The following is a 226,641-nucleotide window of genomic DNA, read 5'->3' as shown; positions in this document are numbered from 1 at the left end:
CTTCTACGGCCCTCCGCATGGCCTCGTCGTTCATGCGAACCGCCTCAATGGCATTTCTGAAGTACTCCTCGGGCGTTATGCCCATTGTCTCGGCGTCCTCGACTTCTTTAGTGAGCTCTTCTAGAAGAACATCGTTCGGTAGAGTTTTTGTCTCAGGGAAGAGTTCGCAGAACTCTTCGAGAGTGTCTGGACTGACTCCGCTCAGTGGAATGATTCGACAGTTGCCGATCTGCGAAGCGCTTTGATCAGTATCCTCGGCGGAGCTCTGAGCAGAACTCTGAACGGCGTCCTCTTCCGGGGCCGCGGGGGAACATGCGCTGGCCGTCAGGGCGATGGCGGCGAGGCTCACTCCAACGAGAGCGGCGGGGCCGAGGGGTGAGAAGGTGGACATCTTCGTCTCCTGATGCTCGCGAATAGACGAGAACACTTCGAGCGTATCAGATCTATGAAACAGAACACAGGCCTGAGTGGATGGGGAGGGAACCGTGTTCCATCGCTACGAAATACAAGCCGCCCCCGCATTCGCGGGGGCGGCTCTGTGATGAGTTCACGGGCTCCTGGGTAGAGCCGGGCGGTCCGGTCCGGTTCAGTGCACCTCGAAGCCCAGGGACTCGAAGTATTCACGGACCTTTGCGGTCGCCTCCGGCGTCGGGGGCTTCGTTTCCTCCAACTCGTACTTCAGTCCCAGGGAGTGCCACTTGTCGCGGCCCATCTGGTGGAAGGGGAGAACTTCGACGCGGTCGATGACGTTTTTCCACTTGCTGATGATCTCGCCGATCGCGTGGATGTTGTCCCAGTCATCCGTTAGCCCCGGGACGAGGACGAAGCGGATCCACACGCGGGTGGTGCCGCGGGCGGCCAATCGGTCGCCGAAATCAATGGTCGGCTGCAATTCTCCTGAGGTGACTCGCTTGTAGGTGTCCGGTAGGCCGGATTTGACGTCGAGCAGGCACAGGTCGAGGTGGTCGAGGATGTCGTCGTCGCAGTTGACGCCGAGGAAGCCGGAGGTGTCCAGGCAGGTGTGGACGCCCATTTCCTTGGCGCCGTGGAAGATTCGGCGCACGAACTCCGGTTGCATCATGGCTTCGCCGCCCGAGATGGTGATGCCACCGCCCGTCGCACGGAAGATGCGCCGGTAGCGGCGGATACGGCCAAGGATCTCGTCACTGGAGACAGGGGCGCCGTCCTTCATGAGGAAGGTGTCGGGGTTGTGACAGTAGAGGCAGCGCAGGCCACATCCATTGAGGAAGACAGTGAGACGAGTGCCCGGGCCGTTGTCGGGGCCCTCGGCGTAGTTGAGGACCGGGCCTTCGGGGGTCTTCGCCTGCTTCTCGACGAATCCGGCGTCGTGCAGCGCGTCTATGCGCCCGTCGTCGAAGTGGAGATTGTGATGTCGATAAGAGCCCAGGCCCGCGCCCGCGGCGAGGAAGAGGACGAGGAGGATCACGCCGCCGATGCGCAAGGAGCTTCGGCCGCGGCGAGGAGAGATCTGGGTCCGTTCAATGCCCGTTCGGCTTCGCATCGTCCGCTTCCTCCGATCCCTCGACTATCCCAGGATACGCACAGGCATATCGGAGCAGAGGCGCAGCGGTGGCACCTTCGGACCTTGAGGTGAGATCGGGTCGGCGAAGACGTGTCCTGAGGAGCGTGATGCGCTTAGGCTCGGAGCATGAGGAGTAACGAGGAGAAGAATCCCTACGCCCCTGATGGACGCACGAACCGCCAGCGGATGATCGATGGCGATTTCTATATCGCAGACAATGAGCTTTCCACGTTCTCCAGCCGCGCGCAGCGCCTGTGCGATCTGCACGCCCGCGCCTTTGCGAGCGACCCCGATATTGCGAGCCTCATCCTTGCCTGCCTCCTCGGCTTCCTCGGTGAAGAGGTCGAGGTCCGCCCGCCCCTGAGAGTCGACTACGGAGAGAATCTGTTCATCGGGGAGCGCACCTTCATCAACTTCGGGCTCATCGCCCTCGACGTTGCGCCGATCCATATCGGAGCGGACTGCCAGATCGGTCCAAATGTGCAACTCCTGACCCCCATCCACCCGCTTGAACCCGGGCCTCGACGCGAAGGCTGGGAGTCTGCGAAACCCATCACCATCGGCGATAACGTCTGGTTGGGCGGCGGGGTCATTATCTGCCCGGGAGTGACGATTGGCGACGAGGCCGTCATCGGCGCAGGTGCCGTCGTCACCCGGGATATTCCCGCGCGTTGCATTGCCGTCGGTAATCCGGCGCGCGTCATCCGGCGCCTCGACGAGGAACGTGCGAGTGGCGAGGGAGTGCTTCGGTGAGTGTGCGACCTATTGTCATTGCAGGCGAGCCGATCTTGCACCGGCCCAGCGCCCTCGTTGAGAGCTTCGACGCTGATGTGGCTCGCCTCGCCCGAGACATGATCGACACGATGCGGGCGGCGTCTGGGAAGGTGCGGGTTCAGGAGTTTGCGGGATGTTGATCGTGAAGATGCTTCAGTGCGATTGTGCGGGGGCGTCTCCGGTCGCTCCTTCTACGGCCCTCCGCATGGCCTCGTCGTTCATGCGAACCGCCTCAATGGCATTTCTGAAGTACTCCTCGGGCGTTATGCCCATTGTCTCGGCGTCCTCGACTTCTTTAGTGAGCTCTTCTAGAAGAACATCGTTCGGTAGAGTTTTTGTCTCAGGGAAGAGTTCGCAGAACTCTTCGAGAGTGTCTGGACTGACTCCGCTCAGTGGAATGATTCGACAGTTGCCGATCTGCGAAGCGCTTTGATCAGTATCCTCGGCGGAGCTCTGAGCAGAACTCTGAACGGCGTCCTCTTCCGGGGCCGCGGGGGAACATGCGCTGGCCGTCAGGGCGATGGCGGCGAGGCTCACTCCAACGAGAGCGGCGGGGCCGAGGGGTGAGAAGGTGGACATCTTCGTCTCCTGATGCTCGCGAATAGACGAGAACACTTCGAGCGTATCAGATCTATGAAACAGAACACAGGCCTGAGTGGATGGGGAGGGAACCGTGTTCCATCGCTACGAAATACAAGCCGCCCCCGCATTCGCGGGGGCGGCTCTGTGATGAGTTCACGGGCTCCTGGGTAGAGCCGGGCGGTCCGGTCCGGTTCAGTGCACCTCGAAGCCCAGGGACTCGAAGTATTCACGGACCTTTGCGGTCGCCTCCGGCGTCGGGGGCTTCGTTTCCTCCAACTCGTACTTCAGTCCCAGGGAGTGCCACTTGTCGCGGCCCATCTGGTGGAAGGGGAGAACTTCGACGCGGTCGATGACGTTTTTCCACTTGCTGATGATCTCGCCGATCGCGTGGATGTTGTCCCAGTCATCCGTTAGCCCCGGGACGAGGACGAAGCGGATCCACACGCGGGTGGTGCCGCGGGCGGCCAATCGGTCGCCGAAATCAATGGTCGGCTGCAATTCTCCTGAGGTGACTCGCTTGTAGGTGTCCGGTAGGCCGGATTTGACGTCGAGCAGGCACAGGTCGAGGTGGTCGAGGATGTCGTCGTCGCAGTTGACGCCGAGGAAGCCGGAGGTGTCCAGGCAGGTGTGGACGCCCATTTCCTTGGCGCCGTGGAAGATTCGGCGCACGAACTCCGGTTGCATCATGGCTTCGCCGCCCGAGATGGTGATGCCACCGCCCGTCGCACGGAAGATGCGCCGGTAGCGGCGGATACGGCCAAGGATCTCGTCACTGGAGACAGGGGCGCCGTCCTTCATGAGGAAGGTGTCGGGGTTGTGACAGTAGAGGCAGCGCAGGCCACATCCATTGAGGAAGACAGTGAGACGAGTGCCCGGGCCGTCGACTGCGGTGACGAGCTCCCAGGAGTGTACGGAGCCGAGGGTGCCTTCGCGCATACGAGTCAGGCGCTCATGACGTTCGATCTCGGTGAGCTCAACGAGACCCGCCGTGCCCAAGCCGAGAGCGCGCGACATGGGTGCTTGGAAGTCCTGGTCGCGAAGCTGTTTGTCGTCGTCAGCGCTGCGGGGAGTTCTGGCGACAATACTGGAGCCGTCGCCAACGGGGATGTCTGCGGAAAGCTGTGTCGTCATCATTCCTCATTGAAAAGAGTGGGGGATGCCTGTGGGGCGCAGAACCATTGGTCTGCGCCCCACAAAGCGTTCACTCACTCACAGCCGAGCCGCTAGGGCTCAGGCGGAGTGGTGGAAGGTGCGGGAGAGCACATCGAGCTGCTGCTCACGAGTGAGCTTGACGAAGTTCACGGCGTAGCCGGAGACGCGGACCGTGAGGTTCGGGTACTTCTCGGGGTGCTCGATCGCGTCTTCGAGGGTGGCGCGGTCAAGGACATTGATATTGGCGTGGTAGAGGCCGTCGTTCTCGCCGCGCTCTTCGCGGGCGGCCTTCATGTCGGCGAGGCGCTCTTCGTAGGTCTTGACAGTCATTGTTTATCTCCTTCTGGGGGGTGGTGGTGAAGTGGTCCTGTGGGAGGGCATGGGTGGCCCTCCCACAGGAATGGTCACTTCTGAATGATCATCTCGCAGTTGTCGTCGGGCACGAAGCCCGCGTCGAGGATGCCGACGAGGTTCTCGATCTGCTCATCCTTGGTACGGCCAAGGCCGGAGGGCGTGATCGTGTTGGTCAACGAAATGCCGTCGAGCGCATCGTTGTAGTCGAGCTTGCCGACCGAGAGCATGGAGGCGACCATACCGTGCGTGTCGATGCCGTTTTCCGGGTTGGCACCGGGGGCGAAGGGGGTGCCCGCACGGTGGCCCGAGGGGAAGCTGCCTGTGGCCTTGCCGTAGACGACATTGGAGGTGATCGTGAGGACCGACTGGGTCGGGATCGCGTCACGGTACATGGGGATCTGACGGATCTTGTCCATGATCGTGTGAACGATGGTCGCAGCGATGTCGTCGGCGCGGTCGTCGTCGTTGCCGTAGGTCGGGAACTCTCCCTCGGTGACGTAGTCGACGATCAGGCCGGTTTCATCGCGCACCGGGGTCACCTTCGCGTACTTGATGGCCGCGAGGGAGTCGGCAACGATCGACAGACCGGCGATGCCGCATCCCATGGTGCGCACGATCTCGGAGTCGTGGAGCGCCATTTCGATGGATTCGTAGGCGTAACGGTCATGGCAGTAGTGGATGATGTTGAGGGCTTCAACGTAGGTTCCGACAACCCAGTCCAGCATCTCTTCGTACTTCGCCCAGACCTCGTCGAAGTCGAGCGGGGCGTCACCGCTGATGGGGGCGTAGCCATGGACGACCTGCTTGCCGCTCATCTCATCGCGTCCGCCGTTGATCGCGTAGAGGAGAGCCTTAGCGGCGTTGACGCGCGCACCGAAGAACTGCATCTGTTTGCCGACCCTCATCGGGGAGACACAGCATGCGATGGCGGCGTCATCGCCCCAGTGCTCGCGGATCTGACCATCGGACTCGTACTGGATGGACGAGGTCTCGATCGAAATAGCGGCGCAGAATTCCTTGTAGCCCTTCGGAAGATTCTCGTCCCAGAAGATCGTGATGTTCGGCTCCGGGGCGGGGCCGAGGTTGCGGAGGGTCTGGAGGAGACGGAAGGAGGTCTTGGTGACCAGGGTGCGACCGTCGTCGCCGAAACCTGCGTCGGACCAGGTGGCCCAGTAGGGGTCGCCTGAGAAGATCTGGTCGTAGTCGATGGTGCGCAGGAATCGGGTGATGCGCAGCTTAATGACAAGAGCATCAATGATTTCCTGGGCATCGGCTTCAGTGATGAGACCGGCCTTGAGGTCGCGCTCGAAGTAGCAGTCGAAGAAGGCCGAGAGGCGGCCGATCGACATGGCCGCGCCGTCCTGGGACTTCACAGAAGCGAGGTAACCGAAGTAGGTCCACTGGACTGCTTCCTTCGCAGTCTTCGCCGGGCCGGAGATGTCGAAACCGTAGTCGCCGGCCATCTTCTTGAGCTTCTTGAGGGCCTTGATCTGCTCAGAGTGCTCTTCGCGGTAGCGGGCCCAGTGCTCGGAGAAGGGTTGGTCAGCGTAACGGTCCTTATCGGCCTGCTTCCATTCGATGAGCTTGTCCACGCCGTAGAGGGCGACTCGGCGGTAGTCGCCGATGATGCGGCCGCGCCCGTAGGCGTCGGGAAGGCCGGTGATGATGTGCGAGGAGCGGGCGGCGCGAATGCGCGGGGTGTAGATGTCGAAGACCGCGTCGTTGTGGGTCTTGCGGTACTGGGTGAAGATCTTCTTGACCTCGAGGTCAACCTCCTTGCCGGCCTCCTTGATTGCGGTCTCGACCATACGCCAGCCGCCGTTGGGCATCATTGCGCGCTTGAGGGGAGCGTCGGTCTGAAGGCCGACGACGACGTCATCGTCGGAGCAGATGTAGCCGGGCTTGAAGGCGTCGATATCGGCGGGGGTGTGGGTGTCGACATCGAGGATGCGGACCTTGCGTTCTTCGCTGAGGTATTCCTTTTCGAGAGTGTCCCAGACTCTCAGGGTCTTCTTGGTCGGACCGGCGAGGAAGGAGGCATCGCCCTCGTACGGGGTGTAGTTGCGCTGGATGAAGTCGCGGACGTCGATTTCCTTGTCCCAGTTGCCGGTTGTGAAACCAGCCCAGGCTTCGGCTTCGATAGGAGCGTTCTGCTCTGTCGTCATCATTCCTCTTCTCGGTGTGTATCCACGGCCTTGTGGTGTCGGGCCGAGGATGTGGATGAATGTCCAACTCATGCCGGATCGGCACCTGCTTAAGAGTTTCCTCCTTCCGGGACAGAAGCGCTACGGCTTGAGGCGTTGAAGGCTATGTGTGTTGTCACAGAGGGGAAGAGGTGGAAGGTATAGGACTTTTGGACTGGGACCATCGTCCCGCTTTCTTTCTGTTTCGATTCCTTGGATGGCGCTGAAGTTGCACCTTGTCGAGGTGATGCCCCAGGGCCCCAGGAGTTTCACAAGCCTCAAGCGATACAAGAGAAACACCTCTTCACCAGGGAAAGCCTCCAGGCGCGGACGTGTGCTGCCAGATGCTCATGGTGACGCATATGCTGTGTGAGAGGAGGAAGGATGCTCAGTCCTCGGGCTCCTTCTCGGCGAAGATCTCCTCGCCCCCAGCCTCGTGAATGTGAAGAAGGAGTGCCCAGTGACCGAAGAGCTCCCCACCTTGCGCCTTGGCGTCCTCGGTGCCGGAACAGTTGGTTCCCAAGTGATCCGACTCCTCGCCGAACAAGGCGAGGAATTTGCCGCCCGATCGGGAGCTCGGATGCACGTCGGTGCAGTTCTCGTCCGCACCCCCAATGCGCCGCGCAACACTCAGATCGCCCCGGAACTGCTGACAACCGACCCCGCCGAAGCGATCGACGGGATGGACATCGTCATTGAACTCATCGGCGGCATTGAACCGGCTCGCACTCATGTCCTGCGCGCCCTCAATGCCGGAATCAGCGTCGTGACGGGCAATAAGGCCCTCCTCGCCGCTCACGGGCCCGAACTCTACGCTGCAGCGGACGCTTCAGGCGCCGACCTCTACTACGAGGCCGCCGTCGCTGGCGCCGTCCCAGTCGTCTACGGGCTGCGCGAGTCCCTTGCCGGGGACCGCATCACGAGAGTTATCGGCATCGTGAACGGCACCACGAACTTCATCCTCGACGCCATGGCGACTCGCAATCTCAGCTACGAGGCGGCCCTCAAGCAAGCCCAAGAACTCGGCTTCGCCGAAGCAGATCCGAGTGCCGACGTCGAAGGACTCGACGCCGCAGCCAAATGCGCGATCCTCGCCTCCCTCGCATTCCACACAAGAGTCGGGATCGAGGATGTCGAAGTCGAAGGCATCACGAGGATCACCGCCGAGGACATGGAAGAAGCAGCCTTCTCGAATCGGACGATCAAACTCCTCGCAATCGCAGAACGGCGGAAGAACGATCAGGGGGTCGAGGGCGTGTCCGTGCGGGTCCACCCCACCCTGATCCCCGCCGATAGCCCCCTAGCGAGCGTCGATGGTGCTTTCAATGCGATTCTCGTTGAGGGCGAGAACGCGGGTCGATTGATGTTCTACGGCCAAGGAGCCGGTGGCACACCGACTGCCTCGGCTGTCCTCTCCGACCTTGTTGCCGCCGCTCATCACCGTGCGTATGGGGGACATGCGCCCAGGGAATCCGTCTACGCGCAACTGCCGCTCCTCGAATCTGGAGAAGACCTCTCACGCTTCCAGATTCGCCTCCAGGTAGAAGATCGCCTCGGCGTCCTCGCCGAGGTCGCGGGTCTCTTCGCCTCCAATCGGGTGTCGATTCAGGCCCTCCATCAGCGAGATGACGCCCATGACGGCGCGAGCGTCATCACCTTGACGACTCACCGCGCGAAGGAGGCTGATCTTCGAGCCCTCATCGCCGCCCTCGAAGACTCCGACTCGGTTCGTTCGGTGATGAGCACTCTTCACGTTGAAGGAGAGTGACATGCGCCTCGCCGACGACTTCGTCGCCTGCCGCGTCCCCGCGACCAGCGCGAACCTTGGGCCCGGATTCGACTCCATGGGCCTCGCCCTCGACCTATGGGATGAGGTGTCCGTGCACGCGACCGTCGGCCCCACCGCGGTCGTTGTCGAGGGCGAGGGCGCAGGACAAGTCGACGAGGGGGAGAAGAACCTCATCGTCAAGACGCTCCGTCTTTCTCTTGATCGACTCGGCGCACCGCAGGTCGGCATTCGCATGCACTGCCACAACCGGATCCCGCATTCACGGGGCCTGGGTTCCTCCGCAGCTGCAATCGTCGCGGGTCTCGTCCTTGCGAGGGCGCTGATCGGTGAAGAAGAGGTCTTGGGTCCAAAGGACGTGCTCGACATTGGTACTGAACTCGAAGGCCACCCCGACAATATTGCCCCTGCGATCTTCGGTGGCGCGACCGTCGCCTGGATGGAAGGCAGCACTGCGGGCGCGCTCAGACTCACGCCCCCGGCGCAGATCTCACCCGTGGCTTTCATTCCCGATTTCGAACTCGCAACCGAAAAAGCGCGATCGGCTCTGCCCGAGCTGATCGCGCATGGGGACGCCCGTTACAACATCTCCCGCGCCGCATTGCTCAGCGCCCTGCTTTCGGGCGCCTATGAGGCTCCCGCAGGGGCAACTCTTCATGAGCTGTTGATGGACGCGACAGGGGACAGGCTCCACCAGGAACAGCGCAGGGCGACGATGGAATCCTCCCTTGCTCTCGTCGACTGGTTGCGCGCCGGAGGAATGCCTGCAGTCGTATCCGGGGCGGGGCCGACGGTCCTTTCCCTCGAAAAAGTGTCCGCCAGCCTGAAGCATGATGCCGAGGGAGCGGGATGGCGCGTTCTTTCGCTCCCGGTCGCCCCCCAAGGGGCTCAGATCACCCGAGGACGCCTTGCGGGCCCTTGCGGAATGCGGGCCTGAATCTGCACCTTGTTTGCCTTTGCTCCCCCTTCCTCCTGTGATCTTTTCCGCAGGGAGGTGCAGATTCTCGCTCAATATTCCGAAACAGGGCGAGCATTGCTACACTCGGGCCAGCGGTTCCCATGGACCGGCCGATTCACGGCACTGACGCGCTGGCGATTCTTCCGTCGCGCACTTTCCTCCGAAGCATTCCATTGAGGAAGACTCAACGAGCCCTAATTGGGCAGATATCCAGTAAGGATCATTCGTGAGCAACGAAAACACCGCCCCGGTCGCCTCCGACCTGAAGGGCATGAAGCTGGCCGAACTTCAGGCCCTCGCTTCTTCCAGGGGACTCAAAGGCACATCAAGGATGCGCAAGTCCCAACTCATCGAGCTTCTCTCCTCGCCAGAAGCCCCGGCCCCGCGTGCGCGCCGCGCCGCCCCTTCGTCGAAGACTGGCAAGCCCGTCGAAAAACTCGTCAAGGACAGCGAGGAGCCCAGCGAGAAGACCACGGCCGCCTCCGCCCAGGCGAGCACAGAGGTCACTCAGACTCCGCGCAAATCGCGTCGTCGTGTCGCAGTTTCTGAACCGATCGATCCTGCTTCGGTCAAGCCCGTCATTGACATCGAATTGCCGACCCCCCTCGCAGTTCAGGCGCCCCCGGAGAAGAACGAGGCCCCGGTAACGGCTCTCGACTCGATCGAGCTTCCCGAGGGCGAGGACGCAGAAGAACGAGGGCGCAATCGTCGCGATCGCAACAATCGGCGTCGGGGCCGCGATCGCAACCGAAACGATCGCAACGAGCGCAATGATCGCAACAACCGTCGCAACCGCAATCGCGAGGAACGCCAAGATCGCGAGGAGGTCGTCCGTGAAGACGACCAGCTCGCTCCCATCGCCGGCATCCTCGACATCAAGGACAACCACGCTTTCGTCAGGACTTCCGGTTACCTGCCCGGCCCGAACGACGTTTTCGTGACCTTGGGCAATGTGAGGCGCTGGGGTTTGCGTGCAGGTGACGCCGTCACGGGTGCGGTCCGCCAGCCCCGAGAGGGCGAGCGTCAGCGTCAGAAGTACAACGCGCTCGTGCGCGTCGACTCCGTTAACGGCATGACGATCGAAGAGGCGCAGGCACGCCGCGAGTTCGGCAAGCTCACCCCCGTATACCCGAGCGAGCAGCTGCGCATGGAGACCTCTGCGAAGGCCTTCACTCCGCGCGTCATCGACCTCGTCGCCCCCGTCGGCAAGGGCCAGCGCGGCCTCATCGTCTCCCCGCCCAAGGCGGGCAAGACCATGGTGATCCAGCAGATCGCCAAGGCCATTGAACTCAACAACCCCGAGGTCCACCTCATGGTCGTCCTCGTCGATGAGCGCCCCGAAGAGGTCACGGACATGCGTTCGATCGTCAAGGGAGAGGTCATCGCCTCGACTTTCGATCGCCCCGCATCCGATCACACCCTTGTCGCCGAGCTCGCGATCGAGCGCGCCAAGCGCCTCGTTGAACTCGGCCAGGACGTCGTCGTCCTCCTCGACTCGTTGACGCGACTGTCTCGCGCCTATAACCTCGCGGCCCCCGCCTCGGGGCGCATCCTATCCGGCGGTGTTGACGCTTCGGCGCTCTACCCGCCCAAGAAGTTCTTCGGCGCGGCCCGAAATCTCAAGGAGGGCGGCTCCCTCACCATCATCGCTTCGGCTCTGGTCGAGACCGGTTCCAAGATGGACGAGGTCATCTTCGAAGAGTTCAAGGGCACCGGCAATATGGAGCTGCGCCTGTCGCGTCAGCTCGCGGACCGCAGGATCTTCCCCGCGATTGACGTCAACGCTTCGGGCACCCGCCGTGAGGAGATGCTCTTCACACCCGAAGAACTACGCATCATGTGGAAGCTGCGCCGGGTCCTGGGCACTCTCGACCAGCAGTCGGGACTCGAACTCATCCTCGAAAAGCTCAAGGAGACCCAGTCGAACGCCGAGTTCCTCATGCTCGTGCAAAAGACGACGCCGAGCGCGGACTAAGGCCAGCACTGCGCGGAAGCTATTCGAAGGCCGCGCAGTGTCAGACGCTGCTGGGAACTAGGAGTGCAGGCGCGTCCCGGAGGCTCCTCCGGGGCGCGCCTCTCGTTTGAGCGCGGCCCAATCTTCTGGGCCGTATCGGGACTTCGACTCCTGTTGAAATCTCAGCTCTTCACCGGGCGTGAAGTCATGTCTGGCGTGTGCAGCGTGGCGAGTATTCCCGAAGCTCGAAAAGCTGTCGGCGAACTCACGTCGAAAAACTCCTCCCGAATTCCGCTCGGAGCAAGAGAAATGGCACAATAGCCGAATCGGCCATCGGTTCACCGGTTCGCTTCCGTTCGACGTACTTCGGACGGAAGGGGAGCGATCCGCCAGATGCGGAAAGACCTGCGAATCCGGACCCGGGGCACCAACGAATCCAGGAGACATCCATGAAGAAGGACATCCACCCCACCTATGTGGATACCCTCGTGACCTGCACCTGCGGTAACAGCTTCCACACCCGTTCGACCATCGCCTCTGGCGAGATGCGCGTCGACGTGTGCTCGGCCTGCCACCCCTTCTACACGGGCAAGCAGAAGATCCTCGATACCGGCGGTCGTGTCGCCAAGTTCGAGGCCCGCTACGGCAAGCGCGTCCGTCCCTCCAAGTGAGTTTCGGGCTCTACTTCGCGCAGTAGTCCTTCTCGGCGCCGAGGGTGAAAGCCCTCGGCGCCGAGCCGCATGAAGACTCGTGTGCGACTTACGTCCGGCACGACGAGGCGCCTGTCTCACCGGCGCATTCGATTGAAAGGCAGTCATGGCTCTGGATAAGGGAATCGATGAGGAGCTCCACGCCCTCGCCCCTCTCCTTGAGGAATACGCGCAGGTCGAAGCCGCAATGTCGGCGCCCGAGACCCTCGCCGACCCGATGCTCATGCGCAAGATGGGCCGACGTTTCGCCGAGCTTTCCCGCGTGAAAACCGGAGCCGAACGCTACTTGAGAGCCAAAGACGACCTCATTGCCGCTCGAGAACTCGCCCAAGAGGACCCCTCATTCGCTTCGGAAATCCCAGAGCTCGAAGATGAGCTGCGCGCTGCGCACGAGAGTCTGCTCAAGATCCTCGCCCCCCGTGAGCCCGAGGACGCCCTTGACGTCATCCTCGAGATCAAAGCAGGAGAAGGCGGCGAGGAGTCCGCCCTCTTCGCCTCCGATCTGGCCCGCATGTACTCGCGATACGCCGAATCGAAAGGATGGTCCGTCACCGAGCTTTCCTCGACCCCGACCGAGCTTGGGGGCTTCAAAGAGATTTCTTTGGCCATTCGCGCCCACGGCACGCCCCTGCCAGAAGAGGGAGTATGGGCCCACCTCAAGTACGAGGGCGGAGTGCACCGTGTCCAGCGCGTCCCCGTCACCGAATCTCAAGGGCGGATCCACACCTCGGCGGCGGGCGTTTTCGTCATGCCCGAGATTGAAGACGACACACAGATCGTCATTGACCCGAATGATCTGCGAATCGACGTCTACCGCTCTTCGGGGCCCGGGGGACAGTCCGTGAACACAACGGATTCAGCGGTTCGCATGACGCATATTCCCTCGGGGATCGTCGTCTCAATGCAGAACGAGAAATCGCAATTGCAGAACAAAGAAGCGGCCCTGAGGGTTCTCGCCTCACGACTCGCAGCCGAGGCGAGAGCGAAGAAGGAAGCGGAGGCTTGCGCCCAGAGGCTGTCCCAGGTTCGCACCGTGGATCGTTCAGAACGTGTGAGGACCTACAACTTCCCGGAGAACCGGATTGCAGAGCACCGCACCGGGTACAAGGCGCACAACCTCGATCGTGTTCTCGAAGGCGAACTCAGCCCTGTTATCGATTCTCTGCGCGAGGCAGATGAAGCAGAGCGCCTCGCCCAGGCGGCCAGCAGGTGAAGCGCCCCGCCGATCCAAGCCGTGTCGGCTCTCTCCTGGCCTGGGCGCGCAATCGCCTCGAAGGACTCGAAGCCGCACACCCCGCGCAGGACGCTCGTGAACTCCTCGAATGGGTGGCGAAAACCGATTCGATCTGGAGGATCAAAGAACCCATCGAGCCTGAGCTTGCCGAGCGCTTCTACAACGCCGTTGAGCTGCGGGCGAGCCGAATTCCCCTTCAACGCATTACCGGGCGCATGTATTTTCGGGGCTTGACCCTCCACAGCGCCGAACAGGTCTTCATCTGCCGCCCAGAAACCGAAATCGTCGCAGGGATCGGCATTGAGGCCGCACGACAAGTGATCGCCGAGCAGGGCACGGTTCGAATCGTTGATCTGTGCACCGGATCGGGGGCGATTGCGATCGCCTGCGCCACGGAACTCCCAGAAGCGCAGGTATGGGCGGTCGAACTCGCTCAAGAAGCCTTCGCCCTGGCACAGCGCAATATTGAGACGCTCGTTCCTTCTCGTGTCCAACTCCTTCGCGGCGACGCCACGCACCCGCGCACTCTCGCCGATCTGGATGGCCGCATTGATATCGTCATCTCCAATCCTCCCTATGTGCCCGCCGATGAGGCACCGACCCAGGTTGAAGCGGGCTTCGACCCGCCGCTCGCTCTTTTCGGTGGGGGAGAGGCTGGGATGGACATTCCCAGAGGGATCATCTGCCGAGCCGCAGGACTCTTGAAAGAAGGCGGCCTCCTCGTCCTCGAGCACTCTGCGAGTCAAGCCGCCCTCATGCGCGAGGCGGCCCGGGAAACGGGCTTCATTGAGGTTTTCACAAAAAAGGATCTGGCCGGCGCCCCTCGTGCGCTCGTCGCGACTCGTGCGAGAATCTCCCAGTGACCCCTAGGATTTTGAGCTGCCTTCCCGCATGGGTTCCCGCTGATCTTGACGAGGCTGTCGCTCATGTCAAAAAGGGCGGGCTGATCGTCATTCCGACCGATACCGTCTATGGAATTGGGGCCCTCGCCTCGAATCCGGATGCGGTGGCAGCCCTGCTCGCAGCAAAGGGCCGCGGACCGTCAATGCCTCCCCCCGTGCTCGTCGATTCCCCTCAGGCCCTTGACCGCCTCGCCGTCGATGTGCCCGAGGCAGCCCGCAGGCTCGCTTGGGCCGCATGGCCGGGAGGACTGACGCTCATTGTCAGGGCCCGCCCTGAGCTCGGCTGGAATCTGGGAACAAACGGAGGGACCGTCGCTTTGCGGATGCCCGATCACGCGCAAGTCCTCGAACTCATTGCTCGTAGCGGTCCTCTCGCGGTGAGCAGCGCAAACCTCACTGGAGCGCCCCCCGCAACGTCCATCGAAGAAGCCATTGCCTCCTTTCCTGATTCGGTTCTTCATATCGACTCCGGTCCGACCCCTGGATCGACGCCCTCAACGATCCTCGACTTCGCCCATGGTGATGCGAGTGTCATCCGCCTGGGGACTTTATCCTTGGAGGAGCTGTCCGAAGCGGCCGGTGTCACCCTCATGGGTGCCGAGTAAAACCCTCGAAGAAGAACTACCGAAGGATCAAGGACCGAAGCTCGCATGAAGGTCTATCTCCTCCTCATGCTCATCGCGATGGGCGTTACCGTGCTGATGACGCCTCTCGTCAGATGGTCGTGCATTCGATGGGGGCTCGTCCCCGAGCTTCGTTCTCGCGATATTCAAAAGCAACCAGTGCCCAGGCTCGGCGGCATCGCCATGACGATCGGCCTCGTCGTCGCTCTCCTCGTTGCCTCACACATCCCCTATATGGTCCCCCTGTACACCACGAGCATCCCCTGGGCGGTGATCGGTGCGGCAACGGCGATGACTGTGCTCGGCCTCGTTGATGATCTCGTGGAACTCGACTGGATGACGAAACTATCGGGACAGGTGCTCATTGCCGGGGCGATGGCCTTTACGGGAGTCCAGCTCATCTCCTTTCCCCTGTTCGGTGTCACTATCGGTTCTTCTCGTCTTTCCTTGATTGTGACCGTCGTTCTTGTCGTCGGCATTGTGAATGCGGTGAACTTCATTGATGGTCTTGATGGCCTCGCCGCCGGGACAATCGCGATCGGAGCGGGAGCCTTCTTCGTCTACTCCTACCTCCTGTCGAGGATCATTGGGGCCACCTCATATGCGACGACTGCTTCACTGGTCGTCATCGCCCTTCTGGGAGTGTGTCTGGGCTTCCTCTGGTTCAACTTCCACCCCTCGTCGATCATGATGGGAGGCGGGGCTGAGACTCTTGGTCTCGTCCTCGCATCGGCGAGCATCATCGTCACTGGACAGATCGACCCCTCAGTCCTGGGAACCCAGCAACTCTTCGTGGGCATCTTGCCGATCCTCCTGCCCCTGTCTGTGATCTTCATACCGGTGTTGAATCTTATCGTCGCCTCGCTCCGCCGCATCGCGCGGGGGACGAGCCCCTTCCACGCCGACCGCACCTCGCACTTTCACGACCGCCTCATCGCTCGCGGGCATTCGCATCGTGGTGTCGTCGCGATCATGTGGATGTGGACTGCGATCGTATGCATTCCTTCTGTCGCCCTGCTCATTTTCGACTGGTGGAAGATTGCCCTCGCGACACAGCCAGTGTTCGTGATCGCTCTGGTTGCGACCGTGCGACAATTCCCGACTTCCCATTACCGCTCCAGCGGGGGCGAGGAGGAGAATAATGTCGAACTCTGATTCCCTTGCTCGAGCCTTGACTCGACTGCGAGTACCTATGGCGCTCATTGGCGCAGGAGCCCTTCTCTTCACTGTGTTCGTCTCCGTGATCTATGGGCTCGAGTTGGCAGCAATCGGATTGTGCATCGTCGCGCCAATGCTTCTTCTCGGCGTGCAGTATGCGTGTCTTTCTCGAGCGAGTGCTTCTCAGGGGAGAGGGATTGTGTGGGTCCTTGCGTCCTATCCGATCAGGATCCTCATCCTTGTCATCGTTTTGTATGTGCCGCGCTCTTTCAATGTGGATGTACGCTGTGCGGCCCTGTGTTCGATTCTCGTGATTCTCTTCTCGATGCTCGCCGAGGCGATTGTGATGGTGCGCACGCCGCACTTCACCGTTGATGAACGGGACTAAAGAACTAGTGGCCATTCGTGCAAAATCGTCAAATTGTGCTGAAGCAAGCGTTCTTGCCTGCTAAAGTATTCAAGTCGCTTCTTGCGGCCAATATGCTCTCCCATCACCGATGATTCGAACTCAGGAGCACACGCTGTCCACGTCAACGCCCCCCACTAACCGACGGGGAAGTAGATCCAAGCCCCTGTGGTACTGGACCCTTCTTATTCTTCTTCTCGTGGTCATTGCCGCAACGGCGGTTCCCGCCTTCACGCAGCACGTGCACCAGCCCGGACTCGAAGACTTCTTCCCCAAGCCGATTTTCGGCGAGGGCACGATCTTCCAGTTCAACCGCCTCGTCCTCATTCGTATCGCGATGGCTGCACTGGTCAGCGCGATCCTTCTCGGGGTCGCAGCGAAGGCCACACTTGTCCCTGGCCGCGGCCAGATGGCAGTCGAATTCCTCGCAGGCTTCATCCGCGACAATGTCGCCATTGAGATGCTCGGCCCGAAGAAAGGACGCGCATACGCCGGCTTCATTGGCTTCGCATTCTTCGCCACCCTCGCGATGAATCTCGCCGGAGTGATTCCCGGTACGAATATTGCTGCAACCTCTGTTGTGGCAGTTCCCGCGGTCTTCGCCATCATCTCCTACGTCACCTACGTTGGGAGCGGCATCAAGGCCCTCGGACTCGGACACTTCTTCGCATCGCAGCTCCTTCCTCCGGGGCTTCCCAAGCCGATGTACCTGCTCATCACGCCGATCGAGTTCCTCTCGAACTTCATCGTTCGTCCGGTGACCCTCACAGTCCGACTCCTTGCCAACATGATGGCCGGCCATCTCCTGCTCGGCATGACCTATTTCGGCACTGCGCTCCTGCTTCAAGAGCTCTCCGCCCTCTCGGCCGCGGGAATCCTCACAGGAGTGGCGATGTTCGTCATGACCGGCTTCGAGGTGTTCGTCGCTTTCCTGCAGGCCTACATCTTCACCATCCTCACCTCCGTCTACATCAAGCTCTCGATCGAGAGCCACTGATCCCCACAATCCGCTGAAGCGCCCTTCGGCGCCCAGAAGAAAAGGAAGAACACACCATGGGTATCTCCCTCGCCTACATCGGCTACGGCCTCGCGACCCTCGGCCCCGGCCTCGGCATCGGCCTGCTCGTCGGCAAGACCCAAGAGGCGACCGCGCGCCAGCCTGAGGTCGCCGGCCGACTCTTCACCAATATGGTGATCGGCGCCGGCATGGTTGAGGCGCTCGGCCTCATCGGCTTCATCCTCCCGCTCATCGTCAAGTGACCGCGATGCACCAGATTTTCCCTGCGAGCGACGAAGTCGGCGGTCTCGCCGTCATTCTGCCGCCTCTGTACGAGATCTTCTGGTCGGCGCTCGTCTTGCTCATCGTCCTCCTCCTCGTTGGAAAGTTCGCACTGCCGAAGATCTATCGCACGATGGATGAACGCCAAGCGAAGATCGCTGAGGGGCTCGCCGCCGCTGAGAAAGCGAAAGAAGACCAGGCGCTTGCCGCTCGTGAGCGCGCGCAGGCCCTAGTCGAGGCGAACGCCGAGGCTCATGAGATTCGTGAGCGCGCCGGAGAGGAAGCGAAAGGCATTATTGCCGCCGCCAGGACCGAAGCCCAAGAAGAGGCCAATAGGATCCTCGAGGGCGCTCAGCGTCAGATTCTCGCCGAAAAGCAAGCAGCGGAGATCTCCTTGCGCGCTGACGTGGGTCTGCTCGCGACCGAGCTTGCCGAGAAGATCGTTGGGGAGCATCTCGCCGACACGGAGCTCACGAGCCGTGTCATCGACCGTTTCCTTGACGACCTTGAGAAGGACAACCTTTCAGCCTCTGAGGGTGCGACTCGATGACAACCATTGGAGCACTGCAATCGGTTCCCTTCTCAGGTGAACTCGGGGATGCGCTTGCCCTGCCACACGCGGATGCAATGAAGGTCGCCGAAGAAATCTTCGCCCTTTCTGACCTCGTCAAGACGGATGCTCGACTTCGTCGTGCCCTTACCGATCCTTCGAGGAACGCCGAGGACAAGATGGCACTCGCGCACTCCCTTTTCGATGCGCATATGTCCGCTCCCGGCTTGCAGGTCCTCGAGGCACTGGTCAGCGCGCATTGGACGAAGCCAGAGGATCTGCACGACGCCGCAGAGGTGCTCGGCATTCTCGCAGTGCTCACCGACGCCCTACGGGCCGGTGCCCTTGAAGAGGTGAATGACGAGCTCTTCGACACTCGTCGTTTCCTTGCGGCCGAGCGAGACTTGCGTCTGACCCTGTCGGATATGTCGACAGGCTCTCCGCACGAACGCGCGAACCTCGCCACCCGCCTCTTCTCGGCGCGCCTGAGCCGGTGGAGCATGCGTTTGCTGCGCAGAGCGGTTGGACGTTCGCGCCACGGGCGCCTCCTCAACAACCTCAGGAGATTCGCCGAGTGGGCGGCAACCTTGCAAAACAAGCTGCTTGTCACGGTCGAATCAGCGGTCGATATGACCCCTGAACAGGTGACGCGCCTTCGCCGTCTGCTCGAGCAACGCTTCGAGCGCGACATCACCTTGTCGATCTCGGTCGAACCCGGTGTTGTCGGAGGTTTCCGTCTACGCGCCAACACCACCGCGATCGACGCTTCCCTTGCAGCGCGCATTGCCGATATGAAGCGCTCCCTTGCGGGCTGAACCGCACCCCAGAACTCATCACGCAGACAGAAGGAATACTCATGGCTGACCTGTCAATCAGTCCCGAGGAGATCCGCGGCGCACTGGACTCCTTCATGGAGTCCTACCGTCCCTCCGAAGTGGCCACGGAAGAAGTGGGCTACGTCACGGAAACCGCCGATGGTATCGCCCATGTCGAGGGCCTGCCCGGGACAATGGCGAACGAACTCCTCCGCTTCGCCGACGGCACGCTCGGCCTAGCGATGAACCTCGACCAGCGCGAGATCGGCGCCGTCATCCTCGGCGACTTCGGAGGCATCGAAGAGGGCCAGCGCGTGCATCGCACCGGTGAAGTCCTCTCAGTCCCAGTCGGCGACGGCTACCTCGGCCGCACAGTCGATCCTCTCGGCCGACCGATCGACGGCCTTGGTGACATCACGGATATCGCGGGTCGACGCGCCCTCGAGCTCCAGGCCCCCGGTGTCATGATGCGCAAATCGGTTCACGAGCCCCTGGCCACCGGTCTGAAGGCCATTGACTCGATGATCCCAATCGGACGCGGGCAGCGCCAGCTCATCATTGGCGACCGCAAGACCGGAAAGACCGCGATCGCCCTCGACGCCATTCTCAACCAGCGCGAGAACTGGAAGTCAGGCGACCCGAAGAAGCAGGTCCGCTGCATCTACGTCGCCATCGGTCAAAAGGGCTCCACCATTGCATCGGTGCGCTCGACCCTTGAAGACGCCGGCGCAATGGAATACACGACGATCGTCGCTTCCCCGGCCTCTGATCCGGCGGGCTACAAGTACATGGCGCCCTACACCGGCTCCGCGATCGGACAGCACTGGATGTACGAGGGCAAGCACGTGCTCATCGTCTTCGACGATCTGTCCAAGCAGGCGGAGGCTTATCGTGCAGTCTCCTTGCTCCTGCGCCGTCCGCCGGGGCGTGAAGCTTACCCGGGCGATGTCTTCTACCTGCACTCGCGCCTCCTTGAGCGTTGCGCAAAGCTCTCCGACGAGCTCGGCGGCGGATCCATGACGGGACTTCCGATCATCGAAACGAAGGCGAATGACGTGTCGGCCTACATCCCGACCAATGTCATCTCCATTACCGACGGGCAGATCTTCCTCCAATCGGACCTGTTCAACTCGAATCAGCGTCCCGCGGTCGACGTCGGCATCTCCGTGTCGCGAGTCGGCGGTGACGCGCAGGTCAAGGCCATGAAGAAGGTTGCGGGAACGCTCAAGATCACCCTCGCGCAGTACCGTTCGATGGCTGCTTTCGCAATGTTCGCCTCCGACCTCGATCCAGCGACCCGTTCGCAGCTCACGCGTGGCGAGCGTCTCATGGAGCTGCTCAAGCAGGCCCAGTCGACGCCGTACATGGTTTGCGAGCAGGTCGCATCCATTTGGACTGGTACCCACGGCTACCTCGATGACATTGAGGTTTCGGATGTCCTCACCTTTGAGCGTTCACTCCTCGATCACCTCAAGGCGAACTCGAAGGTCCTCGACATCATCGAGTCGACGGGACTGCTCGAAAGCGATACCGAGGCTGAGCTCAAGGCTCAGGTCGAGGCCTTCCACGATCAGTGGATCTCCGCTGGAAGGGGAGCGAGCCTCGACGATGCCGAGGTGGAGGCCGAGGTGACGCGCGAAGAGATCACTCGCGCCCATCCCTCCTCGCAGAAGGCCTGAGACATGGGTGGCAAGCAGAGGATCTACAAGCAGCGCATCGCCTCGACGCAGACGCTCGCGAAGGTCTTCCGCGCGATGGAGATGATCGCGGCGTCGAGGATCGGTGGGGCGCGTCGCGCCGCCACCGCTCTCGGGCCCTATGAAAAGGCTCTGACGCAGGCGGTTGCTGCGGTCGCGGTTCACACGGATCTCGATCATCCGCTCACGCGTGAGCGTTTCGACACTCCGCGCGTGGCGGTTCTCGTCATCGCTTCGGATCGTGGCATGGCGGGCGCATATTCGGCGACGATCTTGCGCGAATCCGAAAGGCTCATCTCGAAGCTCAAGAGCGAGGGCAAGGTTCCGGTGGTGTACACCTTCGGCAAGAGGGCCCGCTCCTACTTCCGTTTCCGCGGTGTCGCGGTTGAGAAGAGCTGGGAGGGCGAATCGGATGCTCCGGGCCGTGAGACGACCCGTTCGATCGCGAATGAGCTTTTTGAGCGCTTCATGGATCAGGGATTGACTTCCGGGGTTTCTGAGGTTCATCTCGTCTACACGCGATTCGCCACCGTGATGAAGCAATTCCCCGAGGTTCGCCAGATGCTTCCCCTGAGCGTCGTCGACGCGCCCGAGGGTGACGCCGAACGCGATGCGGAGCGCGGATACGAAGACGATCCTTCAGCGACTTTCCCCGAGTACGAGTTCATCCCCTCGGCACAGGCCGTGCTCGACGCGATCCTTCCGCTCTACATCGAGAGTCGCATCCATAATGTGCTCCTCCAATCGGCGGCCTCCGAGCTCGCCTCGCGCCAGCGCGCGATGCATACGGCGACGGACAATGCCGAGGAACTCATCACCAAGTACACGCGCCTGGCCAACTCGGCCCGTCAGGCGGACATCACCCAGGAGATCAGCGAGATCGTGGGCGGGGCCGACGCACTGGTCGCGGGCTGAGCCCAAGGACACGGAGAAGAAACATGAGCCAGGAAGAAACAGTCGCGCAGGGGCGCGTTGCCCGAGTCGTCGGACCGGTCGTCGACGTCGAGTTCCCGCCGGACAGCATTCCCCCGCTGTACAACGCTTTGAAGGTTGACGTCAATCTGACAGGCCAGGGGGAGGGGGAGTCCTCCTTCACGATGACTCTCGAGGTTGCCCAGCACCTGGGAGGCAATCTCGTCAGGACCATTGCTTTGAAGCCGACGGACGGACTCGTCCGCGGTGCGAAGGTCACCGATACGGGTGCTCCGATCACGGTTCCCGTCGGTGATATTACGAAGGGCCACGTCTTCAATGTGACCGGCGAGCCCCTCAACCTTGCCGAGGGAGAGACCCTCGAGATCACCGAGCGTTGGCCGATTCATCGCCAGCCCCCGGCCTTCGATCAGCTTGAGGCCCGCACGAAGATGTTCGAGACGGGCATCAAGGTCATCGACCTTCTCACCCCCTACGTTCAGGGCGGTAAGATCGGCCTCTTCGGTGGTGCGGGCGTCGGTAAGACGGTCCTCATCCAGGAGATGATTCAGCGCGTCGCCCAGGACCACGGGGGCGTCTCGGTCTTCGCCGGTGTGGGCGAGCGTACCCGTGAGGGCAATGACCTCATTCACGAAATGGACGAGGCCAGCGTTTTCGATAAGACGGCGCTGGTGTTCGGTCAGATGGATGAGCCGCCGGGGACGCGTCTGCGCATCGCCTTGACGGGGCTGACGATGGCGGAATACTTCCGTGATGTTCAGCATCAGGATGTGCTCTTGTTCATCGATAACATCTTCCGCTTCACTCAGGCGGGCTCTGAGGTTTCGACCCTGCTGGGCCGTATGCCTTCGGCCGTGGGTTACCAGCCGAATCTTGCCGATGAGATGGGACAGCTCCAAGAGCGCATCACATCGGCGGGGGGACACTCGATCACTTCGCTGCAGGCGATTTACGTGCCCGCCGACGACTACACGGACCCCGCTCCGGCGACGACCTTCGCCCACCTTGACGCAACCACGGAGCTCTCCCGTGAGATCGCCTCGAAGGGCATCTACCCTGCGGTGGATCCGCTGGCGTCCTCATCGCGAATCCTCGATCCGGTGATCGTGGGACGCGAGCACTACGACACGGCGATTCACGTCAAGGCGATCCTTCAGAAGAACAAGGAACTCCAAGACATCATTGCGATCCTCGGCGTTGATGAACTCTCTGAAGAGGACAAGATCACGGTCGCGAGGGCACGTCGCATTGAGCAGTTCCTCTCCCAGAACACCTACATGGCGGAGAAGTTCACCGGTGTGCCCGGCTCGACTGTTCCCCTCTCGGAGACGATTGAGGCGTTCAAGCGCATCGCGGAGGGCCACTACGATCATGTGCCCGAACAGGCCTTCTTCAACATCGGTGGTATCGAGGACCTTGAGCGCCGCTGGCACGAGCTTGAGAAGGACGCCTGATGTCGGATCGGGTACTTCAAGTCGAGGTCGTTTCGCACGAAGGGCGGTTGTGGCACGGTGCTGGAAGCTCCGTTCAGGTCCCCGTCGTTGACGGCCAACTCGGCGTCTTGCCGGGGCGTCAGCCCCTGCTCGCGATGCTCAAAGCAGGCACGGTCACGGTCCAAACCTCGCAAGGAGTGAAGACTTTCGAGGTCGAGGGCGGATTCGCGTCTGTTGATTCTGATTTCGTGACGGTCGTGGCCGATCACGCTACAGTTTCCTAATAGAGGCAGCCCCTGTCCGCGACCCGGACAGGGGCTCCCCGCATCCGATCTCGAGGAGGCAGCGATGAATACATTTCTGTATGTCACCGGGTGGGTTCTGGGCGCTCTTGTGCTTCTTAGCGTGGTGGTGTGGGTGTACATCAATGTTCGGGCGCGCCGCCTCGATGGACGGATTGGGGCTTTTCGTTCCTGGTCTAGGCCCGACACTCAGTCCGGCTGGGCCTCGGGTATTGGCCTGTTCGGGGTTGAGACTCTCAGCTGGTACCGCCTGATCGGTTTTGGCGGTAAGCCGGTGTACACGGTGGCCAGGAGGGGCTTGGAGGTTTCCGCTCCGATCCAGCATTCGGCAGATGGGTCGATGGTGGAGCTTCGCCTCAAGTCGGGCGATCACCGTTATGAGCTTGCGGTTGCGCCCCAGACCTACAATGCGATCGTCTCCTGGGTGGAGTCGGGTCCCCCGATCGGCAGGGCCTGAGAACTCTTCTTCGGCGCCAGAGCGCCGTTCGAGCTCATCTCGCGAGCGTGGTGCTTTTCGCTGCGCACTCGTGCTCGCAAGCGCTGATAGGCTCTCACCCGTGAGAGTTCTCATCGCCACCTGCACCGTCGACTATTCCGGGCGCTTATCGGCGCATCTCGACTTGGCGAAGCGCGTCATCATGGTCAAAAGTGATGGCTCCGTCCTCATTCATTCTGATGGGGGCTCGTATAAGCCTCTCAATTGGATGAATGCGCCGTGTACGGTGACCACGCAAGTCCTCGAAGAGGGCGAAGAAATGGACGGCGTCACTGAGGTCTGGACCGTTCAGGCCGCCAAAACAGACGATCGCCTCGTCATCCGCATTTTTGATGTCGTCGCGGATGTGGCTGAAGACCTGGGGGTGGACCCCGGCCTCGTGAAGGACGGCGTGGAGACACACTTGCAAGAGCTCTTGGCCGAACAGGTTCCGCAGATCCTCGGCGATGGATGGGAGTTGGTGCGTCGCGAGTTTCCGACACCGGTCGGGCCGGTTGACTTGATGGTGACGGACCCCTCGGGTGCGAATGTTGCGATCGAGGTGAAGCGTCGAGGAGGTATTGACGGAGTCGATCAGCTCACTCGCTATCTCAGCCTGCTTGATCGTGATCCCTTCATCAAGGACCTCAGAGGGATTTTCGCTGCGCAAGAGATCTCGAAGCAGGCAAGGATCCTTGCGGAGGATCGCGGTATTCGCTGTTTGATCCTCGACTATGACGCGATGCGCGGCTTTGACGACCCAGAATCGAGACTCTTCTGATCCGAGGGCAGGAAGATCCTCAAAAAGCTGTCAGACAAATCTTTTGCGTGGCACAATGAAGAGGTGGAAACCTCATTTGTGTGCCGTGGCCGTCTCGTCCTTGAATCCCGCATCCTCGAAGACGGTGTTCTCATCGCCGAAGAGGGCGTGATCACCAGAATCATCGATGCCCACGATCCTTCGCTGTCCAAGGAAGACCGCGAACTCATTGCCGCCGTCCCGGCCTCCGACTCCTATATCCTCCCCGGCCTCGTCGATGTGCACTGTCATGGCGGGGGCGGAAGCTCCTTCCCAAATGCGACCTCCATTGAGAAGGCCCAAGCCGCAATCGACGAGCACCGTCACCATGGGACGACGACCCTCGTCGCCTCCCTCGTGACCGCGCACGCAGATGTACTGCGCGAAAGAGCAGCCCTCCTTACTGAACTTGCCGAAGAAGGTGAACTCGCCGGCATCCACTTCGAAGGCCCCTTCGTCTCTCACGCCCGCTGCGGCGCACAAGATCCGAAGTACATCATCGACCCGGATCCTGAACTCACCGCGCAACTCCTCGAGATCTGCAAGGGCTACGCGCTCACCATGACCCTCGCCCCCGAGAAGGACAAGGCCTATGGTCCCGGATCTGTCGCCGAGGTGCTCATCAAGGGCGGTGCACTGCCCTCCTGGGGCCACACGGATTCCGGTTCCGCCCCTGCGCGCGAAGCCCTCGAGTTCTCTCGCAAGGCCATCAAAGAGACCACGAATCCGCGCAGTGCGCGCGCCACCATCACTCACCTGTTCAACGGCATGCGCCCCCTGCATCACCGTGATACGGGCCCGATCGGCGAGTTCTTGTCCGATGCGGCAAGAGATGGTGTCATCGCTGAGATGATCTGCGATGGCGTCCACCTCGATCCCTCGCTCGTGCGCGACGTGTATGAAATGCTCGGTCGGGACTCGTGCGTCTTCGTCACCGATGCGATGGAAGCTGCGGGCATGCCGAACGGCACCTACGAACTCGGCTCCCAGACAGTCGATGTGAAGGACGGCTACGCCTATATCGCGGGCACGACGACTCTTGCCGGGGGAACCGCACACCTCCTGGATTGCGTGCGCGTCGCCACCTTCACAGGCGGGATCGACCTCGTCGACGCTGTCTTCATGGCCACCGTTCAGGGCGCGCGCATTCTCGGGCGAAACGACATCGGCAAACTCGAAGCAGGTATGCGTGCCGATGTACTCGAACTGGACGAGCAACTGCGTCCACAGCGCGTGTGGCGCGGCGGAACACTCGTGAAGTGAAAGGCAAACGCTCGCAGAAGCGACCATGGGCTAAGGGACACCGCGACCTCAATCTCGGTGCCCTCGCCTCCGTGCCCAGGAGCGAGATCGGACCCGATGGGAGGGACTACCAAGTCCAGCATCTGCGCTCCTCCTCGAAGGAATACACCTGCCCGGCGTGTCTTCATCCGATCCACGTGGGCACTGCGCATGTGGTCGCCTGGCCCGAGCAGCAGCCCTTCGGCCTGCCCGAAGGGCTTGAGGCCCGGCGTCACTGGCATGTGGAATGCTGGAGACGCGGCTTACGCCCACTGTGAGTGGGTGAAAACCTCGAGGACAACAGCTTTTTCTCCGGGGGTGCGATGGTGATTATCCCTCGCACCCCCTGGGTGTTGGTGCGGATAAATGCGTCACGACGGCGCTGCTGATGAGCAGTAGCGGCCCAATACGCATTATTGTGGGACGGATAGTGTTCTTCTACGACAGGAGAGAATCGAGTGGGGCGCCTCAAGCAGTACACGGCGGCGGTGATCGCCGCAGCTTTGTCACTCATCTTCCTGATCGTCGGTGTTCTTGCGCTGACGGTCTTTAAGCCCGCCCAGGAGTTTTCCTCCTCGGTCGTTCCTGAGCACACGCTTGTGATGACTCGTGATGGTGTCTTGCGCCTCATGGCGAAAAATGTCACCGTCACAGCGACTTCGAAATCGGGCGCCCCCGTGGCTTTGGGACTGGGCACCCCAGGTGACGTGCTCGGATGGATCGGCGATGACCCCTATACCGAGGTTGTCGGCCTCAGCTCAGATCGTTCCCTTCTCAAAACCGAGGATCGTTCGGCTGTGGGGGACGCTCAGTCAGGAGCTCAATCCGGTAGACACGCTCAGTCCGGCACCCAAGTGGGCACGCCAGGGGCTCAATCTCAGAGCTCAGCTCAATCAGGAGCCCAATCCGCAGCTCAATCCGGTGGTCGCATCGATCCTGAAGCCTCGAAACTCCTCGATGCACTTCTCGCTTCGGATATGTGGCTCCAAGTCGCGACGAATGATGGCACAGCCGCTTTGTCTTTGACTGAGGTCCCTGCATCTCGTTCTCTTCTCGCCGTTTCCGCAGGGGGAGTAGGCGATCTCGAACTGACTCTGACCTGGCCGAGCGAACGCGCAAATTGGCTCGCGATCATTTCTCTGCTGGCAGCCCTCGTTTTCGTCCTCGTCGCTGCGATTGCCGCTTTCTCCCGTTTCCACCATCTGAATCGCGTTCAGCGACGCAGCTCGAAGATCGCCACGGATGCCGAGGCCACGACTGAGAGTCTTGAGCCTGCACAAGAAGAAATGAATGTCGAGGACGAGGGGGTGCAGTCTGAAGCCCCCTCGGACAGCCAAGAACACGAGGAGCTCTTAGAAGAGCAGGCTCAAAGTCGCGCAGCTGGCGAGGAAAGGGATCCTCTTGAGGTCTCTTCCGGCCCCGAGGAGCTAGAGTCTTCACCGTCCGTTGAAACGTGCGAGGACGAAGCTCCTGAAGAAGAAACCCGGGTTGTGGGGCGGCACGGATCAGGCAGCCCCATCGATCAGGATCCTCCCGAGAGGGAGTCGACGGATACGGGTGTCATTGATCTGTCGAGTATCCGTCCTGGAATGACCTTGCCGAGTCGCCGGGCCCTTCGTGAGGCGCGTCAGAAGGGTGAGGGCACGCTCATCATTGACGGGCGTGAATTCGACACCGGTCTCATCCCTGTGATCGAAGGGAAAAAGACCACCGAAGCCCGAGATGAACACCTCTCCTCGGGCGATGCCCAATCCGCTGGAGGGGACCAAGACGGAGATGCGGATGATGTAGCCGGGCGCGCCACGAAGAGCGAATGGACCTCCTTCATGCCCGCGTGGCGCAAGAAGAGCGAAGAAGGGAAGGAAAGATGAAACGTCGCCTCTTGTCCCTCCTCGTCACCTGTGCCTCTGTCATCGCTGTGACTTCCTGCTCCACGGGCGAACTTGTCGCCCCGGATCCGGCTCAATCGGCCGAAACCGGGCCGAACCTGGACTCCGAACGCATTGCAGAGGTCTTGGCCTCCGTGCAGGAAACCATTGACGCCGCCGATAGTGCGCGCGACTCTGCGCTCCTCGAGCCTCGCGTGGGAGGAGGAGCCAAGCGCGTGCGCGCCGCCCAGTACGCTTACGCCACGGCCTCAGGGGACTCCGTACCTGCACTGGACCTGAGCCCGCAACACATTGCGATCACGAACTCGCAGCAATGGCCTCGTGCGATTCTCAATATCCGACAGGCCACGCCTTCGGAGCTTCCACTCATTGAGGTTCTCGTCCAAGACGATGCCCGCTCTGATTATGCGCTCACGGCCTGGTGCCGAATGCTCGGGGGCACCTCAGTCACGATCCCCTCGATCGATGAGGGCTCGGCGTATGTGAGCAATGATTCGACGGGTTTCGTCATGACTCCCGGTGAGGCACTGAGCGCCTACACCGATATGCTCAACGCCTCCGAAGTCTCGAATGCCTCTTTCGCAACCGACGAATTCACCACGCAATACGTTGACACCGTGCAGAACCTGTCCTCGAGCCTCGAGAAGGCAGGAACGATCTCGGCTCTTGCCACGCCGAGCGAGGAGCCCGTGTCAGGAGTAGTCCTGCAGGACGGTTCTGCTCTGGTCGCCGCTCACTTCACCTATACGCTCACCTATTCACGAACGATCGCCAGATCGACAATGCGCCTGGGCGGTCAGACCGCGACCATGAACGCTGGGGATGACGACACTGTGAAGGGCAGCGCCGTTGTGAGCTATGTGGCGACCATCCTGCTCAATATCCCCTCCGCCAAACAGGGCGGCGTCGCCCGAGTGGTGGGTGCTGAGCGAATGATCGAATCCGTCACCATGGATGATTCCTCCAACCCAGACGGCAACTAAGAGATCTGAAGGAAAGAAGCTCGAACAGTGACAGAGCAGATGAACCCGGCCGACTCTCATGGAGCGATCGACCTTTCCACTTCACCATCGCAGGCCTCAACGACAGAGGCTCTCGAGGCGGGGGAGGGGTTGAACATTCCCCTGGTCCTTTCGGGTACGGAAGAGAACTTCCAGGCGATCATGGCGACCTCGCAGAGCCTGCCGGTCATTATCACCATGTATTCGGGCCGTTCCCTTGAGAGCAAGCCGACGCTCCAGGTGTTCGAAGGACTTGCCCGAGAGTTCGGGGGCCGCTTTCAGTTCGTCTCCATCGATATCGACGCCAATCCCGCGATCGCCCAGGCTTTCCAGATCGAGGGCGTTCCTACGGCGGTTGCGCTCATCGGTGGGCGCCCGCTACCCCTTTTCCAAGGGGCGGCGCAAAAGGAGCAGGTCAAACCGATTATCGAACAGGTCTTGGAGGCCGCCTCGCAGATGGGTGTCACCGGCCGCGTCGCGCTGAGCGCTGAGGACATCGCCGAGCCGATCCCCCCTGAGCACGAGGCCCCCCTTGCAGCGGAGACCGCAGGAGATCTCAAGAGCGCGATCGCCCAATGGGAGCGTGTGATCGAACTCAATCCTCGTGACACGAAGGCGAAGACGCATCTGGCGCGCGTGCGCCTCCTGGAGCGCAGTGCGAATACTCCTGTGCAGGACCCGGCCGCCAAAGCCGACGCCCTTTTCTCAGCAGGGCAAGAGGAGCAGGCCTACGATCTGCTGCTGGACATCATTGGAGGCGAAGACGAAGAGGACGTGAAGGACGCGGCGCGTCTGCGCCTCCTTGACCTCTTCCGCATCGCGGGCAACACCCCGGCGGTGCTCAAGGCCCGCACTCGCCTGTCAATGCTCGTGATGATCTGAGCTTCAGACCTCTGTGAAGGGGCTGCCCGTTTTCGGGCAGCCCCTTCACCTCTTCTTCAGCCGAGGAGGGCGCTGATCCCCTCCAGGGGGATCGCCAACCAATCGGGACGGTTCCTCGCCTCGTAGACGGCCTCGTAGAGGGCCTTATCGAGTTCGAGAGCCTCCAGCAGGATTGTGCGGGTTCGGGACTGCTCCTCGTTGAGCGGCGATGAGGCCTGGGTGTAGCCCTCGAGGAAGGAATGGCGCATTTGAGAAAGCCACGTGGGATCTGCTGCTTTCCCCACGGCTGCGGCATAGTCGAAGGAGCGGAGCATACCGGCGACATCGCGCATCGGCTGGTCCGGCATTGAACGCTCGGCGAGGGGACGCAAAGGCTCGCCCTCGAAATCCAAGACGAACCAGCGCTCCTGAGCCCCTTCGGGAACCTCCTTTTCACGCAGGACCTGCCCGAGGTGATAATCGCCGTGAATACGGCTCGCGGGCTCCAGGCAATCAAGCGTGTCCAACTTGGAAAGGACCTCTTCGACCCGCTGTCTCAGGCCCTCGATTCGGGCCTCGAGTTCTCCGACCTCGTCGATCGCCCAACGGGCGCGAGAACGAAGCGATGCTGCGAGTTCACGGGGTGAAGAGGGCGTGGCAGTACCGAGGGCCTTTTGAATGTACACGTGCATCTGAGCACTCGTTTCACCCAATTCTCGGGCGAGAGCGCGCGCTCGAGCACGAATGGGACCATCCACGTCATCGGTATGTGCAAGCTCGCAGAACAATTCGAAACCATCGTCGGCCTTCGGGATGAAGACGCAGGCAACCGCCGAATCGGAGAGGACCGGAAGATGGGTGAGGGGGTCTTCCCAGCTGAGAGTGGACCAGGCGACGGGGGTGCGCACACGGTCCCAGCCCTCGCCCGCAAGGGCCGCAGAGACTTCAACATCCGGGTTGCGTCCGGGGGCGAGAACACGGAAGAGCTTAACGACAATATCGGAATCACAGCCGTCTGAACGGTCATGGGGAGAGGGCATGACGACATTCGTATTGGACTGTTCCCCGGTCATGACCCTGCCCGAATCTGCGCGAGACGAGATTGCTTCTGCTCCTGCGCCCATGACGCTTCCGGCTTCGAGGGCGGCGTGGGCCCAGGCCCGCCAAAAGTCGGGGTGATGGGGTCCATCGACGAGGGCGGAGGAGGAACCCGGGATGACGAAACCCCATGTGCCCGCCGACTCTCCCGGGGAGGCGAAAGAATCGAGGTCCTCGGCGGCAGCCAGGACGAGGGGAACATGGATGAAAACTGGCGCATCCTCATTGGGGCGTTTGGCTGCGATCAGGAGATCTTTGACATTCCAGGCGAGCTGAACCTCGACGGCGATTGACAGCTCTTCGAGCGTGGGAACGGCGTTTCCCTTCAAAGGGAACCATCGACGTTCAGGCATCCACTTGAGGAGGAGACTGAGGAGTTCGGATTCGCTGGGCCATTCGTGTGCTGAGTTGAGGGGGACCATTCCTCCATCATCCCTCATTGGAAGCGTTTCCGGTAGCGGCTTGAGCAAGGCGCGAACGGGGAAGTGATCGAGGCTGAAAGGGGGAGTGAATCGACGAGTTGTCGAAGAGATAAGAAGAGGCTGAGCTCGGGCATCCTGGATGCGGGAGGGATTACAGCGGTACGCAAGCGCACAGCTTCATCGATCTCATCCACGGCCTGCACGAAGCGGTGCCCCGACCATTGGCCGGGGCACCACGAGAGTCGAACAGATCAGTTCGCCGCGTCAGCGGGAGAGAGCCAGAGAACACCGAGGGGTGGGATGCGCAACTCGACCGAGTAGGGGCGTCCGTTCCACGGGATCGGCTCGGCGATGATCGTTCCCGGGTTCGTCACTCCAGAGCCTCCGAAGTCCTCTGCATCGGTGTTGAGGATCTCCGTCCATTCGCCGCCGAAGGGCAGGCCGATCCGGTAGCCCTCATGCGGGTTTCCGGCGAAGTTCGCGGCGCACACGACAACGGGCTGATCAGAACCACTCCTCTGTCCCTTGCGCAGGTAGGAGATGAGATTGTGATCGCCATCGGAGGCGTCAATCCACTCGAAACCGGTGTAATCGTCATCCCAGAACGCCGAGTTCTTCGTGTAGATCCGGTTGAGTTCAGCGACAAGACGCTGCACGCCCGCATGTCCTTCGAAGTCCGTGAGCCACCAGTCGAGGGAGTAGGACTCGTTCCACTCCTGACGCTGAGCGATCTCCTGGCCCATGAAAACGAGCTGCTTGCCCGGATGCGACCACTGGTAGGCGAAAAGGGCGCGAAGGCCTGCAAAACGCTGCCAGTCATCACCCGGCATCTTCTCAACGAGGGTCCCTTTACCGTGCACGACCTCATCGTGGGAGAGGGGCAGAACATAGTTCTCAGAGAAGGCGTACACGAGGGAGAAGGTGAGTTCCCCGTGGTGCCAGCGCCGGTTGACCGGGTCTTCGGACAGGTAGCGCAGGGTGTCGTTCATCCAGCCCATGTTCCACTTCATGCCAAAACCCAGGCCCCCACCACTGGTCGGTGCGGTGACTCCTGGCCATGCGGTCGACTCTTCGGCGATCATCACGATGCCCGGGTGACGCAGGTAGGCGGTCGCATTCGCCTCCTGGAGGAACTCGATCGCCTCCAGGTTCTCGCGGCCTCCGTACTGGTTCGGACGCCATTGGCCGTCCTTGCGCGAGTAATCGAGGTAGAGCATGGAGGCGACGGCGTCGACGCGCAGCCCGTCGATGTGGAAGTCCTCAAGCCAGTACAAGGCATTCGCGACGAGGAAGTTACGGACTTCGCGTCGACCGAAGTTGAAAACGTAGGTACCCCAGTCCGGGTGCTCCCCGCGCAGGGGATCCGGGTCCTCGTACAGGGGAGTGCCGTCGAAACGGGCGAGCGCCCAATCATCCTTCGGGAAGTGGGCGGGCACCCAGTCGAGGATGACGCCGATCCCGGCCTTGTGGAGTTCATCAACGAGGTAGCGGAAGTCGTCGGGAGTGCCGAAACGCGAAGTCGGCGCATAGTAGGAAGTGACCTGGTAGCCCCAGGATCCTCCGAAGGGGTGCTCGGCGAGGGGCATGAACTCGACGTGGGTGAAGCCCATCTCCTTGAGGTAGGGGACGAGTTCATCGGCGAGTCCGCGGTATCCCAGGCCCTGCTTCCACGATCCCGCGTGGATTTCGTAGATCGACATCGGGCCGGTGTGCACGGAGCTTTGCGCGCGCTTGGCCATCCACTCGTCATCGCTCCACTCATGGAAGTAGTCGGTGACGACGGAGGCAGTGGCCGGGGGAATCTCAGTGGCGCGTGCGAGCGGATCAGCCTTTTGGAACCAGTCGCCGCCGGGTCCTTGGATCTCGTACTTGTATCGGGCGCCGACCTTCACTCCGGGGATGAAGATCTCCCAGACTCCAGAAGAGCCGAGGGAACGCATCGCAGTTGCACTGCCATCCCAGAAATTGAAATCGCCGACGACGCGGACAGCACGAGCATTCGGTGCCCACACGGCGAAGGCCACGCCTTCGACCTCGCCCATGGTTCCTTGGAAGGTCTTGACGTGGGCGCCGAGAACCTTCCAGAGCTGCTCGTGACGTCCCTCGGAAATGAGGTAGGTGTCCATCTCGCCCAGGGTCGGCAGATAGTGGTAAGGGTCGTCGAGGAGGGTGATCTGATCGCCGTAGGTGACGCGCACGCGGTAGTCGGGGATCTCCTCAAGGGGGAGGACCACGACCCACACGCCGCAGCGTTCGTGCGTTGCCGGATATGACTCGTCAGCGGTGACGATGTCGACGGCATCGGCAAGGTGGTGAACCGTGCGAACCGTCACGGAACCATTGCCGAGGTGAGCTCCGAGAACGGAGTGGGGCATGTAATGAGACCCGGAGCCGATCGCGTCGAGGACGCCGTCGTCAACGGGGATGGGAGTCATATCCGTATCCATGGGACTAATTGTCGCACGTCACGCTCCTTCGTGTGAGCGGCGCGACACATCATCTTCAAGAAGAATCACTGAAAGAGCGATCGTGCGTCTCGGTGCGGAGCAGAGGAAGAGCCCTGAAAAGAAACGGGGCTTGGCCCCTGACAGAAAAATCAGGGGCCAAGCCGGTGGAGAGCTCGGATGAAGCGGAATCAGCGGCGTTCAGTGTCCGCTCGTCCACGGATCGAAATCCGTCGCTGGTTCGACCGAGAAGACATGACCCAGGCGCGTAACGGGGGAGAGGTCCACCCAATTGTTCGCGCCCCAGGTGTAGGTGCGACCATCGAGTTCATCCACGACCTTGAACAGGCCGCCGGGCGCGTCAACTCCGAGGGAAGACACATCGATCTCAACCGTTCCCGACACGCCCTGATGCGGGTCGAGAGAAACGACGCAGATGACGGTGTCGGGCTGTCCGGACTCGGTGAAACGGGCGGGGACTTGCTTGGAGAAGCATATGATCCCCGGGTGTGAGGTCGGATGGATCTTCAAGGAGTGCAGCTGGCGCAAGGCCGGATGCTTCGCCCTCGCAGCGTTGAGGAGGGTGAAGAGCTTCGTAATGCCGATCGATTCGGCCTCCTCCCACTTCCTCGGGCGGAACTCGTACTTCTCATTGTCGTTCTGCTCTTCGAAACCGGGGCGCTGGACGTTCTCAATGAACTCGTAACCCGAGTAGATCCCCCAGTTCGGCGAGCCGAGGGCGGCGAGCAAAGCGCGGATTGCGAAGATCGCCGTTCCACCTGTCGTCATCTGGGCGGTGAGAATGTCGTGCGTCGTCGGCCAGAAAGTCGGTCGCAGGACGTGGGCGGTCTCGTGAGCGAGCTCGTCCAAGTAGGATTCGATCTCGTCTTTCGTTGTGCGCCACGCGAAATACGTGTAGGACTGGTCGAAACCGACCGCGCCGAGGGTGCGCATCATCGCAGGACGGGTGAAAGCCTCAGCCAAGAAGATGATGTTCGGGTGCGTCCTCTTCACATCGGCGATGATCTCTTGCCAGAAGCGCACGGGCTTCGTGTGCGGGTTGTCGACGCGGAAGATCGTGACGCCATGAGAGATCCAGACCTCCAGGACCTCTCGGACCGCGGCGTAGATTCCCGGGTAGTCGTTGTCGAAGTTCAGGGGGTAGATGTCCTGGTACTTCTTCGGGGGGTTCTCCGCAAAGGCGATGGATCCGTCGGCGCGGGTTGTGAACCACTCGGGGTGGGACTTCACCCAGGGATGATCCGGTGAGCACTGGAGCGCCAAGTCGAGGGCGACTTCCATGCCCAGGGAGCGGGCACGATCGACGAAAGCGTCGAAGTCATTGAAATCTCCGAGCTCGGGGTGGATCGCGTCGTGTCCTCCGGCTTCGGCGCCGATGCCATAGGGGGAACCGGGGTCGCCTTCGAGTGCGACGAGGGTGTTGTTTTTCCCCTTGCGGTTTGTCACGCCGATCGGGTGGATCGGAGTCAGGTAGACGACGTCGAAGCCCATATCGGCGATGCGTTCGAGCTCAGTGGCGGCGGTCTTCAAAGTGCCGGAGACCCAGGTGCCGTCGGGGCGCTGGAAGGCGCCGGCCGAACGGGGGAAGATCTCGTACCAGGCGCCGCTGAGTGCTCGGGAGCGGGCGACTTGAAGAGGATAGGTGCGTGAAGAGCCGATGAGGTCGCGCACAGGGTGAGCGCGGAACACCGCGCGCACGCGGGAGGACAAGCCTGCGGATAAGCGCTGCTGGGGTGAGCGGGAAGAATCTCGAAGATGAGCAGCTGCGTCTTCCAAGACAGCCGTTTCCTCAGGTGAGAGGGGCTCTTGGGTTGGATTGAGAATTGCAGTTCCGGTGATGGCGCGTTCGAAGAGACGAGCACCCTCTTCGAGCATGAGATCAACGTCGACCCCCGCATCCACTTTGATGGCCGCGTCGTGACGCCAGGTCGCATAAGGGTCGGACCAGGAGTCTACCCGAAAGCCCCAGTCCCCCGGTCGATCGGGCATCACCCAGGCTTCGTAGCGGTCGAGTCCTGGAGCGATGTCGCTCATAGGAGCACGAGAGTGCTCCTTGCCTTTCGGGTCGATGAGCACTGCTTCAGCGGCGTAGGCGTCGTGGCCCTCACGAAAGACGGTGGCCCGGATGGGGAAGGGCTCGTTCTCGGTCGCCTTGGCTGGAATACAGCCGCCCTCGACGACGGGGAAGAGCTCGGTAACGGGGATACGGGGCAAAAGATTGTCACTCACGTCACCAGGTTAGCGAAGAGAGTGTTCCTTCGTGCCCTTCATGGGCAATTGCCTCCAGCTCAGATTCCACGCCCGAAACGCTCAGGGGGCATACGCAAGCATGAGGAGGAAAACGCTCCGATCTCGGCCCGTGTATCGGAGTTGGGGGCATGCGCAGACGGGAGGAGGAAAGGCCTTCGACTTTCCGGCAAGAACTAGCGAAGCTGAACAAGCTTTGGGAAAACCATGGTGAGGGTGTCCTCACATCGCCAAGAACACCCTCACTGACGAGCAGTCTTTCTCCTCCTGAAACGAAGAGAGTCAGTAGTTCATCTGCATGGCTTGGCGAACCTCGAGGAGAGTCTCATCAGCTTGGGCATTCGCGCGCTCATTGCCCTCATGGAGGATCTCCAGCAGGTAGTCCTCGTTCGCGATGAGTTCGGCGCGGCGGGCCCGTATAGGGGCGAGCATCTCGTTGAGGAACTCGGTGACGAGGGCTTTCAAAGCACCGGCCCCCCGATCGCCGATTGAATCTGCGATGACAAGAGGATCTTGGCCGCTCGCCAGGGAGGCGAGCATGAGCAGATTCGAAACCTCAGGGCGATTCTTCGGATCGTAAGTGATCATGCGTTCCGCGTCAGTCTTCGCCTTCTTCAACATCTTCGCTGTCTCATCGGCACTCATACCGAGTTCGATAGTGTTCCCGCGAGACTTCGACATCTTCAGGCCATCCGTGCCCAAAAGGAGGGGAACCTCAGACAAGAGTGCCTCGGGGCGTGGGAAGACCGGGCGCTCAGGGGTTGCCCGGCCATAGCGCTTGTCGAAGCGCTGAGCGATGAGGCGCGCCTGCTCAAGGTGGGGCAGCTGGTCTTGACCCACGGGCACGAGATTCGCCTTGCAGAACAAGATGTCGGCAGCCTGATGGACCGGGTAGGTGAGCATGAGGCCCGACATGGCCCGACCATCACTCGCCTCAAGCTCGGACTTCACCGTCGGATTGCGGTGCAGTTCCGACTCCGTCACGAGGGAGAGGAAAGGCAGCATGAGCTGATTAAGCGCGGGGACGGCGGAGTGGTTGAAGATCGTTGAATGCTTCGGGTCGATACCCGCAGCAAGGTAGTCGGCGATGAGGCTGAGCACGCGCTCACGGATCGGGCCGACGCCATCACGGTCGGTGATCACCTGGTAGTCGGCAATGAGGACCCAGGTTTCGACGCCCCGGTCCTGCAGGAGAACCCTATTGCGCAAAGTACCGAAGTAATGGCCGAGGTGCAGGTGTCCAGTCGGACGGTCGCCCGTGAGGATCCTGAAACGTGAAGGATCTTCATCGATCGCGAGATCAATTTGGGCTGAGCGTTCTTTTGAACGCGCGAGCGAGGCGTCAGACGTGGAGTTTGCGAGTGCGTCTTCACTGGTCGTCATGGGCAGATCTTATCGCGAGCACAAACACTTCCCATCCTCAAGGTGGGGAGGGCAAAGGCGAGCAGCTTCGAGCGTCAAGGGGCGCTGCCTCTTGTCCTCAAGATCGGGGGAGGGGAGAAAAACAAGGGAAGAGACACGACGATGCCCAGGGCCGAAGAAAAAGGGCGTGTCTCAGCGGGGAGTCAACGCCGAGGCGAATAGCTCACATCGGACATGAGCAGGCGGACAGAGACAGGGGCGAGTTCAAAAGCCTCTCCGCTGGCGACCTGCTTCAAATCGAGACTCAGTTGTGCGGCCTCGATCCCCTTTGGCAAAGCCTCGTCAAGGTTAGGCCAAGCGGTGTCCACCGTGAGGAGCCAGTCGAAACCGTGGCCCTCAGGGGGTGTGACCTCGGCGGTTTCCAAAGTCCCATTCACAATCAGCAGAGCATCGCGGTCGTGCCAACTCGCACCCGAGCGCAGCATCTGGAAGACCCGGTTCTCTTCCTTCGACCATCCTTCAGAAGGCATGGGCGCACCCGAAGCCGTGTACCAGGACAGGTCGGGAATCGTGTCACCGGGGAAGGGCATTCCCGTCGCGAAAATACTGGGGCGCAAAACCGGATGCGTCAGGCGAAGGGCGATCAGCCACTTCGTCCACTCCTTTTGGTCAATCTGCTCAGCAGTGAGGTCCCAATCTACCCAGGAGATCGGCGAATCCTGGCAATACGCGTTGTTATTGCCGTTTTGGGTGCGGGCGAACTCGTCTCCGCCCACCAGCATCGGAGTCCCCGAGGACAAGAGAAGAGTCGTGAGCAGATTGCGCTGCGTGCGCCTGCGGCGACGGAAAGTTAGCGCCCGCCCGTCCTCGGCCTCCGAGGAGGCGCCCGCGATGGTCGCCCTCTCGCGCGAGGTCACCGGACCTTCGATGCCGTGGTTCCACGAACGATTGTCATCCGAACCATCCCGGTTGCCTTCGAGATTCGCCCAATTGTGCTTCACGTTGTACGCAGTGAGATCCGCAAGGGTGAAACCGTCATGGGCCGTCACGAAGTTGATCGAGGCACGAGGCCCACGACCAACGCCGACACCGTGGTCGTACACGTCGCGCGAACCTGCGAGCCGGGTCGCCAGGTTATTCGGACCCGAGGCCCTGCGCCCGTCGACCAGGGCTTGAACATCCGAAAGCCAAAAGCTGCGCAGTACGCCGCGGTAGTGGTCGTTCCACTCGGAGAAGGGGACCGGGAAATTGCCCGTCTGCCAGCCCCCCGGCCCAATGTCCCAAGGCTCGGCGATGAGTTTCGAGGTCGAAATCTCCGGGTCCGTCGCCATTCCGACGAGGAGAGGATGCATCGGGCTGAACCCCGTCGAGAAACGCCCCAAGGTCGCCGCCAGGTCGAAGCGGAAGCCGTCAACGCCCATCGAAGTCGTCCAGTAGCGCAAAGAGTCGAGGACCATCGCGATTGTCCTCGGCTCGTCGACGTTCATCGTGTTACCGCAGCCCGTGTCGTCAATGTTTTGAACCGGGTGAGTGTTGGTATGGCGGTAGTACAGATCCGAATCCAAACCGCGCCAGCACAGGGAGAGGCCGCCGTCCCCGCCCTCGCAGGTGTGGTTGTAGACGACATCGAGGATGACCTCAATACCGGCCTGGTGGAGGATCGACACCATGCCGCGGAACTCGTCGACAACCGCCTGCGCGCCATTGATCTGCGCGGCGCGAGTCGCGTAGGAGGGCTCGGGGGCAAAGAAAGACAGAGTCGAATAACCCCAATAGTTCGTCAGCCCTCGCTCAGAGAGGAAGGGCTCTTCACATTTCGCATGGATCGGCAGGAGTTCAATCGAGGTAATACCGAGTTCCTTGAGATAGGCCACGCACACGGGATGAGCGAGACCCGCGTAGGTCCCCTGAAGCTCCGGCGGGATGCCGGGCATATTCTTCGTGAACCCCTTGACGTGGATCTCGTAGAGGATCGTCTTCTCCCAAGGAATACGGGGTTTGGGTGCGACCGCGAAACGATTATCGACGACGACCGAGTAGGGGACATGACCGCGCGAATCAAGAGGGGAGCGTTTGAAAGGGTGATGAGTGGGATACAGGTCCTCGTCCACCATATGCGCGTACACCGCAGGCACCATGTCGACGGTGCCCTCGAGCCCTCTCGCGTAAGGGTCGAGAAGAAGCTTCGCCGGATTGTGGAAGAGCCCCGAGTCCGGGTCCCAGGGACCATGAACGCGGAAACCGTAGCGTGTTCCCGTTCCGCGGCCCTCGATATGCCCGTGCCAGATGCCCTCATTCGAGGGGAGTAGACGATAGCGGGTTTCTGAGCCTTCGGGTTCAATGACGCAGAACTCCACTGTGGTGGCGGCCCTTGCGACGACGGCGACATCGAGACCATTGCCGCGGCGGGTGATGCCCAAACGACCGGGAACCGGATTCGGGTCGCTCACCTGCACCACGGTGGAATGATGGCCGTGTGAATGACCGCGAGTCATCGTTGCTTCTCCTCATGCTCCTCATCAGGCGCTCTCAGCCTGCGATTTCCTCGAATCTTGGCGAGATGCGAAGGCTGCGCCCCTCAACGCAATCCAGGGTATGCCGAGAGAGCGGGGAATACACGAGAACGCCCCCAAAGCACACCCCTTAATGTGGGAATCCCCATGCGAGCCCCCTGACAAAGGGCCTTTGTGCGCTCATATGGCACGCTTGTCCCTATGAGAATCATCGTCTGCGTGAAGCACGTCCCGGACACCCAGTCCGAGCGTCGATTCGAAGAAGGCCGCCTCGTGCGCGGTGAGGATGACGTCCTCAACGAACTCGACGAGAACGCCGTCGAAGCGGCAGTCCAACTCGTCGAAGAACACGGCGGCGAGGTCATCGCCCTCACCATGGGCCCCGAAGACGCTGAAGACGCCCTCATGAGGGCCCTCCAGATGGGAGCAGACCGCGCCGTCCTCGTCACCGATGAGCGCCTCGTCGGCGCCGACGCGGGCCTGACCGCCCTCGCACTCGCGGCAGCGATCCAGAGGATCAACGAGGACGGGGGAATCGACCTGGTCGTCACTGGCATGGCATCCCTCGACTCAATGACCTCTATGCTCCCGGCGGCCCTCGCAACGCGCCTGGGAATGCCCCTTTTGGGCCTCGCTCATTCGATCGAGGTCGACCCGGCTTCGAGCCGAGTCACGATCGGGCGCACAGTCGATGGCTACGACGACGAGTTGGCCGCCCAGATGCCCCTGGTCGTGTCGGTAACAGACCAGATCAACGAGCCCCGCTACCCGGCTTTCGCGGCAATGAAGGCAGCGCGCAAGAAGCCGATGGATCACATGGACCTCGCAGAACTCGCTTCCACCCCCGCAGGTGCGCTCATCGAGGGGCGTCCCCGCGTGATTGAGGTCCTCAAAACCGATGAAGTCGTCCGCGAGAGCGCCGGAACGATCATCCCGGACTCCGGTGACGCGGGTGCGCGTCTGGCCGCCTACCTCCTTGAAGTGGTGAAGTGACATGAGCAAGAGTCTGTCCCGTCCGATCCTCGTCCTCGTTGATCACTCCGGTTCCGATGCTGAGGGGTGGAGCCTGTCCCCGGCTTCGGCTCAGCTTGTCTCCCACGCCCGTACTCTGAGCGATGCGGGTGTGATCGTCCTTTCCCTGACGAAGAACGCAGATCTTGAGGCCCTGGGCCGCCTCGGTGTGTCACGGGTCCTCGTGCCCTCCATCGGCGAATCCGCTCCCCGGGTGAGCGCCTGCGTTGCCGACGCCGTCATCGCGGCTCTTGAGGCGCAGGACTTCGGCGCTTTCCTCGTCGTGTCCACCTACCGCGGTCGAGAGGTCGCCTCGCGCATTGCGACACTGATGGACTCCGGGGTTGTCGCAGACGCCACCGACCTTGAGGTCGAGGACGATTCCCTGATCGCGACGACCACAGCCTTGGCGGGCTCCTGGTCGAACCGACTGCTGGTGTCCGGCGTGCTCCCGGTCGCGGCGGTCCGCCCGGGATCCTTCGATGAGACTCCCGCTCAAGAGCCCGTGGCTGCCGCAATCGAAGAAATCCAGGTGACGCCCTCTCGGGAGGCTCTTGCCGTGGAGGTCCTCTCCTCGAGTGTTCAAGCGGGTTCGGGCCGAGTCTCCTTGAGTGAGGCCTCGACCGTCGTTGTCGCGGGACGCGGAACAAATGGTGAAATGGATATCGTCGAGTCCCTCGCCGATGAGCTCGGAGCCGCCATCGGTGCGACCCGTGTCGTCTGCGACGAGGGCTGGGCGTCGCGAACCCTTCAGATCGGTCAGACGGGTGTGTCCGTTTCTCCGAACCTGTACATCGGGCTTGGCGTGTCTGGCGCGATCCACCACACCGTCGGCATGCAATCTTCCGGCCATATCGTCGCCGTCTGCGATGACCCGGATGCTCCGATCTTCGAGATCGCCGACTTCGGTGTCGTCGGGGACCTTTTCGAAGTTGTTCCCCAGGCCCTTGAAGCGATCCGAGCCGCTCGCGAGGAGAACTGACGCACTACCTCGACTACGCGGCCACATGCCCGCTGCGCCCCTCGGCCCTCGAAGCATGGACGAGGACGCAGCGCGACTTGGCTGAAAGCCCCGGCAACCCGGCATCCCTCCACGCGGGGGGACGCCGGGCTCGTCGTATGCTCGAAGACGCTCGCGAACGCATTGGCGCGGCCCTGGGCGTTCATCGCAGCGAGGTCGTTTTCACTTCCGGCGCGACGGAGTCTAATGCCCTCGCAGTCGTGGGCGGTGCCCGCCTAGCGCGCTGTGGCGACCCCCGGCGCTCCACTGTCCTGCTCTCTGCCCTTGAACACGATGCGGTCAAGGAGCAAAGTGACGTCCTTGTCAGGGAGGGCTTCGCCCTTGAGCTTCTCCCGCTTGGCAGCTCCGGCCTCGTCGATTGTGACCCCGAGTACCTGGAGGCAATGGCGGATCGTTTAGCGCTTGTATCCCTTGTGAGCGTGTGCTCCGAACTTGGGACGATCCAAGCCGTGGCAGGCCTCGTCGACGCATTGGGCGGGGCAGGCCTAAGCACAGACCGGCCCCTCATCCACACGGACGCGGCTCAGGCGCTGAGCCTGCTCCCCTTCGATTTCGCCTCCCTGGGCGTGGACCTCGCTTCTTTTGGAGGACATAAGATCGGAGCCCCTGTGGGGACGGGAATCCTCTTGGTGCGCCGCGCAATGAAGCCCGTGACGGACCGTCCAGGAGGCGGCCATGAGCGGGGCATCCGTTCGGGCACGCCCGATGTTGCGGGAGCCGTCGCCCTCGCCGCAGCCCTGGAGGACACACTCGCGCAGCGCGAGGAGGCGTATCGTCATGCGCTCCACTTGCGTACTCACCTGCTGGCGGGGCTGCCCGAGAATGCTCGCCCGAGCGTCGACCCGGCCAATGCGCTACCCTCGATCATTCACTTAAGTCTGGACACCTGGCACCCTGAGGCGGTGCTCATGGCGATGGATGCCGCCGGGATTAGTGTGTCTGCGGGTTCGGCCTGCCACGCGGGAGTCACTCGGCCTTCACAGATGCTCCTCGCGATGGGGGCCACTGAAGCCGAGGCGCTCGGCGTTGTGAGGGTATCGACGGGCATGGATACCACGATCGAGGACATTGATGCTTTTCTTCGCGCACTGCCGCAGGCGATCCGGGCAGGCCAGGCCCTCGATGCGCGCGAGACCCGCAGGGCTGATCGGCGCTCCGCCTCAGCTCGAGGCGCCCGCCTTGCAGGTACTCCCATGATCGACTCGAATATGAAGGAGAGCTGATGCGAGTTCTCGCAGCCTTGTCCGGCGGAGTCGATTCCGCGGTCGCAGCCGCCAGAGCCGTGGACGCCGGCCACGAGGTCGTTGGCGTCCACATGGCCCTGTCATCACAGCCTCAGGAGTGCCGGATTGGATCGCGCGGCTGCTGCTCTCTCGAGGATGCGGCAGATGCGGCGCGTGCCGCAGAAGTCATGGGGATCCCCTTCTACGTGTGGGATCTCGCTGAAGATTTCGAAGAGCGTGTCATTGCGGACTTCGTCGAACAGTACGCGCTCGGGCGCACGCCCAACCCCTGTGTGCGCTGCAATGAGTTTGTGAAGTTCCGTGAGCTCGCCCAGCGGGCTCGCGCTCTTGGTTTTGACGCGGTGTGTACCGGCCACTACGCCTCGATCCGCGAAGGCGAGTCGGGACTTGAACTGCATCGTGGGGCAGATCCTCTCAAGGATCAGTCCTATGTTCTTGCCGTCATGGGACGTGAAGAGCTGTCCAGGGTGATTCTCCTTCTGGGTGGGGTGGCGACGAAGGCCGAGGTACGCGCGGAGGCTGAGGCGCGAGGACTTGGGGTGTCGAACAAGCCTGATAGTTATGACATCTGTTTCATCCCCGATGGGGATACTCAAGGCTTCCTCCGAGCCCGCCTGGGCTCCGCACCCGGTGACATTGTGACTTCCGAGGGTGAGCTTGTGGGGCACCACGATGGCTACTGGAACTTCACTGTCGGCCAACGCAAAGGCCTTCGCCTGGAGAACCCAGCGGCCGATGGGCGCCCGCGCTACGTCATTGAGACGCGCCCCGACACGAATCAAGTGATTGTGGGGGCAGCGCAGTTGCTCTCGGTTGAACGCATTGAGGCCAATGATGTCGTCTGGCTCGCTGAGGATGACATGGCTGAGGAGTGCACGAATCTTTTCGTTCAGGTGCGCGCTCATGGAGTGCCCGCGGCAGTGTCTGGGCTTATCCACGAGGATCGCGAGGCGGCGCGAGTCATGGGCGTAGAGGGTGGAATCCTCGTTACCCTTGCCGAGCCGATCCGAGGGGTCGCCGCTGGACAATCCATGGTGATCTACCGCGGCAGCCGTGTTCTCGGCGAGGGGACGATCCTTCGCGCATCCCGGGGCTGAGTTGGTGCGTCCCGGGGGTGGGTGCGCGCGTCCGGTGGCTGGGGTGCGCGTCACGGGGCTGGGGGTGCGTCCTGGGAACGAGAAAGCGTGAGGGGCCGCAGCGCTGCGGGCAAAGGAACCGTGGAAAGATGGCCTGAGGTGAACGGAGCAGCCTGTGGGGTGTCTCTTGGTGTGAACTGAGCGGCCTGTGGGCTGAGCATGCAGCACTCTGGAGGTTGAGAACCTGGCCTTTTGCTCAGCGCCTCTCGTGGAGGCCGAAGCCCCATGCCTCGAATCCGCGTTTCTTCTCTCTTTCCCGTAGACTTGGCGGGCGCGCGAGTGGCGGAATTGGCAGACGCGCTGGATTTAGGTTCCAGTGTCTTTGACGTGTGGGTTCGAGTCCCATCTCGCGCACCAGAGTTTTCTTTAGGATCCTGCTGGAAAGTCGAGTATTACAGTTGCCTCGACGAGCGGTGACCGGTGCCAGGATCATCTGTGATGAAGCCAGGACACAAGGGATCTTAGAAGAAGGGCTCCGTTGCGCCCAAAGCGTTTCCAATCGTCAACGAGGACAGCGCCCGATCATCAACAAAGACGGCGCTTTCGCCTACCGCGACGGAGGCTGGTGGACGCTCGCGGCTCCCATCAACGGGAAGCCCCAGTACACGCGAGGCAAAACTTTGGTCGAAGCGCAGTTCAAGACCGAAGATCTCGGGTCGATGTGGGCCGAAAAGCTTGACGACGATGCCTCGCGCACCGCTGAAATCATCCTTGCCATCGACGGTGCTGTACAGAAGACCGCCGAAGCAGTCAAGACTGCCGCCCAAGCCGCAGAAGCAGCCCGAGAAGATGCTCGCGCAGCCCGAGAAGATGCTCGCGCAGCCCGAGAAGATGCTCGCGCAGAACAAGTGCGCCGTTGCAGAATTGAGAGAGGAAGGCCTCACGATGCAGGACATCGCGACAGTGCTCGGCGTGACCAAAGGCCGAATCTCGCAGCTCGCACATGCCTCAGACAAGAGGAGGAGATCCAGTGAAGAAATACAACCCGATTCACGAATTCGCCAGCTTCGTCGAGCGGCTCTGCAAGGCTGGTGGAACAGTCGGACAGGCCCTGAGTGTGCTCGCCCGAGATGGCGAAGATAAGTGGGAGGTCCAGGCACGCGGTATGAATCTGTTTCTGCGTACCCGCGAATTGCTCACCATGTCCAGACGGCTTGAGGCGAACGCTCAAGTCTTGGACGTGATGCGCAATGCCTTCATCACACCCGACGACTGCTGGGACACCAACGTTGTACCCGAGGTTGACGCCTTCGCCTTGACTGCCTTGCGCAACGTTGCAGACGCCGAAGATATTACTCCGCACCTGCCTCCCGTCCTCGGAACGGCAGAACTCGACACTCTTCAAGAAGCCCTTGAGGAAATGCGTAAGATGCTCGGCGGTGCAACGGAGCTGCCAGAGAACGTCCGCTGGTACATGCTCAGCCTCATCAACCAATGCCTCGACATCATCTCGGGAGGGTCTATCGACTTCGTGCTTCTTCGGTCGATCACGCTCGAAACCTACGGCATGGGGATTTTAACAAGCGCGCACCTTAAGAGGGAACGCCGAGGATTATTCGTTCAAAGTCTTCCGCGCATGGTCGATAAGTGGTTCATTGGCTTCACCGTCCCCACTGCACGCGGAATCGCTGCGCAGACAACGACAGACTTCATCGGAGCTTGAGTTCCGCCCACAGGTTGTTCCCCGCGACAGCTCAGCCCAAACCCGCCGCGTCCAGCTTTTGCTTGTGCGCTGTGCACGTGAAGAATCGACGCGAGACGGGTCCGGCGTTGCTCGTGATGACATCCAATATGAGCGGAGTCGGAGCTGCTTCACGCCCTCAAACACGCCACCTCGAGTCCCCGCGCAAGAATCGCAGTTTTCGAGCAAGCCCCGTCCTCTACACCCCCACTGCCACCACACAGTGCGCCAGAGTCGTCGCGAGTGTGCTCGCAGTCGCGGATGATTGCTCGGACAAAGCTCTTATCGAGAGCTTCACTCATCTGCCTCGTGCTGAGAACGCGGGGAGCGCCGAGCTCTTATCCCTGCGGAAGGATCGGCTTATCCTTGCAGGAGTATCGGCAGCACGAAGCGCACGAAGACCGTGACCAAGGCGTTGAACAGGAGTACGCCGAGGAGAAAGACCCATGTCATTGCCGAAACCCCGTCCTTGTTGATGATTCGCCGTCCCGACAGGTCCACGCGATGCGGTGAACTTCCAGGAGACCCCCACGTTCCGTGCATCGGCGCCGCCCCGAGCTTCAAGGCCTGCTCCGAATCGAAGCGACGCGGTATGTGCTCCACCACGCGCCGTCTAAGGAGGGCAAGCGTCGTCTGCAGCTGCTCCATCGCTTCTGGCTTCCACAGGGGCGTGGAATGGGCGAAATAGACGTAGAGCTCGTCATCAATGAGTTCGAACTCGCATGAGCGAGCACTTATCCAGAGCGTCCTCAAGACCTCGGAGGTGAAGAGCCTGCGGGCTTCCTGCTCGAAGCCTTGAGGACACAGCACGGTGAAGCCATGATCGGGATCGCCCTCGGGGAGGAGATCCACCTGCGTGCCCGTACTCAAACCCGCAAGCGACAGAATGGGCGAGCGCCTGTTCCTCACAATGACGTGCGGGCTCTTCGCGGGCAAGTCCATGCGCGCGAAGGCGAATGGGCGACGCAGATTCACACGATGCGCGGTCTCGCTGCGCATCGCACGACTGCGGCCCACCATGATCTCGCCAAAGCGCTCATCATGGCGACCGAAAACGGCGCGCATGACAATGCGCATGTTCTTCGGAAATCCCGTACCCGCCAAAGCGCTCGGCCTCACCCCGGGCCCAGTCTCGATCACATCGAAAAAATAATGATCGTTCAAGACCGCGAAGCGCCAGAGTCGGACATCGCGCAAACGCCACACCAACCAGTACGAGTAGGAGGCACCCACCGCCAGCGCGTAGACGATCGGCAAGATCACGAGGAGCAGCCGAGCCGCGCTAGAGAGGGCATCCACCTCGAACAGACGAGGGACGAGGACGAGAACGCCGAGAAGCCCCGCCTCGCTCATCACCACGAGGGCCGTGATAGCGGTGATGCTCCGGTACCAGGGGATACCGGCCATTCGCCGATACCAGCTCGCCTCTTCTCCAGAGGGCGGGCGGCGCAGACAAGAGGGGTCCCCGAGCAGGGGGGCGAGGCGGATCGCTCGCCACAGTCGGGATCACTCAGTTCGCGGGAAGGCGCCAGGGCAGCAGTCCCCAGGGCCCGCGCTGCTTGGCGTCGAGAGCGATCTCCATCGCGACCACAGCCTCGCGGCACTGTCTGGCATGGTCCTCGTCGGCGCGCCCCTCGCTCCAGTGCATGACCCGTCCGAGGACGTAGCTGCGACCGAAGGCGGCCCAGGAATCGAACTCCTGGCGCGCCACACGATTGATCTCCTCGATCATCCTCAAAGAGTCCTCGCGCGAGATGAGTCCCAGCCCCACGCCCCAGGTGCACACCGCGACGGCTTGGCCGAGAGCATATGCGTCGAAGCTCAGGACCGGCTCGTCAGCGGGGAAGTGCTTCTTACCGAAGGCCTTTTCGTAGTATTCGACGGCGCGCACGAACTCCAATTCCTCGCCCTTGCCGGTGCCACCCGATTCCTTGATCGCCGCGAGCCACTGGCGGCTGCTCGGCTTCTTTCCGCCATTCGCCTGGGCTGCTTGTGCGCGCAGGGTGAGTAGCTGCTGCGACAGTTCGCGTCGACGGCGCTGCATGAACAAGCGCTCGACATTCTCGTAGACGTCATTGCTGCTGTTCAATCCCCACATGTCGCGCAGCTTGTGAAGCGAGCTCGGGCTCGACAAACTTGCAGTCGGGTCATTCCAGTAGTTCTGAGCGTTCGTGATCTGCTGGAAGCCGAGTGCGAGCAGGTTCGCTTCGCGGGTATCGACGGGGAAATCCTTGTTGTACGCCAGTTTCGAGAACCTGGCGAAAAACTTGAGCACAAGGAACAACACAATGATGCCGAGGAAGCCGAGAGCGATCCACATGATGAGGCGATTTTCCGGCGCAAGGAACCAATCGAACACAGAGGTAATGGACTCCATGAGGTGACGTTCTCCTTTACGACTGTTGGGGTCCCAAGCAGCATTGCATGCGTCGTGGAGAGCGCACAAGATCCAGCTCGCGTGAGGCTGACTCCCTGGGGTGCTCTGCTGGCGCGTGGAACAGGGGGCGAGATCGGAGTGGGCGATGAGGTGGGGATTCGGATGCTCTGCTGGCGCGTGGAACAGAGGGCGAAGCGCGAGCCTCGAGTTCATCTCCTGCAGATGCTTCGAGAGTCCGCGTATATGCGCCGGTGCGCCTCGGAAGAAGTGATCCTCGGGAAGATCACGCGAGAGCCCCCGTACGTGCTCCCGGTACCCTGTGCTGCTCCCTGCTCCCTGCTTGTCGAGCGTTGGGCCGCTTCTCACCCTGGCCAACTTCTCACTGCTGCTGTCTTCTCACCCCTGCCGTCCGCCTGCGAAATGCTCGGCGGGTGAGTGCGCGTCATACTCCGTAGACTGGAGGTCATGAGCAAGCTCGAAGTGGGGCAGAACGCCCCCGATTTCACGGCCGAATCCACTCACGGCACCATTCACCTGGTGGAGTTCCTCAAGGAGACCGAAAAAGGCGTCATCGTCTACTTCTATCCGAAGGCCTCGACGCCGGGATGCACGAAAGAAGCCTGCGACTTCCGCGATTCCCTGAACTCGCTTAAAGGCGTCGGCTATTCGGTGATCGGCATCAGCGCCGATCAGATGGGCGCCCTCGAGCGTTTCGCGGACACACAATCCCTCAACTTTCCCCTCGTCTCCGATCCGGATCACAAGATCCTCGAATCGTGGGGAGCCTGGGGGGAGAAGAAGAACTACGGGAAGACCTCCATTGGCATCATCCGCTCGACGATCGTCGTCGATCCAGCGGGCATCGTCACCACGGCCCTGTATAACGTGAAGGCCACCGGTCACGTCGCGAGGCTTCGACGAGAACTTGGCATTGACGACTGAAGGAGAAAGCTTCCCTTGTCCTGCGCGATCCTCGCCAGCTGCTTGCGAAGAAAGAGTTCCCCTTCGGGGAAGACCTTCGCTGAGTCTTCAAGGAGACGAAGGACCTGGGGTGAAAGAGAGCCAACGAGCGCCAATTCCACGGCGTGGAGTCTTTCGCGTTCCTGCTCTTCGGCATCTTCGACGTCCTCGGTTGGAACGAGTCCCTTGATAAAGCTTGCGAAATTGGGTGCGAGGAGCGTTTGAGCGTAGTCGAACTCCTGGTCGATGTGAACGATTCGCGGCCTGCCCTCGGGACCGCATTCGCAATAATCGAGCATGATGACGTCGTGGCCCGCACTTGGGCATTGACCGAAGACGATTCCAATCGGCGGGTATCCCCATTCCTCGATCATGAATTGTGGGCCGCAACTGCCGCATAGGGAATTCGCCGTGTCCCAGCCGATCGCGGAATATGCGGTGATGGCGACCTGAGCTTCTGCCCACGAGGTTTCTTCCATCGTAGGGAAACAGGCCCGATTAAATCCGCCGTTGCGGTGATGACACAATTCGATGTAGGCCGCGGACAGGCGGTATCCTAAGCGCTTCTCGACCTCGCTGATCGTTTCCTCATCGGGTTGGGGGGCTGAGTCCAGTGCTCCTCGTAGTAGGGGTGATCGGCCCATACGTCATCAAGATCTGAGGCGCTGAAGGAGTGCCTCGACGTATCGCTCATGGTTTCCAGCGTATCTAAGCCCTGGCTGGTGTTCTGCTTGGAGAAACCGTATTCCTCCTCGAGAAGAGACGATGCCCGGCTCAGGAGCGCGGGGTTCTACTTTCGATACTCGGCCTCAATGCGCGCCAGGTATGCCCGTCCGAAGTCCGTCACCGTGAACACCTTGCGTTGCAGACCTGAACGGACTCCCGGCCGGGTATCGACTGCGAGCAAATAGTTCGAGACGAGTCGTTGGAGGGTCCTGTAGAGGCCGCGCTCGGTGAAGGACCATCCGCTCACCTCACTCAGGCGCGTCAAGATCTGCGCTGTGGAGAGCTCTTCTTCTTTGGAGATGATGCGCAGGAGAAACACAGTGGTCGCAGATTTCTTATAGACCTCGACCCAGCTCTCCACCAGGTCGTCGAGGAACTCATCGGCTTCGCTCACGTCACTTCTCGAATCCACGGGACAGGATTGCGCCGAGGGCATGGAGGGTCAGGCCGACTCCCCAGAGGGCCGGCATGGCGATGGCGACGCCGAACCATGCGGGAGCGGTGACGAAGTGCGCGGACTCTCCATCAAGGACCGGATTAGCGGTGACGGCGAGAATGAAGAAGTGGAGCAGGAATCCGCCACTGACTGATGCGTAGGTCATTGTGTGCGCCGCGAGGCTGCCGAATCGCACGCGTTTGAGGTGTTTGCCGTAGACGAGGATGAACACCGCGTATCCGAGGGCGATGAGGACGACGCCGAAGTAGGTGAGAAGGCCGACGGTGTTGCCCGTAAGGGCGATCACGATGTGCAAGCCGATATTGGCGGCGAGCATGGAAAGAGCGAAGGGGGTGAGTGCCCTGCGGGCGCTGGTGGTCTTCGCTTCGGGGGGTGCGGTGTTCATGGGTTGCGCCTTTCTTCTTGATCGGTACTGTACCAATGGTACACCATCGATCATTCAGTGTCAGGGTGTTGATCGAGAAAGAGGTGTTACCGCTCAGATTGTGTGGCGTTGACTTGGCTCTTCCTGATGTTGGTGGTGCCGAGATTGTGTTTGGGGTCGTTTGGGTGGGTGTTGGGTGGTGTTCGGGTACCCCGGTTGTGATTTCGGTTGAGGTAAGGGCTGCTTGGTGGTGCCGAGATGGTGTTTGGGGTCGTTTGGACCCTGTCCGTGCGAAACCGAGTGCTCCGCTGCTACCAGGCGCACCCTTGCTCTCCCTCAGGTTCCAGCGGTCCGTCAGAATATGCCCCACATTCTGGCGGGCATCCCCGGGGGAGGCCACAAGCGGGACACCAAGCCCGCCCTTGGCGGCAAGTGGAGGGCTTATATCCCTCGGGAGAGGCCACAAGTCGGACACTGAACGTGCATAAGTCGGACGAATCAAACTCTGACCTGGGATTTCTTTAAGGATCCAAGACATAAGGTTCGACTTGTGGTCATCCTGACCGTCATACCCCGAAGGGCACCACAGATATTGGCCGACATTCGAGATGGGGGGAGTGAGTGAGTTCATCTCTGAGGGGGAGTCGGTGACTCCATCTTCATGCGAGACTCCACGTAAGACGACTCCACGTAAGACCTAGGGCCGTGGATACGAAAAAGGCACAGCCACACGGCCGCGCCTCTTGGTGCGTCATGGGGGACTTGAACCCTCAACCCGCTGATTAAGAGTCAGCTGCTCTGCCAATTGAGCTAATGACGCGGGGCTCTCTGCGAAAATCGCTAGGAGCAGTGCGTCATGGGGGACTTGAACCCTCAACCCGCTGATTAAGAGTCAGCTGCTCTGCCAATTGAGCTAATGACGCGGGGGCCTTTCGACCGGAATAAAACTTTACCGTCTTCGCCCTGGGGATGCAAAATTGAGCGGTGAGAACAGTGCCACAGATGTGGAGTTGAGGGGAGTCATGACACGAGCTTCAGCCTTCGGGGCGATCGGCGCGAAGAACAGTCAAGTCGCCGAGGACTATCTCAAGGAGATGTGGGGGAACGAAGAAGCGGGCGGCGACGGCATCTCGGTCAACGACCTCGCTGCGCGCATGGGGGTTGCGGCCTCAACTGCCTCTGAGAACGTCGCGCGCCTCACCTCCTGGGGGTTCGTCACACACGAGCCCTACAAGAAGGTGCACTTCACCACTCAGGGACGCCAGATCGCCCTTGGCATGGTCCGTCGTCACCGCCTTTTAGAGACCTACCTCCATGACCGCCTCGGCTTCGAATGGGATGAGGTTCACGAAGAGGCGGAAATCCTCGAACACGCGGTCTCTGATCGGCTGCTTGAACACATCGACGAAGCACTCGGGTGGCCCGCCCGCGACCCCCACGGTGATCCGATCCCGGACGCGGATGGTCGGATTCGTACGGGCGCCACAGTTCCACTCAGTGAGCAAAGACAAGGGGAGTGGGTGACAGTCGCCCGCCTCTCCGATGAGAGCCCGCAAGGGCTTCGTAATCTTGACGAAGCCGGGATCGGCCTCGACTCGCAGATCCGCTTGGCTCGGCTCCCCAATGACGAGGACGGGGCGGGTTGTGCCGGAAATACTGGACCAGCAGGGGAGCAAGTCGCTGTGGATGTTCAAGATGGGGTGGGAACGGTCAACCAGGTCCTCCTCGATGAGACGACCGCGAATCTGATCCGCGTTCGCGCCTGATCCGCGTTGGCGTCTGCACCACCTTTTTGAGCCCCATCCGTCCCGCACTTGTGCTCAGACAGAGCAAAGGAGGGCAAGTCGGGCTCAAGGGTGGAGATGCAGAAAGGGCTCAGATTGGGGCAATAGAGAGAGCATAGGCCAGAGCCGCAAGGTGGGCTCAGGTCAAGGCGTAGGCAGAACACAGTGTCGGTGCTGGCTTGGAGGCAGCCCACGGTCTCAAGTCGTGGCAATAGGGGAGGGCTCAGACCAGGCGCCACAGGGCGAACTCAAGGGTGGGGATACAGAGCGGTCTCAGATCGGGGCAATAGAGAGCCCAGGCCAGGGCCGCTCAGGGCAATAGAAAGAGCTCAGGTCGGGGCAACTGGGAGACGGTAAGCCAAGCTGCGGGAAGAGCTCAGGCTGGGAGCGATAGGGCAGTCTCAGGCAAGGGATGCAGAGCGGGCTCAGGCCAAGCCGCTGAGAAAGTTCAAGCCAAGGCCGGAGAGCTCATCTCAAGCGGAACATTCGCACCATATCCGGCCGCGCGCAGGCCCTCGCGCAGCTTGCCCATCGTCTCATCGAGTGCCTCATCCGAGGCGGGGGCCGCATTCGAGAGCAAAACATCCGCCTCGCTGCGCAGCGGAATGACATGCAGGTGCGTGTGGGGAACCTCAAAACCCCCGATGACCAGGCCCGAACGGGGAACGTCGAAGGTCTTCTCTTGGACGGCGCCGATCGTGTGGGCGACCTCCACCAGATGGGCGACGACACTGGCGGTCGCATCCGTCCACTTCTCGTAGACGTGACGCGGAACGACGAGGACGTGGCCAGGTGCAGTCGGCTCGATCGTCGCAAAAACGACGCAGAGATCATCGGCCCAGACGAAGCGTCCAGCCCACTTGCCGGAAATGATGTTCTCAAAGACAGTGCTCATGCACTCATTGTCACTCATCGGGCTCGTCTCGTGCCCCGTTCTGCGCCGTTTTCCTGCCGAGTCGATGGTCTACCCTTTAAGGGTTGAATCGTCGATCGTGAAGGAGAAGGTCCTGATGAGCCAGACCCCGGGTATGGAACCCGCCCAGCGGTACACCGCCGAGCTCGCCGGCACCATCGAAAAGGCGTGGCAGGATCGCTGGGACGAGTGGGGAACTTTCAACGCGGACAACCCCGTGGGAGAACTCGCCGGTCCTCTTGCACAGGAAAAGCCCTTCTTCCTCCTCGATATGTTCCCCTACCCCTCGGGCAAGGGCCTGCACGTCGGACACCCCCTCGGCTACATTGCGACCGACACCGTCGCACGCTTCCGCCGCATGAAGGGCGAGAACGTCTTGTACACAATGGGCTACGACGCTTTCGGACTGCCCGCCGAGCAGTACGCCGTCCAAACGGGCCAGCATCCGCGGGTCACGACCGAAGAGAACATTGCGAACATGCGCCGACAGCTGCGTCGCCTCGGCCTCTCGCACGACCGTCGCCGCTCTTTGGCAACGACCGACACCGAATACGTGCACTGGACCCAGTGGATCTTCTTGCAGATCTTCAACTCCTGGTTCGACCCGGAAGCCACCGCCCCCGACGGTTCGCAGGGCGCCGCACGCCCGATCAGTGAGCTCGAAGACAAACTCGCCTCAGGCGAGGTCGCCGTCCCCGACGGGCGCTCCTGGGCTGAGCTTGACCGAATCGAGCGAGCCAAGGTCGTGGACCCCTTCCGCCTCGCCTACGTCTCTGAAGCGCCCGTGAACTGGTGCCCCGGCCTGGGGACCGTCCTGGCGAATGAAGAGGTCACCTCTGAAGGGCGTTCCGAGCGCGGCAACTATCCGGTCTTCACTCGCAACCTGCGTCAATGGATGATGCGGATCACCGCCTACGGCAAGCGCCTCGCTGACGACCTCGACACGATCGACTGGCCGGAGAAGGTCCGCGCGATGCAGCGCAACTGGATCGGCCGCTCTGAAGGCGCCACCGTCACCTTCGAGGTGCCCGAAGCGAAAGCAGCCGGAGCCTCGCAGGCCTCTCTCGACGTCTACACGACCCGTCCCGACACCCTCTTCGGTGCAACCTTCATGGTCGTCGCACCCGAACACCCGATCCTTGGTGGCACCCTTGCAGGAAACGCGGATGACTCCGCCCAGCTCAGCGTCCCAGACTCCTGGCCTGAAGGCACGAAGGAAGAGTGGACCGGGGGCGCGCCCTCTCCCAGAGAGGCAGTCGCCGCCTACCGCGCGCAGGCCGCAGCCAAGACCGAGTCCGAGCGCACGGACGAAGAACGCGTCAAGACCGGCGTTTTCACCGGCTTCTTCGGCATTAACCCCGTGAACGGACGCCCCATCCCCGTGTTCGTCGCCGACTACGTCCTCTGGGGCTATGGTACGGGCGCGATCATGGCGGTTCCCGCCCACGACGACCGCGACTGGGAATTCGCCCGCAAGTACGCGCTCGAGATCATCCGCACGATCGGCCCGGCCAAAGACCCCTACTCTCATAACCTCGACGAGTCGGCCTTCACGGGCGACGGCCTGGCAGTGGACTCCTCGAACGAGGAGATCAGCCTCGACGGGCTTGCGAAGGACGAGGCGAAAACGGCGATGACCGAATGGCTCGAAACAAAGGGCCTGGGTTGCTCCACCATCACCTACCGTCTGCGCGACTGGCTTTTCTCCCGCCAGCGCTACTGGGGCGAGCCCTTCCCGATCGTCTGGGACGAGGACGGCCTGCCCCACGCCTTGCCCGAGGAGATGCTGCCCGTTGATCTTCCCGAGATCACGGACTATTCGCCTCGCACCTTCGATCCGGAAGACGCGAACACGGCGCCCGAGGCGCCGCTGGGCCGAGCCGAGGAGTGGGTGAAGGTTGAACTCGACCTCGGCGATGGGGTGAAGACCTACAGGCGCGAAACCAACACGATGCCGCAGTGGGCGGGTTCGTGCTGGTACGAGATGCGCTACACCGACCCGAAGAACCCTCGGGCCCTCGCCGATCAGGAGAACCTCGACTACTGGATGGGGCCGCGCGAAGGCAAGCCGACCGGTGGCACGGACCTGTACGTCGGCGGCGTTGAGCATGCGGTCCTGCACCTGCTCTACGCGCGCTTTTGGCAAAAGGTCCTCTTCGACCTTGGCCACGTTCCCGACGCTGAGCCCTACCACACGCTCTTCAACCAGGGCTACGTGCAGGCCTACGCCTTCAAGGATGCGCGCGGACAATATGTTCCCGCGGACGAGGTCGAAGGCGAGGAGTCGAGCGGCTTCACCTACGAGGGTGAGCCGGTGACCCGCGAGTACGGCAAGATGGGCAAGTCGCTGAAGAATATCGTGACGCCCGATGAGATGTACGACGCCTACGGGGCTGATGTTTTCCGCGTCTACGAGATGAGCATGGGCCCGCTCGACGTGTCCCGCCCCTGGGAGACTCGCGCAGTCGTTGGCTCTCAGCGCTTCTTGCAGCGACTGTGGAGGAACACAGTCGATGAGGAGAGCGGTGAGCCGAGCATCTGCGAAGAGCCCGCCGACCTTGAGACGAAGCGCCTGCTCGCCCGCACGATCGCGGATGTGACAGTCGAATACGAGAACATGCGCGTCAACACTGCGATCTCGAAGCTCATCGTCTTGAACAATCACCTGACGGGCCTGAAGTCCGTTCCCCGCGAAATCATCGAGCCCCTGATCCTCATGCTCTCCCCGGTCGCCCCGCATATCGCTGAAGAGCTTTGGATGCGTCTGGGACACTCGCAGTCCCTGGCTCGTGAGCCTTTCCCGATCGTCGAGGACGAGTCCCTCCTCGTTGAGGACAGCGTCACCGCGATCGTGCAGGTCAATGGTAAGGTCCGCGCGAAACTTGAAGTTCCCCCGTCGATCAGTGAAGACGAGCTGCGTGAGCGGGCCCTCGCTCAAGGGCCGATTGTGAAGATCTTGGACGGTCGTGATCCTGTGAAGATCATCCTTCGCGCGCCCTCGCTGGTGAACCTCGTTGTGCCTCGAGGCTGAACGCACGCACCACGCCGTGGACCCGGCCCTTCGTTTTTCGAGGGGCCGGGTCTTCGCTGAGCGGGTAGGCTCGTGCCCCGGGGCGCCAGGGCCCCGACAGTATTGAGGAGGATTCATGCCCGAGGGCGATGCGATTCGCAGGCTCGCGTCCACGATGAACGAACTCTTCACGGGTGGGAGCGTCCTCGCCTCCTCCCCGCAGGGGCGCTTCGCGGCCTCGGCCGAGAAGATCAACGGGCGCGTCCTCGAGCAGATCCGTGTTCACGGCAAGCACATGTTCATCGGTTTCGTTCCCCCCGAGGCCGTGGGCAGTGAACCGCAGGAGTGGATGCATATCCACCTCGGCTTATACGGATGGTGGCGTTTCAACGGTGACGAAAGCGTCGTCGATGAGGGCCACGGGGTCGCCCATCGTATTGCCCCCGTCGCGAAAGGGGAGTGGGATGGGCACTCCGAAACCCGTTGGGGCGAAGGCTATGGTCAGGCCGCGAAAGGCGAGTGGGAGCCTCCCGAACCCGTCGGCCAGGTGCGCTTCCGCATGTATAACGAACACGCCGTCGCCGACCTCATCGGACCGAACCGTTGTGAACTCATCTCGAATGAGGAACGGATCGCAGCGCAGGCGAAGCTTGGCCCGGATCCTCTCGACGAGGGCGCGCGCGAGGACCGAGAGGCGGCGAAGAGATTCGCCGAGGTTGCGCACGCGAAGAAGCGCGCCATTGGCGAGATCGTTATGGATCAGGCAATCATCGCGGGGGTCGGCAATATCTACCGGGCGGATGCCCTCTTCCTTGCGGGGATCTCCCCCTACCGCAAGGGATCGAACATCTCCGCCAAGCGCTTGACAGACCTGTGGGTCCTCATCTGCGATCTGATGAACAGGGGATTGGCCGCCGGGCGTTTGGAGACAATGGACCCGCTTGAGGCCCCGAATCCTCCCCTTGAAGGTGATGAGGAAGCGTCGCGCTGGTACGTCTATCACCGGACGGGCAGGCCCTGCCTGCGCTGCGGCACTGCCGTGCGAGAAGCACTCATGCAGAACCGTCGCCTCTTCTGGTGTCCTTCGTGCCAGCGTTGAGGTGCTATCAGCCGATCTCTTCGAATCCGAGGTCGTCGTAGAGCTCGGCCGCTCCTGAGTGGCGGCCATCGATCCGCAGGGCGAGGGAATCGAAACCCCAGTCCTTGCAACGGCTCGCGACCTCGGCGATGAGGGCCGTGGCAATGCCTCGGCGCCGATACTCGGGGTCGACGACGAGGTCGACGACGAAAGGACCATCGGGGGCGTCATCCCAGGGGGATTCTCGGACGACGAGGATTGCTCCGACGAGGGTCCCGCCGTCCCAAGCGCCAACGAAGGAATCTTCGGTCGTCGGGCCGAAGGCGCCGTCGAAGGTGAGTCTGAGCTCTTCAGAAGTCTCCAGGAGTGCTTCAGCTGTCGTGGGATCGCCGTAGGCGTCCAGGGTGAGGACGGCGAGCACGGGGATGTCGTAACGGGTGAGCGTCGCGATTTCGACTCCTGCCGGGCGATCGACATCGGTCAACGCATTCACCGGTGCGTGAAGAGTGCGCTGTTCCATGCCTCAAGCATAGGTGGTGCGCATCACAATCGGATGCGTTTGGGGTGCTGAGTGGGGAAAAGAGCAGCTCAGATGTACAACTCAGGTTCGTCGAGGAAGTAGGCGGGATCAATGATGAGATCGTCGTCTTTCGTGTCCTGGCAGGGCTTGGGCAAGAGCTTCGCGGGTACGCCGATCGCGACCGAGCCACAGGGCACGTCCTTCACGACCACCGCGTTCGCACCGATCTTCACCCCGTCGCCGACGGTGATCGGCCCCAAAACCTTCGCCCCGGCGCCGATCATGACGTGACTGCCGATCGTGGGGTGACGCTTGCCTGGGGTCATGGAGACCCCGCCGAGGGTTACGCCGTGGAAGATCACGACATCCTCGCCGACCTCGGTCGTCGCACCAATGACGACACCGGTCGCATGATCAATGAAGACACGGCGTCCAATGACCGCCGCCGGATGGATATCGACTCCCGTGAAGGAACGTGAAATCGAGGACAGGATGCGCGCGGGAAGCTTGACCTTGCGGACCCAGAGGGCATGGGAGAGGCGGTGCGCCCATAGAGCGTGGACCCCGGGATAGGTGAGGGCGACTTCGAGGGCCGAGGTTGCGGCCGGATCACGGTGACAAGCGGTGTGAAGATCCTCTTTGAGGAGGCGTGCGGCTCGCAACGGATTCATCACCATGATCGTCCCTTCGCTAAAACTCCTCCAGTCTATCGGCTGGAGGGCGCTGGTCCTGAATGAGTGGGAGAGTTCTGAGTTGGGCTCAGCGGGGGAGCTCTGAGCTGGGCTCAGTGGGGATGGCACTGAACCTGAGCCAACGGGGCGGATAGGGGCGAAAGAGTTCTCCCCATCCGCCCGGGTCATCACTCCCTCAGATCATCGAAGAGCGCGGTTGAAAGGTAGCGCTCACCGGTGTCGGGAAGAAGAGTCACGATCGTCTTGCCCGCGAATTCCTCGCGTGCGGCAACGAGGGCGGTTCCCGCAAGCGCCGCCCCAGAGGAGATCCCCACGAGGAGCCCTTCTTCGGCGGCGGCTCGACGCGCGTATTCCAATGCCTCAACGGTCTTGACGGAGACGACCTCGTCAATGAGGGAGGCATCGTAGTTGCCGGGCAGGAAGTTGGGCATCAGGCCCTGAATGCCATGCGGCCCTGCACTCCCACCAGTCAGGAGCGGAGATTCGGCGGGCTGAACCGCGATGATCGTGACATTCGGGTTCTTCGCCTTGAGGGATTTCGCGATCCCCGAGATAGTGCCCCCCGTGCCGACACCGGCCACGAAAACATCGACCTGGCCCTCGGTGTCGGCCCAGATCTCCTCGCCGGTCGTAGCGACATGTGCTGCGGGGTTTGCGGGATTATCGAATTGGGAGGCGATGATCGAACCGGGGCGCTCATCGCGGATACGCTCAGCCTCGGCGACTGCTGCTGCGACCCCGCCCTTGGGGTCGGTGAGAACGAGTTCAGCGCCGAAAGCACGGACGATGATGCGACGCTCGACGCTCATGGATTCGGGCATCACGATCACGACCTTGTATCCGCGAGCGGCGCCAACCATTGCAAGGGCGATGCCGGTGTTGCCGGAAGTCGCTTCGATGATTGTGCCTCCGGGCTTGAGTTCGCCAGAGGCCTCTGCTGCGTCAATGATCGAAGCGGCGATGCGGTCCTTCACCGAGGAGGCGGGATTGAAAGCCTCGAGTTTGGCGATCACATGCGCATCGGTGGCGATGAGTGAGTTGATGCGGACGAGGGGGGTGTGGCCGATGAGTTCAGCGACACAAGAAGCGATACGGGACATGAATTTCCTCAGGAATGGTGAAAGCGCTGAAAAACCATAGCGCGAAAGAAGGGGAGGAGGGGCGCTCGCTCAGGCGAGGCTCAGGGCGAATGACAGTGCATGAGAGCACTATGGGGGTCATTCGCCCGCAAGACAGTGACACAGGCACACCGAAGCGAGGTGGGGGTGGATTCCCCGGTCCATCTGCTGGGGCTCAATCATGCTGACACTTTTACAACTTCAGGTGGGATCCGTCCACCTCGATTCGGCGAGTGGCCACCATGTGGAACTGTGAAACACCAGAAGACAGTGAAGCGAGGAGAGCATCGAAGGGTTCGCGCTCGCCGGGATTCACGCCGATACGAATACTCACTTCGTTTCCCCAGTCGACGCCAAGGATTTCGGCTCTGCCGTGACGAAGCTCCGCTTCGATCCGTCCCGCGTCGCCTGGGAGAAGGTGGGCCTCAAGAACCTCAATGTCTTTGAGATGTGCCCTTGGGGCCTTCGCCAGGGCCTCGGAAACCGCTGTGGAGTAGGCGCGAATCAAACCGCCGCCCCCTAAGAGGATTCCTCCGAAATAACGGGTGACGACTGCGGTCACGTTCCATACGCCCGCGAGCTTGAGAGCTTCGAGCATGGGGGTGCCGGCTGTCCCTGAGGGCTCTCCATCGTCGCTTGAGTGTTGGTGCGGATCGCGTCCTTCTACTTGGATCACATAGGCGGAGCAGTTGTGGCGCGCCTGCGGATGCTCGGCTTTCACTGCGTCAATGAGGGCTCGGGCTTGTTCGGGTGAATCCGTGCGAGCAAGAGTCGTCAAGAAGCGAGACTTCTTGATTTCGATCTCGTGGTGGATCACGCTGCCCTCACGGATCGTCTCAATGATTGCCATCTTCATGCTCCTCATCCGGGTTCGATTGAGCGTCCGCGCGGGCAATGGCACATTGGTGCGGGCCCATGGAGCTTGTGTTCAACACGTGGGGTTGTGTTCAACACGCAGAGCGCGTCGAGCGATGCTCCTTGGGGGCTCCTTCTTATCTTTCAGGGTAGGCGATGAGTGCGCGCTCTTTCTCACTGCTCGTCCTGTGGTGTTCGGGGTGCCTCGACCTCGTTGATGTCCTGCTCATGTCCACTGAGTCCTGAGCACCACGTGTTGGAAGCGCAAGGTAGTGAGGAAGCGCAAGATGCTGAGGGGAGCGCAAGATGCGGAGGGGAGCGCAAGATGCTGAGGGGAGCGCAAGATGCTGAGGGGAACGCAAGGTAGTGAGGGGAGCGCAAGACGAGGAGGAGATGTAATGAGAATCGCAGCGCAGGTGAAGGGGCCTGGCTTCGGAGCGCAGATCGTGACGTGCTAATATTTCAGGGTTGCCGTCACTGGGACGGGCCGGTCGGGCCCTTCTTGCGGCGCCGAGCGTCGGGCGGCGGTCCTCAGACCACCAAACGACCATACGACTACCGAGAAGAGAGGGGAGGCACGATCATGGCAGTTCCGAAGCGAAAGATGTCCCGTGCAAACACCCGCACTCGCCGTTCCACGTGGAAGGCCAATCTCACTGAGCTCAACACCGTTAAGGTTGCTGGCCGTGAGGTGCGTATTCCGCGCCGTCTGGCGAAGGCGTACAAGAACGGTCTGCTGGACATCGAGGCCTGACCTCGAATCCGCAGCTGGGCCCGGTGCGAGAGCACCGGGCCTTTTCTTCACCCGAACTGGCAAGCGCATACACCCGAAACTGGCGAGCGCACGCACCTGTGCAACTTGACCAGCCCCTGTGGTGAGAATCTGCGGGGAACTATCATCGCAAGTGAGCAGCCCCAAATTGGGGCAGGCGCAGCACACAACACCTTTTCCGAATTGCGGTGAGTTTTCGGTCAATTGGGGCTGGCTGTGCCACCTTCACGGGGCGCAGCGCACAACAGCGTCTTCGAATTGGGGTGAGAGGCGGATCGCCGCTAGGCTTGACCATGCGCGCCAGCGCTTGCCTCCGTAGCTCAATGGATAGAGCACCGGCCTTCTAATCCGATGGTTGCAGGTTCGAGTCCTGTCGGGGGCGCCATGACAACGGGGGCTACGTGGGCTCCTTGAGCGAGCCCACGTAGCCCCCCGAACTCACAGCGAAGCCCGGGGTGCCTCGCCTCGAATCCTCCAGCGCTCGACATGCGACTGGTCGTCCCAGAACTCTCGGTAGGTGCCACCGGCTTCGTAGAGCTCTTCGTGCGAGCCGAGTGCTTCCACAGCTCCATCTCGAAGAACAAGGATGCGGTCGGCTCGACGAACCGTGGAGAGACGATGAGCGATGACGACAACGGAGCGTCCCGCGGACAGCTCCGCCAAAGCGGAGGTCACGGAGGCTTCATTCACGCCGTCCAAGGCGCTCGTCGCCTCATCGAGGAGAAGAACCGGGGAGTCCTTGAGGAAAGCACGAGCGATCGCAACCCTTTGCCTCTCCCCACCCGATAGGGCAGAGCCTCCCTCCCCGACGATGGTCTTCCACCCCTCGGGCAGGCGCTCGACGACTTCGCTGAGTCCGGCTCGCTCAGCGGCCTCAACAAGTTCCGCGTCACTCGCAGTGGGACGGCCGATCCGCACATTCTCCTCGATTGAGGTATTGAAGAGGTAGACCTCCTGGAACACCATCGAGATCCGCTGCATGAGAACCTCATTCGAGATTTCTCTGACATCGGGCCCACCAAGGCGAATCGCACCGGAATCCACATCCCAAAAACGAGCGATGAGACGAGCAAGAGTCGACTTGCCCGAACCGGAGGGGCCGACGAGAGCTGTGATGGAGCGACCCGGCAGAGCCTGATCGAGATCTGTGATGACGGGAGTGCCATCCACGTAGGCGAAATCAACATGATCGAACTCGAGGTCGAAAGGATCTGCGGGAAGAAGGGCCTGAGATTCATCGACCTTGGGCAGAAGAGGCGCATGCACGATCGAGGCGATGTCCTCGAGAGCAACGCGGGCCTCGTGGAGGGGATCGACATAGAAGGCGAGCATCCCGATTGGCTCGGCGAAACGGACCGCCATGAGCGACAAGGCGATGAACACGCCCGGCTCCAAGACGCCGCCGAGGACCTGGAAGGCGGCGACGCCCACGGCGAGGAGGAGGGAAGCCACGACTGAGGCATGGAAAAGGGACGCTGCGGGGCCCTTCGCCTGGCCCGCCCTTTGAGTCGTTTCATGCTCGCGCACGAAGCTCTGATTCAGCGGCTCCCACCCGTCCTTCAGACAATCCGTGGCACGCAAAACCGCCTGGAGGCGGGCGAACTCGAGGATCCTCGTGCTCAGATCCTGCATGGCCGCCTCTTCGGCGGCATGCTCGCGCACCACACTGCGAGCGAGGAGGCGTAGGGCAATGATGCACAGCGGAATGCAGGCCGCCATGGCGAGCGCCATCTTCCAGTCGTAGATGAGGGCGGCGAGGAGGAGCGTGAAGGCCGTCCCTGCCATTGAGGCGAGTTTAGGCACAACGATCGAGGGCAGATGAGACAGGAGGGAGATGCTCGTTGAGGTCGCCGTCGTCACCCGGCCGGCCGAGTTCGCGTCGAACCAGCCCAGGGGCAGTGCCTGGACTCGCGAGCCGACTTTGCGGATCAGGTCTCCGCATATGTCGAAGGACGCGACTTTGAAGGCCGTGACGGAACCGATCATCGACAGGGCCATGGAGGCACCGATCGCAAGGAGCTCCATGATGAGCCAGCGAGCTTCAACCCGCCCCGAGTCGAGGAAAGAGGAAAGGAAAGGGACAAGCAGGGCGAGGGCAAGTCCCTGGAATGCGCCAGAGAGGACATGAGAGACGATCGTGATGATCATCGAGCGAGGAGAGTCAATGAGCGAGAAGAGCAAAGAGATCATTGCTGTGCCTTCCACAGTGCCGCATAGGTGCCGTCGAGCGCGAGGAGCTCGGCGTGGGTGCCGCGCTCAACGATCCGCCCCGAATCAAGGACGAGGATTTGGTCGGCGTCAACGATGGTGGACAAACGGTGGGCGATGACGATGGTGGTCCGCCCCCTCGACAGTGCTCCGAGTGCTTCTTGAATGCGCCGCTCGGAGTGAGGGTCGGCCTGTGCAGTCGCCTCATCGAGGAGAAGCACTGGCGCGTTGGAGAGGAAAGCTCGGGCCAGTGCGACGCGCTGAGCTTCACCCCCTGAGAGGTGAACCCCCTCGGTACCAATAATGGAGTCGTAGCCTTCGGGCAGTTCGAGAATGCGTTCGTGGATGCGTGCCGAGCGGGCGGCGGCTTCAACCTCCTCGTGGATCGCCGAGGGGCGGGCGAGGAGGATATTCGCCTTCACCGTGTCGGCGATGAGTCCCCCGTCTTGGAGGACGATGGCGAGTTCGGAGAGCAGAGCCGAGCTTGGCAGCTCGGTGATGGGGATGCCTCCAATGAGGATCCTCCCCTCGTTGACATCCCAGAATCTGGCGATGAGCTTGACGAGTGTCGACTTGCCGGACCCTGAAGGACCGACGATGGCGGTGACCTGACCTGCGGGGAAGACGGCGTTGACGTCTGAAAGGACTTCGGGGGAGTCTTCCTGGTAGCGGAAAGAGACCTTCTCGAATACGACCTCCGCGGGCGCCTCGGGATCAAGAGATTGGGGATGGGAGGGCTCGGGCAACTGGGGGAGTCCGAGAATCTGGCCGATCCTTTCGGCCGCACCCCGGCCCTGAGCGATGAGGTGGACAAGGGGGACGACGGAGTCGAGGCCCGCAGGAAGTGTGACGCCGACGAGGAGGAAAGGCACGATGAGGATGGGCTCGATGACTCCTATGAAAGCGAGCGCTGTGCCGCCGATGATGATGGGGGCGAGCATCCCGGCGGGGGAGATGAGAACGAGAAGGATCGCCATGGGCTTGCCCGGCCCTTTGATCCACTCGTAGGAGGCAGTGGTGTAGCGCTCGAGGGCGTTCGAGAAGCGCTTGAAAAGGGTGCCCGACAGGCCGAAGGCTTTGACGGTGGCGATACCATCGACCATTTCCACGGTGGAGGAGGCAAGGTCCTTTTCCGCTTCGGTGAACTCCGCGATCCCGGAGGCGGGGGTGAACATCATGGCGATCGTGAAGATCGTCAAGGAGATGAGGACCCAGGCGATGATGATGAGGGCGTAGGCCCAGGACAGGGAGAACAGGTAGATCGAGCCGAGGAGGAGAGTGCCGAGGGCGGCACCGAGGTCGGTCCCCAGGTGGGCGATGATCGTGTGGATCTTCGTGACGTCCTCGGCAATGATTGTGCGCACTCGGCCCGAGGATTCCTTGACGAACCAGCCTAAGGGGAGGGCGCTGACATGACGGGAGATGCGTTCGCGAAGGTCGCGCCGGAATCGGAACTCGATGTAGTGCGCGTATCCGGTCGCCCCGTGGGAGAGGATGTGGGCGCTTGCCAATCCGAGGAGGATCATCGAGAGCCAGAACCAGATCTCTTCGGTGCTCAAAGAGGCTTCGAGCGCTTCAGTTGCGAGGCGGGTAACGGCGATGGGGGACAGAAGAGTGAAGCCTGCGGAGAGGAAACCGCAGGTGAAGACCGCCGCGAGTGGGACGCGGACGGGGCGTAGGAGCTGTGAGAGTGTGATTGGTGGTGTCATGAGTTTTCAGGAGCGAGTGGGGGTCAAGACGAAGCCGGAGTCCCACATGAATCTCACGAGGACGACGGTGGCGGTGAAGGCGCAGATGAGGAGGAGCGTGTCGCGTCGGCGCCAGGAAAAGTCGGAGCGTTCAGTTCGCCGGGGGTAGGCTCCGAAGGCGCGAGCATCCATGGACATGGAGACTCTTTCCGCGTGGCGGATGGCTCCGGCGATGAGAGCGGGAGCGGATCTGAGCCATCGCAGCCCCGTTTCGAGGATGGGTAGATCGAAGCTGGAGCCGCGAAGGAGGTGGGCTTCGCGGATCGCACGGTGCTCACGGCGCAGGAGCTTTGCGAATCCGAGGGCCGCGATTCCGGCCTGCCCGATTCTTGTGGGCATGCGCAGGTGCACAACGAAGGCGCGGATCGTGTCTGAAGGATCGGATAAGAGGCCTGCGAGGAGGATGAGCCCGAGGATTGCGCCAATGCGCGCCGAGACGTTGAAAGCGGAGTTCCAATGCTCGGGTGAGAACCAGGGCCAGGCGGTGAACAGGCTCGCGTCATCGTGGAGGCCCAGGCTTGGGGGCGCGCTCGCACAGCCGAGGGTGAGGAGCACGATGAACAGGAGGAGGAAAAGGAAGCTGAGGGAGCCGCGTCGAGCTTGAGCGACGAGGAGCATGGGAGCGACGAGGACGAGGATGAGGGCAGCTGGATGCCAAGAGAGGCTGGTTCCAGTGAGCGCGATGAGGGGGAGGATCGCCACGAGGGGAGCGAGAGGATCGAATCGGACGCGGCCTGCAAGGCCCGGTATGACGGGCTCTGGTGGTGCAAGCACAAGCGACTGGGGCACTGGCGCACTCGGGGCGTGGTCTTCGAGCCTGTCTTGAAGAAAAGAGGAGCCCACAAGCTTCGGATGCGCTCGAAAATCGGATTGGGCACGCGTATCGATGAGAGTCATAGGCGACGCTCCTTTGAAGTTGTCCTCAGATCGGGAACGTCCTTCCAGGACGTCCATGCGGGCACAGGAATCCCCCGTCGACGCGCTGAGGCGCACAAGCGAGCCAGGGGAGTGGGAATAAGTCCACAAGATTCGAGGAGCTGTTCGTTTCCCATAAGCGCTGTCGTGTCACCTGAGCCTGCGATCCGTCCCGCACAGAGGATGAGGACCCGGTCGGCACAGGAGGCAGCGAGTTCGAGATCGTGGGTGGCGAAGAGGACAGAACCTCCACTGCGGGCGAAGTTGCGCATATGAGTCATGAGAGCGTCGATCGAATGTTCATCTTGTCCGAAAGTCGGCTCGTCGAGGAGCAGAAGGTCTCGCGGGACCGTTAATGCGGCTGCGACGCTCAGTCGGCGCTTCTGCCCGCCTGAGAGGGTGAAGGGATTGTCCTCGGCCAAGTCTTTGAGCCCGTATTCGCCGAGAAGTGAGGCGATGACCTGGTCGATCCGTTCCTGAGGGTGTCTCGCGAGCCTCATGGAATGGGCGAGTTCATTGCGCACGGAGGAAGTGACGAACTGGTGCTCGGGGTTCTGAGTGACGAGGGTCGCCGCTTTTCGCAGACTCCGGGGCCGATTCCAGCCCGTAAGTTCTTCGCCGTGGACACGGATGGTGCCCGAAGCGGGTTTCTCGAGTCCGACGAGGCTGCGCAGGAGCGTTGTCTTTCCTGATCCGTTCGCTCCGAGGAGGGCGATCATTTCCCCGGGGAAGATATCGAGGTCGATTCCTTTGAGGATCTGCGTTGAGCCCCGATTGACTTCGAGAGATCGCAGGGAAAGAACAGGAGGCGGGGTCTGCTCGTGTTGAGGATCGAGGCTCCAGGCGGTGCTGTGCTTCAGCCCTGCGCCCGACAGTGGGGGGTGCGCCTGTTGAGGAGCATACTCGGGTAAATTGTGAGTGTTCACGCCCGCTCTCGTGTCGCGCCGATTCTCTTGTGCGCCCTCGTCATTGACGCGTTCACGGCCTTGCGAACATGGAGGGGCGACCTCGTCCTCCTTGGTGCGCGTGGAGCGGACGAGGCGTGATGGGGGGACGGAGGCGAGCATCTCCACGGCGGCTTGGGGGTGAAGGGGCGGGTGCTCGAGGCCTAGGCGCAGACCGAGGGTGATGGCAGTGGGGACGCGGATCCCGGCTGAAACGAGTTCGCGGGCATGATCGGAGAAGACCTCTTCGGGGCGGCCCTGGGCGATCAGCGCGCCCGTGGCGTCCAGGGCATAAACCGCGTCGACCCGGTGCGCGAGTTCATCGAGGGTGTGTTCGACGATGAGGATGCTTGTTCCCTCGTCCATGACGGTGAAGAGCGCATCGTGGAAGTCTTGTGCGGAGGCCGGATCGAGGTTCGCAGTCGGCTCGTCGAGGATGAGCAGACGCGGCTCGAGGGCGAGTGCTCCTGCGAGGATGACGCGCTGACGCTGACCTCCCGACAGAGTCCACGGGTCGCGTTCAGCCAAATGTGCGATGCGCAGGAGGTGGAGTGCACGGCTTGCGCGCTCAATGATCTCTTCTCGCTCCATGCACAAGTTCTCGAGGGCGTAGCACACTTCGTCCCAGACGCATTTCGTGACGATCTGCGCGTCCGGATCCTGCATGACGATCCCGACGAGCCTGGAAAGTTCAGCAATATCGGTGTCCGCCACTTCGAGGCCCTTGATGAGGATCGACCCGCGGTAGGAGGAGGGCACGGAGTGGGGGATGAGCCCGTTCAGGGTGAGGGAGAGACTTGACTTGCCACAGCCGGAGGGGCCGATGAGGAGAGTGGAGGTGCCCTCTTCGAGGCTGAGGCTCAGTGGGGTGCGTGGGATCCTTTGCTCGGAGCCGTGGTATTGGACGCTCGCCTCGATGAGGCGGGCGAGGGCACTCACTGCTTCACTCCGACTCCGGCTCGAGCGAGCCTGCGCTTGAGAAGGAGCGCGAGGGCGAGAGTGAGATAGCAGGAGGCGAGGGCGAAAACGATCCCGAGGCTGAACTGCATGGAGTCTTGGGGAATGTTGTAGGCGCTGCCGTACATGGTGGAGTTGAATCCACCGAAGATGGTCGCACCGATCGCGTGAACCCACCAGCTCCATTTCTTGTAGAGGAAGAGGAGAACGGGAATCTCAAGGAAAGCGGCGCCAATGAGATTGCCGATGATCGCCGAAGGACCCAGGGGTGTGGTGAAGGTGGAAATGATGCCCATAAGGAGGCCCGCGACGAGGAAGGCTCCGGGGCGGGGGACGAAGAGGCCGGGCAGGAGGTAGGCGATGTACCAGGCTCCCATGAGGGCGCACAAGATGATCAGAGCGCGTGGGGTTGTCGCAAAGACCGGGGTGAAGATCGAGAGGGGAACAACGAGGAGGGAACCGACGAGGCTGAGCGCTGCGATCGTCATGAGGTTTCGAGTGCCGAGAACGGAGTTACGCACACCCGAGTGCTTGGAAGTGTGGATGTGCTCTGCGAGGTCCGACATGATGTTCCTTAGCCGATGATCAGTGTGGATGACCCCACATTCATAACAGCTAAGGGCGACCTAAGTAAAGTGAGGGCCAACAAATAAAAAGTGCCTCCGCCCCTTCGCGGCTTCTCTCTTGTTTTCCGAACTCCTCGTGTTACACGCGTTCAACTATCGGACCCAGACTGCTGTCCACTCGACGATCATGAGCACAATGCGTGTATGACGCACACAGCCTTTGCCGCCCGACTCGGCAACGCACGCGCCCGAATGCGCTCCTGACTCCTCCCCACGATCACCTTTGACCCCGCGCCACAAGGCGCACCCGGAGACAGGACCCACCATGACCCCGCCCGACGAGGCGTACGCGACCCCCTGCACACACGAGCACGAGCCTTCCCTCATCTCATTCGAAGTGATGCCGCCGCGTGTCCCCTCGGCCGCCCCGAAGTTCTGGCACACAATCGACGAGCTCCTCACCGCCCGTCCCGACTTCCTTTCCGTCACCTACGGGGCCGGAGGGAAAGACCGCTCGAGTGCCCGCGAAGTCGTCGCCGCACTCGCCCGCAACGCGCCCGTCCACCCGATCGCCCACATCACCTGCGTCGGCAACTCAACCGCCGACGTCCTCGACGCCGTCGCCGACGCGCTCGACTCGGGAACACGGACCTTCCTCGCACTGCGGGGCGACCCTCCGGCCGATGACCTCGACTGGGAGCCAGAAGCCGGGGAAGTCGGATCCGCCATCGAACTCATCCACCTCATCCGCACCGTCGAGAAACGACGCTGCGATTACCACTCCGCAGAAGCCCTGCGTGCCGCCTTCGCGCCCCTCACTATTGCCGTCGCGGCCTTCGCCGCAGGCAACCCCGCAGCGGGGACGAGCCCGCAGCAGGAAGCCGAACGCCTTCTGCTCAAACAAGCCGCAGGCGCAAACTTCGCGATCACGCAACTCTTCTGGGAGGCCGACACCTACCTGTCCTTCGTTGAGCGCTGTCGTCGCCTCGGCGTCACAATCCCCATCGTCCCCGGGATCCTCCCGCCGACCGAGCTCGCCCGCCTCAGGCGCGTCACTGAACTATCCGGTATTGAAGTCCCAGCCCACATTATCGACACCCTCTCAGGGGCACAGGACCCCGAGAGTCGACACGAGCTCGGGGTCGGTCTTGCAGCCAGCCTCGCCGATGAGGTCGTCAAAGGAGGAGCCCCCGGCGTGCACCTCTTCACCTTCAACAAGGCGCGTCCCGCCCTGGACATCCTCTCTCGGCTCGGCCACGGCCCCACGCCCCTTCCCGAATCCGGACGCCTCGGTGCCTCCGTCACCGAGTGACCCCATCATCCACTGATCGACTGAACACAGCGGCGCCTCGGCGTCGCCCCCCCCGAACCCCCGCACTCACCACAGGAGAGCCAAGCATGACGACCTTCCCCGCAGCAACGATCCTCGGCTACCCCCGCATTGGGAGGAACCGAGAACTGAAGAAAGCACTCGAAGCCCATTGGGCCGGACGGACGAGCGCCGAAGAGCTCCTCAAAGCCGAAGCCGAGCTGCGACAGGCAAACCTCGCGCGCCTCGTCGAACTCGGCCTGCGCGCCCAGGACGCCTCCCTTCCGGAGAACTCCTCCCTCTACGACCAGGTCCTCGACGTGACAAGCCTGCTCGGAGCCGTGCCCGCGCGCTTCGAGGGTCGGCGCGGACTCGAACTCCACTTCGCCCTCGCCCGCGGCGACCAGGGGAGCGCGCCGGAGGAGATGACGAAATGGTTTGACACGAACTACCACTACCTCGTCCCCGAGATCGGCCCCAATACCCCGATCTCCTACGCCGATGACCGCTACGTCGAACGCTTCCTCGAAGCGAAGAACTGGGGCTATCTCACCCGCCCCGTCATCGTCGGCCCCATCACCTACCTCGCCCTCGCAAAAGCGGACGAGCAGGCGCCCGAAGGCTACGACCCGCTCGAGCGCCTCCCCGAAGTCCAAGCCGTCTACGCCACGCTCCTCTCACGCCTCGAGGAAGCGGGAGCAACATGGGTTCAATTCGACGAACCCGCCCTCGTCTCCGACAACCTTTCGCGCACGAGGCTCGAGCTCGCCGAGCTCGCCAAATCGGCATACACGGAATTGGCAGGCACTTCCAATCGCCCCAGAATCCTCGTCACCACGCCCTACGGCAACGGGCTCAGCGCACTGCCTGCGCTCGCGAGCTGCGGGGTCGAAGCGATCCACCTCGACCTCGGACGCGGCGCCCTGCCCGAGCCGGGAACGCTCGACCTTGGCGGCGTCGACCTTGTTGTGGGCGCGATCGACGCCCGCTCAATCTGGCGCGCAGATCTTGCCCAGGCCGCAGCACTCCTTGAAAAAGCGAAGCTCCTCGGGGCCCGCTCGCTGTGCGTCGCGACGACGAACTCCCTCCAGCACGTGCCCCACGACACCGCCCTCGAAACCTGGGACGACCCCGAACTTGACGCGAACCTCCACGCTTGGCTCGCTTTCGCCGATCAGAAGGTCGGCGAGGTCGTTACCCTCGCGAAGGGAATCGTCGAAGGATTCGACGCGATCGCCCCCCAGATCGAGGAATCCACCCGTATTCTTCGCGAGCGGGCCACAGCCCCTGGGGTTGTCCGCCCCGAGATCCGCGAACGGGTCGGCGCACTCGGCGAATCCGAACGCGCCCGGGCGCCCTATGGTGAACGGGCCGCGGCACAAGATGCACGTCTCGCCCTGCCAGCCCTTCCGACGACGACCATCGGCTCTTTCCCGCAGACCACCGACATCCGCAAGGCGCGCGCAGCACACGCGAAGGGTATTCTCTCCGACGCCGACTATCGCGCCCGCATTGAGCGGGAGATCGCCGAGGTCGTGGCCCTCCAAGAAAAGCTCGGGCTTGATGTCCTCGTCCACGGCGAGGCCGAGCGCAACGACATGGTCCAGTACTTCGCCGAGCTCCTCGACGGATTCGCCGCCACTCGTAACGGCTGGGTCCAGTCCTATGGTTCGCGCTGCACCCGCCCCTCGATCCTGTGGGGCGACGTCGCCCGCCCGAAGGCGATGACCGTCGACTGGGCCGCTTTCGCCCAGTCGCTCACCGACAAGCCCGTCAAGGGAATGCTCACCGGCCCGGTGACGATCATTGCCTGGTCCTTCCCGCGCAATGACCTGGGGCTCGCCGAAGTTGCCGACCAGATCGGCCTCGCACTGCGTGACGAGGTCGAGGACCTCGAGGCCGCTGGAATCGCGATCATCCAGGTCGACGAGCCCGCCCTGCGTGAACTCCTCCCACTCGATGCCGAGGACCACGCTGACTACCTGCGCTGGTCGGTCGACTCCTTTAGGGTCGCAACCGCAGGCGTTCGACCCGATACGCAGATCCACACCCACCTGTGCTACTCGGAGTTCGGGCAGATCATCGACGCGATCGCCGCCCTCGACGCTGATGTCACTTCGATAGAAGCGGCCCGCTCACGCATGGAGGTCCTTCCTGAACTCGCCGAAGCCGGTTTCGACCACGGCATCGGTCCGGGCGTGTGGGACATCCACTCGCCGCGCATCCCCTCGGTTGAGGAGATCCGCTCGCTCATCGACGCGGCCCTCGGCGCAATCCCGGCGAAGCGCCTGTGGATCAACCCCGACTGCGGCCTCAAGACCCGCGGCTACGAGGAGACCCTAGCTTCCCTTTCGCATCTCGTTGAGGCGACGAAGGAGGCTCGCGAAGCCCTCTGAGTCGGGGGAGCTTCGAAACATGGGACCTGCGCGCAATGATGGCGCGCTCTGACCTGGGAGGGGTTCGGCAGCGCCGGGCCCCTCCCGCGTGTCGCGCATGTCGCGTTCCACAGTCTCGACATGCGGTACTCGGCTGGCGTGGATGTTCATCGCAGGGCATACTCGTGGCCATGACGACTTTCGCCCGCATTATGCCCCGCAGCCTGTGCGGTTCCATGCGTGCGCGAATGTGTATCTGATCGACCCTCCCATCCCCAGTCGATCACTGCCGCCCTGAAGAAGGCCCCATATGCCGGGCCCTGCGGCACCGAAGAATCGGATACACGACATGACCCTCGTCAACACCCCCTCCACGTCCAGCATTGATCTCGACGCTGCCCCGCAGACAAGTTTCGAAGAGTTTGTCGACATTCTCGCCGGCCTGCGCCTCACGCCCGCCCATGTCGAGTTTGACATCGACCGCGGAACCTTGGATATCCACGGCGGACGCATCGAGCTATGCGCAAAAGAACTTGAACTGCTCGGCTATTTGGCGAAGAACGCCGACCGCACCGTGAGTCGCGAAGAGCTTCACGACACCGTCTGGCACGGCTCAGGCCTGGACTCCTCCTCGCGCACCATTGACGCGCATATTCGGCGTCTGCGCAAGAAGATCGAGGGCGCCCCCGAACTCATCACTACCCTGCGTGGCCAGGGATACCGCTTCAACTCCGCTCCCGGGGTCCGAGTCAAGTCCTTCAGGGTTCACACCCTCGCCGCGTGATCCGCGCAGGCGGTCACTGAGGAGCCCGCACACGAAGAGCATCATCATGCGGCGAATGAGGTGCACAAGGGGATGCGAGGAAGGAGCCCGCACACGAAGAGCCGCAAGCATGGAAAAGCAGGGGAAGAGCACAAGCTGAAGTGGCCCCTCCTCCACCTGGGAAGATCCGCACACAGGCAGGAGGAACGGCGATAGGGTGAGGGGCCGAAGTCGAGACGAAGGCTTAGACCAGCAGGCGGAAGATCTCCGAATCAGCAGGCACTTCTTCGACGTGAAGAGGGGAGTCCTCCATGCGTCGGCGCAGCCCATCAATGTCACTCTTGAACGCGATGTCAATGCCGACGAGTGCCGGCCCCGACTCCCGGTTGTTCTTCTTCGTGTATTCGAAGTGAACGATGTCGTCGCTCGGGCCCAGAACATCTTCGAGGAACATGCGCAAGGCTCCCGGCTGCTGGGGGAAGGTGACGAGGAAGTAGTGGCGCAAGCCCTCGTGGCGAAGCGAACGCTCCATGACCTCCGCGTAGCGGGTGAGATCGTTGTTGCCTCCCGACACGATCGCAAGGAGCGCCCCATCGGATCGGCCAAGAATCTTCAGACGCTGCTCGGGGCTTGCCAAATGCTCGTGAATCGCACACGAAGCCAAAGCGCCCGCAGGCTCTGCGATGATCCCCTCGGATTGGTAAAGGCTGAGCATCTCCGTGCACACAGCCCCCTCGGGGACGAGGAGCACATCGTCGACGAGACGGCGGACCGTGTCGAAAGCAAGGGAACCGGCGCGGCCAACGGCGGTGCCGTCCACGAAAGGATCCACTCTCTCCAGCTTCACGGGCTCGCCCTCGTCCAGTGCGGCGCGCATTGAGGCCGCCCCCTCGGGCTCGACGCCGATGACGCGAATCTCGGGGCGCGCGTGCTTGAGCCAGGTCGCGATACCCGCGAGAAGACCCCCACCGCCAACGGGGACGAGGACTGCGGCCGTGTCGGCGGGAAGCTGATCGCACAACTCCACGGCGATCGTGCCCTGACCGGCGATCGTCAGCGGATCATCATAGGGGTGGACGTAGATCCGGCCGGTTGAACGAGCAGCTTCTTGAGCGAGGGCATTCGCCTTGTCGAAAGTGCCATCCACGATCACCTGCTCAACCCAGTCCCCGCCGATCACTGCAATGCGGTTGCGCTTTTGCCGGGGAGTGTTCGACGGCAGGTAGATCGTCCCATGAACCCCCAGAGTCTGACAGGCATAGGCAACGCCCTGGGCGTGATTGCCCGCCGAGGCGCACACGACGCCGCGTTCGCGCTCAACGGGGGACAAGGCGCTCATACGGGCGAAAGCACCACGAACCTTGAAAGAGCGGCACCGTTGCTGGTCTTCACGCTTGAGAAGAACGTCAACCCCGGTGTGCTCACAAAGTCGCGCGGAAGAGGAGAGCTCGGTCTCATGCACGACCCCGCGAAGGATGGCAGCGGCGTCCTCAATATCCTGGGGAGTCGCTCCCGGTGTGGACCAGGGTGTGGCCGTATCACTCATCTTCTCCTCCTTCAACGAAGTAAACGCCCGCAAACTCTTCAGGAGTCTAGTGGCCTCTTCGCCGAACCAGGTGGCGCGCTCAGCCCGTGAGCATGCGCGACTTAAACTAGTGGGCATGACTGCACAGCTTAAGGATCCTCTCGTCTGGATCGACTGCGAAATGACCGGCCTCGATGTGCACAAGGATGCACTGGTCGAGGTCGGAGTCGTCATCACCGACGCAGATCTCAAGATCGTCGATAAGGGAATCGATGTCCTCATCAAACCGCCAGCCGCAGCGCTGGAGAACATGAACGATTTCGTGAGAAACATGCACACTACTTCGGGCCTCCTTGACGAACTCGAAGGTGGCCTGAGCCTCGAAGAAGCCACTGGGCAAGTCCTCGACTACATTCGCCGCTTCGTCCCCGAGCAGGGCAAGGCCCTCTTGGCGGGCAATTCCGTCGGAACGGACAAGATGTTCCTCGAGGCCTACATGCCCAGCGTCATCGACCACCTCCACTACCGCATCGTTGACGTTTCCTCGGTCAAGGAACTCGCCAAGCGCTGGCACCGGCGGGCCTTCGAGAACGCGCCCGTGAAGCACGGGGGCCACCGGGCGCTCGCGGACATTCTTGAATCCATTCAGGAACTCGAGTACTACCGTCGTGTCCTTTTCCCCGCTGAACCTGTGACTCGCGCTCAGGCGAAGGCTGCGCTCAAGGATGCTCTCGCCTTGAAGATCCCCGCGATCGGCGAGGACGAGTAGTCCTGCGCTGATTAGGACGAGGGGCTGCGATTGTGTTGCCCCTCGTCTTCGTGCGCTCCCGCATTCGCCGTCTCGGCATCCTCTTCCCCGTCCCGGCCTCATCTTGTCTCTCTGTTTTCGTCCACAGTCTGGGCCCCCCTTGTTCTGGATTCACAAGGGGAGGCACGGACAGTCGCCTGCGTTTCTTGCCTGGTGGATTCTGAGTTCACTCAAGCTCGCCGACAAGGAATCGGCGTGGGGCGACAAGGAGGAATCATGAGCGACACCACCATCACACTGCGCGGGCGCGTCGGAACAGACCTGGCGGCGACCCGAACGAAGAACGGACAGATGACCGTTCGTTTTCGTCTGGCAGTCACCAACTGGTTCGCTTCGGCGGACGGAGTCCTCACTCAAGGACGCACTCATCGGTACACGGTCCGAGCCTGGGAGCGTCTCGCCGAGAACGTCTTCCAATCCTTGAGGAAGGGCGAACCCGTCATCGTCGTAGGGCGGCCCACGGCGAACGCGTGGATCGCTAAAGATGATGGTCTCGCCCGATCGGAACTCGTTATTACCGCCCAGTCGATCGGCCACGATCTTGCCAATGGTCGGGCGCGCTATGAAAAAAGGGAAAGGCATTGGCTCGAGCGGGACAATGGCGACCCCAGCTCGGGTGAAGTTGAGGCAGGAGAGTTGAACGCGCCTCCCTCGCCTCTTGAAGAGGTCTCTCCATCCTTGAGTTCTTCGCCGGTCCAGGACGCTAAGTTCATGCGCCCCGCACTGCCCGGAGAAGATGAGGTGCTGTGCGGTACGGCTCAAGAGGAATCCTCCCCGCTGCTTGCCCCGATCAGCCCGAACGAGGACGTCGGGGACGCGGAGCGAAGCGCCTTTGCAGGTCAAGCATCGACTTCAGGAAAGGCCGTGGAAGAGGAAACACAGGAGTCCCCTGCGGATCTCAATGTCGTGGGGATGCGCTACGAGTGAAGGACCAAGGTGTTTGAGGAGTGCGCAGCACGAGTAGTGCAGTGGCTTCGTGGTCATGGCCACGCTCCCGGAGGGCAGTGGGAGGGGCTCAAAAGCCGGGGCGTGTCCTAGCATGGAGGGGATAAGGCGGCGCTGGCGTCGCACACCCATCACCTTGGACGGAGACCAGTGGCTGAGTACATCTACCAGATGATTAAGGCTCGTAAGGCGCACGGGGACAAAGTGATCCTCGACGACGTTAGCATGTCCTTCTTCCCAGGCGCGAAGATCGGCATGGTCGGTCCGAACGGTGCGGGCAAGTCCTCGATCCTCAAGATCATGGCCGGGCTCGACGAACCGAGCAATGGCGAGGCTCGCCTCACTGCCGGATACACAGTCGGCATCCTCGAGCAGGAGCCGAAACTTGACGAGTCGAAGACCGTGATCGAGAACGTGCGCATGGGCGCCGGTGAGATCTACTCGAAGCTTCAGCGCTTCAACGAGATCTCTGAGGAGATGGCGAACCCGGACGCGGATTTCGACTCCCTTATGGAGGAGATGGGCACACTCCAAGACGCCCTCGACGCCGCTAACGCCTGGGACATCGACTCCCAGCTTGAGCAGGCGATGGATGCTCTGCGCTGCCCGCCTGCGGACCAGCCCGTCAATGTGCTCTCCGGCGGTGAGCGCCGTCGTGTTGCACTGTGTAAGCTCCTCATTGAGGCTCCGGACCTGCTCCTCCTCGACGAGCCGACGAACCACCTGGATGCCGAGTCCGTGCTGTGGATCGAAAAGCACCTGTCGACCTACGCGGGCGCCGTCATTGCCGTCACCCACGACCGTTACTTCCTCGATCACGTCGCCGGTTGGATCGCCGAGGTCGACCGCGGCCACCTCTACCCCTATGAGGGCAACTACTCGACCTACCTTGAAACGAAGGAAAAGCGTCTGCAGGTTCAGGGGCAAAAGGACGCGAAGCTCGCGAAGCGCCTCAAGGAAGAACTCGAGTGGGTTCGTTCGAATCCGAAGGGCCGCCAAGCGAAGTCGAAGGCTCGTCTTGAACGCTACGAGGAGATGGCTGCCGAGGCCGAGCGCACTCGTAAGCTCGACTTCGAGGAGATTCAGATCCCGCCGGGCCCGCGTTTGGGTTCTGTCGTCATCGAAGCGAAGGATCTGAAGAAGGGTTTTGGAGAGCGCACTCTCATTGAGGGCCTTTCTTTCTCCCTCCCGCGCAATGGCATCGTTGGTGTCATCGGCCCGAACGGCGTGGGCAAAACGACCCTCTTCAAGACGATCGTCGGCCTCGAACCCCTTGATGGGGGAGAGCTCACGATCGGCGAGACGGTGAAGATCTCCTACGTGGATCAGAACCGGGCTGGTATCGACCCGGATAAGAGCCTGTGGGAGGTCGTCTCCGATGGTCTCGACTTCATCCAGGTCGGGAATGTGGAAATGCCCTCGCGCGCCTACGTTTCCGCATTCGGTTTCAAGGGGCCTGACCAGCAAAAGCCCGCGGGGGTCCTTTCCGGTGGTGAGCGCAACCGTCTCAATCTTGCGCTCACCCTCAAACAGGGCGGTAATCTTCTGCTCCTCGACGAACCCACGAACGACCTTGATGTCGAGACCCTCGGTTCCCTGGAGAATGCTCTCCTCCAGTTCCCCGGGTGTGCGGTCGTCGTCACCCACGATCGTTGGTTCCTTGACCGCGTTGCGACGCACATCCTCGCTTGGGAGGGCACTGAGGATAACCCGGCCCAGTGGTACTGGTACGAGGGCAACTTCGAGTCCTATGAGAAGAACAAGATTGAACGCCTCGGCCAGGAGGCCGCCGCTCCGCATCGTGTGACGCACCGCAAGCTCACGCGAGACTGATCTTCGTCCCAGAAGTACGCAATCGTGGGGTCGAGGCTCATGCCTCGGCTCCACGTGCTTTTCAGATCAGCTGGGTCAAAGCCGGGCAGTGCGGGCTTTCCCAGGTCAACACAATCTCAGCGGGACGCTACTCGTGAAGACACAGACGCAGGGGCGCGCGAGGCACGGGTCGAGGTGGGAGGCTGGCGTTTTAAGCGAAGCTCAGCTGTGAGGCGCCCGTCTTCGGATCGATCCCAAAACCCCAACGGCCAGACCCCTTTCGTCCGTGACCCGGGATTCGCAGCATTCCCTGCTGGGTGGCCTCAGCGAGGAGGACGCCATTGCGAGTGAACACGCGGGTCGTGACCAGAGTCCGACCATTGTTGACATTCGTGCATTCGCCGTCGAAGAGGAGCCACTCATTGATATCGACATCGCGATGGAACCACATTGCATGGTCGAGAGAAGCTGCGGACATGCCCGGTGTCATCCAGGAAAGCCCGAGGACGCGCATTGCAGGTTCAAGCATGACCTGGTCAATGACATAGGCGAGCAGAGCGCGGTGGACGTGCTGATCCGCCCCTTGAGGAATGGCCGCACGCGGGCGCATCCACAGCTGTTGGCGATTCGAAGGATTCTCGTCGGCTTTCGTGTAGAGGGATTGTTGGACGTGGCGCACATCGAAGGCTGTGGTTTTACCGAGGAATCTGCCGACGGGGTGGTCGATCGCCCGGAAAATCTCAAATGCGCTCGGCAACTCTTCCGGTGGGGTGGCCTCGGGGGCTTCGCTGGTGAAGACGAGGCCGTCCTCGGGCCCCTGGTAGGAGGCCTGAAGTGCGAGAATCTCTTTGCCCTCCTGAAGGCACACGATGCGACGCAAAGAGAAGGAGCGTCCATCTCGTAGGCGTTCGACTCGCAGTTCGAAGGGGAGAGAAGGGGTGCCTCCGCGAGCGAAGTAGGTGTGAAAGGAATGGGGAAGTCGCGGCTTGTCCATTGTCGCGGCGGCGGCGATGAGGGCTTGAGCGATCACCTGTCCGCCGTAGACGCGGCGCACTTGGGGCAGTGAATGGGCGCGGAACAGGTCCTCACCGATTTCTTCAAGCGCGAGGATCCTCAAAACGGAGGCAACGGGCTCCTTCGAGATGATGGGGATGTCGACTGGACGAGTCATGCCCCTATTCTTCACCCTTGGCGCAATTCGTTCAGGAAATGAAGAAGATCACGTGTGCGCCTTGCCCGAGGTCTGCTCCTTCACTAGTGTGCGAAAGGGAGCGCGTTCAACGCGGCGAACACTGAGGGAAGAAGAAAGGGTCATGGAAGAGGCTCTCGCACTGATCGATGCACTCGGCGGCATCTCGAACATTGTGGACGTCGAGCCCTGTTCTTTGCGTATCCGCGTCGAGGTGAAGAGTCAGCGCGAGGTCGATGAGGCGGCGCTTCGCATTCCCCCAGTTCTCGCGATCGTCCGTTCGGGCTCCTTCGTTCAGGTTATTGCTGGACCTGAGTCTGAAGTCATCGCCCACAAGATGAGGGAACAGATCTCTTCTCCCTGAGGACTCACTCAAAAGAGTGAAGAGTCGCTTAGTCTTCACCCTTTCCGGGCTCCACCCTCTGCGCTCGTCGCCCGCTTTCGCTTTCGGGCTCGCCAATCGTCGAGCTTGAGCCTGCGAGGGGCACGGAGAATGCTATGGGGCGCCGCGCCTCGCGATCGCGCCAAGCCTGAGCCTATGAGGGGCGGGGGTCTTCAACTCCGAGGAATTTTGAGGAGTAGTGTCTTTTCGTCTCGATATCGACAGATCTGTGTCCCATTGAGGTTTACGTAATAGGATTGTGGAACACAGCCCACACCGAAGGAGTTGATTCGTGGATTACGTCACCCCCGCAGCTGAAGATATCGATGGGTTGAGGACACTCGCAGACAAAAACGGCGTTTCCACCTTCTTCTGGGATTGGTATGGGCAACGTCGCGATGTCAGCGCGCACACCCTGCTCGAGGTGCTCAAATCACTGGGAGTTGGGGTCGGGCCGGAATCGAGTGTGCACGACCTGCACGATGCGCTGGCAGAAGTTGAGAATCGAGAATGGCGACGAGTCCTTCCAGCGACCATTGTCGCTCGACAGGGACAGCGTCGCGATTTTCCCGTTCACGTGCCCGATGGCACCTGGGTGCGGGTGTCGTGGATTGCAGAGGACGGGCGCAGCGGCGAGTGCGTGCAGCTTGACCGCTGGGTGCCCCCTCGTTCAATCGACGGGGCTCTGGTTGGCCGAGCGACCTTCGAGGTTCCCGATCATCTTCCTTCAGGCTGGCATCGTGTCATTGCGACTCTTGAGGGGGGCCAGGTCCACTCGACAACCCTCCTCATCGCCCCCAATCGGTGTCACGGCGGCGCCACCGCCGACGGCAAACGTCGTTGGGGTGTTGCCGCGCAACTGTACTCGACCCGCTCGACGCGCTCATGGGGCCTTGGCGATGCGGAAGATCTCGCGGACTTGGCGGCCCTTGCAGCCGATCGGGGAGCGGACTTCCTGCTCATCAACCCTATTCACGCTTCGGCGCCGATCGCGCCACTCGAGAACTCTCCGTATCTGCCGGTGTCGCGCCGGTGGCTCAATCCGATCTACATCCGCCCGGAGATGATCGACGAATACTCCCACGCCTCCCTCGCCGTGGTCAAGGCAATTGAAGAGCTGCGCGTCCTGGCGAACTCATCGGATACGACCGATGCCCTTGTGGATCGGGATCGCTCCTGGGAGGCAAAGCGCCGGGCCCTTGAGATGATCTTCCCCCTGCCTCGTTCCTATCACCGTGAGGCCCAGTTCCAGCACTTCATCACCGAAGGGGGAGAGGACCTTCGCCACTTCGCCACCTGGTGCGCCCTGGTGGAAGCGAATGAGTCGATGATCCTGCCAGAAGAGGTCGCGTCTTCCTCGATGCCGCAATCGGATCGCGCTCGCCTTGAGCTCGCGGATCGCGTGGAGTTCTGGCAGTGGTGCCAGTGGATTATCGCCGAACAGATGGAGGATGCGCAACGCGTCGCGAAGTCTGTTGGCATGGACATCGGAATGATGGCGGATCTTGCCGTCGGCGTTCACCCTCAGGGTTCAGAAGTGTGGTCGCGAAAGGAGGTCTTCGCGCCCGGGATGTCGGTGGGAGCTCCGCCGGATATGTATTCCCAGCAGGGACAGGACTGGTCGGAGCCACCGTGGTCTCCTCGCGCCCTCGCCGAAGCGGGCTATCAGCCTCTTCGTGACATGCTGCGCGCCTCTTTGAAGAACGCAGGAGCCATCCGAATCGACCACATTCTCGGCCTTTTCAGACTGTGGTGGATCCCTGCGGGGAAGACCGCTGATCAGGGGACCTACGTCTACTACGACCATGAGGCGATGCTCGGAGCTGTCCTCATTGAGGCTGAGAGGGCCGGGGCGGTTGTCATTGGAGAAGACCTTGGCACGGTTGAGCCCTGGGTTCGTGATTATCTGCGTGAACGCGGCGTTCTGGGTACGTCGATCCTCTGGTTCGAGAAGGACGAGGGCGGCTGGCCCCTGCACCCGGAGGCGTACAGGAGAGAGTGCCTCGCTGCGGTGAATACGCATGATCTTCCGCCGACCGCCGGATATATGGCGGGTGTCCAGACAACCTTGCGCCATGAGCTGGGTCTGCTTGTGGATGATGTCGAGTCGGTTCGGGCACAGGATCGTTTGGAACTCGAACAGGTGAGTGCTCGTCTGCGTGAGTATTCTCTGCTGGAGTCGGTCGATCCGAGCGAACGCGAGTTCGTGGAGGCACTTCACGCTTATGTTTCGCGGACGCCGTCTCTGCTCGTGGTCGCAGCCCTCGTCGACGCGGTCGGAGACCGCCACCCGCAAAACCTTCCGGGAACGAACCGTGAGTATCCAAATTGGTGCGTGCCGCTGTGCGACGATGACGGGATTGAGGTCCTGATCGACGCGCTGCCCACTAATCCGCGTTTGAATTCGCTCTTCTCCGTGATGAATGCCGAGATGAAGAACTGAAGAAGCATTGAGGACACGGAGGGGCCCGGATGCGGGGGAAGCATCCGGGCCCCTCCATGTTGACGCTGAAGATCATCTGGGAGCGCGCATCCGGGAGTGCGATTGCCTAGGAGATGCCACATCGCACCACCGGAGTCTCTTTCGAGGGCGGATCAAGGCTTCACTGTGAGGATCGCTTCTCCTTGTCGGGTTTCGGCGCCCACTCCTTTCACAAAGCGGCACTGTGCTCGAGAGGAGAGAACAACGATCGGGACCACGAGAGCACGGCCCGCATCCTTCGCGACTCGGGGGTCCCATCGGATGAGTGGCGCTCCGGCTTCAACCTGGGCGCCGACCTTGCTGAGAGCCTCGAAGCCTCGTCCTTGTAAGGACACTGTGTCGATTCCGATATGGACGAGGACGAGGGGGCCTGCCTCGAGTTCGATGATGAAGGCATGCGGATGCAGTGTCTTCACCGTGCCGGAGACTGGCGCGCAGACATCGCTGGGGCCGTCGGCATGTGCGGGGACAATGGCAATGCCGGGGCCGACCAGTTGATCTGCGAAGACGGGGTCGGGAACGGAACGCAGACCGATCAGGCTACCGTCTAGGGGCGCCTGAATGGTGAAACTCACCGAAGGGCCTCAATGGCGTCGACGATTGCTTCGGTTTCTGGTCCCATCACAACCTGGATGGACTTGTCGACGGCGACGACTCCGAAAGCCCCTGCATCGTGGAGGGACTTTTCGTCGACGGCCTCATCGTCTTTCACTTCAACGCGGATGCGGGTGATACATGCTTCCAGCGCTGTGATGTTGTCCCAGCCTCCAAGGGCTTTCAGGATGGTTTCCGCCTGGTTCATCGCGTCCTCCTCAAAAAGAAAAATGGGGCGTGCGTCACATCAAGGATACTCTGCTTGGTCCGCGTTTGAGGTGCTCAACGCGCAAAAGAAGAAGCGAAGGACAAAGGGTGCATGTCGCTTGAGGCAGGGGAGGATCAGTCGATGAGCCCGAGGAAAGCAAAAGCCTTCGCAAGACCATCATCTTCAAGACAATCTGTCACATGATCCGCGACTTGCACCACCGGCGCAGGGGAGCCGCCCATTGCAATACCCCTTCCTGCGGCGAGGAGGGCTTCCACATCGTTCATGGAATCGCCAATGGCGATCGTGTCCTCAATGTCGTAGCCGAGCCTGTCGGCGACGAGTTTTACACCTGTTCCCTTGGAGATGTCACGTGGAGCGACCTCGTAGACGAGAGTGTCACCGGCACCAACAGAGCCCTCAGTGATTGACAACTCTTCGGGAATCAATTCCCGAAGGCGCTCGGGAGTTGTGATCCCTTTTGAGATGTAGGCCGTGCACTTGGCGGAAGAAGAAGGCACTCCCTCCTTCAGGTAGGGGCTGATCGTTTCGGCGTACACGGCCCAGTCGTTTGGTGCCAAGCCGGCCTTCTCAACGAAAAAGTCCATGAAACCAGGAGAAGGCGCGATCTCTTCGGGGCTCTGCCAGACCCATAGGCCGTTCAGGGATTGCCAGACTTCGCTGACTTCGTGGATCGTTTGTGCTCCGAGGCGACGGTCAATGAGGACCTCTTGATCGAGGGTGACGTAACTGCCTGCGCCCGTCACAGCGCCCGAGAAACCGTAGTCCCAGAGAAAAGAATAGATCTCCGGCATTGAGCGGCCGGTGCACATGATCAGAATGTGCCCCCTCGTCTTCGCTGCCCTCATGGCCTCGACCGCTGAAGAAGGAACCTTTTGGTCCGGGGCGATCAGTGTCCCATCGAGGTCAATGAAGACGAGTTTCGACTCAGGCATCGCGACAATCCCCCGATTCACTCGTTCCGGCGCTGCTCGCCCTCGCGGGTGTGTGGAAGGGGCGAAGCGATGTGATTCCTGCTCCATATTCCCACGAGTCTCCTCTGGGATGCACCTCATGAAGGCCTAAATGCCGAGAACGGAGAAGAGATCGCAATGGGGAGGGGCGCCCGGAAGAATCACGGCTCGAGATAGGCAGAAACGTCGCAAGAATTGTTGGAAAGCGACTATGCGCTGAGGGCGGAAAGATGGATGCCAGACTGTGTGGCAAAGCTCACTCCAATAGGGTTGGTAATGAATCGAGCGGGCCAAATGATTTCAATTTTCCTGCGCCTTGTGTCAGTATGGGGGCTGTCTCATTCAACTGTGAAAGGCACTCTCATGAGTTACCCCTCTGTTCCTTCGACGCCCGCGAAGTCCAAGACCGTCGCGGCTCTTCTCGCTTTCTTCCTCGGCGGCTTCGGTGCGCCGGACTTCTACCTCGGCTACAAGAAGGTCGGCATCATCAAGCTCGTCGTCTGGGCCGTCGGCATGATTCTGTACATGCCGGGCTACGCCTCTTACGTGCAGTCCCTCATGGCTGGGGACCTTTCGGCCGGCCCCGGATTCATGATGATCCTTGGCTCGCTCCTCCTTATGGTCGTCGGCGTCTGGGCGCTTGTCACCTTCATTCAGGTGCTCATCAAGAAGGGCCGTTACGCGACCGACGCCAACGGTCAGCCTCTCGCCTGATCTGATCAACCGCAGAAAGGAGCCGCCATCCTCGCGATGGCGGCTCCTTTCGTCTGCGCAGGAATCTGAGACTCAGGCATCCCGAGGCATGCATGTGCTCAAAATGAAGCGCTCGGCCGTGCCTACGCTACTGCCCCCCTCGTGGAAAACAAGTAGGGGTGACTCGGTTTTCCCCGTTCTGCCCCGTATCCTTGTCGGGATTCAAAATCCCTTGGATTCTCGAGAGTGAACGTGAAGCTGAAAGAAGAGTCAATGTCCGCCACCGCCCCGCTGCTCTCAGTCGTTGTCCCCGCGTACAACTCCCAGGACTATCTTGATCGGGCGCTCGCGACGCTCGTCGATTACAACGACGAGGTTGAAGTCCTCATCGTTAATGACGGGTCGAAGGATGACACCGCGAGAATGGCCGATGAGTGGGCTCTGCGCTACCCGGGAATAGTTAGAGCCATCCACCAGGAGAACAAGGGGCACGGCGGCGCGGTGAATACGGGTATCAGGGCGGCGAATGGTACCCATGTGCGCGTGTGCGACTCCGATGACTGGGTGGATCGCCCGGCGATGAACCGCCTGCTCGATCTCCTGCGCGAAGAGCGCGCCGCGGGCCGTGACCTCGACCTTATCGTCACGAACTACGTCTACGAGAAGCAGGGCAAGGCGCATAAGACGGTGGTCCGCTACCGTAATGTCCTCCCCCAGGGAAAGACGATCACCTGGGAGGAGGTCAAGCCCTGCCGCTACGACCAGTACATGATGATGCACTCGCTCACCATGCGTACCGAGATCCTGCGCCGATCCGGTCTCACCTTGCCCGAGCACACTTTCTACGTCGACTACCTCTACTCGCATACTCCGCTGCCTCTGGTGCGCACGATCCGTTACCTCGATGTCGACCTGTACCGGTACTTCATTGGACGCGATGACCAATCCGTGAACGAGAAGGTCATGATCTCTCGCCTAGATCAGCTCTTGCGTGTGAACCGCGAAATGGTTGCCGCGATGCCCAAGCCCGAGGAGGTGCCTGCGAATCTCTACCGCTACATGGTTCACTATCTGCGCATCAACTGCGTCGTCACGACCGTGATGGCTCAACTCTCGGGCACCCCTGAGCATCTGGAGATGAAAGATCAGATGTGGAACGAACTCGAGGCCACTGACCCCGCGGCTGGCGCAGCTGTCGAGTCGGATCTGCTCGCACGCCTCGCGCGCTCTCGCTCACGCAGGTTCGTCACGGCGGCGTATTCGCTGGTGCGGGCCGTCATGGGATTCAACTGAAGGCTCACAGGCCTAGGCTTCCACTTCATCACTACGACCGGGTGCACGCTCAAGGAGCTCAACTGGCGAATAGGAAAAACTTAGGGCAGGAGTGGCTCAAGTGGCGGGCCTCGGTAGGATCGGACTACCCATCCTCGTGAAAGGACTTCGCAAGTGGATCTCATCGTCGTCGGTTCCGGCTTTTTCGGCCTTACTATCGCACGTCAGGCCGCCGAAGCGGGACGCGCAGTCACCGTCCTCGAACGGCGCGATCATATCGGCGGCAACGCTTGGTCCTCAATCGACCCCGAGACCGGGATCGAGGTGCACCGTTACGGCACGCACCTGTTCCACACCTCGAATGAACGCGTGTGGGCGTACGCGAATCGCTTCACCTCCTTCAACTCCTACCAGCATCGCGTCTATGCGAATCATGGGGGCGTCGTCTACCCTCTGCCGATCAACCTCGGCACGATCAACCAGTTCTTCGCCTCCGCTTACACTCCGGACGAGGCGCGTGCACTCATCGCCGAGCAGGCCGCGGAGCTGGGTGACACAGAGCCCGCCAACCTCGAGGAGAAAGCGGTCAGCCTGATCGGCCGTCCCCTCTACGAGGCTTTCATCAAGGGCTACACGCACAAGCAATGGCAGACCGATCCGAAGGATCTCAACGCCTCAATCATTTCGCGACTCCCGGTGCGTTTCACCTACGATAACCGTTATTTTCGCGATACCCACGAAGGACTGCCCCTCGATGGTTACGCCGCGTGGCTCGAGCGCCTCGCCGACCATGAGAACATTGAGGTCCTCACCGGCCACGACTTTTTCGACGAGACGCACCCCTACTCCAAGTCGAAGATCGTCGGCCAGACGGGCGTCGTTTACACCGGCGCCCTCGATCGCTATTTCAAGTACGAGCTCGGCTCGTTGACCTGGAGGACCTTGGACTTTGAAAGCGAGGTCGTCGACACCCCGGATTTTCAAGGATGCTCGGTCATGAACTATTCAGACGAGTCCGTTCCCTTCACCCGCATCCACGAGTTCGCCCATCTTCACCCTGAGCGCGAACGAACGGGGGCGAAGAACACCTTCATCATGCGCGAGTTCTCGCGCTTCGCCCAGGCCGGGGATGAGCCCTACTATCCGGTGGACGGGCCCGCTGACCGTGAGATGCTCGCTGCCTACCGCGATTTGGCGGCGGGGGAGGACAAGGTGCTGTTCGGTGGGCGTCTCGGCTCCTACAAGTACCTTGATATGCACATGGCGATCGGATCGGCTCTTAACCGCTTCGATGAGATCGTGTCCACCTGGTGACCTCAGCTCAATCCCGATCCTGGACAGGTTTCTCGCGAGAGCCTTCGCTTCGGGGATGGGCCACCTCCACTACCCAGGTGCGGCCGGGATATGGAGGTGTTGTCTACGTGGTGGACGCTTTTCCTCCTCTTTACCTTCAATGCGTAGCCTGACTGAAAAATCCCTCAAGAGGAGTTCACCCCATGTCAAGCACCACAGTTTCGGTCGAACAGCCGAAGCGCCAGGACACGTGGACCGGGCAGACCGGCTTCCTCCTGGCCGCTATCGGCTCAGCGATCGGCCTGGGCAATATCTGGCGTTTCCCTGGCGTCGCCTACACCAATGGTGGAGGCGCCTTCCTGATTCCCTACCTCGTTGCGATCCTCTTCGTCGGCATTCCGATGCTGTGGCTCGACTACGCCCTTGGTCATAAGTTCCGCGGATCACCCGCCTGGGCACTGCGCCGCATCAAAGCCGGAGGCGAGTTCATCGGCTGGTTCCAGGTGTTCGTGTCCTTCGTCATCCTCACCTACTACGCCGCCGTCATCGCGTGGGGCGTCCAATACACGATCTTCTCAGTCAAACAATCCTGGGGAGACGATCCTTTGACGTTCTTCACTTCTGACTTCCTCCAAGTCGCCGCAGGGGACACCTTCTCCTGGAGCCCCGTCGCTGCAGTCGCGATCCCGCTCGCCCTCATCTGGATCTTCGTCCTGCTCATCCTCGGACGTGGCCTGTCCAAAGGCGTTGAGGCGGCGAACAAGATCTTCTTGCCCCTGCTCGTCGCCCTCTTCCTCATCATGGTGATCCGCGCACTGTTCCTGCCTGGAGCGGTTGAAGGCCTCGATGCTTTCTTCACCCCGCAATGGGGAGAACTCTCCGACCCGCATGTGTGGCTCAATGCCTTCTCTCAGGTCTTCTACTCTCTGTCGGTCGGTTTTGGCATCATGCTCACCTACGCGTCCTACCTCAAGCCGAAGACGAATCTGACGGGCACGGCCCTTGTCGCAGGCTTCGCGAATTCATCTTTCGAGATCCTTGCGGGTATTGGCGTTTTCTCAGCCCTTGGTTTCATGGCGAGCACCCAGGGTGTTGGCGTGTCCGACATTGAGGGCTTGAGTGGTCCGATCCTGTCCTTCGTGACCTTCCCACAGATCGTCTCAATGATGCCGGGAGGCTCTCTCTTCGGTGTCCTCTTCTTCGCTTCTCTCGTCCTCGCCGGCATCACTTCGTTGCTCTCGCTCCTGCAGGTCGTCTCCGGGGGCCTGCAAGACAAGTTCGGATTGTCGCCCGTGAAAGCCGCGATGGCCTTTGGTATCCCCGCTGGCATTGTTTCCGTCTCCCTCTTCGGAACGAAGTCCGGTCTCAACAACCTCGACATCGTCGATACCTTCATCAACAACATTGGTGTCGTCGCTTCGGCAGTGATGATGGCGATCCTTGCTGCGGCCTTCGCGCCGCGTCTGAAGGGACTGCGTGAGCATTTGAATGCGGTCTCCGCAGTGAAGGTCCCTAAGGCTTGGGAGATTCTCGTTGGAATCGTTGTGCCCGCGGTCTTGATCTTCATGCTCTTCTCCGCCATCGTCTCCTACGTGGCGGATGGCTACGGCGATTACGATCAGACGTTCGTGTGGATCTTCGGATGGGGAGCGGTGGGCTTCGTGATCCTTGGTTCGATCATCATGACCCTGTTGCCCTGGAAACACAGTCCCATCAGCCCTGAGGCTCTCGCTCAGATCATTGACGAGGACGAGGCCCACTCGACACTTTCGGAAGGAGAAGCGCAGTGAGTGCAATCGCGGTTTTCATGATGGTTGTGACGATCATCCTCGTGTGGGGAGGCCTCGTCGCCTCCACCGTTCTCCTCAAGGTTCTTCCCAACACCTGGGAATCGCAGGAGGAAGAGTCGTCCTCGCAAATGTTGTGGCGGTCGCGGCTGTTTGTGTGAAATGAATCGACAGGCGGCGGCCAAGGGTTCTTTCCCTTGGCCGCCGCCGCGTTACTCTCTTGGAAGAATCAGGCACCCACCTTGCGGGTCGCCCAGAAGGCCACAGCTGAGGCTGCGGCGACGTTGAGAGAATCGACGCCTCCCGACATGGGGATTCGCACGACCACATCGCAGGCAGCGATCGTTTTACGGTTCAGGCCATCGCCCTCGGTCCCCATGACGAGCGCGACTTTCGCGTCGGGGGCGGTGCACAGTGAAGATTCGACGAAATCCTCAAGGGAGATGGAGTCATCGCAGAGGGCAAGGGCTGCGAGGGTGAACCCTGCTTCGTGGAGCTCATCCGTCGTGGGCCATTCCTCCAGGCGAGTCCATGGGACCTGGAAGACGGTTCCCATGGAGACGCGCACCGAACGCCGATACAGGGGGTCAGCACAACTCGGGGTGACGAGGACCGCGTCCACACCCAGTGCTGCAGCGGAACGGAAGGCCGCTCCGACGTTCGTATGATCGACAAGATCTTCTAAAATCACGATCCGGCGCGCAGGCTCACCTCCTCTGGCGCGTGCGAGGAGTTCGGATACTGTGGGCAAAAGCGGACGCTGCATGGCGGCGAGGGCTCCCCGGTGCAGGTGGAACCCCGTGATCTGACGTAACACATCCTCATCCGCCGTGAAGATCGGCACCTCACCCCCGTCCTCATCACCGATCGCTTCTCGAATGAGAGGCGCAAGCTGGGGGAGCCAACGCTCAGACATGAGGAAGGAACGGGGGGAATGCCCGATCTGGAGGGCACGCATGATGACATTCGTCGACTCTGCCATGTACAGGCCGCGTTCGGGTTCGAGCTTGGAACGCAGCGCCACATCCTTCAAAGAGGTGTAGTCGGCAAGACGCGGATCAGCGCAAAGATCGGCACTCACAAGGGGAATGATCACGCGTGTGCCTTCGACAGGGCGCGGTTCATTTCGCCGGGCCAACTCGGCCCTTCGAAAACGAAGGCGGTGAAAACCTCCACGAGGTCTGCACCTGCGGCGAGCATTGCGCGCGCATCGGACTCGCCAAACACGCCTCCGGTGCCGATCAGGATCTGATCGTCACGCAGATGAGAGGCGACGAGGCTGACGACTTCGAGAGCCCTTTCACGAAGCGGAGCGCCAGAGACGCCCCCTTCGCCGAGCTCGTGGTTGATTGTCGTATTCGTTGCCACAACGCCAGCGAGGTCGAGCTCCTTCGCCAGCTCGACGATCTGACAGATCTCCTCGTCGGCAAGATCAGGTGCAATCTTGACGAACAAGGGCATGCGGCGCTTGACGGCTGCTTCACAGCCCCGGCGCGCAGCCTCGAGGATGGGACGCAGATGATCAAGGGACTGCAGCTTGCGCAGCCCCGGGGTGTTGGGCGAAGACACATTGACCACCACGAAATCCACCCACGGGGCGAGCACACGCGCACAGTACTCGTAGTCCTTGGGAGCATCCTGCTCCGAGGTGACCTTGTTCTTGCCGATGTTCGCGCCCACGATTGCGGCGCGACCGGCTTTCGACGAGCGCAGCTTCTTCAAATGATCGGCCGCCGCCTTGGCTCCCGCATTGTTGAAGCCCATCCGGTTGCGCAGGCCATTGCTTTCCATGAGGCGCCACAATCGGGGAGCATCGTTGCCGGGCTGGGCTTTCGGTGTGATCGTGCCGACTTCAAGGAAAGCGAATCCGAGTGCACTCAGCCCGAGAACGGCCTGCGCATTCTTGTCCATGCCAGCCGCCAGGCCCACTCGTCCGGGAACGACGCGCTCGCCGATACGGACGAGGCCTGCGTGCGCTGCACGGGCAGGATCTGGCGGATTGAGGTGCCCGATGGTGGCGCGCATGAGGGCGCGGCTTGGTGAACATCGACCTGCTGCGGCGATAAGACCAAGGCCGACTCGATGGGCCATCTCAGGGTCCGAGTATCGGATCAGATTGCGGAACAACCAGGAGTATGCGGCGCGGATCATGACTCAAGATTAGGCGTTTCAGTCCCACCAGATCCACCAGCCGTAGCCACCGCCTTCGAGTGGGAGAGCAAGAAGCTCATCAGGTTCGCCCATTGCGCTGTTCAAAGCGAGTAGGGCACGCAATTTCGGCCACTTGTACAAGACAAGAGGATCAGAGGGGATCGCTTCTGGAAGATCGGGGGCTTGAGGGATCGAAACCCCGTCAACACTGATCCGCTCATCCCAGCGTGGGGGTGCAATACGGTACCCCGAAAGGGTGACGCCGGGTCTTTCGACCGCGAGGCGCAGCAGTTCGCATAGGTAAGGACCGTTGTTCTGCTGGTCGAGGAGAGCATCGGCGGGCATGATCTCCAAGAGGGCCTCGGCCTCTGTGGCGCCGAGGCCTTCGAAGCGTACGAAGTCAGAGGAGTCGGGGCATGAGAGGAAAAAAGGAGTGAGAAGATCAAGGATCCCGAGGCGCTCAGTCCACCCGTAGGTGGAATACAGCGGAGGACGCAAAGGGGTGGTGACGGAAGGGGTCATGGTGTCTCCTTTCAGTGACACCATGGGAACAGATCAGCTCCTTATGAACGAGGACGAGGACATGGTCCCTGTGGATGGGGCCACTCGCCCTCGCTACCTGTGCATGAGACTGTGGCAGAGGAAGGAGATGAGGAGGAGACAGGACTTAGAAAAGGCGAGGAGACAGGCCTCAGCCTTTGTTCTTCACACCGGGGAATTCGCCGCGAGCCACGAGGGGACGGGGGCTGCGCCAGCGACGCGCCATGATCATGCGCGAATAGCAGTAGTACCAGGAGCCCTTCGGGATCTCCTCATTCGGGAAACGCTTCTTGAGCAGCTTCTTGAGTCGCTGCCACACGACAACGCCCTCGAGGATTGAAACAGCGAAGAGCGCGTACAAGGTGCCGGTCACGGAGACCATGACCCAGGGGCCGATCGTCTCCTGCCAAGAGGGGACCAGGGAAGCGGCCATCATGGCGACGAGGAAGAGAACCATCACCGGCAAGAGGAACTCTGAAAGAGTCCATCTCGCGTCGATCGAATCGCGAATGAAACGACGCACCTGCCCCTTGTCGCGCAGGGGGAGGTAGCGCTCATCGCCGGTCCTCAAAGCAGTCTGCTCGCGCTGGAAGGCGGCGTCGCGTTTGGCGCGGGCAATGCGTTTGGCTTCTTTACGATCAGCGGGGACGAGGGGCTTGGAGTTTCGCGCCTGCGCCTGCTTACGGGTCGGCGTCGGACGCCCCTTCCTCTGGGATTGTCGGGTCTGGTCCGTATCAGCCACCTGGGATCTCCTCGTGCCACTCGTCAGCATTCAACCCCACAAGGCTAACCGATGAGCGCAGCGAAGCCACCTCGAGTCCACTACTCTGACCCTATGTCCGACAACACTTCTGCATTGACCCGTGACCTGCTCGACTCAAGACTCGAAGGGATCTTCGAGGCCATTCTCGATGAACTGCGAGACATCGTTGCAATCCCCTCCGTCTCCTCCGACCCGGCCCATGCCGCTGATCTTGAGGCTTCGGCCCTCCACGTGCGCGATCGTTTCATTGCCACGGGCTTGGACGCGAAGATCTTGCGGGTCACGACCCCCGAGGGAATCGAAGGCAAGCCCGCAGTTGTCGCCAGGACGAAGAAGATCGAGGGTGCGCCAACGGTTCTTCTCTACTCCCACCACGACGTCCAACCGTGTGGGGATGTTTCTCGCTGGTCCTCTGATCCTTTCGTCGCCGAGGTTCGCGGCGACCGGATTTACGGGCGCGGCACTTCCGATGATGGCGCGGGAATCGCAGTGCACTTGGGGGCCCTGCGCTTCCTCGGTGACGAGTTGCCCGTTAATGTCGTCGTCTTCATTGAAGGCGAAGAAGAACTCGGCTCCCCCTCTTTCACGACTTTCCTTCAGACCTACAAGGAAGAACTGCAAGCCGATGTCATCGTCGTATGCGATTCGGACAATTGGAAGGCCGGAGAGCCTGCTGTGACCTCCTCCCTGCGAGGCAATTCGGTCGCAACGGTCGATGTGACGATCGCGGATCACGCCGTCCACTCGGGCATGTTCGGCGGCCCCATGCTCGACTCCGTCACCTGCGCCTCAATGCTCATCGCTTCCATGTACGACGAGAAAGGTGATCTCGTGATCCCCGGGCTCGGCGGGACCCTTGAAGCGGATGTGGAGTGGTCTGAGGAAGAGTTCCGGGCCGCAGCGGGCCTGCTTGAGGGCGTCGAACTTGTCGGCACGGGGGATCTTGCGGCTCGAGTGTGGACCAAGCCCTCCGTCTCCGTCATCGGTTTCGATGCGTGTCCCGTGTCTGAGGCGTCCAATACGATCGCCCCACACACGCGCTTCAAACTCTCCATGCGCGTCGTTCCCGGCGTCGACCCGCACGAAGCGATGGACCGCCTCGTGGAGTTCCTCGAATCCCATGCTCCTTTCGGGGCGAAGGTCGAGGTCACTCCGAACGAGTTCGGCCCCGGCTACCAGGCCGACATGAACTCTGCACTGACGGGGCTTTTGCACGAGGTCTTGAGTGAAGCCTGGGGCGTCCCCTCGGTGAACATCGGCGTGGGCGGCTCTATTCCCTTCATCTCCGACTTCCAGCGTCTCTTCCCCGATGCCGAGGTCGTCGTCACCGGTGTTGAAGATCCATTGACGAACGCCCACTCCGAGGACGAATCGCAGTGCATTTCCGATCTTCGCGCCGCGATCCTCGCTGAGGCGATGCTCCTGACTCGCCTCGCGTCCCAGTGACACGCCGAGTCCTCATCGCCGGGCATTGGTCCGGGGGGAGTCCCGCTTCATCGACGGCGCTTGCCGCTTTAGAAGAGTTCGGCAGGGGTTTCCTCTCCTCGGCTGTGCACTGGGAAGTGGAGTTGATCCCCTTCGGACCCGGCTCGGCTTTCAAAGAAGCTGTCAGAGGACCAGGATCTTCCCGCTATGCCCCGATTGTCGTTCCCGATGATGAACAGGGGAGCGCCTGGGCGGGCAGAAAAGCCAGGGAAGCACTGGAACTCGGCCTTGTCCCCATCCTCGAAGGGGGGCATCCCCACTCTCTCGACTGCGGAATCGGGTTCATTTCAAGTCTGAGCGGAATCGAGGTGTCGGATTCTTCGACGCTCGAGCAGACTCTTCCCCGTGCTCTCTCGACGGCCCGGCAGATCCTTGCAAGGCGCGACATGATCGCGGCAGCATCCACTCGCCGTCCCCTCCTGGGATTGTCCTCCGTCCTCGCAGTCGATCCTGAGCTCAATGCTCGAAGTGTGCAGGACAGGGGATTGACGTCCCTGCTCACCCGCCTTCTTTCCTGCTCTGAGGAGAAAAGCCTTCCTCTTCTGGACTCAAGGACCCAGTCGAGGGGGGCTGGAAGAATCCCCGGATCGGGGGCCGGTGGGGGAGTCGGTGCGATGGTTCACGCCATCGGAGGCAGGATCATCGATACGGGCCTCTTCTTGCGCACCCTCCTCCGCTTGGATGAGCGCATTGCGGATGCGGACCTCGTCGTCGTATTCGAAGCGAAGCTGCACTCGCCGAATCTGTCCGATTCCTTCCTCGACGTGATCTGCGATGCTGCCGCGCAGCATGCCTTGCCGGTCGTCGCAATCGGAGAAGAGTCCTCATTATCAGCACATGAGCGCGCACAATGGGGACTCAATGGGCAGTTCATCACCGAAGGAAAACTCAGCCTGTTCCAAGCGGGGGTCCGCATCGCCCAGACCTGGGGGCGCTGAGAGCTGGGCACTGATCACAGCTCTTGACCTTCGAGTGAGACGTGGACTCGATCACGCGGGCATCTCATCTCCGCTTGCGACATGGCATCGAATTGGTGAGGCACGTAGGGTGGGACACCGAAAGAGTGAAGTCGAAATCGATTGGAGCATCATGTCCGACACCGGTATCGAAGCACCCTCGCACGAGGTCCTCATCACCGAGGTCGCAGCTGCGAAGGTCAAGAGCCTTCTTGCTCAGGAGGGCCGTGACGATCTGCGCCTGCGCATCGCCGTTCAGCCCGGCGGCTGCTCCGGCTTGATCTACCAGCTCTACTTCGATGATCGCCTCCTCGACGGCGATGCCCTCCGTGACTTCGACGGCGTTGAGGTCGTTGTTGACCGCATGTCCGTTCCCTACCTCAATGGGGCGACGATCGACTTCGCTGACTCGATTGAGCGTCAGGGGTTCACCATTGACAACCCGAATGCGCAAAACACCTGCGCCTGCGGAGAATCCTTCCACTGAGCTGATGAATCCACGCGTGAAGATCGCCGCCGCTGCGGCCCTCGTCCTTGCTTTGACGACGAGCCTGTCGGCCTGCGGTACCAACACTGCGCAATCCGATGCGCAAAGCTCCCAGTCCTCCCTGCAATCCGAAGGCTCTGCCATCCCCGAGGTGGACCGGAGCGGGACAGCGAATTTCCCAGATGTGACCGGCGGATTTGGCGAAGACCCGCAGATCTTTGCAGGTCAAGGACAAGCCCCTTCGACGGTCGCGGTGAAAACGATTCACCAGGGCGAGGGTGCCGAGATTTCCGTCGTGGATAGCCTCGTCGTCAACTATGAGCTCGCGCTCTGGGATGGCACGAAGATCGAGTCCTCCTTCGAGAACGGAAGAGCAGCGCTCTTCTCCCTCCAAGAGGTTATCCCCGGGTGGACCTACGCTTTGGAAAAGCAGCATGTCGGCGACCGTGTCGAGATCGTCGTCCCAGCTCAATGGGGCTACGGAGACCGCGCCTCGGGACAGATCCCTGCGGGCTCAACCCTCGTTTTCGTCGTTGATGTCATCGACTCTTCGGCGAATGTCGCCATTGACGAATCCCTCCAATCGCAAGGAACCCCGACCGGCGAAGCACTTCCCGAGGGAGTGACCGTCGAGGGCGAGCCTGGCGCGGAACCGACAGTGTCCTTCGCCCAGGGAGCGAGCGCACCGAGCGGAAATAGCCGCACCCTGCTCGTCCAGGGCGCGGGTCAGACCATTGTCGAGGGCGATTACGTCCTGTATCGCGCGGTAGGTGGCCCTTTTGGCTCGAATGAGCAGATCAACTCCTCGTGGGCGTTGAAGCCTCAGCTCATTAATGCGATGCAAGCGGATCTTGTTGGACAGTCCGTCGGCTCCAGGCTCGTCTTTGTTCTCGGCGCAGGAGCGAATGAGCAGCAGGGTGCGATTCCCACCCTCATCGTCTTGGACATCGTCGGGATTCTCACAGTCAACTGAAGTGTCTCGTGCAGTGCGGGCGTTCACCGTCAGTGGTGAGCGCCCGCACACGCGTACAATGGGCACGGTTGTCGACCTGTCCGATAGGTCCAGATCACAGGAGTGCACATCAGTGAGTGAGAATACCGTTCGCGTCCTCGTTTTCAGCGGCGATGCCACCAAGCGTCACGCCGTCATTACCGGTGTCGGGCGTCGCGCCTCGAAGAACTCTGCGCTGATCGAATGGTCTGAAGCCGCCACTCCTTTTGGCGCGAAAGAACTCGTTGAATCACACGACTTCGCGCTCCTCGTCCTCGATGCTGAAACTCAAAAAGAAGGCGGAATGTCCCTCGCGCAGGAACTGAAGAATACGATGGAGGATGTTCCTCCGATCGTGTTTCTCACGGCGCGTCAGCAAGACGATTGGCTGGCGAGCTGGGCTGGAGGCGCAGCCGCTATTCCCGATCCTCTCGATCCCCTCGTCCTTCAAGAAACGATCGCGCAACTCTTGGAGAATGCCGACTGAGCCTCTCCTCGATCACTGAGCAGCGCCCCTTCAAGGCGTGTGAGGAGCTTCGATCAGCGCGCACAGGGTACTGCGGCGAGAAGGAAATACACAGGCAGCGCCTTGAGGGCACCTTTCATGCGCCCCTGGGTGCTACTACTTTTGGGTTTTCGCGCTCAGGACTTATGAGTTTTCGCGCGCGGGACTGCTGAGTTTTCGCGCTCGGGACTGCGTTCAGTGGGCTGCGAGCGGGAGAAAGGCTGAGGAATGGAGCCTGAGGGGGTGTGCGGATAGCGGCCGCGGGGCAGGGGCCGTGCATACTTCAGCAGATCACTGACCGAGCTCATCCCATTGGGCTGCATGAGTTGGACCAAAGCCTCCAGGACGTGCCAGGTGGCGCGGGCATCGGCGAGGGCCCGGTGGGCATGTCCCGGATCGACCTTGAAATGTGAGACGAGGGTCGAGAGCTTGTGGTTGGACACCAGGGGGCGGGGCAGAGCCAGACGCGCAAGAGCCAAAGTATCGACAACCCCGCTTTTCGGCCAGGGGATCTCTAAGCGCCGGGCTGCTCGCTTCAAGAACCCCAAGTCGAAGCTTGCGTTGTGGGCGACGAGGAGCGGGGGAGTTGTACTGAGGAGCCCGGACCAGGTGAGGAAGCTGGGCAGGACGCGTTCAATGGTCTCGGCCTCCTCGACCATGGATTGAGTGATGCCCGTTAAAGAAGTGATTCGTGGGGGGATCGCCTGCATGGGGTTCACCATTGATTGGAACTCGTCACGGATACTTCCCCCGCTGACGATAATGGCGCCGATTTCCGTGATCCGGGCGCGGGCTCCCAGTCCGGTGGTTTCCAGATCAACGATGAGGAAACTCGCATCCTCGATTCTTTGCTCAAGTCCGGGCAGTTCAAGGAGCATCGTGTCGGCGCGTTGAGCTTCACCCACAAGACTGGGCGCTTGTGCACGAGCGAACGCACGAGTGTCCGATGCAACGATTCCTCCGCTGGACTGTGACTGCGCAGGAGCGGAATTGGGCATACAGTGGATTCTAATCCCTCGACCAGGCTCCGACTCCGTGGAGGAACAGTGGCGTTCTATCAAGCATTGAAGGCGACCGGTGGTCCAGTTTTGAAGGCTGCGTACAAGCCGTGGATCCGTGGCAAGGAGAACATCCCCGACACAGGTGCGGCGATCCTCGCATCCAATCACAACGCCGTGTGGGACTCCGTGTTCCTGCCGATGATGCTCGACCGTGAAGTCGTGTTCATGGGCAAAGCGGACTATTTCACGGGAACCGGCGTGAAGGGCTGGGTCACCAAAGAGTTCATGCGCGCCGTCGGCACGATCCCGGTGGACCGCTCCGGGGGGCGCGCCTCCGAAGGGGCTATGAAGGCGGGCCTTGACCGGCTCGGACGCGGAGAACTCTTCGGGATCTACCCCGAGGGGACGCGAAGCCCCGATGGGCGCCTCTACCGGGGCAAGACTGGTGTCGCCCGCCTCGCCCTCCTCTCCGGGGCCCCCGTCATCCCGGTCGCGATGATCGGCACTCACGCCGCCCAGCCGATCGGCCAGAAGATCCCCTCGCGCACGAACATCGGAATGGTGATCGGTCAGCCCCTCGACTTCTCGCGATACAAGGGATTGCACAAGGACCGCTACGTCCTGCGCGCCATTACGGACGAGATCATGTACAACCTCATGCTCTTGTCCGGCCAGGAGTACGTGGACGCCTATGCCGCCGATGTGAAGGCGAAACTCGCCGAAGAAGGCAAGTTCGACGGGCCCGTCCCCTCGAATGGGCGTCCCGCTCCTGGCGGAAGAAGCGCCCCCATCGTTGAGGTGCCAACGAGGCCGGAAGACCAGCCCGAAGAGCCCCTCGAATCAGCGGATCCCGCTCAGTCCTGACCCAGGTTTTCTGCCCCTACACAGGACCTGCGGCCACGTGTTTTGAAGGCGCGTCCAGGTAGACTGTTCGCGTCGCGTGTTGATCGTCCGGTCGCACGAAACCCACACTGAAAGGTGTCATCAATGTCGGTTCGCCGCGTCGCACTGCTCACCGCCGGTGGCTTCGCCCCCTGCCTGTCCTCCGCTGTCGGAGGTCTTATTGAGCGCTACAACGAGATCGATCCCGAGATCGAGATCATCGCGTACCAGAATGGCTACCACGGTCTCCTGACCAGCAACTTCGTTGTCGTCGATGAAGAGGCCCGCGCCCGAGCCGCCGTCCTCCACCGCTTCGGAGGTTCTCCGATCGGCAACTCTCGCGTCAAACTTACTAACGCGAAGAATCTCGTGGAGCGCGGACTCGTTGCCGAGGGCGAGAACCCTCTGGAGAAGGCCGCCGAACAGCTGCGCAAGGATGGCGTTGATGTCCTTCACACCATCGGTGGAGACGACACCAACACCACCGCAGCGGACCTGGCCGCCTACCTTGAAGAGCACGACTACCACCTCACCGTCGTCGGCCTGCCCAAGACAATCGACAACGACGTCGTGCCGATCCGTCAGTCTCTGGGCGCCTGGACTGCCGCTGAAGAGGTCTCCGAGTATGCGCAGAACGTCATCGGCGAGCACCGCTCGAATCCGCGCATGCTCATCATTCACGAGATCATGGGCCGCAATTGCGGGTGGCTGACCGCCGCAGGTTCGAGGGAATACCACGAGTGGCTCAAGACCCAGGAATGGGTTCCCTCGATTGGACTGTCGAAGGAACGCTGGGACATCCACGCCGTCTTCCTTCCCGAGATGGCGCTCGATATTGAGGCTGAGGCCGCTCGTTTGAAGAAGATCATGGACGAGCAGGGTAATGTCAATATCTTCCTCTCGGAAGGTGCGGGCGTCCCGGAGATCATTGCCGAGATGGAAGCTGCGGGCGTCGAGGTCCAGCGTGACCCCTTCGGCCATGTCAAGCTCGACACCATCAACCCCGGCCAGTGGTTCGCCAAGCAGTTCGCCTCCAAGATCGAGGCCGAGAAGGTCATGGTCCAAAAGTCCGGTTACTTCTCGCGCTCCTCGCGTGCGAACGCTGATGATCTTCGTCTCATCAAGTCGATGACGGATCTTGCCGTCGAGTGCGCATTGCGCGGCGAGTCTGGCGTCATCGGTCATGACGAGGAGAACGGCGACCGCCTGCGCGCGATCCCCTTCCCGCGCATCGCCGGTGGAAAGCCCTTCGACATCACGAAGAAGTGGTTCACCGAGATGATGGCCGAGATCGGCCAGGACGTGAAGCCTGCAGCGAAGTGACGATTCCCGTCAAGCCCGGTCGCGGCGGTTCCAGGTTCTCTTCAGATCCTGACCGCCGCGACCCAGAGCAGCTCTGGTCCCCCAAGTCGGGTACACAGGCCCCTTGGGATTCGTGGCGCGCGCATGAGGCTCTCCAACAGCCCAATTACCCTGATGATGAGGCCTTGCGCGATGTGACGGCGGTTCTCAGGCGCCAACCGCCCCTCGTTTTCGCAGGCGAGGTCGACGACTTGCGCGTTTGGTTGGGCGCTGCCGGACGAGGAGAAGCTTTCGTCCTGACCGGCGGTGATTGCGCGGAGACCTTCGCGGAGGCGACCGCAGATCACCTGCGTTTAAAGATCCAAACCCTTTTGCAGATGGCCGTCGTCTTGACCTACGGGGCGTCCCTGCCAGTCGTGAAGATCGGGCGGATCGCCGGTCAATATGCCAAGCCCCGCTCGAAGGATCTTGAGACTCGCGGTGGAGTGACTCTTCCCTCCTACAGGGGCGATGCAGTCAACTCCTTCGAGTTCACGCCCGAGGCGAGGATCCCGGATCCGGGTCGGCTCTTGGAGACATACCATCACGCCTCTTCGACCCTTAACCTCATTCGGGCCTTCACGAAGGGCGGCTACGCGGATCTGCGCCTCGTTCACCATTGGAATCGTGGTTTTACGCAAAACCCTGCGTATTCGCGCTATGAGTCTCTCGCTGAGGAGATCCACCGGGCTGTCCTGTTCATGCAGGCCGCGGGCGCGGACTTCGATTCCCTGCGCGAAGTGGACCTGTATTCCTCCCACGAGGCCCTCCTGCTCGAATACGAGTCGGCGATGACTCGCATCGATTCGCGCACGGGCCTCGCCTACGACACCTCGGGGCATTTCTTGTGGGTGGGGGAGCGAACTCGTGACCTCGAGGGCGCCCACATTGAACTTTTGCGTTCGGTCCGTAACCCGATCGGCGTGAAACTTGGTCCGACGACCACAGTCGAACAAATGCTCGGCCTCGTGGAGCGTTTGAATCCGGACGGGGAGGAAGGGCGCCTGACCTTCATTACGAGGATGGGCGCGGCGAAGATCCGAGAGGCCCTTCCGCCCCTTCTCGAAGCCGCGAAAGCCGATGGCCGTTCGGTGACCTGGATGACCGATCCGATGCACGGCAATACGATCACCTCCTCGAACGGTTACAAGACTCGTCGTTTCGAAACGATCATGGACGAGGTCGGGGGCTTCTTCGAATCTCATGATGAGGTCGGTACAGTGCCCGGAGGCATCCACGTCGAGCTGACCGGAGATGATGTGACCGAGGTCGTCGGGGGCTCGGAAGAGCTTGATGAAGAAGAGCTGGCGAAACGCTACGAGACTGTTGTTGATCCGCGTTTGAACCATCAGCAGTCCTTGGAGATGGCTTTCCAGGTTGCCGAATATCTGCGTCGTGGAAAGGTCGAGGAGGCCTGAAACACCGCTCGGGAGGACCTGAAACGCCGCTCTGACGGGCACCCCTGCCAAGGGGCACCCTTGCCGACTCACACAACGTACAGGGTGACGGTCGTGCCTTTCGTGACGCTCGTTCCTGCAGCGGGATCTGTCGAACGCGCAGTGCCGAACACTCCGCCGAGGATTCTTTCCACATTGACCTCAAGGCCGGCACCGCGCAGCGCTTCAATGGCTGCGGCCTCTTGCTTTCCCGTCACATTGGGAATCTGAACAGTCTCGGGGCCCTTGGAGACGACATAGGACACCTCATCCCCCTTGTGAAGGGTTGAAGCCGCCTCCGTCGACTGCGAGATCACGACTCCTTCAGCTACCGAATCGGAGTATTCCTCGCTAGGAGAAGCGACGAGCCCGAGAGCCTCGATCATCGCTTTCGCCTCGGCTGCGGTCTTGCCCTCGAGCTTGGGCACTTCAATGGGTTCTCGCCCTTTCGAAATGACGAGGTCGATCGCGGTGTCGTGGGGGATTGAGGTCTGTGCTTGGATCGACTGCGAAATGACGCGACCTTGGGCGACATCTTCGGAGTATTCCCGGGTGATTGTGCCTATTTTCAGTCCGGCGTCGCTCAAAAGCGTGCTTGCTCGCGTCTCCGTGAGATCAACGAGCTTAGGCACACTCCTCATGTCAACGCCTTTGGACACGATGAGGCGAACATCGGAGTTCTTGTGAACGGCTTGGCCGCCCTCGGGAACCGAGGAAATAACAGAGCCCTTCGGGACGGAATCCGAGTAGGCCTCTTCAATGACAACGCCAAGGCCCAGGACGCTGAGCTCAGATTCAACGGCTTTGAGTGAGCGTTGTGCAGTCAGGGGCATCTCAAGGTAGGAACCTGGACCATACTCGGCCCACCACCACCATCCGCCGAGAGAACCGACGAGGGCAAGAATGGCGAAAAGAGCAAGAAGGCGGCCCCCGAGTCGGCGCTTGCGCTTCTTAGGGTGTGGGGCGCGGGCCGATGCGGATGCGCGCACAATCGTTTGAGAGTTCGACGGCATCTGAGGCGGCAGCGAAGAGGTGAGGGCTGCGCCATCCCATTGGGTCATCTGGCCGATGTTTTCCTTCAGTTTCGGCTGCACCTGGGCCTGCCGATCCAAGAGCTCAGTGGGGAGAGCTTGAGTGAGGGCCTCAAGCTGATGGAGAGCTTGAGTGGCGTTGGAGGGACGTTCGTTCGGGTCTGTCGCGGCGAGGGAGGAGATGAAATCGTCGACTTCGCGTGGAAGCCAGGGCAGCACGCTCGAGGGGACTGGGATCGGGTCCTTGACATGATGCTGCGCGATGGCGAGTGCGCTTTCGCCTTCCCAGGGGACGGAGCCCGTCAACATTTCGAAGCCCATGATGCCCAGGGCGTAGAAGTCCGTTCTTTCATCGATCGCACCGGAAAGAGCGACTTCGGGAGCGACGTAGGCGATCGTGCCGAGCATTGAGCCGCTTGAGGACATCGACACTTCGGAGGCTGCTCGGGCGAGGCCGAAATCAGCGACCCTGGCCGGAGGATCTTGGGGGACGAGGACGTTCTCCGGTTTGATATCGCGGTGGATCACGCCGACCCGGTGCGCGGCCCGTAGAGCCTCGAGGACATCTCGCAGGTAGCGCAGGGTATCCCCGAGGGTGAATGCGCCTTCGCGGCGCAGGAGGGCACGCAGGGTCGGGCCTGCGATCAAATCCATGACGAGGTAGCTCTGGTCGTGGAGCACCCCCTGGTCGAAGACTGAGACGACGCCGGGATGGCTGATCTGGGAGGCAGCGCGGGCTTCGCGGCGAAAACGTGCGACGAAGTCTTGGGAATCGGCGAGGTGGGGGTGCATGATTTTGACCGCGACGGGGCGGTCCATACGGTCGTCGTGGGCGACGTACACCGTTGCCATTCCGCCGCGGGCGAGTCTGCGGACGATCCGATAACGATTGTCGAGGAGAGAACCGATGAGGGGATCGGGCTGTGGCGCGGCGTGCTCAGGAGAGCTTTCATGAGGCGGAGCGGAGGATTCATCGGGAATGCCAGTGCGGGTGCGCAAGACCTCGGTCGCCCCTTCGAGGGGGACCGAGGCGTCGTTGACGTTCTCGATTTCGCTCACCCCCGGATTCTATGAGACGCGCGTAGGAAGTCTGAGAAGTAGGGTCCGGCGTGCCCTGCGGATCACTGGGCTAGTCTTGGGCCCATGACGACTTACCCTGAGACCATCTGCGCCCAGGAGGCAGCCCGCCTGCTGGGAATCGAGCCTCGTAGGATTAAACAGCTCGTGCGCGACCGTCACCTTTTCACAATCCCCCTGCCTGAGGGTGGGCGGGCAATCCCCCGGGAGATTCTCGTCAAAGCTGCGGACGGTTGGGAGCCCCTCTTCAGTCTTCCTGGGACTTTGACGCTGCTCGCCGATGGTGGTTTCACGGAGGATGAGGCGGCGGCATGGCTCTACACGGAACATGATGAATTGGGGGAGACCCCGATGGAGGCGATGCTCGCCGGGCGTCACCACAGGGTGAATGCGATTGCCTCGACCCTGGCCTTGTGAGCTGGGCCCTAGCCTTGTGAGTCTGCCAGGTCCTTGTGAATCGGCCCTTCGGGGCTGACTTTTCACGCCCCAGGGTGCCCGTGGAGTGGTGACTAGCCCATCGCGCTTTGAGGACAGAGGCGACTTTCCGGGCATATCGGCCAGAGCATCGCGGTGCCTTGATCAGGCGCGTCGAGCTGTGATGATGTGGGCGAGTTCGAGAAGATCAGCCCCTTCAGCTTCTGAGAAACGATCCTCGAGCTGGGCCTCGCCCTCGTCAACGAGGGAAGCGATGAGTGCCTCATGAGCGTCGCGGCCTCGTGTGGCGATGACCTCGGTGGCCTTCGCGATATCGTCGGGGTTTGCCTTCTCATCCCCAAGGACTCCGGCGAGAATTTCCCGTTCGGCAACGCTGGCATTCTTCCACGACAAGGAGAGCAGCATCGTGCGTTTGCCTTCTCGCAGGTCATCTCCAGCGGGTTTGCCCGTCAGCTCCGGATCGCCGAACACTCCAAGATCATCGTCGCGCAATTGGAAGGCAATACCCCAGGGGGTGAGCGCTTCTTCGAGTGCCTGCAGGATCTCCTCCTCGCCTCCTGCTGCGATCGCGCCGAGAAGAGCCGGGTGGACGATCGAATAGTGCGCCGACTTGCGGATGACGACCTCACGGACCTCCTGAAGGGGGATCGCATCCGGATTGTGAAGATCCAGGGGTAGGTGCTCGGCTCTCACATCGAGGTACTGACCGAGGGCAACCTCCGCGTGCATTGTCGTGTAGCGGGCAAGAAGACGACTCGCGATCTTCGGCTCGAGGCTCTCACACTGCAGGCCGATCGACCTCTCCGCGGCAGAGAACAGCAGATCGCCCAAGAGAATCGCAGCTGCGGCACCGAATTGCTCATCTGAGCCGAGCCATTGGCGTTCCCGGTGGAGTGTGGCGAGGCGGATGTGGGGCGTCGGGGCGCCTCGGCGGGTATCGGCGTGATCAATGACATCGTCATGAGCGAGGGCACTCGCCTGGTACAGCTCAAGAGCGGCGCCGAGGTGAGCGACGGGGGCCTGGCCGAGTTCTTTCCCGGAAGCGAGGGCTGCACCGAAATGCGCGAGGAGTGCGCGGAATCTTTTTCCTGAGCGAATGGCTCCGAAAGCGGAGTCGAGGAAGTCCGAGGAAGCCTCGCCTGAGCCGATCTGGACGAGCAGAGCGCTCAGATCCTCTTGGGTCTGCTGGTCGATCAGGGGACGGAGCTCGAAGAAGCGGGCTGCGAGAGAGGTCATGCACATAGGCTAATGCCCAGGCTGAGGGCAAGAGAAGATGAGGACTGAGCCCCCGCCCAGGCCTTGTGAGATGCTCAATGCTGCGCTGCCCCGAGGACATGTCCGACACGCTCAGCTTTGGGGATTCACTGTGCTCTCTTTCTCCTAGGAGGGTCTGTTCAGGGTTTCGGACTATAATTGGGAAAGGTGTGTCAGCGTCTCACGCTGATCGTTCATCCCATCTTCTGAGAAAGGGGCTCGTGTGGCCGCATCGAGCACTGCCAAAGGATCGTCGCGAAACCCAAGCGCTGCTGAGTCGGATATGAAGACCGAAGACGCGATGACCAGCACAGCTGCGAAGAAGACGACGCGTCGCACGACGAAGAAGACCACTGATTCGCAGGCGCAGGCGAAGGCCCCAGCGAAGAAGACGACGCGTCGCACGACGAAGAAGACCGATGCCCCCGAGGAGGCGACGGATAAGGCTCCGGCGAAGAAGACGCCGCGCAAGAGCACCAAGGCCACCGCGACACAAGACACGCCAGAAGCGAAGGCCCCTGCGAAGAAAACGACGAAGCGCGCCTCGAAGAAGACCACTGAGAGCGAAACCGCACAAGACAGCACACCGAAGAAGACCACTCGGCGCACCACGCGCAAAAAGGCCGCCGATGAGGAGACGGCACCGTCCAAGAAATCGAGGACTCGAAAGACTGCGGCGAAGGCTGAAGCTGAGCCCGACAAGGTCGAGGAAGTCGAAGAAGAAGAGATCGTACTCAGCGACGAGGACCTCGAGGATGCTCATGGCGAGCTCGCGGGGGAGGAAAGCGATGAGGTCGAAGAGGGCTTGGCTCACGACGAGGATACGGAATCCGAAGAATCGAAGGAGGATGCGAAGGCCCGCCAGGAACTGCGCGATCGCACTGCCTCTGGCATCCGGGTGAAGGGCAGCTTCGTCGTTTCTGATTCGGACGAGTCCGACGAACCCGTCCAACAAGTCACCGTCGCGGGGGCGACCGCCGACCCCGTGAAGGACTACCTCAAGCAGATCGGCAAGGTTCAGCTCCTCAACGCCGAACAAGAAGTCGATCTCGCCCGTCGAATCGAAGCGGGCTTGTACGCGGAGTACAAGCTCAAGAACGAAGCAGACGAGATGACCTCGAAGGAGCGTCGCGAATTGCACTTCCTCGCCCAGGATGGTCAACTCGCGAAAAACCACCTCCTCGAGGCGAATCTGCGCCTCGTCGTCTCTCTTGCGAAGCGCTACACGGGCCGGGGCATGCAGTTCCTCGACCTCATCCAGGAAGGCAATCTCGGTCTGATCCGCGCGGTCGAGAAATTCGACTACACGAAGGGCTACAAGTTCTCGACCTATGCGACCTGGTGGATCCGTCAGGCGATCACCCGCGCCATGGCCGACCAGGCGCGCACGATCCGCATCCCCGTCCACATGGTCGAGGTCATCAACAAGCTCGCACGAGTCCAGCGTCAGATGCTCCAAGACCTCGGGCGCGAACCCACCCCTGAAGAACTCGCTAAAGAGCTCGATATGACGGCCGAGAAGGTCGTCGAGGTTCAAAAGTACGGTCGAGAGCCGATTTCTTTGCACACTCCTCTCGGCGAGGACGGGGATTCGGAGTTCGGTGACCTCATTGAGGATTCAGAGGCGATTGTCCCCGCAGACGCGGTGTCATTCACCCTCTTGCAAGAGCAGCTGCACAATGTCCTCGATACCCTCTCCGAACGCGAAGCCGGTGTTGTCTCCATGCGCTTCGGCTTGGGCGACGGTCAACCGAAGACCCTCGATGAGATCGGCAAGGTCTACGGGGTGACACGCGAGCGTATCCGTCAGATCGAGTCGAAGACCATGTCGAAGCTGCGTCATCCTTCGCGTTCGCAAGTGTTGCGCGACTACCTCGACTGAGGCGATCACTTCGGCGGCTGAGCGGATCAGCAACTGAGAGCACAGTGGGCGCAGAACGGATACCGATTCGGACTGCGCCCACTCGTCATGCCCGAACTCTTAGACTCTCGAGGTCTTCTCCTGGTCCCCAGAAGAGCCCACTTCACCTTGCGGTGAGCGACATCATGGTCACGGATCGGAATCGGCCGGTGCGCCGAGGTGGCGACTTTCGAGTAATCATCAGACGATAGATACATGCTCGAGGGGTTCATCGTCATCTTCTTCATGCTCGCCGTCATGCTGACCGCGGCAGTCGGCGTCATCGTCGGCCTCGCCCTCGTGCGTCGACCCGCCCAGGCCTGGCAAGAACACCTCAAAGAGCAAAACGCCCAATTCGCCGCCGAAGAAGCGCCGAAGCACGATGAGCTCGTGGGCGTGAAGCAGACGACTCTTCGTGACCTCATTGAGCGCAATACCACCGAACGCAACGCCTACTTCGACGCCGACCGTCTTCCCGGGGTCGAAAGAATCGAAGCCGTCACGGAGCGTTTCGAAGCGATGCACCCGGCTCGTAAGAACACAGAGGAGTCCTGAGTTTCACGCCTGAGGGTTGTACTCCCCTTGCCCCTTTAAGGGATGATGTCCCCATGGACGCTGTTCTCACTTTCCTTAGCACCCCTGCGGGCATCGGCCTGGCAGCCCTGATCATTGCGGCGCTCATCGCCCTGGTCGTGCTGGTCGTGCGCCGCTCTGGCGGCGCGGGCCCTTCTCTTCCTGAGCCCCCGCCCGCGCCCGCGCCTGAATCCACACAAGCCAAAGCCCTAGAGACTGACTCGTCTCAACTCCCTGAGGCCAGGGCCGGTCCCGCTGACAAATCCGCCCCGACTCCGAGCGCACAGCCCGAGGAGGCCGAAGAAGCAGCTGAGACGAGCGCCCTCATCGAGGCCCCCGAATCCCTGCCCTCGCGCATGCAACGCCTGCGCTCGCGCCTTGCGGGTTCTGGCTCTCTTGGACGCGCCATCGTGCAGATCCTCTCACGCGGCGAACTCAAAGCCACGGACTGGGAGGAGATTGAAGACACTCTGCTCATCGCCGACCTCGGCCTCGATGCGACCGACGAACTCATGAGCCGCATGAAGGAACGAGTAGCGATCGCCGGGGTTTCCGATTCGACCACGATCCGCACCCTCCTGGCAGAAGAACTGCTCGCCCTCGTCGATGAGAACCTCGACCGCTCCTTGCACCTGGACAAACAGGGCGAGAACGGCGAACTGCCCGCCACCGTCCTCATGGTCGGCGTGAACGGAACCGGTAAGACGACGACCGTCGGGAAGCTCGCGCGCGTCCTCGTCGCCGAAGGCAAAAGCGTGCTGCTCGGCGCGGCTGATACTTTCCGCGCGGCCGCCGCCGAACAACTCAGCACCTGGGGCGAACGCGTCGGCGTTGATGTCATCAAATCGGATCGCGAAGGCGCAGACCCGGCGGCCGTCGCCTTCGACGCTGTCAAGCAGGGGGCGATGCGCGCAGTGGATGTCGTCCTCGTCGACACCGCCGGACGCCTCCAAACCAAGTCGACCCTCATGGAGGAGCTCGGCAAGGTCAAGCGCGTGATGGAAAAGCAAGCTCCCGTCAGCGAGGTTCTTCTTGTCCTCGATGCGACGACCGGACAAAACGGCCTCAAACAAGCCCAGGTTTTCGCCGAGGTCGCAGGCGTCACCGGAATCGTCTTGACGAAACTCGATGGTTCTGCGAAGGGCGGGATCGTCGTCTCCGTCCAAAAGACCCTGGGAGTGCCCGTCAAATTCGTCGGCCTTGGTGAAGGAGCGGACGACCTCGCCCCCTTCGATCCGAGGAGCTTCGTCGACGCGATCGTCAACTCCTGAGAACTCCTCAGCCCCACGCGCCCCCGCCCCGAATCAGAGGCGGGGGCGTCGTGCGATAGGCTGGTCCGAGTCATGGGGGAGCGCCCCCGCCACGCTCATACAGGGGGAACCTCAGTGTTCGGGAATCTGTCCGATCGGTTGATGCAATCCTTCAAGCAGCTCCGCTCTCGTGGAGTGCTCACCGAGTCCGATGTCGACCAGACGATCTCCGAGATCCGCCGCGCCCTCATTGACGCGGATGTCGCCCTGCCCGTCGTCCGTCAGTTCACGAACGAGGTTCGGGAGAAGGCCTACGGTGCGGCGCGCTCCAAAGCCCTCAATCCCGGTCAACAGGTCATCCGCATTGTCCATGAGGAACTCATCGAGATCCTGGGCGGCCAGACCCGTGAACTGAGTTTCGCTGACCGGGGTCCCACCGTCTTCATGCTCGCCGGCCTCCAGGGCGCCGGTAAGACGACCCTTGCAGGCAAACTCGGCAAGTGGCTGCGCGAAGAAGGCAAGAGGGTCCTCCTCGTCGCCTCAGACCTCCAGCGTCCCAACGCCGTCCAACAGCTCCAGATCGTCGGCGAAAGAGCCGGTGTCGAGGTGTGGGCGCCCGAACCCGGCAATGGCATCGGTGATCCGGTCCACGTCGCCCGCACAGGCCTCAACCACGCGATCGAAACCGGCATTGACGTCGTCATCGTCGACACTGCGGGCCGCCTCGGCGTCGATGAGGAGATGATGGCTCAAGCCATCGCGATCCGCGACGCGGTTGAGCCGCGCGAGATCATGTTCGTCCTGGACGCCATGGTCGGTCAGGACGCGGTCCAGACTTCCACGGCGTTCCGCGATGGCGTCGGATTCACCGGTGTCGTCCTATCCAAGCTCGACGGTGACGCCCGAGGAGGTGCCGCCCTTTCCGTTCGCGGCGTCACCGGCGCTCCGATCCTTTTCGCCTCCACCGGTGAGGGCCTCGACGATTTCGAGCGCTTCCACGCCGACCGCATGGCCGGTCGGATCCTCGATATGGGTGACGTCCTCACCCTCATTGAGCAGGCTGAGAAACGCCTTGACGCCGAAGAGGCCGAGCGCATGGCCGCCAAGGCGCTGTCCGGGGAGCTCACCCTCGCAGACTTCCTCTCCCAGCTTCAGCAGATCAAGAAGCTCGGCTCGATGAAGAAGATGCTCGGCATGATCCCGGGAGCGGCCCAGATGCGCGAGCAGATTGAGAACTTCGACGAGCGCGAAGTCGACCGCGTTGAGGCGATCGTGCGCTCCATGACCCCGCAGGAACGCGAAGACGTGTCGATCCTCAATGGCTCGCGTCGTGCTCGCATCGCCCGCGGTTCGGGCACGAGTGTCGCCGATGTCAACGGCCTCGTGAAGCGTTTCGAAGCGGCCAAAGAGATGATGAGCCAGATGGGCCAGGCAGGCGGGGCAATGCCCGGCTTCGGTTCAATGCCCGGTCGGGGAGGCAAAGCGAAACAAAAGGCGAATGCCCGTAAGGCGAAGGCCGATCGTGCGAAGGTAAAGAAGAAGGCCCGTTCGGGCAACCCTGCCAAGCGCCGTCAACAAGAGCTTGAGGCGCTCCTTCCTCGCGACCAACGCAAGGCGAGTGCCCCAGGAGCATCTTTTGGTGCCCCCACACAGGAGGCGCAGCGTCCGAGCATGGATGATCTCCCCGATGACGTCAAACGGATGCTCCAGGGGCTTCAATGATCTTCACAGGCTCCCTCCTGTGGGCTCCATCCAAGGCCATAACCCCCTCGTGGACTCAGGGGACGTGGAGGATCGAGGACGGCGTGATTGACAGGATCGAGGAGCGCCCGGGTGAACTCGGTGGCTATGCGATCCCCGGTTTCGTTGATTCTCACGCCCATATCGGCATCGGAGAACACGGGGGCCTGGGTCCTGCACAGCAGCTCGAGCAGGCCCTTGCGCAACGATCCACGGGCGTGCTCGCGATTCGTGACTGTGGTTCGCCCGTGGATACTCGCTGGATCGACTCTCGGGCCGATCTGCCCAAGCTCAAGCGCGCCGGTCGCCACCTGGCCCGCCCTAAGCGTTACATCCGTGGCCTGCCGATTGAACTCGAGGACGTCAAAGATCTTCCCGAGGCACTCGCCGAACAGGCGCGCCATTCGGACGGATGGGTCAAGCTCGTCGGGGATTGGATCGACCGTTCCAAAGGGGCGGACTCGGATCTTGAACCCCTGTGGCCCCAAGAGGTTCTCCTTGACGCGGTCGCCGCCGCCCATGAGGCGGGAGCGCGCGTCGCAGTCCATTCCTTCGCCCATTCGACGATCGACGACCTCCTGGCAGCGGGCGTCGACGACATTGAGCACGCAACGGGAATGGATGCGGATCAGGCCGATGAGGCTGCGCGCCGGGGAGTGCTCGTCACACCGACGCTCCTGCAGGTCGGTCTGTTCAATGAATTCGCCGCCCAAGCGGGCTCGAAGTATCCGGTCTATGCCGAGACGATGATGAAGATGTTCGAGCGCCGCCGCGAGCATTTCGCGATGCTGCGCGAAGCCGGAGTCACTCTCCTCATGGGCACGGACTCAGGCGGCTATCAGGAGCACGGGTCGATCGGTAAGGAGTTCGCCCTCTGGCAGGCTCAGGGAGTGGATCGCACAGAACTGCTGGATATCGCGAGCTGGCATACGAGGCGCCACCTCGGTTTCGAAGCCCTGCACCCCGGGGCGAGCGCGGATCTGCTCATCTACTTAGAGGATCCGAGGACAGGCGGCGATCTGAACGCACCGGACGCGGTGATTCTCGGCGGAAAGCTCATCGCCCCCTGCGAGTAGCCTCATCTTTTTTGAGATTTCTTTCCCTTTAGACAGTGTCTTCCTCGGCGATCTCAAGGAGGACTGCGCGGGCGCTTGGCGCGAGGAACCCCCGATTCGATGCGACGACACCGGGGCGAAGCCCCTCGCCAAGCCCTGTCCCCATTTCAAGGTTCATGACATTACCCCCTGCGACTGAAAGGATGTGCAGGCCGGCTGCCACATCCCAAGGTTTGAAGGAGGTCCCCATCATTGCGCCGATCCACCCGGCGGCGACATAGGCGAGGTCGAGGGCGGCCGCTCCGTAACGGCGGGTCGACTGGAAGGCTGAGACGATCCGACGTTCACGCTCCACCGCCTTCGTGGGGTCAGTGGCGAGCGCATGGACTCCGGGGTAGTAGCTGATGATGACGGCTTTCGATTCCTCATCGGCGCCCCTGGCGTCCAACTCGCGCACACCCTGGGATGTTTCAACCCATGCGCGCCTCGAATCGGCTGAGAAGAGCTCACCCAGGAGCGGGGCGTTGACGACTCCCGCGACCATGCGCCCATCCAATTCCACGCCGATCGAGGTGTTGAACCAGGGCAGGCCCGCAGCAAAATTCGCGGTCCCATCAATCGGGTCGATGATCCAGCGAACCCTTTCACCCAGATCAGCTACGGCCCTGAGGGCCCCTTCCCATTCCTCGCCCTCAGGCATGACGATTCCCTCAGGAAGCTCAGGAAGATTATTCGGTTGAAGAACATGCGCGCCTGTCTCTTCGCCGAGGACACGGGAGAAGGGAAGGGCGGAACCGAGGATGAGGTGCAGCGCCCTTTCGACGCTTTTGTCATGGACCGTCACCGGGTCGTGGAAGTCCCTTTTCGTTTCCACCGAATCGACGCTTCGCGCGACCTTTTGCAAGTAGTCGCTGACGTGGGTCGCGGCGGTGCGGGCGATGCACACAAGTGAAGAATCGAGCGGAGCAGGGATGGTCATGGGCTTCATCCTTCCACGAAAGAAGGTAAACGTGACTGATTCCACGGCCCCCGACATGCCTGGGAAGGGCTGAGGGTTGGTCGAATCCGCTCAGGGCATGGCAGAATCGAGGACTGTACCCGGTCCGTCGAAGACCCTCTCACTTCGCCGGAACGTGTCCCGGAGTCAACATCGGATTGTGTTTCCCACCTTTCCGGCGGAGGCTCCACCACTTGAGAAACAGGAGTGACCACACCAGTGGCAGTTCGAATCCGCTTGAAGCGCGTGGGCAAGACCCACGCCGCCGCATACCGTGTCGTCGTCGTCGATTCGCGCAAGAAGCGCGATGGTCGCGTCATCGAAGAGCTGGGCATCTACGATCCTCAGCCGAACCCCTCGAAGATCCGCATCGACTCTGATCGTGCGCAGTACTGGCTTGGCGTGGGCGCACAGCCCTCCGACCAGGTTCGCAATCTGCTCGTCCTCACCGGCGACATTGCGAAGTTCAACGGCAAGGCCGACGCGGTCTCCCGCGTCGAGGTTTCCGAGGCCGATAAGGCCGCTGCAGCAGCCGAAGCCGTGAAGACCGCCGAGGCCGAGGCCGAGAAGTCGAAGGCCGGCAAGGCCGCCGCGAAGGCCGAGGAAGAGGCAGAGGCTGCCGCTGAGGCTTCGGCCGAAGAGGCCGCCGAGGCCGGCGAGGAAGCCTGAGATGCTCGCCGATGCACTGGAACACCTCGTCGGGGGGATCGTCGATCATCCCGAGGACGTCCAGGTCTCCACTCGGTCGATGCGTCGCGGCCAACTCCTCGAGGTAAGGGTGAACCCCGATGACCTCGGGCGAGTGATCGGCCGCGGTGGACGCACCGCCAGGGCACTGCGCACCGTCATTGGCGCGCTGTCGACCCGCGGCCCGGTCCGCGTCGACGTCGTCGATACTGATCGCGAATAAGATTGCAGATCATGCAGTGAAGGGGTCCGGCTCAGCCGGGCCCCTTCACTGCATGGGCATCCGCTGTGATGAAATGTATGCCGAACACTGAAGGAGAAGACCATGAGGATGACAGCTGGAATCATTGGACCCGCACACGGCCTGCGCGGTGAAGTCCTCGTTGACGTCCGATCCGACGACCCCGAGCTGTGGGCTCCCGGCTCCCTCTTCTCCCTCGAGGATTCTCCTGTCACTGAACTCACCATAGGTGGCGCCCGCATGCACAAGGAGCGTCTACTCGTCTCCTTCGAAGAGATCACGAGCCGCGAAAAAGCTGAGGAGCTGCGTGGCGCGCGCCTGCTCGTTGAAGAACACGAAGAAGAGGACGCCTGGTATCCGCATCAACTCAAAGGCCTCAAAGCCCTCACCCCTCAGGGCGAGGAGCTCGGCACCGTTTCGGGGGTCCGCTTCGGATCGGCTCAGGATCTGTTGCTCGTGAGAACCCCCAAAGGCACGGTGATGGTGCCCTTCGTCACTCAGATCGTTCCCGAGATCGACCTTGAAAGCGGAGTCGTCACGATTGACGCGCCCCCCGGCCTCTTCGATGAGGATGTCGTCGATACGGGGGAAACGAGGGGCGAAAGATGAGGATCGATCTTCTCTCCATTTTCCCCGACTACTTCGCACCCCTCGGGGTTTCACTGTTGGGCAAGGCGGGCGAGCACGGCCTCGTGGACCTGAGGATCCATGATCTTCGCGAGTGGACCCATGATCGCCATCGCAGTGTTGACGACACCCCCTACGGCGGGGGCGCTGGAATGGTGATGATGCCGAGCGTATGGGGCGAAGCGATCGACGAGGTCTTCGAAGAGACTGAGACGGGTGGGCAATCGGATCGCCGGGTGCTCGCAATCCCTACTCCCTCGGGGGTGCCCCTTACCCAGTCCATGGCTCAGGACCTGACGAATGCGACTCAGCTTGTCATCGCCTGCGGCCGCTATGAGGGGATCGATCAGCGCGTCGCAGAGCACTACCGGGAAGCGGGATATGAGGTCCTTGAGTATTCGATCGGCGACTATGTCCTCAACGGCGGGGAAGTGGCGGCCCTCGTCCTCGTTGAAGCAGTGACGCGCCTCCTCGACGGTTTCATGGGGAACCCGGATTCGATCGTCGAAGAGTCCTACTCGCAGGGGCTGCTCGAATATCCCGCGTACACGAAGCCCCGCTCGTGGCGAGGACTGGAGGTCCCTGAGGTCCTGCTCAGCGGCGACCATGGGGCGATCAGCCGCTGGAGGCGCGATCGTTCCTTGGAACGTACGGCGGCCAGGCGCCCCGACCTCCTTGCCTCCCTCAAACCCGAAGAACTCGATTTTTCCGATTTGGAACTGCTCGCCGGGCTGGGGTTCCTCCTTCGTGAGGGGCGGACACATGAACTGCAGATCCGCAGCGCACAGATAGAGGATGCTGGCGCTCTTAGCGCCATTGCAGCACGGACTTTCCCTGATGCCTGCCCACCCGAACTGTGCCAAGAAGCCATAGAAGCATTCATCGCGGCTGAACTATCAGAAAAGTCCTTCGCAGATTACCTGTGTGATCCGCAGCGATACCGCATCCTTCTCGCCCTCGTCGAGGGGGAGGCCGTTGGCTACACTCTGACGATCCTCGGTGAAGACGCACTCGACGAGGCCCTGGTGCGAAAGGGTCGCATCGAGAAGGGGGACGCCTACCTGTCGAAGTGCTATGTGGATTCCACGTGGCGGGGGAGCGGATTGGCGAGCGCCCTGCTTGAGGCCGCGGTGCGCGACGCAGCTGAGAAGAGTCATGCTCCTCGCATTGTTGTGGCGACGAATGAGGCCAACCTGCGGGCCCAGCGCTTCTACAAGAAGCACGGCTTCAAGAAGGCCGCTCGGCGCAGCTTCAACGTCGGCGGGGTGGTGAACCGCGACCTCGTCTTCGTGCGCGATCTCACGGGGCTTCGCGGCCAGTGACGCGCTCAAGCGTCTCGCTTCGGGGCGTGAGCATGTGGCACACTGGTGCTTTGGTGCACCCGGAGTGAACCTGCCGCAGGGGGCCTCCGTCAGGGTGCATTATCGAATGAATCGCAGGCCCGGCCTGCCGTATTCGACGCTTTCGACCTGCGGCGAGCGCGTCAAGGAGTACACATGCAGAAGCTGGACGCAGTCGACGCTGCTTCCCTCCGTTCCGACCTTCCGACCTTCCGCGCCGGTGACACCGTCAAGGTGCATGTGAAGGTCATCGAGGGCAGCCGTTCTCGTATCCAGATCTTCCAGGGCGTTGTCCTCGCCCGTCGCGGTCACGGCGTCTCTGAGACGTTCATCGTCCGCAAGGTCTCCTTCGGTGTTGGCGTGGAGCGTACCTTCCCGCTGCACGCCCCCACGATCGACCGCATCGAGGTCGTCACCAAGGGTGACGTCCGCCGCGCCAAGCTCTACTACCTGCGTGAGCGTCACGGCAAGGCCGCGAAGATCAAGGAGCACCGTTCGGGCAGCGCGGAGTGACCCTCCGGGCACAAGCCCCCAGTGCCCGGTACTCTGTTTCAGAGTGCCGGGCGCTTCGCATTCCGGCCACACACAGAAACGAGGACCAATGAGCGCTGGGTCGACGGGCACGAGACGCACGGGAGTCAAGCTCGCCCCCCAGCATCTGCCCAAAGCTCAAGAGCCAGCGGAGCTAGAACCTCTTGGGTTTCTCGGCTGGATCAAGGAAATGCTGTCTGTGATTCTCGTTGCCGCGATCATCTCAGCGCTGCTTCGGGCTTTCGTGTTCCAAGTGTTTTGGATTCCCTCGCCCTCGATGCGCGACACTCTCGTCGAACACGACAAGATCGTGGTCTCACGCATTGATGCTTGGACGGGGTCGATTCAGCGCGGGGATGTCGTCGTTTTCCATGATGAGCTTGGTTGGCTTCGCTCTTCGCATGGTTCTTCTCCTTTGAGGCGCGTCGGAGAGTTCTTCGGGATCGTTCCCGCAGGCGATGAACAGACCCTGGTCAAACGCGTCATCGGGGTCGGCGGCGACCGGGTCTCCTTCTCTGTTGAGACGGGGAGGATCAGCGTCAATGGAGTGCCCATTGAGGAGCCCTATATCGCCCAGGGCCAGGTCCCCTCGACGATTCCTTTCGACGAGGTCGTCCCGGAAGGGACCTTGTGGGTGATGGGTGATAATCGCGGTAACTCCGCAGACTCTCGTTACCACAGGCAAAACGGGGAGAGCCCTTTTGTGCCCGTTGGCGCGGTCGTCGGCACGGTGAAGGCCGTGATCCTGCCCCTTAATCGGGCCCACTGGGGGCTTTCAGCTCCTGAGGTTTTCTCACAGGTGAAGTGATGCCGAGGATTCTCGCTTCTCGCCAGTTCGAACTCGAACTCCTCACCACATACTCTCCTCTTGTCGGAATGGACGAGGTCGGGCGTGGAGCCCTTGCAGGCCCCGTCGCGGTCGGCGCCTGTGCCATCACCGGCAGTGAAGGGGAGGCGCCCTCGGGCCTGGCGGATTCGAAACTCCTCAGCGCGAAAAAACGCGAGGAGCTCGCACCCCAGGTTCGTTCCTGGGCTGCGGCCTCGGCCGTCGCTTGGGCTTCGAATGAGGAGATCGACCGTTTCGGGATCATCGTGGGGCTCCGTTTGGCCGGAATGCGTGCCCTTGCTCGCATCGAGGAGAAGATCGGCGCTCCCGCGCTGGTCCTCTTGGATGGCTCCCATGATTGGCTCACGCCTCCGGAGGATCTTTTCGCCTCCCTGGAGGGGCCCGAAATGCCAGATGTGACTCTTGGGGAAGTGATGACGCGAGTGAAGGCCGATGCCCAGTGCACTCTCGTCGCCGCAGCCTCGGTGATTGCGAAGGTCGCGAGGGATGAGCATATGACGAAGCTGGAAGACCCCGGCTACGGCTGGGCGTCGAATAAGGGATATTCCTCACCCCAACATGTGGCGGGGCTCAAGGCCCTGGGGCCGAGTTTCGCGCATCGACGCTCCTGGAGCCTCCCGGGGATCTGAACGTGAGCTTTCCTGGCATTCGGCGCGCCGTGAACTGAGAGTGCTCCCCGGAGCTTCTCAAGGCATCATGGTGGGGTGAATGAGGACATCGAAGGCTACGAGAATTCGCTCGAGCTCGCGCTCTTTCGTGAGTACCGGGATGTTATTGGCCTGTTCAAGTACGTCGTCGAAACGGAAAGACGTTTCTACCTGTGCAATCAGGTGGATGTGCAAGCCCGTCCGGTGGGTGGGGACGTCTACTTCGAACTGAAACTGACTGACGCGTGGGTCTGGGACATCTACCGTTCATCGCGTTTCGTCCGTTCCGTGCACGTTGTGACCTTCAAGGACGTGAACGTTGAGGAGTTGTCCAAACCGGAACTCAACATCCCTTGAGGCGCACACTCGTCGCGTGAATCGAAGGGAAAAGAAGCCCGGAGCCTGAAAGAGGCCCGGGCTCTTTTCCTTATCCACACCCCATCGGGCTCTCCGCCGCGTCCACAGGCGACGATGCTCCGCCTCGCCCTGATCGTTTCCACGGGGAAGCCTGGAAGCGGAGGTGGAGGAATGAACACGCTCACACTGCCCGAAAAGAACGGGGCGAAGCGAGAAACGAAGGACCATCGGCGCATCCTGGGCAAGGCGGGGGAGGAGACCGCAGCGAAAATCCTGTCAGAAGCCGGCCTCGTGATACGTGAACGCAATTGGAGGGCAGGGCGCATAGGGGAACTTGACCTCATCGCGCACGAGGGCGAGAAAACCATCATCGTTGAAGTGCGTACCCGCATTGGTCAGCGCCTGGGCACGCCCCTTGAATCGGTGGACAGGCGCAAAATCGCGAAATTGAGAAGACTCGCAGGCCAGTGGTCGAGCCAGAACCGGCTGCGCCAGCCGATCTGCATTGACGTGATCGCCCTGGGCCTTCCCCCTCAAGCCCGAGAGCGCCTCCCCCACATCAAAGAGGATACGGATCTGCGCACTTTAGGCGCCGAGGTCACATGGGTCAGGGGAGTCGCATGAGCGCGCGCATCGCCTCCGCCCGTTCAATCGCGCTTTTGGGCTTGGAAGGATACGGCGTCGACGTGGAAGCACACGTCGGCCGCGGCCTCGTCACCTTCACCCTCGTCGGACTGCCCGACGCTTCCCTCAGGGAAGCCAAGGATCGTGTCCGCTCAGCACTTCAAGCCATTGAATGCGAAGTCCTCGATGCTCATATCACGGTGAATCTCTCACCGGCGGGACTGCCAAAATCTGGCTCCGGTTTCGACCTCGCGATCGCAGCGGCGATCCTCAAAGCCGCCGAGGCAATCCACCCCCAGGCCTTCGCAGATACGATCCTCCTCGCCGAACTCGGTCTCGATGGAGGTTTACGCCCCATCAAAGGCACCCTCCCCGCGGTCGCCGCTGCGAAACAGATCGGCGCGAAACGTATCATCGTTGCCGCCGCGAGCGCCGCAGAAGCTAGCCTCGTCGCCGACATTGAGGTCCTCGGTTTCGACCACCTCGCAGATGTCGTCGTATGGGCGGGGGGACGAGCCAGCAAGCCCCAGCTCCTCGACCCCGCTCCCATGCGCCCGCAGTCTTCGACCATATACCGGCAGGCCCCGGATCTGGCAGATGTTCGCGGACAAGACACTGCGATCGACGCCCTCGAAGTCGCAGCCGCCGGAGGGCATCATCTGTTCCTCATCGGCGAACCCGGCGCGGGCAAAACGATGCTCGCCTCCAGGCTCCCGTCGATCTTGCCGCCCCTCGAGGAAGCGGTAGCCCTGCAGACCACAGCGATCCATTCCCTTGCGGGCATACTCCCTCAAGATTCGAGTCTCATCCGAACCCCTCCTTTTCAGGCGCCGCATCATTCGATGACGATCCCCGCACTCATCGGGGGTGGATCTGGGATCGCAGCACCGGGGGCGGTGTCTCTTGCCCACGGGGGAGTCCTCTTCCTCGACGAGGCCGCAGAGTTCTCGCCCTCGGTCCTCGATTCTTTGCGCCAACCCTTGGAGGAGCGTTTCGTGACGATCCACCGTTCGAAGGCTTCGGCTCGTTATCCCTCAGCTTTCCAATTGGTACTCGCCTCGAATCCGTGCCCGTGCGGACACGGGGGACGAGCATGCCGCTGCACCTCGATGCAGAGAAGACGCTACGCTTCCAGGCTCTCAGGCCCTTTGCTTGACCGGATCGACATCACCATCGCGATGAGACAACCGACGAAGGCTGATCTTCGTTTTTCGCGCCAACGCTTTTCAGCCGAGGTCCGAAAACGCGTTGAGGAAGCGAGGGCGAGGGGCGCCCGGCGTTTGAAGGACACGGGGTGGAAGATGAACTCCGAGCTTCCCGGAGCGTGGATTCGCCACTCTTCCGGTATTCCCGAGCGTTTCATCGAAGCTCTCGACCGGGCCGTTGATGAAGGAATCGTCACCATGCGCGGAGCCGATAGGGTCTTGCGCCTCATGTGGACTCTCGCCGACCTTCATGAGCGGCCACTTCCCAATGATGAGGATCTCGCACGCGCACTGATGCTGAGGAACGGGGGACTCAATGCGAATTGAAGCGCAGGCTTTCGACATCGCCTGGTGGTCCTGCGTCGCCGAACCCGCAGATCCCCATGCCGTAGCACTCATCTCGGCTCTGGGGCCCACAGAAGCGCGGGCCTGGGCGCAAGCACCACTGCCTGGCGCTTTACCACACGCCCTGGAGGGGCAGGGACGATGGGAAGAAGCGCACGCACGTTGGGCTCCTCGAGCCAAAGCCCCAGGAGTGCAAGCCGAACTTGAGCAACTCGAGGAACTCGGAGGACGCTTCATCGTGCCCGGGGACGCGCAATGGCCCGAAAGCCTTAACGATCTTGGCCCCCTGCGCCCCCTGGGACTGTGGACAATCGGAACCCTGCCGAACAATCCCCGAGTCTCAATCGTGGGCGCCCGAGCGGCGAGCAGCGCGGGCGAGCGCAACGCCTTCGACCTTGGGGCAGGTCTTGCCCAAGCGGGAGTCTCGACCTGCTCGGGCGGGGCCTTCGGGATTGACATTGCCGCCCATCGCGGGTGTCGGGCGGCCAGCGCCCCGACGATCGCCGTCATGGCCGGTGGCCTGTCGAAACCCTACCCGCTTGCCCATGAGGAGGATTTCGCAAGGATCATCGCAGAGGGCGGTGCGCTCATCTCCGAATGTCCGAGTTCGTGGCGTCCCGCGAAATGGCGTTTCCTCTCGCGCAACCGGATCATTGCCGCCTTAAGTCCGGTCACCGTCGTCGTCGAAGCTTCGATACGCTCCGGTGCTTTGGCGACCGCGAGGAGAGCGATGGAGCTCGGCCGTGAAGTCGGAGCAATGCCCGGACCTTTGAGTTCAAGTTCGAGTGAGGGCTGTCATGAACTGATCCGCAACTCTGCAACCCTGATCCGTGATGCCCAAGATGTCCTCGAACTCCTTGAGCCCTTCACTCTTGGCGGACAGGGGACGCTCTTTGGGGCTCCCGTGATGCGCGACCGAGGAGTTGATGCTCTCAACCCCATCCCCAGACGAGTCTTCGAAGCCTTGCCGAAACGCTCTTTCGCTCGTCTTTCCCGCCTGAGCAGGGCCGCAGGGCTTTCAGAATCGGAAGTGCTCACGGCCCTGGCAGAACTCGAACTTGCAGGACTCATCGTTTCTGACTCCCGGGGGTGGGCTCGCCGCAGGGCATAGGATGATCCCCATGACGAAGGAGGCGCCCTTTGACGCGTGGATCACTCATCTGCGCCATAATCGGGGCCTTTCCGAGCACACGATCCGCGCCTATGGCACTGACCTCGCCTCCTGCCTCGACTTCCTCGGAAGCAATGAGGGAGCGAGCGCGGATGAGCTCGCCCAGACCCTCACAACCCGCAAGATCCGCCTGTGGCTCGGCTCGAACGCTCAGGAGGGGGCCTCGCGTTCAACGCTCTCACGCAAAACGGCTTCGCTTCGGGCCTTCACCTCGTGGGCGCACGAACGAGGGATCCTCCCCTCCGACCCCGCTCTCGCTCTTGCGACCGCCAGAGCCGAGCAGAGGCTTCCCCAGGTCCTGAACCGGAACGATGCGGAGCGTCTCATGGAGCATGCGCGCTCGCGGGCGAGGGACGAGGGGAGCGTCGCGCTGCGGGATTGGGCGATCCTCGAGACGATCTACGCGACGGGAATCCGCGTCTCTGAGCTTTGCGGGCTCGAGCTGACTTCCCTCGAGCGGGCTTCGGCGACGCTGCGCGTTGTCGGCAAGGGGAATAAGGAGCGTGTCGTTCCTCTTACTCCCATTGCTCTTGTGGCGATTGAACGGTGGCTGGGGCAGGGGCGTCCTGCGCTCGCACATGACGATTCTGGTTCTGCGCTTTTCATCGGAGAACGTGGAAAACGTGTCGACGCGAGGATCGTGCGTTCGATGATTCACCGTGAGGCGGCCCGAGCGGGTGTGCCGGATGTGGCTCCGCATGCTCTCAGGCACACCGCCGCGACCCATCTTCTCCAGGGAGGAGCGGATTTGCGCAGCGTGCAAGAGATCCTCGGGCATTCTTCGCTGAGGACCACTCAGCGTTACACGCACGTTGACGCTGATCGGCTTTCTGCGATCTACCAGAGGGCCCACCCGCGCGCCTAGGAGGCATGTTGCGGCTCCGCGGATTCAGCACTGTGTCGCACTCGATCCACCCGCGCCCCTGAGGGCCTGCCTTGGGGGCACAAGGCTGTGCCCGAGGCCGGGGAACTCAGCTCTAGGACTGCAGGCGGGCCCGGTGTGATCTGCTTGTTCCACATCCCTCTTTTGCCCTCGAAACACGACCCCGCTCACACTCAGGCCAAATACCGCCCCCATCGGAGTCAATCGATGTGCAGCGACGCCACCCTCCTTACGCCTTGTGAAACGCTGGCGCCAGTGGTGAAGGCTTGAGCTCAGGCTTAGCCCTCCCAGGGCCAGAGCACGACTTCGCCGACGAGCAGGCGCAGCGGATCCACATACTCTGTCGCTGAGAGTTTCGCGCCCCAATGCAGACCCGGAGTGTGACTCCCCTCGCCTAGGACCCCGATCGCTTCACCACGGGCGACGATCTGGCCGGGAAGGACAAGAGGCTCCACCGCTTCGAAGGTCGAGCGCAGCCTTCCGTGTTGGATCGAAATGACGGGACGGTCCACGATTGTGCCCACCACGAGCACGGTACCGGCGGCTGGAGCGCGGATGATGGAGCCTGGGGGAAGATCCAGATCGACGCCCCGGTGACCGGCCAGCCAGGGGCGGGCCGGAGGATCGTATGCGCGCAAAACCTGAGTCGGCCCGTCGCAGGGCCACGACCAGCCAGAATCGGCTGGGGAAGTCTCGAGGGCAGCTGAGCCAGTCTCTGTGAATATGACTGCCCCCGCGTCCTCGTACTCGAGTGCCCGTGCCGCGTCGAACACGCCGGGCCCTGTCATGGCATCCGCGAGGCGTCCCGGTGTTTCACGTGAGAGCATTCCCGGTGTTTCACCTAGGGCTGGACCACCATCTTCGAGCGGCACTGCACCTGGAGGCGCGAAGAAGACGCCGCTCTTCGGAGAGGGCAGGAGCTCCGGACCGGCCCGAGGCGGCGTTTCAGAGGGTGCGAAAAGCAAAGAAGCACTGAGAGCGAAGACGAGAAACACAAGGCGGCTGAGCACGAGCCCAGCCTCCACAGTATTCAAGCTGAAGACCATGACGATCCCCTGAGGATGTGGATGCGTCGTGGGAGCGCGAAGGCCTGTGGAAAGGGGGAGAGCACCTGCGCTGGCAGAACACGCACAGGTGTCGATAGCGCAAGAGGCCGAAGACGAAGCGGATTCGGCGACGAGGGTCACAATGACGCTGGAAAGTCCGCCTGATCTCATGGTCTAAACTGTCAGGGCACCTGTTCTCAGGTGACTTCGCGCGTCGTTACCGCAGCGCAGTCTTGAGCTGCATCGCGGGGCGCGCCGACCCGGTCCTTTTCAGGCGGTCGGCGGTCACGGCGCTAGGGCCCGGGTGTGAATCTCGGGCAATAACCGAACCGGGGTGGAAACCCCACGATCCCGCGAACGCGGGGAAAGGACGATCATGGCAGTCGTTACCATGCGTCAGCTCCTCGAGTCCGGCGTCCACTTCGGACACCAGACTCGCCGTTGGAACCCGAAGATGAAGCGCTTCATCCTCACCGAGCGCAACGGCATTTACATCATCGACCTCCAGCAGACGATCGCCGACATCGACATCGCTTACGACTTCGTCAAGCAGACGGTCGCCCACGGCGGTTCGATCCTCTTCGTCGGAACGAAGAAGCAGGCTCAGGAGGCCGTCGCCGAGCAGGCCACCCGCGTCGGCATGCCCTACGTGAACCATCGTTGGCTCGGCGGCATGCTTACCAACTTCCAGACCGTCGCCAAGCGCCTCCAGCGCCTCAAGGAACTCGAGCAGCTCGACTTCGAAGACGTCGCCGCCTCCGGCCACACCAAGAAGGAACTGCTCATGATGAGCCGCGAGAAGGAGAAGCTCTCGCGCACCCTCGGCGGCATCCGCGACATGGCCAAGGTCCCCTCGGCCCTGTGGATCGTCGATCCGAAGAAGGAACACCTCGCCGTTGCCGAGGCTCGTAAGCTCAACATCCCGATCGTTGCGATCCTTGACACCAACGCCGATCCGGACGAGGTCGACTACCGCATCCCGGGCAACGACGACGCCATCCGCGCCGTCTCCCTCCTCACCCGCGTGATCGCCGACGCCGTCGCCGATGGCCTCCTCGCGCGTTCTGAGACCCGCAAGTCCGCTGATTCGGCCGAGACCGTCGCCGAGCCTCTCGCCGAGTGGGAGCGCGAGCTCCTCGAAGGTGAAGCCGCTCCCGCCGAGGCCGAAGAGGCTAAAGCTGAAGAGCCTCAGGCTGAAGAGGCGCCCGCCGAAGAGGCTCCCAAGCAGGACTGAAACCGCAGCTCGAAGAAAAGGACACTGTCAATGGCGAATTTCACCGCTGCCGACGTGAAGGCTCTGCGCGAGCAGACCGGCGCCGGAATGATGGATGTGAAGAAGGCCCTCACCGAGGCCGATGGCGACGCTGAGAAGGCACTGGAGATCATCCGCCTCAAGGGCCTCAAGTCGCTCTCCAAGCGCGAAGACCGTCAGGCCTCCGCGGGCCTGCTCGTCGCCGAGGTCGAAGGCGGCGTCGGCGTCCTCGTCGAGGTCAACTCCGAGACCGACTTCGTCGCGAAGAACCAGAAGTTCATCGATTTCGCGAACGAGGTCCTCGCGGCCGCCGTCGCTTCCAAGGCCGCAGATCTCGAGACCCTCCTCGCCGCCCCCATGGGTGGGGAGACCGTTCAGGACAAGCTCAACGGCATGGCTGCGGTCATCGGCGAGAAGCTCGAGATCCGTCGCGTCGTGCGCGTCGAGGGCGAGAACGTTGATCTCTACCTCCACCAGACCAGCCCGGACCTGCCCCCGCAGGTCGGAGTCTTCGTCGTGACCGACGCCGCTGGCGCTTCGGTCGCCCACGACATCGCGATGCACGTCGCCGCCTACATGCCCGCGTACCTTGACCGCGACCACGTTCCGGCCGATGTGCTCGAGAAGGAGCGTGCGACTCTCGTGAAGATCACCCTCGAAGAGGGTAAGCCCGAGAAGATCGTCGACAAGATCGTCACCGGTCGTCTTGAGGCCTACTTCAAGGACAACTGCCTCGTTGACCAGGCCTTCGCCCGCGACCCCTCCAAGTCGGTCGGCAAGGTCCTCGAAGAGGCCGGCGCGAAGATCACTGACTTCGTCCGCGTCCACGTCGGAGCCTGACGCTTCGTAATGGCCCCGCCCCAGTGGCGGGGCCATTACAGTACCCACACATCTTCTCCTCAGTTCTCATTCGCATTCTTTAGGAGCAATCGACATGGCGAAGTCCCGCAGGGTCCTCCTCAAACTTTCCGGTGAAGCTTTCGGCGGCGGGGCTGTTGGCCTTGATCCGCTTGTCGTCCGCGATATTGCGGGACAGATCGCGACTGCGGTGCGCCGCGGAGTCGAAGTCGCAGTCGTCGTCGGTGGTGGTAATTTCTTCCGGGGAGCCTCCCTCGCCCAAGCGGGCATGGACCGCTCCCGCGCGGACTACATGGGCATGCTGGGAACCGTCATGAACGCCCTCGCCCTCCAAGATTTCATCGAACAAGCGGGAGTTCCTGCCCGAGTCCAGTCCGCGATCACCATGACGCAGGTCGCTGAGCCATACATTCCTCTTCGCGCGATTCGCCACCTGGAGAAGGGACGCGTCGTGATTTTCGGCGCCGGAGCCGGCATGCCCTACTTCTCGACCGACACGGTCTCGGTTCAACGGACCCTCGAAACCCACTGCGATGAACTCCTCGTCGCGAAGAACGGGGTCGACGGCGTGTACGACGATGACCCGCGCACGAACCCAGAAGCGAAGAAGCTCGACTTCGTCACATACTCGGACGCCTTGGCTCATGAACTCAAGGTCGTCGATTCGACCGCGCTGGCCCTGTGCCGCGACAATGGGCTCAAGACCCGGATCTTCGGTATGTCCGAGCCCGGTAACGTGACTGCTGCTCTTCTCGGCGAGAGAATCGGTACTCTTGTCACGGCTGACAACTGATCAACATAGGAGCCCCAGTGATTGATGACATTCTCCTCGAGGCCGAGGACAAGATGGATCGCGCCGTCGAGGCCGCCCGAGGCGAGTTCGGCAACATCCGTACCGGACGAGCCAACTCGGCGATGTTCGATCAGATCCCAGTCGACTACTACGGCGCTCCCACGCCCATGCAACAGCTCGCTTCCTTCCAGATCCCCGAGGCGCGCACCGTCCTCATCTCTCCTTTCGACCGAACCGCGACCCAGGAGATCCTCAAGGCCCTGCGCGAGTCCGACTTGGGAGTGAACCCCACCGATGACGGGAACGTCATCCGAGTCGTCCTTCCCGCCCTCACCGAGGAGCGTCGCCGCGAGTACGTCAAGCTCGCGAAGACGAAGGCCGAGGAAGCCCGAGTGTCGGTGCGCAACATTCGCCGCAAGGCGAAGGACACGCTCGATAAGGTGAAGAAGGACGGGGAGGCCGGCGAAGACGAAGTCGATCGCGCTGAAAAGTCCCTCGAGTCCACGACCAAGAGCCACGTCGAGCAGATCGACAAGCTCCTCGCCTCGAAGGAAAGCGAGCTTCTCACGCTGTGAGCCCAATGGATTCCCCCTCCCTCGTCGGACGGATCCTCCATCCGGGTCCGACCCGGCAGGGGGAGCCCCTTGCCGCATCCGGCAAAGCCGGTCGTAATCTTCCAGCAGCGGTCACGACGGCCATCGTGCTGATCGCTGCGGCCGCACTGCCGCTCGTCTATGCCCCCTGGCTGTTCGTCGTCCTCATCGGCGTGTTGGTCCTCGCGGGCCTGTGGGAGCTGGGCGGAGCCTTCGCCCGACTCGGAACATCCCTGATGATGCCCCCCTTGTACATCGGGGCCATCGGGATGCTCACCTGCGCCTGGACTCTTGGTCCCGAAGCGCTCCTCTTCGCCTTGTATGCGAGCTTCTTCGCCGTCGTCACCTGGAGGATCCTCGAAGGTGACATGAAGGGCTGCATCCAAGACGTCATGGCTTCCGTGTTCGCCACCGTCTACATTCCCTTCCTCGCATCCTTCGTCGTCCTCATGGTCAAGGACTTCCAGGACCCGTGGATCGTGCTCGTCTACGTCGGCCTCGTCGTCGCATCCGACACCGGTGGCTGGGTCGCAGGAGTTCTTTTCGGGAAGCATCCGATGGCGCCGCGCCTGTCCCCAAAGAAGTCCTGGGAGGGCTTCGCCGGTTCAAGCATCGCAGCGGCCGGCCTCGGTGCGGTCTCCTTCTGGGCGCTCGGAGCTCATTGGGGCTTCGGCGTCCTCGCAGGACTCGGGGCCTGCATTATCGGCACTCTCGGTGACCTCACCGAGTCGCTCATTAAGAGAGAAGCAGGATTGAAGGACATGTCGGCGCTCCTTCCAGGGCACGGGGGGATCCTTGATCGAGTGGATGCACTCCTCATGGTCGCTCCCCTCATGTACCTGATCTTGTCCTGGACGCTCCTAGGAGCCCAATGACTGTTGAACACGCCGCGCGCCCAGAGGTGCGTCCAAGCGATCAAGCACCCGAGGGCGCCACAAGCGCCGACGCGAAGCCGATCATTTCTTTCGCACCCAAACGCAGGGGAAAAGCGCCTGCGCATCTGGCGGATCTTGACCTCGCCGGACGCAAGAAGGTTGTGAAGGATCTTGGCCTCCCGGCCTTTAGAGCCGATCAGCTCTCCCGCCACTACTTCGATCATTTCAGCGCCGACCCGAACACGATGACGGATATTCCCGCCTCGATGCGAGAAAACCTGGTCAAGGTGCTCCTTCCCGAACTCGTCACCGAGCTCGTCGTCCAACGCGCCGACCGAGGAATGACCCTCAAGCACCTGTGGCGCCTCTTCGACGGGGCGAAGGTCGAGTCGGTCCTCATGCGCTATCCGGAAAGGACGACCCTGTGCGTCTCCTCCCAAGCCGGATGCGGTATGGCCTGTCCGTTTTGCGCGACCGGGCAGATGGGGCTCACCCGTAATCTGTCGACCGCGGAAATCATCGACCAAGTGCGTCAGGCTCAAGTGGCATGCAGGGAAGGGCTCCTCGAAGGTGGGCCCACGCGTCTAAGCAATATCGTGTTCATGGGGATGGGAGAGCCCCTCGCGAACTACAAGATGCTCGTCTCGGCGCTCCACCGTCTCATCGATCCAAGTCCTGAAGGTTTTGGCATGTCGGCGCGCAATATCACGGTGTCAACGGTCGGCCTCGTCCCCGCAATCAAGAAACTCGCAGGCGAAGGCCTTCCCGTGACTCTCGCGGTTTCGCTCCATGCGCCAGACGACGATCTTCGCGACGAGTTGATCCCCATTAACTCGCGGTGGAAAGTCGGCGAACTCCTCGATGCGGCTCGTGAGTACTTCCTCACAAACGGTCGGCGTGTCTCGATCGAATACGCGCTCATCAAGGACATGAACGATCAGCGTTACAGGGCTCAACTCCTCGCCGACGAGCTCAATAAGCGCGGACATGGCTGGGCCCATGTCAATCCGATCCCTTTGAATCCGACGCCCGGAACGATCTGGACCGCCTCGACGCGGCGCGCTCAGGACGCATTTGTGAAGACCCTGCGCGACAATGGGATCTCGACATCAATTCGCGATACCCGCGGCTCCGACATTGACGGCGCATGCGGTCAACTTGCGACCGCCGTTACTCAGGGCGGAGCGACAACAGCAGCAAACGAGGAACGATCCGAGCAGGAGAACCGATGAGTGACGCTTTCCCGAAGGTGAGCTTCTTAAGGAACGGATACGCGCCCGAACACGTGGACGCCTTCTTCGAAGACGCACGCAGGGCTTACGAGGGCGGTGTGCCCGCAGAGCGATTCTCCTCTGAACAGGTCCGCCAAGCGACATTCCCTCTCAAACGTGGCGGCTATCGGATGGACGCGGTCGATGCGGCGATGAACCGTCTCGAAGCGGCTTTCGTTCAACGTGACCGCCTCGATCATGTCGCCGTCAACGGTGAAGCGGCGTGGCTTGAGAAGATCGCGGACCGTGCGACCACCTTGTACGACAGGCTCTTGCGCCCGCGCGGTGAGCGCTTCGCTCACCCTCAGAAGGGACGAGGCTACGATGTCGTCGCAGTTGACGACCTCCTCGATCGCCTGGCCGCCTACTTCGACGAAGGCAGGCCCTTGAATGTCGACGAAGTGCGCACCGCGGTCTTTAAGCCTGCTCGCGGAAAGAGGGGATACCTCGAAGGGCCGGTAGATGCCTATCTGGGGCGTGCGGTCGAGATCCTCCTCGCAGTCGAATGAGCGCTCCCACCCACTTTGCAGCCTCCCCGGTCGTCGTCCTCGGATCTACCGGCTCCATCGGCACCCAAGCTTTGGAGGTCATCCGCTCGCACCCCGGACGTTTCGACGTTCACGCTCTGGCAGCGGGTGGAGGGCGTATTGAACTCCTCGCACGCCAAGTCCTCGAGTTCGGCCCCGAGCTCGTCGCCCTCGCCTCACAAGGCGCCCAGGAGCTGATTGACGCACTGAGAACCCTGGATCCGAAGGCGAAGATCCCCGAGATCCTCGAGGGAGAAGACGGCGTGACTCAGGCCGCCGGTCTCGTCCCCTCGGGTGTTGTTCTCAACGGCATCACCGGGGGAGTGGGGCTTGCTCCGACTCTCGCGGCCCTTCAATCGGGGGCGACTCTCGCTTTGGCGAATAAGGAGTCCCTCGTCGTGGGCGGCCACCTCGTCAGGGGTGCCTGCGTGCGCCCCGGCCAGATCGTCCCAGTGGACTCGGAGCATTCCGCGATCGCTCAGGCACTCGCTTCGGGCGTGCATGAGAAGGGACTGACCTCGCCGCTCCTTACGGGCAAGACCGAGGTCGCCGACCTGGTGCTCACCGCTTCGGGAGGTCCTTTCAGGGGCCGCACTCGTCAAGAGCTTCGCGATGTGACTCCCGCTCAGGCCTTCTCCCACCCGACCTGGGATATGGGTCCGGTCGTCACGATCAACTCCTCGACTCTCGTCAACAAGGGACTTGAACTCATTGAGGCGCATCTGCTTTTCGATGTTGCCCCTGAGCATGTGCTCACGGTCGTGCACCCCCAGTCGATCGTCCACTCGATGGTGACCTGGATTGATGGGGCGACGACCTTGCAGGCATCCCCGCCGGATATGCGCCTGCCGATCGCCCTCGGATTGTCGTGGCCCGAACGCCTCGAGAAAGTCGAAGAGCCCCTGGCATGGAGCAAACCCCAGTCCTGGACGTTCGAAGCGATTGACGAGACGACATTCCCAGCGGTGAGTCTTGCGCGCTCGGCTGTGGCCGCATCTGCGACCCACCCCGCAGTCTTCAACGCCGCCAATGAGATCCTTGTCGACGCTTTCATTTCGGGACGCCTGCCTTGGCTCGGCATTGTTGATGTGCTGCGCGAGGTGGTTGGCGCCCATGAGGGCATCGCAGATCCCCTGCTCGAGGACATCATCGGGGCCCAGGAGTGGGCCAGGGCCCGCGCCGAAGAGGCCGTGGCCCAGGAGGGCTGGAAGTAATGGGACAGGTCCTCGGAATCCTCGTGGTCCTGATCGGCCTTACCCTCTCCGTCGCCTTGCATGAGCTCGGACATATGCTTCCGGCGAAACGCTTTGGCGCCCTCGTCCCCGAGTACGCGATCGGTTTCGGGCCGAAACTCTTCTCAGTGAAGAAAGGGACGACCCGCTACGTTCTTCGCGCCTTCCCCCTGGGCGGATACGTGCGTATTCTCGGCATGTTCGCCCCCGGTTCGCTCTCGCGTAAGCGATGGAGGCGCTCGGGGCATCTCACTCTCGCGGAGGAGGCGCGCCGCGCCAGCGCAGAGGAGATCCCCAAGGGCGAGGAAGCTCGAGCCTTCTATCGCCTGAGCTGGTGGCGCAAGGCGATCATCATGGCCTGCGGGCCGATGGTGAACCTTTTTCTCGCTTTCGTCTTCCTTGCGGTCGCGGCCTTCGGAATCGGCTCGCCCGTAGCGACTCTTGAGCTTTCCGAAGTTCGCGCCACTGTTCATACCTCCTCGGGTGAACTCGTCGGCCCTGCGGCCACTGCTGGAGTGAAGCCAGGGGATCGGATTGTCGCCGTTGGGGGCAGATCGATTTCGCGGTGGTCAGAGCTTGGCCCCGCTGTGAAAGAAGCTGGACCCGGCCCGATCGAGCTCACCCTCGAACGGGCAGATGCGCTTGTGAGTGTGCCCGTCACTCCTCTCATGGGCGAGGACGGGCGGCCCGTGATCGGCGTCGTTGCCGCCAAAGAGTATCGGGCTGCCACGCCCAGCGAATTCATCGGCGCCTATATGCAGATGCTCACGAGAACCGGCGATGCCCTCATCTCCCTTCCGAGCTCCCTGTGGAATGTTGCTCACTCTCTTGTCGCAGGAACACAACGCGATCAGGACGGCCTCGTCTCCATTGTCGGAGTCGGCAGAATCGCGGGAGAAGTGAGCGCGGATTCGAGCGGCGCCAATCCCGATTTGCTGCGCAACACATGGGCAGTTCTTCTGTCCATTTTGGCCTCTGTGAACATTGCACTCGGGCTTTTCAATCTCATTCCCCTTCCGCCCCTCGACGGCGGGCATGTTGCAGGGGCCCTTTTCGAAGGGGTGCGCTCAGGAGCTGCGAGGCTTGCCCGCAAGCCACAGCCCGGGCCCGTCGATACAGCACGGCTCATGCCTGTGAGCTACACGGTCGGCGCACTGCTCATCGCGATGACGCTGCTTCTCGTACTCGCCGATATCATTCGACCGATCGCATTGGAGTGATTCCACAAGGGAGAAGAAGGAAGAGTGACTCACCGCCCGGTTTTCACGAATGATTATTCCGTTACCGCTCATCCCGCGGTTTTAGCGGAGATCACCTCCTTGAATACGAGAACCTTTGCGGGATATGGGATGGATGAACTGTGTTCTCAAGCCGAATCGAGGATCCTTGAGCTGTGTGACGCTCCTTCGGGATGTGTGCGTTTCATCGTCGGCGGCACACAAGTCAATGACATTGCGATCGATTCTTTCTTGCGCCCCTGGCAGTCGGTCCTGTGCGCCACCACCGGCCATATCGCCACGCACGAGGCCGGGGCGATTGAGAACTCTGGCCATTCGATTCAGCTTTTGGCCTCCCACGATGGCCTCCTCGACCCCAATGAAGTCGAGGACTTCATCCTTCAGTGGCGTGATGGAGGGATGCGCGAGCATCTGGCTGAACCTGGCCTCGTGTGCATCTCCCAGCCAACGGAGCTCGGGACCTTGTATTCTCTTGAACGCTTAGAGGCCCTGTCCGAGGTGTGTCATGCCCACGGTCTCGCTCTCTACATTGATGGCGCCCGCATGGGCTACGGGCTCGGGGCGATAACGAATGATGTCACCCTCAAAGACATTGCCCGTTTCAGTGATGCTTTCACGATCGGGGGGACGAAATGCGGAGCCCTTGGCGCAGAAGCCCTCGTCTTGCCCAGGCACAAGGAGTGTGAGCATCTGCGTCCCCTCATGAAGATCCACGGAGGTCTTCTCGCGAAAGGATGGCTCTTGGGGGCACAGTTCCTCGCTCTGCTCAAAAACGGGGACTATTTCACTGCGACCCGGGAAGCGACTGTGCGCGCCCAGAGGATCCGTCGAGCCTTCGAGGAGGCCGGGTTCGAGATGCTCGTCGATTCGCCGACGAACCAGATCTTCCCGATCCTGCCCCTCGATGTGTGGGAGGATCTTTCTTCACGTTTCGAGCTGCTCGAATGGGAGAGTCTGTCACCGGATCGGGTGTGCGCTCGCGTCGTGGTGTCCTGGTCGACGACAAAAGAGGACGAGGCGGCGCTCCTCGAATGGATTGCCAAGGTCTCGAAATAGAGGTCAAGCATTCGTGGGAAGCTCATGAAAAGCCCGGGCGCACCCCGGGGGAGCGTGAGGGACAGGACACAAAGTCGGAGCTGTCGAGCCTGGCGCAGCGGAGAGCGGGCGATAATAGGGGCGTGACTGAAATTGCTCTGGGCATGCCCGCCGTGAAGACCTCATCCTTCCCGCGTAAGAAGACTCGCCGCATCATGGTCGGCGATGTTCCCGTCGGCGATGGGGCACCGGTTTCCGTCCAGTCGATGACAACGACGAAGACCCACGATATTGGTGCGACCCTCCAGCAGATCGCAGAGCTCACGACCGCGGGTTGTGACATTGTGCGCGTCGCCTGCCCGACGGACAAGGACGCTGAAGCTCTGCCGATCATCGCGAAGCAATCACGTATTCCGGTGATCGCTGATATCCACTTCAACCCGAAGTACGTCTTCGCCGCCATCGAGGCGGGCTGTGGTGCGGTGCGCGTCAACCCCGGAAACATCCGAAGGTTCGATGATCAAGTCAAGGAGATCTGCAAGGCGGCCTCGGACCATGGGACGTCCCTGCGCATTGGTGTGAACGCTGGTTCTTTGGATCCGCGCCTGCTCAAGAAGTACGGAAAGGCCACCCCTGAGGCTCTCGTTGAGTCCGCCGTATGGGAGGCTTCCCTCTTCGAGGAGAATGATTTCCACGATTTCAAGATTTCCGTCAAGCATCACGATGTACTGACAATGATCGAGGCCTACCGTCAGCTCTCCGAGGCGGGCGAATGGCCTCTTCACCTGGGTGTGACTGAGGCCGGCCCCGCTTTCCAGGGCACGATCAAATCCGTGTCCGCGTTCTCGGTGCTTCTTGCCCAGGGAATCGGCGACACGATCCGCGTCTCCTTGTCTGCGCCCCCGGTCGAGGAGGTCAAGGTCGGTACGAAGCTCTTGGAGTACTTGGGACTGCGTGACAGGACCCTCGAGATCGTCTCCTGTCCTTCTTGCGGACGCGCGCAGGTCGACGTGTGGACTCTTGCTGAGAACGTGACTGAGGGTTTGAAGGAGCTCACGGTCCCGCTTCGCGTTGCCGTCATGGGCTGCGTTGTCAATGGTCCCGGTGAGGCTCGCGAGGCCGACCTTGGTGTCGCTTCGGGCAATGGGAAGGGACAGATCTTCATTCGCGGTGAGGTCGTTGAGACGGTTCCTGAGGATCAGATTGTCGAGACCCTGATCAATCGGGCGAATGCTCTCGCTGAGGAAATGGGCCTTGAACCTGGGGACGGCGAGGTTGAAGTCCTTCCCCTTGGGCGCTGAGTGCGTAAGGATTTGAGCAGTCAGGAAGGAACACCGATGAAGTTCACTCGTTGTCTCGCGTTGACGGGCGCAGCCCTTGTCGGGGCGGCTGTTGCGAGCGGTTTCCCGCGGCGGATCGGGTTGAGCGCATCGGAGGCTGCGGTCTCCCTGCCGGGCGATCTGCTCGTGCCCACCGCTGATACGGTGTTCGACCGCGGCGTGCGCATTGACGCTTCGCCTGAGATGGTGTGGCGAGTCATTGAGCAGGCTTTCGAGGACGAGGAGGCTTCGCGTATCCTGGCTCGCGAGGAGAACTCCTGCCTGATTCTGAGCGTGCCGACTCCCGGATTTGAAGACGAGGGCCGCAGTGGGACTGTTGTTTTTGCGCTTTTGCCTTTGACGCCGGAACGAACCTTGCTTCACCTGCGAGAACGGCACGTGGCGGCTCCGGAGTCGTCCTCGGTGGCATTGGGGGCGCGTCTTGCGCTGGAGTCTTTCACTGCGATGCGCATGCTGAGGGATATTAAGCGGGCAGCCTTAGGGCTCTGAGTACTTTGGGGCAGTCGGCTGGCGTTTTCAGTTACGCTGAAGCGATGCTAGAGCACGTCGGAGTGCCATAGGACATTGCTTTGAGGGGAGGAACACTCATGAGCCAATGGTTCGGCGTGTTGATGCTCGTCGTGACGGGAGTGTTCATCCTCGCTGCCTGGGGCTGGCTGTGGTCGGGCGTGAGCCTCAGGGCCCGCAGGATCGCGATCCTGCGCTGCTACCCCTTCTCCTCCAGGGCGGCGATTCCTCAGATTCAAGCTGTGATCTGGCCTCTTGTGCCCCTCGCGGGGCTCACCTGGATTGTCCTGGGAGCTGTGAGTGCCAGGATGATCGTGGGACGCGATCCGATCTTCGAGTCCACGATTGTTGCTGTGCTTTTTGCTGCGATCGTGGTGATTGCCGCCTGGTCTTTCATGGGTGGAGCCTTGCCGGATTGGATGTATCCGGGGTGGATGGCCACTCGCTTTTACAGGCGCCATCCGCAGCGTTCACGCGAGGAACTGCAAAGGATGCTTCTCGAGCCGCGTCACTGAGGGAGAAGAAGAGGCCCTGAGCCCGGAGGGGAGGTGGAGCTCAAGGGGAGCGAGGTCGCTTCGGGGCGGGGGCGTGGACTACCCTGGACGGGTGCTGAGAACTTTGTCTTCATACTTCCTGCGCACTTTGCGCGAGGACCCGGCCGATGCCGAGGTCGATTCCCATAAGCTCCTCGTCAGAGCCGGTTACATTCGACGTGCGGCCCCTGGAATCTACACCTGGCTGCCCCTCGGTCTGCGGGTCCTGCGCAAGGTGGAGGCGATTGTCCGCGAGGAAATGGACCGAATGGGAGCCCAGGAGGTTCATTTCCCGGCCCTCCTTTCGGCTGAACCCTATAAGGCGACGAAGCGTTGGGAGGAGTACGGTCCGACTCTCTTCACACTCGTCGACCGCAAGCAGGGCGACTACCTGCTTGCTCCGACTCATGAGGAGATGTTCACCCTTCTTGTCAAGGACATGTACTCCTCGTACAAGGATCTGCCGACGATGCTCTACCAGATCCAGACGAAGTATCGTGATGAGGCTCGTCCACGCGCGGGCTTGATTCGTGGCCGCGAGTTCATCATGAAGGACGCCTATTCCTTCGATCTGACGGATGAGGGGCTCAACGCCTCCTATAACGCTGAACGCGACACTTACGAGCGTATCTTCACTCGTCTTGGGCTCGACTATGTCATCGTGTCGGCCATGTCGGGCGCGATGGGTGGTTCGCGTTCGGAGGAGTTCCTGCACCCGAGCCCGATCGGAGAGGACACTTTCGTCCGTTCCCCCGGAGGCTATGCGGCGAACGCTGAAGCTGTGACGACTCCCGCTCCTGAGCCCGTCGACGCTTCCGGAGTGGGAGAGCCTCGCGTCGTTGCGACTCCCGAATGCTCAACCATTGAGACCCTCGTGGAGTTGCTGAACTCGGAGTATCCGCGCAGCGATGGGCGCCCCTGGAACGGCGCCGACACTTTGAAGAATGTCGTGGTGACCCTCACTCACCCGGATGGTTCTACTGAGCTCCTCGTCGTCGGTATTCCCGGTGATCGTCAGATCGATATGAAGCGCCTCGGGGCTTCACTCGCCCCGGCTGAAGTGGAGATGGCGACCGACAAGGAGCTTGAGGACTATCCCGAACTGGTGCGCGGCTACATTGGCCCCCAGGTCATCGGTCCGAATTCGCCCGCCCGCACGATCGACGAGGACGGGCGCGTGAGCGGTACGGTCCGCTATCTCGTTGATCCTCGGATCGTCGAGGGGACGAGCTGGGTGACCGGCGCGAATAAGGATCAGCATCACGTCCTCAACCTCGTGATGGGACGGGATTTCCAGGTTGACGGCACGATCGAGGCCGCTGAGGTCCGTGAGGGCGACTTGGCTCCTGACGGATCGGGTCCGCTCCACCTAGAGCGGGGCATCGAGATCGGCCACATCTTCGCTCTTGGCCGCAAGTACGCGAATGCTCTGGGGCTGACGGTCCTTGATGAGAACGGCAAGGCTCAGGTCGTCACCATGGGCTCCTACGGGATCGGCGTGTCCCGTGTGCTCGCTGCTCTCGCCGAAGCCAACCACGATGACAAAGGCCTCGCCTGGCCTGCGATTATCGCTCCCTTCGATGTGCATGTTCTCGCAACCGGGAAGGGCGATGAGGTGTTTGAAACCGCCCAGGCCCTGTCCCAAGAGCTCGAGGCTCGGGGCTTGGATGTGCTCTTCGATGACCGGCGCAAGGTGAGTGCGGGAGTGAAGTTCGCCGACTCGGAACTCCTCGGTGTTCCGCTGTCCCTCGTTGTCGGGCGGGGACTGGCCACAGGCCTCGTTGAGGTCCGCGAGCGTGCTTCGGGCGAACGCAGGGAGCTTGCTATCGGAGAGGCCGTGGAGGCACTGCTGGCCGCTCATGAGCAGTTGATCAAGGGAGAGTGAAGATGGCGCATCGTGAAATCCGAATCATCGGAGACCCTGTTCTGCGTACTCCGTGCGAGGAGATCCGCGAGATTGACGCCTCGATCAAGGCGCTTGTCGAAGACCTCCTCGAGAATGTTGATATGGATGGGCGTGCAGGTCTTGCCGCCAACCAGATCGGCGTGAGCAAGAGGGCTTTCTCCTACAACATTGATGGCGAGATCGGCTACGTCCTCAACCCTCGGATTGTCGAAGTCTCGCAGGACGAGTATCAGGACGGCGACGAGGGCTGCCTCTCGGTGCCGCAGCTGTGGTATCCGACTGAGCGAGCCTGGTATGCGCGCGTCGAGGGCATTGACTTGGACGGCAAGAAGATCACCCTCGAGGGCGAAGAGCTGATGGCCCGATGCCTCCAACACGAGTGCGATCACTTGGACGGCTACATCTATATTGATCGCCTCGATCGCAAGACCCGCAAGAAGGCGCTGCGCGACATCCGCAATCAGGAGTGGTGAACGCATTCCTTGACGATCACTGAGCGACCCGCCGCAGGTTCCTTCTGGAAGCTGGGGCGGGTCCGCTATGATGAGGGTGCACCGTGAAAACAGTGGATGTTCGGTTCAGAGGACGTAGGGGAAGACGATCCTCAAGAAGAACCGGAGGTCACATTGAGAGGGACATACACCCGCGGTGTACTTTTCGTGCACTCGACGCCGCCCGCACTGTGCCCGCACATCGAATGGGCTGTCGGCACCGCCCTCGGCCAGGAAGTGCATCTTCAATGGATCGCACAAGATGCTGCCCCCGGCATGGTGAGAAGCGAATTCTCCTGGGCCGGTCCAACGGGCTCAGGAGCGCGCCTCGCCTCCGCGCTTCGTGGATGGGAACACCTGCGATACGAGGTGACGGAGGAAGCGAGTCCACACAATGACGGCGGACGCTGGTCGCATACCCCCTCACTGGGGATCTTCCACTCTCAGATGGATACCGTCGGCAATATGGTCGTCCCCGAGGACCGCATCCGCGCAGCCCTGGAAGGCGCTTCTTCCCTTGAAGAGCTGCGCGAAGGACTCGACCTCGCCCTGGGCGCGGCCTGGGATGAGGAACTCGAACCCTTCCGTCACGCAGGAGCCGGGGCACCCGTGCGCTGGTTGAACAACAGGGTCGGCTGAGATGGGGTCGATCGCGGAGCTACTCGGATACTCCCTCACGCCTGAAGAACCTGAGGACACTCATACTCGGGCGCAAGAGGACTCGGATCGCATCCGCGAAACAGCGATGGCGGCCGTCCTCGATGAGACCTCCCTCGAGCCCGAGGCAGCGCGCGCAAATCTCAGACTCGTTGAGGACCTCGACCTCGACGACCTCGTCCTCTACGCGATCATCGCGAGAATCGAACACGAATTGCACATCCAGATCCCCGACGCATCCATCGCGGCGTGGACAACCCTGGAAGACCTCCTCACAGGAGTAGAGGCCGCCACACGCTGAGATACTCCGGGCGCTTCCTCTCTTTCGTGCTGCCTGAGATGAATATGAGACGGAATGTGCGAAAGGCCACAGGAGTGCCGCGCCTTCTCTAGGCTTGGAGGAGGAGGTGCATCAGCGTGGATGCTGCTCAGGAACACTCACAGTCTGTGCGCGGGCTCATCCCCGTATGGGTCGCGAAGCCGCTTCTTGCGCTCACAGGGCTGTTCATGGTGGCCTTCGTCGCCATTCACATGCTCGGAAACCTCAAGATCCTCATCGACCCGGACTCAATGGATGCCTACGCGGCGTGGCTTCGTGAACTCCTCGTCCCCCTCATGCCCTACGAGGGGGCCTTGTGGATCTTCAGGATTCTTCTCCTCTTGGCGATCCTCACGCATATTCTTTGCGCCCTCGCCCTTAAAGCCTCAGCCTTGAGAACCCGAACACCGGGGGCAGGCGGAATGCACGCGCGTCGTATCCTCGCGAGCGCGATGCTGCCAACGGGAATCCTCCTCGCCATTCTCATCGTCTTGCACATCCTCGACCTGACCCTCGGCGTCGTTGTGGCCTCCGCAGCCTTCAGGCCTCCAGACCCGGCTTTCCATGCAGCCGCGAATGTCCTCGCATCTCTTTCTCGCCCCCTGGCGGGCGCGGCCTACGCCCTCTTCCTCATCGCACTCGGCCTTCATCTCTTCCACGGGATCGGCCTGGCTGTCAAAGACCTGGGCATGACCGGGAGGCGAGGACTGAGAATCGCAGAAATCATCGGAGCAGGAATCGCCGTCGCAATCGTCCTGGGCGACGGAGCGGTCCTGTGCTTCTCCCTGATGAAGGGACTCGCCCCATGATCAACGAAGAAGAACCCATCACCTCCAGGATCGACCTGCGCATGGCACGAATCACGCCCCCCGCAGTCGAGGAGGGCCCCACGCTCGACGCCCACGAACCCGAAGTGCCCGTGGAGAACAAGTGGGCGCACTTCGTCTCTACGGCGGGCCTCATCAGCCCCGCGAACCGCCCTAAGCTCCGCATCGTCGTCGTCGGCACGGGACTGGCCGGGGCGGGAGCCGCAGTCGCCCTGTCCGAACTCGGTTTCGCAGTGGATGCGGTGACCTTCCACGACTCCCCGAGACGCGCCCACTCCGTCGCAGCCCAAGGCGGAATCAACGCGGCCCGAGGCAGGGGAGTGGACGGGGACAGCCTCAAACGCTTCGTCACCGACACACTCAAAGGCGGGGACTTCCGCGCCCGAGAATCCGAGGTCTACCGCCTCGGCGAGCTTTCGAGCAAAGTCATTGACCACATGAATGCCCTCGGAGTCCCCTTCGCCCGCGAATACGGGGGCCACTTGGCTAAACGTTCTTTCGGCGGCGTTCAAGTCTCCCGAACCTTCTACTCGCGCGGGCAAACGGGCCAGCAGCTCCAGATCGCAGCATCGAGCGCGCTCCTGCGAGAAACCGCCGCAGGCAGGATTCGCCTGCATCCGCGCACGGAGATGCTTGATCTTCTTCTCGCCGAGGGCAGGGCGGCCGGAGTGGTCGTCCGTGATCTGGAGAGCGGGCGCATCCACGTCATTCGAGCACATGCAGTTGTGCTCGCGACGGGCGGCTATGGGAGCTGTTACTTCTCCTCGACCCTCGCGAAGAACTCCAATGCGACAGCGGTGTGGCGGGCGCATCGTGCGGGCGCGGCTTTCGCCTCACCTTCCTTCGTCCAGTTCCATCCCACAGCTTTGCCCATGTCGAATCCCTGGCAGTCGAAGACGACTCTCATGTCGGAGTCGCTGCGCAACGATGGGCGGATCTGGGTGCCCCTGAGTGCCCAGGATCAGCGAGAGCCCGGCGACATTCCCGAAGAGGAACGGGACTACTACCTCGAACGCCAATACCCCGCATACGGCAATCTCACACCTCGTGATATCGCATCGAGGGCGGCCCATGCGCAGATCCGAGCGGGGCGCGGAGTCGGCCCTGCCCGAAACTCTGTGTACCTTGACTTCCGTGATGCTTTGGCTGCCCAGGGCAGGCAGGCTTTGGAAGCGAAGTACTCCAATCTTTTCGACATGTACAAGGACTCGACGGGGGAGGATCCCTATACGCGGCCAATGAGAATCGCACCCGGCGCCCATTTCACAATGGGAGGCCTGTGGGTGGACTACCGCCTCCAATCAACCATTCCTGGGCTCTTCGTCGCCGGCGAGGCGAACGCCGCCTACCACGGGGCGAACCGACTGGGCGCGAACTCCCTTCTCGCCGCATGCGTCGACGGGGCTTTCACGATCCCGCACGTCGTCACCGACTACCTCTCGTCCCGTTTCAAAGAGCCCCTCATCAGCGAGGAAGATTCGGCGCTCCGCGAGGCACTCGAACGGACCGAGAATCGGATCGACCGTGCTTTTTCTGCGGCGGGCACGACGAGCGCAAAGGACTTCCATCGCGAACTTGGAGAGCTCATGTACGAGTCTTGCGGTGTGACCCGCTCCCGTAAGGGACTCATCCGGGGGATTCACGACATTCGACAGATCCGAACGGCCTTCGACGAGGACGTGAGAATCACCGGTACAGCACACGAGTTCAACCAAGATCTCGTTGAAGCGATGCGCGTACGGGACTTCCTCGAACTCGCCGAACTCATGTGCGTCGACGCTCTTCACCGCGAGGAGTCGTGCGGGGCGCACTTCCGCGTCGAACACGTCACGGCAGATGGAGAGGCCAGGAGAGACGATGAGGAATGGCGGTGCGTGTCCGCTTGGGAGTCTCAGGGCTGGGATCAGACCCCGAGCTTCCTTCACCGGCGTGAAGACCTCGCCTTCCATAGTGTTGAAGTGAAGGCGAGGGATTACCGATGATGCTTCGAGTCAAAGTCTGGAGGCAGGACGGGCGCGAGCAGAAGGGGCGTTTCGAAGAGTATGTGCTCGAAGACGCAGATCCTTTGATGAGCATTCTTGAAATGCTCGATGCTTTAAACGCTTCACTCATTAAACAGAATATTGCGCCCATCGCTTTCGATTCGGATTGCCGGGAGGGGATTTGCGGGGCCTGCGCGTTGATGGTCAATGGTCGCCCCAATGGTTTTGCTCAGAACCTGCCCGCATGCCATCAGCGTTTGGGCGAATTGGAAGAGGGAACGAGGATCACCATTGAGCCTTTGCGCTCCGGCCTGTATCCGGTGATCCGTGATCTCGTTGTCGACCGTTCGATCCTTGACCACCTCATGGGCACTGGCGGTGCGGCTTCGACGAAGACCGGGGCTGCGCCGGACGCCGATGGACTCCCAATCGGGAAAGACAGGGCCCTTGAGGCTTTGGACTTGGGAGCGTGTATCGGATGCGGAGTGTGCGTCGCGGCCTGCCCGAATGGGTCTGCCGCCCTTTATGCGGGGGCGCGCCTGGCTTCTCTTGCACTCTTGCCGATCCCCTCCAAAGAGCGTCGCAAGCGGGCTCGTGACATGTCGAAGGCGCTTGAGAGTTTCTTCGGGGGCTGCTCTGGCTACGCGGAGTGTGTTCGCGCCTGTCCCGCCAAGCTCCCATTGGGAGTAACGGGAGTGGTGACTCGGGAGCGTTGGGGTGCCCTTTTCCACCGCAAGAACTGAGAAGGCGGGCTTCTGACGCCTGGTTGTGCTGGGGTCGTGCGCCGAAGGAGAGGGCGCTGCACCCCCACAGCTTTTCGTCAAGATTGTGCCAAGCTGGTCTTATGAGATGGTGAACTCTGTGTGATCTTTCGGCAAGTCTAGGTCGATCGTCCCAGGTTGCGAGAGAATCGCTGTGTCGCGCAGCGAAGCGCGAAAGCCAGTGAAGAGGGAGAAACAGGTGAAGACCGTCGGCAGGATCGAAGAGGACCTCCTCGGCACCCGCAGCGTTCCACTCGAAGCCTATTGGGGCATCCATACTCTCCGAGCGATCGAGAACTATCAGATCTCAGGGCACACGATCGGCGACGAACCCGCCTTCGTGCGCGGCATGGTCCAAGTGAAGAAGGCCTCGGCCTTGGCGAACAGGGATTTCGGGATCCTCGATCCGCAGATCGCGGACGCCATCATCTGGGCCTGCGATGAGATCCTCGAGGACGGGCGCTGCCTCGATCAATTCCCAATCGACGTCTTCCAAGGTGGCGCGGGCACGAGCGTGAACATGAACACCAATGAGGTCGTCGCGAACCTCGCCCTCGAACACTTGGGATACGCGAAGGGACGCTACACCCACGTTCACCCGAACGACCATGTGAACAAATCCCAATCGACCAATGATGCCTACCCGACAGGCTTTCGCCTGGGGGTTTATGAGAAAGTCGAAGCGCTCATCGCCGAGCTCGAACGCCTGATCGATTCCCTCGCCTCCAAGGGCTTGCAGTTCAAGGATGTTTTGAAGATGGGACGCACCCAGCTTCAAGACGCGGTGCCGATGAGCCTGGGCCAGGAGTTCGAAGCTTTTTCGGTCCTGCTCGGCGAGGAAATCCCTCGCTTGCGCAACAATTCAGTGCTCCTTCTCGAAGTGAATCTCGGCGCCACTGCCATTGGAACGGGACTCAACACTCCCGAGGGCTACCAGGATGCGGTCGTGAGTCATCTTCGCGAAGTCACGGGACTTGAGATCAAGGGCGCGGATAATCTCCTTGAGGCGACGAGCGACACCGGTGCCTATGTGTCGATCCATGCGGCGATCAAGCGCCTCGGAGTGAAGCTGTCGAAGATCTGCAATGATTTGCGCCTTTTGTCTTCCGGGCCCCGCGCAGGGTTGGGGGAGATTCGCCTTCCGGAACGCGCTGCGGGTTCGTCGATCATGCCCGCGAAAGTGAATCCGGTGATTCCCGAGGTCGTCAACCAGGTCTGCTTCAAGGTCTTCGGCAATGACGTGGCCCTTTCTTTCGCCTCCGAGGCCGGCCAGCTTCAGCTCAATGTCATGGAACCCGTGATCGGGCAGTGCTTGTTCGAATCCATCAACCTGCTGACCTCGGCGATGCGGACCCTCAGAGAGTTCTGCATCATCGGGATTGAAGCGAATGAGGAGGTGTGCAGGCGCAATGTGCTTGATTCCATTGGGATTGTTACCTACCTCAATGAGGTGATCGGGCACGCGAACGGGGATGCGGTCGGTAGGGAGTGTGCGAGGTCGGGGCGCAATGTGGCAGAAGTCGTCCTCGAAATGGGGCTCCTTGATGAGAAGACCCTGGATGAGCTTTTGAGTGTGGAGAATCTGTTGCGTCCGAAGTACCGGGATAAGAACTATTACTCGGGCGCGGATCCTTCGGTCGTTGAAGTGCCCGAGGACCCTGCTCGTGACTGACTGCGCCTGAGTCGCCCCCTGCTCGTAGCAGAGGCGCGTGTGGAACACGGTGCCCCGGTTTTTCCTCCTGCTTGAAACACCGGTAGTGGGCCCGCGCGCCTAGAGGCATACTCCCGTGCTTCCATGACTCCAGCGGATCCGCGCGCGTGGATCATGCCCCTCACGAAGATGGAGCGCGACCCGAAGGCCCCCAGCGGACCTGCGCGCGTGGATCATGCGTTTCGGCGAATCTGCACAGCTGAGCAGGGGGACATACGCTGTCTTTTTCGTGAGCGTGATGATCCGTGGAGCAGGGGTGAAAGGCTAGGATCAAGGGGCGCGAAAGGAACCAGGATGGCGAAGCTTTACTTCCGCTACGGGGCGATGAACTCCGGTAAATCAACGGCGCTCCTCCAGGCGGCCTACAACTATGAGGAACGGGGACAAAGGATCCTCCTTGCTAAGCCCGCCGTCGACACGAAGGGGGATACGGCGGTGGTCTCCAGGCTCGGAGTGTCTCGCAACGTTGATCTTCTCGTCGACGCCCAAACGAACCTTCGTGAACTCCTCGGCTCCCTCGTCGCCGAGGCCGAGGCACAAGGGGAAGACCCAATCGCGTGTCTTCTCATTGACGAAGCCCAGTTCCTCAGCCCCGCACAGGTTGATGATTTGTTGAGGATCGCCGTTGAACTCACGATCCCGGTGATCGCCTATGGGATCCGCACGGATTTCCTCACCCATTCCTTTCCCGGTTCGCGCAGGCTCCTTGAAATCGCCCATTCCCTTGAGGAACTCAAGACGATCTGCCGCTGCGGGAAGAAGGCAATGTTCAATGGGCGCACCATTGACGGGGCTTTCGTGTTCTCCGGGGAACAAGTGGCGATCGATGGCGTCGAGGTCGGCTATGAGGCGCTGTGCCCTGCGTGTTACTTCGAGGCCGGGGGGCTTCTTCCCTACGAGGCCGAGCGCTGCCACGGCGGGGCGTACTGACTTCGGGGTGTACCACTGTCTGAGCGCGTGAAGGACTTGGCTCTTAGACGATCGGAATCCCAGATTGTGAAAATCCGAGAGAGGGAAAGTCCCAGAACGGCAAAATGCCAGAGCGACGGAAACACAAGGAAGCTGCCCTCCCCGAAACGGGGGAGGCCAGCTCACTCATTCAATCGTCTGTGCGCTCAGTCTTCGTTGGGAAGGTCTCCTGCAGGCGCGATCTGGCAATTGAACAGCTCGTAACGATCGATCGCCTGCTTGACGAGAGAACGATCGATCCGCCCCTGATCTGCGAGGGTCTGCAAGGTGCGTACCACCAGGGACTCGGCGTCGATGTGGTAGAAGCGGCGCGCAGCGCGGCGGGTGTCGGAAATGCCGAAGCCGTCGGCACCGAGCACCCGGTATTCGCCGGGCACCCACTGACGGATGAGATCCTGCGTGAGGGTGTCGAAGTCCGAGGTCGCGATGAAGGGGCCTTCGCAACCTGAGAGCTTCTCCGTGAGATACGCGGTGCGCGGAGCCTCCTCCGGGTGAAGGAAGTTGTGCTCATCCGCTTCAAGACCGTCTCGACGCAGTTCATTCCAGGAGGTCACCGACCACACGGCCGCGTCAACACCCCAGTCCTCGGCGAGCATCCGCTTCGCATCGCAGGCCCAAGGAACGCCCACGCCTGAGGCGAGGAGCTGAACCTTCGCGCCACCATTATTCGAATGCTCCTTAACGCGGTGGATGCCGCGCTTGATGCCCTCGATATCCACGTTCTCAGGTTCGGCGGGCTGACGGATTGGCTCGTTGTAGACGGTGATGTAGTACATGACATTCGGGTCGCGACCATCGTCCTCGACGTACATGCGGGCAAGGCCGTCCTCCATGATGTAGCGGATCTCGTAGGCGTAGGCCGGATCGTAGATGACGAAAGCACGGTTCGTGGAGGCGAGCACCGGGGAGTGGCCGTCCATGTGCTGCAGGCCCTCGCCCGCAAGAGTCGTCCGACCGGCGGTCGCACCAATGACGAAACCACGGGCGAGCTGGTCCCCGGCCGCCCAGAACTGGTCGCCGGTGCGCTGGAAGCCAAACATCGAGTAGAAGATGTAGACGGGGACCATCGGCAGGTCGTGGGTCGCGTAGGCCGTGCCGACAACCTGGAAGGCTGCGGCCGAACCCGCCTCGGTGATGCCCGTGTGCATGACCTGGCCCTGCTCGGACTCCTTATAGGAGAGCATCATCTCGGCATCAACGGCCGTGTAGTTCTGACCGTGAGTGTTGAAGATCTTCGCGGAGGGGAAGATCGCGTCAAGGCCGAAGGTGCGGGCCTCGTCCGGGATGATCGGAACGAAATAGCGACCGAGCTGCTTGTCCTTGAAGAGGTCCTTGAGGAGTCGCACCAGTGCCATGGTCGTGGCGACCTCGAGCGAGCCTGATCCCTTCGACAGGCCTTCGAATGGCCTGGTCGGCAGGGGAGGCAGCTTCGGGTTGCGTTCGTTTCGACGCTCGGGGACCCAACCGCCGAGCTTTTCGCGCCGTTCCTTCATATACAGAAGAGCCGGGTCGTCATCTGCGGGCTTGTAGTAGGGCGGCATATAGGGATCGCGCTCAAGTTCGGCGTCCGAGATCGGGATCTGCAGGCGATCACGCAGCTGCTTGGCGTCCTCGAGCGTCAGCTTCTTCATCTGGTGGGTCGCGTTGCGTCCCGCGAAATGCGATCCGAGGATGTAGCCCTTGATGGTGTGCGCGAGGATCACGGTTGGCTGGCCCGTGTGTTCCATGGCGGCCTTGTAGGCGGCGTAGACCTTCCGGTAATCGTGTCCGCCGCGCTGAAGGGCCCAGATCTGTTCGTCGGTCCAGTTCTGGACCATCGCTTTTGTGCGCGGGTCGCGACCGAAGAAGTGTTCGCGCACGTAGGCGCCGTCGTTCGCCTTGAAAGTCTGGTAGTCGCCGTCCAGGGTCTCGTTCATGACATTGACGAGGGCGTCGTCCTTATCGGATGCGAGGAGCTGATCCCAGCCGCGTCCCCAAATGACCTTGATGACGTTCCAGCCCGCGCCCTTGAAGAAGGCTTCGAGTTCTTGAATGATCTTGCCGTTGCCTCGGACCGGACCGTCAAGGCGCTGCAGGTTGCAGTTGATGACGAAGGTGAGGTTGTCGAGGCCCTGCTGGGCGGCGAGCTGGAGCATGCCGCGAGATTCTGGCTCATCCATTTCGCCATCGCCGATGAAGGCCCAAGTGTGCTGCTGGGAGGTGTCTTTGATTCCGCGAAGGTGCAGGTAACGGTCGAACCACGCCTGGTAGATCGCCTCAGCGGGGCCAAGACCGAGGGAGACGGTCGGATATTCCCAGAAGTTGGGGAGCTGACGCGGGTGCGGGTAGGAGGGGAGTCCATGCTCGCTCGAGGCCTGCTGGCGGAAGCCGTCCATTTCTGCTTCGCTCAGGCGCCCTTCGAGGAATGCGCGGGCGTAGGGACCGGGGGAGGCGTGCCCCTGGAAGAACACGTGATCGCCACCGCCGGGGTGGTCCTTGCCGCGGAAGAAGTGGTTGAGGCCGACCTCGTAGAGGGTCGCGACGGAGGCGTAGGAGGAGATGTGTCCGCCGACCTTCACACCGGGGCGCTGCGCGCGCGTCACTTGGACGGCCGCGTTCCAGCGGATCCAACGGCGGTATTGGCGCTCCATGGCTTCATCGCCGGGGAAGTAGGGTTCCTGTTCAACCGGGATGGTGTTGACATAAGGGGTGGTGTACTCGGCAGGAAGGGAGACGCCTTCGCGGCGCGCCTTGTCGAGCATGTGGAGAAGGATGTAGCGGGCTCGAGGGCCGCCCTTCTCATTGATCAGCCCGGAGAGGGACTCAACCCATTCCGAGGTTTCCTCCGGATCATTGTCCGGGACTTGGCTGAGCAGTCCGTTGACGACGGGATGGCTCCCGTTTGAATAACTCACGAAACACCCTCTTCTTCCTCGTGTCGGCTGGTGTGCACATCTGCGTGCTCTCGACGTCCATTCTCCACTGCGCGCGCACGCTTGGCGAGTGCATTCGGGACTGAAGGCCCATGATTCATCACTCATTTGGGGCGCCTTTCCCTGAGAAGTATTGAGCTCCTCACACTTGGGGTTGAGGTGAAGACGCGGGGGCTCAAGAGGTGTGTGGGGAAGGCCGCTTGTCAGCGTGTGGGACAGGCCCTTTGTAAGCAGATGGAGAAGAAGGACCTTAGTGGACTACGATGGCCGGGTGTTCACATCTTCAGCGCACCGAGCGCTCTCGTCGAAGGGCGGTTGCTCATGACGGTGAGCCTCGGATTCACTCAGGGACAAATCGTTCAGGAGTTCTACGTCGACGAGGACGCCGACCAGGGGATTCGCGATTCGATCGAATCTGAAACCGGCGAAAAGATCGTTGACGAAGACTACGGCGACGTCGTTGACGGCGCGATCGTCTGGTGGCGTTCGGAGGACGCCGAAGAAGAGGATCTTGCAGATCTCCTCGTCGATGCAATGTCGAATCTTGACGATGGCGGACTGATCTGGGTCCTCATCCCCAAGCCGGGGCGCGCAGGCTTCCTTCCGGTTGCCGATGTTGAGGATGCTGCGAAGGTCGCGGGCTTGCATTCGACCTCGGCCGCTTCTCTTGGTTCCGATTGGGCGGGTATTCGCTTGACCGCCCGTCCGCGTACTCGCTGATTTTCACAAGGAGCGCATCTCGCCGCTGAAGAGGCGAGATGCGCCCTGAGGCGGTGGCCGCTACACTGGCCGCTTGCCGCTAAGGGCCTGTAGCTCAGTTGGTCAGAGCGCTGCGTTTACACCGCAGAAGTCGTCGGTTCGAACCCGGCCGGGCCCACCATATGGGATCTGCCCTGCGAGTACCGTCGAGGCATGAGAAGAACACAGGAGCCTCAGGACAGACCAGGGCTGGAAAGACACAACTCGACGATCCACACAAAGAACGGCGGATCCTTGAGTGCGAGGTACCGCATTTTCACAGGGCGCACCTCGTTGTTCGCCGGGCCGCGACACCGAGTGTGCTCGCACGATCACCCGAGGGCGAAGAGGCTGGTACTTGAAAGCGCTCGAAGGTGAAGAGTGAGTACTCGAAAATGCCCCGCCTTCGACACAGACTCAGACTCAGGACTGTGAGGCGGCCGCACGAAGAGCAGCTTGACGCGCCGAGCCCGTCTGCCCTGTCAGCACCCGAAGGCCCATCTTGGCCATAGTGTTGAGCATCGATTGGCCGGCATGATCGATCACGACCGTGTCGACCTTGTTGGCGATGAGGAAGCGGACGATCCTGGCGTGATGCGTTCCGTGGGGCCCCTCATCGTGGAGGCGATCCCATTCGACTTCATAAAGCTCCCAGGAGGAGATTTCGCCTGCGTTCACTTCGGCCACGACGACGTTATGGGCTTTTCCCCAACGGGGATCGAGATCCTCACCGTTCACGGGCAATGCGATCCGCATGCTTTCTCCTCAATCATCTCGAACTTTGCCTCGCATCAGGAACAATGCCTCGGGGGCCTGTTCTATAGAGGCTACTCCCCGGCCCGCCCCTCGGCAGCTCATGTGTGTGCAGAGCTGGGCAAACACCTGGTGAAGCCAGGGGTGAAAACGCAGGATTTCCGCGAGGACTTCGAAGCTCAAGGAGCTCAGTGCTGCGTGGATCTTCAGCACAGCCGAGCGTGGCGCTCAGACTGCTTGGGCGCCACGCTCGCAAGCTTCAAGCCTCGTGCGCGCCCGGTGCACACTTCGAGGCTCAAATCTCCCTGTGACGCAAAGAGGATGCCCGGAGCTATTCCTCGCCTGCGACGAGACGACCCGAAGAACCCGCCCCGAGCCTTTCGAGGGCGAGGCGGCCGACGAGCTGCTGGTTCGTTACTGTGCGCTGGGGCCTCAGATTCGTGGTGAAGCTGAAGAACCAGTGCACGAGGGTCGTGAGCTGGGACTTGAAGCCGACGATGTAGAGCAGATGCAAGAAGCACCAAGCGAGCCAGGCACTGACCCCGCTCAAGTGGAAGCTTCCGATTTTAACGACCGCTTTGAAGCGGGAGATAGTCGCCATGGACCCCTTGTCGCGGTAGGAGAACGCTGTTGGAGCGTTTCGCCCTTTCAAGCGCGCAATGATTGTGGCAGCCGCATGGCGTGCAGATTGGATTGCCCCCTGCGCAACACCGGGGACGCCGGGGACGCTCATCATGTCTCCGAGGACGAAGATCTCAGGGTGTCCGGGCACGCTGAGATCGGGTTCGACGAGGACTCGTCCGCAGCGGTCAAGTTCGACTCCGGTCCGCTTCGCGAGGACCTGGCCGAGTTCACTCGCCTGGACGCCGGCGGCCCAGACCTTGCACTCGGATTCGATTCTCTTGCTCGTTCCGTCGTGGAACTTCAACTCGACGGAGTCGTGATCGAGGGCGGTGACGAGGGCTCCGGTGATGACCTCAACGCCGAGGCTTTCGAGTTCACGGCGCGTCACATCGCCGAGGTGCTCTCCGAAGACGGGGAGTGGGCGCTCAGCCCCGTCGACGAGGAGGATGCGGGCCTTCTTCGGATCGATGCTGCGGAACTCCTTGTTGAGAGTGTGGGAGGCGAGTTCGCGGATCTGGCCGGCCATCTCCACGCCTGTCGGTCCTGCTCCGATGACGACGAAGGTGAGGAGCTTGTCGACCTCGTGAGGATCGGTGGCGATCTCGGCCTTTTCGAAGGAGTTGAAGATGCGTGCGCGCAATTCGAGGGCATCGTCGATTGTCTTCAAACCGGGTGCGAAAACGGCATAGTCGTCCTTACCGAAGTAGGACTGGCCTGCGCCTGCAGCGACGATGAGGGTGTCGTAGGGGGTTTCGTGGGTGTCGTTGTGATTGCGCCAGATGACGATTCTGTTTTCGGTGTCGATGTCTTCGACGAGCGCTTGGAGGACCTTGACGTTCTTCTGGCGTTTGAGGATCTCGCGGGTCGTCGGTGCGATGTCGCCTTCGGAGAGGATTCCGGTGGCCACCTGGTAGAGGAGGGGTTGGAAGAGGTGGTGGCTCGTTCTTGCGAGCAGTGTGATCTCGGCGTCGGCGCCTTTCAAAGACTTCGCTGCGGTGAGTCCGGCGAAGCCGGATCCGATGATGACGATGCGGTGCACGAATCCTCCTCAATAATTAAGTAAGGAGAATGTTAGCAAATTACTTTGGTGATCTGGAATACGAGGAACTTCATGGGCCTCAGTCCAGAGCCTCCAAAATCCTTTGAGCCTCAGGAGCATTCGGCTTCCCATTGGGAAGCAGCGGGATTGCCTCGACCCATAGGGCCTGGCGGACGCGCTCCCAAGGGGCGAGAAGCTCATCGATCGAACGGGCGATCTCGAGGGCGTCACGGGCCAGCACACCTGCGCGGGGAACAAGGAGAGCCGCCACTCGTTGCCCCCATCTCGCATCGGCGACTCCCACGACGCAGGCACCCTCCACTTCGGGAAGCGAAAGGAGAAGCTCCTCGATCCTCGTAGGGGCGACAAGCTCACCACCCGTGTTGATCATCCGCGACTTGCGGCCCAGCATCATGAACCAGCCCTCCTCATCGCGAGTCGCGAGGTCGCCGGTGCGCAGCCAACCCTCCCGGACACTGGCAGGCCCCTCTTCTCCGGCGTTGAGGAAAGACGAGGCGACCCCCGGGCCCCGTACCTCGATCTCCCCAACAGTCCCGGGATGCGTCTCAGCCCCGTCCTCATCAACGAGGCGGACATCCACATAGGGGAAGGGAGCTCCTAAAGCCCCCGCAGGGGCTCCTGAATCCGGGGAGGCCATGAGCCCGGCACCGCTCGTTTCCGTCATTCCCCACACGTGAATCGGGCGCAGCCCCACTTCGCGCATCCGGGCGGCGAGCGCGGGAGAGAGCAGATCACCCCCGATGAGGGGACGCGCCCAAGAGGACAGATCGGCGCGCACATAGGCATTCTCATCGAGCAGGAGATGACACATGATCGGGACGAGGAACATCATCGTGATCCGATGCTCCTCAATCGCGAGAAGAACCTGACGAGGGTCGAAAGCGGGGAACACGACCAGGGTGCCGCCGTGAGTGAAGACATCAATAGTCGTCCCGTTGAAGCCCCCGATATGGGAGATCGGCGCGCACACTCCCAATACCTCGTGGCCCGGGCAGTATTCGAAACCGTCTCGAAAGCACATCGAGCCCCACCACAGCTGCGAATGCGTGAGCTCGACTCCTCGGGTCCGCCCCGCACTCCCAGAAGTGAAAACGATCGCCGCGATCTCATCGCTCCTTCGCGCAGGCTCGCCCTCGATCGGCTCGACGGACAGCGCTTCGGAGGCGAAGTCCTTCAGGAGCATCCCGGAAAGGCCAAGACCCTCGTCAAGGAGGAGGAGACGGGGCTTCACAGAGGCGAGCAACTCTTCGAGGACAGGGAGGGGCAGACGCTCTGAAAGGGGAACAATGATCGCGCCCAACCAGGAGCACGCGCAATGCAGGACATAGCACCAGGGGGTGTTCGCCGTAGCGAGAACGACCCGATCGCCCTCGCCGATCCCAAGAGCGCGCAGATAAGCGGCCGTTCGCCTCACCGCCTCAGCAGAATCGGAGACACTCCACTTGTGCCCCTCGGGAAGCCAGATGATCGAATCACGATGAGGGCGCTGACGCGCGGCCCTCATGAGCGCCCTGGCGGGCGAGTAGTCCGGTGTGGACACCTCAGGCGCTCACCTCTTCGCTGACAGCGGCGCGACGCTCCCGGCGTTCGCGAAGCTTCGCCAGCACCGTGCTCGCCTCCTGAAGAGTTGACGCCGAGTCATCCAAATGCGCGAAGCGGGCAGGAATCTCGAAGCCGCGAGCCTTCATGCCCTTCGCCCACAGCAAGCCCGCCCGATACGAGGAACGCACAAGAGGCCCGGCCATCACTCCTGCGAAGCCCATCTCCTCGGCCTCGGCTGCGATTTCCAGGAACTCCTCGGGATGCACCCACCGGTCAATCGGATGATGCAGGGCAGAGGGCCGCAGGTACTGGGTGACGGTGAGGAGATCGCATCCCGAAGAGTGCAAGTCGTGAAGGGCTTGTGAGATCTCTTCTCGCGTCTCGCCCATCCCGAGGATGAGATTCGACTTCGTCACCATGCCCGCATCGTGAGCCCTCTGGATCATGGCGAGGGAACGCTCGTAGCGGAAAGCGGGGCGAATCTTCTTGAAAATCCTGGGAACCGTTTCGAGGTTGTGGGCGAAAACCTGGGGCGCCGCCTCGATCACCATATCGATTGACTCGTTGTGACCCCGAAAATCATCGACGAGGAGCTCGACACCCGTCGACGGGCTCAGCTCGTGGATGCGGCGACAGGTTTCGGCGTAGAGCCAGGCCGCGCCGTCGGGCAGATCATCGCGGGTGACTCCCGTGATCGTCGCGTACCTCAGTTCCAATTGCGCAACGGATTCAGCGATGCGCCTCGGCTCGTCTTGGTCGTATTCGCTGGGGCGCCCGGTCGCGATATCGCAAAAATCGCAGCGTCTCGTGCACACGGCGCCACCAAGGAGGAAAGTCGCCTCGCGGTCTTGCCAGCATTCGTAAATATTCGGACAACCCGCCTCCGCGCACACCGTGTGAAGGCCCTTGTGGTGGGAAAGCTGGCGCATGTCCTGGTAGTTCTGGCCCGCGATCGCCGTCGTTCGAATCCACTCCGGTTTCTTCTCGATCGGGGTTCGAGCATTGCGCACCTCGACGCGCAAGAGTTTGCGGCCTTCAGGATCGGGCAGGGTACTCATCGGACGATCCAATCTTCGAGTTCTTGATCGGGTTTGGCGAGCAAGGGGCGGATGTGGGCGAATAGGTGGGGGAGGAGGAGCTGGGCTGCGGTGCGCACATCCGTGTGGACCCCCTCCCACGACAGGCTCGTGACATCGGCATCACTCAAGCCGCAGGGGATGATGCCGCTGAAAGCCGAGGCCGGATCAATGTCGACATTGAGGGCAAGGCCGTGCAATGTCGCTCCGCGCGCGACTTTCAAACCGATCGCGCAGATTTTGCGGTCCGCCCGCCCCTCTTCGGTGAGCCACACTCCGGCGCGCCCCTCGACTCGGTGGACAGGGAGCTGCCATTCTTCGCGGATTGTGCCGATCACTCCGGCTTCGACTGCCCGGATCCACGCATACAGATCGACAGGTTCTTTGAGTTTCACGACCGGGTAGCACACGAGCTGACCGGGACCATGCCAGGTTGCTGAACCCGCACGGTCGACGTGGATAACCCGAATCGAGGTGTCAGGAATGTGTTCGGGTTTGGTGTGGCGGCCCGCAGTCCATACCGGCTGCATTTCGGACACGACAATCGCATCGCCTCCACCGGCAATGGCCTGCTCATGGAGTTCACGCTGAAGGCGGTCAACGTCCATGTAGTCCGCTTTTGCCAGTCCTAAACACTCAATGACTCGCACGACTTCACATGATAAACCGTTGCACGAAGCGACTCGTAACCGGGTCGGGGAAGAGACGGGCCCGAACTCACCTCTTCTGAGCGCTCTTACCCCGAGTATCCTGGGGTGATGACACAGACATGGAGCCTCGAAGACGTGATGAGCCTCATGGAGGAGTGGTATCCGGCCGAACGTGCCGAGTCGTGGGATCGGGTAGGACTGATCCTGGGGGATCCGGGCCAGAAGGTGGAGAGGATCCTCTTGGCCGTGGATCCTGTGGAGGCAACGGTCAGTGAGGCGATCGACTGGGGCGCAGACCTGCTCCTCACTCATCATCCCCTTTACTTGCGCGGCACCAGTTTCATCCCGGAATCCGATCCAAAGGGAAAGAGCGTCGCCCGCCTCATCCGCGCGAATATTGGACTTTTCAACGCCCACACGAACGCGGACGCATCCCCCGAGGGCGTGGGTGAAGCACTTGGTCGGCTCATCGGATTGAAAGACATGAGGGTCCTCGTCCCCATGGGTGTTGACGAGGAAGGGCGGCCAATCGGCCACGGCAGAATCGGTAGCGTCGAGCCGATGAGTCTTGAAGCCCTCGCTGATCGCATTGCATCCGTCCTACCTGCGGGGCCGACGGGTCTTCTGCTCGGTGGGGATCTGGACAGGATCATCACTCGGGTCGCAGTGTCGGGAGGGGCGGGTGATTCCTTCCTCGAGGACGCGCGCCGGGCGGGTGCGCACGCCTTCCTCACGGCGGATCTTCGCCACCACCCTGCCTCGGAGCATCTCGAGGGCGGGGCGCCCGCTCTGCTCGCGGGTTCCCATTGGGCAACGGAATGGCCGTGGCTGCCGCTGCTCAAATCGAAGCTTGACGCCGCCGCCCGTTTGGCGGATGTGTCTGTGGACGTGAAAGTCTCTACGATTGCGACGGAGCCGTGGATCAGCCACCGGCCAACACGAGGAGGACTGAAGTGAAGGCGAAACCGAGCGATCAGCTGACTCTGCTGGATCTGCAAGCCCTCGACCAGCGCGAATCCGTGCTGCGCCATCAGCGCGACTCGCATCCGGCTCACGGAACAGTCCGTGAGCTCGCCGGACGCATAGACGACCTGCAGCGTTCGCAGATCACGCAGACCTCCGTCATCTCCGATCTTTCCCGGGAGATTGAGCGCATCACTCACGAGATTGAACTCGTCAGTGCTCGCCGCGATCGCCAGAGAGGACGGATCGAGGCGAATGAGGTCCCCTTGCGCGATATCTCCTCCATGGAGCATGAGATCGCTCAGATGCAGACTCGCCTCTCCCGTTTGGAAGACGACCAGCTCTCAGTTGAGGAACAGCGCGAGAACGCTCAGAAGGCTCGCGAATCGATGCTCAGTGAGATCGAGGGCATGAAGGCGTCGATTGAGCAGACGAAGGCCGAGTTCATGGCGGAGGTCGCCGAAGCTGATGATGAGCTCCGCGCGGTGATTGCAAAGCGCCGTGAACTCGCCGCTTCTATTGCGAAGGATTTGCTGGACGAGTATGAGAGGGTCCGGGCGTCGAACGGTGCGCTCGCCGTCTTGGAAGTGCGCAATGGTGTGGGAATCGGAATGGCCGCAGAGATCTCTCCTTTGGAGCGTGAGACGATTCGGACCACTCCCGCTGACGAGGTTTACTGGGCCGAAGACACCGGAGCGATTGTCGTCAGGACCCAGCAGGCGCGTGACTGAGGATGAACACTCCAGGCCCACGACTGAGGCGGAGAATTGAAGATCGCGACCGAGCGTGAGGCGTGCATGTCGAGGCGTCTCACGCTCAGGCGTTTTTCACCCTGGGCGTCCTCCTTGGCGAGCCCGACAGGACCAGCCGTGCTCCATGCTGGATGAGCGCGGTTCAACATCTGTTCGCGCACGAAGCTCGTCGATCCGCAATGACGCGTCCTCAATCCCTGAGGAAGCCGCGCCACTCCCTGATGAAAACTCTTCAATCCGTCACCAGAGTCAGAGCCCTTGTCGAACCGCCTTGCCGACTTGGCTTCGCCTCCAAGATTTCAACATCGGTGATCTGGTGGACCCGCCCCTTGGCATCCGTGATCGAGATTGTTCCCGCTAATGCGGACAAGGCCTCAACGACCTCGTCGGGGGAAGCATTCGCCCCGAGAATGAGGAGTTCCCTACAGGCAAGTCCGCGCCAGCGTTTGGCATCGTGGGAGATGATCTGTCTTTTGCCCTCCCTTTCGCGGGCTGCGCGAATCGAGATGAGATGCGCCCAGGGAGCTTTGCAGGCGGCGGCGTAACCGCCTGAGCGCGCATCGACGACGCATTCGCCCTCAGCCTCTGCGCGTAGCGCTTCGTCCAGGGCTGGGCGCCAGTACTTCGCCAGAGGGAGTACTCCGGGAAGTTTCGAGCTGATGGCGAGGCGATGATCGGGGATAAGATCTTCGGGGCCGAGCACTCCGAAAAGGCCGGAGAAGATGCGGATGCTCCGATCAGCGCATGCCCTCTCCTCCTCATTCAAGGAGGGAAGATCGAGCGCGTTGAAAAGAACCCCGGTGAAGAGCTCACGGGCCGGCGCACAGAAGGAGTTGCGAAGCTTAAGATTCGCGCGGGCCTCATGAGCCTTTGTCGGGCCGAGTCCCAAGAGTTTCGCTGCCTGCTCATCGGCCCCCAAAGCTTCGAGCGCATTGATGAGCCTCGTCCGTTCGGGCTCAAGTGAAGAGTGCGTCAAGGTTTTGAGGTTCAGTGTTGGACCCGAGGTGGGGGTGCTTTTCGATTCGGAGGGCGGCAGCCAGATGAACATATCGGCATGCTAGCGGCTCGGCTATGATGGTCCGCGCGGATGAGTCGGTCGGGCGGCCGCGTGAGGGAAACCTCCCGAGGAACGTCCGGGCTCCATAGGGCAGGGTGATGGCTAACAGCCACCCGGGGTGACCCGAGGGATAGTGCCACAGAGAATAGACCGCCTGGGGTTTGGGCCCGAGGCAAGGGTGAAACGGTGGGGTAAGAGCCCACCAGCGGTTCGGGTGACCGGATCGGCTTGGAAAACCCCACCCGGAGCAAGACCGAGCAGCAGGCAGCGGATGGCCCGTCCCCGTCCTGCGGGTAGGTCGCTTGAGGCCCGTGGTAACGCGGGTCCTAGAGAGATGGTCGCCACCGTCTTCGACGGTACAGAACCCGGCGTACAGACCGGCTCATCCGTTCTCATTTCTCTGCGCGCCAGGCTCACTGAGCAGCATCAGCGCTTCAACCGCCTCTCGTCCCCATCGCCCCGCAGAATCGCGAGAATGTGCACAGCCCCATGTCATTCGAAAGATGAACTCTCCGCTGAGAAAAGAGCGGAGTGGAGTTCACCGAGCGGCCCAGGGCGGGGTTCTCAGCGGGCGTGGCGAGGCTGGCATTCCCAGTGTCCGTAGCCGGGAAAGGTTACTGGAGGTGGTGGGACCGCGCTGAGCGTCTGTGGCGCTCAAGCCAACGGGAACCGAAAGAAGACTGCGTACGTGCCGCAAGGGCGCGCAATTGATCCCGGTGCATCCTTTCCACAAGATCACCCTGAGAGACCCAGCCGATGATCTGGGCGTTGGCATCGACGACCGGAAGGCCAGAAGAATTCGCCGAGTGGAGTCTCGACAAGACGACACTGGCACGCTCATCAGGACAGACCACAGGGGCGGACAACTCGAGCGCCGACAGGGGAGTGTCCAGGCCCGAATCCGCTTGGCGGGCCAAAGCAAGATCGATTGCGGACACGAGCCCGAGGTAACGCCCATCCTCATCGACCACGGGCAGATCGGATAGGTGTGCAGCGCGCATTTTCGAAATCGCCCGACCAATACTCGTTGAGGCGAGAAGAGAATCGGGGACTTGCCCCATCCATTCACGTACAGGCCGAGGCCCCAGGAGCGTCGAATCCACGGGATCGTCGAGAATATCGCCGCGGCGCCGCAGCTTTTCCGTGTAAATCGTTGCGCGCGTGAGGAAACGGGAGATCCCAGTGGCGAGGACCACGGCAAGCATCATCGGCAAAATGAGCGAATATTGTTCGGTCATTTCCACAATGATGAGCACCGCCGTCATGGGGGCGCGGGCGGCACCGGCGAAAGCGGCACCCATCCCGATGACGGCGAATACTGCGGCAGGAGTATTCGTCAGGGGAGCGATGAGCTGCCCGAAAGCGGCGCCAGCGGCCGCACCGATGAAAAGGGTCGGCGCGAAAACACCTCCCGAACCACCAATGCCGATCGTGTAAGAGGTGTACAGCGCACGCCCCAAGACGAGTAGGAGAAGGAAGCCGAGTGAATACTCTCCAGCGATCGCGGCCTCTTGGATTGGATACCCCGAGCCGTACATTTCGGGGAAGACCAGGAGGCCGATGCCGAGAACAATCCCGAGGACGGCGGGGCGCGACCATTCGGGAAGATGCAAGGGCTTCCACAGGACGTCAATGAGGTCTTCGACCGCGTAGAGGAGTTTTGAAAAACCCAAACCGGCCAGGCCTGTGACGAGGCCGAGAACGACGACCCACCACATGTCCGCAAGATGCGTGAAAGTCAAATCCCCGCCGACGCGCACCACAGCCTCATCGCCTTGAAGAGCCCTGGCGACAAGGGAAGCCATCACCGAGGAGATAACGACATAGCCGAAGGTCTCCGCCGAAAAACTCGTCAGAATCACTTCGAGGGCGAAGACCGCGCCCGCAAGAGGCGCGTGGAAGGTCGCGGCAATACCGCCGGCGGCGCCGCAAGAGGCGAGGAGCACGACCCTGGAGGGAGGGAGACGAAGACTCGAAGCCAAGGAGGAACCAATGGAAGCGCCGACCTGGACGATCGGCCCCTCCCTTCCCGCAGAGCCACCAGAACCGATCGTGAGGGAGGAGGCGATGAGTTTGATGAAGGCGATGCGCCCCGGGATCTTCCCACCCTTGCGCCTCACTGCGAGCATCACCTCGGGGATCCCGTGCCCGCGCGCCGAGGGAGCGAACTTTTGGACGAGAGGCCCGTAGATGAGGGCTGCGATCACAGGGGAGAGAAGGAGGAACACCCACGAGGCGATCCCGAGAACACCATGAGGGGCGCCTGTGTGCGTCGTGTACTCCTCATAGCCCGTCGACACCCAGGTCCAGCCTCGGATCATGAGGTTAAAGAGGACGGCAGCACCTCCGACGACCGCGCCAACGAGAGCCGCGACGAGGCCGATGAGGAAACGATGCCGCCCAAGAAGGGCCCCGAAGGCTTCGAGGCCCTTCAAGCGTGGGAGCTCAGTGTTCACAGGTTCGTGACGACCAGGTCGGATTCGACCTCCACATCCAGTCCCCAGACCCGCGAGTAGAAGGCGAGTTCAGCGGCCCAGGCATCCCGGATCGTTGTTGCGCGCCTGAAACCGTGCCCTTCGCCCTCGTAGATCTTCACAGCGACGGCATTGCCCTTCGCGACGAGCGCGTCATACATGGCGTGCGCCTGGCTCGGCGGGACGACACGGTCATCAGCACCCTGCAGGAGCAGGAGCGGAGCCGTGATCTCGTCGATGTGGAAAAGGGGGGATCTATCCTCCCAGACCGGATCGGACAAATCGGAAGAGCCGAGGAGACGGAAAGAATAACCGGCCTCGAACTTGTGGGTCTCCGCCTCGAGCATCTTCAAATCGGCGATCCCATAGAAGGAGGTGCCCGCGGTGAAGACATCAGATCGGACCAGAGCATTGAGAGTGGTGAAGCCTCCAGCACTGCCGCCACGGATCGCGATGCGCTTCGGGTCGGCGAGCCCGCGTTCGATCAAAGACTTCGCGCCGTCCGCACAGTCCTGCACATCCATGACGCCCCAGTTCCCGTTGAGGCGTTCACGGTAGGCGCGGCCAAAACCGGTTGAACCACGGTAGTTGACGTCGAGGACCGCGAAGCCGCGACTCGTCCAATACTGGGTCGGAACCGACAATCCCGGGCGGGTCGAGGAGGTCGGGCCACCGTGGACGTTGACGATGAGCGGAGGCAGATCCTCAGCGGGGGCCTGGAACTCGGGGTTCTTCGGCGGATAGTAGAAGCCGTAGGCGAGGGCGCCATCCGAGGTCGGCCAAGACACGATCTGAGCGGGGGAGATCAACGAGGGCGGGATCTCCGCTTCTGAGGAGGGACGGATGATGCTCGTCTTGCCGTTCTTGACCTCCACGATCGCGGGAGTATGGGTCGCAGAGTCTGCGAGGAAGACGACGCGCCCATCAGCGGAGGCCACATTGCCGATGGGCCACCAGCCGGTCGCCCATTCCTCAGCCAAACCATTAGAGATGGAGACCGCACCAATGTGCCAGGTGAGGTCTTCGGCCCATGAGCACACGAGATAGTTGTTGTCGAAGTTGTCGTAGGAATGCAGGCCGAGTTGCCAATGCGGGTGGGAGAAGGCCTGAGTACCCGGATGCAGGGCCCGGGTGCGCGTCTTCGACACCCACGCATCCGCAGGATCCCCCTCATGCCAGGCGAAGCCCTCCGTGCGGAAAAGATTCGCCCAACCGGTCGTGTCATCAACGTGGATGAGGTCGCCATCGAGGGTCCAACGCGGCTCGTACACGCACACATCCGGCGTATCGACGAGGACCGTGGAAACCCCGATTCGGCCTTCAAAGTCGAGGGCGCCCACATGCAGGGCACTGCGCGTCCAGGGCATTTCCGGCTGATTCCAGCTCAACCAGGCGAGCTTCGTGCCATCGGGGGAGATCACCGGGGAGGCGACGAAGTCAGTGCCTTCGAAAACAGTGATGATTGCGGAGTCATCTCTGGCGGCGCTCCCATCGAGGGGGATTGCGACGAGGGTGTTGACGGGGTCGCCGACCCCCGAGTGGTCTTCTCTTACGGCGTAGACGAGGCCCCGGACCTCGTCTATTTCGAAGTCACCGAAACGCGATTTCGACAGGGTCGTCAGCGGGGTGACCGTTCGATGCGGATCTTTCGAGTCGAAACGGTAGACACGCGAGTCAAAACCGTCTGAGAAGACGACGAAGCCGTCAAGGACCGCGTAGGCGCGTCCGCCGTACTCGTGGACCTTGGTGCGAACATCGGGAAGGCGGACGCCGTCAATGAGGGGGAGGACCTCGGAGGTGACGCCCGAAGCGGAGCGGCACAGGAGGGTTCCTCGTCCATCCTCTTTGGGATGGCCCTCGACCCAGTAGGTGTCCGGACCGTCGACTCGGACCTGAGATAGGGTCACGCTCCTCGCCGTGAAGGATTCACCGGTAATAGGGGACTTCCACTCGCCGTAAGGAGCGACGTTCACGGACATACTTCCTCCTTGGAAGAACGCTTCGAAGTGTCTTTCGCTTCGTGATGCACATCCTAGTCGGATGAAGTCCTGCGCGGTCGGCTGCTCGTCGGAAGCTTCCATCATCAGGTGCCGAGCGGGGCGAGCGGAATGCTCCATTCCTCCGGATCGGCATTGGACCGTTAGAATCCGAATCATGCACACGAAGGAAGAGGAACACGGTCTGCTCGACCGGATCGAATCGCCCTCGGATCTTCAGGCATTCACGCCGACCGAACTCGTTGATCTTTGCCGCGAGATTCGCGAGTTTCTCATCTCCTCCGTCTCGAAGACGGGCGGGCATCTCGGCCCGAATCTTGGAGTCGTCGAACTGACAATCGCCTTGCACCGGGTCTTTGAATCCCCGAAGGACACCTTCGTTTTCGACACCGGACACCAGTCCTATGTGCACAAAATGCTCACGGGCCGTAAGGATTTCACGCGTTTGCGCGAAGCGGGCGGTCTTTCGGGCTATCCGAGTCGCGAAGAATCCATTCATGACGTCCTCGAATCTTCGCACGCCTCCTCCTCAATCGCCTGGGCCGATGGGATCTCTGTGGAGAAGCGACGCCAAGGGGACGACTCCTGGACAATCGCGATCATCGGTGATGGTGCTCTGACGGGCGGAATGGCCTGGGAGGGGCTCAACCGCCTCGCCGCTTCGAAGGATCGGCGTGTCCTCATCATTGTCAACGACAATGGGCGTTCTTATGCTCCGACTATCGGGGGGCTTGCGCTTCACCTTGATGCGCTCAGGACCTCCGAAGGCTATGAGCGTGCTCTGTCCTGGGGCAAGCGCCAACTCCTCTCCCTCGGGGAACCGGGGCGAGCGGCTTTTGATGCTTTGCACGCCGTCAAGACGGGACTCAAGGACGCTCTTGTCCCACAGGTCATGTTCGAAGATCTCGGCTTGAAGTATCTCGGCCCGGTCGACGGACACGACATCGTCGCCCTCGAAAACGAACTGATGCTCGCAAAAACGCAGCACAGTCCGGTGATCCTGCACGCGATTACCCAAAAGGGCAGGGGCTACACGCCCGCGGAAGAGGACATCGCCGACCGATTCCACGCCGTCGGCCCGATCCACCCTGAGACGGGTTTGCCGGTCGCTCCCGCCCGATTCGGCTGGACGAGCGTCTTCGCTGAAGAGATTGTGAAAATCGCTCGAGAGAACTCGAAGGTGGTGGGGATCACCGCCGCAATGATGGAGCCCGTTGGCTTGGCTCCGATGAAGAAGGAGTTCCCCGAGCGGGTTGTGGATGTTGGTATCGCGGAGCAAGAAGCGCTCGCCTCGGCTGCGGGAATGGCTTACGAGGGCGCGCACCCGGTTGTCGCCCTCTACGCGACCTTCCTCAATAGGGCTTTCGATCAGCTCCTCATGGATGTCGCCCTGCATCAGGCGGGGGTGACGATCGTGCTCGACCGGGCTGGGGTCACCGGGGTTGATGGTGCTTCGCATAACGGCATGTGGGATATTGCGATGTGCCAGATCATCCCCGGGCTTGAACTCTACGCTCCGCGCGATGAGGCGAGCTTGCGCCACTCACTTCGTTTGGCCATCGCGGCCGAGGATCGGCCCACGGTGGTGCGTTATCCCAAGGGATCTCTTCCCGAGGCGATGCCCGCGCTGCGCGCCGTGGGAGGAGTCGATGTCCTTTCCGAACCTGATCCGGGCGCAGTTGATGTGCTTGTCGTTGCGACGGGGGCTCTCGCTCCTTCGGGCTTGAAAGCGGCTCGTATCTTGGAAGAGCAGGGCATTCGGGTCCGGGTCGTCGATCCGATTCGAGTGCTTCCCCTGAAAGAAGGACTGCTCGAATGCGCCAAAGACGCTGATCTTGTTGTCACTATTGAAGATGGCCTCGTCGATGGCGGCTTCGGATGGGCCCTGCGTGACAAATGCGTGGGAACTCGGGTGCTCACGCTCGGCATTGCGAAGACATTCCTCGAGCATGGGGATCGCTCGGATATTCTCGCTGCCCTCGGCCTGGATCCAGAGTCGATTGCCCAGCGCGTGCGTGAAAGCCTGGGTGATGTGCGGGCGGGCTGAGGCCCCGCCTCACTTTCACCCCTCGAGGGCGTCGGCGAGCGGGTCGAGGCACAAGTCCATCTGCCAGTTCCTCGCCCCCTGCTCGTACATGCGTTCCTCAATCTCATCCCCGGAGGGACGATTCACCTCCAGGGGTGCCCACGCGACAAAGCGTTGAATCCTCGGCTCGAGAATCACCTCGGGCGCAATGCCGATCCGCTCTGACACTTTCAGGAGGGCGGTGCGGACCACCTGCAAACGTTGGGCCGCGTCCTCGTCGATGCGCGCCCAAGAGCGGGGCTCAGGGATGGCACCTGGAGCGCGAGGCTTCTTCACTTCGGGAAGCTCTTCCTCTGAGGCGGTCATCACCCGAGTGATTGCTCGTAGCCACTGATCGGTGTAGGGGCGGGCAACGGGGGAGCGGAACTCATTGATCTGCAAAAGGGAGCGTCTATTGCGCGGGGGTACCATCGCAGCTCGAACAAGAGCAGCATTGCGTACGAGACGCCCCGGAGCGAGGTCGATGTCCTGTGCGATCTCCTCGCGAGTCCTCCACAGGGCCTCAAGAACACCGAGACCACGGCGATTGCGGATCTTCCCAGCCCCAGGAAGGGAACGCCACTTCTCCTTCTTCGGTTTTGGCGCGGGAAGCGAAGCAATATATGCGCATTCTTCGACGGCCCACTCCCAGCGGCCAAGTTGATCCAAACGGTGCGAGAGCCTGCGATACAACTCGGTGAGAAGTTCAACGTCGAGCGCCGCATAGCGCAGCCAGTCCTTGGGCAGCGGGCGCAGCGACCAGTCGGAGGCCTGGTGATCTTTCACGAGGCCAAGGCCGAGGACCTGTTCGCACACCGCGGCCAATCCGAAGCGTTCCAAGCCGATGAGTCGCGCCGCGATCTCCGTGTCGAAGAGCAGGGGCGGTTCGAGCCCGAGTTGACGAAGATTGGGCAGATCCTGCGCCGCATCGTGCAGGAGCCACGTTTCTTTCAGGCCTTCGTTCAAGATCGTGAGGTCTGTGAGGGCGTGCGTGTCGATGAGATAGGTGCCGACGTCTTCGCGGCGGATTTGCACGAGATAAGGATCGTTACCGTATCGAAATCCTTGGGCGCGTTCCACATCGAGGGCGACGGGTGCGCGCCCCTTCTTCAGGGCTCTGGCGGCGCGCTTCAAATGATCGGGGGTGTCGATGACGGCGGGCACGCCGCCGCGCGGGGTGACGATGAGCTCGGGGTTTTCGGTGTCCCCGAGGGGAAGCCCATCCATATTGGCGATTCTCACGCCTCACACTCCTTCGAGGAAACGTTGGGACGACACCCCGCAGGTTCGCAGCATGACATCCGTCCACGCGTTGAGGTGTTCGCCGAGGGCGCAGGAGGCGGCCGTCCACGAGGCCCGCATTTCAACATTCATTGTGGAGCCTCGCAAAACGAGGCCCCCATAGGATTCGGAGATTTCCCGGGTGACTGTACCGCTGAGGTCGTGGTAGTCGGCTCCGGCTTCAGTGAGGCATTCGTCCGTCCACGCCCACAGGGCTTCTGCGAGGAGAGGATCTGCGCTCATTTCAGGGTCGATATGGCTGCGGAATTGGGCGACGAGGCGCAAGGTGCCGTTCCAACCGGGGCTGCCCTCGGGGTCATAGAGGATCACGAAACGTCCAGTGGCTAAGGGCTCGTCGAATTCTTCATCGAGGGTCCGCATGACGATCGCCGCTGTGTAAGGCGCGAGCCTGGAGGGGCCGGGAGCCTCTGCGAGAACGACTTTGGGGTGGCAGGGTGCTTCGCGCAGGCTGAGCAGAGCCTGAACGAAGTCATCGGGCAGTGCGTGCTCGTCCACCGCCTCAGATTACGATTCTTAGGCTCTCAGCCTCCTCCGGCGCGCCGCCCCCGGAGCAGATGAGCTGTGAATCGGCGCTCAAAAGCGGCCGGGGGTGCTTGTGGCCATAAGCAAGCGGGGGCAGGAGTCTCCTACCCGGGTGGGCGTGCGTCACCCTTTCCAGTAATTGGCGGTGTTCGTGCCATCGATACCTGCCAGGGTGTGCGTCACGGTGTCGAAGGTTGTGTTAAGGCTGTAGAGGGCTTCCTGCCTGAGCATGAGTGCGTGTCACCACACATTCGCTAAGACTGTTGTACCTCATCGTTTCACCCCAGGAACGAGCGTGCATCACGGCAGCTGTGGAAAGGTCCGCTTCTGATCGCTCTTTGAGTTCCAGCAAGCTCGTCTTCGAAGGTGAAAACCTTGTGCTCGCTCGAAGCGCAGGCGGAACTGCCCAAGAGTTTCGGTCGGCGCGAAAACCGCGGAATCTTGCACTTTTCACCCGCTTGTGACACGGGTAACTCGCTCTCAATTTCGCCTTTTCCTCAAATGCCTGTTAGTGTTTTCCCTGTTCGCAACGAGCCCTTCGGGGAGCGGAGCGAGACGCGGATGTGGCTCAGTTGGTAGAGCATCACCTTGCCAAGGTGAGGGTCGCGGGTTCGAGTCCCGTCATCCGCTCGGGCGATTGGCGCAGCGGGAGCGCGCTTCCCTGACACGGAAGAGGTCACTGGTTCGATCCCAGTATCGCCCACTGTCGTTCCGGTTCCTTCGGACTCGACGAGGTATTTCCACAGATCGCATAACGATCAGTCGCGGATGTGGCTCAGTTGGTAGAGCATCACCTTGCCAAGGTGAGGGTCGCGGGTTCGAGTCCCGTCATCCGCTCGTTGAATCCGGACTCCCACGCGGTTCCGGTGAGAACATGGTGGGTTGGCCGAGAGGCGAGGCAGCGGCCTGCAAAGCCGTATACACGGGTTCGAATCCCGTACCCACCTCGGGCGATTGGCGCAGGGGTAGCGCGCTTCCTTCACACGGAAGAGGTCACTGGTTCGATCCCAGTATCGCCCACCAGAGAAAACCCGGAGCCATCGGTTCCGGGTTTTTCTCTCATTTTGATTCATCGCTGCCGATCCTCGGGCTGGATCAGGCTCAGGCCCCATATCCTTAGCTGGGGCGCTCAATCGGCTGTCCTCTCATCAATCAAGGTGGTGTCATGCCCTCGAACGCTTCAACAGCGCTCCTGCCCGTCATTCTTGGAGGAGACTTCGGCGTCTACGGGATCGGCCGCTCTTTCAACGAGGCTTTCGGCTGTCGGTGCCTGTGCGTGTCGAACTCGCCGGCTGTGGCCATTACCCGCTCGAACTTCTTCGATGTCCACCACATCACAGCCGGAATCTCAGATGCCGACCTGCTCGCTACGCTCCTCGCCATTGCCCAAGCGAACGAGGGCCGAGAGCTGGTGCTCATGGCGAATCATGATCTGCACTCGAGTTTCATCGCACGAAACTTCGACGCCCTCGCCCGCGTCTACGCCTTGCCCTTCCCCTCCCAGGAGATCATCGACCAGCTGACGGATAAAGCGGGGTTCGCCCGCGCCTGTGCGCAGCTCGGCATTGACACGCCCAGAAGCGTTGAAGCTGATTTCGCTCACTACGACGAGAACTGGCGCCCGCCCGAGATCCCTTTCGCCTTCCCCGTGGTCGCGAAGGCCGCGAAGGGCGAGCCCTATGATCGCCTCCACTTCGAAGGAAAACGCAAGATCTGGTTCATCGAGTCCGCTGAGCAGCTCGAAGAACTGTGGGAGATGCTCGCCCGGGCAGGCTTTGACGACGTCTTCCTCGTCCAAGAACTCATCCCCGGGGACAATACGGCGATGCGTTCCATCACCGCCTACGTGGATTCGCACGGGGAGGTGACCCTCATCGGTTCGGCGCGCGTCCTCCTCGAAGATCACGCCCCAACAATGATCGGCAACCCCGTCGCGATGATCACGGAGGATTTCCCAGCGCTGTGGGACGCGGCTGAACGCCTCCTCACCTCCTCCGGCTACCGTGGTTTTGCGAATTTCGACGTGAAGATTGACCCTCGTGATGGTCGGGCGGTCTTCTTCGAAGTCAACCCGCGCATCGGGCGCAACAACTGGTATATGAGCGCCGCCGGACTCAACCCGATGACAGTCATGGTCGCCGACCTCGTTGAGCACCGCCGGGTCGAACCAGGGAGGATCAGTCGTGAGATTCTCTACTCGATGGTCCCAGACTCCCTGCTCCTCAAGTACATTCGGGAGGACTCGCTGCGCGCCCATGTGAAGGGACTCATCCGTTCGGGGCTCCGCTTCGATCCTCTCCTCAATCCCGTGGAGAAGGACCTTCGGCGAAATCTCACGATTCGCCTGCAAAAACTCAACCATCATCGAAAATTCGCCCGCTACTACCCCGAGGCGACCGATCGGTCGTTCTGAAAGGATCCAGTATGCCCACGACGCAGATTCGAGAACTCTCGGCCGAGGACATGAGGCGCGCAGCCTCAGGAATCGGGGGTCTGCCCGTTGAGCAGTCCGAACACTGGGAGGCATTCGCCACTACTCAAGGTCACAGCCTGTGGGGCCTACTCGGCTGGTACGAGGGCGAGAAGTGCCTCGCCGTCATCGCCCTCTACGAGCACCGCCTGCGCTCCTGGCGATACCTGTGGGCGAAGAACGGTCCGGTGTGGATCAAGGAGGCGACACCGGATCGCGAGGTGGCATTTCGCCGCGATCTTGTCGAATGGGTCCGTAAAAAGGACCGGGGCATCGTTTTCGTGCGCCTGCACGCGTGGTATAGCGCCCCCGAACTCGAAGATGTCCTCCAGACGATCACCTACGACCGGACGGTCATCATCGACTGCGCCAAGGGCGAGCGTGAAGTGGTCCTTGCTTCAATGCCCAATGACGGCAAGCGCTCTGTGCGCCGAGCAGTGAAGAAGTGTGAAGCTGCGGGAGTGCAGATCGTGGAGGAGACGGACAAGGCTCGCGACGATTTCTCCGAATACTATCGGGTCATGGTGGAGACCGCTGAGCGCGACGGTTTCCGTCCGCACGTGAGTGAAACCTACTCGGATTTGCTCTCCAGTCTCGGTGAGGAGCACGCCAGATTGTTCGTCGCGCGCGACGGCGAGGGCGAGCTTTTGTGCTGGGATCTCGTCTTGCTCAACGGCAAGAAAGCACAGGCGGAATACGGTGCTTCGACGGCTCGTTCGCGCCAGATGGGCGCCCCCGTGCTCCTCGACTTCGAACTCGCGGTCCTCCTCGGATCCGAGGGCTACACGGGCCTTGATCTTCGCGGTGCCCATTCGGTTCGTGTCCCCGAACTCTTCACCGTCGGAAAGTACAAGCGCAGTTTCGCCCAATCCTTCACCGATGTCGCAGGAGCCTGGGATCTGCCGGTCTCGACCGCGCAGTACCAGCTGGTGCGCACCCTTATGGGAGTCAAGCGCACACTGACAAAGCCCTCCTCCTCTCGCTAAGCCCCATCCGACCCTTGCCCGGTGACTTTTACTCGGGCAAGGGGAGGGGGCAGACTCTGAGTGCCCGCCTACACGTCTTCGGATCGACTCTTGTCGGTGCGCAAGGCTGGGTGAACTCGGAGAAGGGGGAGTCGAACGAGTAGACTTTCGGGAGCCTGGAATCACCAACCATAAGGAGGACCTCGTGCCCGAGATCGAGCTCGTCATCGACGGAGTGAAACAGAGCGTTGCGACTGGCACCACGGGCACGACCTGGTATGAGAACCGCAAGGACGTTGTCGCGATCATGGTCGACGGTACCCCCATCGACCTCGACTCCACGTTCCTGGCCGATTGCGAGGTTACGGCGATCACCCTCGACTCCCCGGAGGGACTCGACATTCTCCGCCACAGCACAACCCACGTGCTCGCTCAGGCCGTTCAGGACATGTTCCCCGATGTGAACCTCGGAATCGGGCCCTTCATCACCGACGGCTTCTACTACGACTTCGGCAATATTGACGCGGTCACCCCCGAGCTCTTGCGCGAACTCGAAAAGCGTATGAAGCGCATCGTAAAAGAGGGGCAGCGTTTTAGGCGCCGGACCATCACCGAGGAGGAGGCGCGCATCGAACTCGCCGAGCAGCCCTACAAGCTTGAACTCGTCACCACCAAGGGCAAAGGCGCTGAAGGAGCGAATGTCGAGGTTGGCGCAGGCGGGCTGACCATGTACGACAATGTGCGCCGTGACGGAAGCGTCGCATGGAAAGACCTGTGCCGAGGCCCGCACCTGCCCTCCACGAGACTCATCGGCAATGGCTTCGCCCTGACGAAGTCCTCCTCCGCCTACTGGAAGGGCGATCAGTCCGGCGACTCCCTCCAACGCATCTACGGAACCGCCTGGGCGTCGAAGGAGGACCTCAAGGCCTACCAGGACCGCATGGCCGAAGCCGCCAAACGTGACCACCGCAAACTCGGAACAGAGCTCGACCTCTTCTCCTTCCCCGAGGAGATCGGCCCCGGCCTCGTCGTCTTCCACCCGAAGGGCGCGATGCTGCGCCACGAGATCGAGAAGTACGTGATCGAACGCCACATGGAGTTCGGCTTCGACTTCGTGCACACCCCAGAAATCTCCAAGGGCGGGCTCTTCCACACCTCCGGTCACTTGCCCTACTACGCGGACACGATGTTCCCCCCGATGAACGTCGATGAGGAGCGCGACAAGGAGGGGAACATCACGAAGGCAGGCCAGGAGTACTACCTCAAGGCCATGAACTGCCCGATGCACAACCTCATCTTCCGCTCACGAGGACGCTCCTACCGTGAACTGCCCGTCCGCTTCTTCGAAATGGGACACGACTACCGCTACGAGAAGTCCGGTGTCGTCCACGGTCTGACCCGCATGCGCGGATTCACTCAGGACGATTCGCACACCTATTGCACCCCCGAACAGGCGGGCGAGGAGATCCGCAAGCAGATCGACTTCTTCTTGTCGATCCTCAAGGCCTTCGGCTTGGACGACTTCTACCTCGAACTCTCCACTCGCGATACCGAAGGTGCCCACAAGGACAAGTTCATCGGCTCTGACGAGGACTGGGAGAGCGCGACCAAGGCCCTCTGTGATGCCTGCGAAGCCTCCGGACTTCAGACCGTCCCCGATCCGGGCGGCGCCGCCTTCTACGGACCAAAGGTGTCCGTCCAAGTGAAGGACGCCATCGGGCGCACCTGGCAGATGTCGACCATCCAGTACGACTTCAACCAGCCCGAACGTTTCGACCTCGAGTACACGGCCGCCGATGGCACCCATCAGCGTCCCATCATGATCCACTCCGCCAAGCTCGGCTCTGTTGAACGTTTTATCGGCGTGCTCACCGAACACTACGCGGGCGCATTCCCGGCCTGGCTTAGTCCGGTCCAGGTCAAGATCGTCCCGGTTGCCGATGCTTTCGACGACTACTGCTTTGAGCTCGCCTCGAAGTTGCGCGCCCGAGGGGTCCGCGTCGAGGTCGACCATTCGGACGACCGCTTCGGCAAGAAGATCCGCAACGCCACGAAGGAGAAGGTCCCCTTCATTCTCATCGCCGGTGGCGAGGACGTCGAAGCTGGAGCTGTTTCCTTCCGCTTCCGCGACGGCTCCCAGGACAATGGTGTGCCCGTCGAGGAGGCCGTGGAGCGCATCCACCGCCACATCGCGAGCCGAAACAATGCTGATCTGTTCGAGACCGGGGCCTGAGATGTCCCTCGAAGAGCCCCTCCCGACCGAGGACGCCCGCACTCTTGCGGGCGTGCCCGACGGATTCAATCGCTTCTGGACGCCCTACCGGATGGCCTACATCCACCGGGAGGGCAAACCCAGCGATTCGAGTGACGCTCAATGCCCCTTTTGCGCCGCCCCCGAAAAAACGGACGAGGAGGGCCTCATCGTCCATAGGGGTCAAAGCTGCTTCGTCATCATGAACCTCTTCCCCTACAACTCGGGCCACCTTCTCGTCTGCCCCTACCGTCACGTCTCCTACTACACGGACTTGAACGAGGAAGAACGCATCGAGTTCGGCGAGCTCACCGCGCAAGCGATGCTCGTCGAGAAGGAAACGGCCAAACCCCAAGGTTTCAACATCGGCATGAATCAGGGCGAGGTCGCGGGCGCAGGTATCGCCGCTCACCTTCACCAGCACATCGTGCCCCGCTGGCTCGGGGACGCGAACTTCCTTCCGATCATTGCGAGGACGAAAGCCGTTCCTGAACTCCTCGAGGATGCACGCTCGCGCCTGGCTGCGGCCTGGCCGAAGGAGAAGTGATGCTCGGCAACCACGGGCGCTCCATCACCCGAAGGGTCTTCACCCCGTTTGCGCGTCTCCTCGCCAAAGCGGGGATCACTCCAGATCAGGTGACGGTCACGGGAACACTGCTCTCGGTGGGGATCGCCGTATCCACTTTGCCTTTCGGGTACGTCTGGCAGGGGGCCCTCGCCCTCGCCCTCGTCCTCTTCGCAGATTCTGTGGACGGCACTTTGGCGAGGATGACGAGCGGCGGAACGCGATTCGGAGCCTTCTTGGACTCGACTCTCGACCGCATCGCAGATGGTGCTGTTTTCGCTTCGCTCACAGCCTGGGTGGTTTTCTCTTTTCCCGAAGGACTCCCACGCACTCTTGCGATCGGATTCGGGCTTGCAGCGATTGTTGGCGCGGGGACGGTTCCCTACGCGAGGGCGCGCGCCGAGTCCATTGGGGTCGAAGCGAAACTGGGGATCGCAGAAAGGACCGACCGTCTCCTGATCGGCCTCCTCAGCGCCGTATTCACCGACTGTGGATGGGGTGCGTGGTGGCTCGTCATCGGTCTTGGATGGGTTGCCTTCGCTTCTTTCATCACAGTCATCCAAAGGATCATCTTCACCGCCAAGACCGTGAAAGAGGAGACTCAGGCGTGACGTGGGGGAATAACCTCTCGCCCCGAGGAGGACGAATGAAAGGCCAAGGAACGATCCCAAACGGCCTAAACGGAGGCGGAGGGGATCACGCTTTCCCGCACTCCGCTGAGCCCAGCGGACCAGGCGCGCCTTTTCAGCGCCCGAACTTAGCTGCCCATCCGGACTTTGCCTACACCAGGCAGGCACCCACGGCTCCGCCCCCCGCATGGGCGCTTCCTCGTGTGCCTTCACCTGCCATTCCGGTCTTCGAACTCGTCTTGGGCATCATCGGTTTGTTCTGTGTCGAATTCTCCGTGATCGGTTATGTCCTCCTGTCCAATGTGCTCACCGTCGGGCTCGTTGCATTCCTCGCAATCGGCCCCCTCGTTGCGGTCCTCACCCTTTTCATCTACCTCGACCGATGGGAGAGAGAACCCCCGCAGACCCTTGTCGCCGCCTTCATGTGGGGAGCAGGGGTTGCGATCATTGGCGCGTCCTTCGCCAATTCTTTCGCCTATGTCGGCGCGAGCCTTCGACTCCAGGATGAATACAGTGCGATGGCTTTCACTGCGGTCACAGTCGCACCCGTCGTTGAGGAGACCATGAAGGGGCTGGGCGTGCTCCTCGTGGTGTATTGGCGGCGCAATGAAATCAACTCCATCGTTGACGGGATCGTCTACGCGGGGGTCATTGGAGCGGGCTTCGCATTCATTGAGAATATGCAGTACTTCATCGAGGCTTCGCAAGAGTCGGCTGCGATGCTCACACTCACTGTCATCATGCGCGGAGTTTTCAGTCCTTTCATTCATCCGATGGCGACTTCCCTGAGCGGCTTTGCACTTGCGTGGGCGGTCGTGCGAGCGAAGAACCCAGGCGCACGCATCATGGTTCCGATTCTTGGCTGGCTTGGCGCTATCCTCGTCCACTCCCTGTGGAATCTGCTCGGCACGATCGGCAATGAGAACTGGCTGCTGAGCTACCTGCTCATCGAAGTACCGCTCTTCGTCGCGTGGATGTCCGCCCTCCTCGTCATCTCCTCTCGTGATGCCTTGCGGATTCGCAGAGGTCTTGCCCCTTATGTTGTGGCCGGCTGGGTCCTTCCCGCTGAAGCGGAGTTGGCTTCCTCTTCGAGTGCTCGTCGTTTCGCGAAGCGCTGGATCGGTAAAGAACGCAAAAGCATTATGAATGCTTTCCTGGTCGAGCTCTCCCTTCTTGGTCTTGATCAGGATCTTCAGATGAGGGTCGGTCCGCATCCTTTGCGTGTTCTGCGCGATCAGGAGGTTTTGCGCTCCATGACAGCCCATCGCCAGCAGATCCTTTCCGCCCCGCATTTCCACCACGGGCGACGATGAGCGCTCTGGGTGACGAATGGCCGGTGGATTCCGAGGGCTATCCTCATCGCGAGGCCGCCAGGGTCGTCCTTTTCGATGAGGAGGATCGCCTGCTCCTCGCCCGAGGCCACGACCGCGACGAGCCCGAGCGGAGCTGGTGGTTCACGATCGGCGGTGGAATCATGGCGGGGGAGAGCCCTCGTGAGGCTGCGGTTCGTGAACTCTTCGAAGAGACCGGCATCAGGCTTGATGAGAAGGAGCTTGTGGGCCCCGTCGCCTATCGGAGCGCCGAATTCGACTTCCTCGCGGTGACTGCCCGTCAGGACGAGTGGTTCTTCATCGCTCGGACCCGGACCAGCCTCGTCCTTGTTGATGATGGGTGGACGGAACTCGAACGCGATGTCATTGATGAGCAGCGCTGGTGGGGTCTTGATGAGATCGACGCCGAGGAATGCGAAATCTACCCCGGGCGCCTCACCGAGTTCGCGAGGGCGTGGCTCGCAGGCTGGGATGGGGTGGTGAAGCGGATCATTGAGGTGGGCGCTCCTAGGCGTTCAAGCTGCGAAGAACCTGCAAAGAAGATGGACGAGGCCGCGCAATCTTGAACAAGCTCGAGCGTAAAAGCCGAAACGGCATCCTCCTGATGGATCGCTCTCGCACAAGGAGGCGCGCCTCAGCTTAAGCGGCGAAGACTCCGATGCGCGTCTTGGGGCTCAGGGAGGGCGAAGAAAGCCGCCACCTGGGGCGTTTCAGGACAGTCCGAGCGGCTCGATGAGGACATCGAGGCGGCGAATATTGAGGGAATACTCCATCGCCTCTTGGACTGAGGGCTTCGCGCAAAAAGCGATCCCCAGACCCGCCGTCTTCATCATTGGCACATCGTTCGCGCCATCGCCGATCGCGACGCTTCGGGACAGGTCGATCTTATGATCCTTGGCCCAACGGCTCAGGGCCTGGACCTTCGACTCGGCGGTGACGATATCACCCAGCACCCGACCGGTTAGGCGCCCACCTTTGACTTCGAGGCGATTCGCAAGAAAATGATCGATTCCCAAGCGCTCGCACAGGGGAGCGACAACCTCGACGAAGCCCCCGGAGACTACACCGAAGAAGCCGCCCTTCGAATGAAGAGCATCAATGAGAGCTTGGGCACCCGGAGTCGGGTGGACCTGAGCGAGAACCTCGCCAAAGACAGACTCGGGCACACCCTTCAAGGTTGCGACGCGCTCGCGAAGGGACTGCGCGAAGTCGATCTCCCCGTTCATCGCCCGGGCGGTCACCTCGGCAACGAGTCTGCGCGTGCCTGCTCGTTCGGCGAGTTCTTCGATGACTTCTTCCGCGATGAGGGTCGAATCAACATCCGTGACGATGAGGAGAGGATGAGGAGATAACGAGGTCCTCCCGAACGATTCGGCGTTCGGGAGGACCTCAGTGTTCAGGTGATTCAACGGGTGATGACCATGCCCTTCGGGACGATCGTGATGCCCGAATCGGTGACGGTGAATCCGCGCTGACGATCATGCTCGAGGTCGAGACCGACGGTCGCACCCTCCTCCAAGACGACGTTCTTATCAAGAATCGCCTTCGAGACGACCGAGTGGCGGCCGATCCGGCATCCGTGCATGACGACGGAGTCCGTGACCTGCGCCCAGGAGTGGACGTAGCAGTTCGGCGAAACGATCGAATGGTAGACCTCGCCGCCGGAGATGATGACGCCGGGCGAGACGAAGGAGTCGACCGCATGACCCATCCGCGAATGCTCCTCGCCGTAGACGAACTTCGCGGGCGGCAGGGCGCCGTCGATCATCGTCATCGTCGGCCACGCGCGGTTGTACAGGTTGAATACCGGGTGGACGGAGATGAGGTCCATGTTCGCGTCGTAGTAAGCGTCGAGAGTACCCACATCTCGCCAGTAGTTACGGTCGCGGTCGGTCGAGCCTGGAACGTCATTGTCCTTGAAGTCGTAGACGCCGCATTCTCCTCGTTCGACGAACCAGGGGATGATGTTGCCGCCCATGTCGTGCTTCGAATCGGGATTGTGCCCATCGGCGCGCAGGGCTTCGACAAGATCCTTCGTCGTGAACACGTAGTTGCCCATGGAGGCAAGGACCTTCGTCGGATCGTCCGCCAGGCCCTGGGGGTTCTGGGGCTTTTCGAGGAACTCCTTGATGACCCCATCTTTGGAGTCGATGACACCCAGGGCGGGGGCCAGTTCGATCGGTTGACGGATTCCCGCGACCGTGGCCGGAAGACCAGAGGCGATGTGGGCATCGACCATCTGGGAGAAATCCATGCGGTAGATGTTGTCCGCACCGATGATGACGATGTAGTCGGGCTTCTCGTCATCGACGATGTTCAAGGACTGGTAGATCGCGTCGGCGCTGCCGAGGTACCAGTGCGGCCCGCGGCGCTGCTGGGCGGGCACTGGCGCGATGAAATCGCCCAGGAGCGGGGAGGTGTACCAGGTCTTCGTGACGTGGCGGTCCAGGGAGTGGGACTTGTACTGGGTGAGGACGACGATCTTGAGATACCCGGAGTTCACGATGTTCGACAAAGCGAAATCGATGAGCCGGTAGTGGCCGCCGAAGGGGACCGCGGGCTTGGCACGATCATCGGTGAGGGGCATCAGGCGCTTGCCTTCGCCGCCAGCGAGAACGATAGCGAGGACGTTGTATTTGGCCATGGTCCAAGATTACGGGTGCATAGGGAATCTCGCAGGTGTTCGACCCGAGCAACCCGTGAGCGCCGTCACGACGCGCTATGCTCGACGTGATGGCCCGCCGCCTTGAAAGGACCCTAATCATGCGCGTTGATCTGCTCACTCGCGAGTATCCGCCCTTCGTCTACGGAGGAGCTGGCGTTCACGTCCTCGAACTAGCGAAGGTGCTCCGTCCTCGTATTGAGGACCTTCGCGTCCAGGCTTTCGACGGCCCTCGCGAGCCGGGGACTGAAGGCGCAGACCCGGGAGTGACTGGACATGCGCCGCTTGCAGAACTCGAAGGCGCAAATGCTGCCTTGAAGACTCTGGGCGTCGACCTTTCGATCGCTGCAGCCTGCGAGGGCACGGACCTCGTCCACTCCCACACCTGGTACGCGAACTTCGCCGGACACCTCGCCTCGCTTCTCCATGGCGTGCCCCACGTCATCTCCGCACACTCCCTCGAACCCCTGCGCCCCTGGAAGGCCGAGCAGCTCGGCGGCGGCTACCGCGTTTCCTCGTACGTGGAGAAGACCGCTTACGAGGCCGCAGCGGCGATTGTCGCCGTCTCCAATGGCATGCGCGATGACATTCTGCGCTGCTACCCGAAGGTCGACCCCGCGAAGGTCCGAGTCATCCACAACGGCATTGACCTGGCAAAATGGAAGGCCCCCGAAGGGGAAGAAGGACGTGAACTTAAAGCGCGCGTCCTGGCTGAACACGGCATCGACCCGAGTCGGCGCACCGTCGTCTTCGTTGGGCGCATCACCCGTCAAAAGGGCTTGCCCCACTTCCTGCGCGCAGCCCGCCTGCTCCCCGAGGACGTGCAGATCGTCTTGTGTGCGGGAGCGCCCGACACGCCGGAGATCGCCGCTGAAGTCGACGGGCTCGTCAATGAGCTCAAAGAGACCCGCTCCGGGGTGGTTCTCATCTCCGAGATGCTGCCCCAACCCGAGGTAGCGGCGATCCTCGATAGTGCGAATGTGTTCATCACCCCCTCCGTGTACGAGCCCCTCGGCATCGTCAACCTCGAAGCGATGGCCCTGGGCCTACCCGTCGTCGGCACCGCCACCGGCGGCATCCCCGATGTCATCGTCGACGGGCAGACCGGCTATCTCGTTCCGATCGAGCAAATGACCGATGGGACGGGCACGCCTCTCGACCCCGAGCGCTTCGAACATGACATGGCTGAACGTCTCATTGCCGTCCTTGATGATGAGGCTCTCGCCAAGCGCATGGGGGAGGCTGGACTCGCCAGAGCCCGTGACTCCTTCTCCTGGGATGCAATCGGCGCAAAGACTGCCGCCTTGTACTTTGAGCTGGTCTGAGTCCTCGGGACGAGGCCGGGCCTCGCGGGTAGGCTAAGGGCATGGATGCTGTGCTCGAACTCGTCAACGCCGAACTCGTCAAGAGCGCTACGACCCTCCTGGATCGTGTCTGCTGGAAGACCGAAACGGGGCAGCACTGGGTCGTGCTCGGCCCGAACGGCGCGGGCAAAACCTCGCTCGTGCGCGCGGCCTCCGGCAGGCTCTCCTTGAACAGAGGAAACGCCACCCTGGATTCTCAGGATCTCAAGGGGATTGACCCTGCAGAATTGGCGACGCGGGTGGCGCTCGTCTCGAAGTCCTCCGCGCCCTCGATCCGTGGCGGCCAGAGGGTCCTCGACCTTGTGCGCACCGCCGCCTGGGGGATCAGCGTCCACCGGGGGGAGGAATACGAGGCCGAGGACGAGACGCGCTGCCAGGATCTGCTCGAGGTCTTCGGGATCTCCCATCTGGCCCAGCGCGAGTTCCGCACCCTGTCGGAGGGGGAGGCTCAACGGGTTCTCCTTGCGCGTTCGTTGATGTCGGACCCCGAGGTCCTCATCCTCGACGAGCCCGGCGCAGGCCTCGACCTCGGGGCCCGAGAACTACTCCTGTGTGCTCTTGAGGAGATCATGAGCGGTACGCGCGCGCCCCAGGTCGTGCTCGTCACCCACCAGATGGAAGACATTCCCGCCGGGATCACCCACGCCGCGATCATGGCGAAGGGACGTATTATCGCCCAGGGACCCATTGACGAGACGCTCACGGGCGTCAATCTTTCCCATGCCTACGAGCTGCCACTGAGCGCCGGTTGTGACGCGGGCCGCTGGTGGGCGCGTGGCCTGAAGCGAAGCTGAAGGAAGTGATCATGTCTCTCGCTGTGTGGTGGTTGATCGGAGCCCTGCTCCTCGGATTGGTTGAGCTGGCGACCGTCGATCTGACTTTCCTCATGCTCGCCATTGGTGCGCTCGGAGCGTCAGCGGCAACCTGGGCGGGCGCCGAGCCTCTCATGTCAACCGGTGTTTTCGTTGTCATGTCCTCCCTGCTCCTCTTCACGCTTCGCCCCTGGATCAAGACTCGCCTCGACAAATCGACTCCGAACGTGAAGACGAACGCGGCAGGCTTAGTTGGCGAGGAAGTCAGGGTCCTCGAGGCCGTGGACGCCAATGGTGGCAGGGTCCGCCTTCAAGGTGAAGTCTGGTCCGCCACCTGCTCCGAGCCCCTCGGTGTGGGAGCGAAAGCACGAGTTGTAAGGATTGACGGCGCGACCGCGGTCATCGAGCCACTTTTCCTCTGAACACCCCTGACCGCAGTGAAAGGATTCTTATGAGTTTCTTCTTGTCCGCGGGGAGCATCATCGGGCTGCTCCTCATTGTCTTAGTCGTCGTCGCTCTTGTACGGGCAATCCAGATCGTCCCCCAGCCCAGAGCCCTCGTCGTTGAACGCCTCGGAAAGTTCCACAGCGTCATGTACGGCGGCCTGCACGTCCTCGTCCCCTTCATCGACCGCATCGCCGCGAGAGTGGACCTTCGCGAGCAGGTGACGAGCTTCCAGCCCCAGCCCGTCATCACAGCGGATAACGTTGTCGTCTCCATTGACTCGGTCATCTACTACCAGGTCACCGACCCAATGTATGCGACCTACGAGATCGCAAACTTCATCCAGGCCATCGAACAGCTCACCGTCACGACTTTGCGTAACGTCATCGGTTCCCTCGATCTGGAAGCGACGCTTACGGGCCGTGATTCGATCAACACACAGCTGCGCGGCGTCCTCGATGAGGCGACCGGCCGTTGGGGTATTCGCGTCAACCGCGTTGAGCTTAAGGCGATCGACCCGCCGCCCTCGATCCAGCACGCCATGGAACAGCAGCTTCGCGCCGAGCGCGATAAGCGCGCCGCGATCCTCACCGCGCAGGGCGTGCGCGAATCTCAGATCCTTCAGGCAGAAGGTGAGAAACAGTCCGCGATCCTGCGCGCCGAGGGCCAGGCCCAGGCCGCCATCACGCGCGCGAAGGGCGAGGCTGAGGCCATTAACACGGTCTTCACCTCCATCCACGAGGGCAAACCGACCCCGGATCTTTTGAGCTACCAGTACCTGCGGACACTGCCGGAGATCGCCAAGGGCGATGCCTCCAAGGTCTGGGTCGTGCCGACGGAACTGACCGCCGCCCTCGATGCGATCACGAAGGGCTTCAAAGGCTCGGGCGAGGATCAGAACTGATCGGAAGGCTTGGGCCTGAAGAGAATCTCCTGAAAGGGGAGCGGGAATGGACCAGCACCAGGAGCGCGTCTTGCGCGAGGTCGCCGCACGCGACATCCGCTTCATCCGCCTGTGGTTCACGGATGTTGCAGGCGTGTTGAAGTCCCTCGCGATCGACCCGGGCGAACTTGAGGATGCTTTCACCGAAGGCATTGGTTTCGACGGTTCTTCGATCGAGGGCCTCACGCGCGTCCACGAGTCCGACATGCTTCTCGTCCCCGACGCCCAGACTTTCCAACTCCTGCCGTGGAGGAACGCGAAGGAGTCGGTCGCGAGGATGTTTTGCGATGTGCACACCCCGGACGGGCAGAAAGCACATTCAGATCCTCGCGCCGTCCTCCAACGCGCCGTGGAGCGGGCCCGCGCCCTCGGCTTCACCGTCATGGTGCACCCGGAGATCGAGTTCTACCTTTTGCGTCAGCCTGTCTCCATTGACCACATGATCCCGGTCGACAACGCCGGCTACTTCGACCATGTCGCACGCGGAGATTCCAACGATTTTCGCCGACAGGCCGTCAGAATGCTCGAAGACATGGGCATCGCGGTCGAGTTCTCCCACCACGAGGGCGGCCCAGGTCAAAACGAGATCGACTTGCGTGCAGTGGACGCGGTGACGGCCGCCGATAACATCATGACGGCCCGCACCGTCATTGAAGAAGTGGCGCTGCGCGAATCCCTCGTCGCCACCTTCATGCCCAAGCCTTTTATCGACCACCCGGGTTCGGGAATGCACACGCACATCTCCCTTTTCGAGGGCGATGAGAATGCATTCTACGAGCCTTCCGGTGAATACCAGCTCTCCTTGACCGGGAAGCGTTTCATCGCCGGTCTGCTTGAGCACGCTTATGAGCTGACGGCCGTGACCAACCAGCACGTGAACTCCTACAAGCGCCTGTGGGGCGGGGCAGAGGCGCCTGCCTATGTGTGCTGGGGGCACAACAACAGTTCCGCGCTCGTCAGAGTTCCCCTGTACAAGCCGGATAAGCGCCGCGCCGCCAGGATCGAATATCGTGCGCTCGATCCTGCGGCGAACCCTTATCTTGCGCTCGCCGTCTTGATCATGGCGGGCCTCGATGGGATCGAGAAGAAGCGTGAACTCATGCCCGAAGCGGAAGGCAATGTATGGGACCTCACGGATCGTGAACGCCAGGTCCTCGGTATTCGCGCACTGCCCTCCTCCTTGTCCTCTGCGGTTCGGGGGATGCGCGAGTCGGATCTTGTCGCAGAGGCGCTCGGCGAGGAAGTCTTCGCCTACGTCGTGCGCAATAAGGAGAAGGAATGGCATGAGTACCGCCGCCAGGTGACTCCTCAGGAGATTCGGCAGTTCCTCAAGGTTTACTGATGGGCAAGGTCGACTGATGGAGCTGTGCGCCAAGGATCTGCGCGGCGAGGGTTTCCTCGACCCCGCGAGAGCTGCCACACGGCTCGAAGGATTGCCCGGGACCCCTGAGATCTGGGTGCCGCTCCTGAGGAAAGTCGCAGATCCGGACTTGGCGGTCCTCCAGGTGCTGCGCCTTCACGAGGCAGCCCCCGATCTTTTGGAACGGGTGATCACCGAGGGGGGTGACCGCCTCGCCCGCCTCCTCTTTCTCTTGGGCGGCTCAGCTTGGTGGGGCGATTATCTGATCGCCGAACCCTCGCGGGCCGAAAGACTATGGGTTGAACCAGGCCAAGCCCGCCAGGCCCTCTTGAGAGCCGTCGACGCTGATCCTGCTTCCCTCTCACCCATTGCCGGCCCCACGAGGAATGGGGATGATCTTCGGCGCGCATATCGCGAAGTCCTCCTTGACCTCGTCGCAGATGACCTTGCCCGAGGCAATCCGAGTGCATATATGCCGGAAGTCGGATCGAGGCTCGCAGAGCTGGCTGATGCGGCACTCGAAGCGGCTCTCGCCCTCGCAAGGCGAGATATCGACCCTGAGCTGCGCGTCAACTTCGCCATCATCGCGATGGGCAAATGCGGGGCGCAGGAACTGAACTACATGTCCGATGTTGATGTCCTCTATGTCGTCGGAGCAAAAGACGGTGTCGAGGAGCGCGAAGCCGTTGAAATCGGCACGCGGCTCGCCGCCATGGCCGCCCAGGCCTGTTCAGGTTCTGGAGCAGAACAGCCTCTGTGGACCATTGACGCGAATCTGCGCCCCGAGGGGCGCAACGGTGCCCTCGTGCGCACCCTCGAATCCTATGAGAGCTATTGGAACAAGTGGGCGCAGTCCTGGGAGTTCCAGGCCCTCCTCAAGGCTCGCTGCGCCGCAGGGGACCTGGAACTCGGGAATAGATTCCACGCTGTGGCCGCTCAATACGTGTGGAGTGCGGCGGGGCGCCCCGGATTCGTTGAGAATGCCCGGGCGATGCGCCGACGTGTCGAGGAGAACATTCCCAGGCGCGAGGTTGATCGGGATCTGAAACTTGGCCGGGGAGGACTTCGTGACGTCGAGTTCACTGTCCAACTTCTCCAGCTCGTTCACGGCAGGAGCGATGAGTCACTTCGGGTCCGCTCAACCATTGACGCCCTTGAGGCGCTGCGTGCGGGAGGCTACATCGCCCGCAAAGATGCTGATGAACTCGAAGAGTGCTACCGATTCCTCAGGAGCGTTGAGCATCGCGCACAGATCGCGAAGATGCACCGCACGCATCTCATTCCCGCTTCCACACACGAAGTCCGCGTCATTGGACGCTCCCTCGACCTTGACGCTTTCTTCGATACCGAGGCGTTCATCTCCCAACTGGAGCAGGTACGAACGCGGGTTCGTGAACTTCACGAGGAGGTTTTCTACCGGCCGATCATTCAGGCGACCGCAGGATTGTCCCCCGATGTTGCCGCGCTCGACGAGGAGGGGGCGCGTGCCAGACTCGAAGCGATCGGATACATCGACCCGAATGGGGCTTTCTCGCATATTTCAGCCCTGACGAGGGGAACGAGCAGGCGCGCCATGATTCAACGCCATCTGCTGCCGGTCTTCATCTCCTGGCTCGCCGATGGCGCGGACCCCGACCTCGGTCTTTTGAGTTTCAGAGCTTTGTCCGAGCAGATCGGAGATTCGCACTGGTATCTTGCGCTTTTGCGCGACTCCGGTGTCGCGGCCGCCAGGCTGTGCCAGATGCTCCCGAACTCCAAGTGGGTTGCCGAGGCTCTTTCCAATCGGCCCGAGGCGATCGCGTGGCTCGATTCGGATCGGGAGCTTGAAGCGCCCGATCCTCAGGCTCTCAAAGGCGAGGCCGCCTCTCTCATTGATCGGCATGCGAATCCTGAAGATGCGGCCTCACGAGTGAGGGCGGTCCGCTCGCGGGAACTCCTTCGAGCAGCAATGTCTGATCTGCACAGTGCGATCAGCCCCAGAAGGCCCGCGATCTCAGATGCGACGGATGCTGCGCTCCTGGGAGCCCTCGCCATTGCTTCTCGTGAAGACGAGGAGCGCCACGGCAGAGTGCGCGCTGAAGTGGGACTCATCGCCATGGGCCGCTACGGGGGCCGAGAGTCCTCCTACGCTTCAGATGCTGATGTGATCGCCTGCCACCGGAGCGCAGGGGAGGCGAGTGAGGCGGAAGCGGCTGAATCGGCGACCGCAATCGTTAACCGGGTGAAAGCCCTGCTCGGATCGGTCACCACACAAATGAGCATCAGCGTCGATTTTGGACTTCGCCCCGAGGGGCGCTCGGGCCCCATGACTCGCACCCCCCAGTCCTACGCCGACTACTACGGCAAGTGGGCCTCAACCTGGGAACGACAAGCACTCCTGCGGGCCCGCCCGATCGCGGGGCCAGAGCCCCTCCTCGAAGAGATGATGGTACTGATCGACTCGATTCGATACGGGAACCCGGTGACGAAGGAAGAACTCAAAGAGATTCGACTCCTCAAGGCCCGAATGGAATCCGAGCGTCTTCCACGAGGCGCGGAGCCTGAGCGTCATGTCAAACTCGGACGGGGAGGGCTCAGCGATGTCGAGTGGGTCGTCCAGCTCCTCCAACTCAGATACGGACCCGAATGCCCTGTGGTGAGGACGACTTCAACCCTCGATGCGCTCAGAGCCTTGCGCGAGAGCGGAAGAATCTCCTTCGAGGACGCCTCCACCCTTGAGGACGCGTGGTCTTTAGCATCGAGGATTCGTGCGGGTAATGTTTTAACGAGCGGGCGCATGTCGGGGGTCAAACTCGACATACTGCCCCGTGATCTGCGCGATCTGAAGTCTCTTGCCCGTGCCCTGGGCTATCGGGCGGGGCACGAGGGGGACGTGGAAGAGGATTGGATGCGCTGTGCGAGAAGAGCCCGAAAGGTCATGGATCGTCTGTTCTGGGAATAGTGGGAGTATTGGCGCTGCTTATGCACTTGTGGGGCATCGCGTAGGGGAGCCTGAGCTTCGCATCAGGCGCAAGGCTCATGGATTTGGGAATAAGGAGAGAAGGGGCAATGAAGATCGTCCTCGTCAGGCACGGACAGACCGCGGCGAATCGGGCGCATGCCCTGGACACTGCCCGACCAGGATTGCCACTCACCGAAGAGGGCCTTTCACAAGCCGAGGCCTTGGCTCAGCGCTGGGAAGAGGAAGTGGCTGAGCCGCCAACAGTGATCGCTGTTTCCCCTTTGACGCGCACACGCCAGACGGCTGCGCCTCTGGCACGCAAATACGGTCTCCAGCCGCTCATCAGACCGGGGATTCGTGAGCTGCGTTCCGGTGATATCGAGATGAACGCCAACGCGTTTTCCGATTCCGTCTACATCGAGGGTACCGGCGCCTGGGCGTATGGCCTGAAGCACTACCGCATGGGCGGGGGAGAAAACGGTGTGGAGGCCCTCGCCCGGGCTCTCCCCGTCGTCCTTGAAGTGGCCCACATTGTCAAAGAAGAAGATCCGAGGGGAGTTGGGGTGATCGTCGCTCATGGCGCGATGCTGCGTCTCCTCGCCTCATCCCTCGCGGACAATATCGAGGGCGAACTCGTCATGACCCATTACATGGGGAATACCGGAACCGTTGTCCTGCAATGGCCCGAAGACTTGGAGGTAAAGCAGGCGGGGCAGCTGCTCGGGGCACTCACAGCCCTGACGTGGAATGATCGAAGAGTCAAAGACTGGGAATACTGAGCGGGGGAACAGCTCAGTAAGAAGAGGCTGAGAAACGGCGGAAAACCGAAGAAGAGGTCGCCTGAAAAATAGTGGCACAAGAACCGAAGCGAAACGCAAGGGCGAGTCTAGGTCGAGCGCGGGGCCGGGGCGGCGCGGGGGAGGTGTGCAGGTCGAGCGCGGAGGAGAGCCCGGGCCAGCGTCGCCTCCCTGTCACGAAGTGGGCTTCGTCTGCTCGCCCAGGGGAGTCACAGTGAAAGGGAAGCCCCGATACCGCATGTAATCGGACAATTCCTCGCGGTGATTCTCACAGGCCAGCCAGGTCTTGGAATCCGACCAGGGGATCTTCGGATTTGTCCAGGTGATCTGCAAAGTCGCGGGCCGGGAACATTCCCTCGCCGCGCAGATCCCATCTTCGGGGCCACGAGCCAATGCCATTCGTTTACCTCCTGCACTGATGCACTGTAGTGTTCGGCCATGAGCTTGCAAACCCTTGTCCTCGTCAGACACTCTGACGCGGAACATTATGCTGCCTCCGATAGGCAACGCGATCTCACGGGCATGGGGCGGCTTCGGGCTCAACATTTGGGAGCCCTCCTTGAGACGCGGATCCAAAAAGCGGACCTCGCACTCGTCTCGGATGCGCTCAGGGCCAGGCGTACTCTTGAAAAGATCCGAGAGTATCTGCCGGTCGCTGACACCCAAATCGAATGCGCCCTCTACACAGCGGACGCTCCTGAACTTATTGACATGGCAGTGGAGTCTCACGCCCGGACCCTGCTCATCGTCGGACATGAGCCGACGATTTCTGAAACCGGCTACTTCATTGGAGATGATTCGGCGAAGGAAGAGCTGCGCAGGGGAGTGAAAACCGCAACGGCCCTCATCATTGAGATCCCCGATGCGAGCCGTCCTCTGATTGGCGCAGAACTGAGTGTTGAAACCCTATGCGCCCCCACGCGCTTGTGAACCCTTCGTGAAGAGGGAGGGCTTGTTGAGGCAAGCGCCAAGCCGGGGCTAGGAAAAGTGCGAAGACCTCAAGGATAGAGCGCGGTGTGCTGAGGGCACAGGTGCACTGTGCTGAGGGGGGCAAGTTGGCGTCCACAGGGGCGAAGACCTTCGAGCATCGCCTAAGGAAGGCCCGGACATCCCCTCGACTGGCACAAAGAGAATCCCGGCCTTCCTCGACGAGCATCAAGAGAAGCCCGGCCTGCCAGCCGCGTAGCGTTCAGGCACTTCCTGTGATCTTTCAAGGAAAACCTTCCACTTTTCAAGCGCTGGAAGGAGGATGCGAGGAAGGTCCGGCTACTATGGGCAAGTATTCAATCCACCCCAAAAGGGAGCACTGATGTCGGGACACTCTAAGTGGGCGACCACCAAGCATAAGAAAGCAGCGATCGACGCCAAGCGTGGCAAACTCTTCGCACGCCTCATCAAGAACATTGAGGTCGCGGCCCGCACCGGAGGCGGCGACCCCGCAGGCAACCCGACCCTGTTCGACGCAATCCAGAAGGCGAAGAAGAATTCGGTGCCCGCCGACAACATCACGCGCGCCGTCAAGCGCGGCTCGGGCGCTGAAGCCGGTGGCGCGAACTACGAGACGATCATGTACGAGGGCTACGGCCCGGGCGGCGTCGCCTTCTACGTCGAGTGCCTCACCGATAACCGCAATCGCGCGGCCTCCGATGTTCGCCTCGCCTTCACTCGCGCGGGCGGTTCCATGGCCGACCCCGGTTCGGTGGCCTTCCTCTTCTCCCGCCGCGGCATCGTCGAGGTCGCAGCGGCTGAGGGCGTTGATGAAGATTCCATTATGGAGGCTGTCCTCGAGGCTGGAGCTGAAGAAGTTGAGGACCTGGGAGGCGGCTTCGTCATCGAATCTGATCCTTCCGATGTCGTCGAGGTCCGCAAGGCCCTTCAGGCGGCGGGCATTGATTACGACTCGGCCGAAGTCCAATTCGTTGCCGCAACCGAGGTCGAGCTCGACCTTGAGGGTGCTGTGAAGGTTCAGCGCCTCGTTGACGCCCTCGAAGACTCCGATGACGTGCAGAACATCTACCACAATATGACGGTCTCGGATGAGGTCCGGGCCCAACTCGAAGAGGAGGAGTGACGATGGTCGCCACCAGCACTCGCGAAATTGGAACTCCCCAGGTGAAACGGGGAATGGCGCAGATGCTCAAGGGCGGCGTCATCATGGATGTCGTCACCCCCGAGCAGGCGAAGATCGCGGAAGACGCCGGTGCGGTCGCCGTTATGGCACTTGAACGCGTGCCCGCCGATATTCGCGCTCAGGGCGGCGTGGCCCGCATGTCCGACCCGGATCTCATTGAGGGCATCATTGACGCCGTTTCGATCCCCGTCATGGCAAAGGCCCGCATCGGCCACTTCGTCGAAGCACAGGTCCTCGAGTCCCTCGGAGTTGACTACATCGACGAGTCCGAGGTCCTCACCCCCGCCGACTACACGCATCACATCGACAAGTGGAACTTCACGGTTCCTTTCGTGTGCGGTGCGACGAATCTTGGCGAAGCTCTGCGTCGCATCAACGAGGGCGCAGCAATGATCCGTTCTAAGGGCGAGGCCGGGACCGGTGATGTCTCGAACGCGACGACCCACATGCGTCAGATCCGCGACGAAATCCGTCACTTGACGAGCCTGCCCGAAGATGAGCTCTACGTGGCCGCGAAGGAACTTCAGGCTCCTTATGAGCTCGTCGCCGAGGTGGCCCGCGAGGGACGCCTGCCCGTCGTCTTGTTCACCGCAGGAGGCATCGCCACCCCAGCGGATGCGGCGATGATGATGCAGCTCGGCGCGGAGGGCGTTTTCGTGGGTTCTGGCATCTTCAAGTCCGGGGACCCGGCGAAGCGCGCCGCCGCGATCGTCAAGGCGACGACCTTCTACGACGATCCGAAGGTCATTGCAGAGGTTTCACGGGGCCTGGGTGAGGCGATGGTCGGCATCAACGTTGACGATGTGCCGGTGAGCCACCGTCTGGCGGAACGCGGATGGTGACCATCGGTGTTCTCGCCCTGCAAGGCGATGTCGATGAGCATATGCGGGCGCTGGAGAGATCCGGCGCCCGCGCGCTTCGCGTCCGCAGAGCAGATGAACTCGAGCAGATCGAAGGTCTGATCATCCCCGGTGGGGAGTCGACGACCATGTCGAAGCTCTTGACCTCCTTCGGCCTGTTTGACCCCCTCGCGCAGCGGATCCGTTCCGGCCTTCCCGTGTGGGGTACCTGCGCGGGCATGATCATGCTGGCCTCAAGCATCCTCGACGGTCGTGAGGATCAGCGCAGTTTCGGGGCGCTCGACATGGTGGTGAGGCGCAACGCTTTTGGCCGACAGTTCGACTCCTACGAGGAGGACCTTCAGATCAGGGGAGTCGAAGGGGGCCCTTTTCACGCTGTCTTCATCCGCGCGCCCTGGGTGGAATCCCTCGGCGAGGGCGTCGAGGTGCTCGCCAGGGCCGACAACAGCGAGGATGGTCCGATTGTCGCGGTGCGCAAGGGACCTTTCATGGCATGTTCTTTCCACCCCGAACTTGGGGGAGATGACCGTATGCACGCTCTTTTCATTTCGATCGTGGAGGAGTCAACCAGGTGAGGGTCATGGGCATCGACCCGGGACTGACGCGCTGTGGACTTGGTGTCGTTGACGTTGATGCTTCGCGTCGGGCCAGGCTCGTGCACGTCGACGTTGCCCGCTCGGACAAGGATCTTGCCACCCATTTCAGGCTGCGCACGATCGCGGATGCGATCGACGAGGTCATCCGCATGTACAAGCCTGAGGTCGTTGCGATTGAACGAGTTTTCGCTCAGGAGAACCTCCAGTCCGTGACGACAACGATGCAGGTGATGGGTGCGGCAATGACCTGCGTTGGTCGTGCAGGCCTGCCGATGGCGGTGCATACGCCCTCGGAGGTGAAATCAGCGGTGTCGGGCAATGGGAAAGCAGGGAAAACACAGGTGCAGGCGATGGTCCAAAGGATCCTCGGTCTCGATACGCCGCCCAAACCAGCTGACGCTGCTGATGCTCTCGCGATCGCGATCTGTCACGCGTGGCGGGGGACCGGTCTGCTTGGCGCTGGGGATGACTCATCGGTGACGGTGTCGCTGTCCGGGCGTCTGACCTCGAAGGGGAGGATGACTCCGGCGCAAAAAGCCTGGGCAGAGGCACAGGCCGCGCAACGCCGTACGGGTGCCGTCGACCCGAGGCTGCGCCGAAGCTAGGATCGTACATATGTTCGTATCAGGAGTTGAAGAAGGGAATCACCCGTGATCGCTCAACTCACCGGTCGAGTCCTTCACACTGGCCTCGATTCACTCATCCTCGGAGTCGGAGGGATTGGCTTTTCAATCCACGTCGTACCGGCCTTCGCACAAACACTCAGCAGGGGAGAGGAAACGACGGTCCACACGAGCCTCATCGTCAGAGAAGACTCAATGACCCTCATGGGTTTTGCTTCCGCAGATGAACGAGAGGTATTCACGACCCTGCTCACGGTCTCCGGTATTGGACCGAGGATCGCCCTTGCGGCCCTCGCGGTCCTGTCTCCCGATGAACTGCGCCGAGCCGTGCGCGATCAGGATCTTCCCACTCTTCAAAAGATCCCCGGGGTGGGAAAGAAGTCCGCTCAAAGGATGGCCCTCGAAATCGGCGACAAACTCGGAATGCCCGCGCACCTGGACTCGCCGAGCCCAGCGACGAGCGCCCCCCACTTCGGCGCAGTCGAGTCGGAGGTGAAGAGCGCCCTTGTCTCCCTCGGCTGGTCGGAGTCACAAGCCCAGGGAGCCATCGACGCTCTGGGCGGCCAGGGCCTGGGAGCCTCGGATCTTTTGCGCGCTGCCCTCGTGAAGCTCGGTGGTGATCGTGGCTGAATTCGACGAGACCTCCGAGGCCACCCGGATTGTCGCCCCGGACGCGGGTGAACTCGAGCGCGCCGCAGAAGCAGCACTGAGGCCCAAACGCCTGAGTGAATTCGTTGGCCAACAGGTCGTGCGCAACCAACTCCAACTCGTCCTCGACGCCGCCAGGGGCAGGGCAGTGGCACCGGATCATGTGCTCCTCGCAGGACCACCGGGCCTGGGAAAAACGACCTTGGCAATGATCATCGCCGCCGAAATGGGAACCTCTTTGCGCCTCACCTCGGGACCTGCGATCCAGCACGCTGGTGATCTCGCAGCGATCCTCTCGGGTCTGCAAGAAGGTGATGTCCTGTTCATTGACGAGATCCACCGCCTGGCACGCACTGCCGAAGAGATGCTCTACCTCGCGATGGAGGACTTTCGTGTCGATGTCGTCGTCGGCAAGGGGCCGGGTGCGACCTCGATCCCTCTGACCCTGCCTCCTTTCACCGTCGTAGGCGCGACAACTCGTTCGGGCTTGCTTCCCGCACCGCTGCGTGACCGTTTCGGCTTCACCGCCCACCTGGAGTTTTACACGACGAGTGAGTTGGAGTCGGTCGTCACCCGCTCCGCGGAGCTACTCGGAGCGCCCCTGGATGCGAAGGCAGCCCATGAGATCGCTTCGCGTTCGCGCGGCACGCCCCGAATCGCGAACCGTCTCTTGCGAAGGGTTGTCGACTATGCGCAGGTTCGGGGAAGTGGCGTTCTTGACCTTGAAGCCGCCCAGGGGGCGCTTGAGCTTTTCGAAGTGGACCGATCAGGCTTGGATCGCTTGGACCGTGCTGTTCTTGAGGCGATCTGTCGGCGCTTCGCCGGTGGGCCGGTCGGATTGACAACTCTCGCGGTGACTGTCGGAGAGGAAGCAGAAACGGTTGAGACCGTTGCCGAACCGTATCTCGTGCGCGAGGGCTTCCTGGTACGCACCAACCGGGGGCGCGCGGCAACGGGGAAAGCTTGGGCTCATCTGGGCTTGACGCCTCCGCAAGAATCGACACTTTTCGGCTAATTACGTACGCTGTCTTCGCGCGAGACCGCTTAGGGCATTACACTGGCGCGGGCGCACTACGCGCACCCTGACGACGAAAGAGGCACCCTGTGGCATCGTTCCTTCAGCAATACTCCACGCTGATCCTCATCGGCATCGGGCTCATCGCCATGTTCTGGTTCTCGAGCCGTTCACGCCAGAAGATGGCTGCCCAGCAGGAAGAACGGAGGAAGACGCTCGCCGAGAAGCTCGTTCCGGGAGCCTGGGTCCACACCGCCGTCGGATTCTGGGGGCGTTTCGTTGACGAGGACGGCGATGTGATCGTCCTTGAAACCTCTGACGGCACCGAAATGTACTGGGACCGACAGATGATCCGCGAGGTCGGAGTTGAACCGCCTTTCGCGACCGATGAGGACGAAGAGCTTGATGAGGCTGAGTCGGACACTCCGATCCTCGGCATGAACGACCCCGAGACGTCGACTGGCGCCTCTGAGAACAAGTGAACTCCCGCGAAACGGGATACCTGGAGAACAACCGTGTCAACTCGTAAGCGCCGACCCGTGCGCTCGCTCGTCACACTGATCGTCGCGATGCTCGCGGCAGTGGCGGCGCTCGTTATCGGCAACACAACCAAGGGGACACCACTGGTCCCCTCACTCGCGCTCGACCTTCAAGGTGGCACCCAGCTTATTCTGAGGCCGACCTCCACTCAGGCTGATGAGCGGGCGATCACCGAAGAGGACCTCAATCAGGCGATCTCGATCATCCGCAATAGGATCGACGCTTCTGGCGTATCCGAATCCGAGATCACCTCGATGGGTTCGGAGAACATCGTTGTTTCGATCCCGGGAACTCCCTCACAGGAGACCTTGGACCTGATCCGCTCCTCTTCGCAGATGAACTTCCGACCGGTCCTCCAGATGGGAGTCGCCCAGACGAGTGCGGCTGCTCTCAAGCAGGCTGAGGCGAATGCTTCGGGCAATGGCGCTCAGCCGGAGGCACAATCAGGTGACGAGGCTAGCCAGTCCGATCCCTCTGCACAGGATTCGGCTCAGTCCGCCCAATCCGGCCAGTCCGCAGATTCGGGTCAATCTGATGAGATGATCTCCACCGCCCTCGACGAGGCGAGCGCAATGACTCTTGCCGACCGCAATCAAGATGGCGTCCTTTCCGACACTCCCGAATCTGAACCGGAGAACGCCTCCTCGCTGGCGTGGGTGACCGAACAGGCGCTCTTCGACTTTTTCACCCTGGACTGCACGGCTCAGGCCTCCAACCAGGAGGGCCCGGCCGATAAGCCTTTCGCGGCCTGCGATGAGAACGGCTCAATCAAGTACATTCTTGGCCCGGTGACGGTCGCAGGTGCGAATCTCGACACCGCCTCGGCAGGGCAGATCACGAACTCCACTGGTCAGACGACCGGACAGTGGGGCGTGGACCTCCAATTCGACTCCGAGGGCACTCAAGCTTTCGCCGAGTCGTCGAAGATCCTGTATTCCTTCCACGATCAGGATCCTCAAGGTAAATCCCTGATGAACACCCCCGACCGCAATCACTTCGCGGTCGTGCTCGACGGCACCGTCATCACAGCTCCTTCCATGAATGCGATCATTTCTGATGGTCGAGCACAGATCTCAGGAAGCTTCACCGCGAAGTCGGCGTCCGCCCTCGCCAACCAGCTGAGCTTTGGGTCGCTGCCCTTGAACTTCGAGGTCCAGTCCGAGCAGCGCATTTCCGCGACCCTCGGTTCTGATCATCTCGAGAAGGGCCTCCTTGCCGGGTTGATCGGCCTCCTCCTCGTCATCGTCTACCTGATCTGGCAGTACCGTGGTCTGGCGATCATCTCGGGTGGTTCGCTTGTCGTTGCCGCGGTCGCAACCTACCTCGTCATCACCTTGCTCTCGGGCGGTATCGGATACCGGCTTTCCCTCGCGGGCGTCGCGGGCCTCATCATGGCGGTCGGCGTGACGGCGGACTCCTTCATCGTCTACTTCGAACGAGTCAGGGACGAGGTCCGTGACGGACGCCCCCTCCAAGCAGCGGTCGACGAGGGCTGGGATCGCGCCAAACGCACGATCGTCGTTTCCGACATGGTGAACATTGTCGCCGCTGTTGTTCTCTACCTGCTCGCCGTCGGTGGCGTTCAAGGTTTCGCCTTCACCCTTGGCGTGACGACCGTCATCGACCTTTTCGTGATTTTCATGTTCACCCATCCGATGATGGAGCTTCTCATCGCAACCCGTTTCTTCGGTGAAGGACATCCTCTTTCAGGTCTTGACCCTGAGCACCTGGGCGCGAAGAGCGGCCTCGTGTACGCGGGGCGGGGCCGGGTGGTGTCGCGAGGCTCCCTCGACTCCTCAGACTCTTCCTCTGCTTCACCCAAGGGCAGCGAGGCGGGCACGTCCATTGCGGCCCGTCGCCGCCAAGAGCGACTGGCTCGTCAGGAGGCCTTGAAAGCTAAAGGCGGAGTTTCCACCACCGACACGCAAGGGGATAAGCGATGATGTCCTTCGCCCAGTGGGGCAACGCCCTCTACTCCGGTGACAAGTCCTACGCTGTCGTTCCGAAGCGCAAGGTTTTCGTCTCCCTGGCGGCCGCAGTCATCGTCGTGGGGCTCATGCTCGCAGCCGCGATCGGATTCAATCGTTCGATCGAGTTCACCGGCGGCGCACAATTCGATGTCACGAATGTCTCCGACCAGTCTGAGGCGAAGGCTTCTGACATCGTGACGGGAACCGGCCTCGTGCCGAACGCGAAGGTCACGCGGGTCGGCACAAACGGGGTCCGCATCCAAACCGAATCTCTCGATTCGGATCAGACCGCCCAAGTCCGAGACGCCCTTGTTTCCGCCTACGGAGTGGACGCCTCCGATGTGCAGTCCTCGACAATCGGCCCCTCCTGGGGTAAGTCGGTGACGACGAAGGCCCTTCAATCACTTGTCATCTTCATGGCCCTGATCGCCGTGCTCATGACCGTGTACTTCCGCTCGTGGACGATGGCCGCCGCAGCGCTCCTCGCGCTCGTGCACGACATCGCGGTGACCTTCGCCGTTTTCGTCATTACCCAGGTGGAGGTCTCCCCGGCGACGGTGATTGGTTTCCTCACAATCCTCGGATACTCGCTCTACGACACTGTCGTGGTCTTCGATAAGGTCCGTGAGCTTACGCGTGACGTGTATGACCAGAAGCGCTTCACCTTCGCGGAGTTCGTGAACCTTGCGGTGAATCAGACGATGGTGCGTTCGATCAACACCTCGGTGGTTGCCCTCTTGCCCGTCGGCGCGATCCTCATCATCGGTTCGCTGCTCTTAGGCACAGGCACCCTCACGGACATTTCCCTGGCGCTTTTTGTCGGCATGATCGCGGGGACGTACTCTTCGATCTTCATCGCCTCACCCTTGCTCGTTATGCTGCAGGAGCGGATGAAGAAGACGCGTGAGCATGATGGGATCGTGGCGAAGGACCGTCAGGCCCGCGCAGCTGATTCCTCTCAGGGGACTCCCGCCCCTGTGAAGGTCGCGCCCGTCGTTGCGGGACGTCGTCTCTCGAATGCACACCAACCCAAGAGGAAGAAGACTCAACGATGAGCGGTGAACTCGGCGACCACGTCGGCGAACTGGTCTCAGCGAACCTCGGACTGATCCCGGACTTTCCCGAGCCGGGAGTCCTGTTTCGCGACATCACCCCCTTGATTGCGAACGGCACCGCCTTTAGGGAACTCATGCAGGTCCTGGGGGAGCGCTACGCGGGCAAGATCGACGCCGTTGCCGGACTTGAATCCCGCGGTTTCATCCTCGGTGCTCCGCTGGCCACCGAATTGGGGATCGGCATGTTGACGATCCGCAAAGCGGGCAAGCTCCCGGGCCACGTGATCGGTGTTGACTACGCTTTGGAGTACGGGAGCGCACGCATGGAGATCCGCCCCGAATCGGTGACTCCGGGGGCCAGGGTCCTCATCGTTGATGATGTTCTCGCGACTGGAGGCACGGCCGGAGCCTCAGTGGATCTGCTGCGTCAATGCGGAGCTGAGGTCGCTACGGTTGCGGTCCTCCTTGAACTCGAGGCTTTCTCGGGTCGGAAAGTCCTTGCGGACAAGGGAGTTTCGGTGGAATCGGCGCTCCTCGTCTGAACTCGTCCGGGGCATATGGCAGATCACAACTGAGTATGATGTGGTCATGACAGACCAGAACTCGGCCCCAGCTTCAAAGCCGCCCGTGGCCGGATCTCTTGTGAGATCCGGCCTCGTGTGGTTCGGGGCGCGCTCGCGCCAGACAATTCCTGAGATCGATCCCCTGGTCAGGGCCTTGAGGGCGAACCACCCGAAGGCTGATGTTTCTGTCATCGAACGCGCGTATCGCACGGCGGAGAAACAACATCGCACTCAAGTGCGCAAATCGGGTGAACCTTACATCACCCATCCCGTTGCGGTCGCAACGATCCTCGCGGAAATGGGGATGACGACCCCCACCCTGGTTGCCGCCCTCCTGCACGACACGGTGGAGGATACGGATTACACACTCGATCAGCTTCGCGCGGAGTATGGCGATGCCATCGCGCAACTCGTTGACGGGGTGACGAAGCTCGACAAGATCCGATACGGCTCCGCCGCTCAGTCGGAGACCCTGCGCAAGATGCTCGTCGCAATGAGCCGCGACATTCGAGTTCTCCTCATCAAACTCGCCGACCGCCTCCACAATGCGAGGACCTGGCGTTTCGTGCCCGCCAAATCTGCACAGGCGAAAGCCCGAGAGACCCTCGAGATCTATTCTCCACTCGCACATCGCCTCGGAATGAACATGGTGAAGTGGGAACTCGAAGAGCTCTCCTTCAAAACTCTGTATCCGGAGATTTACGCTGAGATCGACCGCCTGGTCGCCGAGCGCGCCCCGCAGCGCGACGTCTACCTGCGCGATGTCATCTCTCAGATTGAAGAGGATTTGCGCCGCTCGGGAACGAAGGGAACGGTGAGCGGACGACCGAAGAACCACTATTCGATCTACCAGAAGATGATCGTCAGGGGGAAAGCTTTCGACGAGATCTTCGACCTTGTCGCGGTGAGGGTTCTTGTGGAGTCCGTGAAGGACTGCTACGCGGTCCTGGGTGCTCTGCACGGCCATTGGAACCCAATTCCTGGCCGCTTCAAGGACTACATCGCGATGCCGAAGTTCAATCTCTACCAGTCCTTGCATACGACGGTCGTGGGCCCGGGCGGCAAACCGGTGGAGATTCAGATCCGGACTTTCGAAATGCATGAGCGCGCCGAGCATGGTGTTGCCGCGCACTGGAAGTACAAGCAGAACCCGAATGCGACAGGTGCGGACGGGGATCGGATGACTTCCGATGAGCAGGCGAATTGGCTGCGCGCCCTCGTCGAGATGGAAAGGGAGACCGGCGACCCTGAGGAGTTCCTCGACTCTTTGCGTTATGAGATCGCCGGCGATGAGGTCTACATCTTCACGCCGAAGGGCGAGGTCGTGGTCCTTCCTGCACGTTCGACCCCCGTTGACTTCGCCTATGCGGTTCATACCGAGGTCGGCCACCGCACAGTTGGTGCGAAGGTCAATGGTCGCCTCGTCTCCCTCGATACGCGTCTCGAGTCCGGGGAGACGGTGGAGGTCGTGACCTCTAAGTCGGATAAGGCCGGCCCTTCACGCGATTGGCTGGCTTTCGTGGCTTCGCCTCGGGCGCGCTCGAAGATCAAGTCGTGGTTCTCGAAGGAACGGCGTGAGGAGGCGACCGAGGACGGGAAGGAAGCGCTTGCGAGGGCGATGCGCAAGCAGAACCTTCCCCTGCAGCGACTCATGAACCATGAGTCGATCCTGTCGGTGGCGAATTCTTTGGGTTACCCGGATGTTTCTGCGCTGTATGCGGCTGTCGGTGAGAACCAGGTATCGCCGCAGAACGTCGTCTCGAAGCTCGTGGAGAACCTGGGCGGGGGAGACGGCACTGAAGAGACCCTGTCGGAGGGCATCACCCCGGGGCTGACGCGTCCGAACCCGCAGATCGGAAGCGATTCGGGGATTAGTGTCGCGGGAATGGATGCGAAAGACATCTGGGTGAAGCTCGCGAAATGCTGCACCCCGGTTCCAGGCGATGAGGTTGTCGGATTTATTACGCGTGGGCAGGGGGTTTCTGTTCACCTCGCCTCGTGCCATAACGCCGTGCGTCTCAAAGAGCTTCAGCCTGAACGTTTCGTTGATGTGAAGTGGGCCGAGGGCGTGAGCGGCCAGGTCTTCAGGGTGCGGATCCAGGTGCGTGCTCTGGACCGTGCAGGTTTGCTTTCCGATCTGACGAAGGTCATGAGCGACTATCGGGTCAATCTTGTCTCGGCCTCGATGAACACCTCCGCCGATCAGGTGTCAGTTGCGCGCTTCTCTTTCGAAATGGCGGATATGGGGCATTTGAATGCTGTGCTCGCTGCGCTTCGGCGAGTCGATAGTGTTTTTGAGGCTGTTCGTTTGACCGGCGAGAACGGCGTGTGACGCGCTGAACGCCCTGAAGAAGTCTCGAAGGAGAAAACGGGGTTCAATACTCGGGCCCGTGGGCCGTAGACTAGGAGAAGTGCGCCACATTGGCGCGCCGAGCGCTACACAGCGTGGAGCCTCATCCATGCACGGGTGCTGAGCACCCCAAACCCCTGAAGGAACATTGTGACCACGACGCCGAACGAGCAGACCACCGCTTCGCTTCCCGAGTCCACTGAGCCCGCCGCCCCCACTCTCGGAGTCGACGCTCCCCAAGCGGCTCCCAGCGAACCCCGGACCCACGAGTTCGGTCGGATTGACGAGGCCGGAACGGTCTACGTCCGTGAGGGTGAGAACGAACGCGTGATCGGTGCCTATCCGGAGGGCGTTCCCGCAGAGCCTTTCGCCCTTTATGAGCGTCGTTTCGCCGATCTTGAGGCGACGGTGAAGCTTTTCGAGGACCGTTTGGCGACACTGTCTCCGAAGGACATCGACTCGACACTGGAGACCATCAAACAGGCTGTTGAAGCTCCGCAGGCCCTCGGCGATCTTGCGGCTCTGCGTGCCCGCGTCGAAGCGGTCGCGCTTCGAGCCGTTGAACGCAAGGAACAGGCCCGAGCTGAACGCGCCGCCGCCCGCGAAGAGGCCCTCGCAGCACGAACGAAGGTCGTTGAGCGGGCCGAAGAGATCGTCGCCCAGGATCCTGAGCACACTCATTGGAAGCGCTCGGGCCAAGAGCTGCGTGATCTACTCGAAGAATGGAAGAACCTGCAGCGCAAGGGCCCGCGCCTCGACAAATCGACCGAGGACGAACTGTGGAAGCGTTTCTCAGCTGCTCGCACCCAGTTCGATCGTCATCGTCGCCAGTACTTCTCCGCCCTCGACCAGGCCCAGTCTGAGGCGAAGCGCATCAAGGAGGCCCTCATCGCCGAGGCCGAGGCCCTCCAGACTTCAACTGATTGGGGCGCGACTTCAGGAGCCTACCGGGAGCTGATGAACCGTTGGAAGGCCGCGCCGCGCGCCTCCCGCAAGGAAGACGACGCTTTGTGGGCGCGCTTCCGCGCCGCTCAACAGGTCTTCTTCGATGCTCGCCGCGCGAAGGATGAGGCTACGGACTTGGAGTACCGGGAAAATCTCCTCGCGAAGGAGGCCCTCGCTGACGAGGCTGAGAAGATCCTCCCGATTGAGAATCTTGAGGCTGCGAAGACTGCGCTGCGCTCCATTCAGGATCGTTGGGATGAGGTGGGGCGCGTTCCTTCTTCGGACCTGCATCGTATCGAGGGACGCCTACGCGCGGTCGAAACGGCGATCCGCGACGCCGAAGAGTCTGAATGGCGTCGCTCGAACCCGGAGACTCGTGCACGCGCCCAGGGCATGCTCGGCCAACTCGAATCCCAGCTCGCCTCTCTCGAAGCAGAACTCAAGGCCGCTGAGGAACGTGGCGACGAGAAGAAGGCGAAGTCCTTGTCGGAGGCCATCGAGACGAAGCGCGCGTGGCTCGCTCAGATCAACTCCTCCATCCAGTGATGCGTCTCCACGTCATTACCTCGCGATTCTTCGCGGCGAACTGCGTCGTGATTGTCGCGCAGGATTCGGATCGTGCGCTCGTCGTGGATCCTTCTGCGGGCATCCGCAAAGAGATCCGCACGGTCCTTGAGGCTGAGGGCGCTTCGGTGGCCGGGGTCCTGGCGACGCATGGGCATCCCGATCATGTGTGGGATTGTGCCGAGATTGCATCGTGGGCGGGTGAAGTACCTGCTCCCGTGTGGATCCCTGGACCGGATCGATACCGTATGGAAGATCCTCTCGCTCATGTGGGCATGCCGGCCCCCTTGGAGCTGTGCACTTGGCGTGAGCCGAGTGATCTTCGTGATTTCCCTGCGGGCTCGGTCGAACTGGTTGAGGGCTTGTGGATGAAGATGGTCCCCGCGCCCGGACACACGGAGGGCTCGTCCGTGTTCATCGGCCACTGCGATTTCGAGGTGCTCGCCAAGGAGCGCGTCATCGCCTCTTCGCAGGTGCCTGCGCCCTGGGCTCTTGCCGGTGATGTGATTTTTGCCGGTTCTGTGGGACGCACGGACCTTCCCGGTGGGGATGAGTATCAGATGCGTCATTCACTCAGGACGCTGTCGAATGCTCTCGACCCGGAAACGCTCCTCATCCCCGGGCACGGTCCGATCACTTCTCTTGCCCGTGAGATCGAAACGAACCCATATCTGCGAAGGGCACGCCAGATCGGCTGAGCCGGGGGAGTGACAAGGCCCTTCTCGGGGTCGGATTCTTGTGGACGTGCGTGTCGTGGAACAATGGCTTCCATGGCACGCACGTCTCTTTCCGGCTTCCCCGAATGGCTCCCCGAGGGCCGCATCATTGAACAGTTCCTTCTCGACCACATTCGTGAGGTTTTCGAACTCCACGGCTTTTCCGGGATCGAGACGAGGGCGGTAGAGACTCTCGAACAACTCGAAGCAAAGGGGGAGACCTCGAAGGAGGTCTACGTCCTCGACCGCCTCCAGGCGGTGAAGGAAGCGGAAGCGGGGCGTCGTTCCTCGAAAGAGCGCCGCATGGGACTCCACTTCGACCTCACTGTTCCTTTCGCGCGCTATGTTGTCGAGAACGCGAATGAACTGGATTTCCCCTTCAAGCGCTACCAGATTCAGAAGGTGTGGCGTGGAGAACGCCCACAAGAGGGGCGTTTCCGCGAGTTCACTCAGGCGGACATTGATGTTGTGGGTGAGGGTTCGCTGCCTTTCCACTTCGAGATTGATCTTCCGCTCGTCATGGCCCAAGCCCTCGCGGGTCTTCCCATCCCGAAGGTCACGGTCCTCGTGAACAATCGCAAGGTCGTCCAAGGGGTGTGTGAGTCCCTTGGGGTTGACGATGTAGAGGCGGCGTTGCGCGGCCTCGACAAGATCGACAAGATCGGTCCCGAGGGCGTGGCCCGAGAACTGGCGGAATCGGGTATTTCAGGCGAGCAGGCCGAGACGCTTTTAGCGATGGCTCAGATCCGTTCAGCTGATCCGGCGGTGATCCGAAACCAGATTGACGCTCTTGGTGTTTCCGGAAAACTCCTGGACGACGGTGTCTCAGAGTTGTGTGCTCTCCTCGAATCGGCGGCCAGGCGTATGCCCGGAGCGATCCTCGCGGATTTGAAGATCGCGCGGGGCCTCGACTATTACACGGGGTCCGTGTATGAGTCCGTCGTTGAGGGGCATGAGGACCTCGGCTCGATCTGCTCGGGTGGTCGTTACGATTCTCTTGCGAAGGACGGCAAACGCACGTACCCGGGTGTGGGTCTGTCGATTGGTGTGTCAAGGCTCGTGTCGCGGATGATTTCTGCGCCGATGGTGAAGACGACTCGGAAAGTGCCGAGCGTTGTGCTCGTTGCCGTGAATGATGAGGCGGATCGTGCTCGTTCGGAGGACATCGCCGCTGCGCTGAGAAGCAGGGGGATTGCTGCGGATATCGCTCCGACGGCCGCGAAGTTCGGCAAGCAGATCAAGTTCGCAGATAAGAGGGGAATCCCCTTCGTGTGGTTCCCCGGCACAGATGCTCAGGGGGACACGGTGAAGGATATTCGTTCAGGCCTCCAGGTTGACGCGGATTCTTCGACGTGGATGCCATCGCAGGAGGATTTGAGGCCCCGGGTCCTTGCGCTCGACTGAAGTCTTTTCAGTGGGGTGAAGGCCTTAGAGCGGAGCGCAGACCTCGAAGCAGGCTGAAGACTTCGGAGCACGCCCACGGCTGTGCAGATTGGCCGCAGCGCTGAGGAACGGCCCGCTGGCGCTGAAATGGACGCAAAGCCGTGAAGAAGGATGACTCGTCTTCCCGAAGATCCGAACTTTTCAAGGGCAGGTTGAGCGGTTCGAGCTTGAAGAGGCGCGCGTGCCCCGGTGAGTGATCTCACCGGGGCACAGTTCTGTGTTCAGGTGAGTGGCGATTAGTCTTGAGGGGCGATAAGGCGCGCCTCCATGTTGTGATGGGCACCCGTGCGGTGAGTGTTGTGGGAGAGAGGCAGCGCCGAAGGCCCACAAGGGCCCGGCCCGGCAGTGTGCCGGCCTCGATTGACCTTCGATCCTGATAGGACCACTGTGCCCGATTTTGACGATGCGAAAATGACCGACTCCACCTCAGATCTCCACGCGGACACCAGCTTCGAGGCGGAGGAATCCACCCAGAACACCGAAGCCACGACTGTGCAGGACGATCCTGTTGTCGACTGCGAGCCAATCGACGTTCACGTCGAGGATGATTGTGCCGAAGACGATGACCTTCAAGAGGAAGACGCCCTCGCCGAAGAGGAAGAGACTCCAGCAGATGAGGAGGCCGGTGTTGCTTTCGCCGATCTCGGTCTGCCCGAGGAGATCCTTGATGCCGTGACCCGAATGGGCTTCACGACACCCACTCCGATTCAAGCTGAGGCGATCCCGGCGCTCCTCGAGCTCAACGACGTGGTGGGCATCGCCCAGACCGGAACAGGGAAAACAGCAGCTTTCGCTTTGCCGATGCTCGCGATCGTGGACGCCCAAGAGCGCGAGGCACAAGCCCTCGTCCTCGCACCGACGAGAGAACTCGCCATGCAGTCCGCGCAGGCGATTGACGACTTCGCCTCGATGACGCGGGGCCTGGACGTGGTACCCGTCTACGGCGGCTCACCTTATGGCCCGCAAATCTCCGCCCTTAAGCGTGGAGCCCAGGTCGTTGTCGGCACGCCCGGTCGCATCATCGACCTCATTGAGAAGGGCGCCCTTGATCTGTCTCAGATCCGTATGCTCGTCCTCGACGAGGCAGATGAGATGCTGCGCATGGGGTTTGCCGAGGACGTGGAGACAATCACGGCCTCCGCCCCCGATGATCGTTTGACGGCGCTTTTCTCCGCGACAATGCCTCCTGTGATTGAACGGATCGCGAACACTCACCTGAAGAACCCCGTGAGGATCGCTGTTTCTGAAGAGTCTTCAACGGTCGATACGATCCACCAGACTTACGCGGTCGTGCCTTTCAAGCACAAGCTCGGGGCCTTGACCCGTGTTCTTGCGACCCGCGCTCAACACATCGCTGAAGGACAGGAAGACGCCGACGCTGCGATCGTCTTCGTCCGCACCCGCGTCGATGTTGAGGAAGTGTCCTTGGAGATGTCCGCCCGGGGTTTTAGGGCGGCGGGCATTTCCGGTGATGTCGCGCAGACCGAAAGAGAACGCATGGTTGAGCGTCTGCGCGCGGGCACCCTCGACGTCCTCGTCGCGACGGATGTTGCCGCTCGCGGACTTGACGTGGAACGCATCTCTCTTGTGGTGAATTTCGATGTTCCCCGCGAGCCGGAAGCCTATGTTCACCGCATTGGCCGTACGGGCCGCGCCGGACGAGAGGGACGTTCCCTTACATTCTTCACGCCCCGCGAGCACGGCCGACTCCGCAGGATCGAGAAGCTGACCGGCACTCGCATGGAAGAAGTGCAGATCCCCTCACCGGCGGCGGTTTCGGAGTTCCGTGCGACCCGTCTGCTTGAAGGCTTGAACGCCCGCATCGAAAAGGGGCGCCTCGAGTTGTACAAGGGGCTGTTGGAAAAAGCGAGCGAAGAGGGGGACAACTCGATCCTCGACCTCGCAGCCGCGCTCATGGCGAACGCGGTGGGCGATGGCGGCCCCAAGCCGCGCGTCGTGAAGGATTCTCGCCCGAAGCGTTCGAAGGACGAGGGCGAACTCGACGAGAGTGGTGAATTCCTGGGTGCGAGCTTCGAAGGACGGGACAAGGACCGTCCTCTTAAGGCCGGTCGGGATTCGTCTCGACGATGCGCGCCAAGATCCTTGGGCTCTGCTGTCCGCTACCGCGTTGAGGTCGGGAAGAAGGATCACGTTAAACCTGGTTCGATCGTCGGTGCGATCGCAGGTGAAGGAGGCGTGGAAGGCCGCGATATCGGGCATATTGAAATCTTTCCGAGTTTCTCACTCGTTGAGATTTCCGGTGAGCTCAGTGAAGATCAGCTGTCTCGGATCGGCAGGGGCTACGTCCAGGGCCGTCCTCTGCGCATCCGCGTGGATGAGGGCCCCGGGAAGGGCCGCGCCGAGAGGGAGCGCTCTTTCGATAAGGCTCGACGCTTTGATCGTTCGGAACGCGAACGCGCAAAGCGGGAGCATCCCCGTCGCTATGAGAAAGGTGAGGGTTTCACGGGTTCAGATCGAGACCGGGACCATGATGGGCGTCGCGGCCTGAAGGATCGCAAGAGGCATGCGGATCAGAAAGCGGAGCGTTTTGAGAATCGACGTGGGATTCGTGGAGAGCGCGCTTCTTCCCGGTTCCGTGACGAGGAACGACGAGAGCGTTTCGATCGGGGTGCATCCCAGCGTCGCTTCGGCAAAAAGGACCGTGAAAAGCGCGGCGGCCGGGAATTCGGCCCGCGTGATCGCTGAGAGGCCCTAGCTCAGCATTTCGGAGCTTTCATTTCTTCACTTCCAGAGTTTTCGGCGGCATCGCGCTTTGAGCGGTGCCGCCGAGCATGCTGAGTAGGTGGATTAGGGGAGTCCTCTGGGTGCTATTGGTCCCCCTTAACTGGGTGCTATTGTTCCCCCTTAATGTGATTCACTGCACACTGGGATGGGCTGGTGAGTGTCTCGCGGCTGACTTCCACATGGAATCAGAGGAGATCTCCGCATTGCGCAGAGCTTTCGATGAGGGGGCCGAGACGTGTTCTCACGTCGTGGGTGGAGACTCCCAGGGAGGAACGCAGGACGAACTATTGGTTGCGACTTTCTGTTTCGAACCCGAAGGGGGGGTTTTGCTCGTGATCGTGTTTCTTTCGGCCTGCCCGAGCAGATACCGCACAGCCGCAGGTGAAAAAGCGAACTAGTGGGCCCGGTCGGGATCAGTGCTGCTCGGCCTGTTCAGGCGCAATTCTCGTGGCGGAGACAATTGCGAATACGGAGACGAGCAAGGCGATGACCGGGGCAGGAAGATAAGACACGGCACCCGTCACACCGAAGAATCCCCACACGGACAGGGCAATGGAGGCGAGGGCAAGTTCGACGGCGCTTCCAGCCGAGTCCGCGACCTGGAGCCAGCTCGAGACCTTCCCGTGTTCACGAGATGGAGTGAGCTCGAGGGCAAGGACGGACAGGGTCGAATGCATCAGACCGGTTCCCGCGCCGCAAAGAAACCAGCCGAGCATTGAGGGCCACACGGGCATCGTCGGGGCGACGAGGAGCAGAGTCGGGGTGAGTCCGACAGCGAGCAGGATCGTGCCGATGAGGGGCAGGCGCATACGGATCGCGGGATCACGGAAACGGGACTGCAGGGTCGCTCCGGTCGCCCAGGAAATGGAACCGATCGTGACCGCGAGGGCAGCGGAGTCTGCTTCCCAGTGATGGACCCTTTGGAGGATTAAAGGCAAGAACGCTGCCCCACCCGCCTGCGCGCCCATTGCCGCAAGCCTCGTCATGATTGCTGAGGGGACGCCCCTGCGAAGTCGGAGGGCTCCCTTGGGCAGGAGCTTGGGCAGGGATAAAGCACTCAGAAAGAGCCCACTCAATGACAAGAGGATGAGCTCTGTGCCGCCAAGAGCCCCGGAGAGTTGAAGGAGAAGCACGCCCGTGCCCGCAAGCAGTGCGAGGAACAGCAGTCGCTTCAATGGTGCGGGGGTGAGGTGTTGTGTGCGGAGCTTACGCAGCGCCGAGATGAGCGGAATGACCGCGAAAGCGGCGAGGATCGGCACCGCCCAGAAGACGGGGCGCCAACCGATCGACGCCGCCACCCATCCGGCGATTGCGGGGCCGACGAGGCCGGGAAAGACCCACGCCAGGGAGAACGCGGCGAAGAAGAAGGGCCGATGCGAGGGGTCTGCGATCGCGCCAATGAAGACATAGAGGGGCACGATGACGAGGCCGCCCCCGATTCCCTGGATGAGGCGCCCTAGGGTGAAAAGGGCGATCGTCGGTGAGAATGCGGACACGAGCAGTCCCGTGGTGAAGAACACGAGGCCGGCGACGAGGACCGCCCTCGGTCCTTTGGAATCGGCGAGGCCACCGGCCACAACTGTTGACGCGATCTGCGCTGCCAGAGTCGCCCCGGAGGCAAGAGAAAACCAGGATTCCGCATCCAGATCTTGCACGACATTCGGCATGATTGTCGTCGTTGCGAGCCCCTCGAAAGCTGCGAGGGTGATGAGCAGGACGGATCCGATGAGGAGGGAGACCTCCAGGGGAGTCCAAGGCGTGCGTGAGGATGGGACAGCAGTCACTCAGGAATGGTGTCATGTCGGCTCTCTTGCGGCCAATCGACGGGCGTAGACTTCTGGGGCCGCCGCCTGTCTCGCGGATGGCGATGATGAAAGGAAGACACACGTGCTCCGCACTCACAACATCGGCACTCTCGGGGTCGATCTGATTGGACAGACCGTCACTCTCACCGGCTGGGTTGACCGCCGACGTGATCATGGCGGGGTTGCATTCATTGATCTTCGTGACGCCTCCGGTATTGCACAGGTCGTTGTCCGCGATGAATCTGTCGCTCACGAGCTGCGCTCCGAGTTCGTCCTCAAGGTGACCGGCGAGGTGTGTGCCCGCCCCGAAGGCAACGAGAACCCAAATCTGTCGACGGGTGCGATCGAGGTCATGGGAGATGACATTGAGATCCTCAACACCTGCGCGCCGCTTCCTTTCCAGGTTTCCTCGCACGCTGAAGACTCCGGCAATGTCGGCGAAGAAACTCGGCTGAAGTACCGCTATCTGGATCTTCGTCGCGAGGTGGAGCAAAACGCCCTCCGACTGCGCTCGAAAGTGTCGAGAGCTGCCCGCGACACTCTCTACGAGCACGATTTCGTTGAGATCGAAACCCCGACCCTGACTCGTTCGACTCCCGAGGGGGCGCGCGACTTCATTGTCCCGGCCCGTCTTTCTCCCGGATCGTGGTACGCGCTGCCCCAGTCTCCGCAGTTGTTCAAGCAGATGCTCATGGTCGCCGGGATGGAGCGCTACTTCCAGATCGCGCGCTGCTACCGCGATGAGGATTTCCGTGCGGACCGTCAACCCGAGTTCACGCAGCTTGACATTGAGATGAGCTTCGTCGACCAGGACGATGTGATCGCGGTTGCTGAGGATGTTTTGAAGAACGTGTGGAAGCTCATCGGCTATGAGCTGCCCACTCCGCTGCCGCGCATGACATACAAGGATGCGATGGAGAAGTACGGTTCGGATAAGCCGGATCTTCGCTTCGGGCTCGAATTGACGGACCTGAGTGAGTACTTCAAGGACACGAGTTTCCGCGTCTTTAAGGCCCCTTATGTGGGTGCCGTGGTCATGCCGGGAGGTGCCTCGCAGGGGCGTCGTACCTTCGATAAGTGGCAGGAATGGGCGAAGGCGCGTGGGGCGAAGGGTCTCGCCTATGTCACTGTGGGCGAGGACGGCACTCTTGGCGGTCCGGTCGCGAAGAACATCACCGAGGCCGAACGCGAGGGGCTGGCGGCCGCGACCGGTGCGAAACCCGGTGATTGCATCTTCTTCGGCGCCGGCAAGCCCACTGCTTCGAGGGAGCTTCTTGGTGCGGCCCGCCTGGAGATCGGCAAGCGCTGCGGTCTCATCGACCCTGATGCCTGGGCTTTCACTTGGGTCGTTGACGCTCCGCTCTTCAAAGCGACTGGTGAAGCCGAGGCCGAGGGCGATGTCGCCCTCGGGCATAGCGCCTGGACTGCGGTCCATCATGCTTTCACCTCGCCGAAGCCCGAATGGCTCGACAATTTCGATGAGGATCCGGGTAACGCCCTCGCCTACGCCTATGACATTGTCTGCAATGGCAATGAGATCGGCGGAGGATCGATCCGTATTCACCGCCGCGATATCCAAAACCGCGTCTTCAATGTCATGGGGATTGACGCTGAGGAGGCGCAGACGCAGTTCGGCTTCTTGCTTGATGCGTTCAAGTTCGGTGCTCCTCCGCACGGCGGTATCGCATTCGGCTGGGACCGGATCGTCGCTTTGTTGACGAAGTCGGAGTCGATCCGTGATGTCATTGCCTTCCCGAAGTCGGGCGGGGGCTTTGACCCGCTCACTGAGGCTCCGGCTCCGATCACCCCGCTGCAGCGTAAAGAGGCCGGTGTTGACGCGGCACCGAAGAAGCGTGGCGAGGAGGCTGAGGCTGCAGAGTGAATTGTGTTTTTCCTTTGCTCGTCTTCGTGTGATTCGCACCTGAGCTGAGGGGCTGTGGGGCGGCACGGTAAAGGTGCCGTCCCACTTCTTTCTCTCTTTCCGCAATAGTCCAACGGTGGGACTATTCCTGTGCATATAATGTGCTATGGGCGCTTCAATGACGCAGAACTCCTTCTGGATCCTCACCGTCCTCGCCCGAGGACGCAGACACGGCTACGACATCATGCGAGAGGCCGCAAAACTCTCCGGGGGCTCCGTCGCCTTGAAAGCGACCACTTTGTACGCGGCCCTCGACCGCCTCGAAGCCGAAGGACTCATCCTCAAAGACGGCGAAGAGATCGTTGACGGACGAGCGCGTCGCTACTACCGCCTCAGCGACGAGGGAGCCGACGCCCTCGATGATGAAGCCAATGCTTTAGAAATGCGAGCCTCGATCGCGAAAGCGCGACTCATCAGCAGGAGGAGCCTGGGCGCAGGCGCTTGGCCGAGCATCCCCTGCGTCACCCCCTGAGTACACGCCTGGTGAGTTCACACACCGAGAAAGCCTTGATGAGGAGGGGATCGACATGCCAGTCGAAGACGAAGCTTTTGAGCGTCTCCTGCGCCTCTATCCCAAACCTTGGCGCGAAGCCAATGGTGAGGTGTTCCTCGCCACCGTCACAGATGATGCTCGTGCCAAAGGTCTGAGCAGACCTGACGCTGCTCTGTGGGCGTCCGCAATCGTTCACGCTTGGGGGATGCGGCTGAGCTCGAAAATGGCAATCATCCTGTCGGGAATCTCGATCCCCTTGGCTGTGCTCTACCAGGCCGTGTACTCGCGAGCCCTGTTCGACAGCTTGGGCGCTCTTCCATTGAACCCGGAGGACTTGCCGTACGAGCCGCTTCTGAGAGTCGTTGAGCTTCTTGTCGGTAATCTGCTCCTTCCAATCCTCGTCATGACTGCAGCGGTCTGTTTCATCGCCGGACGATCCCTTCTCACTCCACCGCGAGCATTGGCATCCACCACAGTGGCGGCCCTTGCCTCGCTCGTCCACATGATGACGCGAATGATGTGGATCCTTGCCGCCCGAAAAGGCGAAGGCCTGCCCGATCACACGATGGAGAAAGTCGGCAATGGCCTGTGGTGGGCGGGCATGCTCACCCTCGCCATTGCTGTCGCCCTGCTTGTGGATCAACTCCTCGAAGCTCGCGTGTCTTCCACATTCTTGCGGTGGGTGTTCGCTGTGCTCATCGGCGTGTCCTTCGCAGTCATGGGTGCCGCCCTCGTGGAGATTCCCCTCGCCTGGCTCGTCTTCGCTGTTCCACTCTTCCTCGCCTCAGTGATGATGGAGGTGGACAAGCGGCGCAGAGTTGCGGCGGATGAAACGGATCGGCCGAGCATGCGAATGCGCCCTGTGAAGCTCGCGCTCAGCACTCGTATCGCAGTCACCCTGCTCGCCGCCCTCGCGCTCGTCCTTGCCTTCATGGACAGCGCATTCGGCTTCTTTCCCGGTCTGATCCATCTCATCGCTGGACATGCAGGAGCAGAGGAGCACAGCGGGGAAGTGGCTTCACTCGTGATCTCCGCCTGCGCCTGGATCGGCGTATTCCCCATGCTCGCGGCGTGGGGTGTAGGCGAGTCTGCTCAACGCGAAGATTCGCGTCTGCACATCTGGGGGCCGATCATCTTACTCATGGCCTCCTGGGTGATGGTCACGATCATGACGGTCCCACCAATGAACTCGAGCCCATTGGTGCACCACCTTTACGACGCGCTTGAACCGGTCACAGGGGACCCGAAAGGTTTCGGGGCGATCATCGTGTGCTTCGCTCCCGCTTCGACTGCGGCGGTCATCTGGATGGTCGACCGTTTCCTTCCCAAGGCTCTGCCGATTCGTCTCTTGAGTGCCGTCCTCGTCGCGTTCGCCTGGTTCTTCATCTCCTTCTTCATCATCATGGGCACGCCCTTCTTTTTCAATCCGCTCCTTAGCCTCCTGGTGATCATCAGAGTCTGGACCGTGCGTAAACGCATCCCAGTGGACACGCAGAGCACCTCTCATTCACTCCCAAGGGCACTGTGAAAAGCGGCACAATAGATGCATGTCGTACGTGGAAATGCATCCGGTGAATCCCCAAGCCCGTTTCGTCTCGAAAGCCGTCGAGATCATCCGCAGCGGGGGAGTAATCGCCCTGCCTACAGACTCCGGCTATGCGATCGCTTGCGCGCTGGGGAACAAAACAGGAATGGACCTCATCCGCCAAGTCCGCAAACTCGATGAGAAACACAACTTCTCCCTGCTGTGCCACTCCTTCGCCCAGCTCGGTGAACTCGTCCTCGTCGACAACTCGCAGTTCCGCACGATCAAGGCACTGACTCCCGGCGCCTACACCTTCATTCTGCCCGGAACGAAGGAAGTGCCCAGGATGACCTTGAACAAGAAGAAGCACACGGTCGGCGTTCGCATCCCGGATCATGTCATCACTCAGGCGATCGTTGAAGCTCTCGGCGAACCCCTCTTGTGTTCGACCCTGATCCTGCCGGGTGAAGAGCTTCCCCTGATCAATGGCTACGAGGTCGATGAGGCGATCGGAAAGCTCGTTGATCTGGTGATCGTCGGTCCGGTCGGCGGAGACGAGGCGACGACGGTCATTGACTTCACCGAAGGATCGGGTGTGATCGCCAGGCGCGGAGCCGGAGACACCTCACTCTTCGAATAGTCCGATCTGTCCTCCTGAAAGTGCCCGCTGTTAGCCTTGGAGGGACATCTTCAGCTTCGAACGCGGCACGTCCAAGGAGGATCATGAAGGACAGAGGTCCATGCCTCGTCGGGCTTCGCGCCGCCCTCACTTTCCCCGGTGTTCCACTTGATGCCGTCGCGCTCCCTGTGGGGGCCGCGTGCGGGTGTCCGGGGCTGGCCCTCAAAGAGAAGAAGGTGTGAGTGGACCTCTTCGAATCACTGAGCACAGAGCCCAGCGGAGCTCCAGCATTCGATCCGGATGCTCCCCTTGCCGTGCGGATGCGTCCCTTGAGCGTTGACGAAGTCCTCGGGCAAGAACGCCTCCTCGCCAAGGGTTCTCCTTTGCGTCGACTCCTCGAAGCTCCCGCACCGGGGGCGCCGAAGGTGTCCTCTGTGATCCTGTGGGGCCCTCCGGGAACGGGGAAAACAACCCTCGCCTACCTCGTCGCACGCGCCAGTGGGAGAAGATTCGAAGAACTCTCCGCAGTGTCGTCCGGGGTGAAAGACATCCGCGATGTCGTATCGGCCGCTCGGAGGAACACTGCCGCCAAGGGTGAGGACACCATCCTCTTCATTGACGAGGTTCACCGTTTCTCCAAGTCACAGCAAGACGCCCTGCTGCCCGCAGTCGAGAACCAGTGGGTCACACTCATCGCCGCGACAACCGAAAATCCCTCCTTCTCAGTCATCTCCCCGCTCTTGTCGCGCTCTTTGCTCCTCACCCTCGAACCCCTTGAGGAGGAGGCGATCAGTCAACTCATTGATCGCGCCCTCGTTGACGAACGCGGACTCAAAGGCCTCCTTCGCATCGACAAGGACGCCAAAGACGCGCTCATCAGGGTCGCGGGCTCGGATGCGCGCAAGTCCTTAACACTCCTGGAAGCGGCCGCCGGAGCCGCCGCACAGGACCAATGCGAGACAATCGGCCTGACGCACGTCGAATCGGCAGCAGACTCCGCCCTCGTCAGATGGGATCAAGACCAGCACTACGATGTCGTTTCCGCCTTCATCAAATCCATGCGCGGCTCGGATGTCGATGCTGCCGTGCACTACCTGGCGCGGATGCTCGAAGCGGGGGAGGACCCGAGGTTCATCGCCAGGCGCATCATGATCTGCGCCTCCGAGGACGTGGGAATGGCTGCTCCCGAAGTCCTGGCAACCACAGTTGCCGCAGCTCAAGCGGTCGCTATGATCGGCATGCCCGAAGCTCGAATCATTTTGTCCGAGGCGGTGATCGCCGTTGCGACCGCACCGAAATCCAACGCCGCATACCTCGCCATTGATCGGGCGATCGCGGACCTTCGACACGGCAAGGGGGAAGCGGTGCCGATGCATCTTCGCGACTCCCACTATTCGGGAGCGAAGAGGATCGGGCACGGCCAAGACTACGTCTACGCTCACGACGCCCCGCATCACGTCGCAGCTCAGCAGTATCTGCCCGAGGACCTCAGGGGCACTCGCTACTACGAGCCGACGCAGATCGGGCATGAGGCCCTCATCACGAAGCGTCTTGCTGCGCTTAGAGAACTCCTCACCATGAGGTAGGGTGTTCGAGTTGCCATTAGGCAACCCTGGGGTCTTAGCCGAAGGAACACCTGTTCCGGGAGTCGACCCCGTGACCCGAGAGAATCTCGGACCACGACCCACGAGACAGGAAAGAAAGAGGAAATGGCTCAAAACCGTTCCCGCAAGCAGGTGCGCGAGTCGCGCGCCCTCGGCCTCGCCCTCACCCCGAAGGCCGTCCGCTACTTCGAGAAGCGCCCCTACGGCCCGGGCGAGCACGGACGTTCGCGTCGCCGCCAGGAATCCGACTACGCGGTTCGTCTCAAGGAGAAGCAGCGTCTTCGCGCACAGTACGGCATCCGCGAATCGCAGCTGCGCCGCGCCTTCGAAGAGGCCCGCCGCACCGCCGGTCTGACCGGTGAGAACCTCGTCGAGCTCCTCGAGATGCGTCTTGACGCCCTCGTTCTTCGCGCAGGCTTCGCCCGCACGATCCAGCAGGCCCGCCAGTTCGTCGTTCACCGTCACATCCTCGTTGACGGCAAGATCGTCGACCGCCCCTCCTTCCGCGTCAAGCCCGGCCAGACCATCCAGGTCAAGCCCAAGTCGCAGACCACCGTGCCTTTCGAGATCGCCGCGCAGGGCATCCACCGCGATGTTCTCCCTGCCGTCCCCGACTACCTTGATGTCGAGCTCGAGCGCCTCAAGGCGACCCTTGTGCGCCGCCCGAAGCGCGCTGAGGTCCCCGTGACCTGTGACGTTCAGATGGTCGTCGAGCACTACTCGCGCTGATCTTCTTCTTAAAGACCCCGGGAATCTTGGTTCCCGGGGTCTCGCTGTTGCTTCCCGCCCGGGACGGATGTGCTCGGGCCACCTCCAACCCATTACGATGAGGACCCATGCGCACCTCTGAGATCCGTTCCCGATGGCTCGACTACTTCGCGTCCAAGGACCATCACGTGGCTCCTTCCGTGTCGCTCATTTCGCCCGAGCCCTCCATTCTTTTCACCGTCGCGGGAATGGTGCCCTTCATCCCTTACATCCTCGGAACCGAGGCGGCCCCCTGGCCGAGGGCCGCATCCGTCCAGAAGTGCATCCGCACCAATGACATCGACAATGTCGGCAAGACAACACGTCACGGCACTTTCTTCCAGATGAACGGTAACTTCTCCTTCGGGGACTACTTCAAGGAGGGGGCGATCGATTACGCCTGGGAGCTCCTGACGAAGCCCGAGGCCGAGGGCGGCTACGGCCTGGATGGCGATCGTTTGTGGATGACGATCTGGGAGAAGGACGAGGTCTCCTTCAACCATTGGACGAAGACCATCGGCGTCGACCCCGAGCGCATTCAGCGCCTCCCCTTCGAAGAGATCTCCTGGTCGACTGGACAGCCAGGACCGGCCGGTGCGTGCTGTGAGATCCACTACGACCGTGGTCCCGACTACGGTCCCGAAGGCGGGCCGATTGTTGATGTCGCCGGCGATCGTTTCCTTGAGATCTGGAACCTCGTCTTCGACGAGTTCGTCCGAGGCGAGGGAGAGGGCCACAACTTCGAACTTGTCGGCAAACTCGACAAGACCGCGATCGATACGGGCGCTGGCCTTGAACGCCTCGCCTTCATCATGCAGGACAAGCCGAACATGTACGAGATCGACGAGGTCTTCCCCGTCATCGCTGCAGCCCAGGAGATGTCCGGCAAGACCTACGGCCTTGGCGCTGCGGGCCCCAGCGCTGGGAATGCTTACGAGGATGATGTGCGCATGCGCGTCGTCGCAGACCATGTTCGCTCCGCCCTGATGCTCATCAATGATGGAGTGCGCCCCGGAAACGACGGACGAGGCTATGTGTTGCGCAGGCTGATCCGCCGCGCCGTGCGTTCCATGCGCCTCCTCGGAGTCGAGGACGCGGCACTGCCGACCCTGCTCACCGCATCGAAGAATGTCATGTCCTTGTCCTATCCCGAGCTGAACTCGAACTGGGACACCATCCAGGATGTCGCCTACGCGGAGGAGGATGCTTTCCGCCGTACTCTCAGCGCCGGGACGACCATCCTCGATACCGCAGTCGCCCAGGCGAAGGAGAAGGGCACGAAGATCCTCGATGGGGCTTCGGCTTTCGCCCTTCACGACACCTATGGCTTCCCCATCGACCTCACCCTCGAAATGGCTGGAGAGCAGGGAGTCGCAGTCGATGAGGACGCTTTCAAGACTCTCATGCAAGAGCAGAAGGATCGCGCCCGCGCTGACGCCCGAGCGAAGAAGACCGGGCATACGGATGTTCGTGTCTTCCAAGACATTGAACGGGAAATGAAGGGCGGATCTCTCTTCCTCGGGTACACGGAGAGTGCACTCGAGGCGACGATTACGGGGCTTCTCGTTGATGGTGTGCCCGTGCCCGCGCTGAGCGCTCCTGCCGAGGTCGAGGTCGTCCTCGACAAAACCCCCTTCTACGCGGAGATGGGTGGCCAGCTCGCAGACCACGGGACGATCCGCCTCGCAGATGGCGGCATCATTGAGGTTCACGATGTCCAAGCGCCTTTGAAAGGCCTGTCGGTTCACCGTGGCACCCTCACCGAAGGCGTCGCTGCGCTCGGCCAGAAGGCGTGGGCGCAGATCGACTCTGAACGCCGCCTGGCGATCGCTCGCGCACACACGGCGACTCATATGGTGTACGGGGGTTTGCGCAGGGTGTTGTCGCAGGACACGGAGCAGGCCGGTTCTGAGAACTCGCCCTCGCGTCTGCGTTTCGACTTCCGTCACTCCTCAGCTCTTGAGCAGTCGCAGCTTTCGGATCTTGAGGCTCTCGTCAATGAGAAGCTTGCTGAAGATCTGCTCGTCACGACCGAGATCATGTCGATTGACGAGGCCCGAAAGAGTGGCGCAATCGCCCTCTTCGGTGAGAAGTACGGCGCCGAGGTCCGTGTCGTGACCATCGGTGATGGCTTCGATAAGGAGCTGTGCGGTGGCACTCACGTCGCTTCGACGGGGTGCATCGGGCGGATCGCGCTCCTCGGTGAGGCCTCAATCGGTTCGGGTGTCCGTCGAATTGACGCACTCGTCGGTGAGGGCGCCTATTCCTTCCAAGCGAAGGAGCATGCCCTGGTCGCTCAGATCTCCGCTCTTCTCGGGGGGCGTTCTGAAGAGCTGCCCGCTCGAATTGAGGCTCTGCTTGCGCGTGTGAAGGAGTCGGAGAAGGAACTCGACAAGATCCGCACTCAGCAGGCCCTCGCCCAGGCGGCCACTTTGGCTCAAGCTCATGAGTCATTGAATGGCATTGCTCTGGTCGCGAAGGACGCTGGTGAGCTTCCCTCCGCCGATGCGCTTCGCGGCCTCGCTGTGGAGGTGCGCGACCGGATGGGAGAGGCTCCCGCAGTGGTCGCCCTCATTGCCAGGGTTTCCGGCAAGCCCTCGATCGTTGTCGCCGCGAATCAGCGTGCTCGCGACGCGAAGATCAAGGCCGGCAAGATTGTGAGAGCCGTCGGTTCCTACCTTGGCGGTGGCGGCGGGGGCCGTGATGACATCGCCCAGGGCGGTGGCACTCGCCTGGACGCGATCGCAGAGGCCTTGGAAGCGATTCGCCGCGAGGTCGCTGACTCGTGATCGAGCGCAAGGGCGTACGCATTGGCGTTGATGTTGGAACCGTCCGGGTCGGGGTTGCTCGCTGCGATCCGGACGGCATCCTCACGATGCCCGTTGAGACACTCATTCGCCAAGAGGACCGCTCCGACATTGATCGCATTGGTGAGATTGTCGACGAGTATTGCGCAATCGAAGTGATCGTTGGTTTGCCACGGCACTTGAAAGGCGGCGAAGGGGTCTCAGCGAAAGCGGCACGCAGGTACGCTCTAAGGATCAAGACTCTCAGACCGGAGATCCGTGTTGCTCTTGTCGACGAGCGCCTGACCTCGAATCAGGCGCATGCTCGGCTGCGAGCCTCAGGTATTTCCGAGAAGGACCATCGACCGATCATTGACCAGGTGGCAGCACAGATTATCCTCGAACAGGCCCTCGAAGAAGAGCGCATGTCCGGGCGCGCACCGGGTAAAGAGATCACTTTGGAAGGGAGCAGCGCTCAGTGACGACTCCGACCCCACGTCCTCCGTTCAAGTCTCGTCGAGAAATTCACCACGGGCAGGCCCCCACTTCTCGTCGAACTCCTGAGACGGACTCTTCTCGCCCGGAGGCCACCTCTTCCCGCCCCGAGGCACAGGATTCTTCTCGGAAGGCACGGGATTCTCGCTCTCAGGGGCCTTCCTCCGCTGCGCCGACATGGCATTCGCGTTCTCAGACGGCGAGCTCTCGGTATCAGAGGGGAGCGTCGCGCGCTGAGACGCCCCCTTCACGCAGGACCCCGCCTCCTTCACGCCGTGGGACACTCCCTTCACGCCGAGAGGGAGCATCTTCTCGCGCCGATGTCCCTTCTTCTTCCCAGGCGACCGCGCCTCAGGCTGGGAGCGCCGCTTCAGCTCGTACGGCACCAGCTTCGCGTCGTGAGATGCCGCCTTCGCGTTCGCAAGCAGCCGCGTCTAGGGCATCGAGCACCTCTTCACCCCGTGATCGGGTCTCTTCATCTTCTTCGCAGCCCAAGGCTCCCGCTTCTCGTCGTGAGGCACCCCCTTCGCGTCGAGAGTTCGCATCCTCGCGCCGTGAAGCAGCTTCCTCCCGTTCTCAGGCCGCGCCTTCACGTAGCACAGCAACCCCCCGGCCCAGCGAATCGACGTCCGCTCGAGCGAAGAAGACCTCTTCTCTTCCCGCTGAAACCACGGGAATGCGTTCGCGCCGCTTCGAATATGAACGGCGCCGAGCTCGCAAACGGCGCCGCAATCGGCGCATCCGCTCCTTTTTCATCATCCTCCTCGTCCTCGTCCTTCTCGGCGGGGCCGGATGGTTCGCCCTCAAACAACTCGACCTCACAGGCCAACAAAGTTCCGCCTACACCGACGACTACCCCGGGCCCGGTACCGGACAAGTGGAAGTCACGATCGATATCGGTGCAACTGGAACTTCCATCGGCGAAACACTCGTCGAAGCCGGTGTCGTGAAATCCACTGAGGCTTTCAACCGGGCTTTCGCAGCGAATAAGGCTGCGCCCTCGATCCGGCCCGGCACCTACCGTCTGAAGAAAGAGATGAGCGCATCAGACGCGATCGCTGCACTCCTTGATGAGAAGAACCGTTCGGAGAACACGGTCACGGTCACGCCGGGGCAAACGACCTGGCAGATCGTCGAGCGCATCACCTCAGTCACATCCTTCACAGCCGACGAGGTCAACGCCGCTTTGAAGGACACCACGGCAATCGGTCTGCCCGAGGAAGCCGGAGGCAATGTTGAAGGCTGGTTGGCTCCGGGCTCCTACGAGGTGTCCTCATCAGACACTCCCACGACCCTCCTGTCTCAAATGATCAAACAGACAATCGGAGAGCTTGACGCTTTGGGAGTTCCGAAAGACCAACGAGAGCTCATCCTCAACAAAGCGTCAATCCTGGAGCGCGAGGTCAACATCGACGAGTATCTGCCCAAGGTTGCCCGAGTGATCGAGAACCGTCTGAACAATCCAGACGCGGAGACCATGGGATATCTGCAAATGGATTCCTCAGTCCTGTACGGAGTGGGCAAGACCGGTGGAGTTCCCTCAGCTGATGACATGGCCGACGACAACCCGTACAACACCTACCTTCACAAGGGACTGCCGCCGACTCCGATCGCTCAACCCTCTGAAGCGGCTATCAAAGCGGTCCTCAAACCGGCTGACGGTCCGTGGCTCTACTACGTGACAGTCAACCTGGAAACGGGAGAAACCCTCTTCGCGCAAACCCTTGCCGAACAAGAGGCCAACACTGCGCGTTTCAGGGAATACTGCACCGCAAACCCCGGGAAGTGCTGAGCTGTGCCCTGGGCTGCGGTCATCGGATCGCCGATCAAGCATTCCTTGTCACCCCAGTTGCACCGCGCAGCATGGCGATCACTGGGCCTGGGGGAGGGCTGGCGCTACGAACGTTATGAGACGAGCGTCGAAGCCCTACCCCAGCTTGTGAACTCGATTGACACCGATTGCCTCGGCCTCTCGGTCACGATGCCCTGCAAACAGGCGATCATCCCGCTCTTGGACATTGTCGACCCCATGGCAGCGGCAGTCGGCTCGATCAACACTCTCATCCCCTCCCAGGGGCTCCTCACGGGCTTCAACACCGATGTGCATGGGATCGTCAGTGCGATCCGTGAGGCCCACTCACGCCGAGGGCTTTACGAAGCGCGCAGGGCGACGATTCTTGGAGGGGGAGCGACCGCAGCTTCAGCGCTCGCCGCTCTCGGAGAATTGGGGATCACGAGTTCAACCGTCGCGGCGAGGCGCTTCGCAGGCCCCGGCTCGATCCTCGCCACAGCTTCGCGCCTGGGCGTTGAGATCCACCAGGTCATGTGGGCCGATGAGGATGCAGTCGCAGAAAGTATTGAAGCTTCAGACATTGTCATTTCGACCCTGCCCGTTGGTGTCGCAGACGAGCTTGCCAAGCATGTGAAGATCCGAGAGAGCCAAACTCTCCTTGACGTCGTCTACATGCCACGAGAAACGGGCCTCGTGAGAGCGTGGAACCGTGGCGGGGGAGTGATCGCCTGGGGCCTGGACATGCTCGTCCATCAAGCCCACCAGCAGGTGCGCCTCATGACCGGAAGAGACCCGGATCTTGCTTCAATGAAAGCCGCGGTTCGGCAATGCTCCTAGAACCCGTCCAAGACTCGATCCTCAAACCCGTTCTTGACGATCTTTCCCTCGCCTCGGCTTTCCTGGTCTGGTGCATTGTCGTCGCCTGGCTGTGGCGTTCCGGTTGGCGAGTCCAACGCCGCTACCTCATTGAAGCGACGCTCACCCCTTATCGTCGCAACGGCATCGTATGGACGTCCGCGATCATCGGGGTCATCGCGATCATCGCCTCCCACCTTCGCCCCTCAGCACCAGCGATCGTCGCAGTTTCAATGATCGGGGTGCTCTCAGCGATAACGGACTACCGAACGCATCGATTACCGAACGCCTACACGGCGGCAATGGCCCTTGGAGTTCTCTTCGGAGTCGGATGCACGATCGCCCTCTCCGCCACTCCACTTAGAGTCCTTTTCGAGGTCTTCGCCGGACTCTTCGCCTGGCTCATTCCCCTATGGCTGCTGTCACGACTCCCAGGGGGAGTCGGTTTCGGGGATGTGAAGCTCGCCCCCGTCCTGGGTGCAATGCTCGGAGCAGTAAGCGTCGAAGCAGCTGTCGGCGGTCTCATTTTTTCCTTCCTCGCCGCGGGATTTGCCGCGACCTGGCGCATCATCGTTGGTTCTGCGGGAACTCATGCCCGCATGCCCCTGGGGCCCTGGCTGATTTTCGGCGCAGCGGTCTCGCACGTGATCTGGGTGTTCATCCCCGATTGGTCGAAGTTCCTGTCATAAGAATCCGTCGAGCGTTAAGGAGGAGCACGTGGCTCTTGATCCGCAGATCGCCCAGCGTTTGAAAAGAGACCCGAACGGGCTTGTCGCTGCAGTGATCCAGCAGTACGACACTCGTGAGGTGCTCATGCTCGGCTGGATGGACGAAGAAGCACTCGACCGGACCCTCAACTCCGGCAGGGTCACATTTTGGTCGCGCTCGCGCAGGGAGTATTGGCGCAAGGGCGACACCTCCGGACACGTCCAGTACGTGAAGTCCGTGTCTTTGGACTGCGATGGGGACGCTCTGCTCATCGAAGTCGACCAGGTCGGTGCCGCATGTCATACGGGTAAACGCACGTGCTTCCTCGAAGGAGGGGATTTGGGAGCCGTTGTCGGAAGTGCAAAGAATGGCTAAAAATCGCCGTTTTTCGTGAACGATGCTCGAAGCATCCACGAACTGTTCCGCCTCGGTGATTCCGCTTCGTATCCTGAACAGATTTCAGCGTCTCGCACTTACCGGGATACTATCGCCTCACCTGTCGTCAAGGAGGAGGAGCGATCCATGAGCTTCTTGAACGAGGTCATCAAGGACGTCCTCGCGGATCTGCATCGGCGTGAGGCACTCGTGCCGATGGATGAGATCAAAGAGCGGGCACTTCGCGCCCCTGACGCACTCGATGCACTCGCCAAGCTCAAAGGACGCGTTGGCGCGGTCTCCATCATCGCTGAGATCAAACGAAACATGCCCCCCAAGGATCGTCTCTCGCCGATTCCCGACGCGGGAGCACTCGCCTCCCTTTACGAGGTCGGGGGCGCCTCAGCGGTCTCCGTCTTCACTGAATCCCATCATTTCGGAGGCTGCCTCGAAGACCTCGACGCGGTGAGGAAAGCCGTTGACTTGCCGATCATGCGCAAGGACATCATCATGACACCCTATCAGATCCACGAATCCAGGGCGCACGGAGCCGACCTTGTCCTCCTCCTCGCAAGTGTCTTAGAAGACCCTGCGCTCGTGTGCTTCCTCGACCGGGTTCACTCCCTCGGAATGCACGCCCTCGTTGAGGTCCACTCCCGTCTGGAGGCTCTGCGCGCCCTGGAAGCAGGAGCGAAGATCATTGGTGTGAACGCAAGAGATTTGCATACTTTCGAGGTTGACCGCGACAAAGTTGAGCAGGTCCTCGACGTTATTCCCCCTGAGGTCGTAGCGGTCGCTGAATCAGGGGTGCGTGGCCCCAGAGATGTCTTCCAATACGCGAAGTGGGGTGCCGACGCCGTCCTCGTCGGAGAGGCCCTCGTCACCTCAGCCGACCCTTTGGCGGATGTGAAGGATATGGTAAGTGCCGGATCGCATCCGGCTTTGTTGAAAGACCGGAAGGCCAGGGTCCGCCGCGCCCTCGAAGACCACTAGGGGTGCGGCCGAAGAACACTTTGACGCGGCCAAAAAGCTGAGGAGTACCGTGCGCAATGCCCGGGACTTTGGGGCGACCGCTGTCTCGTGCTGGAAGGAACTGCATGTTCGTCGCATCACTGCCCTCACCGCCTCAGGGGGTCTGGTATCTCGGGCCGATCCCTCTTCGCGCCTATGGGATCATCATCGTCACCGGAATGATTCTGGCGTTGTGGTGGACTGGGAAGCGCTATGCCAGACGCGGGGGAGACCCTGAACTCATGTACGACATCGCCCTGTGGGCGATACCCCTGGGCATCATTGGTGCACGCCTCTACCACGTGGTGACAACCCCTCACGGCTATTTCTCCCCTGGAAGCGATCCTTGGGCGATCCTGAGGATCTGGGAGGGAGGTCTCGCGATATGGGGTGGCGTCACTTTCGGGGCGCTGGGCGTCTTCATTGCGGTTAAACGCAAGGGACAGCGCTTAGGGCCAATCGCGGACTCTGTTGCGCCTGCTCTCATCATGGCTCAAGGCATTGGACGCTGGGGCAACTACTTCAACCAGGAGCTTTTCGGCTCGGCGACGACGCTCCCCTGGGGGCTTGAGATTGATGATCGGCACTTGCCAGCCGGGTACGCCTCTGGGACCTTGTTCCATCCGACTTTCTTGTACGAGTCGATGTGGAACCTCACGATGGCGGCGCTCATCGCTTGGGCGGATCGTCGTTTCCGCTTCAAATCCGGGCAGGTGTTCAGCCTGTATCTCATCGCCTATCCGATCGGGAGAATCTGGATGGAGACGATGCGCCTGGACGAGGCCCGCTCTTTCCTCGGGATCCGCTTGAACGCGTGGACATCCATTGCGATGCTCGTCCTCGCGCTCGTCATCTTCGTTGTTGCAGCGCGCCTTAACCGTTCGACCTGCCTTGTGGGCGATGAACGCTATGTGGCGGACGAACCCGTGAAGGCCCCTGATGGGGACGCGGGCGCCGACCCGGAAGCAGATGAGGACGCTGTCTCAGGGGCGGGCGTCGAGGCGGCAGGGGGCAGTGTTTTGGAATCGGATACGAGCGTCGACTTGGAATCGGATACGAGCAGCGATTCGCAAGCAGATGCGGAGACCAGGCGATAAGAGAAGGAAGAAGTGACAGCCCTCTCGTCCCTGGGGGATTCTCATGGGTGCGATCACTGTGAAGCGGGCGAGTCAGGGCTCCTCAAGAATGCTGGCAACGGCTAGGATGGGTTCCATGCGCCGAGCTAAAATTGTCTGCACCATCGGGCCCGTCACAGATTCTTCAGAACAGGTTCAAGCGCTCGTCGACGCCGGCATGGACGTCGCCCGCATTAACCGTTCTCACGGCAAGCCTGAAGAGCATGAAGCAGTCATCCAGAAAGTCCGTAAAGCTGCTGCCACCTCCGGTCGGGCGGTAGCCGTCCTCGTCGACCTTCAAGGACCGAAGATCCGCCTCGAAACTTTCGAGGAGGGGCCGCAGGCTCTTGAGGTGGGGGACACCTTCACCATCACGACTCGCACGGTTCCCGGAACGAAGGAACTCGTCGGCACGACCTTCAAGGGCCTGCCGGGCGACTGCGCTCCAGGTGATCGCCTCCTCATTGATGATGGCAATGTCGCGGTCCGTGTCGTCGAGGTCACCGAAACCGATGTCGTGACCCGAGTCGAGGTCCCCGGTGTCGTGTCCGACCATAAGGGCCTCAACCTTCCCGGTGTCGCGGTCTCCGTGCCCGCCCTTTCGGAGAAGGACAAGGAGGATCTGCGCTGGGGTCTGAAGCAGGACGCGGACTTCATCGCGCTCTCCTTCGTCCGTTCCGCGAAAGACATCAATGATGTTCACGCCATCATGGACGAGGTCGGTCGCCGCATCCCGGTCATTGCGAAGATCGAGAAGCCGCAGGCCGTGGAAGCCCTTCCTGAAATCGTGGATGCTTTTGACGGCATCATGGTTGCCCGCGGCGACCTCGGCGTGGAAATGCCCCTCGAATCGGTCCCCCTGGTTCAAAAGCGCGCGATTGAACTTGCCCGTCGAGCAGCGAAGCCGGTCATTGTCGCGACCCAGGTGATGGATTCAATGATTAAGAATCCGCGTCCGACGCGCGCTGAAGCCTCTGACTGTGCGAACGCCATTCTCGATGGTGCCGACGCTGTCATGCTTTCCGGTGAGACTTCTGTCGGTGCGTTCCCGATCGAGGCGGTGCGCACGATGGCGCGCATCATTGAGTCGACCGAGGAGAACGGCGGCGAAATGATTGCTGGTCTTTCGGGCTACTACGACAATGACCGTGCGGCCGTCATTTGTGAAGCTGCTGCGTCGATCGCCGAACATCTTGATTCGCGCTACCTCGTGACCTTCACCCAGTCGGGTACCTCGGCTCGCAAGATGTCGCGTCTGCGTCGTCCGATCCCGATGCTCGCCTTCACTCCCCTTGAATCGACGAGGCGCCGCCTCGCCCTGACCTGGGGTATCCAGACTTATCGAGTTCCTGAGGTTCGTCACACCGATGACATGGTGTGGCAGGTCGACCAGGTCGTCCAGTCCTCGAATCTGGCTGAGATCGGCGATGAACTGGTGATCATCGCTGGTATGCCGCCGGGGACTGAAGGCTCCTCGAACCTCCTGCGGGTTCACGAGGTGGGCGATGAGGTCGACTACACCATCGGTGGAGCTGTGAACAGCTGATCCTCCTCAACCCTTTGGGATGCGCCGGGACCTTATTGGAGGTTCCGGCGCATTTTTTTCACTGGCTCCTTTACCCGTTGGCTCCTCTTGCCGCGGGTGGTTCGCTTCTTCGGCCTGGAGTCTTTGCTTGTTTCGTCCTGGGGTTGTGGCTCTCTCATTTTCGGGTTGCGGCTCTCTCGCCCTAAGGGCTTCGCTTCTCACGCTCTGAGGGGTTGGGTTTTCACCCTGAGGAGATGGATCTCACTAACGCTGTACCGCTCCTGCTAGCTTCCCTTGCCTCACTTGGTAGTTGTGCCTTGCTCAGCAGTCTCTTGTCCACAGTGCTTTCCGAACGCCATACTTCTTCTCACCCCGATGGGGAGGATTCATTCGTATTGCCAGCTTTTCCCCGCTGCGGCACACCTTGTTTCTGTGACTTCTTCCCCATATGATTCACTTTCGCTAGCGGATTCTTCAAATCTTGCTAGACTCTTTCAAATCCCAAGGCGAATGCCAATGGCGGCATTCCCGTCTGGAGGTACAAGAGAAGCTCTGGCTCTCGTGGTTGCCTGCGCAACACCTGCGCATACCCGAGGGTGAGCTGATGAATGATGGAGAAGAGAAATGAATACGAACACTCGGACCGTGTCGGTCCATTCGACGGTCTTCGACCGCCAGGCCCTGAACCTGGATGTTGAAAGCCTCGCGTCGGCAGTCAAGCCGTGGTTCGACGATCTTGTCGATGCCGAGATCGCTCAGGCGATCACGGAGCTTGAAATGCCCGAGACTCGTCTCGAGGCGGCCAAGTTCCTCGGACTGGAGCTCATTCCGGTCGCATGAGGCGCACGATAAAGCGCCGGGGAGTCGTCCCCGGCGCTTCGTCGTATCTGAAAGAAAGCGCTTTCAGTGCCGCGCGACAGGTGTAAGTGCCGTGCGACAGGTTTCACTGCCGTGCGACAGCTTTCAGTGCCTGACGGCAGGGGATACAGGTGCTTTCGCCGCAGAATGGCGGCCAAAATGTGTCGCGCCGTTTGAGTGCGGCGGGATGCCTGTCCACAAGTCGAACCTTGTGCCTTGGATCCTTGAAGAAAACCCAGGTCGAAGTTTGGGCGGTGTAACTTGTGGACGCCTAGTGTCCGACTTGTGCCCAAACCCGGTGAACCTAGTGTCCGACTTGTCGCCTCAGGGATGGCTTCAAGGCACGCTCTGCACTTGAGAACCCGGTGCTGGCCCAGTTTGCGCTTCAGAACACGGTGTTGGCTCAGTCTGCGCTCGAGAATCCGATCCCTTCGGCTCGCGCTCAAGACCTGGATGGGCATTAAGCTCTCAAGCCGCAGCTTCGCCTCAGTCTTGGACCTGATCGATGACGGCGTCAGCGACCTCGCGCATGGAAAGACGACGATCCATCGAGGTCTTTTGAATCCAACGGAAGGCTTCGGGCTCGCTCATCCCCATGTTCTTCATGAGAAGGCCTTTGGCGCGGTCCACGCGCTTACGGGTCTCGAAACGATCGGAAAGGTCGGCGATCTCCTCTTCGAGGGATTCGATTTCCTGGTGGCGCGATAGCGCAATCTCGATTGCGGGAATGAGGTCGGCAGGGGAGAAGGGCTTGACCACATACGCCATTGCACCGGCGTCGCGAGCCCGTTCGACCAGCTCCGTCTGAGAGAAAGCAGTGAGCATGACGATCGCGCAGGACAGCTCCTGGAGGATCTTCTCAGCTGCAGTGATCCCGTCCATGCGAGGCATCTTCACGTCCATGACGCACAGATCCGGTTCGAGTTCGAGAGCAAGCTGAACGGCCTCTTCGCCGTCCGCAGCTTCTCCGACGACGGTGAAACCCGCGCTGGTCAGCGTTTCTACGATGTCGAGTCGGATGAGGCCCTCGTCTTCAGCGACGAGCACACGGCGCGGTGCGTTCTGGTTCTCAGCGGTCATGGCACATCCTCGTTTTGTGGCTTGAGCATGGCTATCATATGCTTCTTACACGCCTAATGCGCGTAGCCCCGATAGCCCAACTGGCAGAGGCGGTCGGCTCAAACCCGGCTTGTTGTGGGTTCGAATCCCACTCGGGGTACTTTAGCAAGCGCTCGAGTACCGATACTGGTGTTTCACACTCGATCAGAAACCCGGCGTGAACCGGGCGGATCAGCATGAATCGGCCCGATCGGCATTCAGCATGAACCGCTCTGATCGGCGCTACGTTGGCGCGAGTCACTCCTCCTTAGCTCGACTCCAGTCCTTAGGCTCGACTTCCCTTGAGTCATCACCCTCCGGCGTTGTGCCGGACTCCCGTCGAGTCAACACGTCCCGGCGTTGTGTCGAACTCCCCTCGACTCATCACATTCCGGCGAATAGATTCTCGGCGCCGCATCGAATCCATCCCGCGGCTCATCTATTCCTTTCGTTCCTCGGCCCCCTCGGTTACTCTCCGTTTGAGGATGCGGTTCGTCACTCGCGCAGTCGAAATGAGCCGCCCGTCCTCGGCGCGAAGCTCAACGAGATGCACAGTGGACGACCCACCCAAATGAGCCGCGCGCGCTTCAGCGGTGACCGTCCCAGTGCGCGCTGAAGAAATATGCGAAATCGACAACTCCGTGCCCACAGCGAATCCGAGTTCTCCGTGGACCGCTCGAGCGTGGATCTGCGATGCGAAACTCGCTGCCGTTTCCGCGAGCGCAGCGGAAGCTCCGCCGTGGAGGATTCCCGCGGACTGGGTATTGCCCTTAACCGGCATTGAGACGAGCGTGCGAGTGGGGGAGTGAACGAGCACCTCCATGCCCATCGCCTCCATGAGGGACCCGGGCCAGGTGGCGCCAACGAATCCCCCTTCGACGGAAGGATCTGGGGCTACGGAAGGATCAGGTCCCCCTTCGACAGAAAGATCAGGGTGTGCGGGCGTGGGAGTGTTTCGGCTCGTCATTGGGACTGAATCGTTCATGGCCTCTAGGGTGGCACGTATGAGTGACACCTTGCTGATCATCGACGGTCATTCGATGGCGTTTCGAGCCTTTTACGCGCTTCCGGCGGACAAGTTCGTCACGAAGTCGGGCCAGTGCACGAACGCGGTCTACGGTTTCGTCTCGATGCTCGTCAAACTCCTCGAAACCGAGTCACCCTCGCATATTGCCGTCGCTTTCGACGTGTCACGCGAGTCCTTCCGCACGAAGGAGTATCCGGACTACAAAGGGAC

At 61.5% G+C, this 226,641-nt stretch carries 208 protein-coding genes, 11 tRNA genes and 1 other RNA gene (1 of these 220 cut by a window edge); 160 read left to right on the top strand and 60 right to left on the bottom strand.

What is annotated here, in order from left to right; genetic code table 11:
- Positions 1-391: hypothetical protein (locus JFX23_RS01300; RefSeq protein ID WP_198775248.1), on the bottom strand; the 391-nt coding region annotated here is incomplete at its 3' end.
- A 195-nt stretch (positions 392-586) separates the two neighbouring features.
- Positions 587-1,522, bottom strand: coding sequence for a pyruvate formate-lyase-activating protein (pflA, locus tag JFX23_RS01295; RefSeq protein WP_233050420.1), 936 nt, complete (start codon positions 1,520-1,522; stop codon positions 587-589).
- A gap of 147 nt (positions 1,523-1,669) precedes the next feature.
- Here pflA (JFX23_RS01295) and JFX23_RS01290 point away from each other — a divergent pair, with 147 nt between their 5' ends.
- On the top strand, positions 1,670-2,296 hold the full coding sequence (locus tag JFX23_RS01290; RefSeq protein ID WP_198775245.1) for a sugar O-acetyltransferase: 627 nt from the start codon (positions 1,670-1,672) through the stop codon (positions 2,294-2,296).
- Complete coding sequence (locus JFX23_RS01285) at positions 2,293-2,457, top strand: peptide deformylase (protein ID WP_198775243.1); 165 nt, start codon at positions 2,293-2,295, stop codon at positions 2,455-2,457. The genes JFX23_RS01290 and JFX23_RS01285 overlap by 4 nt, the downstream gene beginning before the upstream one ends.
- A gap of 13 nt (positions 2,458-2,470) precedes the next feature.
- On the opposite strand, the gene JFX23_RS01280 is transcribed toward JFX23_RS01285, so the two are convergent.
- From JFX23_RS01280 to JFX23_RS01265, 4 genes are all read right to left on the bottom strand, one after another.
- On the bottom strand, positions 2,471-2,896 hold the full coding sequence (locus JFX23_RS01280) for a hypothetical protein (protein ID WP_198775226.1): 426 nt from the start codon (positions 2,894-2,896) through the stop codon (positions 2,471-2,473).
- Positions 2,897-3,091: 195 nt separating this feature from the next.
- Positions 3,092-3,913: a pyruvate formate-lyase-activating protein gene (pflA, locus tag JFX23_RS01275; RefSeq protein ID WP_198775312.1), complete on the bottom strand. Its 822-nt coding sequence runs from the start codon at positions 3,911-3,913 to the stop codon at positions 3,092-3,094.
- A 216-nt stretch (positions 3,914-4,129) separates the two neighbouring features.
- Positions 4,130-4,381, bottom strand: a complete 252-nt coding sequence (grcA2, locus tag JFX23_RS01270) for an autonomous glycyl radical cofactor GrcA2 (protein WP_005964370.1) — start codon at positions 4,379-4,381, stop codon at positions 4,130-4,132.
- Positions 4,382-4,455: 74 nt separating this feature from the next.
- Positions 4,456-6,570 (bottom strand): pyruvate formate lyase family protein, encoded by a 2,115-nt coding sequence (locus JFX23_RS01265; RefSeq protein ID WP_198775310.1) that lies wholly within the window; start codon positions 6,568-6,570, stop codon positions 4,456-4,458.
- Between the two features lie 478 nt (positions 6,571-7,048).
- On the opposite strand from JFX23_RS01265, the gene JFX23_RS01260 reads away from it, so the two are divergent.
- The 24 genes from JFX23_RS01260 to JFX23_RS01145 all read left to right on the top strand — a co-directional run bounded on the left by JFX23_RS01260 (position 7,049) and on the right by JFX23_RS01145 (position 29,655).
- The gene (locus tag JFX23_RS01260) at positions 7,049-8,356 is read left to right on the top strand and encodes a homoserine dehydrogenase (protein WP_198775223.1); all 1,308 of its coding nucleotides are present in this window, start codon (positions 7,049-7,051) and stop codon (positions 8,354-8,356) included.
- Position 8,357: 1 nt separating this feature from the next.
- Entirely contained in the window at positions 8,358-9,311 is a 954-nt protein-coding gene (gene thrB / locus JFX23_RS01255) for a homoserine kinase (RefSeq protein WP_198775220.1), read from the top strand.
- A 247-nt stretch (positions 9,312-9,558) separates the two neighbouring features.
- The gene (rho, locus tag JFX23_RS01250) at positions 9,559-11,307 is read left to right on the top strand and encodes a transcription termination factor Rho (protein WP_005964359.1); all 1,749 of its coding nucleotides are present in this window, start codon (positions 9,559-9,561) and stop codon (positions 11,305-11,307) included.
- A 428-nt stretch (positions 11,308-11,735) separates the two neighbouring features.
- Positions 11,736-11,957 (top strand): 50S ribosomal protein L31, encoded by a 222-nt coding sequence (gene rpmE / locus JFX23_RS01245; protein ID WP_005964353.1) that lies wholly within the window; start codon positions 11,736-11,738, stop codon positions 11,955-11,957.
- A 145-nt stretch (positions 11,958-12,102) separates the two neighbouring features.
- Positions 12,103-13,209 (top strand): peptide chain release factor 1, encoded by a 1,107-nt coding sequence (prfA, locus tag JFX23_RS01240; RefSeq protein WP_005964351.1) that lies wholly within the window; start codon positions 12,103-12,105, stop codon positions 13,207-13,209.
- Positions 13,206-14,093: a peptide chain release factor N(5)-glutamine methyltransferase gene (gene prmC / locus JFX23_RS01235; RefSeq protein WP_198775217.1), complete on the top strand. Its 888-nt coding sequence runs from the start codon at positions 13,206-13,208 to the stop codon at positions 14,091-14,093. Before prfA ends, prmC begins: the two co-directional genes overlap by 4 nt.
- A complete protein-coding gene (locus tag JFX23_RS01230; RefSeq protein WP_005964347.1) occupies positions 14,090-14,737 on the top strand; it encodes an L-threonylcarbamoyladenylate synthase in 648 nt (215 codons plus the stop codon). Before prmC ends, JFX23_RS01230 begins: the two co-directional genes overlap by 4 nt.
- A gap of 45 nt (positions 14,738-14,782) precedes the next feature.
- Positions 14,783-15,910, top strand: a complete 1,128-nt coding sequence (locus tag JFX23_RS01225; protein ID WP_198775214.1) for a glycosyltransferase family 4 protein — start codon at positions 14,783-14,785, stop codon at positions 15,908-15,910.
- Positions 15,897-16,301 carry a hypothetical protein gene (locus tag JFX23_RS01220; protein ID WP_051057871.1) on the top strand — a complete coding sequence of 135 codons (405 nt, stop codon included), beginning with the start codon at positions 15,897-15,899 and terminating at the stop codon, positions 16,299-16,301. The genes JFX23_RS01225 and JFX23_RS01220 overlap by 14 nt, the downstream gene beginning before the upstream one ends.
- A 109-nt stretch (positions 16,302-16,410) precedes the next feature.
- Positions 16,411-17,316, top strand: coding sequence for a F0F1 ATP synthase subunit A (gene atpB / locus JFX23_RS01215; protein WP_005964340.1), 906 nt, complete (start codon positions 16,411-16,413; stop codon positions 17,314-17,316).
- A gap of 56 nt (positions 17,317-17,372) precedes the next feature.
- Positions 17,373-17,579: an ATP synthase F0 subunit C gene (gene atpE, locus JFX23_RS01210; protein WP_005964337.1), complete on the top strand. Its 207-nt coding sequence runs from the start codon at positions 17,373-17,375 to the stop codon at positions 17,577-17,579.
- A gap of 5 nt (positions 17,580-17,584) precedes the next feature.
- On the top strand, positions 17,585-18,148 hold the full coding sequence (locus JFX23_RS01205) for a F0F1 ATP synthase subunit B (protein WP_198775212.1): 564 nt from the start codon (positions 17,585-17,587) through the stop codon (positions 18,146-18,148).
- Positions 18,145-18,963, top strand: coding sequence for a F0F1 ATP synthase subunit delta (locus JFX23_RS01200; RefSeq protein WP_198775210.1), 819 nt, complete (start codon positions 18,145-18,147; stop codon positions 18,961-18,963). Before JFX23_RS01205 ends, JFX23_RS01200 begins: the two co-directional genes overlap by 4 nt.
- A 41-nt stretch (positions 18,964-19,004) precedes the next feature.
- Positions 19,005-20,642, top strand: a complete 1,638-nt coding sequence (gene atpA / locus JFX23_RS01195) for a F0F1 ATP synthase subunit alpha (RefSeq protein WP_198775208.1) — start codon at positions 19,005-19,007, stop codon at positions 20,640-20,642.
- Between the two features lie 3 nt (positions 20,643-20,645).
- Positions 20,646-21,575, top strand: a complete 930-nt coding sequence (locus tag JFX23_RS01190; protein ID WP_198775206.1) for a F0F1 ATP synthase subunit gamma — start codon at positions 20,646-20,648, stop codon at positions 21,573-21,575.
- Positions 21,576-21,598: 23 nt separating this feature from the next.
- Positions 21,599-23,047: a F0F1 ATP synthase subunit beta gene (gene atpD / locus JFX23_RS01185; RefSeq protein ID WP_198775204.1), complete on the top strand. Its 1,449-nt coding sequence runs from the start codon at positions 21,599-21,601 to the stop codon at positions 23,045-23,047.
- Positions 23,047-23,310, top strand: coding sequence for a F0F1 ATP synthase subunit epsilon (locus JFX23_RS01180; protein ID WP_408602650.1), 264 nt, complete (start codon positions 23,047-23,049; stop codon positions 23,308-23,310). The genes atpD and JFX23_RS01180 overlap by 1 nt, the downstream gene beginning before the upstream one ends.
- 64 nt (positions 23,311-23,374) lie before the next feature.
- Positions 23,375-23,785 carry a DUF2550 family protein gene (locus tag JFX23_RS01175; RefSeq protein WP_198775202.1) on the top strand — a complete coding sequence of 137 codons (411 nt, stop codon included), beginning with the start codon at positions 23,375-23,377 and terminating at the stop codon, positions 23,783-23,785.
- A gap of 100 nt (positions 23,786-23,885) precedes the next feature.
- A complete protein-coding gene (nucS, locus tag JFX23_RS01170; RefSeq protein ID WP_198775199.1) occupies positions 23,886-24,584 on the top strand; it encodes an endonuclease NucS in 699 nt (232 codons plus the stop codon).
- A 63-nt stretch (positions 24,585-24,647) separates the two neighbouring features.
- Positions 24,648-25,865, top strand: coding sequence for an N-acetylglucosamine-6-phosphate deacetylase (locus tag JFX23_RS01165; RefSeq protein WP_277063902.1), 1,218 nt, complete (start codon positions 24,648-24,650; stop codon positions 25,863-25,865).
- Complete coding sequence (locus JFX23_RS01160; protein ID WP_198775196.1) at positions 25,862-26,161, top strand: hypothetical protein; 300 nt, start codon at positions 25,862-25,864, stop codon at positions 26,159-26,161. The genes JFX23_RS01165 and JFX23_RS01160 overlap by 4 nt, the downstream gene beginning before the upstream one ends.
- A 180-nt stretch (positions 26,162-26,341) precedes the next feature.
- Complete coding sequence (locus JFX23_RS01155) at positions 26,342-27,754, top strand: hypothetical protein (protein ID WP_198775194.1); 1,413 nt, start codon at positions 26,342-26,344, stop codon at positions 27,752-27,754.
- Positions 27,751-28,755 carry a hypothetical protein gene (locus tag JFX23_RS01150; RefSeq protein ID WP_198775191.1) on the top strand — a complete coding sequence of 335 codons (1,005 nt, stop codon included), beginning with the start codon at positions 27,751-27,753 and terminating at the stop codon, positions 28,753-28,755. The genes JFX23_RS01155 and JFX23_RS01150 overlap by 4 nt, the downstream gene beginning before the upstream one ends.
- A 39-nt stretch (positions 28,756-28,794) precedes the next feature.
- Positions 28,795-29,655: a tetratricopeptide repeat protein gene (locus JFX23_RS01145; RefSeq protein ID WP_198775298.1), complete on the top strand. Its 861-nt coding sequence runs from the start codon at positions 28,795-28,797 to the stop codon at positions 29,653-29,655.
- Between the two features lie 56 nt (positions 29,656-29,711).
- On the opposite strand, the gene JFX23_RS01140 is transcribed toward JFX23_RS01145, so the two are convergent.
- The 5 genes from JFX23_RS01140 to glgX all read right to left on the bottom strand — a co-directional run bounded on the left by JFX23_RS01140 (position 29,712) and on the right by glgX (position 39,723).
- The gene (locus JFX23_RS01140) at positions 29,712-31,154 is read right to left on the bottom strand and encodes a phosphotransferase (RefSeq protein WP_233050418.1); all 1,443 of its coding nucleotides are present in this window, start codon (positions 31,152-31,154) and stop codon (positions 29,712-29,714) included.
- 251 nt (positions 31,155-31,405) lie between these two features.
- Positions 31,406-33,601: a 1,4-alpha-glucan branching protein GlgB gene (glgB, locus tag JFX23_RS01135; RefSeq protein ID WP_198775179.1), complete on the bottom strand. Its 2,196-nt coding sequence runs from the start codon at positions 33,599-33,601 to the stop codon at positions 31,406-31,408.
- Positions 33,602-33,799: 198 nt separating this feature from the next.
- A complete protein-coding gene (locus JFX23_RS01130) occupies positions 33,800-35,848 on the bottom strand; it encodes a maltotransferase domain-containing protein (protein WP_005964290.1) in 2,049 nt (682 codons plus the stop codon).
- Positions 35,849-36,148: 300 nt separating this feature from the next.
- Complete coding sequence (gene trpS / locus JFX23_RS01125) at positions 36,149-37,249, bottom strand: tryptophan--tRNA ligase (protein WP_005964289.1); 1,101 nt, start codon at positions 37,247-37,249, stop codon at positions 36,149-36,151.
- Positions 37,250-37,431: 182 nt separating this feature from the next.
- On the bottom strand, positions 37,432-39,723 hold the full coding sequence (glgX, locus tag JFX23_RS01120) for a glycogen debranching protein GlgX (protein ID WP_198775170.1): 2,292 nt from the start codon (positions 39,721-39,723) through the stop codon (positions 37,432-37,434).
- Between the two features lie 219 nt (positions 39,724-39,942).
- On the opposite strand from glgX, the gene JFX23_RS01115 reads away from it, so the two are divergent.
- The 7 genes from JFX23_RS01115 (at position 39,943) to JFX23_RS01085 (ending at position 45,816) form a co-directional block, all read left to right on the top strand.
- The gene (locus tag JFX23_RS01115) at positions 39,943-40,734 is read left to right on the top strand and encodes an electron transfer flavoprotein subunit beta/FixA family protein (RefSeq protein ID WP_198775161.1); all 792 of its coding nucleotides are present in this window, start codon (positions 39,943-39,945) and stop codon (positions 40,732-40,734) included.
- A gap of 1 nt (position 40,735) precedes the next feature.
- Entirely contained in the window at positions 40,736-41,734 is a 999-nt protein-coding gene (locus JFX23_RS01110; protein WP_198775158.1) for an electron transfer flavoprotein subunit alpha/FixB family protein, read from the top strand.
- Positions 41,731-42,996 carry a cysteine desulfurase family protein gene (locus JFX23_RS01105; protein ID WP_233050456.1) on the top strand — a complete coding sequence of 422 codons (1,266 nt, stop codon included), beginning with the start codon at positions 41,731-41,733 and terminating at the stop codon, positions 42,994-42,996. The genes JFX23_RS01110 and JFX23_RS01105 overlap by 4 nt, the downstream gene beginning before the upstream one ends.
- Complete coding sequence (gene mnmA, locus JFX23_RS01100; RefSeq protein WP_198775155.1) at positions 42,996-44,114, top strand: tRNA 2-thiouridine(34) synthase MnmA; 1,119 nt, start codon at positions 42,996-42,998, stop codon at positions 44,112-44,114. Before JFX23_RS01105 ends, mnmA begins: the two co-directional genes overlap by 1 nt.
- Positions 44,115-44,426: 312 nt before the next feature.
- Positions 44,427-44,510: transfer RNA gene (locus tag JFX23_RS01095), tRNA-Leu, on the top strand.
- 41 nt (positions 44,511-44,551) lie between these two features.
- Entirely contained in the window at positions 44,552-45,127 is a 576-nt protein-coding gene (locus JFX23_RS01090; protein WP_198775152.1) for a hypothetical protein, read from the top strand.
- The gene (locus JFX23_RS01085; RefSeq protein ID WP_198775150.1) at positions 45,124-45,816 is read left to right on the top strand and encodes a hypothetical protein; all 693 of its coding nucleotides are present in this window, start codon (positions 45,124-45,126) and stop codon (positions 45,814-45,816) included. The genes JFX23_RS01090 and JFX23_RS01085 overlap by 4 nt, the downstream gene beginning before the upstream one ends.
- Positions 45,817-46,194: 378 nt before the next feature.
- Here JFX23_RS01085 and JFX23_RS01080 read toward each other — a convergent pair whose 3' ends face one another.
- Together JFX23_RS01080 and JFX23_RS01075 are read right to left on the bottom strand one after the other, a co-directional pair.
- Positions 46,195-47,241, bottom strand: a complete 1,047-nt coding sequence (locus JFX23_RS01080) for a hypothetical protein (RefSeq protein ID WP_198775148.1) — start codon at positions 47,239-47,241, stop codon at positions 46,195-46,197.
- A gap of 103 nt (positions 47,242-47,344) precedes the next feature.
- Positions 47,345-48,211, bottom strand: a complete 867-nt coding sequence (locus JFX23_RS01075) for a DUF1266 domain-containing protein (RefSeq protein WP_198775146.1) — start codon at positions 48,209-48,211, stop codon at positions 47,345-47,347.
- Between the two features lie 465 nt (positions 48,212-48,676).
- Here JFX23_RS01075 and JFX23_RS01070 point away from each other — a divergent pair, with 465 nt between their 5' ends.
- On the top strand, positions 48,677-49,153 hold the full coding sequence (locus tag JFX23_RS01070) for a peroxiredoxin (protein WP_198775145.1): 477 nt from the start codon (positions 48,677-48,679) through the stop codon (positions 49,151-49,153).
- Here JFX23_RS01070 and JFX23_RS01065 read toward each other — a convergent pair.
- The 5 genes from JFX23_RS01065 to JFX23_RS01045 all read right to left on the bottom strand — a co-directional run bounded on the left by JFX23_RS01065 (position 49,111) and on the right by JFX23_RS01045 (position 51,641).
- A complete protein-coding gene (locus JFX23_RS01065; protein WP_198775143.1) occupies positions 49,111-49,815 on the bottom strand; it encodes an SMI1/KNR4 family protein in 705 nt (234 codons plus the stop codon). The two genes, JFX23_RS01070 and JFX23_RS01065, sit on opposite strands and share 43 nt — an antisense overlap.
- Before the next feature lie 146 nt (positions 49,816-49,961).
- The gene (locus JFX23_RS01060) at positions 49,962-50,291 is read right to left on the bottom strand and encodes a PadR family transcriptional regulator (RefSeq protein WP_198775141.1); all 330 of its coding nucleotides are present in this window, start codon (positions 50,289-50,291) and stop codon (positions 49,962-49,964) included.
- 1 nt (position 50,292) lies between these two features.
- A complete protein-coding gene (locus tag JFX23_RS01055; RefSeq protein ID WP_005964251.1) occupies positions 50,293-50,739 on the bottom strand; it encodes a hypothetical protein in 447 nt (148 codons plus the stop codon).
- Positions 50,740-51,462: 723 nt separating this feature from the next.
- A tRNA-Lys gene (locus JFX23_RS01050) sits at positions 51,463-51,538 on the bottom strand.
- Between the two features lie 30 nt (positions 51,539-51,568).
- A tRNA-Lys gene (locus JFX23_RS01045) sits at positions 51,569-51,641 on the bottom strand.
- A gap of 99 nt (positions 51,642-51,740) precedes the next feature.
- Here JFX23_RS01045 and JFX23_RS01040 point away from each other — a divergent pair.
- Positions 51,741-52,484, top strand: coding sequence for a metal-dependent transcriptional regulator (locus JFX23_RS01040; RefSeq protein ID WP_233050416.1), 744 nt, complete (start codon positions 51,741-51,743; stop codon positions 52,482-52,484).
- 466 nt (positions 52,485-52,950) lie between these two features.
- Here the strand turns inward: JFX23_RS01040 and JFX23_RS01035 are convergent, their stop codons facing one another.
- Positions 52,951-53,397 (bottom strand): HIT family protein, encoded by a 447-nt coding sequence (locus JFX23_RS01035; RefSeq protein WP_198775136.1) that lies wholly within the window; start codon positions 53,395-53,397, stop codon positions 52,951-52,953.
- Between the two features lie 115 nt (positions 53,398-53,512).
- On the opposite strand from JFX23_RS01035, the gene JFX23_RS01030 reads away from it, so the two are divergent.
- Positions 53,513-56,446: a leucine--tRNA ligase gene (locus JFX23_RS01030; RefSeq protein WP_198775295.1), complete on the top strand. Its 2,934-nt coding sequence runs from the start codon at positions 53,513-53,515 to the stop codon at positions 56,444-56,446.
- A gap of 115 nt (positions 56,447-56,561) precedes the next feature.
- A complete protein-coding gene (locus tag JFX23_RS01025) occupies positions 56,562-57,524 on the top strand; it encodes an Fpg/Nei family DNA glycosylase (protein WP_198775133.1) in 963 nt (320 codons plus the stop codon).
- Between the two features lie 7 nt (positions 57,525-57,531).
- Here JFX23_RS01025 and JFX23_RS01020 read toward each other — a convergent pair whose 3' ends face one another.
- The 4 genes from JFX23_RS01020 to JFX23_RS01005 all read right to left on the bottom strand — a co-directional run bounded on the left by JFX23_RS01020 (position 57,532) and on the right by JFX23_RS01005 (position 60,683).
- On the bottom strand, positions 57,532-58,023 hold the full coding sequence (locus JFX23_RS01020; RefSeq protein ID WP_198775130.1) for a GNAT family N-acetyltransferase: 492 nt from the start codon (positions 58,021-58,023) through the stop codon (positions 57,532-57,534).
- Between the two features lie 68 nt (positions 58,024-58,091).
- Positions 58,092-58,700 (bottom strand): serine O-acetyltransferase, encoded by a 609-nt coding sequence (gene cysE, locus JFX23_RS01015; RefSeq protein WP_198775128.1) that lies wholly within the window; start codon positions 58,698-58,700, stop codon positions 58,092-58,094.
- Positions 58,701-58,882: 182 nt separating this feature from the next.
- On the bottom strand, positions 58,883-59,815 hold the full coding sequence (gene cysK, locus JFX23_RS01010; RefSeq protein WP_198775125.1) for a cysteine synthase A: 933 nt from the start codon (positions 59,813-59,815) through the stop codon (positions 58,883-58,885).
- Between the two features lie 211 nt (positions 59,816-60,026).
- A complete protein-coding gene (locus JFX23_RS01005) occupies positions 60,027-60,683 on the bottom strand; it encodes a YigZ family protein (RefSeq protein WP_040314154.1) in 657 nt (218 codons plus the stop codon).
- Between the two features lie 588 nt (positions 60,684-61,271).
- Between JFX23_RS01005 and rpmF the strand changes: the two genes are divergently transcribed.
- Together rpmF and JFX23_RS00995 are read left to right on the top strand one after the other, a co-directional pair.
- Positions 61,272-61,442, top strand: coding sequence for a 50S ribosomal protein L32 (rpmF, locus tag JFX23_RS01000; protein WP_005964219.1), 171 nt, complete (start codon positions 61,272-61,274; stop codon positions 61,440-61,442).
- A gap of 327 nt (positions 61,443-61,769) precedes the next feature.
- Positions 61,770-61,845 (top strand) — tRNA-Arg (locus JFX23_RS00995).
- A 53-nt stretch (positions 61,846-61,898) separates the two neighbouring features.
- On the opposite strand, the gene JFX23_RS00990 is transcribed toward JFX23_RS00995, so the two are convergent.
- The 5 genes from JFX23_RS00990 to JFX23_RS00970 are packed head-to-tail and all read right to left on the bottom strand — an operon-like array spanning position 61,899 to position 68,798.
- Positions 61,899-63,650, bottom strand: a complete 1,752-nt coding sequence (locus JFX23_RS00990; protein ID WP_198775122.1) for an ABC transporter ATP-binding protein — start codon at positions 63,648-63,650, stop codon at positions 61,899-61,901.
- Complete coding sequence (locus JFX23_RS00985) at positions 63,647-65,377, bottom strand: ABC transporter ATP-binding protein (protein ID WP_198775108.1); 1,731 nt, start codon at positions 65,375-65,377, stop codon at positions 63,647-63,649. The genes JFX23_RS00990 and JFX23_RS00985 overlap by 4 nt, the downstream gene beginning before the upstream one ends.
- A gap of 6 nt (positions 65,378-65,383) precedes the next feature.
- On the bottom strand, positions 65,384-66,313 hold the full coding sequence (locus JFX23_RS00980; RefSeq protein ID WP_198775105.1) for an energy-coupling factor transporter transmembrane component T: 930 nt from the start codon (positions 66,311-66,313) through the stop codon (positions 65,384-65,386).
- On the bottom strand, positions 66,310-68,214 hold the full coding sequence (locus tag JFX23_RS00975) for an ABC transporter ATP-binding protein (RefSeq protein WP_198775102.1): 1,905 nt from the start codon (positions 68,212-68,214) through the stop codon (positions 66,310-66,312). Before JFX23_RS00975 ends, JFX23_RS00980 begins: the two co-directional genes overlap by 4 nt.
- Complete coding sequence (locus JFX23_RS00970) at positions 68,211-68,798, bottom strand: ECF transporter S component (protein ID WP_198775099.1); 588 nt, start codon at positions 68,796-68,798, stop codon at positions 68,211-68,213. Before JFX23_RS00970 ends, JFX23_RS00975 begins: the two co-directional genes overlap by 4 nt.
- 325 nt (positions 68,799-69,123) lie before the next feature.
- Here JFX23_RS00970 and JFX23_RS00965 point away from each other — a divergent pair, with 325 nt between their 5' ends.
- From JFX23_RS00965 to JFX23_RS00955, 3 genes are all read left to right on the top strand, one after another.
- Positions 69,124-70,110, top strand: coding sequence for a methylenetetrahydrofolate reductase (locus tag JFX23_RS00965; RefSeq protein WP_198775096.1), 987 nt, complete (start codon positions 69,124-69,126; stop codon positions 70,108-70,110).
- A gap of 86 nt (positions 70,111-70,196) precedes the next feature.
- Positions 70,197-72,503, top strand: a complete 2,307-nt coding sequence (gene metE / locus JFX23_RS00960) for a 5-methyltetrahydropteroyltriglutamate--homocysteine S-methyltransferase (protein WP_198775094.1) — start codon at positions 70,197-70,199, stop codon at positions 72,501-72,503.
- 328 nt (positions 72,504-72,831) lie between these two features.
- Positions 72,832-73,266, top strand: a complete 435-nt coding sequence (locus JFX23_RS00955; RefSeq protein ID WP_005964202.1) for a winged helix-turn-helix domain-containing protein — start codon at positions 72,832-72,834, stop codon at positions 73,264-73,266.
- Positions 73,267-73,489: 223 nt separating this feature from the next.
- Here the strand turns inward: JFX23_RS00955 and ilvA are convergent, their stop codons facing one another.
- Positions 73,490-74,791: a threonine ammonia-lyase IlvA gene (gene ilvA, locus JFX23_RS00950; RefSeq protein ID WP_198775091.1), complete on the bottom strand. Its 1,302-nt coding sequence runs from the start codon at positions 74,789-74,791 to the stop codon at positions 73,490-73,492.
- A 115-nt stretch (positions 74,792-74,906) separates the two neighbouring features.
- On the opposite strand from ilvA, the gene orn reads away from it, so the two are divergent.
- From orn to ettA, 3 genes are all read left to right on the top strand, one after another.
- Positions 74,907-75,539, top strand: coding sequence for an oligoribonuclease (gene orn, locus JFX23_RS00945; RefSeq protein WP_083879487.1), 633 nt, complete (start codon positions 74,907-74,909; stop codon positions 75,537-75,539).
- 255 nt (positions 75,540-75,794) lie between these two features.
- On the top strand, positions 75,795-76,505 hold the full coding sequence (locus JFX23_RS00940; protein WP_198775088.1) for a single-stranded DNA-binding protein: 711 nt from the start codon (positions 75,795-75,797) through the stop codon (positions 76,503-76,505).
- 168 nt (positions 76,506-76,673) lie between these two features.
- The gene (gene ettA / locus JFX23_RS00935) at positions 76,674-78,356 is read left to right on the top strand and encodes an energy-dependent translational throttle protein EttA (RefSeq protein ID WP_198775085.1); all 1,683 of its coding nucleotides are present in this window, start codon (positions 76,674-76,676) and stop codon (positions 78,354-78,356) included.
- A 190-nt stretch (positions 78,357-78,546) separates the two neighbouring features.
- Here ettA and JFX23_RS00930 read toward each other — a convergent pair whose 3' ends face one another.
- Positions 78,547-79,506 (bottom strand): acyl-CoA thioesterase, encoded by a 960-nt coding sequence (locus tag JFX23_RS00930; protein WP_198775082.1) that lies wholly within the window; start codon positions 79,504-79,506, stop codon positions 78,547-78,549.
- A 142-nt stretch (positions 79,507-79,648) separates the two neighbouring features.
- Here JFX23_RS00930 and JFX23_RS00925 point away from each other — a divergent pair, with 142 nt between their 5' ends.
- On the top strand, positions 79,649-79,888 hold the full coding sequence (locus JFX23_RS00925) for a PTS transporter subunit EIIB (protein WP_040314332.1): 240 nt from the start codon (positions 79,649-79,651) through the stop codon (positions 79,886-79,888).
- A gap of 310 nt (positions 79,889-80,198) precedes the next feature.
- Positions 80,199-82,349: a 4-alpha-glucanotransferase gene (malQ, locus tag JFX23_RS00920; protein WP_198775080.1), complete on the top strand. Its 2,151-nt coding sequence runs from the start codon at positions 80,199-80,201 to the stop codon at positions 82,347-82,349.
- A gap of 152 nt (positions 82,350-82,501) precedes the next feature.
- Here malQ and JFX23_RS00915 read toward each other — a convergent pair whose 3' ends face one another.
- The 3 genes from JFX23_RS00915 to JFX23_RS00905 form a co-directional block, all read right to left on the bottom strand.
- On the bottom strand, positions 82,502-82,963 hold the full coding sequence (locus tag JFX23_RS00915; protein WP_198775077.1) for a PTS sugar transporter subunit IIA: 462 nt from the start codon (positions 82,961-82,963) through the stop codon (positions 82,502-82,504).
- Positions 82,960-83,190 (bottom strand): PTS transporter subunit EIIB, encoded by a 231-nt coding sequence (locus JFX23_RS00910; protein WP_005964185.1) that lies wholly within the window; start codon positions 83,188-83,190, stop codon positions 82,960-82,962. Before JFX23_RS00910 ends, JFX23_RS00915 begins: the two co-directional genes overlap by 4 nt.
- Positions 83,191-83,324: 134 nt before the next feature.
- On the bottom strand, positions 83,325-84,146 hold the full coding sequence (locus tag JFX23_RS00905) for an HAD hydrolase family protein (protein ID WP_198775074.1): 822 nt from the start codon (positions 84,144-84,146) through the stop codon (positions 83,325-83,327).
- A gap of 381 nt (positions 84,147-84,527) precedes the next feature.
- On the opposite strand from JFX23_RS00905, the gene JFX23_RS00900 reads away from it, so the two are divergent.
- The 5 genes from JFX23_RS00900 to JFX23_RS00880 all read left to right on the top strand — a co-directional run bounded on the left by JFX23_RS00900 (position 84,528) and on the right by JFX23_RS00880 (position 89,370).
- On the top strand, positions 84,528-84,878 hold the full coding sequence (locus JFX23_RS00900) for a TM2 domain-containing protein (RefSeq protein WP_005964179.1): 351 nt from the start codon (positions 84,528-84,530) through the stop codon (positions 84,876-84,878).
- A 252-nt stretch (positions 84,879-85,130) separates the two neighbouring features.
- Positions 85,131-86,150 carry a glycosyltransferase family 2 protein gene (locus JFX23_RS00895; protein WP_040314150.1) on the top strand — a complete coding sequence of 340 codons (1,020 nt, stop codon included), beginning with the start codon at positions 85,131-85,133 and terminating at the stop codon, positions 86,148-86,150.
- A gap of 153 nt (positions 86,151-86,303) precedes the next feature.
- The gene (glf, locus tag JFX23_RS00890; RefSeq protein WP_198775071.1) at positions 86,304-87,443 is read left to right on the top strand and encodes a UDP-galactopyranose mutase; all 1,140 of its coding nucleotides are present in this window, start codon (positions 86,304-86,306) and stop codon (positions 87,441-87,443) included.
- A 182-nt stretch (positions 87,444-87,625) separates the two neighbouring features.
- The gene (locus JFX23_RS00885; RefSeq protein WP_005964172.1) at positions 87,626-89,212 is read left to right on the top strand and encodes a sodium-dependent transporter; all 1,587 of its coding nucleotides are present in this window, start codon (positions 87,626-87,628) and stop codon (positions 89,210-89,212) included.
- The gene (locus JFX23_RS00880; RefSeq protein WP_198775068.1) at positions 89,209-89,370 is read left to right on the top strand and encodes a methionine/alanine import family NSS transporter small subunit; all 162 of its coding nucleotides are present in this window, start codon (positions 89,209-89,211) and stop codon (positions 89,368-89,370) included. Before JFX23_RS00885 ends, JFX23_RS00880 begins: the two co-directional genes overlap by 4 nt.
- Before the next feature lie 68 nt (positions 89,371-89,438).
- Here the strand turns inward: JFX23_RS00880 and JFX23_RS00875 are convergent, their stop codons facing one another.
- From JFX23_RS00875 to JFX23_RS00860, 4 genes are all read right to left on the bottom strand, one after another.
- The gene (locus JFX23_RS00875; protein WP_198775065.1) at positions 89,439-90,305 is read right to left on the bottom strand and encodes a TrmH family RNA methyltransferase; all 867 of its coding nucleotides are present in this window, start codon (positions 90,303-90,305) and stop codon (positions 89,439-89,441) included.
- On the bottom strand, positions 90,302-91,360 hold the full coding sequence (locus JFX23_RS00870) for a quinone-dependent dihydroorotate dehydrogenase (protein WP_198775062.1): 1,059 nt from the start codon (positions 91,358-91,360) through the stop codon (positions 90,302-90,304). The genes JFX23_RS00875 and JFX23_RS00870 overlap by 4 nt, the downstream gene beginning before the upstream one ends.
- Positions 91,361-91,378: 18 nt before the next feature.
- Complete coding sequence (locus JFX23_RS00865) at positions 91,379-91,882, bottom strand: hypothetical protein (protein WP_198775055.1); 504 nt, start codon at positions 91,880-91,882, stop codon at positions 91,379-91,381.
- A 169-nt stretch (positions 91,883-92,051) separates the two neighbouring features.
- Entirely contained in the window at positions 92,052-92,642 is a 591-nt protein-coding gene (locus tag JFX23_RS00860; RefSeq protein WP_276670050.1) for a DUF3043 domain-containing protein, read from the bottom strand.
- 93 nt (positions 92,643-92,735) lie between these two features.
- Here JFX23_RS00860 and JFX23_RS00855 point away from each other — a divergent pair, with 93 nt between their 5' ends.
- From JFX23_RS00855 to JFX23_RS00835, 5 genes are all read left to right on the top strand, one after another.
- Entirely contained in the window at positions 92,736-94,109 is a 1,374-nt protein-coding gene (locus tag JFX23_RS00855; RefSeq protein WP_198775047.1) for a M20/M25/M40 family metallo-hydrolase, read from the top strand.
- Positions 94,106-95,086 carry a glycerate kinase gene (locus tag JFX23_RS00850; RefSeq protein ID WP_005964153.1) on the top strand — a complete coding sequence of 327 codons (981 nt, stop codon included), beginning with the start codon at positions 94,106-94,108 and terminating at the stop codon, positions 95,084-95,086. The genes JFX23_RS00855 and JFX23_RS00850 overlap by 4 nt, the downstream gene beginning before the upstream one ends.
- Positions 95,087-95,237: 151 nt before the next feature.
- Complete coding sequence (gene erpA, locus JFX23_RS00845; protein WP_040314324.1) at positions 95,238-95,591, top strand: iron-sulfur cluster insertion protein ErpA; 354 nt, start codon at positions 95,238-95,240, stop codon at positions 95,589-95,591.
- A gap of 4 nt (positions 95,592-95,595) precedes the next feature.
- The gene (locus tag JFX23_RS00840) at positions 95,596-96,564 is read left to right on the top strand and encodes an FKBP-type peptidyl-prolyl cis-trans isomerase (RefSeq protein ID WP_005964147.1); all 969 of its coding nucleotides are present in this window, start codon (positions 95,596-95,598) and stop codon (positions 96,562-96,564) included.
- 112 nt (positions 96,565-96,676) lie between these two features.
- Entirely contained in the window at positions 96,677-97,069 is a 393-nt protein-coding gene (locus tag JFX23_RS00835; protein ID WP_040314149.1) for a response regulator transcription factor, read from the top strand.
- Positions 97,070-97,224: 155 nt separating this feature from the next.
- On the opposite strand, the gene JFX23_RS00830 is transcribed toward JFX23_RS00835, so the two are convergent.
- Positions 97,225-98,085, bottom strand: a complete 861-nt coding sequence (locus JFX23_RS00830) for a 3'-5' exonuclease (RefSeq protein ID WP_051057865.1) — start codon at positions 98,083-98,085, stop codon at positions 97,225-97,227.
- A gap of 48 nt (positions 98,086-98,133) precedes the next feature.
- Here JFX23_RS00830 and JFX23_RS00825 point away from each other — a divergent pair, with 48 nt between their 5' ends.
- The 3 genes from JFX23_RS00825 (at position 98,134) to JFX23_RS00815 (ending at position 101,729) form a co-directional block, all read left to right on the top strand.
- Positions 98,134-98,952 carry a lysophospholipid acyltransferase family protein gene (locus JFX23_RS00825; protein WP_198775045.1) on the top strand — a complete coding sequence of 273 codons (819 nt, stop codon included), beginning with the start codon at positions 98,134-98,136 and terminating at the stop codon, positions 98,950-98,952.
- Between the two features lie 123 nt (positions 98,953-99,075).
- Complete coding sequence (locus JFX23_RS00820) at positions 99,076-100,293, top strand: pyrophosphate--fructose-6-phosphate 1-phosphotransferase (RefSeq protein WP_198775043.1); 1,218 nt, start codon at positions 99,076-99,078, stop codon at positions 100,291-100,293.
- The gene (locus JFX23_RS00815; protein ID WP_198775041.1) at positions 100,290-101,729 is read left to right on the top strand and encodes a class II 3-deoxy-7-phosphoheptulonate synthase; all 1,440 of its coding nucleotides are present in this window, start codon (positions 100,290-100,292) and stop codon (positions 101,727-101,729) included. The genes JFX23_RS00820 and JFX23_RS00815 overlap by 4 nt, the downstream gene beginning before the upstream one ends.
- 68 nt (positions 101,730-101,797) lie before the next feature.
- Here JFX23_RS00815 and pknB read toward each other — a convergent pair whose 3' ends face one another.
- The gene (gene pknB, locus JFX23_RS00810; RefSeq protein WP_198775034.1) at positions 101,798-103,837 is read right to left on the bottom strand and encodes a Stk1 family PASTA domain-containing Ser/Thr kinase; all 2,040 of its coding nucleotides are present in this window, start codon (positions 103,835-103,837) and stop codon (positions 101,798-101,800) included.
- An 84-nt stretch (positions 103,838-103,921) separates the two neighbouring features.
- On the opposite strand from pknB, the gene JFX23_RS00805 reads away from it, so the two are divergent.
- Positions 103,922-104,272, top strand: coding sequence for an Rv2175c family DNA-binding protein (locus tag JFX23_RS00805; RefSeq protein ID WP_005964127.1), 351 nt, complete (start codon positions 103,922-103,924; stop codon positions 104,270-104,272).
- A gap of 162 nt (positions 104,273-104,434) precedes the next feature.
- On the opposite strand, the gene JFX23_RS00800 is transcribed toward JFX23_RS00805, so the two are convergent.
- Positions 104,435-105,532: a polyprenyl synthetase family protein gene (locus JFX23_RS00800; protein ID WP_198775032.1), complete on the bottom strand. Its 1,098-nt coding sequence runs from the start codon at positions 105,530-105,532 to the stop codon at positions 104,435-104,437.
- 295 nt (positions 105,533-105,827) lie between these two features.
- On the opposite strand from JFX23_RS00800, the gene JFX23_RS00795 reads away from it, so the two are divergent.
- The 5 genes from JFX23_RS00795 to JFX23_RS00775 all read left to right on the top strand — a co-directional run bounded on the left by JFX23_RS00795 (position 105,828) and on the right by JFX23_RS00775 (position 112,083).
- Positions 105,828-107,426 (top strand): RNA polymerase sigma factor, encoded by a 1,599-nt coding sequence (locus tag JFX23_RS00795; protein ID WP_198775030.1) that lies wholly within the window; start codon positions 105,828-105,830, stop codon positions 107,424-107,426.
- 234 nt (positions 107,427-107,660) lie between these two features.
- Positions 107,661-107,999: a hypothetical protein gene (locus tag JFX23_RS00790; protein WP_198775028.1), complete on the top strand. Its 339-nt coding sequence runs from the start codon at positions 107,661-107,663 to the stop codon at positions 107,997-107,999.
- A gap of 53 nt (positions 108,000-108,052) precedes the next feature.
- Entirely contained in the window at positions 108,053-109,288 is a 1,236-nt protein-coding gene (gene ftsY / locus JFX23_RS00785) for a signal recognition particle-docking protein FtsY (protein WP_198775027.1), read from the top strand.
- A gap of 114 nt (positions 109,289-109,402) precedes the next feature.
- On the top strand, positions 109,403-110,989 hold the full coding sequence (ffh, locus tag JFX23_RS00780) for a signal recognition particle protein (protein ID WP_198775025.1): 1,587 nt from the start codon (positions 109,403-109,405) through the stop codon (positions 110,987-110,989).
- A complete protein-coding gene (locus tag JFX23_RS00775) occupies positions 110,986-112,083 on the top strand; it encodes an amidohydrolase family protein (protein ID WP_198775023.1) in 1,098 nt (365 codons plus the stop codon). Before ffh ends, JFX23_RS00775 begins: the two co-directional genes overlap by 4 nt.
- Positions 112,084-112,111: 28 nt before the next feature.
- Here JFX23_RS00775 and JFX23_RS00770 read toward each other — a convergent pair whose 3' ends face one another.
- Positions 112,112-113,041 carry an inositol monophosphatase family protein gene (locus JFX23_RS00770; RefSeq protein WP_198775015.1) on the bottom strand — a complete coding sequence of 310 codons (930 nt, stop codon included), beginning with the start codon at positions 113,039-113,041 and terminating at the stop codon, positions 112,112-112,114.
- Between the two features lie 237 nt (positions 113,042-113,278).
- On the opposite strand from JFX23_RS00770, the gene rpsP reads away from it, so the two are divergent.
- From rpsP to JFX23_RS00710, 12 genes are all read left to right on the top strand, one after another.
- Positions 113,279-113,728 carry a 30S ribosomal protein S16 gene (gene rpsP, locus JFX23_RS00765; RefSeq protein WP_198775013.1) on the top strand — a complete coding sequence of 150 codons (450 nt, stop codon included), beginning with the start codon at positions 113,279-113,281 and terminating at the stop codon, positions 113,726-113,728.
- A 1-nt stretch (position 113,729) separates the two neighbouring features.
- Entirely contained in the window at positions 113,730-113,969 is a 240-nt protein-coding gene (locus tag JFX23_RS00760; protein WP_005964103.1) for an RNA-binding protein, read from the top strand.
- Positions 113,970-114,071: 102 nt separating this feature from the next.
- A complete protein-coding gene (gene rimM / locus JFX23_RS00755) occupies positions 114,072-114,596 on the top strand; it encodes a ribosome maturation factor RimM (protein WP_198775011.1) in 525 nt (174 codons plus the stop codon).
- Entirely contained in the window at positions 114,593-115,936 is a 1,344-nt protein-coding gene (trmD, locus tag JFX23_RS00750; protein WP_198775010.1) for a tRNA (guanosine(37)-N1)-methyltransferase TrmD, read from the top strand. Before rimM ends, trmD begins: the two co-directional genes overlap by 4 nt.
- A 174-nt stretch (positions 115,937-116,110) precedes the next feature.
- Positions 116,111-116,467 (top strand): 50S ribosomal protein L19, encoded by a 357-nt coding sequence (rplS, locus tag JFX23_RS00745; RefSeq protein WP_198775008.1) that lies wholly within the window; start codon positions 116,111-116,113, stop codon positions 116,465-116,467.
- A gap of 88 nt (positions 116,468-116,555) precedes the next feature.
- Entirely contained in the window at positions 116,556-117,293 is a 738-nt protein-coding gene (lepB, locus tag JFX23_RS00740; RefSeq protein WP_198775006.1) for a signal peptidase I, read from the top strand.
- Positions 117,293-117,961 (top strand): ribonuclease HII, encoded by a 669-nt coding sequence (locus JFX23_RS00735; RefSeq protein ID WP_005964095.1) that lies wholly within the window; start codon positions 117,293-117,295, stop codon positions 117,959-117,961. Before lepB ends, JFX23_RS00735 begins: the two co-directional genes overlap by 1 nt.
- Before the next feature lie 75 nt (positions 117,962-118,036).
- On the top strand, positions 118,037-118,336 hold the full coding sequence (locus JFX23_RS00730; protein ID WP_005964093.1) for a DUF2469 domain-containing protein: 300 nt from the start codon (positions 118,037-118,039) through the stop codon (positions 118,334-118,336).
- Positions 118,337-118,507: 171 nt separating this feature from the next.
- Positions 118,508-118,960: a YraN family protein gene (locus tag JFX23_RS00725; protein ID WP_083879499.1), complete on the top strand. Its 453-nt coding sequence runs from the start codon at positions 118,508-118,510 to the stop codon at positions 118,958-118,960.
- Complete coding sequence (locus JFX23_RS00720) at positions 118,957-120,492, top strand: YifB family Mg chelatase-like AAA ATPase (RefSeq protein WP_198775004.1); 1,536 nt, start codon at positions 118,957-118,959, stop codon at positions 120,490-120,492. Before JFX23_RS00725 ends, JFX23_RS00720 begins: the two co-directional genes overlap by 4 nt.
- Positions 120,482-121,621: a DNA-processing protein DprA gene (dprA, locus tag JFX23_RS00715; protein ID WP_005964085.1), complete on the top strand. Its 1,140-nt coding sequence runs from the start codon at positions 120,482-120,484 to the stop codon at positions 121,619-121,621. Before JFX23_RS00720 ends, dprA begins: the two co-directional genes overlap by 11 nt.
- Position 121,622: 1 nt before the next feature.
- Positions 121,623-122,546: a tyrosine recombinase XerC gene (locus tag JFX23_RS00710; protein ID WP_198775002.1), complete on the top strand. Its 924-nt coding sequence runs from the start codon at positions 121,623-121,625 to the stop codon at positions 122,544-122,546.
- Positions 122,547-122,842: 296 nt separating this feature from the next.
- Here JFX23_RS00710 and JFX23_RS00705 read toward each other — a convergent pair whose 3' ends face one another.
- A complete protein-coding gene (locus tag JFX23_RS00705) occupies positions 122,843-123,781 on the bottom strand; it encodes a M23 family metallopeptidase (RefSeq protein ID WP_198775000.1) in 939 nt (312 codons plus the stop codon).
- Positions 123,782-123,986: 205 nt separating this feature from the next.
- Here JFX23_RS00705 and rpsB point away from each other — a divergent pair, with 205 nt between their 5' ends.
- From rpsB to JFX23_RS00595, 22 genes are all read left to right on the top strand, one after another.
- Positions 123,987-124,844: a 30S ribosomal protein S2 gene (gene rpsB / locus JFX23_RS00700; RefSeq protein ID WP_198774999.1), complete on the top strand. Its 858-nt coding sequence runs from the start codon at positions 123,987-123,989 to the stop codon at positions 124,842-124,844.
- Positions 124,845-124,874: 30 nt separating this feature from the next.
- Entirely contained in the window at positions 124,875-125,702 is an 828-nt protein-coding gene (gene tsf / locus JFX23_RS00695; RefSeq protein ID WP_198774997.1) for a translation elongation factor Ts, read from the top strand.
- Between the two features lie 94 nt (positions 125,703-125,796).
- Positions 125,797-126,513 carry a UMP kinase gene (gene pyrH / locus JFX23_RS00690; RefSeq protein ID WP_040314138.1) on the top strand — a complete coding sequence of 239 codons (717 nt, stop codon included), beginning with the start codon at positions 125,797-125,799 and terminating at the stop codon, positions 126,511-126,513.
- A 17-nt stretch (positions 126,514-126,530) separates the two neighbouring features.
- A complete protein-coding gene (gene frr, locus JFX23_RS00685) occupies positions 126,531-127,088 on the top strand; it encodes a ribosome recycling factor (protein ID WP_198774995.1) in 558 nt (185 codons plus the stop codon).
- Positions 127,089-127,093: 5 nt separating this feature from the next.
- Positions 127,094-127,981: a phosphatidate cytidylyltransferase gene (locus tag JFX23_RS00680; RefSeq protein ID WP_198774993.1), complete on the top strand. Its 888-nt coding sequence runs from the start codon at positions 127,094-127,096 to the stop codon at positions 127,979-127,981.
- The gene (gene rlmN / locus JFX23_RS00675; RefSeq protein WP_198774991.1) at positions 127,978-129,213 is read left to right on the top strand and encodes a dual-specificity RNA methyltransferase RlmN; all 1,236 of its coding nucleotides are present in this window, start codon (positions 127,978-127,980) and stop codon (positions 129,211-129,213) included. The genes JFX23_RS00680 and rlmN overlap by 4 nt, the downstream gene beginning before the upstream one ends.
- Positions 129,210-129,761 carry a DivIVA domain-containing protein gene (locus JFX23_RS00670; protein WP_198774989.1) on the top strand — a complete coding sequence of 184 codons (552 nt, stop codon included), beginning with the start codon at positions 129,210-129,212 and terminating at the stop codon, positions 129,759-129,761. Before rlmN ends, JFX23_RS00670 begins: the two co-directional genes overlap by 4 nt.
- Positions 129,758-130,993 carry a 1-deoxy-D-xylulose-5-phosphate reductoisomerase gene (dxr, locus tag JFX23_RS00665; RefSeq protein WP_198774981.1) on the top strand — a complete coding sequence of 412 codons (1,236 nt, stop codon included), beginning with the start codon at positions 129,758-129,760 and terminating at the stop codon, positions 130,991-130,993. Before JFX23_RS00670 ends, dxr begins: the two co-directional genes overlap by 4 nt.
- Positions 130,993-132,231 (top strand): M50 family metallopeptidase, encoded by a 1,239-nt coding sequence (locus JFX23_RS00660; protein WP_198774980.1) that lies wholly within the window; start codon positions 130,993-130,995, stop codon positions 132,229-132,231. Before dxr ends, JFX23_RS00660 begins: the two co-directional genes overlap by 1 nt.
- Positions 132,232-132,255: 24 nt before the next feature.
- Positions 132,256-133,305, top strand: a complete 1,050-nt coding sequence (locus JFX23_RS00655; RefSeq protein ID WP_198774978.1) for a threonine aldolase family protein — start codon at positions 132,256-132,258, stop codon at positions 133,303-133,305.
- Positions 133,306-133,448: 143 nt separating this feature from the next.
- Complete coding sequence (ispG, locus tag JFX23_RS00650; RefSeq protein ID WP_198775288.1) at positions 133,449-134,585, top strand: flavodoxin-dependent (E)-4-hydroxy-3-methylbut-2-enyl-diphosphate synthase; 1,137 nt, start codon at positions 133,449-133,451, stop codon at positions 134,583-134,585.
- Between the two features lie 36 nt (positions 134,586-134,621).
- On the top strand, positions 134,622-135,113 hold the full coding sequence (locus JFX23_RS00645) for a hypothetical protein (RefSeq protein ID WP_198774976.1): 492 nt from the start codon (positions 134,622-134,624) through the stop codon (positions 135,111-135,113).
- A 98-nt stretch (positions 135,114-135,211) separates the two neighbouring features.
- A complete protein-coding gene (locus JFX23_RS00640; protein WP_198774974.1) occupies positions 135,212-135,646 on the top strand; it encodes a hypothetical protein in 435 nt (144 codons plus the stop codon).
- A 91-nt stretch (positions 135,647-135,737) separates the two neighbouring features.
- Positions 135,738-137,549, top strand: coding sequence for a proline--tRNA ligase (locus tag JFX23_RS00635; protein WP_198774968.1), 1,812 nt, complete (start codon positions 135,738-135,740; stop codon positions 137,547-137,549).
- Positions 137,550-137,551: 2 nt separating this feature from the next.
- A complete protein-coding gene (gene def, locus JFX23_RS00630; protein WP_198774967.1) occupies positions 137,552-138,043 on the top strand; it encodes a peptide deformylase in 492 nt (163 codons plus the stop codon).
- Positions 138,044-138,196: 153 nt separating this feature from the next.
- Positions 138,197-138,700 (top strand): DUF3145 domain-containing protein, encoded by a 504-nt coding sequence (locus tag JFX23_RS00625; protein ID WP_040314308.1) that lies wholly within the window; start codon positions 138,197-138,199, stop codon positions 138,698-138,700.
- Position 138,701: 1 nt separating this feature from the next.
- Positions 138,702-139,019 (top strand): phosphopantetheine-binding protein, encoded by a 318-nt coding sequence (locus JFX23_RS00620; RefSeq protein ID WP_198774966.1) that lies wholly within the window; start codon positions 138,702-138,704, stop codon positions 139,017-139,019.
- 116 nt (positions 139,020-139,135) lie between these two features.
- Positions 139,136-139,846, top strand: coding sequence for a succinate dehydrogenase/fumarate reductase transmembrane subunit (locus tag JFX23_RS00615; RefSeq protein ID WP_198774965.1), 711 nt, complete (start codon positions 139,136-139,138; stop codon positions 139,844-139,846).
- Positions 139,843-141,846 carry a fumarate reductase/succinate dehydrogenase flavoprotein subunit gene (locus tag JFX23_RS00610; protein ID WP_198774964.1) on the top strand — a complete coding sequence of 668 codons (2,004 nt, stop codon included), beginning with the start codon at positions 139,843-139,845 and terminating at the stop codon, positions 141,844-141,846. The genes JFX23_RS00615 and JFX23_RS00610 overlap by 4 nt, the downstream gene beginning before the upstream one ends.
- The gene (locus JFX23_RS00605; RefSeq protein WP_198774963.1) at positions 141,843-142,589 is read left to right on the top strand and encodes a succinate dehydrogenase/fumarate reductase iron-sulfur subunit; all 747 of its coding nucleotides are present in this window, start codon (positions 141,843-141,845) and stop codon (positions 142,587-142,589) included. The genes JFX23_RS00610 and JFX23_RS00605 overlap by 4 nt, the downstream gene beginning before the upstream one ends.
- A gap of 217 nt (positions 142,590-142,806) precedes the next feature.
- A complete protein-coding gene (gene aspA, locus JFX23_RS00600; protein WP_198774961.1) occupies positions 142,807-144,279 on the top strand; it encodes an aspartate ammonia-lyase in 1,473 nt (490 codons plus the stop codon).
- Positions 144,280-144,612: 333 nt separating this feature from the next.
- Positions 144,613-145,248 (top strand): thymidine kinase, encoded by a 636-nt coding sequence (locus tag JFX23_RS00595; RefSeq protein ID WP_198774959.1) that lies wholly within the window; start codon positions 144,613-144,615, stop codon positions 145,246-145,248.
- Between the two features lie 185 nt (positions 145,249-145,433).
- Here the strand turns inward: JFX23_RS00595 and aceE are convergent, their stop codons facing one another.
- Positions 145,434-148,181, bottom strand: coding sequence for a pyruvate dehydrogenase (acetyl-transferring), homodimeric type (gene aceE / locus JFX23_RS00590; protein ID WP_198774958.1), 2,748 nt, complete (start codon positions 148,179-148,181; stop codon positions 145,434-145,436).
- A gap of 339 nt (positions 148,182-148,520) precedes the next feature.
- Here aceE and JFX23_RS00585 point away from each other — a divergent pair, with 339 nt between their 5' ends.
- Positions 148,521-148,919, top strand: coding sequence for a DUF3052 domain-containing protein (locus JFX23_RS00585; RefSeq protein ID WP_198775286.1), 399 nt, complete (start codon positions 148,521-148,523; stop codon positions 148,917-148,919).
- A gap of 83 nt (positions 148,920-149,002) precedes the next feature.
- Positions 149,003-149,079, top strand: a tRNA-Val gene (locus JFX23_RS00580).
- A gap of 281 nt (positions 149,080-149,360) precedes the next feature.
- Here JFX23_RS00580 and JFX23_RS00575 read toward each other — a convergent pair.
- The 5 genes from JFX23_RS00575 to lipB form a co-directional block, all read right to left on the bottom strand.
- Positions 149,361-149,693, bottom strand: coding sequence for a NifB/NifX family molybdenum-iron cluster-binding protein (locus JFX23_RS00575; protein ID WP_198774956.1), 333 nt, complete (start codon positions 149,691-149,693; stop codon positions 149,361-149,363).
- A 328-nt stretch (positions 149,694-150,021) separates the two neighbouring features.
- Complete coding sequence (locus tag JFX23_RS00570; RefSeq protein ID WP_198774954.1) at positions 150,022-151,353, bottom strand: NAD(P)/FAD-dependent oxidoreductase; 1,332 nt, start codon at positions 151,351-151,353, stop codon at positions 150,022-150,024.
- Positions 151,354-151,432: 79 nt separating this feature from the next.
- Complete coding sequence (locus JFX23_RS00565; RefSeq protein ID WP_332874653.1) at positions 151,433-152,914, bottom strand: class I adenylate-forming enzyme family protein; 1,482 nt, start codon at positions 152,912-152,914, stop codon at positions 151,433-151,435.
- 1 nt (position 152,915) lies between these two features.
- Positions 152,916-153,974 carry a lipoyl synthase gene (gene lipA / locus JFX23_RS00560; RefSeq protein ID WP_198774952.1) on the bottom strand — a complete coding sequence of 353 codons (1,059 nt, stop codon included), beginning with the start codon at positions 153,972-153,974 and terminating at the stop codon, positions 152,916-152,918.
- Entirely contained in the window at positions 153,971-154,642 is a 672-nt protein-coding gene (gene lipB / locus JFX23_RS00555; protein WP_416153012.1) for a lipoyl(octanoyl) transferase LipB, read from the bottom strand. The genes lipA and lipB overlap by 4 nt, the downstream gene beginning before the upstream one ends.
- 108 nt (positions 154,643-154,750) lie before the next feature.
- On the opposite strand from lipB, the gene JFX23_RS00550 reads away from it, so the two are divergent.
- Together JFX23_RS00550 and JFX23_RS00545 are read left to right on the top strand one after the other, a co-directional pair.
- A complete protein-coding gene (locus JFX23_RS00550; RefSeq protein ID WP_198774945.1) occupies positions 154,751-155,599 on the top strand; it encodes a Nif3-like dinuclear metal center hexameric protein in 849 nt (282 codons plus the stop codon).
- Positions 155,596-156,336, top strand: coding sequence for a zinc ribbon domain-containing protein (locus JFX23_RS00545; RefSeq protein ID WP_198774940.1), 741 nt, complete (start codon positions 155,596-155,598; stop codon positions 156,334-156,336). The genes JFX23_RS00550 and JFX23_RS00545 overlap by 4 nt, the downstream gene beginning before the upstream one ends.
- Before the next feature lie 253 nt (positions 156,337-156,589).
- On the opposite strand, the gene yaaA is transcribed toward JFX23_RS00545, so the two are convergent.
- Positions 156,590-157,405 carry a peroxide stress protein YaaA gene (yaaA, locus tag JFX23_RS00540; RefSeq protein WP_198774939.1) on the bottom strand — a complete coding sequence of 272 codons (816 nt, stop codon included), beginning with the start codon at positions 157,403-157,405 and terminating at the stop codon, positions 156,590-156,592.
- 40 nt (positions 157,406-157,445) lie between these two features.
- On the opposite strand from yaaA, the gene rnpB reads away from it, so the two are divergent.
- Positions 157,446-157,803, top strand: an RNA gene (gene rnpB, locus JFX23_RS00535) — RNase P RNA component class A.
- A 225-nt stretch (positions 157,804-158,028) separates the two neighbouring features.
- On the opposite strand, the gene JFX23_RS00530 is transcribed toward rnpB, so the two are convergent.
- A complete protein-coding gene (locus JFX23_RS00530; RefSeq protein WP_198774938.1) occupies positions 158,029-159,870 on the bottom strand; it encodes a chloride channel protein in 1,842 nt (613 codons plus the stop codon).
- Positions 159,867-161,867, bottom strand: coding sequence for a S9 family peptidase (locus JFX23_RS00525; RefSeq protein ID WP_198774937.1), 2,001 nt, complete (start codon positions 161,865-161,867; stop codon positions 159,867-159,869). Before JFX23_RS00525 ends, JFX23_RS00530 begins: the two co-directional genes overlap by 4 nt.
- Before the next feature lie 175 nt (positions 161,868-162,042).
- Between JFX23_RS00525 and dxs the strand changes: the two genes are divergently transcribed.
- Entirely contained in the window at positions 162,043-163,932 is a 1,890-nt protein-coding gene (gene dxs, locus JFX23_RS00520; protein WP_198774936.1) for a 1-deoxy-D-xylulose-5-phosphate synthase, read from the top strand.
- Between the two features lie 15 nt (positions 163,933-163,947).
- Here dxs and JFX23_RS00515 read toward each other — a convergent pair whose 3' ends face one another.
- Positions 163,948-165,177, bottom strand: coding sequence for an HRDC domain-containing protein (locus JFX23_RS00515; RefSeq protein ID WP_198775275.1), 1,230 nt, complete (start codon positions 165,175-165,177; stop codon positions 163,948-163,950).
- 18 nt (positions 165,178-165,195) lie between these two features.
- On the bottom strand, positions 165,196-165,747 hold the full coding sequence (locus JFX23_RS00510) for a DUF3000 family protein (RefSeq protein ID WP_198774935.1): 552 nt from the start codon (positions 165,745-165,747) through the stop codon (positions 165,196-165,198).
- Between the two features lie 584 nt (positions 165,748-166,331).
- Here JFX23_RS00510 and JFX23_RS00505 point away from each other — a divergent pair.
- From JFX23_RS00505 to JFX23_RS00450, 12 genes are all read left to right on the top strand, one after another.
- Positions 166,332-166,404, top strand: a tRNA-Gly gene (locus JFX23_RS00505).
- Between the two features lies 1 nt (position 166,405).
- Positions 166,406-166,477 (top strand) — tRNA-Val (locus JFX23_RS00500).
- 61 nt (positions 166,478-166,538) lie between these two features.
- A tRNA-Gly gene (locus JFX23_RS00495) sits at positions 166,539-166,611 on the top strand.
- A gap of 39 nt (positions 166,612-166,650) precedes the next feature.
- Positions 166,651-166,721 (top strand) — tRNA-Cys (locus JFX23_RS00490).
- A gap of 1 nt (position 166,722) precedes the next feature.
- A tRNA-Val gene (locus tag JFX23_RS00485) sits at positions 166,723-166,797 on the top strand.
- A 142-nt stretch (positions 166,798-166,939) separates the two neighbouring features.
- On the top strand, positions 166,940-168,187 hold the full coding sequence (locus JFX23_RS00480; protein WP_198774934.1) for a carboxylate--amine ligase: 1,248 nt from the start codon (positions 166,940-166,942) through the stop codon (positions 168,185-168,187).
- A gap of 11 nt (positions 168,188-168,198) precedes the next feature.
- The gene (locus JFX23_RS00475) at positions 168,199-169,230 is read left to right on the top strand and encodes a lipid II:glycine glycyltransferase FemX (protein WP_198774933.1); all 1,032 of its coding nucleotides are present in this window, start codon (positions 168,199-168,201) and stop codon (positions 169,228-169,230) included.
- A 184-nt stretch (positions 169,231-169,414) separates the two neighbouring features.
- Positions 169,415-171,442 (top strand): threonine--tRNA ligase, encoded by a 2,028-nt coding sequence (thrS, locus tag JFX23_RS00470; RefSeq protein WP_198774932.1) that lies wholly within the window; start codon positions 169,415-169,417, stop codon positions 171,440-171,442.
- Position 171,443: 1 nt separating this feature from the next.
- Positions 171,444-172,007 carry an HIT family protein gene (locus JFX23_RS00465; protein ID WP_198774931.1) on the top strand — a complete coding sequence of 188 codons (564 nt, stop codon included), beginning with the start codon at positions 171,444-171,446 and terminating at the stop codon, positions 172,005-172,007.
- Positions 172,007-172,636: a phosphatidylinositol phosphate synthase gene (pgsA, locus tag JFX23_RS00460; RefSeq protein WP_198774930.1), complete on the top strand. Its 630-nt coding sequence runs from the start codon at positions 172,007-172,009 to the stop codon at positions 172,634-172,636. Before JFX23_RS00465 ends, pgsA begins: the two co-directional genes overlap by 1 nt.
- A gap of 221 nt (positions 172,637-172,857) precedes the next feature.
- Complete coding sequence (locus tag JFX23_RS00455; RefSeq protein WP_198774929.1) at positions 172,858-173,967, top strand: PrsW family intramembrane metalloprotease; 1,110 nt, start codon at positions 172,858-172,860, stop codon at positions 173,965-173,967.
- On the top strand, positions 173,964-174,551 hold the full coding sequence (locus JFX23_RS00450; protein WP_198774928.1) for an NUDIX hydrolase: 588 nt from the start codon (positions 173,964-173,966) through the stop codon (positions 174,549-174,551). The genes JFX23_RS00455 and JFX23_RS00450 overlap by 4 nt, the downstream gene beginning before the upstream one ends.
- 144 nt (positions 174,552-174,695) lie before the next feature.
- Here JFX23_RS00450 and serB read toward each other — a convergent pair whose 3' ends face one another.
- Both serB and glgC read right to left on the bottom strand, forming a co-directional pair.
- Positions 174,696-175,385 carry a phosphoserine phosphatase SerB gene (gene serB / locus JFX23_RS00445; protein ID WP_416153013.1) on the bottom strand — a complete coding sequence of 230 codons (690 nt, stop codon included), beginning with the start codon at positions 175,383-175,385 and terminating at the stop codon, positions 174,696-174,698.
- 5 nt (positions 175,386-175,390) lie between these two features.
- Positions 175,391-176,629: a glucose-1-phosphate adenylyltransferase gene (glgC, locus tag JFX23_RS00440; RefSeq protein WP_198774926.1), complete on the bottom strand. Its 1,239-nt coding sequence runs from the start codon at positions 176,627-176,629 to the stop codon at positions 175,391-175,393.
- A 119-nt stretch (positions 176,630-176,748) separates the two neighbouring features.
- Between glgC and glgA the strand changes: the two genes are divergently transcribed.
- The 7 genes from glgA to JFX23_RS00405 all read left to right on the top strand — a co-directional run bounded on the left by glgA (position 176,749) and on the right by JFX23_RS00405 (position 185,290).
- On the top strand, positions 176,749-177,972 hold the full coding sequence (gene glgA / locus JFX23_RS00435) for a glycogen synthase (RefSeq protein WP_198774925.1): 1,224 nt from the start codon (positions 176,749-176,751) through the stop codon (positions 177,970-177,972).
- A 41-nt stretch (positions 177,973-178,013) separates the two neighbouring features.
- Entirely contained in the window at positions 178,014-178,805 is a 792-nt protein-coding gene (locus JFX23_RS00430; protein ID WP_198774924.1) for an ABC transporter ATP-binding protein, read from the top strand.
- 11 nt (positions 178,806-178,816) lie between these two features.
- Positions 178,817-179,245: an NfeD family protein gene (locus JFX23_RS00425; RefSeq protein ID WP_005963951.1), complete on the top strand. Its 429-nt coding sequence runs from the start codon at positions 178,817-178,819 to the stop codon at positions 179,243-179,245.
- A 29-nt stretch (positions 179,246-179,274) separates the two neighbouring features.
- Entirely contained in the window at positions 179,275-180,171 is an 897-nt protein-coding gene (locus JFX23_RS00420) for an SPFH domain-containing protein (protein ID WP_005963948.1), read from the top strand.
- A 46-nt stretch (positions 180,172-180,217) separates the two neighbouring features.
- A complete protein-coding gene (gene glnA / locus JFX23_RS00415; RefSeq protein ID WP_005963945.1) occupies positions 180,218-181,552 on the top strand; it encodes a type I glutamate--ammonia ligase in 1,335 nt (444 codons plus the stop codon).
- Positions 181,553-181,568: 16 nt separating this feature from the next.
- Positions 181,569-184,511, top strand: coding sequence for a bifunctional [glutamine synthetase] adenylyltransferase/[glutamine synthetase]-adenylyl-L-tyrosine phosphorylase (locus JFX23_RS00410; RefSeq protein ID WP_198774923.1), 2,943 nt, complete (start codon positions 181,569-181,571; stop codon positions 184,509-184,511).
- Between the two features lie 107 nt (positions 184,512-184,618).
- On the top strand, positions 184,619-185,290 hold the full coding sequence (locus JFX23_RS00405; RefSeq protein ID WP_233050413.1) for a histidine phosphatase family protein: 672 nt from the start codon (positions 184,619-184,621) through the stop codon (positions 185,288-185,290).
- A 192-nt stretch (positions 185,291-185,482) separates the two neighbouring features.
- On the opposite strand, the gene JFX23_RS00400 is transcribed toward JFX23_RS00405, so the two are convergent.
- The gene (locus JFX23_RS00400) at positions 185,483-185,707 is read right to left on the bottom strand and encodes a hypothetical protein (RefSeq protein WP_005963935.1); all 225 of its coding nucleotides are present in this window, start codon (positions 185,705-185,707) and stop codon (positions 185,483-185,485) included.
- A 39-nt stretch (positions 185,708-185,746) separates the two neighbouring features.
- Here JFX23_RS00400 and JFX23_RS00395 point away from each other — a divergent pair, with 39 nt between their 5' ends.
- The 16 genes from JFX23_RS00395 to JFX23_RS00320 all read left to right on the top strand — a co-directional run bounded on the left by JFX23_RS00395 (position 185,747) and on the right by JFX23_RS00320 (position 204,033).
- On the top strand, positions 185,747-186,238 hold the full coding sequence (locus tag JFX23_RS00395) for a SixA phosphatase family protein (protein WP_198774921.1): 492 nt from the start codon (positions 185,747-185,749) through the stop codon (positions 186,236-186,238).
- A 379-nt stretch (positions 186,239-186,617) separates the two neighbouring features.
- On the top strand, positions 186,618-187,379 hold the full coding sequence (locus JFX23_RS00390; protein WP_198774920.1) for a YebC/PmpR family DNA-binding transcriptional regulator: 762 nt from the start codon (positions 186,618-186,620) through the stop codon (positions 187,377-187,379).
- Between the two features lie 2 nt (positions 187,380-187,381).
- Entirely contained in the window at positions 187,382-188,281 is a 900-nt protein-coding gene (gene pdxS / locus JFX23_RS00385) for a pyridoxal 5'-phosphate synthase lyase subunit PdxS (RefSeq protein ID WP_005963923.1), read from the top strand.
- The gene (gene pdxT, locus JFX23_RS00380) at positions 188,275-188,874 is read left to right on the top strand and encodes a pyridoxal 5'-phosphate synthase glutaminase subunit PdxT (RefSeq protein ID WP_198774919.1); all 600 of its coding nucleotides are present in this window, start codon (positions 188,275-188,277) and stop codon (positions 188,872-188,874) included. Before pdxS ends, pdxT begins: the two co-directional genes overlap by 7 nt.
- Positions 188,871-189,500, top strand: coding sequence for a crossover junction endodeoxyribonuclease RuvC (ruvC, locus tag JFX23_RS00375; RefSeq protein ID WP_198774918.1), 630 nt, complete (start codon positions 188,871-188,873; stop codon positions 189,498-189,500). Before pdxT ends, ruvC begins: the two co-directional genes overlap by 4 nt.
- 45 nt (positions 189,501-189,545) lie before the next feature.
- Positions 189,546-190,148 (top strand): Holliday junction branch migration protein RuvA, encoded by a 603-nt coding sequence (gene ruvA, locus JFX23_RS00370; protein WP_198774917.1) that lies wholly within the window; start codon positions 189,546-189,548, stop codon positions 190,146-190,148.
- Positions 190,132-191,181, top strand: a complete 1,050-nt coding sequence (gene ruvB / locus JFX23_RS00365) for a Holliday junction branch migration DNA helicase RuvB (RefSeq protein ID WP_005963913.1) — start codon at positions 190,132-190,134, stop codon at positions 191,179-191,181. The genes ruvA and ruvB overlap by 17 nt, the downstream gene beginning before the upstream one ends.
- Before the next feature lie 89 nt (positions 191,182-191,270).
- Entirely contained in the window at positions 191,271-191,663 is a 393-nt protein-coding gene (gene yajC, locus JFX23_RS00360) for a preprotein translocase subunit YajC (RefSeq protein WP_005963910.1), read from the top strand.
- A 33-nt stretch (positions 191,664-191,696) separates the two neighbouring features.
- Entirely contained in the window at positions 191,697-193,664 is a 1,968-nt protein-coding gene (gene secD / locus JFX23_RS00355; protein ID WP_198774916.1) for a protein translocase subunit SecD, read from the top strand.
- Positions 193,661-194,746 (top strand): protein translocase subunit SecF, encoded by a 1,086-nt coding sequence (secF, locus tag JFX23_RS00350; RefSeq protein ID WP_005963904.1) that lies wholly within the window; start codon positions 193,661-193,663, stop codon positions 194,744-194,746. The genes secD and secF overlap by 4 nt, the downstream gene beginning before the upstream one ends.
- The gene (locus JFX23_RS00345; protein WP_005963901.1) at positions 194,743-195,288 is read left to right on the top strand and encodes an adenine phosphoribosyltransferase; all 546 of its coding nucleotides are present in this window, start codon (positions 194,743-194,745) and stop codon (positions 195,286-195,288) included. The genes secF and JFX23_RS00345 overlap by 4 nt, the downstream gene beginning before the upstream one ends.
- 46 nt (positions 195,289-195,334) lie before the next feature.
- Entirely contained in the window at positions 195,335-197,641 is a 2,307-nt protein-coding gene (locus tag JFX23_RS00340; protein WP_005963899.1) for a RelA/SpoT family protein, read from the top strand.
- A 168-nt stretch (positions 197,642-197,809) separates the two neighbouring features.
- Complete coding sequence (locus tag JFX23_RS00335; RefSeq protein ID WP_198774915.1) at positions 197,810-199,150, top strand: DUF349 domain-containing protein; 1,341 nt, start codon at positions 197,810-197,812, stop codon at positions 199,148-199,150.
- Entirely contained in the window at positions 199,150-199,866 is a 717-nt protein-coding gene (locus tag JFX23_RS00330; protein WP_198774914.1) for an MBL fold metallo-hydrolase, read from the top strand. The genes JFX23_RS00335 and JFX23_RS00330 overlap by 1 nt, the downstream gene beginning before the upstream one ends.
- Before the next feature lie 72 nt (positions 199,867-199,938).
- Positions 199,939-201,288 (top strand): histidine--tRNA ligase, encoded by a 1,350-nt coding sequence (gene hisS / locus JFX23_RS00325; protein ID WP_198774913.1) that lies wholly within the window; start codon positions 199,939-199,941, stop codon positions 201,286-201,288.
- 450 nt (positions 201,289-201,738) lie between these two features.
- Positions 201,739-204,033, top strand: coding sequence for a DEAD/DEAH box helicase (locus JFX23_RS00320; RefSeq protein ID WP_233050412.1), 2,295 nt, complete (start codon positions 201,739-201,741; stop codon positions 204,031-204,033).
- Positions 204,034-204,485: 452 nt separating this feature from the next.
- On the opposite strand, the gene JFX23_RS00315 is transcribed toward JFX23_RS00320, so the two are convergent.
- Positions 204,486-205,856: an MFS transporter gene (locus tag JFX23_RS00315; protein ID WP_198774911.1), complete on the bottom strand. Its 1,371-nt coding sequence runs from the start codon at positions 205,854-205,856 to the stop codon at positions 204,486-204,488.
- Positions 205,857-205,959: 103 nt separating this feature from the next.
- Between JFX23_RS00315 and aspS the strand changes: the two genes are divergently transcribed.
- The 9 genes from aspS to ruvX all read left to right on the top strand — a co-directional run bounded on the left by aspS (position 205,960) and on the right by ruvX (position 216,054).
- Positions 205,960-207,759, top strand: a complete 1,800-nt coding sequence (aspS, locus tag JFX23_RS00310; RefSeq protein ID WP_198774910.1) for an aspartate--tRNA ligase — start codon at positions 205,960-205,962, stop codon at positions 207,757-207,759.
- A gap of 145 nt (positions 207,760-207,904) precedes the next feature.
- Entirely contained in the window at positions 207,905-208,270 is a 366-nt protein-coding gene (locus JFX23_RS00305; protein ID WP_198774909.1) for a PadR family transcriptional regulator, read from the top strand.
- A gap of 55 nt (positions 208,271-208,325) precedes the next feature.
- Entirely contained in the window at positions 208,326-209,819 is a 1,494-nt protein-coding gene (locus JFX23_RS00300) for a hypothetical protein (RefSeq protein ID WP_198774908.1), read from the top strand.
- 19 nt (positions 209,820-209,838) lie between these two features.
- The gene (locus tag JFX23_RS00295; RefSeq protein ID WP_005963875.1) at positions 209,839-210,456 is read left to right on the top strand and encodes an L-threonylcarbamoyladenylate synthase; all 618 of its coding nucleotides are present in this window, start codon (positions 209,839-209,841) and stop codon (positions 210,454-210,456) included.
- An 83-nt stretch (positions 210,457-210,539) separates the two neighbouring features.
- Entirely contained in the window at positions 210,540-210,677 is a 138-nt protein-coding gene (locus JFX23_RS00290; protein ID WP_198774907.1) for a hypothetical protein, read from the top strand.
- The gene (locus JFX23_RS00285; RefSeq protein ID WP_198774906.1) at positions 210,678-212,021 is read left to right on the top strand and encodes a replication-associated recombination protein A; all 1,344 of its coding nucleotides are present in this window, start codon (positions 210,678-210,680) and stop codon (positions 212,019-212,021) included.
- 123 nt (positions 212,022-212,144) lie between these two features.
- Positions 212,145-212,768: a 30S ribosomal protein S4 gene (gene rpsD / locus JFX23_RS00280; protein WP_005963866.1), complete on the top strand. Its 624-nt coding sequence runs from the start codon at positions 212,145-212,147 to the stop codon at positions 212,766-212,768.
- Positions 212,769-212,875: 107 nt separating this feature from the next.
- On the top strand, positions 212,876-215,575 hold the full coding sequence (gene alaS, locus JFX23_RS00275; RefSeq protein WP_198774905.1) for an alanine--tRNA ligase: 2,700 nt from the start codon (positions 212,876-212,878) through the stop codon (positions 215,573-215,575).
- Complete coding sequence (ruvX, locus tag JFX23_RS00270; protein ID WP_198774904.1) at positions 215,572-216,054, top strand: Holliday junction resolvase RuvX; 483 nt, start codon at positions 215,572-215,574, stop codon at positions 216,052-216,054. Before alaS ends, ruvX begins: the two co-directional genes overlap by 4 nt.
- A 24-nt stretch (positions 216,055-216,078) precedes the next feature.
- On the opposite strand, the gene JFX23_RS00265 is transcribed toward ruvX, so the two are convergent.
- Positions 216,079-216,453, bottom strand: a complete 375-nt coding sequence (locus JFX23_RS00265) for a hypothetical protein (RefSeq protein WP_198774903.1) — start codon at positions 216,451-216,453, stop codon at positions 216,079-216,081.
- A 17-nt stretch (positions 216,454-216,470) separates the two neighbouring features.
- Between JFX23_RS00265 and mltG the strand changes: the two genes are divergently transcribed.
- The 8 genes from mltG (at position 216,471) to JFX23_RS00225 (ending at position 224,288) form a co-directional block, all read left to right on the top strand.
- Positions 216,471-217,859, top strand: coding sequence for an endolytic transglycosylase MltG (gene mltG, locus JFX23_RS00260; protein ID WP_233050411.1), 1,389 nt, complete (start codon positions 216,471-216,473; stop codon positions 217,857-217,859).
- 3 nt (positions 217,860-217,862) lie between these two features.
- A complete protein-coding gene (locus JFX23_RS00255; protein ID WP_198774902.1) occupies positions 217,863-218,696 on the top strand; it encodes a shikimate dehydrogenase in 834 nt (277 codons plus the stop codon).
- A complete protein-coding gene (locus JFX23_RS00250) occupies positions 218,687-219,403 on the top strand; it encodes a prepilin peptidase (RefSeq protein WP_198774901.1) in 717 nt (238 codons plus the stop codon). Before JFX23_RS00255 ends, JFX23_RS00250 begins: the two co-directional genes overlap by 10 nt.
- A gap of 28 nt (positions 219,404-219,431) precedes the next feature.
- On the top strand, positions 219,432-219,797 hold the full coding sequence (gene hisI, locus JFX23_RS00245; protein ID WP_198774900.1) for a phosphoribosyl-AMP cyclohydrolase: 366 nt from the start codon (positions 219,432-219,434) through the stop codon (positions 219,795-219,797).
- A gap of 147 nt (positions 219,798-219,944) precedes the next feature.
- Positions 219,945-220,790, top strand: a complete 846-nt coding sequence (gene trpC / locus JFX23_RS00240) for an indole-3-glycerol phosphate synthase TrpC (protein WP_198774899.1) — start codon at positions 219,945-219,947, stop codon at positions 220,788-220,790.
- A 104-nt stretch (positions 220,791-220,894) separates the two neighbouring features.
- Complete coding sequence (lgt, locus tag JFX23_RS00235; RefSeq protein WP_198774898.1) at positions 220,895-221,905, top strand: prolipoprotein diacylglyceryl transferase; 1,011 nt, start codon at positions 220,895-220,897, stop codon at positions 221,903-221,905.
- A 115-nt stretch (positions 221,906-222,020) separates the two neighbouring features.
- The gene (gene pyk / locus JFX23_RS00230; RefSeq protein WP_040314277.1) at positions 222,021-223,469 is read left to right on the top strand and encodes a pyruvate kinase; all 1,449 of its coding nucleotides are present in this window, start codon (positions 222,021-222,023) and stop codon (positions 223,467-223,469) included.
- A 603-nt stretch (positions 223,470-224,072) separates the two neighbouring features.
- The gene (locus tag JFX23_RS00225; RefSeq protein WP_005963835.1) at positions 224,073-224,288 is read left to right on the top strand and encodes a hypothetical protein; all 216 of its coding nucleotides are present in this window, start codon (positions 224,073-224,075) and stop codon (positions 224,286-224,288) included.
- Between the two features lie 504 nt (positions 224,289-224,792).
- On the opposite strand, the gene JFX23_RS00220 is transcribed toward JFX23_RS00225, so the two are convergent.
- Positions 224,793-225,386 carry an ANTAR domain-containing response regulator gene (locus JFX23_RS00220; RefSeq protein WP_005963833.1) on the bottom strand — a complete coding sequence of 198 codons (594 nt, stop codon included), beginning with the start codon at positions 225,384-225,386 and terminating at the stop codon, positions 224,793-224,795.
- A gap of 65 nt (positions 225,387-225,451) precedes the next feature.
- On the opposite strand from JFX23_RS00220, the gene JFX23_RS00215 reads away from it, so the two are divergent.
- Positions 225,452-225,525, top strand: a tRNA-Leu gene (locus tag JFX23_RS00215).
- Between the two features lie 318 nt (positions 225,526-225,843).
- On the opposite strand, the gene JFX23_RS00210 is transcribed toward JFX23_RS00215, so the two are convergent.
- A complete protein-coding gene (locus JFX23_RS00210; RefSeq protein ID WP_233050409.1) occupies positions 225,844-226,389 on the bottom strand; it encodes a PaaI family thioesterase in 546 nt (181 codons plus the stop codon).
- 19 nt (positions 226,390-226,408) lie between these two features.
- Between JFX23_RS00210 and polA the strand changes: the two genes are divergently transcribed.
- Positions 226,409-226,641, top strand: partial view of a DNA polymerase I gene (gene polA, locus JFX23_RS00205; protein ID WP_198774897.1) — the beginning only. 2,482 nt of this gene lie beyond the right edge of the window; only the first 233 of its 2,715 coding nucleotides appear in the window; the start codon lies at positions 226,409-226,411; the stop codon falls past the right edge of the window.

The organism is Schaalia cardiffensis (genome assembly GCF_016405145.1).
GTDB lineage: Bacteria > Actinomycetota > Actinomycetes > Actinomycetales > Actinomycetaceae > Pauljensenia > Pauljensenia cardiffensis.
This window is presented reverse-complemented; position numbering and strand designations above follow the sequence as displayed.

Coding starts and splice junctions, on each gene's coding strand:
- pflA (WP_233050420.1), bottom strand. CDS start 1,522: ATGCGAAGCCGAACGGGCATTGAACGGACCCAGATCTCTCCTCGCCGC.
- JFX23_RS01290 (WP_198775245.1), top strand. CDS start 1,670: ATGAGGAGTAACGAGGAGAAGAATCCCTACGCCCCTGATGGACGCACG.
- JFX23_RS01280 (WP_198775226.1), bottom strand. CDS start 2,896: ATGTCCACCTTCTCACCCCTCGGCCCCGCCGCTCTCGTTGGAGTGAGC.
- pflA (WP_198775312.1), bottom strand. CDS start 3,913: ATGTCGCGCGCTCTCGGCTTGGGCACGGCGGGTCTCGTTGAGCTCACC.
- grcA2 (WP_005964370.1), bottom strand. CDS start 4,381: ATGACTGTCAAGACCTACGAAGAGCGCCTCGCCGACATGAAGGCCGCC.
- JFX23_RS01265 (WP_198775310.1), bottom strand. CDS start 6,570: ATGACGACAGAGCAGAACGCTCCTATCGAAGCCGAAGCCTGGGCTGGT.
- thrB (WP_198775220.1), top strand. CDS start 8,358: ATGCGCCTCGCCGACGACTTCGTCGCCTGCCGCGTCCCCGCGACCAGC.
- rpmE (WP_005964353.1), top strand. CDS start 11,736: ATGAAGAAGGACATCCACCCCACCTATGTGGATACCCTCGTGACCTGC.
- prfA (WP_005964351.1), top strand. CDS start 12,103: ATGGCTCTGGATAAGGGAATCGATGAGGAGCTCCACGCCCTCGCCCCT.
- JFX23_RS01225 (WP_198775214.1), top strand. CDS start 14,783: ATGAAGGTCTATCTCCTCCTCATGCTCATCGCGATGGGCGTTACCGTG.
- JFX23_RS01220 (WP_051057871.1), top strand. CDS start 15,897: ATGTCGAACTCTGATTCCCTTGCTCGAGCCTTGACTCGACTGCGAGTA.
- atpB (WP_005964340.1), top strand. CDS start 16,411: ATGATTCGAACTCAGGAGCACACGCTGTCCACGTCAACGCCCCCCACT.
- atpE (WP_005964337.1), top strand. CDS start 17,373: ATGGGTATCTCCCTCGCCTACATCGGCTACGGCCTCGCGACCCTCGGC.
- JFX23_RS01205 (WP_198775212.1), top strand. CDS start 17,585: ATGCACCAGATTTTCCCTGCGAGCGACGAAGTCGGCGGTCTCGCCGTC.
- JFX23_RS01200 (WP_198775210.1), top strand. CDS start 18,145: ATGACAACCATTGGAGCACTGCAATCGGTTCCCTTCTCAGGTGAACTC.
- atpA (WP_198775208.1), top strand. CDS start 19,005: ATGGCTGACCTGTCAATCAGTCCCGAGGAGATCCGCGGCGCACTGGAC.
- JFX23_RS01190 (WP_198775206.1), top strand. CDS start 20,646: ATGGGTGGCAAGCAGAGGATCTACAAGCAGCGCATCGCCTCGACGCAG.
- atpD (WP_198775204.1), top strand. CDS start 21,599: ATGAGCCAGGAAGAAACAGTCGCGCAGGGGCGCGTTGCCCGAGTCGTC.
- JFX23_RS01180 (WP_408602650.1), top strand. CDS start 23,047: ATGTCGGATCGGGTACTTCAAGTCGAGGTCGTTTCGCACGAAGGGCGG.
- JFX23_RS01175 (WP_198775202.1), top strand. CDS start 23,375: ATGAATACATTTCTGTATGTCACCGGGTGGGTTCTGGGCGCTCTTGTG.
- JFX23_RS01150 (WP_198775191.1), top strand. CDS start 27,751: ATGAAACGTCGCCTCTTGTCCCTCCTCGTCACCTGTGCCTCTGTCATC.
- JFX23_RS01145 (WP_198775298.1), top strand. CDS start 28,795: ATGAACCCGGCCGACTCTCATGGAGCGATCGACCTTTCCACTTCACCA.
- JFX23_RS01140 (WP_233050418.1), bottom strand. CDS start 31,154: ATGGTCCCCCTCAACTCAGCACACGAATGGCCCAGCGAATCCGAACTC.
- glgB (WP_198775179.1), bottom strand. CDS start 33,601: ATGGATACGGATATGACTCCCATCCCCGTTGACGACGGCGTCCTCGAC.
- trpS (WP_005964289.1), bottom strand. CDS start 37,249: ATGACGACCAGTGAAGACGCACTCGCAAACTCCACGTCTGACGCCTCG.
- glgX (WP_198775170.1), bottom strand. CDS start 39,723: ATGACTCGCGGTCATTCACACGGCCATCATTCCACCGTGGTGCAGGTG.
- JFX23_RS01115 (WP_198775161.1), top strand. CDS start 39,943: ATGAGAATCATCGTCTGCGTGAAGCACGTCCCGGACACCCAGTCCGAG.
- JFX23_RS01110 (WP_198775158.1), top strand. CDS start 40,736: ATGAGCAAGAGTCTGTCCCGTCCGATCCTCGTCCTCGTTGATCACTCC.
- mnmA (WP_198775155.1), top strand. CDS start 42,996: ATGCGAGTTCTCGCAGCCTTGTCCGGCGGAGTCGATTCCGCGGTCGCA.
- JFX23_RS01080 (WP_198775148.1), bottom strand. CDS start 47,241: ATGGCCGGTATCCCCTGGTACCGGAGCATCACCGCTATCACGGCCCTC.
- JFX23_RS01075 (WP_198775146.1), bottom strand. CDS start 48,211: ATGGAGTCCATTACCTCTGTGTTCGATTGGTTCCTTGCGCCGGAAAAT.
- JFX23_RS01070 (WP_198775145.1), top strand. CDS start 48,677: ATGAGCAAGCTCGAAGTGGGGCAGAACGCCCCCGATTTCACGGCCGAA.
- JFX23_RS01065 (WP_198775143.1), bottom strand. CDS start 49,815: ATGGGCCGATCACCCCTACTACGAGGAGCACTGGACTCAGCCCCCCAA.
- JFX23_RS01055 (WP_005964251.1), bottom strand. CDS start 50,739: ATGAACACCGCACCCCCCGAAGCGAAGACCACCAGCGCCCGCAGGGCA.
- JFX23_RS01040 (WP_233050416.1), top strand. CDS start 51,741: ATGACACGAGCTTCAGCCTTCGGGGCGATCGGCGCGAAGAACAGTCAA.
- JFX23_RS01035 (WP_198775136.1), bottom strand. CDS start 53,397: ATGAGCACTGTCTTTGAGAACATCATTTCCGGCAAGTGGGCTGGACGC.
- JFX23_RS01030 (WP_198775295.1), top strand. CDS start 53,513: ATGAGCCAGACCCCGGGTATGGAACCCGCCCAGCGGTACACCGCCGAG.
- JFX23_RS01025 (WP_198775133.1), top strand. CDS start 56,562: ATGCCCGAGGGCGATGCGATTCGCAGGCTCGCGTCCACGATGAACGAA.
- JFX23_RS01020 (WP_198775130.1), bottom strand. CDS start 58,023: ATGGAACAGCGCACTCTTCACGCACCGGTGAATGCGTTGACCGATGTC.
- cysE (WP_198775128.1), bottom strand. CDS start 58,700: ATGGTGATGAATCCGTTGCGAGCCGCACGCCTCCTCAAAGAGGATCTT.
- cysK (WP_198775125.1), bottom strand. CDS start 59,815: ATGTCCCGTATCGCTTCTTGTGTCGCTGAACTCATCGGCCACACCCCC.
- JFX23_RS01005 (WP_040314154.1), bottom strand. CDS start 60,683: ATGGCAATCATTGAGACGATCCGTGAGGGCAGCGTGATCCACCACGAG.
- rpmF (WP_005964219.1), top strand. CDS start 61,272: ATGGCAGTTCCGAAGCGAAAGATGTCCCGTGCAAACACCCGCACTCGC.
- JFX23_RS00990 (WP_198775122.1), bottom strand. CDS start 63,650: ATGATCTCTTTGCTCTTCTCGCTCATTGACTCTCCTCGCTCGATGATC.
- JFX23_RS00985 (WP_198775108.1), bottom strand. CDS start 65,377: ATGACACCACCAATCACACTCTCACAGCTCCTACGCCCCGTCCGCGTC.
- JFX23_RS00980 (WP_198775105.1), bottom strand. CDS start 66,313: ATGACTCTCATCGATACGCGTGCCCAATCCGATTTTCGAGCGCATCCG.
- JFX23_RS00970 (WP_198775099.1), bottom strand. CDS start 68,798: ATGTCGGACCTCGCAGAGCACATCCACACTTCCAAGCACTCGGGTGTG.
- JFX23_RS00965 (WP_198775096.1), top strand. CDS start 69,124: ATGACCCCGCCCGACGAGGCGTACGCGACCCCCTGCACACACGAGCAC.
- metE (WP_198775094.1), top strand. CDS start 70,197: ATGACGACCTTCCCCGCAGCAACGATCCTCGGCTACCCCCGCATTGGG.
- JFX23_RS00955 (WP_005964202.1), top strand. CDS start 72,832: ATGACCCTCGTCAACACCCCCTCCACGTCCAGCATTGATCTCGACGCT.
- ilvA (WP_198775091.1), bottom strand. CDS start 74,791: ATGAGTGATACGGCCACACCCTGGTCCACACCGGGAGCGACTCCCCAG.
- orn (WP_083879487.1), top strand. CDS start 74,907: ATGACTGCACAGCTTAAGGATCCTCTCGTCTGGATCGACTGCGAAATG.
- JFX23_RS00940 (WP_198775088.1), top strand. CDS start 75,795: ATGAGCGACACCACCATCACACTGCGCGGGCGCGTCGGAACAGACCTG.
- JFX23_RS00930 (WP_198775082.1), bottom strand. CDS start 79,506: ATGACTCGTCCAGTCGACATCCCCATCATCTCGAAGGAGCCCGTTGCC.
- JFX23_RS00925 (WP_040314332.1), top strand. CDS start 79,649: ATGGAAGAGGCTCTCGCACTGATCGATGCACTCGGCGGCATCTCGAAC.
- JFX23_RS00910 (WP_005964185.1), bottom strand. CDS start 83,190: ATGAACCAGGCGGAAACCATCCTGAAAGCCCTTGGAGGCTGGGACAAC.
- JFX23_RS00905 (WP_198775074.1), bottom strand. CDS start 84,146: ATGCCTGAGTCGAAACTCGTCTTCATTGACCTCGATGGGACACTGATC.
- JFX23_RS00900 (WP_005964179.1), top strand. CDS start 84,528: ATGAGTTACCCCTCTGTTCCTTCGACGCCCGCGAAGTCCAAGACCGTC.
- JFX23_RS00895 (WP_040314150.1), top strand. CDS start 85,131: ATGTCCGCCACCGCCCCGCTGCTCTCAGTCGTTGTCCCCGCGTACAAC.
- JFX23_RS00885 (WP_005964172.1), top strand. CDS start 87,626: ATGTCAAGCACCACAGTTTCGGTCGAACAGCCGAAGCGCCAGGACACG.
- JFX23_RS00870 (WP_198775062.1), bottom strand. CDS start 91,360: ATGATCCGCGCCGCATACTCCTGGTTGTTCCGCAATCTGATCCGATAC.
- JFX23_RS00865 (WP_198775055.1), bottom strand. CDS start 91,882: ATGACCCCTTCCGTCACCACCCCTTTGCGTCCTCCGCTGTATTCCACC.
- JFX23_RS00855 (WP_198775047.1), top strand. CDS start 92,736: ATGTCCGACAACACTTCTGCATTGACCCGTGACCTGCTCGACTCAAGA.
- erpA (WP_040314324.1), top strand. CDS start 95,238: ATGTCCGACACCGGTATCGAAGCACCCTCGCACGAGGTCCTCATCACC.
- JFX23_RS00840 (WP_005964147.1), top strand. CDS start 95,596: ATGAATCCACGCGTGAAGATCGCCGCCGCTGCGGCCCTCGTCCTTGCT.
- JFX23_RS00830 (WP_051057865.1), bottom strand. CDS start 98,085: ATGCCCAATTCCGCTCCTGCGCAGTCACAGTCCAGCGGAGGAATCGTT.
- JFX23_RS00820 (WP_198775043.1), top strand. CDS start 99,076: ATGTCGGTTCGCCGCGTCGCACTGCTCACCGCCGGTGGCTTCGCCCCC.
- JFX23_RS00805 (WP_005964127.1), top strand. CDS start 103,922: ATGACGACTTACCCTGAGACCATCTGCGCCCAGGAGGCAGCCCGCCTG.
- JFX23_RS00800 (WP_198775032.1), bottom strand. CDS start 105,532: ATGTGCATGACCTCTCTCGCAGCCCGCTTCTTCGAGCTCCGTCCCCTG.
- JFX23_RS00795 (WP_198775030.1), top strand. CDS start 105,828: ATGAAGACCGAAGACGCGATGACCAGCACAGCTGCGAAGAAGACGACG.
- JFX23_RS00790 (WP_198775028.1), top strand. CDS start 107,661: ATGCTCGAGGGGTTCATCGTCATCTTCTTCATGCTCGCCGTCATGCTG.
- ftsY (WP_198775027.1), top strand. CDS start 108,053: ATGGACGCTGTTCTCACTTTCCTTAGCACCCCTGCGGGCATCGGCCTG.
- JFX23_RS00775 (WP_198775023.1), top strand. CDS start 110,986: ATGATCTTCACAGGCTCCCTCCTGTGGGCTCCATCCAAGGCCATAACC.
- JFX23_RS00770 (WP_198775015.1), bottom strand. CDS start 113,041: ATGACCATCCCTGCTCCGCTCGATTCTTCACTTGTGTGCATCGCCCGC.
- JFX23_RS00760 (WP_005964103.1), top strand. CDS start 113,730: ATGCTCGCCGATGCACTGGAACACCTCGTCGGGGGGATCGTCGATCAT.
- rimM (WP_198775011.1), top strand. CDS start 114,072: ATGAGGATGACAGCTGGAATCATTGGACCCGCACACGGCCTGCGCGGT.
- trmD (WP_198775010.1), top strand. CDS start 114,593: ATGAGGATCGATCTTCTCTCCATTTTCCCCGACTACTTCGCACCCCTC.
- rplS (WP_198775008.1), top strand. CDS start 116,111: ATGCAGAAGCTGGACGCAGTCGACGCTGCTTCCCTCCGTTCCGACCTT.
- lepB (WP_198775006.1), top strand. CDS start 116,556: ATGAGCGCTGGGTCGACGGGCACGAGACGCACGGGAGTCAAGCTCGCC.
- JFX23_RS00735 (WP_005964095.1), top strand. CDS start 117,293: ATGCCGAGGATTCTCGCTTCTCGCCAGTTCGAACTCGAACTCCTCACC.
- JFX23_RS00725 (WP_083879499.1), top strand. CDS start 118,508: ATGAACACGCTCACACTGCCCGAAAAGAACGGGGCGAAGCGAGAAACG.
- JFX23_RS00720 (WP_198775004.1), top strand. CDS start 118,957: ATGAGCGCGCGCATCGCCTCCGCCCGTTCAATCGCGCTTTTGGGCTTG.
- dprA (WP_005964085.1), top strand. CDS start 120,482: ATGCGAATTGAAGCGCAGGCTTTCGACATCGCCTGGTGGTCCTGCGTC.
- JFX23_RS00710 (WP_198775002.1), top strand. CDS start 121,623: ATGATCCCCATGACGAAGGAGGCGCCCTTTGACGCGTGGATCACTCAT.
- JFX23_RS00705 (WP_198775000.1), bottom strand. CDS start 123,781: ATGAGATCAGGCGGACTTTCCAGCGTCATTGTGACCCTCGTCGCCGAA.
- rpsB (WP_198774999.1), top strand. CDS start 123,987: ATGGCAGTCGTTACCATGCGTCAGCTCCTCGAGTCCGGCGTCCACTTC.
- tsf (WP_198774997.1), top strand. CDS start 124,875: ATGGCGAATTTCACCGCTGCCGACGTGAAGGCTCTGCGCGAGCAGACC.
- pyrH (WP_040314138.1), top strand. CDS start 125,797: ATGGCGAAGTCCCGCAGGGTCCTCCTCAAACTTTCCGGTGAAGCTTTC.
- JFX23_RS00680 (WP_198774993.1), top strand. CDS start 127,094: ATGGATTCCCCCTCCCTCGTCGGACGGATCCTCCATCCGGGTCCGACC.
- rlmN (WP_198774991.1), top strand. CDS start 127,978: ATGACTGTTGAACACGCCGCGCGCCCAGAGGTGCGTCCAAGCGATCAA.
- JFX23_RS00670 (WP_198774989.1), top strand. CDS start 129,210: ATGAGTGACGCTTTCCCGAAGGTGAGCTTCTTAAGGAACGGATACGCG.
- dxr (WP_198774981.1), top strand. CDS start 129,758: ATGAGCGCTCCCACCCACTTTGCAGCCTCCCCGGTCGTCGTCCTCGGA.
- JFX23_RS00660 (WP_198774980.1), top strand. CDS start 130,993: ATGGGACAGGTCCTCGGAATCCTCGTGGTCCTGATCGGCCTTACCCTC.
- ispG (WP_198775288.1), top strand. CDS start 133,449: ATGCCCGCCGTGAAGACCTCATCCTTCCCGCGTAAGAAGACTCGCCGC.
- JFX23_RS00645 (WP_198774976.1), top strand. CDS start 134,622: ATGAAGTTCACTCGTTGTCTCGCGTTGACGGGCGCAGCCCTTGTCGGG.
- JFX23_RS00640 (WP_198774974.1), top strand. CDS start 135,212: ATGAGCCAATGGTTCGGCGTGTTGATGCTCGTCGTGACGGGAGTGTTC.
- def (WP_198774967.1), top strand. CDS start 137,552: ATGGCGCATCGTGAAATCCGAATCATCGGAGACCCTGTTCTGCGTACT.
- JFX23_RS00620 (WP_198774966.1), top strand. CDS start 138,702: ATGGGGTCGATCGCGGAGCTACTCGGATACTCCCTCACGCCTGAAGAA.
- JFX23_RS00610 (WP_198774964.1), top strand. CDS start 139,843: ATGATCAACGAAGAAGAACCCATCACCTCCAGGATCGACCTGCGCATG.
- JFX23_RS00605 (WP_198774963.1), top strand. CDS start 141,843: ATGATGCTTCGAGTCAAAGTCTGGAGGCAGGACGGGCGCGAGCAGAAG.
- JFX23_RS00595 (WP_198774959.1), top strand. CDS start 144,613: ATGGCGAAGCTTTACTTCCGCTACGGGGCGATGAACTCCGGTAAATCA.
- JFX23_RS00585 (WP_198775286.1), top strand. CDS start 148,521: ATGACGGTGAGCCTCGGATTCACTCAGGGACAAATCGTTCAGGAGTTC.
- JFX23_RS00575 (WP_198774956.1), bottom strand. CDS start 149,693: ATGCGGATCGCATTGCCCGTGAACGGTGAGGATCTCGATCCCCGTTGG.
- lipA (WP_198774952.1), bottom strand. CDS start 153,974: ATGAGTACCCTGCCCGATCCTGAAGGCCGCAAACTCTTGCGCGTCGAG.
- JFX23_RS00550 (WP_198774945.1), top strand. CDS start 154,751: ATGACACAGACATGGAGCCTCGAAGACGTGATGAGCCTCATGGAGGAG.
- yaaA (WP_198774939.1), bottom strand. CDS start 157,405: ATGTTCATCTGGCTGCCGCCCTCCGAATCGAAAAGCACCCCCACCTCG.
- JFX23_RS00525 (WP_198774937.1), bottom strand. CDS start 161,867: ATGTCCGTGAACGTCGCTCCTTACGGCGAGTGGAAGTCCCCTATTACC.
- dxs (WP_198774936.1), top strand. CDS start 162,043: ATGCACACGAAGGAAGAGGAACACGGTCTGCTCGACCGGATCGAATCG.
- JFX23_RS00515 (WP_198775275.1), bottom strand. CDS start 165,177: ATGGATGGGCTTCCCCTCGGGGACACCGAAAACCCCGAGCTCATCGTC.
- JFX23_RS00480 (WP_198774934.1), top strand. CDS start 166,940: ATGCCCTCGAACGCTTCAACAGCGCTCCTGCCCGTCATTCTTGGAGGA.
- JFX23_RS00475 (WP_198774933.1), top strand. CDS start 168,199: ATGCCCACGACGCAGATTCGAGAACTCTCGGCCGAGGACATGAGGCGC.
- JFX23_RS00465 (WP_198774931.1), top strand. CDS start 171,444: ATGTCCCTCGAAGAGCCCCTCCCGACCGAGGACGCCCGCACTCTTGCG.
- pgsA (WP_198774930.1), top strand. CDS start 172,007: ATGCTCGGCAACCACGGGCGCTCCATCACCCGAAGGGTCTTCACCCCG.
- JFX23_RS00450 (WP_198774928.1), top strand. CDS start 173,964: ATGAGCGCTCTGGGTGACGAATGGCCGGTGGATTCCGAGGGCTATCCT.
- glgC (WP_198774926.1), bottom strand. CDS start 176,629: ATGGCCAAATACAACGTCCTCGCTATCGTTCTCGCTGGCGGCGAAGGC.
- glgA (WP_198774925.1), top strand. CDS start 176,749: ATGCGCGTTGATCTGCTCACTCGCGAGTATCCGCCCTTCGTCTACGGA.
- JFX23_RS00430 (WP_198774924.1), top strand. CDS start 178,014: ATGGATGCTGTGCTCGAACTCGTCAACGCCGAACTCGTCAAGAGCGCT.
- JFX23_RS00425 (WP_005963951.1), top strand. CDS start 178,817: ATGTCTCTCGCTGTGTGGTGGTTGATCGGAGCCCTGCTCCTCGGATTG.
- JFX23_RS00420 (WP_005963948.1), top strand. CDS start 179,275: ATGAGTTTCTTCTTGTCCGCGGGGAGCATCATCGGGCTGCTCCTCATT.
- glnA (WP_005963945.1), top strand. CDS start 180,218: ATGGACCAGCACCAGGAGCGCGTCTTGCGCGAGGTCGCCGCACGCGAC.
- JFX23_RS00410 (WP_198774923.1), top strand. CDS start 181,569: ATGGAGCTGTGCGCCAAGGATCTGCGCGGCGAGGGTTTCCTCGACCCC.
- JFX23_RS00405 (WP_233050413.1), top strand. CDS start 184,619: ATGAAGATCGTCCTCGTCAGGCACGGACAGACCGCGGCGAATCGGGCG.
- JFX23_RS00400 (WP_005963935.1), bottom strand. CDS start 185,707: ATGGCATTGGCTCGTGGCCCCGAAGATGGGATCTGCGCGGCGAGGGAA.
- JFX23_RS00395 (WP_198774921.1), top strand. CDS start 185,747: ATGAGCTTGCAAACCCTTGTCCTCGTCAGACACTCTGACGCGGAACAT.
- JFX23_RS00390 (WP_198774920.1), top strand. CDS start 186,618: ATGTCGGGACACTCTAAGTGGGCGACCACCAAGCATAAGAAAGCAGCG.
- pdxS (WP_005963923.1), top strand. CDS start 187,382: ATGGTCGCCACCAGCACTCGCGAAATTGGAACTCCCCAGGTGAAACGG.
- pdxT (WP_198774919.1), top strand. CDS start 188,275: ATGGTGACCATCGGTGTTCTCGCCCTGCAAGGCGATGTCGATGAGCAT.
- secF (WP_005963904.1), top strand. CDS start 193,661: ATGATGTCCTTCGCCCAGTGGGGCAACGCCCTCTACTCCGGTGACAAG.
- JFX23_RS00345 (WP_005963901.1), top strand. CDS start 194,743: ATGAGCGGTGAACTCGGCGACCACGTCGGCGAACTGGTCTCAGCGAAC.
- JFX23_RS00340 (WP_005963899.1), top strand. CDS start 195,335: ATGACAGACCAGAACTCGGCCCCAGCTTCAAAGCCGCCCGTGGCCGGA.
- JFX23_RS00330 (WP_198774914.1), top strand. CDS start 199,150: ATGCGTCTCCACGTCATTACCTCGCGATTCTTCGCGGCGAACTGCGTC.
- hisS (WP_198774913.1), top strand. CDS start 199,939: ATGGCACGCACGTCTCTTTCCGGCTTCCCCGAATGGCTCCCCGAGGGC.
- JFX23_RS00320 (WP_233050412.1), top strand. CDS start 201,739: ATGACCGACTCCACCTCAGATCTCCACGCGGACACCAGCTTCGAGGCG.
- JFX23_RS00305 (WP_198774909.1), top strand. CDS start 207,905: ATGGGCGCTTCAATGACGCAGAACTCCTTCTGGATCCTCACCGTCCTC.
- JFX23_RS00300 (WP_198774908.1), top strand. CDS start 208,326: ATGCCAGTCGAAGACGAAGCTTTTGAGCGTCTCCTGCGCCTCTATCCC.
- JFX23_RS00295 (WP_005963875.1), top strand. CDS start 209,839: ATGTCGTACGTGGAAATGCATCCGGTGAATCCCCAAGCCCGTTTCGTC.
- JFX23_RS00290 (WP_198774907.1), top strand. CDS start 210,540: ATGAAGGACAGAGGTCCATGCCTCGTCGGGCTTCGCGCCGCCCTCACT.
- rpsD (WP_005963866.1), top strand. CDS start 212,145: ATGGCTCAAAACCGTTCCCGCAAGCAGGTGCGCGAGTCGCGCGCCCTC.
- alaS (WP_198774905.1), top strand. CDS start 212,876: ATGCGCACCTCTGAGATCCGTTCCCGATGGCTCGACTACTTCGCGTCC.
- mltG (WP_233050411.1), top strand. CDS start 216,471: ATGCCGCCTTCGCGTTCGCAAGCAGCCGCGTCTAGGGCATCGAGCACC.
- JFX23_RS00250 (WP_198774901.1), top strand. CDS start 218,687: ATGCTCCTAGAACCCGTCCAAGACTCGATCCTCAAACCCGTTCTTGAC.
- trpC (WP_198774899.1), top strand. CDS start 219,945: ATGAGCTTCTTGAACGAGGTCATCAAGGACGTCCTCGCGGATCTGCAT.
- lgt (WP_198774898.1), top strand. CDS start 220,895: ATGTTCGTCGCATCACTGCCCTCACCGCCTCAGGGGGTCTGGTATCTC.
- pyk (WP_040314277.1), top strand. CDS start 222,021: ATGCGCCGAGCTAAAATTGTCTGCACCATCGGGCCCGTCACAGATTCT.
- JFX23_RS00225 (WP_005963835.1), top strand. CDS start 224,073: ATGAATACGAACACTCGGACCGTGTCGGTCCATTCGACGGTCTTCGAC.
- JFX23_RS00220 (WP_005963833.1), bottom strand. CDS start 225,386: ATGACCGCTGAGAACCAGAACGCACCGCGCCGTGTGCTCGTCGCTGAA.
- JFX23_RS00210 (WP_233050409.1), bottom strand. CDS start 226,389: ATGAACGATTCAGTCCCAATGACGAGCCGAAACACTCCCACGCCCGCA.